Origin of the sequence: Borreliella burgdorferi B31 (genome assembly GCF_000008685.2) — a bacterium.
Classification (GTDB): Bacteria; Spirochaetota; Spirochaetia; order Borreliales; family Borreliaceae; genus Borreliella; species Borreliella burgdorferi.
The window spans coordinates 288,358-519,043 of the sequence record NC_001318.1; the positions used below are offsets into that span (position 1 = coordinate 288,358).

Genomic DNA, 230,686 nt, shown 5'->3' on the forward strand with positions numbered 1-230,686 from the left:
TTCCCATCTTGAAAGCCACTTTAAGCTCATGTAAAATAAAGGCTGCAATTAAAACATGCGTTGGCACTTCGCTAAAATTTTTTGGTCGATCATAATTACTCATACTCATAAATAATCTAATCTCTTCATGACGCCCATCAGACATCTGCTTATACATAAAAATTCTAAGAGGAGCAATTCCTTTGTTATAAAATTCATTAAAATTTATTTTTGACTCTTTAAGGGGCAAATAAGCTTGTTCATATATAGAATTAAAAGTTGGCCACATAGTAAAAATGGTTAAAAATAAAGCCAATCCCATTACTATCTGAGTAGGAGGAGATTGTTGAAGAGATAAAGCACGCCTAATAAAATCCAAAACTATAGATATTCGCAAAAACGAAGTCATTAAAACTAAAAAAGCTGGAGAAAGGGTAATAATGGTTAATAGAATCAAAAGCTGCAAAGAAAAAGCTATCTCTGAACCACCAATACTGTCAAAATTTAAAAACGGGAAATTAAGACCATTAGTAGTCTGCAAAGATTTTGTTTGAGCAAAAGATAAACTTGTTACACTAAAAAATAAAAAAAAATTAAAACACTTTCTCAAAATAAACCCTCTAAAATTTTTTTAATCTATCTTGTTTATCCTTAAGTGAGGCCTCAATTTTCTCCTCAAGTTTAACATAATCATTCCCAGAAGAAGGAATCTCTTCTTTTTTGAGCAACATTTTCTTAAAGATTGACTGAAAAGAATCTTTCTTGGCAGAATCATTAATTTTGCTAAGCCTAAGTTTTAAATCTTCCAGCTCTTCTTCCGACTTAATCTCTTTGAGTAAAGTAAAAGAATTACTAGAAACTAAAAATATATAAACATTGTCTAATATGTTTATGATTCTTATTGAGTTTTTAACATCTATCTCGTAAAAAACAAGCTCCTTAATTAAATTAGAATTTTGTTCATATTTGCTTTTTTTTGAATAAAAAATTAACTTCTTTAATAAGAAAAAGATAAAAAAAGCAATAAGTAAAAATAAAACTATCTTAAGCAAATCCGAAATATTGAAAATAGAAACTGGCTGAGTACTATCATTGTTAACAAAATTTGCCTTATCCTCTTCAAAGATTGGCAAGCTAGATTCATTTTCTAAATCGGTAGATGCTGAATTTACCTGCTCTTGTGAATTAGCATATGTAAAAAAATTAAAAAACGATAAAAAAACTAAAAATAAAAATTTATTATTCATTTTTAGTTTTAATTATCTCAGTAATTCTAACTCCAAAATTTTCATCAATTACAACTACTTCTCCCTTGGCAACTATTTTACCGTTTACTAAAATATCCACAGGCTCACCGGCAAGTTTGTCAAGAGTAATAATAGTCCCTTCAGACATGCCAAGTATGTCTTTTATTTTGCGCTCTGTTCTTCCAAGCTCTACAGTAAGCTGCATAGAAACATCCATTAAAAGCCCAAAATTACTAGGATCAACCCCCTCTGGTAAAGTATCAATTAAATCGGGAAGCTTAACCCCCTTTATTTCCGGCTTTTCTCCATTATCACTTTTTTCATCTACACTCATAATTCAACCTCTTAATAATTTAAGTTTTAATAAATAAAACAACTATCATTCAACCTCTTCTGTAAGCTCTTTTAATAAATCAAAACCTTTTATATCTCCAATTTTTTCTGTAATTTGCACTGAAACTTTATTTCCCATTAAACCCATTCTGCATTTAAACTTTTCTTTGGTACCAACTTTCAAAGTTAAATCTTTATTTATTAGAGAAGATTCAAGATTTAAAACATCACCTTTGTCAAGCGATAAAATTTCTCTTACTTTAAGTTTAACTTCCCCTATTTCTGCTACCAAAGGCATCGCTGTATTTTCCAACTTTTCACGCAAAGCATCAAGATTCTCGCTAGTAGTTCCAACCCCAATCAAAGAATGCCAATATCTTGTTGATAATTTTGAAACAATAGGCTCTATGGTAATATAAGGCAAACAAAAATTCATAAGCCCTTCTACTTTTCCTATTTTAACCTCAAGAGTTACTAAAATAATCATTTCTGTAGGGGGAACTATTTGAGCAAACTGTGGATTGACCTCAATATGACCAAATCTTGGCCTTAAATCAACAACTTGAGACCAAGCCTCTCTCATATTAGCAAGTATACGAATAATAACACTTTCCATAACAGACTGCTCAATTTCTGTTAAATCTCTACTTTTATCTTTAATCGTATCTCCATCACCCCCAAAAAGCCTATCTACAATAGCAAATGCTATTGTTGGATCAACTTCAAAAATAGCAGATCCTTTAAGAGGGTCCATATTTATTATTGCTAAAGTTGTAGGGTTGGGTATTGACCTAATAAACTCTTCATAGGTTAATTGATCAACTGAGGCTACGTGAACATGAACCATTTTTCTTAAAAGAGCAGAAAGTGAAGTTGTAGTATATCTGGCAAATGCCTCGTGAAAACTTGAAACTGTTCTAACCTGCTCTTTTGAAAATTTATCTGGCCTTTTAAAGTCATAAACCTTAACTTTTTGCTTTTTGCCTGTAGGGCTAGATATAACATTAGAAAGGGATTCGTCTAAGGATAAACTTTCAGACGAGTTGATAGACTCTAAAAGACTATCTATATCATCTTGAGATAAAGCTCCTGGATTGTTTGCCATTTAAAATTCCTTTAAATTTAAAATTCTTTTAAATTTATTACATATCAAAAATATCAATTTGGGTTAATGCTATTTCTTTTATTTCTCCATTTCTAAGAATGCTATTAATTCTTGCCTTAATTTCTGCTTTTATTTGACTTTCATTCTTTATTTCTTGACCAGTTCTTTGACTAAAATATTCTCTAATAATGTCTTTTAAGCGCACTTTCTGTCTTCCAAGCTCATTGAGAATATTAACATTATTTTCTGCATACCCCAAAGCAAGCTTTACAACAAAAGTTTTTGGAGGAACATCTAAGGTGTTACCTCTAATCTCATCTATACTTTCATACCATATAAGCATAGGTGGCTTTCCTAAGTATTCATTAGAAAAAACTGGAAAATCACTAGGAGCTCCACTTTGGCTTACCACCATTTTAGACACAAAATAAGAAACAATTATCATTATTGCAACAGTAAATATTCCTATTGCAAGTATTTGTAAAATTTTTATTATAATATCAGGCAATAAACCGCCTTTTCTACTAACATTGGAATCCCCCATATCTAAATTGTCATCGTCTTTATTAGGCATAATAAAATTCCTCCCATTAATTTCTTTTTTAAAGTTAAAAAGAATTACTTACTGCTTAATTTCCTTAGGGAAACTTAAAGATGCATCTGTAGTAATTAATATATCAATTCTTCTATTATAAGCCCTACCCTCAGGGGTATCGTCTGTTGCAATAGGCCTACTTCCACCAAAACCAGATACTTCAAAATTATTTTCAATTCTTTTAACATCAGATTGATCTAAATAGTTCAAAATATGTTCCAGCATATTAACAGATCTAGCAGCCGAAAGTTCCCAATTGCTTTTCCAAGGTCCATTTACATCAGTATCAATATTATCTGTATGCCCTTCTATTTTAAAATTATAGCCTCTAGGACTTAAAAAGCCAATAAAAGATGCTATTTTTTGAATAGAATCTCTATTCTCTTCAAGCTTAACATCTGCACTAGCAGAATCAAAAAATGCATCTGCTGCAAGAGATATTACAATACCTCTTTCTTCTTGCCTAACTACAATATTTTTAGACTGAATCTTCTCAATAAATTCAATCATGGATTTATTTTTAGCAGTCTGAGATGCTTGTTTATTGCGCACAGTAGAAGGCAAAGACATAAAGCTATTACTCAAATAAGATAATTTACTAAAATCTAAAGTTTTACCGCCCTTGAAAAATCCAGCACCCGTGAAAGAAGCAGACATTATTCTTATCACATTTTCTTGAAAAATAATATCATTTAATGAAAACATTGTAACAAAAAACACAAGCAGCAAAGTAACCATGTCTCCATAAGTCAACATATAATCTGGAGATCCTTCATCACATTTTGAAGGTTTCTTAATTCGCAAAGCCATTATTCACCACCAATGCTACTATTAAGCTGACTTCGATCTTTGGGGGTTAAAAACGTCATTAATTTTTGCTCTAAAATTCTAGGATTATCTCCAGACTGAATTGATAAAACACCCTCAATTATCATTGTCTTTACTGCAGCCTCTTCAGTATCAATTTTTTCCAACTTAAGTTGAACAGGAGTAAACATTAAATTTGCCATTATAGTTCCATAAAGAGTTGTAATAAGAGCAACAGCCATAGAAGAACCAAGCGCAGATTTATCCTCTAGATTACCAAGAAGAGCTACAAGTCCAATAAGAGTACCCGTCATACCAAAAGCTGGAGCAAGCTTTGCCCAAGTTTTAAAAAGATCTGAACCAACCTTATGCCTTTCTTGCATTTGATCAAGCTCTAAATAAAGCATAGTTCTAATTACCTCAGGATCTGCACCATCAACAACAAGCCTCATTCCTGACTTAAAAAATGGATCATTAATTTGTTCAAGCTCATCATCAAGAGATAAAAGACCTTCTTTTCTAGCCTTTTCAGAAAGCTCTACTAATATTTTTATAATAGAAACCTTAGCATATGAATTTCTTCTAAAGAAAAATCCCAAATACGTTGGAATTTTTTTTACAGCAACAACTTCTGAAGAAGCCATAAGAGCAGAAAAAGATCCAACAACAGTAATAAAAACAGAGCTTAAATCCCAAAAAACACCAAGTCCTGTAGGAGTAAATGCCATAGAAATTAAAATAGCTCCAAATCCAACTCCCCACCCAATTATACTAGCTAAATTCATAATTCAACGCCCCCATTTCCTTCTCCTAAAATTTTTTCTAAAGAAGCAACTTCTTTCCTATACAACTTAATCCTATTGACCACCTCTTCAACTTTTTCTTTAACAATTAACTTCTTACCATTCATAAGAAGAATTGTAGTATCAGGATTAGCCTCAATACTTTCAATATGATAAGGATTTAAATAATATCCATCACCATTAAGCTTAGTTACAAAAATCATATACTAAAAAAACAATCTTAGATTAATTTTTCAATCTTACAAGTTCTTGTAATAATTGATCAGAAGTGGTAATGGTTTTGGCATTTGCCTGAAATCCTCTTTGGGTCACTATCATATCTGTAAATTGCTCTGCAAGATCAACATTGGCCATTTCTAAAACACCAGATCTAATATCACCAAGTCCAGCAAGTCCAGTTTCGCCTATTCTAACTTGACCTGAATTGCTTGTTTCTACAAAATTAGTATCGCCTGATTTTGCAAGTCCTCCGGGATTCATAAAAGAAGCAAGAGCAATCTTGCCAAGATCTCGTCTTATGCCATTTGAATAAATGCCAACTATAACACCATTTTGATCAATTTCATAATTTTCCATATATCCCATGCCATATCCATCTTGAATAATAGCCTTTGTGCTACTAGAATCAGCAAACTGAGTAATTGAATCAGTGTAACTTCCAACTGTTCCCAATTTCAAATTTACAGTTTGCTGCTCACCAACTTCACCTACATTTGCACCCAAAACATTAAATGTTATAGGAATTTGAAGAATATCTCCTTTTTGCCCTGGTTGACCATTTAAAGACGCCAATGCTCCTTCATTGTCAAACCCAAGTGTAAAATTTGAATTTTGCTCACCATTTATTAATACTGTTGCATTCCATAAATTAGGCGTATTTAAATCTTTTACAACTCTAAGCTCAAGAACACTAACATTTCCAAAACTGTCATACAATGATTTATTGACAACCCAAGTTCCGCGTGCAATATCTGCAGGATTCGCACCTTCTTGAATTAAGGGCAATCTCTTATCAAGATTACAAGCAAAAGTAACATTTTTCGTAGACTTTGCTCCCTCTTTATCTCCAATCGGAATAATCAGATCCTCAATATCAGAAGCTGTATTTATAACCTTTTCACCTTCTAAATCTCTTGCCATCCAACCTTGAATTCGCATTCCATTTGCAGGATTTACAAGATGTCGATCAGAGTCCACGTCAAAAGCACCGGCTCTTGTATAAAACAAATTTTTACCTTCTTTTAAAATAAAAAATCCGTTGCCACTAACTCCAAGATCAGATGCTTTTTGAGTGCTTTGAAAAGCTCCTTGAGTGTGAATAGTGTCAATTGAGGCAACATTCATGCCTAATCCAACTTGCTTGGGATTAGTCCCACCACGAGCATCAGTAGGGCGAGAAGCTCCAGAAATAGATTGCGATATCATATCTTGAAAATTTACTCTTCCCTTTTTAAAGCCAATTGTATTTACATTGGCGATATTGTTACCAACAACATCCATTCTTGTTTGATGATTCTGAAGCCCAGAAACACCAGAATATAAAGACCTCATCATATAATTATTCCTCCAAACCTACCGATAATATATTTTTATATACATAATAATTACCATTAACCATAACTTGAGGTATTGCGCCTGTCTTAATGTTTGTGACGCGACCCTCAACAATCTCCCCATCACCATGCTGAAATTTAATTACTTTACCTAATAAATCCAAATCTTTTCTTATTTCTAAAGAAGATGAAAGTTTTTCAAACGATCTACTCATATTAGCCATTTGCTCAAGAGCCGAAAATTGCGCCATTTGCGCAATAAATTCTTTATCCTTCATTGGATTTGTAGGGTCTTGATACCTAAGTTGAGTAATGAGTAACTTTAAAAAATCATCCTTGCCAAGATTAACCTTATTAGATATATTGTCAACATTAAAATCTGTTTTTTTTTTAACTTTATTGCTAATATTTAAATTAAAAACATTTTCAACACCGTTTATTTTATTCATTTAGCTCTACCCTCTAAACAATTAAATTAACATTTTTATCTACATCGTAAGAAAATTCAACTTCTTCTTCAATTTTAAAAAATTTATTATAACCAAAATGAAAATTTTGGTCCTTAGAGTCATCTTTAAAATTTCCAGTAAAAGAATTTAAATTCTCACCTGCAAGAAAAAGATTTAAGCTGGCATTAAAACCACTCTCACCAAGCATTTTATTTAATGAATGCATATTTTGGTCAAAAAGCATTTTAACATTTTGATTATCCACTACGATCTTTCCCAATAAATTATTATTTGAATCAAGGTTTAAATTAATTCGTATACTACCAAGCTCTTTGGGCTTTAAAACCAACTTAATCTCTCCTGTATTATTCGATTTTAACACAACTTTAGCTTTATCCACAATATTCTTATTAATCTTAAGATTCCACTCCGGCTTTAAACTGCTGACAAAATCAAAGCCTCCAACATCTTTAGAGCTTTTTATATTATAATTAGCAAATTCTTCAACAAAGCCTTTTAAAGAATCGTTTGATATTTCTTTAACTTTATACCTATCAACAAAATTTTGACCATCAATTGCATTTAAGCTAAACTTTGAAAAAACAAAATCATTATGATCACTATTATTCTTTTTAAAGTTTTTTACATCAATGTTAATAACATTCTTTTCTTCCTTTTTATCATTCAAGCTTATCTGATTATAATAATCATCAATCAAAGCAGTTAAAAAATCAAAACCCAAAAAAGAACTTAAATCATTAAAAGCCAAACAAAGTTTTTCGATTTTTTCAAAAAATTTTTCTTTACCTAGAAAATCAAAATTGGATGATAAATCTTCTTTAATGCTATTTAAACCTTCAAAATCTAAAAATACATTCATTCTAGCAATCAAGGATTTCAAATCGGAAACAAAATCTTCATTTTCAAGTTTTTTAAAAAAAAAGGATTTATTTAAAGGTGATTTTTTTAAATTTTTAGCAATAAGTCCATTGTCTTTAAAAAAATTTAAAAAATCAAATATCATAAATTTTGCTTTAGCTAATTTTTTAGATTCAGAAGACATAACATTTAAAAAAGAGCTCGCATTTCCTTTAGATTCCATTTTAGAAACATTTAAATTTAACCCCTTAATTGTATTCAAGAGATTTAATTTATTTCCATAAGCTTTACTTAAATTTAATAAATTACTCATATACACACTACTCCAATGAACTAACAGACATTTTTCTAATCAATATAGCAGCTTTTTTAGAATCCATAAGAGATAACCAATAAGGAACAATTGATAAACGACCTTCTTTTTTGGAAAGCTCTTCAATTTTCCGCATATAAGATATTGCAAGCTCGGGATTTAAATCTTCAAGCCGCTTAACAGCATCTTCTGGTGGCATATTCATTAAATATACAGCTGTTTGCAAAATATTTGCTTCCTCATCATTATATTTATTTATAATGTCATCTATTATTTTTTGTTTTAAATCTAAATCTTTCTGCTTTTGCTTAAGCTCAAATTCAAGCTTATTTAAACTGTCTTCTTTTAACTTTAGATCTTCTTTAAGCTTTTCAATCTGCTGATTCTTAATATCAATAGCTTCTCTTTCCTTCACAAGTCTAGCTTCATCAAGAATTATATTAGAATTATGATCAAAGACCAGAGAAGTTTCTCCTAACAACTTGGTTCTTACAAATTCGGGGAAATATCTTTTAGTATTATACATTCCAATAAAATCAATAAAGAATAATACAAAGAAAAATAAAATAACAATTAAAAATAACAAAAAAAATGCCCTAAAAAAGAACGATAAAAAATTATTCACTTTCATTCCTTAGATTTTGACAAACTTTATAATTTACATGCTCATCTAGTAGCAAGCTTTCCTTTTTTTCTCTATTTTTAATTATAGAATTATTTAAATTTTTTATTAATATCTTAATCTTTTTTTCTTGCCTATATTTATCTACATAAACATCATAACATTTGTTATAATGCTTTCTAAGCTCTTCAAGAATTTTAAAATTTTGGGTTTTTTTATAATTTAAACAGTCTATATAACCTCTTATGTAAAGATCATCAAAACCATTCAAGTTTTTTAAAATATTAGGAATTCCATCTGAAAACTGATTTATTTTTGAAATTTTCTTATTTATATTCATTAAATCTCTCTCGCTTAGCTTTCGAAAGTAGGTTCTAATCGTCAATATTCTATTAAGCTTTTGTTTTCTAAAGTTTAAATCATTCAAGATAATATTTCCTTTATTTCATCTTCTAAATTTTCAAAATCAAATGTTTCGTTTATTCCTTGAGAAATAAAATTAATAATCTTAGGATACTTAGAAATTGCAAAATCAACATCCTTATTGGATCCTTTGAGATAAATTCCTGTTCTAATAAGATCTTCATAATCTTTATAAATAGACAATAAATTTCTAGCTTTCATTATTAATTTTTGTTTTTCTAGGCTCATTATTCTATGAATAGATCTTGAAGTTGAACTTAAAACATTTATTGAAGGATATATTCCCCTGTCAAACAAATCTCTGTCTAAAATAATATGACCATCCAAAACAGCTTTAATATTATCGGCTACAGGCTCTGTGAAATCATCCCCCTCAACAAGAACAGTATAAAACCCAGTAACACTTCCCCCATTACCATTAAAGCCCGATCTCTCAAGCAAAATTGGAATTTCAACAAAAACAGAAGGCGGATAACCTTTAGCTACCGGAGGCTCTCCTAAAGAAAGAGACATCTCTCTTTTAGCATTTGCAAACCTAGTAATAGAATCAAAAAGCAAAGCCACATCTTTACCTTGCTCCCTAAAGTATTCTGCTATCATGGTAGCAACATAAGCTCCCTTATACCTTGAAATGGGAGATTCATCAGAAGTTGAAACAACTAAAACACTTTTTTTTAAACGCTCTTCACCAAGCTCATGTTCAATAAACTCATTAAGCTCTCGACCCCTTTCCCCAATAAAAGCAATAACATTTACATCTGCATTTGAATTTTTTGCAATCATGCCAAGCAAAGTAGATTTACCAACACCAGAACCAGAAAAAATACCAACTCTTTGTCCTTTTGCAACTGGCAAAAACCCATCAAGAACTTTAACTCCCGTTAATATTTGATCTTCAAAAATACTTCTATTAATTGGATTAATTTTTTCAAAAATTAACTCTTTATAACTATTGTTCAAAAATGACCCTTTATTATCAATAGGTCTGCCAAGAGAATCAATAACTCTTCCCAAAAGCTCATCACTAAGATTTATTTCTAGCCCTTTGTTTAAAGAATAAACTTTATTTCCAACTTCAATCCCGCTAAATCCTTCATAGGCCATAAGGCTAACATAAGGACCATTAAATCCTAAAACCTCTGCGCATACCTTTTTGCCATTTCTTTGATCAATTAAACACAAATCTCCAATAGCGCACTGAGGCCCTAAACTCTCAACTAAAAGACCTTTTATTTTTTGCACCCTGCCAACAAAAGAAACAGTTTCAATATCATCTACTTGTCTTAAATAATTTTCAAAAAAATTGCTCACTAAAATTCCTTTAGATACTTAACTTAATAAAGAAAAATTTTTAAACTTTTCCTCTATTTTATCAAGTTGAGAAGAAATGCGCGCATCAATCTCTCCAAAATTAGTTTCAATTATACAACCGCCTTTGCCTATGTTGGGATCTTCTATGATCTCTAAATTTTCTATAATATCAAATCTAGAAATAAAATCACTCTTTTTATGTCTAACAATATCTAAATCATCAAGATTTACACGAATGGTAATCTGTGTTTTATCTTTTACCCTTTTCAAAACCTCATTAACATTTTCCAAAACAATATCTTTTTGAGAATCTGTAATCCTCTTAATAACTTTAATTGCAATTTGCATAACAAGACTCACTATCTGGCCACTCGAAGATTCAAGAATACCTTTCCTTTCAGCAATCAGAGATGCTATTATAACATGTAATTTTCTCATAACTTTGTCAAAATCTTCAAAACCACTTTCATAACCTTTGCTATATCCCTCTTCCCTACCTTTAGCTATTGCTATCTCAAGATCTGTTTTTAATTTTTCTTCATACTCTCTTGCTAATCTTTCAATCTCGGCATTAGATTCAGTCTCAATAGATTCTTTCTTATAAATAGCTTCTTTTTGTAAAAGATCTGCTTCTTGTTTGGCTGCTTCTAATACTTCATTAGCCTTTGCCTTAGCTTCTTCAATAAGCCGCTTAGATTCAATTTGAACTTCCTCTTTGGCAAGTTCTTGCCTTTTAGCAAGCTCTTCCTCAAGTTGTAATTTTTCATCTCTTAAAAGTTGCAACTCTTCTTTAAGATTGGAGATTTGACTTTCTATGTCGTAAACCTTGCCTTCCTTCTCCTTGATTTCCAAAGATTCAAAAACAGGCTTTGCTATCTCAACAAACTCAAACTTTACTAAATTATCAACTTCTGATGATTTATATAAAACCTTAGGCAAACAAAACTCCTTTATCAGACAAGCACATCTTCTTCACCACCCCTTGAAATAACTATTTCTCCCTGTTCTTCTAATTTTCTAATAAGAGAAACAATTTTTTGCTGAGATTCCTCAACATCTTTTCGCCTAGTAGGTCCCAAAAATTCCATGTCTTCCTTAAGCATTGAAGCCGCTCTTTTTGACATGTTTTTGAAAATTTTTTCTTGGACAGGAATATCTACAGATTTTAAAGCTTTTGCCAACTCTTGACCATCTATTTCTCTTAAAACCCTTTGTATAGATCTGTCATCAAGTAAAACTATATCCTCAAACACAAACATTTTCTTCTTAATCTCTTCTGCAAGCTCTGGATCTTCTTCTTCAAGAGATTCAATAATAAACTTCTCCGTTTTTCTATCAGCCATATTAATTATCTCAACAACATTGTCAACTCCTCCTGCTGATGTATAATCTTCTGAAGAAAGAGAAGCTAGTTTTTTCTCAAGAACCCTCTCAACCTCTCTTACAACCTCAGGAGAAGTTCTATCCATTAACGCAATTCTTCTTGCAACATTGGTTTGTACTTCTGTGGGCAAACTAGAGAGAATAAAAGAAGCCTTTTGAGGATCAAGATATGAAAGAATTAAAGCAATTGTTTGGGGATGTTCTTGCTGAATAAAGTTTAAAATATTCGCAGGATCTGCTCTTCTTACAAATTCAAAGGGTCTAGACTGTAAAGCAGAACCCAAATTATTAATAATATCAACTGCTTTTTGAGTCCCAAGAGATTTTTCAAGAAGCTCTCTTGCATAATCAATTCCACCCTTTTGAATAAATTCTTGAGCCATCATTAATTCTTTAAACTCTAAAAGAACATTATCTTTAAGCTCAGAAGTAATTGTCTCAAGCTTTGCTATCTCAAATGTCAAAGACTCTATCTCTTCTTGAGAAAGATACTTAAACACTTTAGAAGAGATTTCAGAACCTATTGAAACCAACAAAATAGCGGCCTTTTGCTTGCCTGTTAAAGCAGAAACATCCAGAATCTCCTTTTCTTTTTTTTCTTCCATATCAATTACTACCTTTTACGCGTTTTTCAAAAGCCATGTTCTTATAAGCTTAGCAACATCTTCTGGCTTTTCTCTGGCTAAAAGCTCAGCATTGCTTTGAAGCTCATCGCCTTCTCTAATCCCACCAACAACATCGTCAACGCCAATATCGTCACCACCATCCATTAAGGCTTGTTGGCGCCTTAAGTGTGCTTGCTTTGCTAATTCCTCTTCTCTAAGACGTCTTCGTCTCTCAAGTTCTCTAGAAATAGCAAAAAATATCGTAAATACTAAAATTAATAATGAAAATACTATACTTGCAATAAATAAGAAATATTTAAACCTTTCACTTGCAAAATAATTTTCATCTATTTCTCTAAATTCATTCATACGATCAAAAGATATATTTCTAACCGTTATTGAATCGCCTCTTTCTGGCTTATATTCAAAAGAACTTTGCAAAACATCTTCAATATTTTTTATTTCTTCTAATGCCATAGGCTTATATTCTCTTTTTCTCATTCCATTTTCTATTACGAAATCTCCCTTCTCATCGTACACAAAATTCCAAATACCATCTACGAAAATACCAAGAGAAACACCTACAATCCTAGCGGGCTCTTTTTCGCTTGTAGATTTTTTTTCATTCAAAGCAACATTTTTGATCTCTTGAGACTCATTATATTTACCAGTAATATCACTTAAATCCTGATATTCAGGAGGGGTATTGCCTTCCTGCCCAGGAGGTCCCCAGGGACTATATCCTTGACCCTGATATTCTTTTTTTTGAGTCTGAGAAGATATAATAGTTGAATCGCTTACTTTCCTAGTGTTATAAGAAGCTTTTGGATCTTGAGATTGAAGCTCAATAGGGGCATACTCTTTAGACTCTGTAGTTTCTTTTGAAGTATCAAGCTTTACATTTACTCTTGCTATCATAAATCTATCAACAGACAAAACCTTACTTAATGCAGAATCGATTTCACCCCTAAGCATAGCTTCATACTTAAGCTTTAACTTACGCTCTTTTTCTGCTAAGTCTATTCTATCTATCCCATCCAAATTAGAAAAATCATTTAAAATAGTTCCACTATTATCAACAATAGCAATATTGTCAGATTCAAGACCTTCAATGGCATACTGAATAAGTTTAACAAGTCCTTCAACTTTTTTTCTATTGGTAATAATATCAGAACCGGGTCTTGGGGTAATTCTAACAGATGCCTTAACAGGCTCTTGAGACTCTTTAAAAAGAGCTTTCTCGGGCATAACAAGATTCACACTAACAGCATCAACATCATCTAAAGCTACAATATGCTGTTCAACCGCTCTTGTAATAGATCTTCTAAGATTAATGCTTCTTTCAAAATCAGTAATAGTCCACCTATCAATATCAAACAAAGCCCATGGATCCATATGAACGGGCACAAGCTCTTCTCTGACAAGAATTGCTCTCATTTTTTTTGCAAGCTTTTCATCATCTAAATAAATTCTTCCATCAGAACTCAAAAAATACTTAACATTTTCCCTATCAAGTCTTTGCGATATCCTATCTAAGAGATATTGATCTTTAATTTCAACCCCAAAAAGAGCAATGCTTTGACTTTTAGTAGAAAACCCTATTAAAAAAACAAGCGCAAGAATCACAAAAAAAATAATCAATCCTAAGGCTATTTTCTGAACCGTACTAGCTTTTTTGAAGATTCCTTTTGCTGAAACAAAAAAATTAGTAAAAAATTTGCTCAAAATCTTATGGCTCCTTAACGAATATTGATTATATCTTGATAAGCCTTCACACCTCTCTCAACAACAGCCTTTAAAATGCTTAAATTCATATTCGCCTTAGACATCGCTATTACAACATCATGAACATCAATGCTACTAGGCTTAAGAATAGCTTGTTCTGTAACCTTGGAAACATTTAATTGGCTTTTGTTGACATCAGTAATCGAATTTATTAAAACATCCTTAAAAGTTTTAATATCATTGTCTTTGGCATTACTTTTAGAACTAAAAAGATTCACATCAAAATGCAAAGGATTTTTTTTAACCAAATTAATATTATTTTCTGTAAAAAAAGCATCTGTTCTCACCAATGATCTCTCCTTTAGCCTTGAAGTATAGCTAACGCACTTCTAAACATAGACTTACTACTATTGATGACAGTAGAATTTGCCTCATAAGCACGAGAAGCTGAAATCATATCTACCATTTCTTCAACTAAATTAACATTGGGAAGCTCTACATAACCCTTTTTATCTCCAGAACTTATTGAATCGGGGTGAGCTGGATCATATTTTAACTTTAATGGAGATTTATCTTTTTCAATGCTAGCAACCCTAACTCCTTGACCAATGCCATTATCAAGATAATCCGGAATAAAAGGCCCTTTCCAATAAGGATTATTAACCCTTGGTGCAAAAATAATCCTTTGCCTTCTATAAGGTCCACCATCAGGAGTTCTAGAAGTAGAAACATTTGCAATGTTATTAGAAATAACATCAATCCTTAACCTTTGTGCTGTTAATCCCGTTGAAGCTACATTAATGCTTGAAAACAATCCCATTTTACATTCCTTAAGATATTAATTTATTTTAATACAATATTTATACTTTTAAAATAATGCGCCTGAACATTAGTCATAAGATGATACATCATTTGGTTTTGCACAAGTGCCTTAACCTCAGAATCAATATCAACATTATTGCCATTATTATTCATAGTTGAAAAATGGTCAAGAACTCTGTGAGGCTTGACATCTGAATACTTTAGATTTTTAAACCCAGACAGGTGCTTATCACTAGATTTAATTAAGTTTAAATCATTTTTATCTTCATTTAAAAAAGCCTTTTCAAGCTCTGATTCAAAAGAAATTTTGCTTCTTTTAAAATTTGGAGTATCTATATTTGCTATATTGTCAGAAATAACGCTTTGTCTTAAACTCAAAACATCTAAATACCTATGTGAAAAATCTACAGATCTTTCAAAATCATTCAAATTGAAACCTCCCTCATTTAAAATTGCTTTTAACTAAATTATATAATAATTCAAATCTTTTTGTTCGTTAATTTGTATTTTTTTATTAACATAGTCCAAGTTTATTTCAAATTTTTTCAACTTACTGCCAGGCACTTCAAAAAAAAGATCTGCAAGCACTATTTCCATAACACCGTGAAGTCTTCTGGCACCAAGATTTTCACTCTCAAGATTCATATTAAAAGTAAGCTCTGCAATTCTATCTATAGCTTCCTCACTAAACTTTAAATCTAAATCATAAACCTTAAACATCGCAACATATTGTTTTATTAAAGAATTTTTTGTTTGTTTTAAAATTTTTTTCAAATCGTCTATGCTTAAGCTCTTAAGTTCAACCTTAATAGGAAATCTTCCTTGAAGCTCGGGTATTAAATCAGAAGGTTTAGCTAAATTAAATGCTCCTGCTGCAATAAATAAAATATGAGAAGTATCAACTATTCCATATTTTGTATTAACTTTAGAACCTTCAATAATTGGCAAAATATCTCTTTGAACACCTTCTCTGGACACATCATTGCCACTCCTATTCTTAGCAGCTATTTTATCGATCTCATCAATAAAAATAATTCCCATATTTTCAACTTTAGATTTTGCAATATCTGAAATGTTTTCGTGATCGACCAATTTCTCAAGCTCTTCTGCTAATATTATTTCCTTTGCTTTTTTAATCTTCAATTCTCTTTTCTTTTTTCTATCAAATATATTACCCAGCAAACCGCCAATTCCCATATCAATCTCTTCAAAATTACCACCCGTAAATATTTCTATTGTAGAAAATGGCATTTTACTAGAAATTTGTATTTCAATAGTAGTATCATCAAGCTCACCTGCTCTAAGCTTTTTTCTAAGCTTCTCTTTTACCTTTTCTTCCGCCTTTATTTCATTTGGATCCATATTCTCAGAATTACTAGATCCCTTAAAAAGACTATCAACTATTCTCTCCTCTGTTCTTACTAAAGCATCATCTCTTACAGTACTATACATCTCTTCTTTTACCATATTAACTGCAATGCTCATTAAATCTCTAACCATAGATTCAACATCACGACCAACATAACCAACCTCAGTATATTTTGTAGCCTCAACTTTAATAAAAGGAGCTTTAATTAATTTAGAAAGTCTTCTTGCAATCTCGGTCTTCCCAATGCCAGTTGATCCAATCATAATAATGTTTTTAGGCATTACCTCATCTTTTATTTCTTTTGGAAGCCTAGACCTTATATATCTATTAACAAGAGCAATTGATACTAATTTTTTAGCTTCGTCTTGACCTATTATATATTTATCAAGTTCTGCAACTACATCTTTGGGAACTATATAGTGCTCTTCTAATTTATTCATTTTCAATCTCCTCAAGCACAATATTAGAATTAGTATATATACACACTCTTGCTGCTATTTTTAAAGATCTAAGTGCAACCTCAAAAGCGCTTAATTTTTTGTTCTCCATGTAAGCAAGAGCTGCTGAATATGCATAATTACCACCACTGCCAATCGAAATAACATCCTCTTCAGGCTCAACAACATCACCAGTACCAGAAATCAAAAGAATATTGTTAGAATCAGCAACAAGCATCATAGCCTCAAGCTTATGCAGTATTTTGTCAGAACGCCAATCTTTTGCAAGGTCAACAGCCGCCCTTTTAATGTCAATCAAGCCATCACCTTTTGCTTTGATTTTTTCTTCAAATTTTTCAAAAAGAGTAATTGCATCAGATGTTGAACCTGCAAATCCTGCCAAAATTTTCCCATTAAGCAATTTTCGTATTTTAATAGCATTACTCTTTAAAACAGTATGTCCAAAAGTTACTTGTCCATCTGCTGCCACCACAGTCTTACCATTTTTTTTTATTGCAATAACTGTGGTTCCTTTAAAGCTCATATTACCCCCCTATTTACATACCTCTTTTAAAAGTTCCCCAATAAGAACATCAGATACATTTTTACAATTACAACACTCTTTAGAATCATCTTCAATATTATTGGAATCTACATATTTAATATTTAATAAAGCATAAAGATCCTTAACGGTTTTTATTTCTTGCGCACCAAAATCATGCAATTTTACAGCTCCATCACCACAAAAATCTAAATCATAAACATAAACATCAAGTCCTAAGTCAAGACCAAGCTCAGCTGTAATTAAAGCTCCTGATTTCAAGGGTGCATATGTTATAAAAATAGCATCAGACAGACCTGATACCAATCTATTTCTTTTGGCAAAAAAATAATTTTGAATTTTATCAAATGGCAAAGTCTCAGTAATTATTCCTCCACCTTGTTCTAAAAGCTTGGAAACATATTTTCGATTTTGCCTAGGATAAATATTGTCAATATCTGTTGGAATAACAGCAAATGTTCTCTTATTCTCATTTATTGCTGCTATATGAGCCTCAATATCTGCCCCAATTGCAAATCCAGAAATAATCTCTACACCATTCTTTGCAAGATGTGAAGAAAATTCCCTTGTTCTCTCAGCAAGAGTTTTACTAATTTTTCTAGAACCAACAACAGCCCAAGATAATAAAGAACAATCTGGTAAATTGCCCTTGTAGTAAATAGCAAAAGGAGGGTCATAAATTCTTTTAAGCTTATTAGGATAAGACTTAGACCCTAGAATAGCAACTTTGGCTTTGGTCCTTTGAATAACTTTTTCTTGTAATTCTACTAATTTTAGATCGGGCAACTTAAACAATCTTCTAAATGATTTTAAAAAATAAGACTCAATGTCTTTCTGGGTCAATTTAATAACATTATTAAAATCAAAATTATTAAAAAGTTTTAATTTTTCTTTGCCTTTTAAAAATTTCAAATTATCAATATAAAGCAATTTCATCATAAATAATTACTTCAAATTACTCATGATCCTAGAAACACCTTCTTTTTGCTCTTCAGTTGAAGCCTTTTTACTAGCTTTATCATAAAACAATATAGCATTACCAAGATCGCCCAGCGAATAATAATTTGCACCTCTTAACATTAAAAACTCAAAATAGTCCTCACCCATATCACCAAGTTTATTTAAATAATTTTTAGCTTCAAGTTGTTTATCAAGATCATATACGTACATATTAGAAATGGCAAAAAGAGAATCTTTAAAATCATCTCTAATTGAAAGTGATTTTAAAAAAGAATTTTCAGCAAGAATTATGTATTTTTCAACTTCATCTTTTACTCTTAAATTTTTAGCTAAATTATAAGAAGCAACACCTATATAAAAATGAGATAAATAATTATTGGGATTGATTTCTAAATTTTTAGCAAAATATTCAATAGCAGGTCCGTACTGACCAAGCTTAAAAAATTCAAGACCAATTAAATTAAAAAATCTGGCTTTCTTATCAATGGAATTAACTATCTTTAAAATATTCTTATCTTCTTTTTCAATAAATTCTTTATAAACTTCAATCTTAGATTCAGATCCACCACCTGAAATTTCCAATTCTCTTAATCTAAGACCAAGATTTGATTTTTCTTTAGATTCATTGCCACAAGATAAAAATAAATTAACAAGAATTATTAACCACAAAATTTTCATCTAATCATCGCTACTTTTTTTATTTAAATTTCTAAGAAATGTTGGAACATCAATGTCATCATCAAAATAATTAACATTTTTGGACTTTGCCGCAAAAGAAGAATCTTGTTGCTCATAAGATCCAGAAGGAGCATTTTGATTGCCAGACATTAAAGTATCAAACTCTTTGGAACTTAAAGTATTATTTTCTGGTGTGCTAGATATTTCTTTTTGCTTTTTAGATGCAAAACCTGTAGCAACAACTGTAACGTAAATTTCATCTTCAAGATTCGAATTAATAGCATGACCATATATTACAGTAGCCTCATCATCAACACTAACCGTGATTATCCCCATAATCTCTTCAAGTTCAAGCAATGAAAAATCATCTCCGCCAGTAACATTAACAAGAAGCCCCTTAGACCCTTCAATACGAACTTCCTCAAGTAATGGATTACTAATAGCAGAAGTTGCGGCATCAACAGCTCTGTTTTCGCCCTTGCCATATCCTATTCCCATTAAAGCATCTCCTTGGCCTTGCATAATGCTTTTAACATCGGCAAAATCAATATTAACCTCTCCATGCTCAATAATAAGCCCTGCAATACCTTGAACGCCCATTCTAAGAACATCATCTGCACGCTTAAAAGCATCTTTAATGGTGGTTCTTTTGTCAACAACAGTTAAAAGCTTTTGATTTGGAATAATGATCAATGTATCTACAGACTTTCTTAAGTTATTTATTCCCTGCTCAGCAAGTCTCAACTTCTTAGGACCTTCAAACTTAAAAGGCTTTGTTACAACTCCAACTGTTAAAATACCAAGCTCTTTTGCAACTTGCGCAATAACTGGAGCTGCTCCGGTTCCTGTCCCGCCCCCCATACCAGCAGTAATAAACACCATATCGGCACCAGAAAGATGATTTCGTATAACATCTATGTCTTCCTCTGCTGCAGCTTGTCCAATCTCAGGCTTTCCCCCAGCACCAAGCCCTGCTGTAACTTTTGCTCCAAGGGCAATTTTTATGGGAGCAATAGAAGTTTGGAGAGCCTGAAGATCGGTATTAGCCACAATAAATTCAACATCTCTTACTCCATATTCAATCATACGATTAACAGCATTACTACCTCCTCCGCCCGCACCAATCACCTTAAGAATTGTAGGATTTGTAGTAGAATCAAATCTTCTTGTATGGCTATCAATCATATTATAATCTTTCATTAACGCTTCCTCCATGATTGGTCAAAACCATTCTTTCAAAAACCAACCTTTCAACTTTGAAGATATTTTATTTTTTCTTTTAACTTTACTGCTTACCTTCTTTAATTTATTGAATTTTTGTTGCTCGTGCTTATAAAGAACAAGACCAAGAGCTGAAGAAAACTTGGGGTCTATATGCTCTTCTCCAATTCCATTAATACTCATTGGCAAACCTATTCTTGCAGGATAATTAAATACCTCTTCTATTAAATTAGAAATGCCTGGGAATAAAGCTCCTCCGCCTGTTAAAACTATTCCACCATTAATTTTATTATAAAGTCCGCGCTTAAGTATTTCCGCTTTCATCATTTCAAAAATTTCTCTCAGTCTTGAATTAATTATTACAGACAACTCTTTTCTACTTTTTTCTTGAGGGGGTCGAGTTCCAAGATTTGGAATAATTACAGTTTCCATTTGACTCTCAAGAATAGACGGATGAGCAATGCCAGCTGTTATTTTAATATTTTCAGCAACATCCTCAGGAACCTTCCAAACTTGCGCAATATCAAGAGTCACTCTATTAACACCAATGGGAATTACACCCGTATAATAAGGAGAACCATCAATATAAAGAATAATATCTGTTGTCCCTTTGCCCATATCAATAAATAAAACCCCCATCTCACGCTCTTCTTTAGAAAGAGTTGCATAAGATGAAGCTAGACTTCCAAGAACAACCTCATCAACGGCAAAGCCAGCTCGATTTACGCATCTGACTAAATTCTGACTAGAAGAACTAGAGCCCGTAATAATGTGCACCTCTCCTTCAAGACGAATACCCATCATATCTATTGGATTTTTTATATGGGGTATTCCATCTACAATAAATTCTTGAGGAATAACATGAAGAATTTCTCTATCCATTGGAATAACAATTGCCTTTGCCGCTTCGATTACCCTTTCAACATCTTCTTCGTTAATCTCTCTTGTTTTTGAATTTATTGCAACAACACCGCGTGAATTAGTCCCCTCAACACTACTTCCAGACATAGAAACTGAAAGTGATGTAATGTCACATCCTGAGATGAGCTCTGCAGCCTCAATAGAATTAGATATTGAATCAAGAGCCGCCTCAATATTTATTAAAACTCCCTTCCTAACTCCTCTTGATATACTAGTGCCTATTCCAACTATTTCTAATTGATCATTTAAATTCACCTCGGCAACAACAGTACAAATTTTTGAAGTTCCAACATCTAAACCTACTATCAAATTCCTAGACACTAACTTTCTCCTAACAAAATGATATCACCACTTCTTAAATCTATAACGCCGGGTTTTCCTTTAAGCAAATTAACCGCAAGAAACACTTTATGCATCACATCCATTAAATTCATATCAACTGTTATCAATATTTTATTATATATACTTTTAATATACAAAATTACATTATAATCATAGAAATTCAATTTTAAAAAATTGACCTCTGATATTAAATTATACAAATATTTTTGATTTATTTTAAGATAATCAAGGCCTCTTACAATATTAAGCATTCTATCCTCTAGAAAATCTCCTACATTGTTGTCATTCAAAACTAATCCGCTAATTACGGGCAAATCATAAATTAAATGCTTACTTTTTTCCAAAATTACACCATCTGATGCAATACAATAATAAGTAATATTACCATTTACGTTTTCTAAAGCAACAGCAATCGGTATTCTTTTTTCTATTTTAATATTAATTTTATTGGGAAACTTAAGATCAACTTTAACATTCTTTACCCTTAAATCTTTTTTAAGATTCTCCTCATATATTCTAACATTAGCATTATGATAATACGTATTGGGCTTGATTCCTGAAATCTTGATTATATCCTCTTTAGAAAGAGAAATATCATTATTGATACTAATATACCTAATCAAAAAATAAGGAGATGCAAAAATAATAATTATTATTTCAAAAAAAATTAAAGACGTCAAGAAATATATATACTTAATTAAAAATTTTCTCTCAAAAATCATAACCTAACTCAATTTACACTACTAGAAAAATCTAATCAATTATTACTTAAATTTTTTGAAACATTTGAAATAAGGCCAGACAATGCCATGGTAACAATAATAGAAGATCCCCCAGATGAAAAAAATGGTAAATTTATCCCTGTAGGAGGCAAAAGACCGATTGCAATTAAAATATTCATCATGCTTTGAAGAAAAATTGCAAGACTTGAAATAAATGCAATAAAAAATTTAAACCTACTATTAGAATGAATAGCTATAAAATAACCAAAGTAAAAAAACAAAAAAAACAAGCTTATAGCAAACAAAACCCCTAAAAATCCTAATTCTTCTCCAAGAACTGAAAAAATAAAATCCGAATTGGCCTCTGGTAATTTTCCAAGTTTTACCTCTCCCATTCCCAGCCCTTTACCTAAAATTCCTCCACTTTTTAAAGCATTAAGAGATGCTATTATCTGGTAACCTTTGCCAGAAGGATCATCGTAAGGATTGAGAAAGGCAAAAATTCTAGAAACCCTATAAGGTTCAAGCATCAAGAATATAGCAGAAACTGGTAAAAAAGTAACCACAATAGCAAAAACATAGCTAAATGCCATATTAGAAACAAACAAAACAATAAAAAAAAGAATGGCAAAATAAATAGCTGTTGAATAATCGTTTTGCAAAATTATTAACACCCAAAAAATTGCAAAAATCAACATTGGCTTTATCCAGTATGAAATACCATTGTTTTTTCTTGGGTCAAACTTGCTCAAATAAGCTGAAAGATAAATAGTAAAAGATATTTTAAAAATCTCAGAAGGTTGAATGCTAACACCTTGAAAGAATATCCATCTCTTTGCTCCAGAAATACTTGGAGATAAAAAAGTTGCCATAATTAAAAAAAGAGTTATAATCAATACAGGAAATATTGATTTTTTTAAAAAATTTAAAGAAATCCTTTCAAAAACAAGAAAAACCATAAAACTTAAAAAAAGATAATTAAGTCTTGTGAAAAATAAAAAATTTGGATTACCTGTCAATTCTAAGCTTAGAAAAAAGGAAGAAGTATAAAAAACTACAAGGCCATAGGCTACCAATAGCAGCAAAACAAGCAAATAACATGTCCTAAGTGAATTTATCTCTACAACCATAATAAATTATCTGATTTTTATCGTGCTTAAAGCAATTATAGCAAATATTAACCCTATTATCCAAAATCTAATAACAACTTGCATTTCAGACCACCCAAGTTCTTCAAAATGATGATGAAGTGGAGCCATTTTAAATACTCTTTTTTTAGTTTTTTTGTAAACCAAAACTTGAATAATTACAGACATAGTTTCAATAATAAAAACACCCGCAAGAATTGAAAAAAGTATTTCACTTTTTAAAATCAAAGCTGCCATTCCAAGAATGGCCCCCAAAGCCAGACTACCTGTATCTCCCATCATAATTTTAGCAGGATAGGCATTAAACCACAAAAATCCAAAACTACCCCCAAGCAAGGCCCCAAGAAATATTACAAGCTCTTCAGAACCTTTAATATTTGGAATATGTAAATAAGCTGCAAAATCAGCCCTACTTGTAAGGTAAGCTATTATTATTAAAGCCCCTGTTATAACTATACTCAATCCAATTGCAAGTCCATCAAGCCCATCTGTTAGATTGAAAGAATTAGAAGCAGAAATTAAAATAAACATGCCAAAAGGAATGTAAAATAACCCCAAATCTATTTGAAAAGACTTAATAAAAGGAAAATAGATTACACTAACATGCTCACCACCAAAATAATATAAAATGCCAACAGAAAAAAAGGAAAATATTATTTGTCCATAAATCTTAAATCGAGCTTTAAGTCCATCTGAGGTTTTCTTTTTAATTTTTAAAAAATCATCTATAAAGCCCAAAAAAGCAAATCCCAGCATAACAAAAACCATAATCAAAAAATAAACATTTAAAATGTTGCTCCAAAATACTAAAGAGATAAAAACACAAAAAAAAATAAGAATGCCCCCCATGGTAGGAATTCCTGCTTTTTCACTTAAATGTCTTTTAGGGCCATCTTCTCTTAAAATCTGATCAGCTCTTAATTTTTTTAACTTTAAAATAATATAAGGGCCCACAATCAAAGAAAGTAAAAATGCAAAAATTGTAGCATAAGCCATTCTAAAGGTAATATATTTGAGCAAACGCAAACCTAAAAGGTAAAACATAAAAACCCCACTATCATCTAAATATATTTAAAATTCTCTCAAGCCTGTTAAACCTTGAGCCCTTAATGACAATAAAAACTGAAGGTTCCAAGCTTTTTAAAAAAAAATCAATAAATTTATCAAACTCGCTAAAGTAATATAAACACTTTTCAACTAAATTCTCAGAATCCCTAACATCTAAAAATTCTTCGCCAATTAGAAAAATTTTATCAAAATTCATTGAAATAGCCTCTTGAATTAAATCTTTGTGAGTTTTGTATGCCAATTCCCCAAGCTCTTTAAAAGACCCAAGAACTATAAACTTTTTGTTTTGGATATTAAGATCTAAAATCATATTTTTTAAGGCCATAAAAGAACCCATATTGCCATTATAAGAGTCGTTTAAAATCAAATATCCATTTTTTGTCAAAATTTCTGCTCTACCCTTTTGAAAAGCAGTTTCAATAAGGCCCTCTTTTATTTCTTTTTCTCTCATTCCTAAAAATAAAGCCAAATTAATACACCCTATTGCATTAAAAATATTATGCCGACCCAGCAATAAAATAGAGTATTCAAACCCTTTGTAAACAAAATCAAAAGAAAATTTCCCATCCAAAAAAGAAAATGACTTAATACTAAGATTTTCAAAATCAAAATAAACGATTTTAACATTTGGATTTGCGATTTTTGCTCTTTTTTCAAGATAAACACAATAATCATTCATTTCATTTACAACAAAGATTTCAATGTTTTTGCCAATTATTTTGCTTTTTTCAAAAGCAATAGCTTGCAACTCCTTGAAGGCTTGCATATGCGCATAACTTATATTCGTAATAATAACAATTTCTGGTTTTAAAATTTGAGATAAAAGATCCATTTCTCCAACATAACTAACTCCAACTTCAAAAACAGCATATTCTTCATTACCCTCTACCCTTAAAATACTAAGAGGAAGTCCAATATCAGAATTTAAATTACCCCAAGTTTTGTAAGTTTTGTATTTCTTTGAAAGTATACTGTAAAGCATCTCTTTAGTTGTAGTTTTGCCATTGCTACCCGTAATAGCAATTCTTTTAAAGCTTGTTTTTTCAATTAAAAACGATGCCAAAGCTTGAAGAAGTTTTATTACATTGCTTGTAAGCAAAAAAACCAACCCTTCATTGTCATTTAAATATTTAATACACTCAGATTCATGCTCTCTTGAGCATGCAAAACATTTAACACCCAGATCAATTAAATATTTAACAAAAGAAAATCCATCTACTTTATTTCCCTTATACGCAAAATAAAGACTATCATTGATATTGTCATCCTTTATTTCGCGACTATCTAACGAATAAAAAGACACTACTCTTTCAATATTTTTTATATTCCCCACAAATTTCACATCTTTAGAAGAGATTAAAATATCCTTAATCTTTATACGCACTCAAACCTCATTCTAAAATCTTTTACTCAACAAAAATATTTATATCTTCATTAGCTTTTTTTTCCAAATTTAATTCTCCAAAACAAAAACTCTCTATTCTATCAATATTTTCAAGCTCATATATTACCGTCAGTAACCTTAAATTATCATCAATAATATTTTCCTGTTCATTGTCTAAGTGATTAAATTCCCTAAGCTTTACAACATATCTGAAATTTAAATAAATATTAAAACACAATATAACTGTTAGTATCAAAACTAAAATACAATAAACTTTAAATTCAATCTTACTTATGCTGTTCATAATTTTTTTACAACTCTAAGTTTTGCACTCCTTGAAGGTTTGTTTTTTTTAATCTCATCAAAACTTGGCATAATGGGCTTTTTTGAGATCTTAGCATACAAATCACAGCTCAAGCTTCTAAAAAAATCTTTTACAATACGGTCCTCTATTGAATGAAACGTAATAATAGCTAAAATTCCATCTTTAGCTAAATTTTCTACCCAAAAAGGCAAGCTCCTTTTAAGCCGAGCAAGCTCATCATTTACATAAATTCTTAACGCTTGAAAAGTTTTTGTAGCTGGATTTATTTTAACTTTTGAAAAAGGATAAACTTTGCTTATTATGGATTGCAACTCTTTTGTGGTTTCTATTTTTTTAATTTTTCTATATTCTACAATAGCCTTAGAAATTCTTCTAGAATAATGTTCATTACTTAAATCATAAATTAAAGCTTCAAGGTCATATTTACTATAAGTGTTTACAATCTCAGCCGCACTAATTTTGCAAGAAGAAGAACAAAGCCTCATATCTAAAGGCTCATCTTCAAGAAAAGAAAATCCTTTTTTACTACCCTTGTAATGAAACATAGAAATACCAAGATCAACTAAAATAAAATTGGCTTTGACATTTAAAGGATAATTGACGAAAAAATTATCAAACCAATCATTAAAATATGTAATTCTCTCTTCAAAAATAGAAAGAAACTGCCTTGCTCTTTCTAAAATTTGAGGATCTCTTTCAATTCCAACCAAACTTAAAAAGTCATATTTCTCAAGAATAGCCTTTGCATGAACACCTTCTCCAAGAGTAGAATCAATGTATATTAAGTCACTTTTTACGGGCAAATCTTCTATAAGCTTACAAATTGCATCAAGAAGTACTGGAAAATGAAAAGCATTATTATTCATTTAATTTAAACCTATAAATTATTTTTTTTTCATTTCCATAAACATCGCCATATTTTATTTTAAGCTCATTCTTACCCTTAACAAAATTAAGATCATTTATCTTAAGACATCCCCCATCTTTTTTAATGTTCAAAATATCTAACCCATAATTTTTCTCTTGGGCTAAAGTATGTGTATCATTAATCAAAAAAATATTTTGAAAATCTGAACGAAGAATACTTTTATTATTCAAAATAGCTTCAAAATAATAAATTCCTTTAAGAGAATTTTCAAAAGATTCTACTTTTTGAGTATGAAAATACAACAAAAGACTGTATTGACCAGAATCTACATTTAAATTTATATTTTTGGATAATTCCAATCTTTCATCATCGCCCTTTCCTTTTAAAAAAACCCTACCCAATGTATAAACTGTCTCAGCAACCACATTGTTCCTATTTTTGATAATAAACAAAGGATTGATAATTTTTTTAGCACTAGGATCATTAACTACCAAATCAATAACACTCTTTTCATCTTTTAAAAAAATTTTTCCAAGCTTATAAAGAAATCCCCCAAAAACCTCTAAATTTAGATTTAAATCATTATCAAAAATAATTAAAATACTACCATCCCTATTTAAACTATTTTTTGAATATAAAATTTTATAATTATTGGAAAAAACAGATACGGTTTTTTCCAAGGGCCTTAACCTTAGGCTAATATTCAACTTATTATTATCCAACACACCAAAATCTTTAACTAAAGCAAACTTTTCATCATTTCTAAATTCCAAAAATGAATATAAATCTAAAATATTAAAGAAAAATATAAAAACAATTAAAATCACTGAGCCAATCCCAAGTATTTTAAATCATTATTACTATTAAAATACAAAAGTCCCTTTCCAAATTCAACAAAAGAGCTTATTTCATCTTTAATAAAAATATTATCAAACAATTTAAAAGAATTTGCAGAATAAGTTTTTATATTAATGATTTTTTCACTCTCAGAATAAAAATATACTCTATAAATATTTTGAAAATAATCATATGACGCTCTTAAAATAGAATTTTTATTTTCAACCTTAAATATTCTACCACTTTTAATATTTATCACCGCAAGTGAATTTTTGCCTTCAATAAACAAATTATGATAATCATCTATTTTTATAAAAGTCTCAAAACTATTAATGGTTAAATTGTTTAATTCTAAAATTTTTTTATAATTATTCTCTAAATCAATTATTTCTAAAAAATACTCAGAACTGCCTTTTAGTGAAACCAAATATTTATTATCGGAGCTTAATTTAACAAAACATGTTGGAAATTTTCTCTCTAAAAAATTTTCCATATAAATTATCTTACCCTGTTTATATATATAAATCTCACCATTAGAAAGTCCCAAAACCAAAACTTCATTATTATAGTCCACACTTAAAATTGAGGACAAAAAATTGAGCATTAGTATATTATTTCCGCTAGAATCATAAACTTCTAAAGTTTTATATAAATTATTTAAAGTAAAAATTAAATTATTTATTGCAAAAACAAAATCCTTTAGCTTGAGTGTAAATAAAAATTTATTGTTTTTAACAGAAAAAACAGAATAATCTTCGCCGGAATTAAAAAGCACATAATAATAGTCTGAATAACTTATTAAGTTATCACTTAAAAGAGAATAACAAGATTCCCCGAAATTAAGACTTAAAACCTTATTTGATACAAAAACATTCTTACTTAAATTTATATTTTTACAATCAGATTTATTTTCAAAATTCTTAAAATCATAAAAATTAGATACATTCATAGTAGATCTTATAAAAAAATCAATCAAAATTATAAATAATAAAAACAAGCTTAGAATCAAAAAAAATTTTAATTTTTTGAATTTAATAGTGCCCTCTTCTACATTAAAACTCAATATAACTACTTTCTCCCCACCTTAATTTATCTATTTTACTTTAATTAAATCTGAACTAAACTTTGAAGACCAAACTCCATGAAACCTTGAAAATTTTTCAGCAGCTTCTTTTTGAGAGGCTATAGTAGCCAAAGCTCTTCCAGCTTCAAGATAACCAAGAGAATGCAGTCCAAATTCATGAGATCCACTAATCTCATATTTGCCCCTTAAAATAAAAGCTCCTTCTTCTAAAAGCTCCAACACTTTAATAAGGTGTTCAAATTGAAATTTATAATAAGGACTCTCAAGTTTTAAATTCTTAGAAAAATCTCTAAAATCAATAATATTTTTAGAAAAAACAATAAATTTGAGATACATATCCTCAAGAAAAACAAGTGTTTTAGAATCTTTTTTGCTAAAAATTTTAGCCAAATCAATTAAATAACCTAATTTTTTAATAATTAAAAACCTCTCTTCTGGATTTAAATTAAGAGCCTGAGGCATTTCAATCAACTCTCTTGGAGTAATACTAAGAACAGGGCTAATAACTAAACTAAAATCAGAAATCAACCCAGACAAAATTTTTTTTATAGAATAATTTACTTTCAATCTAGGCCTAGTATAAAAATAATTTAAAGAAGAAATATAACTTAAAACATTTAAATTGAAATCAATAAGATTAAATGAAAGTTTAGCATTTGATGTAAATTCGCCAGTCTCTTTTATAGCTGCTATATCATTTAAAGTCCTTAAAACAAGATTATTAATGTACACTATTTTTTTATAATTTTCATTATCAATTAAATCCATAAACACCTGCCTAAAACTCATAAAAGGGTGATTTATCAGCTATCTAATATATTGATTTTAGCAAAAAATATATTAAATATTTTAACAAGTTATAAATTTATAAAAAACACCCTTTAAACATTAACTCTGCGAATAAACAAAACATTAAAATCCTTATAATAAAACATGTAAAATCCTCTAACCTTATTAAAGATTAGATTAAACCAAACATTCAAACAACAACCAAGAAAAATTTTTATTAAAAAGAACACTGTTTAAAAAAACATTGAACTTACAATAATTTGTTTTTTAATCTCTTAACAAAAGTATCCGTACAAAATGAAACAAAATTCAAGCTTTGAGAAGAAATTTTAAATTCAAAAACAACGTCAACTCCGAAAGAACCAAAATTAATTCCATCTAAAAAAATTGATGCTGCTGCTATAAAATATTCCTTTGAAAAAGAAATGGAAAGTTTACTTAATTTAGAGAACACAAAAGAACGATTATAAACAGAATGTGGAGAAATAGGCGTAAGTRAAAATCCCTCAAGATCTGCTTCTAAAATAGGACCCCCTGCTGAGAAAGAATATCCTGTTGAGCCTGTTGGAGTAGACACAATTATCCCATCACTTTTGTATGATAAAAAACTCTCAGAATTAACCATAAGATCTACATAAATCATTTTATTAAGAACGCTTGAGCGAATAATAATATCGTTTAAAGCATATTTAGAAATTAAATCTTTACCGTGTTGAGAAACTGTTACATGAAGCAAAAATTTTTTATTAATAACCAAAGAATTGTTAAAAAATCTATCTATGACTTTTTTAAAATCTTCAATCTTAATATCTGCTAAAAATCCCACATTGCCCATATTAATTGAAATAATTGGAATATCAATGTTTTCATTTTCAAGAAGCAAATTAACAGCCAAAAGAACTGTGCCATCTCCTCCTAAAGTTATCAAAAAAAGAAAATTTTCTTTTGGAAAAGAAAATAAAGGTCTGCCAACATCTATTAACACTACTTCAACAAAATACTTGGTTTCTAAATAAACTTTAACATCATTGCCTAAAATACTAGCTCCCGACTTTAAAGTATTAATGCAAAGAAGAACTTTATTCTTCATATTGATCTTTATAGGGAATGTCGTCAAATTCGCATTTATCAAAAATTTTTGCTATATCAATTAATACTAAGTATTCACTCTCAAGATTATCAGCCTCGTCAAGCTTTACAACTCCAGATATATATTTTCTATCTAAAGTTTGTAAAGTAGCGGGAGGTTCTTGAACCCTAGAATCATCAAAGCTAATAACTTTAAGAACTCTATCAACAAAAATGCCTAAAAGCTTATTTTTAATCTTAACTATTAAGTATCCTGTTAAAAGCATGTCTTCTTCTGTTACCGAAATAGAAGGAACTCCAAATTTAATATTTAAATTAATTAAAGGAATAATACTGCCTCTAAGATTATAAATACCTATAATATATTCGGGAACATTTGGTATAGCATAAACTCCTTCTGATGGAACTTTAATAATTTCTCTAATGTGCTCTATTGACACCCCATAGCTTTCTTTTCCTATTTTAAAACCTGCAACTTGAAGCTGTGATCTGCTGTCTTTAGAACTTTCTTTTCTAAACATATTTTATACCTTTAAATCTGTTTATAACAATTTGATTAATTTGCTACTTGCCAAAACTTTTGCCTAAAAAATAAATTTCAAAAGAATTTTTCCTTACAGCTTTGGGTCTAATTTTTTTTACAAATTTAAAATATTTTTCAAACTTTTTAAAAATTTGCATCTCGTCTCCTCCCTGAAAAACTTTAACAAGTAAATTCCCTTTTTTAAGTAAAACTTCAAGTGATAAATCTATTATTCTCATGCTTAAATTAAAAGAATTGCTGGTATCTACAAGTCTATTTCCAGTAGTCTTGGGAGCCACATCACTAATTACAAGACTATAAGGTTTAAACGTATTAATTTTAAAAACTGTATCATCTAAAAAGATATCTCCCTTTATAAAATAAAAATTATCATCATATCTAAGGCCAATATCATTAATATCAACAGATACTAGAATTCCTCTTTTAAGCTTTTTATAAGCATACTGAGAAAAGCTGCCAGGTGATGCGCCAATATCTAAAACATTGCCAGAAGAAAATAAAGAAAATTTTTCATTAATTTCTATCAACTTATATACAGACCTTGCCAAATATCCTTCTCTTTTGGCTTTTTTAGAATATTCATCATCCAAGCGATACACATCAATCCCTTTAATACACTTTATTATACTTTTTCATTATAATTCTTATTATGCAAAATAAACTATTTTTAAAAAATATTGAAAAAAATATTAATAAAATCTTTTCAACAACTAATTTTCTAAATTTATTCAAAGATAACGATTTAAAATTTACTTTTAAAATAAAAAAGGAAACCCTTGATTATATTAAAGCACCAGCAATTGAAATTGTTAATAGGGGCGGAAAACGAATAAGACCAATGATAATGATTCTTTTAGCATATGCATTGGGTTTAAAAGAAAAAAATACCAAACTAATATATAAATTAAGCTTGCTGCTTGAACTTCCTCATTCTGGAAGCTTGATTATTGATGACATTGAAGACAATTCACTAAAAAGACGCGGTGCATCAGCAATACATTTAATCTATGGAATAGATAACAGTATAAATGCTGGCAATTTAATTTATTTTTTACCTGCAAAATTAATAGAAAAATCAAATTTAAAAGAAAATCAAAAATTATTAATTTATGAAAATTTCTTTACAACTCTTTCAAATCTCCACCTAGGACAAGGAATTGATATTAAATTTCACAATGAGTCATACATCCCAAGTATTAAAGAATACATCTCTTTAGTAGAATTAAAAACAGCTTCACTTTTTGGAATGGCCAGCTTTCTAGCTGCAATACTCACAAATAATGAAGACAAAGCTAAAAAAATTTACAGTACATTTTTAAAGCTTGGTGTTTATTTCCAAATAATAGACGATATTAAAAACATTAAAAATAAAATTAATGGTAAAGAATTCGGAGATGATTTACTCGAAGGGAAAAAAAGTTTGCCAATAATTTATTTTTTACAAGAAAAAAAGTTTGAACCAAAAATTATTTCAAAATTCAATCAAATAAAAAATACCAAAACTACCAAAGCAAGAAAAGAAATATTTAAACTAACAGAAATGATAAACTCATCAAAATCAATAAAAAATTCAACTATTGTTGCCTTAAAATACTTAAACGAGTTTAAAAACGAACTCAATTTATACCCACTAACAAATAGATATAAAAATCTACTAATAGATACTATTGAGCAAATAAAAGAAGGAATATAATGAGAAAAATAACAATAATGATACTTTTCTATGGCTTGATAATAAATGTTTGCCCTACTACAACAACATCAATATTAAAACTTAATAAAAAAGCAAACAAACATACAATAGAAAAACTTTACCAAAAATCAATGTTACTAAAAGATTCAAAAAAATATAATAAAGCAATAGAAAGTCTAACAAAAATAATTAACATGGATCAAAATCAAGCTGATGCTCATCTTTTGCTCTCAGAATTAGAATATTTAAATAAAAACTGGAAAAAAGCAATTATTAAATCTCAAGATTACTTAAAAATAATAGACTTTAAAGATAAAAAGAACTTTTTAGATATCTCTTGGGCATACTTTTTAATAGGAGAAGTTAAAAATTCAATGGACTATATAATTAAATTTTTCCAAAGCGGTAAAGAATTGTTCAGAGAAAACATATTTATAGCAATTGATGCCCTTTTTAAAAAAAGTATTTATCATTTTACAAACAATGAAAATGCAGCATTCAATGCAATATTATCTTCAACGTTTCAATTAGCACTCAATGACGACACATTGTTTATAATTTTTTTAAATAATTTAGAAATAATAAAACAAATACCCTTCTATCATTTTAATAGAAAAAAATTAGAAGAATTATATCTACAAATCAGCACTCTAAAAACAATTCAAAACACAACGTGCAGAACTTAAACTAAGATCTATCTTTTCTCTTAATCAACGAAACCAATATATTTATTATTATTGCTACATAAAATTGAAAAGAAAGAGAAAAATAAGAATTTACATACTCTTGAGTGCGAAAAAATTGATATTCAAAAAAAACTATCAAAAAAGAAATTGGAAAAATTAATAAAGGATTTGAAAATGCAATATAAAGAATGCAAATAGCAAGCCAACCATTGTTTAATCCTAAATTATAAGAGTAAGCATTAAGACTTACCGCAATAAATGAGCCAGCAAGACTTGCTGTGAAAATTGATACAAAAATTGCAAAAGATTTGAAACGACTGCTTATTTTCTCGCCCAAAATGTCTTCATAACTCCCTGAAGAGATAAATTCAAACACTGCTCTAATTCTTGAATAACTTATAACATAAACAGTAATAAATAAAAAAATGAAAAAAACAGCAATAAAAACAAAAATCTCAAAATTTCCAGATAAATTTAAAGTAAAACCAGGAATAAAATTAAAATTACTCTTCATTAAATAWTCAACAAAAAAATAACAAAAAATATTAATACCTATTCCTGCTATAAAAATATCATAATTTTTTTTTACTACAAAAGATAAAAAAAATCCAAACAAAAAACTAATAAAAAGGGTAAAAATGGTTGACATAAAAATTCCATATCCCAAATAGATGAAAAAAGATGTTAAAAATATTGAAAGATACGAAATGCCTTCAATAGATACATTTAAAAATCCTATTTTCTCTGTATAAAGAACTCCAAGTGCTAAATACGAAAATACAATAGCCTGCTCAAAAATACTAAACATCTACTTTTTCCTAGCTTTAATCAAAAATAAAGAGATAAAAATAGCAATTGATTGACAAAGCCCAATAAATTCATACTTAAAGTCATAATTTATATTAAGAAAATTATTAAATTCAATTAATATTGAAAACAATAAGCTAAAAAATAATACATAAACATAATTAAATCCTGAAATTACAGCAACAATTAGACTACTCCAACCAAGTCCTGAAGTTAGCCCTAAAACCAAATATGGTCTAAAAAACACTACAAACATAGAACCTGCAAGACCATTTAAAAAAGCACTGCCAAATACAGCGAAAAACTTATATTTAAATTCATTTATATTGAAAAAAATGTCTATCTTTTTTTTATTGCTTAATATTTCAAGCTGAAGACCATAAATAGTTTTTTTGTGAATAAAAACATAAAAAAGCCAAACTGATACACCAAGCAAAAACAAGTAAATAAGTGATGAATCTAAAGCAAACAAACTATTAATCCTTTTTGTCTGATTAGAAAAACTACCTGTTTTTAACATATTTAAAATAAATCCATCCACCAATCTTTGATTTCCATAAGATATTAAAAGACCTGTTAAGGCTTTATTTAATCCGAAGAAAAAAGTAATAAAAAAGGGGATAAGCCCCAAAAGTCCTACAAAAAAAGAACTTAAAAGTATCAAAAATACAAAATTAAAATAGGTTAATCCAAAAAAACTTGAAAATATATAAACTAAAAATGCCCCAAAATAAATCTGACCTTCATTCCCAAGATTTAATGAATTACTCTTGGCACAAGTAGCAATCCCCGTAGCCATAATTAAAAATAAAATAAAGCGCCAAGATATCATTTTAATATAAGAAAATTGAAAAAAATCACCGAAAAAATAGCTAATACTTAATATTGAAAAAGAAAAAATTAATGCCATAAAGCTATTTCTAAAAAAGATCATAAAAATAGCAATTCCTTTAATTTTTCTTTACTAATCTTTTCTCTAGATACGTTTAACAAAACTTCTCCCATTTTCATTGCCAAAATGTTATCAGAGAGCAAAAGCAATTCATCTAAATTGGAAGTAATCAAAAGAACTGGCTTTTCTTTTGAATAATTACGAATAGCAACAGACATTTCATTATAAGCTTTGTGATCTAAATTGCTCAAAGGAGAAAAACAAATTAAAAAACTTTTTGCAATATACATCTCTCTGTAAAGAGCAAATTTCTTCAAAGTTCCTCCAGAAAATGCCAAAGATTTTGAATAAAGAATTCTATATATTTTCTCTTCGCTATAAAATTCCATTTTTTTTTTAAAAAAATCTTTAATCTGATTAATGTAAGATTGCCTAATAAAAATTTTATTTTCAAAATTCATAAATTTGGCCAAAAAATTATCTAATATGCTGCTATTATCGGGGAATAAATTACCAATACCTAAGGGTAAAAATCCCGCTTTACACTCAAAAATATTTATTCGCTCATATCTAATGCCATCAATTTTTATGCACCCAACAAAAAGAAGCTCTCCTAAGAATAATTTTTCCCAAGTTTTAATTACAGCTTCTTCGCCAATTATCCCTAAAACACCCCTTTTATTTAAAGAAAAACTAACATCATACTTCCAAAAATCTTCAAAAAACAAATTAAATTTAATAGGATCTTTTTCAAATTTGTTGCAATTAATATTTGCAACAAATACTTTGTCACTAGAGGATTCAAGCTTGCTCAAAATTGATTCTTTGTTTACTGTTCTAAAACACTTTCCATCTTTTAAAATAATAAACTCATCGCTAAATTTTATAGCATCTGTAATCTCGCTGTGGGTAATAAAAAGAGACGCAACTCCCGATTTCTTAAGCAATACAAGCAATTTTATAAAAGCTTGTGCTTCTTTTTGAGAAAAATAAGCAGCACTCTCATCAAAAATAATTATTTTTGCATTCTCTTTAAGAGCAGCAATAATAAGTAAAAAATAAATCTCTTTAATATTTAAATCTTTAATTTTCTTATCTAAATCAAAAGAAATTTTATAAAATTGCATAAGCCATCTATAATATTTGTAGGTCTTAGATTTATTCATCGGCATGAAAAATTCATAACCAAACCAATAGATACTCAAATATTCCCATACTCTTAAATTCATTTTCAAATTAGGAACTTGAGAAACAAGATAAATACCATTATTTTTAGCTTTATCTACATTCCAATTTTTTTGCTTAATGCCATTTACTAATATTTCACCCTCATCAAATTCAATAAGTCCGGCAATAATCTTGGCTAGAGTGCTCTTTCCTTCTCCATTTTTACCAACTACTGTAAAAATTTTAACTTCCCCAATTTTTAAATTAATACTATCCAAAATAGGCTTGTCAATATCTGGAAAATACTTAACTATGTTTTTAAACTCTACCATTAATTTTGTTCCAAATTAATTTTTATACCATTTGCACTAACCTCTTCTATTTTTTTTAAAAGATCTTCTTTTAACTTTTGACTGGTTCGCTCTAAATAAAAAACATTCGAAACATTAAACAAAACTCCTTTATGTTTTATGCCAAAAATATCAGAATTTCCATAGTTAATCTCTGACTTAAGAGCCTTATCTAAAATATGTGAAACATAATATTTTTGATTTGTAATTCCTGAACCAATAATATTTTCTTTATTATCCAAATAATCTTCGCTATCAAAAAGAACTGCAGAGATATTATTCTCTCTAACAGAAGAAAGCACTCCTTCAACAGCAGGCCCCACAATAGGAAGTATTACCAAAGCCCCCGAATCCTTAATCAAAGAGTCTGATAATAATTTAGCTAAATTGCTATCATGCCAATTGCCCAAAACTCGATAATAAACTTCAGATCTCATACCAGTATCAAGAATGCCTTTCTTGAAATAACGATAAATATAATCATTCATAACGGGATAATTTTGACCTGCAATCAAAGCAGCATTTCCAAAGCCAGATTTAATAAATTCCTTTAAAAAAAGACCTACATAATATCCTAAAATATATGCCTCTTCTGCTACATTATAAGAAACTGAATAAACCTGCTTGTTGGTATTTTTAACCAAAGAATCAAAAATGAGAAACTTAGTATAAGGATAATTACTTGAAACACTGTCAACAATATCTTGCATAGCATTATTTGTAGTTATTAAAAAATCATATTTTTTTGAAGTTAATAGTTTTTCAAGCATTTCTATCCACTCGCTTTGATTAAATCCAGCTTCTAAAACTTTAATTTCAAGATTTTCATGATTTTTTTTAAATTCAAACAAAGAATCATACATTTCTTTATAAGATGGAGATCCTGAAATAACCCCGGGAATAAATAAAGCAATATTGGTTTTGTTAGAAATATCAACCTTTCGCTTCTTGAAAAAAATTAAATAAACAAATAAATATAAATGAAATATCGTAAATAAAATCCAAAACCCTTTAAAAAACACCTTTTTACTCATAAAAATAAAACATCCTTTTATTAATTATTATTAAATTCACTTTAATGCCATAAAAGTTAAATAAAAAATCAATAACAAGCTATAAAAAATAAAACCGCCAAAACTAATTAAAAAATTAATTATCCGATCAACTGAAGAGCGCATTTTTCCCCCTTACGATAAAATTTTGGCAAAAAATTCTCAACCCAAATTTAATAAAATATTAAGCAAATTATGAATGTGAATTTTAAATTTCGTTGAATAATATAATAAAACTTGAAAATTTTTCATTTTTTTTAAAATGGCTGATATTAATAGTTTCAAACAGCTGATAAAAACAAATATGTTAATTTCTTCTTCAATTTGAATTTTCAAAGAATATACCATGCCATCTAACAAATAGCTTTAACATAAAGCTAAATATATAAAAATCAAAACTCTCTAGGGCGCAATAAATACAATTCATTAACATTTAAATTACTAGTAATATCATCATTTGAGCGTCTTAAATACATCTTTAGAGAATGGATTGTTTTAAAAAACTTATTTTTTAAAAGATTTTTATTAGCTTTGTAATCTTTTAAAAATTTTGAAATGGGCCCGTTAACAGTTGTTGAATTGTCAAAAAAAGTAGAAAAATATTTCAAAACATCATCTACAAAATAAAACCTATTAGCCAAATCAACAAAATTATTAAAAAGCACTCCGATTCTACCCTTTAAATAATTAACATTTTTAATCATATCAACCCTGTTACCAAATTTATAATTTTTATCTTCCAGGCTCCATTTTGAATATATAGAATTAAATTTAAAATCTTTCATTAAATAATTATACATAAAGTTGAATCTAAAACTATCCTCAATATATTTTAAAACAAAAAAATATAAAAACCTTTTATTTAAAGACATAAAATTATCTTTAGCCATCCTTATAAAATTTTGATTAACACCCTTTAAAGTGCCTTCATTAACTTTGTGTAAAAAAGAATTTCCATTAAAAAGCAAAAGACTGGTATTGGGAAAAATTAAATATTCGGTTTTATTAATATGTCTGATGCTACCCTTGTAAACATTAATAAAACAATTATTAAAATAATCGCTATTGACATAAAATTTTGAAGTATTTTCGGCTTTAAACAGGTTATTATCTATTATAACAGAAAATGAAGACCCTTTAACAATGCTATGAATTATAGCATCAACACTTCCTCTAAATAAATATATTTTTGCGTCTTGCAAATCTTTAAGAGAAGAATAAAACACAAAACTATTTGTATTGGAATAAAAAATTAAATCTACAGAAATACCATTTATTTCATATAAATTTATTTTAAGCTTTGAATTTTCTCCAACCTCAATAAAATCATATTCAAAAATTTCGTCATCTAAATCTAACTTAACGGGAAATGTATTTCTAACAACACTAACTCTACCTTCTATTTCTTTTACAACTGCCACTTGAGAAAATAAAGTTCTACTTGAAAGCAATATTAAAAGGATAAAATGATATATTCTAAAAATATAGTTCTCCTAATCTTTGAAAAACTCATAAATTTAATTATACCTTGTTTTACATAAATTTATTACACTTTGAACAATGATGAAAAAGAAGTATAATTTAATTTAAGAATTAAAAATATTAAGTTTTTATTGACATACTATAATTGCTATACTAATAAAAATAGTAAAAGTAAGAACTTTAATATTTATAGGTTCTTACTTTAAAGATTAATAGAAGCCAAGTTATTAGAAGGGTGTATTTATGAATATAAAGAATAAATTAATATCGCTGCTAATTGTAGTAGCAATCTCTTTTATCGCATGCAAAACGCCTCCAGAATCAAGAGAGAGTAAAAATGCTAAAATTGCACAACCAGATAATAAAAATTTTCAATTAAGAGATATAAAAGACATTAAAAATGAACTAATAAGAGAACGGGGACATCTTTTTTATTCCAAAGAGTTTAATGAAGCTGAAAGATTAGAAGAAGCAATGAAACAAAGTTTTTCCAAAAAAAAAGCAATAGAAGGAAATGAAATTGCTCTAAAAGTACTTGAAAGATACAAAACAATAATAAGAGAAACGAGGGAAAAAAAAGAAAAAACAAATTACCTTAAAGAAAATATTGAAAAGTATCTAAACGATGCAGAAGCAAATGAAGCATACATATGGATCCCGCTGGAAATCGACGAAGTAAATAATTTATATTTTGAAGCAACAAGAAAATATAAAAATTACGATCTTGATAATGCCCTTGACATGTATAGCAAGGCCTTTAACAGAGCACAACAAGCAGCAAAAAATGCCAAAGAAGCTAAAGCTTTAAAAGAAACTGATGAGAGAATGTACAAACAATTAAAAGCACTTGAAGCGGCTTCCAACTTACCAATTTATAGCAATAATAAGCTTATAAAGCCATCTCCATGGAATGGTAGAGCATTCATTAAAGAAAGAAACAGTCACTTAAACCTTTTAAATACTAATAAAGACACTTATCTTCTTGGAGAAGCAGAAATTTCAATTCCAATAGTACTCGCATACGAAGAAAAAGTGGAAATAGCAAAAAACTCCAAACCTCAAGAACAATTCAAAACGCTAGAACTTATTGAAAGATCTAGAACATTGTGGGAAAAAGGGGTTGAGGCTAAAAATGTAAAAAACTTTAGACTTGCCAATGAATTATTTTTAGAATCTGCAAGATACCTTGAAGCTTATCAAAGCAATGCAAGCAGCGAGCTTTACGTAATAAAAATAGGCAATACCCTATGGGGCATTTCCAAAAAATTATACAACGATCCTTACTTATGGCCAAAAATTTGGTTTGCCAACAGACAAAAAATACAAAATCCGGATCTAATTCATTCTAACTGGAAGATAATAATTCCTGCCAAATAAGCAAAAACAATCATAAAGCAAGGCTTTAAAAAGCCTTGCTTTCTTATTTTATATCTAATAAAATTAAATAATAAAAACATTCTAAAAGAGGCAGAAATGAAAAAGCTAATATTACTAAACTTAATATTTATTTCCTGCTATACGATTAACTTAGAAAAATTAACAAAAGAAACTCCTTATGGAGTTTATCTTAGAGAAGCTCAAAAAGCTGTCAATGTCAATGATTATAACTCGGCTTTAAAAGCATACGAAAAAATGATTCAAAATTTCGCTCACAATTCAAATATAGTTGCTACTGGTAAATATGAAATTGCATTCATATACTATACAACAAACAAAACAGAAAAAGCAAAAAAAATCTTTGAAGAGTTAATAGGAAATAATATGGAAATGCCTAAATGGATTAAGCCTTTAGCTAAAAAAATATTAAATAAAATAGAAAATAATAAAAAATAATAATTTAAGAAATAAAAATTTTTACTGAAATATTATTCCATAAATTGTAATATCTTTTTCCTTTGCAGAATTGATAACATCTTTATAAACAATAGACCCTCTTGGATACTCATGAGGAGGTGCATCTCCTATAACAATAATAAACCTTCTTTCTGCCCGCCAATCAAATTGGGTCACAGCAGCATCAATCCCCTCAAAAACAGCTTCTGGATAATCCCCACCGCCACCAACATTAACATACTTAAGAATATTATTTAAATAAGGAATAGTATTAAAATCAAAAGCTTTGGTTAAAAAATCTTCAAGATAGTCTTTATAAAAAACAAGACCTATTCTGTAGGATTTAAACTTTTGAAGTTGAGGTTCTATTATTGAAAACAAATGCTCTTTTAGAATCTCAATATTGCTTTTCATACTATCAGTAACATCAACAACAAGCACTAAATCTAAATCATAAACTGAATCTTCTGAGTTTTTTAAAATTTTGTTTATTTTATCAACAATATCAATGCCATTATTAGCAATAACAACCTCATCTGAAAATTTTGTAAAAGTATCTTTTAATTCATTAAATTCAATTTTTCCCTGATTTTGATCATCCTTGAAAAGCAATTCATAAGCATTGTCTTGATATCTGCCCAAATAATCATTATATTTTTTCTCAAAAGATCTTATAGAAAACCAAAAGGGCTCTTTTTTACTTTTTAATACTTCTAAGTCAATATCACCACTTCTTGTTGAAAAATTTGGAAATCCATATTTTAATTTTTTTGGAATCAATATATGAAAAGCTTCTCCAAACTTTTTATTAGGAACAGGGGTGGAAGATGTCAATGATAAAAGTTCTTTATTCTTAATAACTCTTCCATTTAAAATCCGAATTTCATCTCCATTAACCTTATTATAACTTAATGTACGAAATGAATAAGTAGCCACATCTTTTTTCTTATCAGGAATTTCAAAAGACTCTGTCAATATTACTGATTTGATTGCAGGTTTTTTTCTAATAAAAAGATGAAATCCCTCTTCATGAGCCTCAACATAAACATCATCAATACCTATTTTCAAAGAACTATCTTCAAATCCAAACAAATAAAAACTAATAAAAAGAAATAAAAAAATTTTCTTCATAAGGAAACCACCCTCATAAATAACTCAAAAACAATGAATAAGATCTATAATTAAAGTTTTTCGGATAAATTTTCATAAAATAAAACATTAGATTTAGAAAAACTATTCTTAAAAATATTCCTGAGATTTAAACTAGCAAGATCTTTTTTAACACTTTTTACCATATCTTCATCCCTATTTAATATATCAAAAATCTTGGCTGATTCGCTTAAATTGCTAACTCCAGAATTAAAAAGTTTAGTATCTCTTATAGATGAAAAAGAAGCCATCACTTCTACAACCCCAAGATTATTATAAGTCTCAATTTCTTTTAATAAAAGAGTTTTATGATAATCATTTTCTTTGGGGTTAAAATTCAAAACATTAGCCTTCTCTAGTTCTAAATTTTGCATAACCCTTAAATAATAGCTCCTAGAAGCTAAAAAATCGCCTATTTTATAAAGAGTTAGGGCAATAGTATTTAAAACTTCGTTACTACTTGAAAACCCCGCCATGCTCTCTACTTTAAATAAATATTTCAATGCATCATCATAATTATTTTCTCTATAACTAAGTAGTCCAACTTTATAGTAAACATCTGGATAATCAACGCCCTCATTTATTGCCAATTTGTAAGAAGATATCGCAGACTTAAAGTCATTTAAAGATCTAAGAATATCGCCTTGCTTTTCATAAATTGAAGAAATCTCCTTAGATCCTTTTATAAGATTGTGTTTTTTATAAAAAGAATAATCACTCAAGGCTAAACCAATAATATTACTAGCCCTAAGAGAATCTCGAGTTTTTTCATAAATGTCTGCTAAAATTTTATAAGCCAATATCTTGTCCCCAGCATCTTCAATTGAATTTTTATGCCTAAAACTATTTAATGCTTTAAGCAAATAAACTTCGGCCTTCTTAAAATCTCCTATGTAATACGAATATCTTCCACTTTCAAAAAGTGCCTTGTCGTAATTGGGATTTTTATTTAATATTTTTCTGAGAATGTATTCAATCTCTGAATTCATATTAACATTATTGTCAAGCTTAAAAATAGTTCTGCCATCATTTCTTTTAAAATCAGAAAATTCCTTATTCAATAAATTTGTTTGTCCATTAAGATAATTTAAATTTATAGCAAGATTATTTGCTCTTTGATTATAAGTCACAAAAGAAATATACTTATCTACAAGCTTTTTAGCATATTTTGTGTAAACAACTTCATCAATATCTAGAATTTCATTTGACTTAATAAAATTATTGACATTATCAGACTCGGTATCTAAATTAGCTTCAATATAAGCATTGAAAAGCTTAAATAAAATTTCCTTTTTTTGTCCATATTTAGAAAGCACAACCGTATAGCTATTAATACTATCTTTATAGTAGTTGGAATTTGTCTTAGCCCATTTAAAATAATTATCTCCCTTTAATACTAAAGCATCATAATCGTAAAGATCATAAGATATAACCTCATCAAGTATTGAATTAGCCTCAGAGTGCTCTCCAAGACCAATTTTCATGGAAGCATACGAAATATATCCTTCCTTATTAAACTTTTTTCGTCTTCTGTTTGTAGAATTTTTAGAAAAAGGCTCAATAGTAAACAATTCCTCATACTTCTCTTCAGCACTATCAAAATCTCTAACGTCTTCAAACGCCTTAGCATAATTAATAAACCATTTATCATCAGGCCTAATATAGTAAGCATCTCTAAAGATAGATTTGGCAAGATCTCTTTTATTTGCATATATAGATTCTATGCCCTCTTTATACTTGCTCTCAGAGGCAACATAAAAAAATATTACATCTACTATAAGGTACAAAGAAACTAAAACTAAAACAACAAAAAAAGAGGCTATTTTTATCAAAGGTAGCAAAGCCCTTGAAACCCTGTAGCTCAATTTTTGCTGAAGCTTGCTAAATTCTTCCGCCTTGAAATAAATTACAGGCAATTTAATAGATCGCCCAACAATATCTCCTACAAATTTAGCAATAAATTTCAACCTTTTTTTATTTTTTTCAACAAGATCAATTAGCGCTTCAAGCTTAAACCTTGAAACATTTTCCTTAGTTAAAGCCTCAGCAATTGCAATTCTTAAATTTCTAGGATAGGAATTTAAATGCTTTAAAAATAATGGATAATTAACCTTAAATTCAAAACGTTTAAAATTTGCATTTTGATCATACTCTAAAAATTTAAAATCATCTATAACGTTTTCAAAATCATCCTCATCGGCACTTAAATTTAAACTGTCTCCAACAAACATCTCTGATTGTTCATCTGTTTGGTTTTTGCCATTTACCGCATCATCAATATTAAATTCATTAGACTGTAAAAAATTACTATCCCCTAAAACAGAAGAATCATTATTGGCTTCAAAAAAATTATTATTGCCTTGATTGTTAATCAACTCCTCAGAACTTAATTCTGGGGAATTGATTAAATTGTCAAAATCAAGCTTAGAAGCAATTTCTAAATCAATAGAATTATCATCAAGAACTTTGTCAATATTATTTTCAAAAGAATCGCTAGAAGAAACGTCAAAATCATTATTTAAAGTTGAAAGCTCTGAATCCACATCAACCCTTAAGTTAGAACCACTTAAAGGCAAATTGTCATTAAAAATGTCAGAATAGGATAATTTATCCTCATTCTCAAGAGCATCAAGCATAAAATTTAAATCAAGTTCATCATCAGTTTCATCTAAAGCAAGATCTTCGCCTATCCAAGGAACAATACTCTCTCCAGGCTCGGGAAGCTTAACATCCATACTTAAGCCAAAAGATTCTTTAGATAATCTTTCATTAGAAAGATTATCTAATATTTCTCTTTTAAACTGTATTATCTTATCTACATCAGGCATATTGTAATCAAGTTCCTAGCTTATAAAAAGCTTTTTTTATAAAATTCATGACCTTTTGCATGAAGAACATTAAAGCGATTTTCTAAATCTTCAGCAATTTTTAAACCCAAAACTTCCTTTGTAATCTCTGTCTGAGAATCTTTCAAGGTGTTTAAAATTTCATCCCTATACTCAGCAATACTTATAACTTTGTCAGCATTATATATAAGTGAATCTCTTTTAAAAACATCGTGAGACATATCTCCATCCTCAGAAACTTCTAAAACATTTCCATTGACTCCAATCATCAAATAATAATCAAAAATTTTAAAATAATTGCCAATTTCTAAAATTATTTTTTTTGTTTCAGGTCTTCCTTTTCTATACCTAGTAGCAGTAGGAAAAATAAGTATAATGTACCCACTATTTTTCTTTTCATAAATATACTTCATAGAATTAGTATTAAAAACACGCCTTTGCCTAGCATGTTCTAAACCAACCCCAACAAATGCGTGCGGTGGATACACTAATATTGCATTGTATCCCAAAGAAAGGGTCTTAACAAATAAATTATCTCTGAAAAGCTTAACTCCAGCTATTGGAATAATATGATCTGCAATATCATGATAACCCATTTTGTAAAGTAAAAATTGGAAACAAGGAAAATCAAAATTACTATAATGCTCCATTAATATAATTGAAGACTTGCCAGATTTAGTCTTTTGGTAAAGTTCTAAAATATTTTGTATGCCAACAATGGTAGATCCACTCTCAAGAAGTCTCTCTATCATTCTATCTGCCAATCTTCTACTCTTAGAATCTGCATTTCGATAAGACTTATCCAAATAATTAACATTTTCAACAGACTTAAATTGACTTACAAAGTCGCTTTCCATGTCTTTAAAATATTTATCAAAACTTTCATTTTGTACAAACATAAAACCAGCACCCTTTAAAGCATTCTATGTTGCCACCTAACCATTAGTTATATTATTTTATTTACTAAAGACAAAAAGCTCTATAAGACTAACAATAAATAACTAATATTAAACAAGCATACATTTTTGAAAACATTTCACACCATTATACCTTATTTACTATACAAATTAAAGTAAAATTTTGGCTTGCAACAATAGACAAATAATACTAAAAACTATTTAAAATTATTAGACTTTTTTTATTATAAGAATTAAAGTAAAATTTAAATACAAGACAAATCAAAGTAAGACAAATCAAAGTACTGGAGGCATACATATTTAAAATTAAAACAAAATAAATATTCTTTATTAAAATTTATTAAAAAAGATTAATAAAGAATGAGAACAAAAAATATATAAAATATTGAAAAAGGAAAATCCCATGAAATATATAAAAATAGCCTTAATGCTAATAATTTTTTCTTTAATAGCATGTATTAGTAATGCTAAAAAAGAAAAAATAGTTTTCAGAGTATCAAACTTAAGCGAGCCATCATCACTTGATCCTCAACTCTCAACAGACCTTTACGGTAGCAACATTATTACAAACCTATTCTTAGGCCTAGCGGTAAAAGATTCTCAAACTGGAAAATATAAACCAGGACTTGCAAAAAGTTGGAATATTTCTGAAGATGGAATTATTTACACATTTAACCTAAGAGAAGATATAGTTTGGAGCGATGGAGTTGCCATTACTGCCGAGGAGATAAAAAAATCATACCTAAGAATTTTAAATAAAAAAACAGCTGCAATGTATGCTAATTTAATAAAATCTACAATAAAAAATGCACAAGAATATTTCGATGAGACAGTGCCTGAATCTGAGCTTGGCATAAAGGCTATTGACAGCAAAACCTTAGAGATAACATTAACATCTCCAAAGCCTTATTTTCCTGATATGCTAACACACTCAGCATACATACCAGTTCCAATGCATATTGTTGAAAAATATGGAGAAAATTGGACAAATCCTGAAAATATAGTTGTTAGTGGCGCATACAAACTTAAAGAAAGATCAATTAACGATAAAATCGTAATAGAAAAAAATGAAAAATACTATAATGCAAAAAATGTAGAAATTGATGAAGTAATATTTTACCCAACAGAAGGTAGCGTGGCTTACAATATGTACATAAACGGTGAACTCGATTTTCTACAAGGAGCAGAAAAGAATAATTTAGAAGAAATTAAAATAAGAGATGATTATTATTCTGGGTTAAAAAACGGAATGGCATACATAGCATTCAATACAACAATAAAACCACTAGACAATTTAAAAGTTAGACAAGCCATCTCCCTTGCCATTGACAGAGAAACTTTAACTAAAGTAGTTTTAAAGGGAAGTTCAGATCCAACAAGAAATCTAACTCCAAAATTTGATGATTATTCTTATGGAAAAAATTTAATACTATTTGATCCTGAGAATGCAAAAAAACTTTTAGCTGAAGCTGGATATCCGGATGGGAAAGGATTCCCCACATTAAAATATAAAATATCGGAGGGAAGACCAACAACAGCAGAATTTTTGCAAGAACAATTTAAAAAAATACTAAACATTAACTTAGAAATCGAGAATGAAGAATGGACAACATTCCTAGGAAGCAGAAGAACTGGAAATTACCAAATGTCAAGCGTGGGGTGGATAGGAGATTATTTTGATCCCTTAACATTCTTAGACAGCTTATTTACAACAGAAAATCATTTTTTAGGAGCGTACAAATATTCAAACAAAGAGTATGATGCTTTAATAAAAAAATCTAATTTTGAACTTGATCCAATAAAAAGACAAGACATTTTAAGACAAGCTGAAGAGATAATAGCAGAAAAAGACTTTCCTATGGCACCTTTATATATACCCAAATCTCATTATCTTTTCAGAAATGATAAATGGACAGGGTGGGTACCAAATATCGCAGAAAGCTATTTATATGAAGATATTAAAACTAAAAAATAATAAAATTAAGTAAAATAAGTAATTTTAAAATTAAGATTTAAAATTAATATCTACGGAAAGAAAATTATGAAATTAAAGTTAAATTTTAAAACAAACTTTGAAATGGAGGTATAAAAAATTATGAAATTACAAAGGTCATTATTTTTAATAATATTTTTTCTAACTTTTCTTTGTTGTAATAACAAGGAAAGAAAAGAAGGAGTATCATTTAAAATAAGCTTGGGAGCAGAGCCAAGCAGTCTTGACCCTCAATTAGCAGAGGATAATGTCGCATCAAAAATGATTGACACAATGTTTAGAGGGATTGTTACAGGAGATCCTAATACAGGGGGAAATAAACCGGGACTTGCAAAAGGGTGGGATATTTCTTCTGATGGAACAGTTTACACATTTAACCTAAGAGAAAAAATCACTTGGAGTGACGGAGTTGCAATCACTGCAGAAGGAATTAGAAAATCTTATCTTAGAATTTTAAATAAAGAAACTGGCTCAAAGTACGTTGAAATGGTTAAATCGGTAATTAAAAATGGTCAAAAATATTTTGATGGACAAGTGACTGACTCTGAACTTGGAATTAGAGCGATTGATGAAAAAACATTAGAAATAACACTGGAATCACCAAAACCTTATTTTATTGATATGTTAGTACACCAATCATTTATTCCAGTACCAGTTCATGTTACCGAAAAGTATGGACAAAACTGGACAAGCCCCGAAAACATGGTGACAAGTGGTCCTTTTAAATTAAAAGAAAGAATTCCTAACGAAAAATATGTCTTTGAAAAAAATAACAAATACTACGACTCAAATGAAGTAGAATTAGAAGAGATTACATTTTACACAACAAATGACAGCTCAACAGCGTATAAAATGTATGAAAATGAAGAGCTAGATGCAATTTTTGGTTCCATACCCCCAGATCTAATCAAAAATCTAAAATTAAGAAGCGACTATTACTCATCAGCTGTTAATGCCATATACTTTTACGCGTTCAATACACACATCAAACCACTTGACAACGTTAAAATTAGAAAAGCCTTAACTCTTGCTATTGACAGAGAAACGCTTACATATAAAGTTCTTGACAACGGGACTACCCCTACAAGAAGAGCAACTCCCAACTTTAGTTCATATTCTTATGCAAAAAGTTTAGAATTATTTAATCCTGAAATTGCAAAAACCCTTCTAGCTGAAGCTGGATATCCTAATGGCAATGGATTTCCAATTTTAAAATTAAAATACAATACAAACGAAGCAAATAAAAAAATTTGTGAATTTATTCAAAACCAATGGAAAAAAAATTTAAATATTGATGTGGAACTTGAAAACGAAGAATGGACAACATACTTAAACACTAAGGCAAATGGAAATTATGAAATAGCAAGAGCAGGATGGATAGGCGATTATGCTGATCCTTTGACATTTTTAAGCATATTCACACAAGGATACACACAATTCTCATCTCATAATTACTCAAACCCAGAATACAACGAACTTATAAAGAAATCCGACCTTGAGCTTGATCCAATAAAAAGACAAGACATTTTAAGACAAGCAGAAGAGATAATTATTGAAAAAGATTTTCCAATAGCACCAATATACATATATGGGAACAGTTACCTTTTCAGAAATGACAAATGGACAGGGTGGAACACCAATATTTTAGAAAGATTTGATTTATCTCAGCTAAAATTAAAAAATAAATAATATAATAAACTTTATAATATTAAATTTAATTAAATAAAAATCGTCTATTATTTATTCCTTATGGACGGTTTTTATTGACTTTATTATAAAAAAAAGATAGTTTAAAACTTATAAATAATTTTAATTTGGGGGAAAGGTTAATATGAGCTTTAATAAAACTAAAAAAATCGGTAAAAAAATTAAAATAGTAACACTACTTATGCTTGCTGTGTCTTTAATTGCATGCAATAATAATTCAGAAAAAGAAAAATTAGCATTTAAAGTATACATAGGGGGAGCGCCCTCATCGCTTGACCCTCATTTGGTAGATGAGACAATAGGAGCAAGAATTTTAGAACAAATATTCTCAGGGCTTTTGACATTAAATACCAAAACAGGAAAGCTAAAGCCCGGACTTGCTAAAAATTGGGAAGCCTCAAAAGATAAAAAAACATATCAATTTTATCTAAGGGACAACCTTTTTTGGAGCGATGGAGTTGAAATTACCGCTGAAGGGATAAGAAAATCTTTTTTAAGAATTTTAAATAAAGAAACAGGATCTACAAATGTTGACATGCTCAAATCAATAATAAAAAATGGACAAGAGTATTTTGACGGGAAAGTATCCGATTCTGAACTTGGAATCAAGGCAATTGATAGTAAAACGCTGGAAATAACACTTACGGCCCCAAAGCCATATTTTCTTGAACTGCTTCTACATTACGCATTCATGCCAGTACCTATTCATGTGATTGAAAAATATAAGGGAAATTGGACAAGCCCTGAAAACATGGTTACTAGCGGTCCTTTTAAATTAAAAAAAAGATTACCTAATGAAAAAATTATCTTTGAAAAAAACGAACGTTATTATAATGCAAAAGAAGTAGAACTTGATGAGCTTGTCTACATTACGTCTGACAATGATCTTACTGTGTACAATATGTACAAAAACAACGAAATTGATGCTATTTTTAACAGCATCCCGCCGGACATTGTAAATGAAATAAAACTACAAAAAGACTATTACCAACACAAAAGTAATGCAATTTATTTATATTCATTTAATACAAAAATAAAACCCCTTGATGATGCTAGAGTTAGAGAAGCTTTAACCTTAGCTATTGACAGAGAAACTTTAACTTACAAAGTGCTAAATGATGGCACAGTTCCTACAAGAGAAATAACTCCTGATCTTAAAAATTACAATTACGGTAAAAAATTGGCTTTATTTGATCCTGAAAAATCTAAAAAGCTTTTGGCAGATGCAGGGTATCCTAATGGGAAAGGATTCCCAATGCTAACACTAAAATATAATACAAACGAAACTCATAAAAAAATTGCTGCATTTATTCAAAACCAATGGAAAAAAATTCTAAATATCAATCTTATGCTTACCAACGAAAATTGGCCTGTTCTTACCAACAGCAGAAATACTGGCAATTTTGAAATAATAAGAGTTGGACGCATTGGGGAATATTTAGATCCACACACATACTTTACTATATTCACAAGAGAAAATTCACAACTTGCATCATACGGATATTCAAACCTAGAATTTGACAAACTCATCAGAGAATCAGATCTTGAAAAAGATCCTATAAAAAGAAAACAATTACTCAGAAAAGCAGAATCAATAATAATTGAAAAAGATTTTCCTGCTGCACCAATATACATATATTCTGGGCATTATCTTTTTAGAAACGATAAATGGACTGGATGGAATCCTAATGTATCAGAGGTTTATTATCTTTCTGAATTAAAACCAATTAAAAATGCAAAACATAATTAATTTTAAAAGGATTTTAATATAAATTAAAAACAATATTTAAGTCTAAAAGCAAAGCTGACTAAGCTTAAGACAGTAGCTTTATTTAAAACAAAAATACATAAATAATGTGTAAGATTCTATGATAATTTTACTTAGAATCTTACACAAAAAAATTCTTCTCAAATCAAGAGAATAAAATTTTAAATAAAAAATTAAAAACAAAAAATACATTTTATTGAAAATTAAATTACTCATTATAATACAAAAAACCTCCTATTCTATCAAAAATTATCAACTATAGCTTGAAAAACAATAAAGACTATATGATATAATTGACTAATACGTAAGTTATCAATATCTATTTACAAAGGAGCAAAAATGTTAAAGTTTACTTTAAAGAAAATATTAGGAATAATACCAACTTTACTGGTAATAATTTTTTTATGCTTTTTTGTAATGAGAATGGCTCCTGGAAGTCCATTTGATTCTGAAAAACCTATTGATCCTCAAGTAAAAGCAAGATTGATGGAAAAATATCACCTTGACAAGCCTTTTTATATTCAAGCTTTTTATTACATTACAAACGCTCTCAGGGGAGATCTGGGACCTTCTTTGAAAAAGAAAGACCTTACAGTTAGTCAATACATAAAATTAGGATTTCCAAAATCACTTACACTAGGAGTAATATCCCTTATTATATCACTATCAATAGGAATACCAATAGGTATATTAGCTGCCATTTATAAAAATACTTATGTGGATTATATAATAACATCAATAGCAATATTGGGGATTTCAATACCATTATTCGTAATAGGGCCAATTTTACAATATTTTTTTGCAATTAAATGGGGTTTGCTTTATACCTCTGGATGGATTACAGAAAGAGGAGGATTTTCAAATTTAATTCTACCCATAATAACTCTTAGCATGCCCAACGTAGCTATTTTCGCAAGAATAATCAGAGGATCAATGCTAGAAATAATACAAAGCGACTTTATAAGAACTGCGCGTGCAAAAGGGCTAAGCTTCAAAAAGATAGTTATAAAGCATATGTTAAGAGGAGCAATGTTGCCTGTAGTAAGCTATATAGGTCCAGCATTTGCTGCTATAATATCTGGAAGCGTGGTTATTGAAAAAATATTTAGAATTGCTGGAATGGGAATGTTTATAACAGAATCCGCACTAAACAGAGATTACCCAGTATTAATGGGCGGATTGTTAGTATATTCAATAATACTGCTTATTTCTATATTAATATCAGATATTATATATAAAATATTAGATCCAAGAGTATAAGGGGAAATCAAAATGAATAGCCTTGAAAAACAAAATGAAGAAAACAATTCTAAACTAGAAAGAAGAGCTTGGTCAAGATTTAAAGAAAATAAACTCGCATTTGGCAGTCTTTTTGTAATTGGATTTTATATCTCAATTGCCATTTTGCAACCAATATTGCCAATATATAAATACCATACTCAAATAGTAGAGCATTCTGATTTGCCACCATCTTTCCAGGCTGCTGGAGAACTCTGGTATAATAAAGAAAAAAAATTTATTGAAAAATTAGCAAAAAAAGAAAAAAGAGAAATAAATGAAGAAGAACTAAAAAAACTCGAAGACATAAAAAGAAAAATAGAAAATGAAGTTCAAATAATAGATAAAAAGGAAGTAAAAATACATAAAAGAGTATATTTGCTTGGCACAGACAATCTTGGAAGAGATCTGCTTGCAAGATTAATACAAGGTAGTCAAATTTCTCTTTCTGTAGGATTTATTGGAGCTTTTTTGTCTATGATAATAGGAACTATCCTGGGATCCATAGCAGGATTTTTTGGGGGATTGCCCGACAAAATAATAACTAAAACAATAGAAATTCTTTATGCATTGCCCTATTTACTTATTGTAATAATATTAATGGCAATAATGGAAAGAAGTATAATCGGCTTATTCATAGCACTTGCATTTGTATCATGGTTAACAGTAGCTCGAGTTGTACGAGGCCAAGTACAATCACTATCAAGTTCGGAATTTATACAAGCAGCCAAAACCCTTGGTGCAACAAATCAAAGAATAATCTTAAAACACTTGATCCCTAATAGCATTGGAATGATAGTTATATTCACAACAATAAGGGTTCCAAGCTTTATTATGGCTGAAGCATTTTTATCCTTTTTAGGACTTGGAATTTCAGCTCCAATGACAAGCTGGGGAGAATTAGTGCAAAATGGAATTGCTACATTTGTTGAATATCCATGGAAAGTTTTTATTCCAGCTATAGTTATGACAATATTTCTATTATTTATGAACTTTTTAGGTGATGGGCTAAGGGATGCTTTTGATCCAAAAGATAGCATCTAAGGAGAAATTGAATGGAAAAAGAAAATATATTGGAAATAAAAAATTTAACAATTGAATTTAGATTAAAACATACAACAATTCATCCCGTAAGCAATGTTAACCTATCTGTAAAAAGAGGAGAAATTAGAGCTATTGTTGGAGAATCTGGAAGCGGAAAATCCGTAACAAGTATGGCTATTTTAAAATTATTACCAGAACTTACAACAGTATATAAAAGTGGAGAAATACTATTTGAAAATCAAGATCTGCTAAAACTTAGCGAAAAAGAACTTTTAAAAATCAGAGGGAATAAAATATCAATGATATTTCAAGACCCAATGACTTCATTAAACCCATTTTTAAGAATATCAACTCAACTTGAAGAAACAATAATCTTACACCAAGGATTAGGGAAAAAAGAAGCCAAAGAAAAAGCAATAGAAATGTTAAAAACTGTTGGTGTTGTAAACGCAGAAGAAAGAATAAAACATTTCCCACATCAATTTTCAGGAGGAATGAGACAAAGAGTTATGATTGCCATGGCTCTTAGCTGTCATCCATCCTTATTAATAGCAGATGAACCAACAACAGCCCTTGATGTTACAATCCAAGAGCAAATATTATTATTAATCAAAAACCTATCTAAAAAATTCAATACTTCTACCATATTTATAACTCATGATCTTGCGGTTGTTGCTGAAATTTGTGATACAGTATCTGTAATGTATCAAGGAAAAATTGTAGAAGAAGGAACAGTAGAGGAAATATTTAACAATCCTAAGCATCCTTACACCATTGGGCTTTTAAAATCAATTCTTACGCTAGAACACGATCCAAATAAAAAGCTTTATTCAACAAAAGAAAACCCTATGAAGATCACAAAAACCAGCACCGAGGAGTTTTAAATGAGTAGTAAAAAAGAAATAATTCTTAAAGTAGAAAACTTAATGCAAACATTCACAACAGGAGAAGATTTTTTATTTTGGAAAAACAAACAAAAAGTAAATGCGGTAAACAATGTTAGCTTTGAAGTTGAAAAAAATAAAACTTTAGGACTCGTAGGAGAATCTGGTTGCGGCAAATCTACTACTCTTCGCTCAATAATGCAACTTTACACGCCAACTTCTGGAAATATTTACTTTAACGGAAAAAACATAACTAAACTTTCAAAAAAAGAGCTCTTAAAAACAAAAAAAGATATGCAAATGGTATTCCAAGATCCCCATACTTCGCTTGACCCAAGAATGACAATAAAAGAAATAATAGCAGAACCACTAGAAATATACAATGAAAACAAAATTCTTCCAAAAACAAAACAAGAAATAGAACAAAGGGTAAACGAACTAACAGATATTGTCGGACTACATAAAAGTATGTTAACCAGATATCCTCATGAATTTTCAGGAGGACAAAGACAAAGAATAGGAATTGCTAGAGCACTAGCTTTAAATCCTAAGCTTTTGCTTTTAGACGAAGCCGTTTCTGCACTTGATGTATCAATCAGAGCTCAAATTTTAAATCTTCTAAAAGCTCTGCAAAAAGAATTCAATTTGTCTTATTTATTTATTTCTCACGATCTTGCCGTAGTAAAATATATGAGTGATAAAATTGCTGTAATGTACCTTGGAGTTATCCTGGAACTTGCACCTAGAGAAACGCTATTTTCAAATCCAATTCATCCATATACTAAAATGCTAATAGCATCAATTCCTGAAATCAACCCTGAAAAAAGAAAAAATAAAAATATAAAACTAGACGAGCAAACTCTAGCAAACATTAGAAAAATTCATTTATCAACCCAAGTACATCCAAAGCTCGAAGAAGTAGAAAAAGATCACTTTGTATCTAAATACCTTTTTGATGAGATGAACAGATAAATAATTAAAAGCTTACTTATGATCAAAATAGGAAACTTCGAAATCTATTTTATTATCAATTCCCTCAACAAAATATAAATTAATTCTATTAACATTATTTTTATCTATTACTTTGTTACCAGAATCAATAAAATAATAATAAATTCTATCCTTGGGTAAATTTTTAAGCTTAATAGTATAAATTCCCTTATTGTCCTCTTTCTCAATAAGCCTATTTAAAAAAGGATTAAAATTGTTAAAACTACCAGCTATTGTAACTATTTGTCCAGGACGACCTATGTAAAAAATTTCAATTTCATTGTTATCATATGATTGTATTGGATTTCTCAAAGAAATATAGCTGGACTTCTCTTTAGCGATCTCAATTTTAGAAAATGGGATTAAATCCTCATTATAAACTACATTTTTATTATACTCGTCATTAGTCCAAACACCGTCTACAATAAGCCTATATTTTATACTGCTTGTGCCATGAGGAATATTAACTTTAACAAAAAAAACTCCATGCTCATTTTTTTTGAATAAATATTTCTTAGAATACTGATCAAAGTCAAAGGCAGCAAAAATTTTTCTAATTTCTTTTTTAGGAGGATAAAACAATAATATACGATTGGAATCAACCATAGGCTCAAGATTGTCTTTTCTTGTTGAAACTTCTAGAAATTCATTTAAACTTAAATCAAAGTCATAAATTAAATAATCATCTGAAAAAAGATTGTTAACACATAAAGCTACAAAAACCAATAAATACAAACACCTTTCTTTCATAGATTATACACAAAGCTCACAATAATAATTCTTTTGGAAAAATACTACACATTTAAACTTTTTAACATTATACTAAAAATATACATTAAAGTAAATAATACGAGGAGTACAAAAAATGGGTTTTCACATTTATGAAATCAAAGCCAGACAAATCATTGATTCTAGAGGGAATCCAACAGTTGAAGCTGATGTCATTTTAGAAGATGGAACTTACGGAAGAGCTGCCGTACCATCAGGTGCATCAACAGGAATTAACGAGGCTGTTGAGCTTAGAGATGGTGATAAGTCTGTATATATGGGAAAAGGGGTTTTAAAGGCAATTGAAAATATAAAAAACATAATTGCCCCAGAACTTGAAGGTATGAGTGCCTTAAATCAGGTTGCAATCGACAGAAAAATGCTTGAACTTGATGGCACCCCTACAAAAGAAAAGCTTGGTGCTAATGCAATTTTAGCAGTTTCAATGGCTACAGCTAAAGCTGCTGCAAAGTACCTTGGACTTAGGCCTTATCAATATCTTGGAGCGTACAAAGCCAACATTTTGCCTACACCTATGTGTAATATTATTAATGGCGGTGCACACTCTGACAACTCTGTTGACTTTCAGGAGTTCATGATAATGCCAATAGGAGCAAAAACATTCAGTGAAGCAATAAGAATGGCAGCAGAGGTTTTTCATACGCTAAAGGGCATTCTAAGTGGCAAAGGGTATGCAACTTCTGTTGGAGATGAAGGGGGATTTGCTCCAAATTTGAAATCAAATGAAGAAGCTTGTGAAGTGATTATAGAGGCAATAAAGAAGGCAGGATATGAACCTGGAAAAGACATTGCAATAGCTCTTGATCCCGCAACATCTGAGCTTTATGATCCAAAAACAAAAAAATACGTACTTAAATGGTCAACAAAAGAAAAACTTACTTCCGAACAAATGGTTGAATATTGGGCAAAGTGGGTAGAAAAATATCCAATCATTTCAATTGAAGATGGAATGGCTGAAGAAGATTGGGATGGATGGAAAAAACTTACAGACAAAATTGGAAACAAAATACAACTTGTTGGAGATGATTTATTTGTAACAAATACCTCGTTTCTTAAAAAAGGAATTGAAATGGGAGTTGCCAATTCAATCCTTATTAAGGTCAATCAAATTGGAACACTAACAGAAACATTTGAGGCTGTAGAAATGGCTAAAAAAGCGGGTTACACAGCAATAGTCTCTCACAGATCGGGAGAAACAGAAGATACAACAATAGCTGATCTTGTAGTAGCTCTTGGAACAGGACAAATCAAAACTGGTTCACTCTCAAGAACAGATAGAATAGCAAAATACAATCAACTCATAAGAATAGAGGAAGAATTGGAAACAACTGCTGAATACCACGGTAAGAGCGTCTTTTATTCTATTAAACAAAAATAAATCAAATCCCTGTAAAAGGGATTTTTTTTAATTAAATAAAAATGTAAAATGTATAAAAAAATAAAATTATCTTTTGGAAAATTGAAAACTTTTTCGTGCTTTTTTCTGCCCAAATTTTTTACGTTCAACCTTCCTTGAATCTCTTGTTAAAAACCCATTAGATCTCAAAATCATCTTATTAGATTCATCAAGTTTAAAAAGAGCTCTTGAAATGCCGTGCCTTATTGCCCCTGATTGACCTGAAATCCCTCCCCCATAAACATTAATATAAAGATCATATTTCCCAAGTGTATTTGTCAAAACCAAAGGCGATAAAGCCATTGTTCTTAAATTTTCAAGTTGTATGTAAGAGTCAAAGTCTCTATTATTTACTTTGATATTGCCACTACCCTCTCTAATGTAAACTCTAGCAACAGAAGATTTCCTCCTACCAGTTCCCATTGATAAATTAACATTGCTAAAATTTGATTTTTTCATTTTACCTCTCTAAATTAGCTTACAGCTTTATAGGATTTTGAGCTTTAAGAGTATGCTCTGAACCAGAAAAGACTTTTAAATTTCTAAAAAGATTACGCCCCAAAGGGCCTTTTGGCAACATACCCTTAATAGCAATTTCAAGAGGAGCACAAGGCTTTCTCTCTGACAATGTTCTAAAAGTGTCAGAATAAAGACCTCCAGGATATCTTGAATGCCTATAATAAAGTTTTTGTTGATATTTTTTCCCCGTCAGCTTAACTTTAGAAGCATTAATAATGATAACATTGTCACCTAAATCTTGATGGGGAGTATAATAAGCTTTATGTTTGCCTCTTAAAATTTTAACAACATCCACAGCAACTTTACCTAAAATTCTATCTGCTGCATCAATTACATACCATTTTTTCTCAACAGTCTTTGGCTTGATCCAAATCGTATCATTATTGGTTATTTTATTCATAATAGCGCTATACCCTTTATAATTTTATGCATAAATCTCATTCATTGTATTATTTGTAAGGATCACTGTCAAGCCCATCAATAAACTTATTTTTAAGAGCAAAACAAAGTTTTTTAAAATTATCTAGATCTCCTTTAGAGAACTTCAGGGGAACAATAGATGGAATACTAAAATTTGGACTAATTAAATACCCAAATTTGAGAAATTCATTAAAAATTTCAGCATGATAACAAGCATCATAAAGAGGAAGCATATACCTATCAGCTATTCTAAATAAAGGTGTGGCAAAAGAATTAAAATCAATATCGATATTTTTCTTATAAAATAAAAGCTTGCTTAATGTATGTCTAGCTAAAGATAAAGTTACAGCATCAAAATTATCTTTAAATTCTATTTTTCTAGAAAGATTATCCATAACAACAATGCTAACAGACATAAAATCAGGCAAAGGAATATTAAAAATCATAGGATATTTAATATTACTAAATCCTACTCTAAACTCATATATTCCTTCTTCTTTTTCCCAGGGCATAAAAAATTTATTTTTACCAGTTAAAGATAATAAAAATTCTTTTGCATCTTTTTCTAGCTTAAAAATATAAACAGACCCAGCCTCTTTAAAAAAAGTAAATACCAAATTGATAAACTGATTTTTAAAAACAGAAGGATAAGGGGATATCAAACCCCTTGACATAGTTTGTTTAAAAAGGCGATTTAAACCTTGAACCCTATAACCTAAAAAATTTCTTCCACCATTTAAATATAAATCCAAATACCTCTTACCATGAATATCGTAAAGATAAAAAAATCTTGCCCTTTTAATCACTGGTAAATTATCTATTAAAGGCAAATCATACATTTGATAAACTTTCTAAAAGAATTTCATTTGCAAGTATAGGATTAATCTTTCCTGAAGATTTTTTCATTATTTGCCCCATCATAAATTTGATAGCATGGTCTTTGCCCTTTTTGTAAAGTTCAATTGATTTAGGATTTTCATCTAAAACTTCAAGCACAATCTGCTTAATAACAAACTTATCACTTACTTGCTCTAATTGATTTTCACTTATAACAACAGAGGCAGAAACTCCTCTAGTCATCATCTCTGAAAATACCCTTTTTGCCATTTTGCCACTTATTTTGCCAGCAACAATAAATTCAACAAGCTCTGTAATATAGCTTGGAAGCAAATTAAATTCAAGAACACTAATTCCTTTATCATTAAGAACGCTTAAAACTTCAGACAATATCCAATTGGCTACTTTTTTGGGATCGCTTGAATTAATAACAGCCTCTTCAAAATATTTAAGCAGATGCTTATCTGCTGTTAAAGTAATAACATCAAAATCACTTAGCCCATATTGGCCCTTAAGCCTAATTCTTGCATGAAATGGAAGTTCAATCAACTTTAAATTTTTAATATTATCAATATAAGAATCATCAATCTCTATTAAAGGCAGGTCGGGTTCTTGAAAATAGCGATAATCAGATACTGTCTCTTTATTTCTTTGAATAACCGTTACTCCGCTCCTATCATCAAATCCTCTAGTGTGCTTACCACAACTATTAAGAGTTTTCTTAAATTGAATCCACTCCTGTTGCTGCCTTAATTCTTCATATTCAATGGCCGCTTTAATAGATTTAAAAGAATTTAAATTCTTTATTTCAGCTATAGGAGTTTTATGTTCAACACCATTCTCTTTAACAATTAAATTAACATTTACATCGCATCTAAAAGAACCATTCTCCATATTACATTCGGACAAATCAAGATACCTAAAAATTTCTCTTAAAGAGCTTAGGAAAGCAACTGCTTCATCTCCACTGTTAATATCTGGAGCAGAAACAATCTCAAGCAAAGGAGCACCCGAGCGATTAAAATCAACATAACTTTGATTTTCACTGTCCAGTAAATGTAGACTCTTGCCAGAATCTTCTTCCATATGAATTCTAATAATGTTAATCTTTTTGGGTCCAGAAGGGGTTTCAATCAATAAGCTTCCCCCCTCACAAATTGGCTTATCATTTTGCGAGATTTGATATCCTTTTGGCAAATCTGGATAATAATAATGCTTTCTATCAAATTTAACAACATTTCTAATCTTTGAATTTGTGGCATGCCCCGCTAAAATTGCACTATTAATAAGCTCTACATTCACACTTGGTAATGAACCTGGCAATCCAAGACAAATTGGACAAACACGAGAGTTGGGAACTCCTCCAAACTCATTTTTACATCCACAAAAAGCCTTTGTTTTTAAACCCAGTTGAACATGAATTTCTAATCCAATAACTAATTTATATTCCATTCAATCCTAATTCCCTAATCACATTTTTTGAAAAACTTAAAAGTTCAAAATCCTTTTTGCTACGCCCAATAATTTGCATCCCAATTGACAATCCTTCCTCATCCTTAGAATATGGAAGCGAAATAGCAGGGGCTCCAATAAGATTTGCAATAACAGTACAAATATCTGAATAATACATTTTAACAGGATCATCAAAATCCAAACCAAGTCTAAAAGGTTTAACAAAGCTTGTTGGGGTAATAATAAAATCACAGCTTTCAAAAAGCTTGTTAAATTTAGGAATAATCAAATTTTGAAGAATTTCACAAGCTTTTGCATAATATTTAGAATCATACCTTTCTGATAACAAATAATTTCCAAGAACAATACGCCTTTTAACTTCTTCTGACAAGAAATTGCTCCTATGTTTAAAATAAAAATCATTAAGACTCAAACCTTCAGAGATTCTCTTGCCGTAACAAAGTCCAGTATAACGAGCAAGATTGGAGGATGCTTCAACAGGAGAAATTATATAATAAATTGATAAAATAAAATTAATCTCTTCTATTGAAACTTCTTTTATATTAATACCCTTTGACAAAAGGTCTAATTTAAACTTTGCAAAACTATTTGCAACATTTTTGTCCATTAGATCTTCGCTAAGCTCTTTGATTACAGCTAAATTTTTACCTTGCAACGACTCAATTTTTAAAGGATAAAAATCATCAAAAATGTCTACACTAGTAGAATCCATTTTATCAGATCCACAAGTATGCTTTAAAATTAAAGCAATATCTTCAATAGAATGAGAAAAAAATCCTATTTGATCAAAAGACGAAGCATAAGATGCAAGCCCATAGCGAGAAAGACCTCCATAAGAAGGTTTAAAACCCAAAATTCCTGAAAAAGATGCGGGCAGCCTAACAGAACCTCCAGTATCACTACCAAGCGAAAAAGGTGCTTGAAAAGCTGCAACTACAGCTGCAGAGCCTCCAGAACTACCACCTATAACATATTCTCTATTTAAAGGATTTAAAGTTGCACCGTAATAAGAAAATTCACAAGTAGAACCCATGGCAAATTCATCCATATTGGTTCTACCAATTAAAATTGCTCCTTTATTCTTAAGCCTTTTAATAACAGTCGCATCATAAGGAGAAATATAACCTTTTAAAATCTCAGAAGCACAAGTTAAAGATTTATCTTGAATTGAAATATTATCTTTGACTGCAATAAGCATACCAATTAAAGGCAAATCTTCTAATTCACAATTTTTTAAACAATCGTCATACCTTTTTGCAATCTCTAAAGAATCATCAAAAAATTCAATATATCCATTGATATCTTTATTTAGCTCATAATTATTTTTATAAGCAAGCAAAATATCATAAATTTTACATTTTCTAGTTAAAACTAATTCTTGAATTTTGGTTAAAGTTAAATTACTTAAGTCCAACACCTTATCCTTACTCCAATATTTTAGGAGATGAAAAATATCCATCTAAAAACGAATTACTAAGTTTTTTAATTGCTTCAATAGAAAGAGAAAATTCTACTTTATCCTCGCGCAACGTAGAAATCTTTTTCTTATTAGCATTAAAATTAATTTGAACCTCAAAATTTGAAATTTTATTAACCAATTTAATAACTTTCTCAAATTTTGAAATAAATTTATCTTCACTCTCTCTACTAAGTGTCACTAAGCTTAATTTTAAGCTATTTTTTAAATGTATATCTTTCAAAATAAACCTCTAAACTTTGACAATTTTTTTAATATACTCAGGACTCAAAATAGCTTTCTTACCATTTCTCAAACTAATTTTAACAAACTGCAAGTTGCTTTGGTACCAGCTATCAACAACTATTCCCTTTTCTCCATTATAAATTATATAATCTCCAATATTAAATCCAATATCCCTTTTGTTATTAATAAAAAAATTATTAAAATTCTCTTTTAAATACTCAGGGATAAAGATAATGTCATAAGAGTTTTTGTCAATATCTTGGAAAAAAACAGAAGGCAAAGTGCCCTTATAAGAACCTCTAAAAGCTCGCCTTAAGTTTAAGGTAACAATAAGCTCTGATTTAGCTCTTGTGATCGCMACATAAAAAAGCCTTCTCTCCTCTTCAAGTCTATCTTCTGTTAATTCTTCAATTTCAGCAGGTAAAAGACCTTTCTCAAGCCCAGAAATCACAACTCTATCAAATTCAAGCCCCTTAACACCGTGAATTGAAGACAAAAGTATATTGGACTTAAAATCTCCAGAAATTAAAGGAGAAAGTGAAGAATTTTCTAAAAATATAGCAAGACCTTCAAACGTGCCTGAATATTCAATTCCACTATTAATAAGTTCATCAATATTTCTTAATTTTTCGTCCTTATCAAATTTTCTATAATAATCTAAAAGACCAAACCTAATTACTACATCCTCAATAAAAGCAGATAAATTAATATAATTATCTTCAAAAAGTTTTTTACCCAGCTCCTCATAAACATTTAAAAATAATAAAAGAGACTCTTTGGCTCTATTTTTAAGCAAACCTAAAGTCTTTTTACTTGCACAAAACAAATTGAAATTAACATCTTTATCGTTTAAAGAACTAATTATTTTGTCTAGAGTAGTTTTTCCAATTCCTCTAGAAGGCTTGTTTATCATTCTCAAGAAAGATATTTTATCTTTCTTGTTTATAAAAAGCCTAAGCAAACAAATAATATCTTTTATTTCCTCTCTATCATAAAATTTAATTGATCCTAAAACCTTGTATGGGATATTCTTCTTTAAAAAAGATGTTTCAAAATGAAAAGATTGAGAATTAAATCTATAAAGTATTGCTGTCTTAATATCATTGGAAATAAGCAAATTAGAAAAATATTCAGCTTCATCTGAAGTGCTTTGAAAAACTAAAAATTTCATCCTTTTATTAGAACTATTTTGAGTTGTTATTTGCTTTTCATATCTATTTTTATTTTTTGAAATAACCTCATTTGCAATGCCCACTATATTTGAATTTGAACGATAATTTTGCACTAAATAAAATTTAATAACATTGTCAAAAGTTTTTTCAAATTCAAGAATATTTTCAATTCTAGCTCCCCTAAAAGAATATATTGACTGATCTTCATCTCCTACGACCATAAAATACATACCATCTAAATAAAGTTCTTTTAAAAATAAAAATTGTGAATAATTTGTATCTTGATATTCATCTACAAAAATAACTTTAAATCTAGATTGAATAGACTCTTTTAAAGATTTAGATTGCCTCAGCATTAAAATAGGCTTAATAATAAGATCTGAGAAATCAAAAGCATTATTTTTAGCTTTCTCTTCCTCATAAATTTTAATATACTCATATTCCTTTTCTGTAAATTGAATAAATTTTTCTAAGAAAAAATTTTCTTTGTCTTTTAAAATCAAAGCTGCAATATGTTTTGCCATTTCAAGATTTGGAGCAAGATCAATTTGTTTAACAAATTTAACAACATCATTAGTATCCCAAATTGTAAAATTTGAATCGTAATTTTCGTTAAAATCCTTATAGTAAACTCTCAAAAGCCAAGACCCAAAAGAATGAAAAGTTTGAATATGAAGTTTTTTGTCAAATTTTAAAAGATCATTTATCCTATCATTCATTTCATTTGCAGCTTTATTGGTAAAAGTTAAAGCTAAAATTTCATTGGGATCTATATTCATATATTTGATTAAATAAACAATTTTTGCAATTATAACTCTTGTTTTACCACTTCCAGGCCCTGCTAAAACAAGCATTGGATTTTTACTTTTACTAAAAACAATTTTTTCTTGAGAAGTATTTAAGCTAGAAAAAAATTTTTTTATTTTATCCATCACTAATAAACTTCAGAAACCTTAAGATCAAACCCTGAGGGGGTCTTTACCCAAAAAAATTGAACAGCAAAAATTTCTTTTCCCTGCTCTTTTAAAAAAGGAGTAATGTCTCTGTCATTAAGAATGATATTAACATCAGAAAGTCTTGAAAAAAATAGTATCAAAGATTTTTCAAAAGCTAAATTAATAGGAATACCTTTGGATGCAAAAAGAGACTTCCCATAAAGATTGTTTTCATCGGCATATCTAAAAAATGTATCATTTAAAAAATCGATTTTCAAATCAACATTTGAAAGTTTTTGAGAAGAATATAGGGTAAGATAATTGCTGCTCGGCAATTTTTCAGTTCCCTTAACATCAAACTGCCAATTTAAAATATTAAATCTATTGTCAATATTAGTTTCAGATACATATTTAACATTTAAAGCAAAAGACTCTAAACTTACATGAGCTATTTTCAACTTATCATAATAATAATTCTCATAAATAATTTTGACTCTAATATTATCATCAAGATTTATCTCTTTAAACTCTCCTAAATTTAAAATATTCTTACTTTTTTTAGACTCATCAACAATAACTAAATCATCGCCAATAAACGATGCTCTATATTTTGCAATATCATCACTATACGTTAAAGATAAAAAATCTCCCTCTTTAAGAGAAACGTTCCAAAAATTCTTTTTATCAAAAGACACTTCATGAATATTTGAAATTATCTTTTCATCCTGACTAAGATTGAAAAATTTTTTAAAATAGCCTTCCACTTCTCTAAAATAGAGAAACACAAATAATAAAAGAACACCAACAATGCCTAAAAAGACTTTAAAAATACTTAAAGATTCTAAACTAAAAAAAAATATTTTTTTTTCTGAAACTTTATTGTCGCTTAAAAATCCTAAATTTGAAATTTTATCTTCAGATTTAATCCCAATATAACTATTATTAAGTCTACTTTTATAATCCTTAAAAAGTGTTGATATCAATCTAGAATCAATGTCTAAATATTCGCTATAAGTTCTTAAAAATCCAACAGCCAAAACTTCGTTTGGGAAAATTTCAATATTAGATTCTTCAAGAGCCTTAAGATACTTAATAGAAATTTTAATATCCTCAGCTACCATTTCAAGAGTCAAATTTTTACTATCTCTAACTTTTCTCAAATAACTCCCAAATTTAATAAAATCATTTTCTTTCATAGATTTAAACCTTAATTTTTTTTAATATCATATAAAAAATTATCTACCTTATTTGAAGATTTTGGAGGATCATATTTAAATTTGCTATCAAGAATTCCAACATTAAACTTCACAGCAGTCAAATCAATAACTATTTCGCGCCCACCACTAGTAGGAAAAGCAGTAATTCTTCTAATTATTCCATCCGGAGCAAAAGCAATAATAAAAGAATTAATAGTAGCAGCCCCCTTGTAAAGCTTTCTAGAAAAGGTTAATTTAATATATTTTCCAGGCTCAGATGAATCGAGATCTTCTAAATTTGGAGAATTGGTATAAGATACGCTATACTCACTATTTAAAACTTTCATAAGACCTCCCCCACTACTACCCTTTAATAATTGCTGATTAAAAGAAGTCCCAAGAGATGGAACATAAACTGTCAAAAATTCACCATCACTTACAAAAACTTGATTATTTGAATCTAAATTGATAATAAACTTGTCTGGAAACTTATAAAGCAAAACACCTGTTTGCTTTAACCCCTTTAAAGTAAAATTAATTGTTGCTTGCATGTCCTCTATATTTTGATATTTAGCATAAATTCCTTCAAAATATTGATTTGCAGATATTTGAGAAAACACAACAACAGGATACAAAACTAATAAAAGTATTGTTTTTATCATTCTATGAACTCTTATTATTAAGCTTAAGCTATTAACAAAACTACATTTAAACTATTTATTGTCAATAAACTTTATTTCCATAATACTACATATCATGGAAATAAACTATTATTAATAGTACTAGTTTAATACATAAAATAAAAATTTAAAGCTTAGATATAAACACCTTGAAAGAATTAGGATTTGATAAAAATGTCTTTGAATTACACTGAAATAAATACTTTGATTAAAGAAATTCCTTTCACAAACTCTTTAATAACAAAAATAATACAACCGGATTACAAAAGTTTGGTTTTAGAGATTTACAATAAAATTGACAATAAAAAATTTAAAATACTAATCTGCTTAAATCCAAACACTACAAGATTCCATATAACAAAAAAAAATTTCAAAAAGAATGCTTTAAAATTAAGATTTTCTGACTTCTTAAAATCAAAAATTCAAAATGGAAAAATTATAAAAGCTTTCCAAATGAAAAATGAAAGAATCATTTCTCTTGAGATTTTGCAAAAAGATATGATTATCTTATTTATTAAATTGTGGCCATCCTCGCCCAATATAATAGCTACAAATTCAAACTTTAAAATACTAGATGCATATTACAGAAGGCCAAAAATAAAAGAAACAACAGGTGAAATCTTTTTAAAAGCTAAAGAAATACATGAAAGCAATAAAATGTCTGATAAAAAAATTATGGAACTAAAGGAAGAATATAATAATACCAGCTATACATCTTATTCTGAATTTCTTGAAAATTACTACGAATCGCTTAATGATCAAATTAAAAAAACCAATATAAAAGAATTGCTTATTGAAAAATATAAAAAAGAGTTAATTGTTTTAGAAAAAAGAATAGACTCTTTAAAACAACAAATTAAACTGCTTGAAAACATTGAAAACGAAAAGGAAAAAGGCGAATTGATTTTATTAAATATTAACAAAATACAAAAAGGGATTAAAGAAATAAACCTCTTAAATTATAAAGAAGAAAAAATTAAAATATCCTTAAACCAATCATTATCACCAAAAGAAAATGCCTTGCAATATTTTAAAGCATATAAAAAGGGCAAAAATTCTTTCAAAACCATACAAAATCAATTAAAAGATAATCTAGATAAATTTAATTTAATTCAATCAAAAATAACAATGTTAAAAGTCGAAAATTTAATTCCGGAAGAAGAATATAATCAAGAAAAAACTGCTATTAAAGAAAAAGAAAAAACGCCAAAAATAGGCTTGCATTTTACCTATTGTGGATTTGAAATTCTTATTGGAAGAAACGCAAAAGAAAACGATAAACTTTTAAGACATTGCGTTAAAGGAAATGACTATTGGCTTCATACAAGAGATTATCCTGGAGCTTATGTTTTTATTAAAAATCAAAAAAATAAAACTCCTAGCCTTGATGTCCTTTTAGGTGCTGGTAATTTATGCGTATTTTACACAAAATTAGCAAAAAAATCGGGAAAAGCCGATCTTTACTACACTCAAGTTAAAAATTTAAGAAGAGTTAAAAATAAAAAGCTGGGCCTTGTAATTCCAAAAGCAGAAAAAAATTTACATATTAAGCTAGATGAAAATCTAATAAAAAAAATAAAAAATCAAACCTAAACACTGCTTATAGCAAAGTAAAGTTTTGAATTTTTTACAAAATATTGTTATTCAATGACAAAAAGCATAAAATTTATAAAAGTGGAGGAAGAACTTTATGATTTCAAAGTTAACAAAAATTGTAGCAACAATATCTGATCTTAGATGCGAACCAGAACATATAAAAGATTTACACGATGCAGGGGTAAATGTTATAAGACTAAATACTGCTCATCAATCACACGAAGATACAATAAAAGTAATAGACAATGTTAGAAAAATTTCAAATAAAATAGCTTTAATGATTGATACAAAAGGACCAGAAGTTAGAACAGCAAATATTGAAAATCCTATTATTGTAAAAACTGGAGACAAGGTAATCATTTCAACCTCGCCTATTAATGAGCCTAATAACTTTCAAACCAATTATGATGGATTTGTTAAAGAAGTACCCCAAGGATCTAAAGTGCTAATTGATGACGGTGAACTTGAAATGACTGTTGTTGCCAAATTGCCTGACAGATTAATTTGTGAAATTAAAAATGACGGCCAAATTAAAAATAAAAAATCAATCAATACCCCCGGAATTTCTCTTAAGCTACAATCAGTAACCGAAAAAGACAAAGGATTTATTGAGCTTGCAGCAAAATATAATGTTGATTTTATTGCCCATTCGTTTGTAAGACATTCCAAAGACGTTCAAGATGTTCAAGAAATTTTAACTGCCTCTGGAAATCCTGATGTAAAAATTATATCCAAAATCGAAAATCAAGAGGGAATTGACAACATTGAAGAAATTGCAAAAGCTTCTTACGGAATAATGGTTGCAAGGGGAGACATGGGAGTTGAAATTCCTGCAGAAGATGTACCCATTGCTCAACTTAAAATAACACAAACCTGTATAAAGTATGGAATACCCGTGATTACAGCAACTCAAATGCTTCATACAATGATTGAAAATCCAAGACCTACTAGAGCAGAAGTGTCTGACATCGCTAACGCTATTTTAAACGGCACAGACGCAATTATGTTATCCGGAGAAACCGCCTACGGGAAATATCCAATTGAAGCTGTAAAAATGATGACAAGCATTGCTAAAAAAGTTGAAAAACACAGAAAAATGACCTTATATAAGGATGAACTTTTTTACGATAAAAGTATCACAAGAAACTATATTATCAAATGTGCAATTGATGCCACAAAACTTATGGACATAAAAGCAATTATTGTAGATTCTCTAAAAGGCAAAACCGCAAGAATAATGGCAACCTACAGAGCAAGTGTTCCATTATTCATTACAACAAATAGCGAAAGACTAGCAAGAGAATTAGCATTATCTTACGGGGTTTATTCTAATCTTGTAGACAATAATTTCAAAAGAACTACCGAATTTGTAGTAACTTCTCTTAAAATGTTAAAAGAACAAGGTGTTGTTAATGACAAAGATACTGTAATAATTATTTCTGGAAATCCAAATAGAAATATTGAAAAAGGAACAGAATTTATGGAAATAAACACAGTAGAAGATGCAATCAAAGGACGAAATATATAAAGCAAGCTAGAAACTCCTTGGTTGAAAACATATTTTATTCAGATAATACAAACGACTTGTCATTTAAGTTGGAAGAAAAAAAAACTCACAAAGCCCTCCTAACAAGTTATGGGAGCTATGAGTTTTTTTTAAAAAATGAATGCTTGTTTAAAAAAATAATATCAAATCAAACTAATAATGTATTTATAATCTCTGAGGCCAAAAGCAATTTTTTAATTAATATATCCAATCACAATGTGTGGAAAATTTTTAATAAAAATATTAAAGTAAACCTAAAGATATTAAAATTATTAAAAACCTTAAATTTTATTAATATAGACGATAAATTAATCGAAAATGATCATAAAATTGAAATTACATTGAATTTTATTAGCAACATAAAGGAAAACATAAAAATAATTCCAATAATTTTTGGAAAAACTTGCAATAAACATTTACTAAAATTTTGCGAGTTTTTAAAACCTTTTATAAACAGAGAAGAAAATTCATTTATTTTTCTATCTTGCTTTATTTCAAAATCTACAAATATAAAAAAAGCCTTAAAGTTTGAAGAAAATTTAAAGCATATCCTTCTTGAAAAAAAATTGCCTAATCTTAACCTAATACTAGAAAACTATAAATCAAAAAAAATATTTCCGGAAAATATAAATGCAATCATGACCATTTCAAGCCTTTTTAAACATTTCGAATTTACAGACTCAAAAATAACATTTAACTCCCCAGAATACTTGATATCAAACAGTATTCTAATAAGATAAAATTATCAAAACTAAAATTTATAAAAAGTTTTCTATTTTTTTGCAGTTTTTCTTTAAAAAAGCATCAAGCCCTATCTTTGAAATACTTCTTAGCGCATTAGCAGAAACCTTAATACTAACACTTCTTCCAAGATTTGGAATAAAAAATTTTTTATTTATTAAATTAACCTTAAAGGTTCTTTTGGTTTTTACTCCAATATGTTGTCCAGCTCCACCTTTTTTCTTGGCAAGCCCTTTCCTTGGAACATTGTTTCCAAACATAGTTTTTTTTCCTGTTATCTCACACTTCCTAGCCATTTTAACACTCCTTCAAATTAAGATTTTTTCTCCAAATATAAATCCATTAACTTTAAAAATAAAGCTAAACTACCCAAAATATTTTTCATCATACCTCCAAAGTTTAAATTGTTTCCATAGCTTTTAGCAAGATCCATATCAAGCTCTTTCCAATTATAAATCAGCTCTCTTTCCAAAGAGACTTTTGAATAGTCTGAAAGACAATCTTGCAAACGCTGCTCAATAGAATATATTTTGGAATAATATTCGCTTGATATAGCAAACGCCTTTTTATTAACATCTGCTATTATATTTAACAACAATTTCTCCGAAGATTTATCCCCCAAAGAAGCTCTGTGCAATAATGCATTTATTCTATTGCCATAACCGCCTTGTTCCCCCAAATTAGAATCAAAATCAATAAGACTTGCATAAATATTAATCAAAGCATGCATGTCGTTAGACATTTCTCTTGAAAGCTCTATAAGCTTCCATTGTCCTTTAATAATAAGTAAATTAATAATATCATTAAGATCTTTTTTAACAAAATAAATAGTATATGTTCTCAAATAAACTAAAAGTTCGCAATAAATATACCCCGTAGTGCTCATAATTTTAGATACAATCTTTTCATTCATTTTTTCATTATAATTATCCAAATTTAAAAAAGATATTCCTGGGAAAAGCTGCTCGGCTAATATTTTAGATTTATTATTTTTTTGCAAAACTTTAATCTTTTCAATTTCAGTGGCAACATGCTTAGTAAGATCATTAAAAAACATTCTTGCTATTGGATTGGGTTTTTGCCCAACAGAAATAGGGAAATAATCTGGATCCCCACTAACATATCTTATTAGATATAAAATTTCTTTACTCTTATTTATATCCAAAATAGAAGAAATAACCTTAATCCATACATTAGACTTAATAGGAAAATCTTCTTTATTCCCATAAATTTCTAAAATAATGTCATAAAGGTTTTTCCAAATAGAAATATTCTTAATGCAAGAAATACATTCTAACAAATCTTTAAGATCATCTATAATAACTCCACAACCTATAGAGCTGAATCTAGGCCTATACACAAAATCATCTTCTGGAAGCAAGTTGTCAAAATTTTTAAGAACCAAATGATATTGATATAAGACTAAATCAAAAAAATTATGCAAAGCTTCATAAGTTTCATCTATCAATTTAATTTGTTCTTGAGTTATGTTTTTAAACAAATAAGATAAATTATTATGTAAGTTTTTAGGAAGATCTGAGGCAAAATTTATGTTATCGCTTGCAGAAAAAGAATAAATATAATCTAAAGACTTCTTTTGGTTTTCATTTAAGTATTTTTCAACAACAAAATGAACAATTTTATTAGAATTTTTATATCTTTGTGCAAATGGCCTTAAGGGAGAAAAAATTTTATAAAAATTATAAAGAAATCTAGAAAATTGAGGTAAAGCCTGAATTTTTGAAGCATTAAAAAAATTACTTACTCTGCCTAAACTAACTTTAACTTCTTTTAACCTTTTTTGCTTTATTTGCTCAGAAGTAAGTTCTTTATTAATACTAAACATAGAAAGTATAAAATCAAATAAACCCAAATTCATCATCCCCCTAAAAGCTCTTAAGCCACCTTACTCTAATTTCCAATTAAGCATGGAAATTAATATAACTATAAAAATTATACATAATTTATTGTAAAATAAAAGAAAAAACTTGAATAATTTTATGAGAATAAAAAATTTAATACTAATAGCAATTTTATTAATTAGCCCTAGCTGTTCAACAAATAAGAACATCGTTGTACTAACTGACAATAAAACAATACCATTTTATATAAATCAATTTAATATAGAAAATAAAGCAAATTTTATAATTAAGTTTAGAAATAATATTGATCTGCAAACAATAGAAAAAGAAAATGCACAAATAATTATTTCTAAAAACATTGGTAACACAAATATTGCTAACCATTTTAAATCTGTAAAAATCAATTATAATCCAGATTATCCTATCTTAAAGCATATTTTCAAGCAATTTAACTACAAAATTATTCCATTGGGCTTTGACATTCCTATTTTAATCTATAAAAATACACATCATATTAAAAAATACATAAACACTAAATATCTAAAAGAAGAATACGAAAATTTCATTAAAGATGGAAAATTTTTTATATCGCCTTATGTTTCTGAAAATTTATTTTATGTGATTTCTCAAATAAATAATGTGAGATTTTCTTTTGAAAAAAATAAATTAAATTATAATGAGAATCAAATTTTAAAAATGCTAGAATATTTCTCATCATTTTTAAATACAAAACAAATGGACTTGCAAAAAGATTTCTTTAATAAATACGGCTACCTAAAGTTAAATAAAATATTGCTTAATAAAAAATCTCTTTTAATAGCAGGATTGAGCGATATAACCTTCTACAATAGCTTAAGCGAACAAGAGAAGTCACAAATAAAATTTTCCTATTTAATAAACGATAACAATGAAATTGTTATCTCAAACCCAAATTTTATTGGCATTTTAGAAACATCTGTTTTAACTAAAAAATTTATCAACTGGATATTGTATAAAAAAACTCAAAAAACCCTAATTGGATTTAACAATCAATCCCAATCAAATATATGTTTTGGATTTGCCAATGGTTTTACCCCTTACAAAGAATTAAATTTAAAAATAAAACATTCAATTGATGGAATATCTCCTTTTATTATTGACGAAACTCAAATCAATAGCCATTCCTATGTATTAAGCAAAAAAACAATTGAAAAAGAAAACTTACTAATAAATGAATGGTTTTTCTCTAAAGCTAATAATCTAAAAAAAAATAAAAATTAAATAAGTCTTTCCTTGTAATTCAAAGTAATTATTTTAAAAATAAGAAAAAACAATAATGCAGAAAGAATAGCTAAAGATACGTAAACGCTATTAAAAACATATATAAGAAGAGAGGTAAAAACAATTAGAAAATAATTTACAAAAAGACAAGTAATCCCTGAGAAAATAGCTATCATTAATGAAACTAGAAAAATCATAGCCTTGGAATTGAAATTAAATTCTATTTTAGAAAACAAAGAGATAAAAAATGCCCCTATTAAAACTAGCGAAATAGGAGAAATCAGCAAAACCAAACTTAAGGAAAAAGTATTAATTAATTTCAAATTTAATATAGCAACCCTATGAAAAGCGCTTGGCAAATTTTGAATTTTTAAAAAAAATCCAAACTCAGTAAAATTTGAAAATAAAGCTAAATTTTCTACATTCTCATTAATTTTGACAACCTCTAAAACATTTGTATCAAAGCTATCCGTAGACACAAAGACCTTGGTAAGAGTAATTTCGCTCTGCTCATTGTCTTTATCTAAAATATTTTGATACACAGAATTACCCTTCAAAGTAGCAAATGGAATTTTAATATGTAATATAACATTCCCTGTATTATTAAATCTAATAAGTTCAAAATTTTTTATTATTTTAGAATGATTGTTAAAGGCCACAACTTTTTGCATATAAATATAATCATAAAAACCTCTCTTAGAATCTGGTTGCAATAAAAATACATCGTTTATTCCGTAATATTCAAAATATTTTTCAATCTCATCAAAAAAAAGATATCTTTTCCTAAGCTTTTCAAGAGATTTATTTTTATAATTCAAAATTTCATTATCGCTGGGCAATAACTTATAAAGATTCGAAAACCCGTAATAAGCTAATTTAAATTTTTCAGTATTAAGAAACAAAAAATTTTTTTGCTTTTCTTCGGAAATCAACTGCATTTTTTCTTTTTCAAAATTCCTGTTTTCATTAATAAACTTTAAAGTCAAATTTAAAAGCACAACAAAATTATCGTCTTTTGTTGCAACATAAGCAATATAAGCAAAATAATTGGCTGTATAATAATCATTTTTAGAAATAAATTCATTGACAATATTAAAAAAATCTTGCTTTTTAAGACTTTGCAAAGGATATTTTGAAAAAGTTTTTTTAACTTTTTCTAAATCAACGTCATAACTTGGAATTTTACTATATTCAGATTTCACTAAATAATAATTTGTTAAAAGCTCTTCATTATTTACATAAATAATTCGCATTTTATCATATATTCTAATCAAATTTTCAAGATGCTTTCTCTTTTGCTTCATTGAATCTGTCAAATCAGAAGATAAAAAAAATCTATTTGCAGCCAAACTTATATCTATATGTTTAATTTTAAGAGATATTTCATTTGCTTCACTTTCAAGAAGATTATATCTATCATAACTAAACTTATACTCATTTCTCTGAGCAATTATATAAGGCAAAATTAAATTAAATATAAAAGTAAAAAAGAGTCCTATAATAAAAAATAATAGTAAAAATGCATAAAGCCTGGAAAATAAATATCCATTATGCGATTTTAAATGAATCTTTATTTCTTGCTGAACAAAAAAAGCAAAGTAAATACAAACAATAAAAATAAAAAACCCAAAAAAATACTTATAAAAAAGCAAAATAGAATCAAAAAAAGTTGCTATTAATTTATGCTTTTCTAAAAAATTTTCTCCAAAAAAATATGAATAACTAAAGAGCAAACCTAGAAAAAAACACATAAAAATAATAAAATTGCTCAAAAATGCATATATTTCTCTTTTCATAAGCTTTAAGAATTAACTACCCTTATATAAATTATTATCCAAATCTTTGCTGATTTTAATATATTCTGAAACAAAACCAAATAAATAGGTAGAAAAAAAAGTTAAAACACAAAAAATAAAAGGAATAAAATCAGAGATCATGCTCTTTCCTATTATTACATTGTAAATCTTGGGAAACTCAATTGAATAAACATTATAAATTTTTAAAAAAAGTATAATAAAAATAGGATAAAGAAATATTGCAAAACTATTTGAAAAAATAAGATTAAAAACATAAGAAAAAGCAAATAACAATAAAGAAATTCCCAATATATTAAAAATTAAATTTAAATAATTTAGCGAGAGTAGAAAATTATTCAAAATTTTTAAATCTCTGAAAAGAAAATCAACAAAATTATTATAAATCTTTTGCTCTAAAAAATTATTCTCAACAAAATCAATCTTACTAGAATTGGAAATATTTGATTGGTAAGAAAAACCTTTATCCCCTTTGTCATTCTCCGAAACGATTAAAACTCCATTAAAACCATAAATTCTAGGCCTATTACTAGAAAATATTATCTTATCATTTAAAAAATGCACAATCTCATCTTTAAGGATAAAATTATCATTTCTATTGCTATTAATATAGTAAGAATGAAAACTATGACTAACTAAAAATCCTAAATAAGAAAACAATAAAATAAGAACAAAGATAATACAATAAAAATAGAAAGACTCTCTAGATGAATTTAAAACTATTCCATAAAAGGGACAAGATATTCTCATAAAAGTAACAACAAGGGACAAAGGAAAAGAATAAATATAAGCATTGTAATAAAGACTATAGCTAAAAATAGAAAAATTAAAATACAAAAACTTATATTTCAAATAAAATGTACATATAAACATTAAAGAAAAAAGGCAAAATATTAAGATAAACCTACAAATTATTAAAAAGATCAATCTTAAAGAATCAAACACAGCAAATCCTCCCCCCTCGAAAATTGAAAAAACTTTAAGCCTTTTTGTTATCGACCAAAATATTTTTAATCTTCTTTTTAGCCTCTTCAAAGCTAATTTGCAAAGCTAAGCTAATCTCGTGCTCCAATATTAACTCAAAATCATTCAAAATCCTTTTTTCGTAAAAAGGAAGTTCTTTTTGAGTAGATTTTTTATATAAAAACTTATATAACTTTGCTGTATCTAAAATATCGCTTTTTTTATAAAATTCATGACCACCATCTTTTATTTTTTTTGAATCTATTTGCCCTTCAAACTCTTTAATAACATCAAAAACTTCTTCTACCTTTTCCCTGCTAACCAAAGCTCTAATTCCAAAATCATCAACTTTAGCAACAGGAACCATAAAAATCATATCATTAAATGGAAAATGTATTTCATAATAATCAATAATCTCACCATTAAACTCTTTAGTCCTAATATCCTTAATCGTACCTACTCCATGCATTGGATAAACTACTGATTGATTTAGCAAAAATGCCATACTTACCTCATAAAATATAGATAGTTAAAATTTAAAAGTTCATAAAAAAACACTTAAATTGGTTCTAATATTAAATTTATTTTCATAAAATAAATTTTCAAGATATCTATCATTACAAAAGCTTATTATTACACTAGGAGTAAGTTTATTAATATTTGCAAAAAACATTTCTTTATTTCTCTTTACAGCTTTTAAATCATAATACCCAATAAAACTAATTTCTTTATGAGATTCTTTCAATCTTAAAAATTTTTTCTTTGAAATCACTTTATCCTTGTCAATAATATAACATGTTTTATGGGCATTTTCTAGTATTTCCATTAAAATGAGAAGAACTGTATTTGAATCATAACAATCAATATTAACTCTTTTAAAAATCCTATAAAAAAATCTTACAATTTTAGAATTTAAAAAAACAAGAGAAGAATTTTTAATGTGATTTCTAAACTTTTTAAAAATCAAAGCCTTTAGAAAAGCTTTAAGCCCGATAAAAATTACTATTGGAATGATAAGGATGCCCTGAAAGATAGACAAATCTGCTTATAAGCTGCTGCGACTATCAAAAACATCTATAGGCACACCTAAAAAATAAAATCTGTCTGGTTTTGAATATATGTCTTTTAAATTAGCCATTATAATCCTCTAACAATGCCTTAAAATAAGCAAGCGAATAAATAATAGCCGTATCTGCTCGTAAAATTGGAGTGTTAAACCTTACAAAATTAAAGCCTTTCTCCTTGAAAAAGACAATTTCGGACTCCGAAAAGCATCCTTCAGGACCTATTATAATTCCAATTTTGCCAAAATTGTCAAAACTTTCATTCTTGCTTAAAATCATTCCACTTGGATGAGCAACATAATATCTGGTAGTACAAAAAGAATAAGGTAAATAAAAAAAATTATTATAAAAATTAATTTTAGGAACAATTTTATTACCACTTTGCTTTAAGGCCTCATCTATTATTTTTGAAAATCTTAAAATTTTGGCAGATGCATTGTTTATATCTATTTTCGACACAGAACGATCCGCATTAATAATATTGATTTCTGAAACTCCAATCTCAACAACCTGTCTTAACACCAAATCTATTTTTCTGCCCTTTAAACTAGAAATAAAAATACTTATCTCAAAATTATTTTTTTCAATTTTATCTATTTTATTGGTAGTAAACTTAATAAAATTACTACCAATCTTTACTATTTCTGAGGCCCTTAATTCTTTATCTTTTAAAAGAATGTTCAGCTTATCACCCTTTTTAAGTCGTCTTACATTAACAAGATGGTGATATATTTTTGCATCTTTAACAATAATAAAATTACCTGCTAAACAATTCTCATCCAAAACAATTTGCTTCACAATTTAATTACCTAATTTAGACAAATACTCACAAGCTGTTTTTAAAACTTTGTCATAATGTAGATTATAAATTGGCAATTCTTTATTATTGTCCTGATAGTAATTAAAAAACACATACTTGCCTAAAAATTCTTTATCAATTTTATATTTTGGATTTTCTTTTACAAGATTCTCAACAAAAAAATCAATCTCTTGTTCGGTAATGAATTTTTTACCCTTCAAAAAACCTTCTATCAGCTTTTTATCAAAAATTTCTTTATATATTAATGCCTCCTCCTCAGAAAAATCTGGAGATTTTATTTCCAAATCAGGCTCAATTCCAACCTTATGAATACTCTTTCCAGATGGAGTATAATACTTTGAGCTTGTAATTTTAAATCCACCAGTATAAAAAGGAACTACATGCTGAATAAGCCCCTTGCCATAAGACTTTTCCCCTATAATGTATGCTCTCTTATTGTCTTTTAAGGCTCCTACAAAAACCTCTGATGCTGAGGCTGATGATCTGTCTATTAAAGCAACAATTTTTATATTTGAAGGCAAAACTTGTTTTGAGCTTGCCTTATAATCAATAGGCTTGCTAGAATTTCTTGATTTTGTGGAAACAATAATTCCTTTAGATAAAATATCATCCGCCATTTTTATAGCTGCCTGAAAATATCCTCCGGTATTAAGCCTTAAATCTAAAATTAAAGATTTAATATTTTTATTCTTAAGATTATCTAAAGCTTTTCTAAAATCTACAGAGGTGTGTGGATTAAAGCTTACTATTCTTATATAGCCAATATCTGAATTAATAACGTCATACTTGATYGTTTGTATTTCTATCTTCTCTCTTGTAAGTTCAAAATCCAATGTTAAATTTTTTCCCCTAAGAATAGATACTTTAACTTTTGTGCCTTCTTTACCTTTTAAAAGATCAACAACTTGATCTACTTCCATAGAATAAACACTCTTGCCATCAACAGCGGTAATACAATCTCCAGATTTAATTCCAGCCTTATAAGCCGGACCTCCTTCAAAAGGCGTAACAATAGAAACACAAGCACTATTAGGATCAAAATCTTTTGCCTTGTCTTGCTTATCTTGGGAATGCATTTTTTTTATTATAGAAATTCCAATGCCAACATAATCTCCTACTGTTGTTTTTGAAATTTCTTCTAAATCTTTTTTTGTCAAATATTGAGAATAAGGATCGCCTAGGGATTGAAATATTCCTTTTAAAGCACCTTCAAAAATTACTTCATCACTTACAGGATCAACATAATTTTCTTTTACAAATTCAAAAGCTTGAATCATCATCTGCTCATAATTTGATCTTGATAACTTATTATTAGATTCATCAAAAGCAAAAATAGATTCAACAATTACTAAAGAGCTTATACCCAGAGTCAATAAAAAATATACACATATTAAAAATTTATTTTTCATTTATTCATTCCTAATGCAAAAATTAAAACTTGATTTTATTTCCATAATATAATATTTTAAAACTATGTTAAACTCACATCCTAAAAAAACACAAAGCCTTTACAGAGCAGGACTTGTTGTTTTACAAATTACTGAAAGCCTTTTAATCTTAGCCTTATTATATCAAGCCATTAATAAATTAATTTTCATTAATAATTACTCCATAAAGTTTATGTTAACATTTATCTTATACTCACCTGAATTTTTCATGGCCAATTTAACAACCTATTACTTTATCTACGAAAAATTTAAAATTCTTCACAGCATTATAGTAATAACTAAATTATTCCAAATAATATTAACATTATTATTATTCATCTTGGGATTTATTTTTAAAATATACGTCTATCAAACCTCTCTAGCCATAATTTTAGGAATTACAGTAGTTTACCTAGTATTTAATGTAACAATATTAGTGCTAATTAAAGCAAAAATAAAAAACCTGGAGTAAAGCTTGATTATTATTCCTGTAGCCAGTGGTAAGGGGGGAGTTGGCAAATCTCTTTTTTCAACAAACATAGCAATTTGCCTGGCAAACGAAGGAAAAAGCGTATTGCTTGTTGATCTTGACCTCGGAGCATCTAATTTGCACTCAATGTTAAACATTATACCTAAAAAAAGTATAGGAACATTTTTAAAAACAAGGATTAATTTCTCAGACATCATTATTCAATCTGGAATTAAAAATCTAAACTTCATTGCAGGAGATTCTGACATTCCAGAACTTGCTAATATAGCTGCTTCCCAAAAAAAAATCATAATAAAAAATTTAAAATCTTTAAAATATGATTACTTAGTGATTGATCTTGGAGCAGGAACAGCTTTTAATATTATAGACTTTTTTTTAATGTCAAAAAGAGGAGTAATAGTAACAACACCAACAGTAACAGCTACAATGAATGCATATTTATTTCTTAAAAATATAATATTTAGATTGTTATCAAGTGTGTTTAAAAGAGGAACAAAAGGAAATGAAATTCTCAGAACAATAAAACAAAATTCAATCGATCTTCAAAGGGTTTATATACCTAATTTGTTGTTAAAACTTGAAAGCGAAGATCCTGAAAATTATTCTAAATTTAACAAATTGTTTAGGACAATTAGCCCTTTCATGATATTTAATATGCTCAAAGCTCCCAAAGACATTGAAAAAACCGAAAAAATAATAAAATCAGCAAAAAACTATTTAAGCATAAATTTACAAAGTATTGGAGCAATCTATAAAGATGAAATAGTTGATCAGGCTTTAAACAGCAAAATACCCATCACTATATACAAACCTACAAGCTCAACTTCTAAAAGTATAAAAAAAATTGCAAAAAAATTAATCGAAATTGAAGATTTAACAAATGATGCCGAGCTTTTAAACGAAGAAGATTTAAATGAAAGTTATGATTTTGTACTAAGAGAGGCTCAAGAAGAATATATTGAAAAAATTGAATACCTTGAATCATTGATAAAAAACAAAACAATAGAAAGTAGTGAAATTATTGATATAATAAAATCTCAGAAAAGAGAAATCGAAACCTTAAGAAAGCAAAATATGTTATTTAAAAAAAAGCTTGTTGAAAAGCTTGAAAAGGCTAAGGAGGTCTAATGCCAAATTACATAAATTACCCAAGTTGGTTACATCCTGAAGTAATTCAAGGTATACCAATTACATGGTATAGCCTATCTTATATTTTAATCATACTAATCTCTTATAAGTTTATTTGGTATCAAATACAATCAGACAACGTTGATATTAAAAAAGAAGATTATGAAATATTCATGTTCTCACTTGTACTTGGAGCAATTTTAGGAGGCAGACTAGCATCTACCTTAGTTTACGACAAATCGGGAATTTATTATTCTAATCCCTGGCTAATCCTTTTGCCATTCGACCAGCATTGGAATTTTACAGGCTTTAGAGGTATGGCCATCCATGGTGGTTTTTTGGGGGCAATAATTGCTCCTTTAATAACAATAAATACAAATCTCAAAAATACAAATGTTCAAAAATATTTTCTAAAACTAACAGACTATGGATCAATAGCTTTTTCTTCTGGCTACATACTTGGAAGACTTGCTAATTTCGCAAATGCAGAACTTTATGGAAGAGTAATGAAAGGGGGAATAATATTCCCTAATGCAGAACCATTTGACACAAATATACCGGGTGTAAAAGAATTTGCATCATCAGTAGGGCTTGAAATTTCGCCTCATGACCTGCTAATCAACCTTCCAAGAATACCTTCTCAACTTATTGAAGGATTTTTCGAAGGACCTGTAACTTTTCTGTTACTATGGTTTTTATTTAAAAAAATCAAAAAATATGATGGATTTATTTTTGGTGTATATGTAATGCTTTACGCTTTTTTCAGATTCTTTATTGAATATTTAAGAGAACCGGACAAAGAACTTGGATTTATAATAACCTACAAGCCAATTACAAGCCTGTCCGAATTTTCTTTTTTAAACATATCAATGGGACAAATTCTCTCGCTAACGCTGATGCTCTCAGGATTAATCTGGATAATAGTCACTAAAAAAATTGCAGATAAAAAAATAAAAAATAACACCAACTTGGCATACAAAAATTAAAATAAGAGCAAGCCAATAAAATGAACAAAGTCAATAATTATCAAAATATAAATTCAGTTATAATCTCTAAAAAAGAAGTTGGACTTAGAGATCTCATAAAGCTTAAATCTATTTTTAACTTAATTCAAATCGTAAAATCTGAAAAAGCTTTATACAGCGAATATGTAAAACAAAATAATATTAAATTCGCTATTATTTATAATTATGAAAAACCAATAGATTTTTCAATAAACATTGCAAACGAATTAAAAAATGCAAACAAAATCCATTCTATCATAATTAGCAAAGAAAAATTTGATGAGGAATATTTAAAACTTGATCACATAGAAATAATAAAAGATATAAGCGAATTAGAATATAAGCAAAGCTTAATACATCAAAAAAAATTATTTTGCGACAATAAAAACACAACTCTGGATTTCTTTTTAAATTTATCAGAACTCATAAAAGAAATAGTAATCATCACAAACACTAAAAATGAAATTATTTATATCAATGAAAAAGGTAGTAAAAATCTTAATCTTCCAATGAAAACCTCTGGAAATATAATCAAAGTAACCGACATAGATATCAGAGATTGGGAAAAGCTAGAAAAAATAAATTTAAGTTATCACACAAATTCTATTCCTGAATTTAAAAATATATTAATAACTGATTGTCTTTTAACTTTAAAAAATAATAAAAAACTACATGTGGATATATTTATTAGCACAATTGCTCAAAACAATATCGATAAATTAATAACAATTAAAGAAATATCAAACTCTAATAAAATAGAAAACTATAAATATCTAGAAATTATTGATTCGCAAGACGAGATTCAAAATGCCAAAGAAATTGAAAAATTACTAGTAAACCATATGGATATTTACAAAAAAAAAAGCATATATTTACTTAATTTAGACGTATCCCTAACAGCAGAATATGAATACAAAGAAGATCAAGAAAAACTTAATGCAAAAATACTTAAAATAATGTATTCAAAAATAATGTCATTATACTCTGAATATATTTTTAAGTTAAAACACAACAATTTAATAGTAATCATAAGCACAAGTGGCGGAGAAAAGCGAATAATCTCAATTGCCAAAAAAATCAAAAAAACAATTGCTCTGGCATTTAAAAAAGAAGATATTATTATATTCAAGTTCAACATTGGAATAATAGAGGTAAATTTAAAAGAAAACTTAGAATTCAAAATCCCCAAATTAATGATGGCTACAAAAATATCATCGGAATACAAAGAATCTAATCCCACTATATACAAAGAAGAACTACCAGAAGCGGTGATTTTAAAAAATCAAAACAAAATTTTTCAATATATACTCAAAGCAATAAAAAATGATTTTTTTACTCTTTATTATCAAAAAATAAATCCTCTTAAAAAGAACTTAAAGCCCAAAATAGAAATCTTGACAAGACTTTTTGACCACATGGGCAAACCAATTCCAAACAATCAAATTTTTAACTTAATAGACAAATATAATTTAACTGTTGAGGTTGATACATTGGTGGTTAAAAAGGCTTTAAGAGAATACAAAAGCTTTGTATCAAAAAATGGAATTCACATTTTCTCAATTAACATATCTCCTTATTCACTAAAATCCCAAAACTTTCGAATCTTTTTAAGAGATACTTTATTGAAAAGCCAAATCCCACTTCAAAATATATGCTTGGAAATAACAGAAACTGGAATTCTTGAAAACTTTGAGATAATAAACAAATATTTTCAAGAATTAAAAAGTTTTGGAATCAAGCTAGCACTTGATGACTTTGGAAGCGGACATACATCACTCTCATATATTAAAACACTACCAATAGACTTACTTAAAATAGACGGATCTTTCATAAAAGCAATAAACTCTAGTGAAATAGATTTTGTAATAATAAAATCTATTAAAAAAATAGCAGATACAAAAAATATAAAAATTATTGCCGAATTTGTGTATAATGAGGAAATATTAAAAAAAATAATTGAACTAGAAATAGACTATGGGCAAGGATTTTTATGGCACAAACCAGAACCAATATAAATTCTAAAAAAGTGAAATCTAAAAATATACTTATGCCTAAATTTTATTAAATTTCAACAAAAATTATTTTACATTGAAAAAGGAATAAAATTAATGGAAAAAAAAATAGCATTAATTGCACACGATAAAAAAAAGGAAGATTTGGTAAATTTTGTCAAACAAAACTATCTCTTCTTATCTAAATTCAAGCTTATTGCAACAGGAACAACGGGGTCTAAAATCCAACAAGCTACCGATCTTACGATTTTTAAATATAAATCAGGCCCTATGGGAGGAGATCAACAAATTGGAGCTGAAGTAGCTGAAGGAAATATCTTAGCTATATTTTTCTTTAGGGATCCCCTAACAAGCCAGCCTCACGAACCAGATGTGTCAGCTCTTATTAGGCTTTGCGATGTACATAAAATACCGCTTGCAACCAACGTAAAAACAGCAGAAATTTTAATAAAAGGACTTGAGAGCTTGATTTTTTAAAATAGGCTTTAATTTAGATTAAAGCCTATAAAATCAAAAATATAAATTAATTCGTTAACATAGGTGAAATTTTTTCAACGCCGTCGATAATGTAATTAACAGATTCAAGGAAGGTCTTGGCATCTGAATTATTCTCATCAACTGTAATTTCCAATTTTGAATTTTTAATATTAAGATCTTTAAAAGTACCAATAAGATCACTTTTAGCGCCATGTAAATTGCTATTTATAATCTTTTTAAAGTCAGGGGTAATCCCAACAAAAATAAAGGCTTCTTTTCCAGAGATACTAATTGGAGCCTCTCCTGCATAAACATTGTCATAAAAATAAACTATTAACTTTGCATTCTCTTTTGAGGGTATTGTTTGAAAATGTCCATCTTCTTCAGAAAAATAAAAAACCTTTATATTTTTCCCCAAACTTTTTCGATCCTTTTTTGAATGAACTACTCCCATAGCGTGAAAAACGTGCCCAATAGTATGTTCATCTATTTTAGAATCATCAGGCTTAGAAGAGTTCTCCGCTTCTTGCTCCTCAACATATTCATTTGAGCTATCTTTTGAAGTACAAGCAATTACTAAAAAAATTAAAAACAATGACAAATAGTTTTTAAAAAAACCATTTTTATACATAAAAATTCTCCCTTATAATTTATTAATCATATTAAAATTAAAAGTAAGTTTACAATAAATAATTTATTTTGTACACACTTTAAAAACAATTAAAATGTTAAAATGAAACAGGAGGTCTTATTAATATGAAAAAACAAAATCCATGGATATATTTAAATGAAGAAGAAAAAAATCAAATTTTAAATTTTTCTGAAAGTTACAAAAAATTTATAAGCAAATTCAAAACAGAAAGAGAAGTTACAGCCTATGCCCTAGATAAAGCAAAAAAATTGGGGTTTATTAACGCTGAAGAGAAAAAAAATTTAATGCCAGGTGATAAAATTTTTTATACCTGTAGAGAAAAATCTGTTGCTTTTGCTATTATTGGCAAAAATCCCATTGAAGATGGAATGAATTTTATTGTTTCTCACACAGATTCACCAAGACTTGATGCAAAACCCTCACCAATCTCTGAAGAAAATGAACTTACATTTATTAAAACCAACTATTATGGGGGAATAAAAAAGTATCAGTGGTTATCTACACCCCTTTCAATAAGAGGGGTGGTATTTTTAAAAAATGGAGAAAAGGTTGAAATCAATATTGGAGACAATGAAAACGATCCTGTATTTGTAATTCCCGACATCTTGCCTCATCTTGATAGAAAAATACAAAGAAATAAAAAATCAGATGAAATTGTTGAAGGGGAAAATCTAAAAATTTTAATTGGAAGCCTGCCAATCGAAACAAAAGAAAAAAATAAAGTTAAACTGGCAACTTTGCAACTAATAAAAGAAAAATACAAAATAGAAGAAGAGGACTTTGTATCATCAGAAATTGAAATAGTGCCTGCAGGAACAGCAAAAGACGTTGGATTTGACAAAGCGTTAATTGGGGCTTACGGACAAGATGACAAAATATGCGTCTTCACTTCACTAGAATCCATATTTGATCTTGAAGAGACTCCAAATAAAACAGCCATTTGCTTTCTTGTAGATAAAGAAGAAATTGGTTCAACAGGTTCAACCGGACTAGACTCAAGATATCTTGAATATTTTGTTTCTGACATGATCTTCAAAATTAAAAAATCAGAATACAACAATCTTCACGTCCAAAAAGCTTTGTGGAATTCAAAAAGCATTTCTGCTGATGTTTGTGCAGCAATAAACCCACTATTTAGTTCAGTTCATGACGAACAAAACGCTCCCCAACTTGGCTATGGAATACCTATAATGAAATACACAGGACATGGTGGAAAAAGTATGGCAAGCGATGCTGATGCTGAGCTTGTTTCTTATATTAGACAATTATTAAATAAAAACAATATAGCCTGGCAAGTAGCAACACTCGGAAAAGTAGAAGAAGGAGGAGGAGGAACTGTTGCTAAATTCTTAGCTGGCTATGGAATAAGAACAATAGACATGGGGCCTGCTGTTATAAGTATGCATTCTCCAATGGAAATAACTTCTAAATTTGATTTATACAATGCTTACTTAGCATATAAAGCTTTCTACAGAGAATAAAATTACTATGGCAGATTTAGAAAAAATAAATAAAATTAAAGTAGCAGAGCATATTGTAGAATGCTTCGGGGGAATTAAAAATATTAAAAACATAGACAAAGACCTAACAAGAATAAAAATTTTAGTAGACAGCAATTCTTTAGTCAAAAGAGACGATTTAACAAAAAATGACAACATAATAGGAACTATTAAATCTAATGAACTTACAGAAGTTGTAATAAATTTTGAAATAATCGAGGATGTTTATAATAAAATTTTATATATGATGAATGAGCAAAAACAATAAAGCCTCTGCAGAGGCTTTATTTTATTGTCTAACATCTCTCATATACTCAATAACAGATTTGGGCTCCAACTCTTTATTCAAAATTTTATATATAACGCTTAACAAACTATTAGGATTGAGATCACGATTTAATTGTTTAAAAAAGAAAAAAATTGATTTAGCAGCCAAAACTCCCTCTGGTAAATATCCAATTTTTTCAATATTACTTATCAAGTCATCTATACTTAAAAAGCTTTCTAAAATGTTTTTGCTAACAATTTCATTGCCAAATCGTCTATTTCTTCCAAACATGCTTCTACAAGTAACATCTAAATCGCCAGAACCAGACAAAAATAAAAACGTTTCAATATTTCTTCCCCCAAGCTCCATTGCAATATCTTTTATATTATTTAAGGATATTGAAAATAAAAATGATTCTGTATTATTACCTATTAAATTAGGATAATTCAATTTATAGGCATCCAAAATTCCAAATGCAATAGCAAACACATTTTTTAAAGCTGCTGCTATTTGCACCCCAAAAACATCGTTGCTATAAAATAAAGAAATTGGGGTTTTACTAAATAAATTAATAAACAAATATGCATTTTCTCTGTTATTACTAGCCGCAACAAGCCCTGTTATCACACCAAGCCCAACTTCCTCAGCATGACTTGGACCAACAATATAAGTAATTTCGTCTTTATATCCTTTCATAATTCTCTCAGCAGCTTCAATAACTGTCTGAGTTTTACCATCAAAAGTAATAAACCCTTTTGTAAGTATTGCTAGCTTTGGTTTTATCTCCAGAAAATGTAAAAATTGATCCAATTTTTTTAAAATATCAACGGTAAAAAGAGAAGGTGTTGCAATGAAAATATAATCAGACATTGTTACAACTTCAAATAAATCTGAACTTGCAACTAAATTTTTTGGCAATTTAATTCCCTTTAAATATTTAGTATTAACATTATCATTATTAATATCATTCTTAACATCTTCTTCAAAGACCCATAAAAAAATATTAAAATCAAATTTATCTGCCAAAGACTTTGAAATAGCTGTTCCCCAAGCACCTGCCCCTATTACTGATATTTTCATAAATACTCCCCCTATAACCTTATAAAAACTCATATTTTATTGTTTCATCTAAATAGATTTTTATTTTACCAGAATTTTCAATTTTCTTAAAAAGAATTTCATCTATTAAAAGCTTTCCCAATTCTTTGAATATAAATTTTCTAACACTTTTTAAGCTGTACCCCTTTCCATAAATCTTTTCTCGAATATAATCAACAACACTTTTTTCAAAAAAAACATCAAATTTTCTATCTCTTAATATCCTTGCAAAATAATTAAGTTCATTAAAAATGATTTTTTCAAAATCTAACTCATCAATAGATTTAAATACAAACACATGATCTATTAATTCTAAAAACTCATTGGGCAATCTCTTCTTTAATATAAAGTTAAAATCATTTTCCCCCGCCATTTTATTTCTAAAACCAATGCTATTAAGCTCTTTGCTCTCAGCATTGATACTTATTACTATTAAACTTTCTGATAAGCTTACCTTTTTTCCAAGACCATCAAAAAGTTTACCTGTTTTAAACCCCTCTAAAAAAAAATCTAAAACCCTTTTATTACATTTATCAAAATCTGATAGGAAAATAATAGAATTAGAAGATTTGTTCAAAAATTTAAAAAATCTGGTAGATTCATAATATCCTTCATTACTTAAAACAGGCCCAATCAATCTATCAAGAGAATTAAAATCATTATACTCACCCATGTTAAGACTAAATTTAGGAATTTTAAACTCTTCTGATAAAATATCCATCAATTTGCATTTTCCTGACCCAGAAGCACCAATAAAGGCAAATATTCCAATAGTACTTCTATTGGCAAGCAAATTGAATTTTAATAATTTAATATTTAATATCAAATCAAGTACCAAGTTATCATGTATAATAAGTTCTTTTTTTATTCTATTTTCTAAATTAATTAGCAATTCACCATCATACTCTTCAAAATTAAAAATATTAGAACCAACAATAGATTTAATCAGATCGCAAACATCATCTTTTGTTATAATCCTTTTTATATTTTCAAGCTTAAACTTAGAGCCTAATTCATCTAAAATATCAAAAGCTTTGTCTGGAAGAAATCTATCTTTAATATATTTTTGAGACATGAGAATGCAAGCTTGTATTGCCTCGTCTGTATATTCCACATTATGATACCTCTCGTAATCTTTTTTAATCTCCTGCAAAATATTATAAGCGTCTTCAAAATTAGGCTCTTTGAGCTCTATACTCTGAAACCTTCTCATTAAGGCCTTATCTTTTAAAAAAAATTTTCTATATTCATATTCTGTAGTAGCTCCAATAAATTTAATTTTTCCTAAAGTGAGAATGGGTTTTAACAAATTGGAAATATCCATACTGCCAAATGAAGTAGCCCCTGCCCCTACTATCATATGGATTTCATCAATAAAAAGCATAACTTTTTTTCTTGAGCTTAAAAAATCTAAAACCCTATTCACCCTACTCTCAAGATCTCCCCTATATTTAGTACCCGAAACAAGCCTACCAATATCAAGAGAATAGATTTCATACCCTATTAAATCCTTTGGAACATTCTCTATTTTTATTTTATATGCAAGACCTTGGATTAATACTGTTTTTCCAACACCAGGCTCTCCAAACAAAATAGGATTACTTTTATGCTTCCTAAGTATCACCTGGATTAACCGAGATAATTCTTGACTTCTACCAATTAAAGGATTGTATTTTAAATCCAAAGTATCAATAACGTTTGTTAAAAAATTACCAATAGAGTCTTTACTTTCTAAGAAAATATTATTTTGATCCAATTCATCACGCTTATCATCAAAAATATGAAAGCCTCCTTTCCTTTTTGGCGCATTATTATGAATATATTCTGCAATTAATTCACTGTCGCCTGAGGCAGATTTAGTATTTACAGCTAAATAATCATGAGCTTCAATAAGTTTATCAAAAATAGTCAAATTAAAACCCGAGCTAAGCAGCGCATCTAAAATACTATTTTTTCTTTTTTTGACAAGCACCCACAATAGATCTTTTTCTTGTATTTTATAAGGTTTTTTATAAAAAAAAAGAACACTAATTATATCGTCATACAAATAATCCATACTAGAAACATAGTCTGGGATATAATTGCCTCTTAAGGGAAGTTTACTAAAAAATTCTTCTAGTTGTTTATTAAGTTTATAAAAATCAATTGCACACAAATTAAGTAGTTCTTTAACTTTATCACTTTTAATAAGCCCATAAAAAATGTGCTCTTCTGTAAACACAAGGTGCCTAGATTCCATGAAAAACAAAAAGGTGTTAAAAAATAAACAATTTAAAGCTCTTCTATCATACATCCAAAATCAACTATATAACAATTCGTAAAAATTTTTTTTTACCTACTCTTAATTCAACTTCATTGTTATTAAAATCCTTTTTGGTAAGAAGGTGACTCTGACTTTCTACCCTTTTACCATTAATATAAACACCTCCAGAATCAATCAATCTTCTGCCTTCTGATTTGCTGGGCACAATTTTTGAATCTAACATTAAATCAACCAATAATATCTCTTCTTTTAGGCTAGAAAAGCTAAATTTAAAAAATGGAATATTGCTCCTATCTCCACTTCCCCTAAATGCGGCAAAAGATGCCTCTTGAACTTTCAAGGCTTCTGCCTCTCCGTGAACAATTTTAGTTATCTCAAAAGCCAAAATCTCTTTGGCCTTATTTAAAGAATTCCCCTTAAAATTTGAAATTAATTCAATCTCATCTTCTTCTAAAAAAGTAAAAAGATATAAAAAAGTTTTCACATCAGAATCTGAAGTATTTCTAAAATACTGATAAAAATCATAAATACTAAAAAGATTAGAATCAAGATAAACAGCGCCTTTTTCTGATTTACCCATCTTTTTTCCATCACTTCTTGTAATTAATGGAAAAGTAAGCCCAAAAGTTTCTGATCCATTTTTTTTTCTAATTAGGTCAACCCCTGAAATAATATTCCCCCATTGATCATCACCACCAATTTGAAGTCGGCAATTTTTAATTTTATTAAGCATATAATAATCATAAGACTGCAAAAGTTGATAATTAAACTCAATAAATGAAAGTCCGAAATCCATCCTTCTTTTATAAGTTTCAAAGCTTAACATACGATTAACAGAAAAATGCATGCCAACATCTCTTAAAAATTCAATATAATTGAGATTATCTAACCAATTTGAATTATGAATAAAACATTCTGAAGTAAACTTAGTTATTCTTTGAAGTTGATTTTTTATCAACAAAGCATTATTGCCAATCTCTTCTGAAGATAAAATCTTTCTCATCTCACTTTTTCCAGAAGGATCGCCTATTTTTGCTGTAGAATCTCCAATCAAAACAATTGGCATGTGCCCGTGTTGCCTAAGATGCATCATTGCTAAAAAGGGAATCAAATGGCCAATATGAAGAGAACTAGATGTTGCATCAACTCCTGCATAAAAAACTATTTTTTCCCTATCCATTAAATCACTTAAAACTTTTAAAGATGTACATTGCTTTAAAAATCCGCGTTTATGTAAAAGACTTAAAGCAAGATTCATTTATTAAAATCCTCTTTGTAATTTAAAATCTCTGTTTTAATGTATGAATATAAATCATTAATAAAAATTCTCTTCTGAGTCATGCTATTTCTTTCTCTAACAGTAACTGTCTCATCCTCAATCGTATTGTAATCTATTGTTACGCAATAAGGAGTTCCTATTTCGTCTTGACGTCTATACCTTTTACCTATTGTTCCACTATCATCGTAAAATATATGAAAATCATCGCAAAGCTCCATATAAATCCTTCTAGCAATCTCAGTAAGCTCAACTTTTTTAACAAGAGGAAATATAGCAATCTTGTAAGGAGCCAACTTGGGATGTAAGCGTAAAACAATACGCTTGTCTCCATCTGAGAGCTCTTCCTCAGAATAAGCATCACAAAGAGTCATTAAAACAGACCTTGTAAGACCAGCAGAAGTCTCAATAACATAAGGCACATATTTCTCTTTTGTCAACAAATCATGATACTCAAATACTTTGGGCTTATTAGAAAATTTAGCGTGCTGAGTTAAATCATAATTACCTCTATTGTGAATTCCTTCTACTTCCTGAAATCCAAACGGAAATTCATACTCAATATCAAATGCAGCTTTTGCATAATGAGCAAGCTGCGTTGAATCATGCGCCTTAAATCTTAATCTATCGGGACTAATTTTAAGAGTTTCTATAAAAAAATTCATTCTATTTTGCTGCCAATAACAAAACCACTCGTCTATTTGCTTGGGATGAACAAAAAACTGCATTTCCATTTGCTCAAACTCACAAGTTCTAAATATAAAATTTTTAGTAACTATCTCATTTCTAAACGCTTTACCTACCTGAGCAATCCCAAAAGGAATCTTAAGCCTTGAAGAATCCAAAACATTTCTAAAATTAACAAAAATTCCTTGTGCTGTCTCAGGCCTTAAATAAACTTCACTAGAACTATCCTCCACTACTCCAATGTGGGTCTTAAACATTAAATTAAAACTTCTTGGGGAGGTAAAATTATTTCCAACTTTGCAATTCGGACAATTTTTTGACAAATCAATAAAATCAGCTCTAAATCTACTTTTACAATCTTTGCAATCAACCATAGAATCCGAAAAACCATCAACATGACCAGATGCTCTCCAAATTTCAGGGCGCATAAAAATAGCACTATCTAAACCTACAATATTTTCATGCAAGTACACCATGCTCTTCCACCACTCTTTCTTTATATTCTTTTTAAGCTCAACCCCCAAAGGACCATAATCCCAAGCTCCTGAAAGGCCCCCGTAAACCTCTGAAGACTGAAATACAAATCCTTTTCTTTTTGCAAGAGAAATAATATCTTCCATTCTAACCATAAAAATATCCTTAATAGCTATTCATTTATTCTTAAAAATTCCTGTGCTAATTTTATTCTTTCAAAAACTTTAGACTTGCCTATCAATTTTAAAGAATCAAAAAGCGGCGGAGAGACTTTGCTACCAAGCGCTGCAATTCTAATAGGAAGAAGAATTTCTCCCAATTTAAAACCATTACTCTCAGCAAAATCATAAAAAATTTTATCATTTTCTTCTGATGATCTTTTTTCAAACCCTTCTAAAATAGGCTTTATTAATTCTAAAATAGAACAAACTTCTTTAGCTGTTTTTTTTCTACTTAAAAACTCATCTAAATTCCAAGATTTAATGTCCTCATAAAAAAATTTAGTCATATTTAAAGCATCACTTAATTTTTTAATTCTACTCTTTATAAGAGGAATTAATAACTTTAATTTTTGATTTTCTTCCAAAGTACTAGGCTTAGAAACATACCCTTTTTTTTGGAAAAAAGGGAGTAAAAGATTAAATAAATCTTCATCTTTTTTTTCTCTAATATAGTAGCTATTGAAAAAATCCAATTTATGATAATCAAAAATAGCAGGAGATTTATTGATCTTCTCAATTGAAAAAAATTGCTCAAGATCATTTTTTGAAAAAAATTCTCTCTTATCGTCGTAAGACCAGCCAAGCAAAGTAACATAATTAATAATAGCCTCTGGAAGATACCCATCTTCAATAAACTGTCTTAAAGCTGTTGAGCCATGTCTTTTGCTTAATTTTTGACCATCATTTCCCATAACCATTGGAAGGTGACAATAAATAGGGGGTTTCCATTTAAAAGCCTTATAAAGAAGTACGTGCAATGGACCTGAAGAAACCCATTCTTGAGCCCTTAATACATGGGTAATTTTCATTAAATAATCATCAACAACATTGGCAAGATGATAAGTCGGCAATCCATCTGACTTAAGAATTACAGGATCAGGACTAATGTCTTTATTCGCCCATGTAATCCTTCCAAGTAAAATATCATCAAAGCTGGTATCTCCTTCTAAAGGAATTTTAAATCTAACAACAGGCTTGATTTTTTTAATTAGTGCATTCTCAACCTCTTCATTACTTAAATTCCTGCAATGCCTATCATATCCAGGTGGCATCTTATTAATATTTTGAATTTTCTTAATTCTTTCAAGCCTTTCGGGACTGCAATAACAATAATAAGCATGCCCAGATTCAATCAAATATTTAGCATATTGCTTATATATTGCACTTCTTTGAGACTGAACATAAGGCGCATAATCACCCCCTACAACAGGGCCTTCATCAAAAGAAATGCCAAGCCATTTAAGACTTGAATAAAGATCATTTTCAGCTTCTGGAGAATACCTGCTCTGATCTGTATCCTCAATTCTAAGCAAAAATTTACCTCCGCAAGACTTTGCAAAAAAATAATTAAACAAAGCTGTTCTAATCCCGCCAATATGTTGTAAACCCGTTGGAGAAGGCGCATAACGAACTCTTGTACTCAAAACACAACTCCTTTAATAAAAAACATCTTTTTTAGAAAAATCATAAATATAATAAAAAACAACAAAAAATAAATTCGAACCAAGTAGCTTTGTATGCTTAGAATCTATCCTGTTTTTAAATTTATAGTATCGATTTCTAATCTCAATTTTCTTGCTTTCAAGCAAATCAAAAGATGTTTTTGATTTTCGCAATAAATAATAAAAATAAATAGTAAAAATATCATTTTTCAAAAAAAACTTATCTAAAAAATTTACCAACTCTTTTAGCTTTGAGTGCTCTTCAAATGACAACATACTAAGAGCCTCACAATATTTCACCCACTTATTTCTACTGTACTTGTAATTTAAAATTAAACTAGAAGCCTTTTCTTTTTCTCTAAAGCTAATAAGAACAGAATAAAGCTCTATTATTGTTTTATGTCTTAATCTAGTGTCTTTTAAATAAAAATAAAGCTCATCAAGGCTTTTTTTATCTTGTTTTATTAAAATAAACCTAAGAAGAATAGATATTTCAAAAACACTTTTAAGCTTTTTGCGAACCATTTTAAGCTTCAAAAAAGTGAATGCATCTTCCATCCCATTTAAAATAAAATACAATCTTGGAAAAAAATATTGGGAATAAATAACATTAAAAACAATCACTAATAAAAAATAAACTACAATAAATTGGTAATTAAACAAAATGAAGCTTAATTTCATTTGAAATCTTAAAATTGCCAGAAAATAAATAAATAATCCAAGAAAAATAATATTAAAACCTAAGCGTATTTTTTCTACCATAAAAATCTCTTCAAAAAAGCTTAATTCAAAAATTGAGATATAATAAATACATTATACTAATAGATAGACAATTAATAAATAATATGATATACATGGTTAATAGAGCTTAATTTCAAGGGAATAAATGCAAAATTCTGAAAGCATTATTAAAAATATAAAAAATTCATCATATTTAATAGACAAGGAATTTTTAGTTTGGCCTGAGAATGCATTTATTGGAGACAAAAACATTGAGCTTATTGAAAAATGGAATCTAAAGTCATACATTAAAGAGAGAAAAAATTTTTTCAGTGACGATTCTGTTAAAAAAGAATATGAAGAAATACACAAAAAATTCAACGAAGAGGCTATTTCCAGTTATCATGTAATAATAAGCAATTTAGAAGAAATTTATGAAAATTGCAAAAGAAATAAAAAAATATATTACCAAGATATTATGCCTACTGTAAAAAAAGTAATAGAATTTTACAAGAAACAGAAGAAAATTTTTATCAAATATTTTAGAATTCCCAAGCTTTCTGCAAACTATCACATTATTCATTCGGTAAATACAGCTATCCTAACAGTAGCCCTTGGCAATGAAATGGGACTAAATAACTATAAAACAGTAGAGCTTTGTAGTATTGCTCTTTTACATAAAATAGGATTTTTATTTATTCCATCAAAAATCAGCGAAAAAAAAGAAGCATTAACTGAGGAAGAACTAGAAATAATAAAAAAATATCCCATAATAAGCTACAAAATAGCTTCAACGAGTAACTTATCACGATCAATATGTTTGACACTTTTAACACATAAAGAAAATCTAGACGGAACTGGCTATCCTAAAGGATTAACAAGTGAAAATATCAGCATAGAATCAAATATAATAGGCGCTGCTAGTGCCTATTCTGCTATCATTTTAGATAAGGCATACAAAAAATCTTTTAATTCTGGAGCATCTATTATTGAATTAATCAAAGATGCTGACAAAAAATTTGACAAAAGGGTTTTGAAGCTAATAATCAATGCAATATCTTCTTGTCCCTTAGACTTTATTGTAGAACTTAATGACAATTCTATAGCCAAAATAGTAGATATAGATGAGTCTAACCCAAATCTTCCATACATCAACTACATAATAAAAAATGGAAAAGTTATAGACAAAAATGAACAATCTAGTGTTCAATCTATACCAAATACAAATACAGGAATAAAAAAAATACTCAATCAAAATGAAATAGAGCTAATTAAAAATAAATATTCTTTAATAGATATTATATAAGACACTTAAAAGGAGAAAAAATATGATTTTGATAATATCAGCTATGCAAGAAGAATCAGAAGAAATAAATAAAATACTTGACAACAAAGAAGAAATTGTATTAAACGACTACTTAGAAAATAAAAAGATTTATAAAGGAAAAATTCTAGGAAAAGATGTAATATCTTTAACTACAGGAATTGGAAAAGTTAACGCAGCAACTTGGAGTAGTCAAATTATCTCTAAGTATAAAATCACTCACATAATAAACTCTGGAAGTTCTGGGGGGATAAAAGAAAACTCTAACCTTAAAATATTAGACATTATAGTATCCTCAGAAACAGCATACTATGACTTTGACTTAACTAAGTTTGGACACAAAATAGGACAAGTCCCTAATTTGCCACAAAAGTTTAAAGCAGATGAAGAGCTACTTAAAAAAGTGGCCAATATTGTTGACAACAAGCTTTTAAACATTGATATCCATATTGGCTTAATACTAACAGGAGATCAATTTGTTGACAATGAAAAAAATCTTGAAACAATTAAAAAAAATTTCAAAGATGCTTTAGCTGTAGATATGGAAGGAGCTGCAATAGCTCAAGTAGCACACATATTTAAAATACCATTCATAATAATTCGTTCAATTTCTGATCTACCAAACAATAAAGACAACCATATAGACTTTAATAAATTTTTAAAAACATCATCAATAAATTCAAGCAAAATGACAAAGGAACTTATTAGGCTAATATGAATAAAATAATAGCAGCGAACCAAACTTTAACTTCTGAGGCTGTATCTGAAGGACATCCAGACAAAATTGCAGATCAAATCTCTGATGCCATCCTTGATGAAATACTAAAAGAAGATAAAAATGCAAAAGTAGCTTGCGAGGTCATAATTGCACAAAATTTAGTAGTAATAGCAGGAGAAATAAATAGTCCTGTAAAAAAAAACATAGATATAAAAGAGGTTGCTAAGAATATCATCAAAGATATAGGCTATACAAATATTGATTATGGGCTTGATTACAAAACAATAACGGTAATAGACGCTATTGGCAATCAATCACGTGACATTATAAACGCAATTGAAAAAAAGGGATCCAATGCCCTTGGAGCAGGGGATCAGGGAATAATATTTGGATATGCCTGCGATGAAACAAAAAATTTTTTACCTGCTCCTTATGAACTAGCCAATTCAATTCTAAAAAAAGCTAGCAATCTTAGAAAATCAGGAGCAATAAAATGGTTAAGGCCTGACTCAAAATCTCAAGTTACCATAGAATACGATAAAAACAGAAACCCTGTAAAAATAAAAAATATTATAGTCTCTCATCAACACCATCCAAACATCTCCCAAAAACTAATACAACAAACAATAATTGAAGAAATCATCAAGCCCACTGTTCAAGACAAGTCAATGCTTGATGAAAATACTGCTTATTGCATTAATCCTTCTGGAAATTTTGTAATTGGAGGCCCTACCGGAGACACTGGGCTTACAGGAAGAAAAATTATTGCAGATAGCTATGGAGGATTTGCAAGACACGGAGGGGGAGCATACAGCGGAAAAGATGCCACAAAAGTAGATAGATCAGCTGCCTACATGGCAAGATATATTGCAAAAAATATGGTGGCAGCCGGAATTTCTAAAGAATTTGAACTACAGCTCGCATATGCAATTGGAATTGAAAACCCAATATCTATTCAAATAACTGGGGGAATAAATGATCCTAAATATGCAAACAAAATATTAAATTTTATTGTTAATAACTTCGATTTAACTCCCAACGGTATAATTGAAAAATTAAAACTAAAACAACCCATATATCTTAAAACTTGCACTTATGGTCATTTTGGAAAAAATGAATTTGAATGGGAAAAATTAGATTTTGTAAAAAAAATACAAACAGCGCTAAAAAAATGAAAAAAATAACAAGCTTTACAATAGATCATACAAAACTCAACCCTGGCATATATGTCTCAAGAAAAGATACCTTTGAAAATGTAATATTTACTACAATAGACATTAGAATCAAAGCTCCCAACATCGAACCAATAATTGAAAACGCAGCAATACATACAATAGAGCACATAGGAGCTACTTTACTTAGAAATAATGAAGTTTGGACCGAAAAAATAGTATATTTTGGCCCTATGGGATGCAGAACTGGTTTTTACTTAATAATTTTTGGAGACTATGAAAGTAAAGATCTTGTTGACTTAGTCTCATGGCTTTTTTCCGAAATCGTAAATTTTTCAGAACCTATCCCAGGCGCAAGTGATAAGGAATGCGGAAATTACAAAGAACATAACCTTGATATGGCTAAATATGAATCTTCTAAATACTTACAAATATTAAACAATATTAAAGAAGAAAATTTAAAATATCCTTAGCTCATAAAATTTACAAAATAGAAAGTATTTCGCTTTCATTTTTTGTTGCTACATCAAACTGAAAAATAAATCCTAATGTTATTTTATGCATTTGATTTAAAAGTAAAGGTTTGTTGTAAAAAATTGGAGAGATTGTATATTCCAAAAAAATAAAATCTACATTAATTCTAGCTCCAATGTCTATTCCCAAAACAAAATTATCCAATAATACCCAATCACGCGAATCTACAAAACAAATTTTTGCACCAATGTATGAAAATTTTAAACCTGTAAAAAAGATTAAACTAAACATTGGGGTATAGGATAAAAAGAAATAATTACCATACATTCTCAGTGAAAATGAAACATCTTTTATTATGAAATAATTTAGAGAATGCTTCAAATATGCTTGATCATCCAACATAAATATAATCTCATTGGTATAAGGAGTATGGCTTGGTAAAAATTTAATATCTAAATTAAATTCTCCACCAAATGCTAAATTTTGAGAAACATTAACACCAACTCCACTGAAAAATTGATACTTAAGTCTTTCATAAAAGAATAAATCTTGAGTAAAATTGTCAACACCAAGCCCAACTCCACTGTATACATTAAGATAGCTAGGAATTCCTGAATAAATTCTAAATGCATTAAGCATAAAAACAAAAAAGAATAAAAAGTTTCTTCTCATAAAGAATCCTTTTGGGCAAAATAAAATTAAATATTCATACTTATTTGCATAGACAACTCTTTAAATTTTTCAACTTCAAGATTAAGTTTATTGCCTCTCTTAAAACCAAAACCATCGTTTTTAAATCTTGGAATTACATGAAAATGAGTATGAAAAACCTCTTGCCCTGCGCCAGCCCCCAAAGCAGAATAAATATTTATTCCACCATAAATGCTTGAGTTTATTCTTTTTAAAGCATTTGAAATTTTTTTACATACCTTTAAAACTCTCTCGTTAAATTTATCATCCATGTTTAATAAACTCTCACTATGTTCTTTGGGAATAACAAGAGTATGCCCAACAGTTAAAGGATTAATATCTAAAAATGCTAAAACTAAATCGTCCTCATAAACTTTATAACTAGGAAGCTCTTTGTTTATTATTTTACAAAAAATACAATCATACATTAAAAATATCCTATTATAAAAAAATAGCAATCAACATATTTAAATGAAATTTAAACAGCATAGCTAACTAAAACCCATTTTGCTATATTAAAATAAGCTATTAAAGTAATAGCATCTGCAATTGTAGTGATTAAAGGGCCTGCCATAAGTGCTGGATCCAACTTTAAAAGTTTAGCAACAATGGGTAAAAGACCTCCCAATATCTTTGCTACTGTCAAACTTACCATCAAGCAAGATGAAACTACAAAAGCTATTTTCAGCTTATCAGAATGGTGTGGAGCTACAAAAAAGACAATTCTTAAAAAATTAACACTAGCAAGAATTGCTCCCACTAGAATGCTAACACATATTTCCTTTAAAAACACTTTAAAAAAATCTTTTACCTTGACAGTACCAAGAGCAAGCTCACGAATTATTAGCGCAGATGCCTGAGAGCCGGCATTGCCTGAAGTATCCATTAAAAGGGGAATAAAATTAGCTAAAACCACTAAAGACAACATTAAATTTTGATAATTTGAAATAATTGTAGCTGTAAAAGTAGAAGACACCATAAGAACTAAAAGCCAAATTATTCTATTTTTTGTCATAACTAAAATAGAAGTATCAAGATAAGATGTATCTAAAGGCTTAACAGCTGCAATCATTTGAAAATCTTCAGTATTTACAGATTGAATAACCTCTAAAATGTCATCAATAATAATAACCCCTATCATTCTCCCCTCATTATCAACAACAGGAACACTGGTAATATCATGTTTTTGAAAAAGAAGTGCAACATCTTCTTTCTCATCATTAACCCCCACAATATAAAACCCACTACTTCTCATTATTGACGAGAGAATAACATCATCTTTAGCCAATATTAAATCTTCAATTTTTATAACTCCTTTTAAATGCTTTTCATCATCTGTAATATAATAAGTGTAAATATCTTCTTTGGTTTTAGCTACCCTTCTAATATAATCAAGAGCTTTGCCAACTGTGAAATCTTCTTTAAGCTCAACATACTCAATTGTTACGATCGAACCTGCAGAATCATCACTGTAAGACAAAAATTTATTAATAATTTCTCTATTCTCTTCTGTAGAACTTGCCAAAAATCTCTGAACAACATTTGCAGGAACCTCTTCCAAAAGGTCAATAACATCATCAAGATTCAGCTCATCAATCATTTCACTTATTTCTTTATTGGTAAAAGAATTTGCTAATTTATTTTTTGTAGATTGGTCAAAATTAGAAAAAGTTTCAACTGCTATTTTTTTTGGCAAAAATCTGTAGAGTAAAATCAATTCAGTTCCATTAAGTCTTTTAAGAGCCTCAGCAATATCMAAGGAATCMTGCTTTAAAAATTTTTCTTTAATTTTAGAATAGCTCTTCTCTTTAAGAAAAATTCTCAACTCATCAATATCTATCATTAAAAGGCCTCCAAAAATTTAAATTTTACAAGACATTTAATGAATCTAATTCATCMAAGCTTATCCAATAACATAGAACATCTTCCTGAGGGAATAGGAAGGGTTTTTTCTTTTTTATTTAATATATTTATTGTAAAATAATAAAGTTTTTCAGATTCCATTTTTATTTCCCAACCTCTTTTCCCCTTATTGCAAATTATTGTAGTTTGATTCTTTTTAAGAGATAAGCTTTCTATCCCCATAATCTCAAGAGTGGGTATATTCCAATATACAGTTTTATCAGGCAAACTAATTGTAAGCCCAATAATATTTTCTATCATTAAGCTAATACTAAAAAGTGCAAGATAACAAATAAGACCTTTCTCGGTATAAGTTTTTTTATTAGAATCAAAATATGCAGGTCCTTCTTGCATAGGTCTATAAGCTTCCCAAATGTGCCCCTTAATTTTATTAAAAGGCATTAAAGTGTCTAATATATAATACAAATGTCTTATAGTAAATTCTCTTGCAATATTTGCACGACCACAATATTCAAGCCCTTTGATTACAAAAAAATTCATATAAGTATAAACTGAACCATAATATCCATTGCCATCCTCACTAAAACCTGGCTCACTAACAGAAAGTGTTGGAAAAGGATTTGGAGTCCCAAAATGATTAGTACTTTTTAAATAAAAAATCATTCTTTCTATTCTGTCCTCACTGGGAATCTCAGAAAGCATTGGGAAAAAACCTACTATTGTCTTGATTTCAAGAATATTTTCATTAACATCAAGATCATAATAAAATCCATCTTTTTCGCTCCACATTAAAGAATTAATTTTGACCTTAAGGGAAAAAAATCGTTTTTTGTATTCAAGCGATAAATTTTTATCATTTAAAATGTCTGCCAATTTAGAAATACAATATGCATTATGAACTTGCAATGAATTAAAATCTATAGGATAGTACGCATCTACTCTTGGGGAGTTCTTATAAAAAATTTTATTTACATCAATTGAATAAAGACCATTTTCCTTTAAAAATTTGCTCTCTATCCATTTATAATACTTATCAAGAATTGGTAAAACTTCAGAAATTCTCTTTTTATTTCCTGTCTTATGATATAAGTTGTATTCAGCCCATGCAAAAATAGGAAATCCAATATTCTCTTCATTCTCATCAAGATCAATAATAGCATTGTTATTGTCATATCTAGCCCTGATTGCACCAGATTCTTCCTGCAATTGATAAAATTTATCAATTGCAGATGTAGATGAATATTCCCCATTACTATAGACAAGAAAAAAGCTTGACATACAAGCTTGCATCTGATCTATATAATCACAATTTTCCGAATAATAATTTTTATCTTTTTTGCCCCTATCAGCAACTTTTTGCAAAATCACCTTATCTTGAATCCAAGATAAACTTTTATTATAAATATCAATAAAGTCTTGATCATAATAGTAAATTTTGGGAAACATTTTTTTATTCAATGCTAAATCCTCTAAAACAACAGAAATGTACTTCTATTTATTATAACACAATAAATATAACATAATTAAAAAATTAAAAACTGGAAAATTAAAATCTTTCTATTTCAAAAGTTTATAACTTTAATATTTGTTTTATAAAAATTTCATATTCCTCCTGATTGCAAGGAACAATGATCTCTTTATTGATTATTTTTCTCTCAAGAACTTTTATGTATTCAAATTCATTCGCATTAGGCAGCCCAATAACACCATCTCTTAATCCCATTTGAACAACTTTTCCACCTTCCCAAACATTATTATTTTTAATATATTCGCCAGTAATCAAATACAATGCGTCCCCAATGTTTTTTATAACAGAAGTAATAAAATTTTTAGGAGCAAGATATGACTGATCCTGATCGGCTCCAATAACATAGTAACCATCGCCAAGGTTTTTTGCTGTCTCAATAACACCAATTCCTGCTAAACCAGCTGCAAAATGAATTACATCTATCCCTTTAGAATACATTTTACTAGCTATGGTTCTACCAATATCAACATCGGAAAAAGAATTGGAATATTCACTTATAATCTCTATATCTTTATTAGCATACTTTGCTCCAGATTCATAACCATAGCGAAATGCATCTACTATATTACCCTTCATTCCCCCTATAAAACCTATTTTGCCAGAAAAGCTTTTTTTGGCTGCAATATAGCCAGCCAAAAAAGCACCTTGCTCTACTCTGAAAACAACAGCAATCAAGTTTTCAGGAATCTGAACATCATCACCATAAATGGGATCTATTATTCCATAGCTAATTTTTGGATTCTCCGATGAAACCAATAAAGATGCGTCCGTAAGCATGTACCCTACAAGCCAAATCAAGTCTGAGCCATTCCTTTTTAAATTATCAAGATCTGAAACATAACTAGAATAAACTCCAGAAATAGCACAAGAAAAAACTTCTTCAATATTTTCTGGAAAATCTTTTTTCAAGCGTAATAAAGCCTCATTAGCACTAGAATTAAAAGATTTGTCGTCAAGAACACCATCTACCAACATGGATATCTTAATTTTTTTTGAACTAGATTCTATTCCATTTCTACTAAAGCAAGAAGTCAACAAAATACCGAATATAAAAATTACAATTCTCATATAAAGCACTTCTCCATTTCAATTATTCAAACAAAACCAATGTGTTTTTTATACTTAAAAATAAAATATATAAATTGATTCTTTATTTAAATAAATTCTTTAAGAAACTTCTCATAACTTTCTTTATTAGATGGAACAATAATTTCTTTGTTGATTATTTTGCTAGAAAGATTGTCAATTTCTTTTTCAAGTTCAAAGGAAATCATTTTAGGATTTCTTACAAACCCCACAACTCCTTCTTTAAGGCCATAATTTATTAATTTGCCACCTTCGAAAGTATTAGTTTTTAAATGGTTAGATGTAAAAATATTTAAAGCTCTACCAACATCTTTAGTTGTAGATGTTATTACATTGTCAGGAGCAAGATATGCTTGATCTTCATCAACTCCAATAATGTAATGCCCAGAACCAAGTTCTTTTGCAACCTCAATAGCCCCAATTCCTCCAAGGCCTGCAGCATGATGAATAATGTCTATCTCATCAGAATACATCCTAGTTGCAACGCTTCTACCAGCTTCAAGGTCAGCAAAACTACCAATATACTGAGTAGATATCTTTATATCTTTATTAGCATACTTAGCACCAGCTTCATACCCATACCTAAAAGCATCTACTATCTCGCCTTCTATTCCCCCTAAAAATCCAATTTTACCTGTTTTAGAAAGTTTTGCAGCAATATAACCCGTTAAAAATGCACCCTCTTGAGCTCTAAAGGTCATGCCCACCAAATTTGCAGGAATAGGATCGTTAGAATAAATAGGATCAATAATTGCATATTTCATATCGGGATTTTGAAGAGCCGCAACCTTGGCCACATCGCTAAATCTATACCCAATAAGCCAAATTAAATCTGAGCCCGCATCCTTAAGCCCTTCAAGATCAGATAAATAAGAATTTGATGAGGATTCTTTTAAAACAAGCTCAATTTTAAATTCTTCTTTAACTTTTTTTACGCCATTTAAAGCACTCTCATTAAAAGATTTATCATCAAAAGTTCCATCAATTATTAAAGATACCTTAGGAATTTCGCTCCCAAGACTACCTTTACCACTACAAGATAAAAAAACAATACTCTCAAGCAAAATCAACAACAATATTTTATTCATAAACTATTTCCCCTTTACAAACAAAGCTATATTTAAGTAGTTTATAACTTTGATTTAAATAAATCAAATGCATATTCACTATCAGGAACAATAATTTCTCCACTTATTATTTTATTTTCTAGATCAATAACTTCATCAACCAACCTATTGTTTAAAACATCGGGATCCTTAACAATTTCTATTACTCCTTCCTTTAACCCCCGATCAATAATAATTCCACCCTTAAAAACTCTATTATTAATATACTCTGATGAAATAGAATAAATAACCTTACCAATATCCTTAATTATTGAAGTAATAACATTTTGAGGCGCAATATATGATTGATCTTGATTTAAACCAATAACATAATATTTAGGTCCAAGCTCCTTAGCAGCGTCATAAACTCCAAGACCAGTTATACCAGCTATTGGAAAAATAACGCCTACTTTATCTTCTTTATACATGAATAGAGCCATTGCTTTGCCTTTCTCCTTATCAAAAAGAGAAGGTGCTTTTTTTGAAACTAATCTTAATTTAGGATTGGCATAAAAAATTCCAGCCTTAAAACCAAACTTAAAATCTTTTACATGCTCACTCATAGGACCTGTTAAAAATCCAATCTTTTCTTTTCTGCTCATCTTAGCAGCAATATACCCAGCTAAAAATGCAGCCTCTTCATTTCTAAACTTAATAGCCAAGGAATTCTTAGGAACTTGAATATCACCATAATCAAAAGCATCTATAATACCATAATAAATATCTGGACGTTCATAGGAAAGCTTAACTGACAAGTCAGAAAATCGGTATCCAATCAACCAAAAAAGATTTAAAGGATTTTTTTGAACCTCATAAGCATCCTCAGTCATTGCCTCATCAACAGTAAGAAGTCTTTTACCCTCAATAGGATAAGGTCTTAAAGATTTAGTTATAAGCTTTATTCCAAAATTATCCCTAAGTTTTACAACACCATCATGAACGCTTTGATTATAGCCTTTATCATAAAAGCTACCATGAGCCAAAACACCTACAACAACTTTGTCAGATTTAATAGACTTTTTATTAGATTTAAAACAAGCAAATACTAATAAAGATAAAGTAATAAAAATAAATCTTTTAAACAAAATTAATCCTCTCCTTATATTTTTTTTAAAAATTCTAAATTTTTTAAAAATTAAAATATTAACTTTATTTTACTAACAAGTAGTATTCTTTATTTATAAAATAAAATTTTAATAATCCCTTTTAAAAAAATACTTCTAGCATTAATAAAAACACAGTAGTAGGAAAAATAATTTTTCCTACATCACCATAATATCCAAATTTAAACCCTTTTGCAAGATTAATTTAAATTCAAATTACAACAATTAAAAAACCCTTTAAAACATCTTTAAAGAATTAAAAAGATTTTTCACAAATCAGCTCAATAAAAATCAAATTAATTTTCCATTTGCAAAACAAAGTTATCATAAGATACCTTGTCATAAGGCACTTTTATTATACCATTCATTATACTTTGCCCAATTTTCAATGATTTGTTATAAATCTCAGAATAATTTGATTTTAAGTTTTCATTTAAAACTAAACCAAGACCATCTTCTTTAAGCCCTAAAAACATGGTCTTGCCACCATCCAAAACTCCAGTTTCTAAATACTTTTTTGTTAAACTATACATCAATGAATCAACTTTTTTTACAGCAGAAACAATAACATTGTTAGGAGCAAGATATGATTGATCCTGATCGACTCCAATAATATAATGATCGGGCCCCAACTCTTTTGCGGCCTCAATTACCCCTATACCAGAAAGCCCTGCAGCTGCAAATATGATATCAACCCCATCTCGATACATATTAGATGCCGTTGAACGACCAAGTCCAAAGTCTCCAAATGTACCAACGTATTGAGAGACCACTTTAATATTAGAGTTTGCATACTTAGCACCAGCTTCATATCCATACATAAAAGATTCTAAAACTTTTCCCCTCACTCCTCCAACAAATCCAATCTTACCCGTTTTAGAAGCCTTCGACGCAAAGTATCCTGCTAAAAAAGCCACCTCTTCGGATCTAAAACTAATATTAAGAAGATTTTTGGGTATTTGAATTTCATCATAAACCCCTTCTATGATTGCATAATTAACAGAAACATTCTCGCTAGCTCTTTGAAAAAGAATGTCTGACAATCTAAACCCAATTCCCCAAATCAAATTTGAATTACCATCTTCTAAGTTTGCAATATCTCCTAAATAAGAATTGCCTGTAGATGCTTTTTCAATTATATTTATATTTAAATCTGCCTTTAATTTTCTTATCGCCTTAGAAGAACTTTCATTAAATCCTTTATCATCAAAAGCACCATCAACTATAAGCGAAACTGTTTTTGCCTCCGACTTGCCATCATCAGAGCTAGAACAAGCAACAATAAATAAAAAAATTAAAAAATAATAAACTTTTTTTAACATAAAAATATCCTCCTTGCTTTTAATAAAAAAATACAAAAAATAGATCTCATAATACACGGCATATAAACAAAAAAAGACACCTTAAAAAGGTGTCTTTTTACCATCTATAATGAGTAAAAGCTTTATTTGCTTCAGCCATTCTATGAGTATCTTCTTTCTTCTTGAAAGCAGCTCCAGTAGAATTATATGCATTTAAAAGTTCGTTTGACAACTTTTCTTTCATAGACCTACCGCTAGACTTTCTAGCAGCAAAAATAATCCACTTCATAGCCAAGGCTTCTCTTCTCTCTTCTCTAACTTCAACAGGAACTTGATATGTAGCACCACCCACTCGTCTACTTCTTACTTCTACCAATGGCTTAATATTATCTAAAGCTTTATAAAAAACAGCCATCTTGTCGCTTTCTTCAAGCTTATCGGCAAGCAAATCAATTGAACTATAAAGTATACTCTCGCTTATTGATTTTTTTCCATCATACATCATTCTATTTGCAAACTTTGCAACAATTCTAGAATTATATCTGGTATCAACAAAAACTTTCTTTTTGATTTTTTTATTTTTTCTTGACATATTTAATATTAACCCACCTTTCAGTTAAGCTTTAGGCTTTTTTGTTCCATACTTAGATCTACCCTTTTTCCTATTATTAACGCCAAGGGTATCCTTAGCTCCTCTAACAATATGGTACCTTACTCCAGGCAAATCTTTAACTCGACCACCTCTAATTAGAACCACAGAGTGTTCTTGTAAATTGTGTCCAATTCCTGGAATATATGCTGTTACTTCAAATCCATTTGAAAGTCTAACACGCGCTACTTTTCTTAAAGCTGAATTAGGCTTTTTGGGAGTTACGGTCATTACACGCGTACAAATTCCTCTTCTTTGAGGACAATTTTGAAGCGCAGGAGATGCGGTCTTCTCCGTTTGACTTTTTCTAGGCTTTCTAATTAACTGATTAATTGTAGGCATTTATCAACGCTCTCCTTTTCTTGAAACTATTAATAAAATGGTAGCAAATATATCACTTATTTTCAAGTTAAACTTCAGAATCGATATTTTCACTAACTTTAATTTTTTTATAAAGACCCATACCAGTTCCAGTAGGAATTAAATGTCCAATTACAACATTTTCTTTTAATCCCCTAAGATCATCTATTTTTCCAGCAATAGAAGCATCTGTTAATACTTTTGTTGTTTCCTGGAAAGAAGCTGCGGAAATAAAAGAATCTATATTAAGAGACGTTTTAGTTACTCCTATAAGAATTGGACTTGCTATTGCTGGCTCACCACCTTGTTCGATTACTTTTCTATTTTGCTCATAAAAAGTGTGCTTATCTACCTTTTGCCCATAAACAAAATTAGTATCACCAACTGCAACAATCTTAACTTTTTTCATCATTTGCTTGATTATCACACCAATATGTTTGTCATTAATGCTAACACCCTGTTTTCGATAAACATCCTGAATTTCTGCCAACAGAAATTCTTGTAAACTAATCCCACCTAAAATTTCAAGCACATCATGAGGATTAATTCTACCATCACAAAGCATATCTCCTGCTTTTACAACATCTCCATCTCTAACCAAAAGATGTTTTCCAGCTGGAATATAATGCTTATGTTCAACCCCATACTCATCTAAAATATTAATAAGCCTTTTACCTTTTTGAATTGATTTAAATTGTACAATTCCGCTTACTTTAGCCATTTCAGTTAAATTCTTAGGAATTCTTGTCTCAAAAAGATCATTAACACGAGGCAATCCCCCTGTAATATCTTGAGTTTTTTCAGAACCTTTAGAAAGTTTCGCAATAATATCTCCTATGTTAATACTCTGGCCATCTTCAACTTGAAGATAAGCATCACCTGGTAATACATAAGATGCAACCTCCATACCACTACTATCAATAATAAAAATTCTAGGATCAAGAGATTCAAAAACATTATCTGTAATTCTTTTTTCAACATTGCCTGTTTCAGTATTTATTTCCTCTTTAAGAGTAGTTCCTAAAATAATATCCTTAAATTTAATTTTACCCTTAACCTCTGCAATAATAGGCTCTGCAAATGGATCAAATGTACCAATAACTTTGCCTGATTCAACATAATCACCAACCTCTATTTCAAGCTTTGTACCCGCTTTCAAGGAAACTTCTTGCTCTTCTGACACTATGAAAAAATTATCGTCTCTTAATTTAACATAACCAATGTAAGAAGAGAGAATCTCTGAGCCCTTTTTATCAATAAACAAAGGAATTCCTTTTATTACTCTTTGAGAATCTAAAACTTTAATCTCTTTTATGTTCTTAATTTTTTCCTCATAAAAAACATTGATTATTTTTAAAGTTCCTTTTCTTGTGAAAAGAATTCCATTATCAACTCTAACATTAAAACCTTCTATGCCATTAAGTATGAAGGCATTCTTTAAAGATATTTTATCATCCTCACTGCCAGCCTGAGCAACTCCACCAATATGAAAAGTTCTCATGGTTAATTGAGTACCCGGTTGACCTATGGACTGAGCAGCAATTATTCCCACAGCCTCCCCAATATTAACAGGTTTGTTCTTAGAAAAGTCTCTACCATAACATTTTTGACAAACGCCATGCTCAGCTTCACACGTTAAAACAGATCTAATAACAAGTTTTTCAATACCAATTTTCTCTAATAATTCTATTTTAGCTTCTGAGATTTCTTCATTTGCATCTAAAACAATCTCGCCAGTAATTGGATTTTTTATTCTTTCAATAGAATAACTCCCAACAGCTTTTTCTTTCAAAGATTCTAATATTTCTTCACCATTTTTTACAGTCTCAACTTTTATTCCATTTATAGTTCCACAATCCTCTATTCTAACAACAACATCTTGAGCAATGTCTACTAATCTTCGAGTTAAATATCCAGCATCAGCGGTCTTAAGAGCAGTATCTGCTAGACCTTTTCTTGCTCCATTTGTAGATATAAAAAACTCTATCACAGAAAGACCTTCTTTAAAGTTAGAAATAATTGGAAGCTCAATAATATCCCCAGAAGTTTTTGCCATCAATCCTCTCATACCAGCAAGCTGTCTTATTTGATTCCTACTACCCCTAGCACCAGAATCTGCCATCATATATATAACATTAAATCCATCTCTATCTTTCTTTAAAATTTCCATCATCTTATTAGTAAGTTCTTCATTGGTCTTTAACCAAACAGAAACTACATTGTTATAACGCTCTTCGCCAGTAATAACACCTTTAGCATAATCATTTTGAATCTTAGCAATCTCTTTATTGGCCCTTTCTACATAAGTTCTTTTTTCATCAGGAACAATAATATCGCTCATACTAATTGTGCATCCAAACTTAGTGGCATACCTAAAACCAAGTTCCTTGATGATGTCAAGCATTTCAATTACGATAGAAGAACCATGAACTACATAAACTTTTGATATTAAAATTTGTAGCTCCAAATCACTAAGGGTTTTATTTACAAATTCAATTCCCTTGGGCAAAGCCTCATTAAATATAACCCTACCGGCCGTAGTTTTTTTGTACTCACCATGAATTTTTACATAAATAGAAGCATTGTAATCCAGACTCCTATTATTTATGGCAAGAATAACATTGTTAAAGTTTAAAAACTTTTTACCTTCTCCAACAACATTCTTTTTTTCCATAGTTAAATAATATAGGCCCAAAACAATATCTTGGGATGGAAAAACAATAGGATGCCCATTGGCAGGATTTAAAAGATTATTTGTTGAAAGCATTAAAGCCCAACTTTCAGCTTGTGCTGCCGGAGTAAGAGGCACATGTACCGCCATTTGATCACCATCAAAATCGGCATTGTATGCATGACAAACAAGAGGATGTAATTTTATTGCCTTACCCTCAACTAACACAGGTTCAAAAGCTTGAATTCCAAGTCTATGAAGAGTGGGTGCCCTATTTAAAAGAATAGGATGCTCTTTGATAACAAGATCTAAAATTTGCCACACCTCATCTACTTCTTGCTCTATTAAATTCTTTGCTCTTTTGATATTAAAAACAGCTTCACTCTCAATCAGTCTTCTTATCACAAAAGGCTTAAAAAGCTCAAGGGCCATTTTTGCAGGCAATCCACATTGATGTAGCTTAAGCTCAGGTCCAACAACAATAACAGAACGACCAGAATAATCTACTCTTTTACCAAGAAGATTTTGCCTAAACCTTCCCTGCTTACCTTTTAATGCATCGGAAAGCGACTTGAGAGGCCTACTAGATGAACCTTTGACAACCTTTCTTTTATGAGAATTGTCAAAAAGAGAGTCTACTGATTCTTGAAGCATTCTTTTTTCGTTTCTCACAATAATCTCTGGCGCATTAAGAAGAAGCAACTTTCTTAAACGATTATTTCTATTTATGACTCTTCTATAAAGATCATTAAGATCAGATGTTGCAAAGCGCCCCCCATCAAGCTGAACCATTGGCCTAATCTCTGGGGGAATAACAGGAAGAACTTCCATAATCATCCACTCTGGCTTATTGCCAGAAATTTTAAAATTCTCAATAATTTCAAGACGTCTTAAGAGTTTCTTATCAGTTTTATCATCTTTATCTATCATTTGAATTCTAAGCTTAGACGAAAGCTCATCAAGATCAAGATTTTCAAGAAGAGTTTTAATAGCCTCAGCCCCCATTGAAGCATTAAAAGACATACCATATCGCTCTCTAGCTTCTATGTACTCATCTTCATTTAAAAGCTGCATTTTTTTAAGATCAGTATCGCCCGGTTCAATTACTACATATTTTTCATAATAAAGAATAGAATTCAAACTAGATGCTGTAATATCAAGCAAAAGCCCAATCCTAGAGGGTATATATTTGTAATACCAAATATGAGCAACTGGGGCTGCTAGCTCAATATGCCCCATTCTTTCACGTCTAACCTTAAAATGGGTAACCTCTACATTACAACGATCACAAATAATACCTTTATATCTGACCGATTTAAATTTACCACAATAACATTCCCATTCCTTTGTAGTACCAAAAATCCTTTCACAAAAAAGCCCATCTTTTTCGGGTCTTAAAGTTCTATAATTAATAGTTTCGGACTTTTTAACCTCTCCATAAGACCAATTTCTAATTTGATCGGGAGACGCTATTTTAATTTTTATTCTTTCAAAATCTTTTATCTCTTTCATAAAAACTCCAAAAACCTAGCTTTTATTAATCAATTCTTCTTCTTTTTCTGTCAAAGGAACCTGATTCCCAGCATCATCATAAATTGACAAATCAAGTCCAAGCCCTCTAAGCTCTTGCATTAGCACATTAAAAGACTCAGGAATCCCTGATACATTAGTAGGAACGCCTTTTACTATATTTTCATATATTTTAACTCTGCCTGACATATCATCAGATTTAACTGTTAAAAGTTCTTGAAGGGTGTGCGCCGCACCATAAGCTTCAAGAGCCCAAACCTCCATTTCTCCAAGTCTTTGCCCACCAAATTGAGCCTTTCCTCCAAGAGGTTGCTGAGAAACAAGAGAATATGGGCCTGTTGATCTTGCGTGCATTTTATCATCAACAAGATGGTGTAGTTTAAGCATGTAAATCACCCCAACCATTACTTCATTTTCGAACGGCTCTCCTGTATAACCATCATATAAAATTTCTTTAGAAGTTGGATTAAATCCAGCAGTTTTTAATTTTTCCTGAATTTGTTCATTTGTAGCAGATTCAAAAACAGGAACATTATAAGATTCACCAAGATATTTACCAGCAAGGCCTAATTGAGATTCCATTAACTGTCCGATATTCATTCTAGATGGAACTCCCAAAGGATTTAAGCATATATCAAGAGGGGTTCCGTCTGCAAGATAAGGCATATCTTCAACAGGAAGAATCTTTGCAACAACACCCTTATTACCATGTCGTCCAGCCATTTTATCGCCCTCTTTAAGCTTCCTTTTTTTGGCAACATAAACTTTAAGTATCTCCTCAACTCCAGGAGAAAGATTACCAACATCCTCTTTGGTAATCCTTTGAACATCAATAACTGTACCTTCAGTACCATGAGGAACTTTTAATGAATTATTTTTAACATCTTTTGCTTTTTCTCCAAAAATGGAAGTTAACAGTCTAAATTCAGGAGTAATGTCTCCTTCTGACTTTGGAGTAACTTTACCAACCAGAATATCACCGGGCTTTACATAAGTTCCTATCCGTATAATCCCATTTTCATCCAATTTATTTAATATCTTTTCACTAACATTAGGTATATCTCCTGTAACTTTCTCAGGACCAAGTTTAGTTTCTCTTACCTCTATGCTAAATTCTTTGATATGAATAGATGTATAAAGATCTTCCTTTACAATTCTATCAGAAATTAATATAGCATCCTCATAATTAAATCCATTCCAAGGAATAACTCCTAGCAATAAATTATTACCAAGAGCAAGTTCTCCATATCTAGTAGCAGGACCGTCAGCTATTATCTCGCCCCTTTCAACTTTTTGACCCTCTTTAACTAAAACGGATTGATTAAAACAAGTGTCTTGATTTGTCCTTTCATACTTAACAATATGATATTCATCTAAATCTTTAGCATTCTCTGCCTCAAAAGGTTTAACAACTATCTTACTACTTGTTGCAAGAATAACTTCCCCACTTCTTTTAGCCTTAACAACTACTCCTGAATCCTTTGCAACAACGCTTTCCATACCCGTACCAACAATAGGAGGCTTAGGGAAAAGCAAAGGTACTGCTTGTCTTTGCATATTAGAACCCATAAGAGCTCGATTTGCATCATTGTGCTCAAGAAAAGGAATTAACGCCGAAGATACTGAAATTAGCTGCCTAGGAGAAACGTCCATATAGTCTATATTTGTGGGACTTGTTGTAGTATAATCACCAGAAATTCTAACAGAAACTAAATCTTCAAGATACTTTCCATTAGAATTAAAAGCAGCATTAGCCTGAGCAATACACTTTTTCTCTTCGTCAATAGCAGATAAATATTCTAATTGGTCCGTCACCACTCCATTAACAACTTTCCTATAAGGAGTTTCTAAAAAACCATAATCATTAACTCTAGAATAAGTAGCCAAAGAAACAATAAGTCCAATATTTGGCCCTTCAGGGGTTTCAATAGGACACATTCTACCATAATGAGTATAATGCACATCTCTTACTTCAAATCCTGCCCTATCTCTTGAAAGTCCTCCTGGTCCAAGAGCATTAAGACGCCTTTTGTGAGTAAGCTCAGCCAAAGGATTGACCTGATCCATAAACTGTGAAAGCTGACTGGTTGCAAAAAATTCTTTAACAGCAGATACAATAGGCTTAACGCTTATTAATTCTTGAGGCTTTAGATTAAAAACTTCCTTGTTAGACATTCTATCTTTAGCAATTTTTTCAACTCTTGACATCGCGCCTTTATATATATTAGTAAGAAGCTCACCAACAGAACGAACCCTTCTATTTCCTAAATGGTCAATATCATCAAGAATATCATGGCCTTCATATATTCTTAAAAGATGAGATATGGTGTTAACAATATCATCCATAGTTAAAACCGATGTAGTTAAATCATCAAATCCAAATTTTTTAGAAAGTTTATACCGCCCCACACGTCCAAGATCATATCTTCTTTCAGAAAAGAATATGGTTTTTAAATCGTTTTCAGCATTATCAATTGATATTGGCTCACCGGGAAAAAGAGAACCATAAACAGCTAGCATAACTGATTCTTTTGGAAGCTCTTTAGAGCCATCCTTTAAAGCAAAGAAAGCATCCTCTTTTTCAAGACAATTTAGAATAACATTCGAACTTACAAAGCGCTTTCCAGAAATATCATTATAACCATCAAAATCAACAAGCTCTATTTCATTTACTCCATTTTGTAAAAAATCTTCAACATCTTGCAGAGTAATTTTATCTCCTGCACGATAATACATATTCTCTCTTATGTTAATACTCTTAGCTAAATATTGCCCTGGAAGATCTCTTTTTGTACCGTCTTCAACTTTAATTTTTTTAATATTGTAAAAAGTTTCTATTATTTTTTCTCTCGTATCAAACCCTAAAGCTCTTAAAAAAAGAGTTATAAGTATTCTTTTTTTTCTATCTATTTTTACATAAAGATAATCTTTTTTTGAATCAATCTCAAATTCTAACCAAGAACCACGATAAGGAATTATTCTAGCAGAATACAAATCTTTTTCTTTATAAAAAACAACTCCTGGGGATCTGTGAATCTGAGAAACAACAACCCTCTCAGCCCCATTAATAATAAAAGTGCCTCTTTCTGTCATTAAAGGAATAGTTCCCATGTATACGTCTTTTTGCCTTATTTCCCCAGTAGTCAAAAATTGCAAATTCAATCTTACTTTTAAAACAGCCTCATAACTTTGACCCTTTCTTTTACATTCTTTTTCTGTAAAATTAAGGGCATCGTTTTCTATATAGTATCTTTCATACTCAAGAGCAACATCACCATTTCCACTTTTAATGGGAAATATATTTCTAAAAACAGACTCAAGGCCCTCATTAAGTAAAGGTTTTTTACTTTTTAATTTATCAAGTTGTAAAAATTTTTCATAAGAATTTAATTGTATTTCTATCAGGTTAGGTAGGTCTAAAATCTCATCAGCTCTTCCTTGTCCCAGATGAACTCTTTTTATCATTAAAAGACTCCTTTTTTAAGACATAACAAGCCGCACATCATAACGACATGCGGAATAACAACTTTGATATATTTTTAATTTTTTATTTAACTTCAACTTTTGCGCCAACTGCCTCAAGTTTCTTTTTTAATTCTTCAGCATCTGACTTAGAAAGACCTTCTTTAATAGCTTTAGGAGCGGCTTCAACTAACGCCTTAGCTTCTCCAAGACCAAGTCCTGTAATAGCTCTAACTTCTTTTATAACATTTATCTTGCTATCACCAAAAGACATAAGAATTACATCAAATTCGGTTTGTTCTTCAGAATCAGCCGAACCTACTGAAACAGCTCCCCCTACACCAGCAGCAACAGCGGCAGTTACTCCAAACTTTTCCTCAATAGCTGTTACAAGGTCAACAACTTCCATAGTTTTTGCACCTTCAAGCCAGGTTAAAATATCTTCTTTATTTAGTGCCATATTAACTCCTTATATATTTTCATTTCACAGTGATAGCATGCACTCAAAAATTAAGACTAACACTGTCATGTTAATTTTTAACATCAGCCAAAGCTTTCAATGTTCTTGCAAGCTTAGAAACTGGCGCTTTTAACACGCTAGCAAATAAAGAAATAGACTCTTTTTTGGTAGGAAGCTTGCTGTAAGCTTGAACCTTAGCCTCATCATAAAACTCTCCTAATACAAAACCGCCCTTTACTTTTAAAGTACTACTTTTTACAAAATCATAAAAAATTTTTGCTATTACATTAGCTTCTTCTAATGCAGTAACAACAACTGTAGGGCCAACCAAACAAGAATCAACAACATTAATATTCTTTTCTTTTAAAACCATCTTCATTATATTGTTTTTAACAACTTTTAATGATCCATGTTCGCCTTCTATTTTATTGCGAAGTTCTGTTAACTGAGCTACATTTAAACCTCTATAATCTAAGAAAAAAAGATTTTGTTTGCTATCTATAAACTGTTTTAATAAATCAAACATTTCCAACTTTTTAGCATTTATCTTTGCGCTCATAATGTTACCTCCAAACAAAATTAACTTTTATAGAAGGCCCCATAGTAGATGAAATATAAATACTATCTATAAAAGCTCCCTTTAAGTCACTCGGTCTTTTTTTAACAACTTCCTTGACAAATTCCTCATAATTTTCTTTTATCTTTTCATTGTCCATAGAAGATTTACCAAAAGAAAAGCTTATTACACCATTTTTATTTGCCCTAAATTCTGTTCGACCCTTTTTAAGACTGTTGATTGCATCTTTAAGATTATTTGTGACTGTTTGAGTCTTTGGATTGGGCATTAAACCCCTTTTCCCTAAAATAGGACCAAGTCTTCCAACATCTTTCATCATATCAGGAGTTGCAACAACAACATCAAATTCATCCCAACCGCTTTTAATCTTATTTATAAGATCATCATCGCCAACATAAGTTGCACCAAAAGCTCTAGCTTCATCTGCTCGATCACCTTTTGCAAAAACAAGTATTCTTTTTGGCTTCATAAACTGATTTGGCAAAACTATAGTGTCTCTAACAGTATGATTTTTTTTTAAATTAAGGTTAATAGATATATCTATAGTTTCATCAAATTTGGCAAATTTAATTTCTTTCAACAGCAAAATTGCATCTTCAATGTTATAAAATTTATTCTTATCCACTTTAGAAAAAGCTTCAATATATTTTTTACCCTTTTTTGACATTATTTCTCCACCTCAACACCCATTGAACGTGCACTTCCTGCAATAATTTTAAACGCTGCTGATTCTGACTTTGCATTTAAATCAGACATTTTAATTCTTGCTATCTCCATCAACTTTTCTTTTGATATGGTTCCAACTTTATCTGTATTAGATTTCTTAGATCCTGATTCTATCCCAATAGCTTTTTTAATTAAAATCGAAGCTGGGGGAGTCTTTACAATAAAAGAAAAACTTTTATCACTATAAACAGTAATAATAACAGGAACCACAATGCCGGGATCCATCTTTGCGGTTCTCTCATTAAATTCCTTTACAAACTGAGGACCACTAACTCCATGAGGTCCAAGCGCTTGCCCTATTTTAGCTCCTGGAGCCGCTTGAGCAGCTGGAACCTGCAATTTAATCCAAGAAATTGCTTTTTTTTTTGCCATATAATCTCCTTATGGTAGTAACGCCTTCAAAGCTCCCATTAGTATTAAATTTTAAATCTTTTCTATATGTTGGAAATCAACTTCAACAGGCGTTGATCTTCCAAAAATTTGAACTGCAACTTTTAATTTCTTTCTTTCATAATCAATAGAACTAATAAGTCCTTCAAAGGAGTCAAAAGGTCCGCCTTTAATTCTAACTCTTTCTCCTTCTTCAAAGTCATAAAGCATAAAAATAGATTTATTTGCTTTAATCTCACCAGTAAGCATAAAAACACTTTTTACTTCTTCATCATTAATAGGAATAGGCCTTTGCCCCTTACTAACACCAACAAAATTAATAACGCCTTGAACTTTGATAATATTAGCAATAATATCTTTCCAGCCTACTTCTGGAAGATCTAGCTCAATAAGAATATAGCCTGGCCAAATTTTTCTCTCCCTTATTCTTTTCTTGCCATTTCTTATCTCTTCTACTTTTTCAATAGGAGCCTTAACATCTAATACCACACCGCCAAAAACACCTTCATTTATTAAAAGCCTTATGTCCTGCTCTATCTTTTTCTCATATTGAGAATAAGTTTGAACTACATACCAAGCTCTAGACATAATTTACCCTTCTTATAATAAAACTAAAATACATAAGTTACAACAAGAAACATAAGATAATCGACTATACCCAAGAAAATTGAAACAAATAATACCAGCCAAAAAACTTGCTTTCCATTTCCAACAACTTCATTATACTTAGGCCACGTTACCTTCTTAAGCTCTAAGATACTATCTTTGATAAACCTAAACACTTTAAAGCCTCACTTTAATTCTAACAACAGGTCAGGAGGGATTCGAACCCCCAGCATACAGTTTTGGAGACTGTCGTTCTACCGTTGGAACTACTGACCTATTATTTATTATTTTATTTTTCCTTCTTTATGAAGAGTGTGTTTTCGTAATTTTGGACAATATTTCATCAATTCTAACTTTTCTTGCTTATTGCGTCTATTCTTAGTAGTGGTATAATTTCTAATTCCTGTTTCTTCACAAATCAAAGATATAAGCTCAACAGCTCCTTTGCCCTTCTTTTTACCCATATAACAAAACTCCTAACTACCAATAAAAGCCCTCAATCGGACTTGAACCGACGACCCCCACCTTACCATGGTGGTGCTCTACCAACTGAGCTATAAGGGCACTAATTCCCTATAAAACTCTTTATTATCTTAGTTGATTGTTTAGAAAAAAACAAGTACTAAATTTAATTTTCTTACTTTATTACAACAAGTTTTCCATCTTGCAGAAGTTTAATGTTGTTACTATTTGAAAACAACTTATTAATAGAATACTCATCAAGTATAATATCTGTATTATTTTTACCATAAATACTTTTGGCAACCAATTTTAAAGGACGATGTCCAACCCTATTTTTATTATTATAAAGAACATCGTTGCTATACTCAAGCATTCCCCATTTTTTCAAAGCCTCTGAAGAAACCATTCTCTTATCAAAATATGGCCTAATGTTTTCATCATAAATTTTGATAAAAAAAGAGTCTTCTAATTTTTTAGAACCAGAAGTATTATTGTAGACTTCGCCTACATAAATCACAATTCCTGTATAATCGGTTTTATCAACATCAGAATTTACTAATGGATAAAAAGCTTTATAAGGAGTTTCATGTGAAAAAAATAAATTTATAAAATCGGGGAAAAGACTAAGCTCATACCTAACAGTAAGACTTCTTAAATCTTCTGAATATTTTATATAAGACCTTTTCAAAATACTATTAGGACCTGAAAAATTAAGTATCAAGCTGGGATTCAGGTCAAAATAATTCTTAAAAGTATTTTCAGAATCCATAATTATCTTAAAAAGAGATTCTCTTATTAACGTGTCTTTAAAATCATTAATGGTTGCTATTAATTTAGACGCTGTATTTAAACCCACTGGTCTAAATTCATTTTCATTAATTTCCTTAACAATGTCAAAACAAATAACCTTCCTATCCCAATCGATTATTCTGTGCACACTTGTCTCAGCAGCTTCATCCTTTATTATGGAAACATTAGAATAAAGTAGAAATAAATAACTAAAAAGAAACTTAAGAAAATGCATTATCTCCTTCCTATTATTTTTTACCTAAATACACGCCTATCCAAGTCCAGCCATTATTAATTTCTGGATCTTTAGGATAAACAATTCTTTTAAAAACAAAATACCATTCATGAATATGGTCCCAGCCCCTTGACTCAAGATAAGATATATCGTCACTAGAATCTGCCTCAAGATGCTTTGCAAATTGTATTCCGTTTTTTCTTCTCCCCCCAAGCCTAATCATAGTGGTTAAAAAGCTATTAGTATTAATGGAATTACTCTTTCCACCCTTTTGATCCCAGCTTTGAATAAAAAAATTATTCTTATCTCTTATATTAAGCAATTTAGAAGTATTACCAGAAAGAACAAAATTTTTAACATCCTGGATTAAATCTCCTAAATTTCTATAAACAACAAACTCTGGATTATTAAAGTAATTAATTTTTGTAACAACATTAAAATAGTCTCTAGAATCTATTTTTAAATGTGCCCTTGGAATTGAAAGAAATTTTTTATAATAAAAATAAGATTCATCGTAATCTTGAACATCTTCCAAACTTAGCGCAAGATTATAAAAATAATTACCCTTTTCCTCATTATTTAAATTATCAATCCCCATATTTAATATAAATTTGTAATAATTGATTTTATCGATTGAATCAATATTTAAATTGACAATCTTTTTAGCAACCCTTGTTTTCATTGAATGGTTTTCATAAACATAATCATCAAAATTATCAACAACACGCTTGTAAATATTAAAAGCTACAAAATCTTCTCCCATGGAATCATAAATATTGCCCATTAAATAAAGATACAAAGGATAATATTCTCTAGATTCATCATCAATAATTCCATTATTTACAATTTCTAAAGCATCTTCATAATTTTTATTTGCAATATATATGTTAACAACTCTATCAATAATAAGAAATTTATCTAATCTATTTTTATTAGAAGATTTTAAAAGATGTGTAAGATTTTGAATCTCGCTTTGCTTTTGGTTGCAAGAAGTAAATAAAAACAAAATCAAAATAAATTTAGCAATTTTGACCAATAGATTCATAAGAGTATTTTACAATATAAACTACACATAATAAAATGCACACCTCAATTTAAAAAGTTGTCAAAATTTTTATAAATACTAACTTAACATCACCACATTTTACATTAACACCAATGTAAAAATATTAAAACAACAAAACTAAAGCCTAAATTTAAAATTTAGCATAAAACTCCAATATAAAAAAATAGTAAAAATCATTTCATAACTGACAATTATGACCACAAAAACGTTGAAAAATAATCTTATAATGACCTATAATAAATGTTAATTTAATACCTATTTAAAAAGCAATCGTCTAAAATTAAACACTTTATTAAAGGAATACAAAACTCACAAAACATGAAAAAAGAATTCATTATGCTTTTACTGTTATTGCAAACAATAATGAATTTAAACTCAATAAATACTAATACAAGTACTTCAATAGTAAAAGAATTGCAAAAAAATTTATATATTTTCAATAGCAAAGAATATCAAAAAGATAAAGACACTTTAAATGAATTTATAAATTCAATAAATATAAATGACAAAGAAATCTTACAAAGTTTAGAAAAAATCAAAAATGAGCTTTTTATAATATCTGTTTTTTTCAACAATAAAAAAGGGATTTTAATTGCACTAAATCTTGGAGCAGAAATAAACTTTAAATATAAAATATCTCCAATTTCAATTTCAATAATAAACAATGAATTTGAAATCACAAAAATATTGATAGATTACGGAATAAGCCTTAATCAAATAGATGATACAGGTTATTCTCCAATATTTTGGGCAATATATACTAATAACGAAAAAATATTTGAATTTTTAAAAGAAAGCGGAGCTGATTTAAGTTTCACACTTAAAAATAGAAAAACACCAATGCAAGCCGCAATAGAAACAGAAAATATAAAACTAATTAAATCTCTGGAAAAGAAAAAAATTTACATTGACGACAATTTCAAAAAAAAACTTAAAAAGCTTAAAAACAAAGAAATAGTTCGAATTTTAGTAAAATAGAAAATAAATTCAATACCCATCAGATGCTTGGATATTTTTATCTTTATCAATAAGATCCTTGTATATAAAAGATTTTTTAGCAAGCGTCTCTTTTAAATTTTTAGAAAAGGGTAAATTCCTCCACATTATTCCGCGTACTAATTTCTCAAGTTTTTGAATTCCTTTACTTTCTTTTTCTATCCAAAGAAAATAATCTTCTAAAAAAAATTTTTTAACATTTCCCTTTTTAATAAATTTAACATAATAATCGTAATATTGGCCTGTAATTCCTGTTTCCATCCACCTAAAAGAAGCTTGCTCTTTTGCAAGTTCCCAAACAAAATCACCAATACCCAAAATAACCGCCTTTCTTAAGTTTTTAGCATACATAGGTATTAATATTTTACCCCTACCATTTGCTCTGTTTTTAACATCAATTGATTCCCAACAAATTCCTTTATCACCATAAGAAGGTATTAATATAAAATAAGGAACTACTCTGAGCAAATCTCCTCTATACGCTTTTTGAAAAAGTCTAGGCTGAATATCTTCGATTTCCCAAACAAGCTGCATAATTCTTTCTCTACTTCCAAAAAATTGAGGGTTAGCAACTACATTATTTTTCAAAAGAATAGGAAAATGATTGCCTCTTGGCCCTATCGCAAGTTTATTGGCGCTTCTGATAACTTCAACTTCATCATGTGCAATAGTTGATTCAGTAGACATCCCAATATTATTCATTTTATTTTGAATTTCAAAAAGCTCTCTGTTAGTATCTTCAATTTTATTAATAAAAACATTAATATCCCGATTTGATTTAATAAGATCATCAACATAATTACTAGCAAAATTTAAAGGCTTTAAAATCGAATTAGGATAAGAACTCTGCACTCCGTATTCAGTCATATAAGTTAAATCGCTTTGACTATTATTTGAAAATAAAAATTCAAACATGCTTCTTAACTTACTAAGAGCCTCTTTTCTGATCTTATCAGTTCTCTTAAGGCTACTTTTTGCAAAATCAATATTTGCCAAAAGTTTTTCTTTCTTATTAAGTAAAACTTTTTCCATATCTTCTTCTTTAAAATTATCCGTTGGCAAATCGGTTGCTAATCTACTAAGCTTAAAATTATTAACCCCATAAAGCCATTCATCAAAATAAATAAAAGACTCATTATAATGATTGTCCCAAATAGTTTTTGAAATTAATAGCTGAATTTCAGATCCAAGTGCATTTGGAATAAGTGCGGCAAATCTAAATAAAATTTTCTGCTCCATGGTCAATTTTGAAATGTTTTTTGCAATTGATCTGAGAAAAGACCAATAAATGTTAATCACTTGATTATATTTTAAAACCCTATCAACCTCTTCTGACTGCGGATTTAAATAATCTACCAAAACTTTATGAAGCTTAAAGCCAATTTCTTTACTGCTTGAAATAAGATTTTTATAAAAATCTTTAGTAAAAAATTGCTTATCATGCTCCTCTAAAGTTAAAATATTTGGCAATCTCGAATTTAAATCTGTATCTACAGAATCAGGATACTTATACAAACTACCCCCAAAAACACCCACAAGCAATATAGCGACACAAGTACAATTGTAACTCTAAAGTTTATATTTACAAAAAAATTTAGTACTATTTATTATACACAGTGTACCTTAAATCTCTGAAAGGAGAAGTCATATGAATATAAAAATCAATTTTTTTTTCACTTTGCCTATTGGAATCTTTTTAGGATTGTTTTTCCCTCTTGGAATTTATAGCTCCTTATCACATGCTTTTATAAGATTATCATACTTATCTCTTATTCCCTTTTTAATATTTTCAATTCCATTAGGAATTGAAAATATTATTGAAAATAAAAACTTTAAAAAGCTTTTTGGTAAAACAATTTATTATGGAATTTTAACTAACCTATCTGGAGTTGCTGTATCAATAATAGCTGCAACAATATATCTTCCGCAAAGAATTCCAATACTAGAAAAAACAATACAAAATACATGTTTTTTTGAAAAAGAAGCTTTACTAGAAACATTCTTTCCAAAAAATATTTTCAAAATATTTACATCTAGCAATCCAAATCTACTAAGCATTTACATGATTTCAATAATAATAGGCACAAGTTTTTATTATGCAAAACAAAAAGGCAGAATAGCTAGAGAACTGATGCTAAGCGCATCCAATCTTTTTTACCATGCAAATGGGTTTATTGTAAACATATTAAATATAGGGATCATTTTTATAACAGCAAATTACGCTGCAAACTTAAAAAACTTCAAAGATTACCCAAATTATACAAACAGCATAACATTCTTTTTGGCATGGACAATTATAATTTTATTCGTAATATTGCCAACAATTAGTTATAGATTAACAAAAAGTTTTAAAATGATATATAAAGGCATTTTTGTATCATTTCAAAACATAATATTTTCAGGACTTGCAAAAGATTCTTATTCCCCTTATGTGATATTAATAGAAGATATTAAAAACGAAAGAATAAATATAAAAAAATCCATAATTATAAACATACCTTTAATAAATTTTGTATCTAAATTTGGCACTATTTTTGTTTCAGTAATATCATTTTTTATAATTTTAAAATCATATTCTAGCTTACCCATTTCTATTTATGAAATAAGCTATATGAGCACTTTATCATTTGTTTTTGTCTTTGCATTTCCTCATATACCAAATAGTTTAATTTATATAATTACAATGCTTTGCTCTACATATACAAAAGGAATAGAGCTAAATGTTTCAAACATAACACCAATGCTGCCGATATTAATCTCTTTGGCTTTACTAATCGACTTTGCTTTTAACATTGCAATCATTCATATAATAAACTTCAAAGAATTAAAAGATCAAGAAAAAATTAATTAAAGCTAAACAAATTAATAGGATTTGGCAAATAAAACAAAATATTTAGCTTTAGATGAACAATAAATACAAGTCATGCCTGTTAAATCTCTGGCCTTAAAATCATCGGGGATACATCTTATTGTGGCTTTAGTTTCATTTTTAATAATATTTTCACAATTCAAACTGCCACACCAACAAGAAAGCACAAATCCAGAATAATCATTCACATAGGCTTTGAATGTCTCATAACTATCCTTACTGCTTCTAAAAATCTCCTTAGTATTCAAGATCCTAAAATTTAATGCTCTTTGAAATAAATCTTTTTGCATCAAATCAAGCTCTACCTTAACCTTGCTTATAAGAGAATCAAGTGATATTTGATACTTAAATTTTCTGTCTTTATCTCTTCTTGAAATAGTAACGGAATTTAAAAGGACATCATTTATCCCCACTTCAAGGCGTATTGGAATTCCTTTAAACTCGGCAGATGAAAATCTAAATCCCGGAGAACTTCTAACGTCCTTATCAATTTCAACCCTAAATTCTGCTTTTTTTAAAGCATCCACAACACAATCAGAATAATCTAAAATTTTTTTATTAATCTCATCTTCTTTTTTAAAAATAGGAATAACAATAATTTCTATTGGAGCAATGCGAGGCGGCAAAACTAAACCTTTCTCATCAGAATGAACCATAATCAAAGCACCAATCAATCTGGTAGAAACACCCCAGCTACTAGCAAATACATGCCGCATCTTGCCATCTTTGTCTTGAAATTTTACATCAAATGCCTTTGCAAAATTTAAACCTAAATAATGGGATGTAGCGGCTTGAAGCGCTTTTTTATCTTGCATTAATGCCTCAATTGAATAAGTAGAAACAGCCCCCGCAAATTTTTCCTTTTCAGATTTTTTACCACAAAACACCGGAATGGCCAAATAGTCTTCTATGAATCTTTTATATACATCTAAAATAAGTAAAGTTTCTTCTAATGCCTCCTCTTCGGTAGCATGAGCAGTATGTCCTTCTTGCCATAGAAATTCGGTAGTGCGCAAAAAAGGCCTTGTTCTCTTTTCCCAACGAACAACATTTGCCCATTGATTAATTTTAAGAGGAAGATCTCTGTAAGACTTAATCCACTTACTATACATATTCCAAATAATTGTCTCAGAGGTAGGCCTTAAAACCAAAGGCTCTGCCAAACTCTCTCCACCAGCATCCTTAATAATAGCAAACTCGGGTGAAAATCCATCAATATGATCCTTTTCTCTTTCTAAAAAACTATAAGGAATAAGCATAGGGAAATATGCATTCTCGTGTCCCGTCTCTTTAAATTTTTTATCAAGTATACTCTGAATTTTACTCCAAATAGAATACCCATAAGGCATAATTACCATACATCCTTTTACAGGACTGTAATCAGCAAGTTTTGCTTTCTGGACTATATCTAAATACCATTTAGAATAATCATCTTCTTTTGATGCTATAAAATCACTCATAAATTATCCTCAATAAAGCATTTCACTTCTTTAAAAAACTAAATAATTATATTCAATATTTTTTAACTTCAACCATAAACCGTTTATACCTATTTCCATAAGAATTTAACATGATTTTTTCCAAAACAAAAACAATTCCATCTTCATTTGGAAATAAAACAATCTCTCTTATTCTGTAATCAATAACATTCTTTCTATAATAATTTCCTCTTCCAACAGTCAAATGCTTTTCTAGAGTTGAATTACAATATCTGACAGATAAAAAAATATTAAAAGAAGAAGAAAGTTCTTGGGAATTAATATCCTTATTTACAAAAACTTGATATTCGTTTCCTGTTTTAAAATCAACAAAATTTAAAAAATCTGTTTCTGGAATTTCACTTTTTACATAAAAATAAATTTCACGCCCTCTTCTTAAATGATTAATTTTAAATTCTTTAACTTTAAAATTAATCATCTTTAAAAGCTCATAAAGACTTTTATCATAACTGTCTGAATACCCAATGTGCTCTTTAAAAGTCTTAGAATGTACTCCAGAGTTTGCAAAATTATTTTTAACAACATCAACAAAGTATGCAGCAGAGTAATAATATCCATTTTCAAAACCATATTCGCCAAACATAAAATACCGATCATTATTAGAAAATCCTAAATTTTTAAAAAAAATATTTTCTGGAAACCCCAACAGAAAAGAAAAAAAATAAAAAAAAACGATATATAGTTTAATCATAAGCTTTGTATAAGTTTAATAACAATAAATTATCTACTAAATCTTATTTATAATTAATTTAGCCTTACTTAAAATAATATCAAAACAGCATTTCAAATTCAAAACTTTGATATACTATTTGTTTATAGATTAAAAACTTAATATTTAAATTTTTGGGATAAATTTTTGAAAAAAAGAATTAATGGCCTAAAGTTAGCTTCAAAAAGCTTGAGGCAAATAAAGTTTTTTTGCCATAGTTTTATAATAAAACATTGCAAAAAAACTTATTTATTGCAAATTCATAAATTTATATTTTTTTCAAAGGCCAAAAAATCAAAACAAAAATATCTTCCCAAAAATCCTTTACAAACAAACAAGATTAACATCAATATACAGTCAAGTAGTATAATAATAGCTGTATTTGTGATTAAAAATTTTTTGATAACCAAAACCTTGATAAACAAAGCGATAAAAAATTCAACAATAAAGTTTTGCTATCAAAATAAGCAAATAAATATCAATATTTTTAATTTTTTATGCTTTATTAAAAATATTGTAAAAATAATTTCTAAAATTGAAAATAAAAAAGGAGAATTTCAATGAGAATGCTATTAGCAACAATAATACTTATATTAACAACGGGTTTATTAGCTGCACAATCCAAAAGCAAAAGTATGACTGAAGATGACTTTGATTTTGATAAACTTCTTGCAAAAGAAGAGTCTGTGCGCCGTTTATTTGGCATAGGTTTTGGAGTTGGATATCCACTTGCAAACATTACAATATCTGTTCCATATGTAGACATAGACCTTGGGTACGGAGGATTCGTAGGGCTTAAACCCAACAATTTCTTGCCCTATGTTGTGATGGGTGTAGATCTTCTATTTAAAGATGAAATACACAAAAACACTATGATTTCTGGAGGCATTGGAATAGGTGCAGATTGGTCAAAAGGAAGTCCTGAAAAATCAAATGAAAAACTTGAAGAAGAGGAAGAAAATGAAGCACAACAAGTAGCTTCTCTTCAAAATAGAATAGGGGTTGTGATAAGATTGCCTTTGGTAATAGAGTACAGCTTTCTTAAAAATATTGTGATTGGATTTAAAGCTGTTGCTACTATTGGAACAACTATGCTACTTGGCAGCCCAATGTCATTTGAAGGAGCTAGATTTAATTTCTTAGGCACAGGCTTTATAAAAATATATATATAGTGGAGAATAAATGATAAAAATTTTTAAAAAAATATACATTTTAACATTAGTATTAGGTATGGCACACCTTTCTTTTGCATCTGACAATTATATGGTCAGATGCAGCAAGGAAGAAGATTCAACCACCTGTATCGCAAAGCTTAAAGAAATAAAAGAAAAGAAAAATTATGACTTATTTTCAATGGGCATTGGAATAGGAGATCCTATTGCAAATATTATGATTACAATTCCTTATATAAATATTGATTTTGGATATGGAGGTTTTATTGGCCTTAAGTCAAACAATTTTGAAAATTATCTAAATGGTGGAATAGACGTTATTTTTAAAAAGCAAATTGGACAATATATGAAAATTGGCGGCGGCATTGGAATAGGTGCGGATTGGTCAAAAACATCCCTTATACCCCCTAATGAAGAAGAAGAAACTGATTATGAGAGAATAGGCGCTGTTATAAGAATTCCTTTTATAATGGAATATAATTTTGCAAAAAATTTATCCATAGGATTCAAAATTTATCCTGCAGTAGGGCCAACAATATTACTAACAAAACCAAGCATTTTATTTGAAGGAATTAAATTCAATTTTTTTGGATTTGGATTCATAAAATTTGCATTTAATTAACCAAATAATTAAATTGGTAATTAAAATTAAGCTCGCATAAGCAAGCTTAATTTTAATTAAAACCAGCAATAAAAGCTTCGCCGTCCCCATCAATAAACAAGTTTTCTGCTTTTTTACCTATAAATATGCTCTCACCTTTCTTAAGATTTAAGGATTTATTTATACTCACGCACCCATTTAAAACTAGCAAGACCATTGCACTATTTCTATTAATACAAATGTTCTCATTTATTTTTTTTTGAATCAATTTCAAATTAGTATTTGGAAGTCTAAATACGCTAAAATTATCTTGAAAATCGGGATTTAAAAATGATAACTTTCCTTCCTCAAATTGACCAACTCTTAACATCTCGTCTTTATCAATATACTTTGTAGTAAGCCCAGCCCTAATAACATTGTCGGAATTGGTCATAAGCTCAATGCAATCTCCCTTAAGATATGCATGCACCTCCTGACTATTTGTATAAACAACTTCTCCTGGTTTTAGTTTTAAAATATTCATACCTAAAAATACCAAAAGGCCCACATCTATACCATAAATATTGTAAATTTCATTAAACCAATAGCCCCTAAAATTATCAATAAGATCCAAATTTTTTAAAATTTTTTCAATAATCTTCTCAAGTTCATACATTTGTAAATCAAAAATAGTCTTTACAAAATCTTTATGTGATTGAAAGTCGAAATTTAATTCCAGAATTTCATAAATTTTTTTAATCTCATCTAAGGGTAAAAAGCCTTTAAGAGCATAAAAATCACTAAGAGCATAAATAAGTTCAATTTTGGGGTTTTTGTCTTTGTATGTCCTTTTGGGATCATTAATGTCTATCCCTTTATTATTCTCTGATTCATACCCTTTTAAGGCAATATCTTTAGAAGGATGAATTTGAATAGACAGGGGCTTATTTGCAGACAATACCTTAAGCAAAAAAGGAAATTCGTCATTACAGCCTAAAAGCTCTTTATGATCTTCTAAAAAATCGCTTAAAAGCACATATTCATTTTTATACAAAATCTTACTAGAAAATGTCTTGTGTGCTCCAAGCCACATTTCAGCCTTGGGCTTTCCATCAATCTTATCACCCAAAAGATTGGGAATAAAATTAATTCCGCCCCAATCATATTCTTTAATATTATTTTTCATTAAAAAAATATTATCTTCATTATTCATTCAGATTCCTTTAATTTTAAAGATTTCAAAAAAATTACCAAAGCTGTTGCAACCGCAACTCCAACAGCAATTGCAATAATAAACCCAAATTTATTATCAATAACAGGAAGTACTATTGGTCCTCCGTGTGGAGCATGATTAGCAACGCCTAAAAAAGCGGCAATAATGCTTGATACAGCTCCCCCTACCACTATCGAAGGGATTACCCGTCCGGGATCACTAGCAGCAAAAGGAATAGCTCCTTCGCTAATACCAATAAATGAAATTAAAAAGGCTATTTTACCAGATTCTTTTTCTTCATTTTCAAACAATTTAGGTGCTAAAAAGGTTGCAAGCCCCATAGCCATAGGAGGAACAGGAATTGCTGCTGCTACCATTCCCATTATTTCTGGCACTTGAGGAATTAGCCCTACACCAAAAAGAAATGCCACTTTATTAAAAGGTCCGCCCATATCAACAGTAATCATTGAACCTAGTACTAAGCCTAAGAAAATTTTACCCAACACGCCAAAAGTTTCCGAATTACTCTGTAAAGATTTAAGCCCACTCTCAAGCACCCCCATAAATTTTCCAATATAAACACCAAAATACAGCATAAAAAAGCCGACAATAATGGTGCTTATTAGCGGAATTACAAATATAGGCATTACAGGTCTTAACCACTCAGGAACAGATCTTCTTGCTAAAAACCTTGCAACATAACCTGCAAGAAAGCCCGCAAATATTGCGCCCAAGAAACCTGCTTTTACATTCCCAGACATTACTCCACCAACAAGACCGGGGGTAAGACCAGGCTTATCAGCAATTGCCATTGCAATAAAACCAGCAAGCACGGGCAACATCATCCCAAAAGCTATAGAACCAATATCTGCAATCTGCTTATAAAATGGATGCTCAGCAAAATTAGGCCCATCAGGTCCAATCCCAACAAAAGCAATGCTAAGAGCAATTAAAATTCCTCCACTTGCAACAACAGGAATCATTGGAGATACCCCACTCATTAAATATTTATAAAAACTACCTTTGCCTGTTGCAACCGAAGCTTTAGTATCACTATTAGTACCGGAGTCTTTGCTTTTAAATACCGGAGCATTAAAAGATTCCTTAATAATATTTTCTGTATTGTTTATCGCTTTTACAGTTGAAACTTTATAAACTCTCTTACCTTCAAATCTCTTTTCATCAATATCCTTATCAACAGCAAGTATTACAACGGACGCATTCTTAATTTCCTCTTCTGTTAAGGCATTTTCAATACCAATAGATCCTTGAGTTTCTACTCTAATGCTATAACCCTGCTTTTTAGCTTCATTTTCAATTTTCTTAGCTGCAATATACGTATGAGCAACTCCAACAGGACAAGCAGTTACGGCCACTATTTTTTCTGCTTTTGTAGCTCCAAAAACCTCTTCTTTAGCCTTTCTTTGAACATTTTCAATATAATAATAAATGTCATCAGTAGTAACAAACCCGCGTAAAGCATTTTGAAAAGCATCATCTTCAAATAGTTTAGCTATAAAAGCAATCGCCTTAAGGTGTTCATTACCTTGTTGTTTTTTTGACATACAAATCAAAAATATTAAATTAACAGGGGGGTTTTCTTCAGACCACTTAACCCCAGAACCTTTAATGTAAAGCAATGAAATAAAACTAGTCTTAACAACATCTCCTATAAAATGAGGAATTGCAACCCCATTTTCCCAAGAAGTGTCACCTATCTTTTCTCTATCAAGAATTCCTTGAAGAAACTCTTTTTTATTATCTATATATCCCTTATCATTGATTTTTTCAATTAAAAAATCAATTACATCTTCTTTTGAATTTACTTCTGGCAAAACAAATACAAGATCTTTTTTCAAAAAATTAAAAAACATAACTGTGGTCTCCTAGTAATTAAACATATTGTATAATATACAATAAAAATAGCATACCACAGCCACCTAATATAAAAAATATTTTTTAAACTAAACAGGGAAATTTTATCTAAATACATATCGCAATATTGAAAAGGTAAAACAATTTTTATATTATTTAAAATAATCAGTTTATGAAAAAAACTCCAAACACTTGTATTTTCTTAACATTGCTTATCATTTCCAATTTAAATGCACTTGCAAATGAAGAAGGCAATACTAATGAAAAAAATGATCAACCCAAACAAATCTCTAATTTTTTTAGCCCAGAAAGAGGGTTCATATATTCAACAGGAATTGGGATTGGAGTTGGATTTTTTCTAAATTCAAATATTAAACACCTTATCTTTAGACCTTATTATACATTCTCTAATAATACTTTTGATTTTTTAATCGTTGCTATGATATTAACAAGGGAAAGCCTTAATATCCCCAAAAAAATGCAATACTTTAAATCTTATATTGGAGGAGGAATAAACTGGCACATTGCAAACTTAATTAAAAAAACAAAATATTTTTCCGCCACCATTGGCATAGGTGGTCGTTTTTACCTATCTACAAACTTTATAGAAGACATTCGATTTTACGAAAAATTGCCTTATGTAATAGAGCCTTATATGTTTATTGAAATTTCTTCTAAAAAGGCAATTCCTTTAATGGGGTTAGACTTTAAAATTGATTTTTTATTTTTAGATACATTTAACATTTCTTTTAATTTTACTATTAGATATAATTTTAAGGACAAAAACGAGATGGAAACATGAAAAAAAGGTCGAAATTTTTTCTTTACTGCTATATTTTATGCCTAACAGGATTTTTATTTTTTTCATTAAATCCAAAAGCCCTAAAACAAATTAAACACAAATTTATGACTATTTAGAAATAATAGAAATAATACACTGACATTACAAAATCTATTCCAATAAAAGAAGCCCAATTAATACCAAAAGGATATCTTACTACTCAAATAATAAGCAAAAAACACTATACCTTAGGATATGCTGAAAGCGCAAGACAATCTGAATGGGCTGCTTATCCGCTTAAAAGAGAAATGGTAGAACTAGCATTAACTTTGTTAAAATCAAAAAAAATTAAAAGAAGTACCAAATTCTTTGAAGACACCAACATTAAGGGCGCTTTTCCAAAACTTGAAGATTACTTTAAAAGCGGTTATGACAGAGGACACATAGTAAGTTCTGCAGATATGTCTTTTTCTGAAAATGCAATGAAAGATACATATTTTTTATCAAATATGTCACCTCAAAAAAGCGAATTTAATTCTGGAATTTGGCTAAAACTTGAAAAATTAGTAAGAGAATGGGCAATCTCAAAAGGATATATATATATTATTAGCGCTGGGATTTTAACAGAAAATAAAGGATTTATTGGTAAAAACAAAATTTTGATACCTAAAAATTTTTATAAAATAGTACTGGCAATTAATAATAACAATTATTATGACATAATCTCTTTTATTATCCCAAATGAAAAAGCAAAAGACTTGGATTTGGAAAATTATGTTGTTAGCGTTGACTTAATTGAAAAAAAAACAAAGATAGATTTTTTTGAAAAACTTGATTCAAAAATTAAAAAAAATATTAAAAAAATAAAAAACACGCATTCTTGGAAATTTAAATGAAATCAATATTTGCAAAGTTAAACGCTTCTATCAATCTCTTTCTTTTTATAATTTTTATTTTGGCAACAATAGTTATACTGACTTTCTCCTATAAAATAAAATATAATGAAAACTATCAAAATTATATTCTAGAAATTTACAATAATAATTTTATAATATTGGTTAATAAATTAACCATCTTTATTGCTGGGATCATAGGCTCGCTGTGGTCATACATTAACTACAAAAGAACCAACAATATACAATTTATATTTTTCTATTGCTTTATTAGCTCATATACATTAGACCCTATTTTAATCTCTGAAGATTTTTTTTTAAAAAACAATCTAAATTCAAGTTATTATTTGTTTACAAAATTTATCCTTTTTGTAAACACTTTTTCATTATTAAATTTATTTTTTCTCAGTTTATATATATGCGATTTCAAAATAAAATCAATACATTATACAATTTACATTATTTTGATCTTTGCCTGCATATATAGTTACACAATGCCTATTAATTCGTACGAAAATAGCCAAAACCACGGAATTCTTAAAATAGAAAATACAAAATTTTACATAGATGCATTCTTGCTACTTATTTTAACAAACTTTATAGTAGCCTTTTTAAGAAAAAAAAGCTTTGACTATTTTTTCCTTTTTGTTTCAATGCTTTTAATATTAAGTGGAATTTACTTGAATTTGCTAAAAATGCCTTATGCCTTTCTCCCAATCTCAATTGGTATACCAATCTACTTAAAAAAATCAGGGAAAATTTTCTTTTACTGGCTATAAAAAAAAGAAGTTAAAAAATAGGACGAAGCTGAAACAACAAGCGGTAAAAATAAATTGTCATAATTAGCAGCATCAAAAAGCTCTACCAATACTGCTAAAATCCCAAGAATTAAAGCTACTGTCAAATAAGGAAAAAAATAATAATATGAAAAAAAAGTAACACAAAATACAACAAGACTGCCAGAAATCGTTTTACCATTTACAAGCTTAAAAGAAGGAATTAACTTTCCAATAAGACTTGCAAATCCATCACCAAGACATACCGAAAATATTCCAATATAATTAAAAGGATGCATAGATAAACAATATGATATCAATATACCTAAAAACAAAAAGACAGGAGAAAAAGATACTCTATTGGGCAATATTTTTCTTGATTTTAATATTATGTTTGAAATGTTTTTAAAGAAAAGTATTTTTTTTTCAGTAATTCTAAAAATTTCAGAACTTAAGTATAAAATCATAAAAAGTATATTAGAAAAAAGCCCTATCCAAAAATTTATTCTATAAAAAACTAAAACTATTAAGCTAAAAATATGAAAAAATTTTCTAAAAATTTCATACTTAATATCTTCTCTAAGAATTGTTCTTTTAAACTCATCAAACATCATTTGATCTTTTTAAAATGCATATTAAATCGACATTTGAAAACATTTTTTCCAACACTCATTAAATTCCTCATTTATTGCTGCAAATAAATTAAAATAAACAAAAACCTTTTTATAAACCTATGTCTTATAATAAAATTACTTATATTAATTTTACAATTTTTTTTCAAAAAAAATATTCTTACCTAAGAGATTTATTATAAATAGGCAATACTTATTTATAAAGAGAAGAATTAAGCAGGTTCCCAAAAATGCTAGAAATTGAAGATAAACTATTTTTAAAATTTTGTGATTTTATATATAACAACAGTGGAATTCGTTTTGATGAAAAAAATAAATTTGTTCTTCAAAGCAGAGTGAATGATGCAGTACGAGCTCTTGCTCTTGAAAACCCATCACAACTTTATAATTTAATAATTAGTGAAAAATTAAAAAAAGAATATTTCTTAGATTTGGTCACAACAAATTTAACAAGATTTTTTAGAAATTCGCTACATTTTCAAACTTTTGAAAAATTTGTAATTCCGAATTTAATTAATATTAAAAACATAGAAAAAAAAAATAGGATTATCATCTGGTCTGCGGGATGTTCAACAGGAGAAGAGCCTTATTCATTAGCATTTGTACTCAAATCAAAGCTTCCAAAAGAAATAGATTTTGTTATTATTGCTTCTGATTTAAGCTTAAAATCTTTGATGATAGCAAAGGAAGGATATTACTCATCAAATAAATGTGAAAATATTCCTAAAGAATACCGACACTACATATATTCTCATTCAAACGGATATAAAATTAAAAATGAAATTAAAAATCACATAAGATTTGATTATCATAACTTAAACTTTGAAAGTAATTTTTCGGAAATTGATGTTGTTTTTTGTAGAAATGTTTTAATATACTTTGATGAAAAATCAAAAATAAAAGTACTTAAAAAATTTTACAACAATATGTCTAAAAACAGCTATTTATTTATAGGACACTCAGAATCACTTTTTGGGCTCAACCTTCCTTTTAAATTTTTAAAAACACCTTGGGCAATAATATATGAAAAAAAAGATACTGGCTGTCAAAAAGAAAAATTCAAATCACAAAATAAATATAAGTTATAATTTAACAAGAATAAAATGGGAAAAAAGTAACGGTGGAAACAAAAATTTCTGTACTTATCATAGAATACTTTGCTGTAAAGAGAAAACTTATATCAGACCTTATCAATTCATCTCCAAAACTCCAAGTCATTGCAACTGCTTCTAACAGCAAATTTGCAACAAATAAACTTAAAAAACATAAACCCGAAGTAATATTAATGAATTTAGAAGAGAACAATATTAAAGATATTCTATTTTTGGAGGAAAAAAACAGTTTAAACAAAACAATACCAATTGTCGTCACATCTTCAAATCAAAACCTAATAAATATTGCTGCTTCAAAGGGCGCCGATGATCTTATATTAGTATCTAAAAACAAAAAATCACATGAAATCAAAAAAGAACAAATTATTAATTCTCTTTTGGCCTATGGATCGATATCTATAAAAAATAAAATTGCCTGCAATAAGGACATGAAAACAAAAAACTACGAAAGAGCTAATTTTATTTTAAATCACAAAAATGACATTTCTTCATTAAATCAACTTGAAGAACATGCAAAAGAAAAAACATTAAATGAAAAAGAAATAAAAAAACTTAAACTGAGAAAATTTGACATAATAGCAATTGGAGTATCAGCGGGGGGGCCTGTAGCCTTGAAATCAATATTACCAGAAATACCTGAAAGCTTTCCGCCAATAATAATTGTTCAACATATGCCTAAAGGATTTACAGAAGAATTTGCCAAAAATCTTAATAATCTATGTAAAATAAGCGTAAAAGAAACCACCAATAACGAAATATTAAAGCAAGGATATGCATACATTAGCTCGGGCGGATATCATACAAAAATCAAAAAAATCGATGGTAACTATCAAATAAAAACCCTCGATGGTAAACATATAAATGGTCACAAACCATCTATTGGGGTATTATTTCAATCTATTGCAGAGATTGCAAAAGATAAAGCAATTGCCATAATAATGACTGGAATGGGAAATGATGGATCAAGAGAAATTGGAGATATAAAAAAAGCTGGAGGACTAACTATTGCGCAAGATAAAGAAAGTTCTATGGTTTTTGGAATGCCAAAAATAGCAATAAAGGAAAACAATATAGACTATATAGTTCCACTAAGCCATATGGTAAAATTATTAAAAGCTATACTAATTAATAGCTAAATTTTTTTAAACAAGGAATATTTTTTGGACAATAAAAAAGAAAACACCGAAACAGAAGACTGTTTTTCTCATGTAAGTAAATTTAATATACACAATAAAACAATATACATACTTGGAACTGCTCACGTGTCAAAAAAAAGCTCAGAAGATACTGCAAATTTAATAGAAATCTTAAAACCAGACTATATTGCCGTTGAACTTGATGAAGCTCGCTATCATTCGATCTTAAATACCAATGAAAATGAAAAATGGAGAAACTTAGATATAGATAAAGCATTAAAACAAGGAAAAGCTTTCTTTCTCATAATAAACATAATTCTTAGTAATTTTCAAAAAAAATTAGCAAAAGAACAGGGAATAAAACCTGGTGAAGAAATGAAAACAGCTATTTTAAAAGCTAAAAAACACAATATTCCACTAATTCTTGCTGACAGAAAAATTGAAACAACACTAAAAAGAGCTTGGATATCTATTCCAATATTTGAAAAAGCAAAAATAATCTCAAGCCTTTTTTCCCTAACAGATGCAAAAATTACAAAAGATGAAATTGAAAAACTCAAAGAACAGGACGCTCTTTCAAAAATAATGGAAGAACTTTCCAAAGAAATACCCAAAGTAAAAAAAGTTTTAATTGACGAAAGAGACGAATTTATTACAAACAAAATACTTGAAGGAGAGGGCATTATTCTTGCCATTGTGGGTGCAGGCCATGTAAGCGGAATAATGAGAACTTTAAAAGAAATAAGTCAAAATAAAAAAATAATAAACGTTGAAGAACTCGAGAAAATACCTAAAAAACATTTTTCATTTAGCAAAGTGCTATCTTACTTGATTGCAATTTCAATCATTTTACTAATAGTAAGCTCTTTTTACTTTAAAGGATTTGATTTTGCTTACAAAAATTTAAAGCTTTGGATAATATCTAACTCTATTTTTTCAGGCATCGCATCGATTTTATTAAAATCTCATCCCTTAACAATTTTAACAGCTATTATAGGTTCTCCAATATTCTCCTTAATACCATTCATAGGAACAGGTATGGTAGCAGGGCTTGTTGAAGCTTATATAAACAAACCAAAAGTCAAAGACTTTGAAAATCTACAAGAAGAATTGTCGACAATAAAAGGATATTTCAAAAACAAAGTTACAAGAATTCTATTAATAGTGATTTTTGTAAACCTTGGATCTACAATTGGAACAATCGTAGGACTTAAATTTTTATTAAATGTTTTCAAATAAACCCTTAAAATAACAAATATTTAAACAGGAGTATATATGGGGCTTGTATTTTTAGGTCCTCCGGGTTCTGGAAAGGGGACTATTTCAAAAATTATTTCTAATGAATTTAAATATCAACACATTTCAACAGGAGACTTATTTAGAGAAAATATTTTAAATTCTACGGCTCTTGGGCAAGAAATAAAAAAAATTGTTGAAAGGGGAGAACTGGTCCCCGACCTAATTACAATCAAAATAGTAGAAGATAAAATTAAAGCTATTAAAAAGAACAAAGATTTTATTTTAGATGGATTTCCGCGCAATATTTGTCAAGCCGAGGCTCTTGACAAATTTTTGCCAAATGTAAAAATAATAAATTTTTTAATTGATGAAGAGTTAGTGATAAAAAGACTCTCGGGAAGAAGAATTTGCAAATCTTGCAATAATATTTTCAATATATATACCCTAACAACAAAAAAAAATGGTATTTGCGACGTTTGTGGGGGAGATCTTTATCAACGAGAAGATGATAAAGAAGAATGCTTAAAAACAAGACTCAAAGAATATAAATTACAAACAAAACCGCTAATAGAATTTTACTCAAAATGCTCTAGACTTAACAATGTTGATGCATCTGTTAAAATTGATGAAATAAAAAAAAAGATAATTAAAATAATGTTAAAAAAAAATTAAATGGAAAAGGTATTTTAAATAAAATGTTAATAAAAAAAATTTGCTTTTGTTTGTTACTTTTGCAAGCAAAAATAATTCTTTCCCAAGATCAACAGAACTTAGAATTTAATAATGAATATTTTTATTTTAATTTTCAATCTGCTTATTATCCTCCCCACGAGCTGGGTACAAATGGAAGCGGCTTTTCACAAAGCTTTAAACATCCTAACTTCCAAAATATTGACCCAAGTTTAAAAATTCCAGTCAATTATTGGGGGGGAATAAAACTAATATCATATTTGGGCTACTATAAAAATTTTAAAGCCCTAAACAATCCCAATTCTATATTTTTTAAAAATAATGGTATAGATATAGATTTAAATATCGGATTGTCTCCTGTAATTGTCTCATTTAAAAGCACAGTAAGCTTTACTCCTATTGCTTTTTTAAATTTATATGCATCAAATGAACTTGGCATAGGTTGGCAAGCTTTTGGATTTAAAGGAGTAGGCGTACACATTGAAAATGGGAAATATTCAAATGCTGTTGAATTTTATTCAGAAATAACAGCGGGGGGACGATTCCAATTTGACTTAAACGCTATTTTTCAAGGAGAATGGACACACATTATTACAGTTATTGGAAATGATTTTACATACTTAATCAATCCCCATGCAAAAAAAGATCAACTTTGGAAATATAAAGCAGATGATGGTAAAAATATAAATGGCATGCTAATAAAACCTTACGCTCTTTTGGCTTACAAAATGCCAATACCTCTTAACACCATAGGCCTGCTTTATGAAGGAAAAACACAAATTGGCAAAGAAAGAAACATAAGCTCTTGGAAAAACAAAGGCTGGGGAAGTGATATTTTTTATCACAACATTTCTATTGTTGCTAATTTTGAAATTATCAAACCTTTAACACTTGGCCTTCAATTTAAATTATCTACAAATCCCACATACACAAGTAACACAGCCGGACTGGCTGATATTTCAAAAAGAATAGCAACTGGCAATTCTTATTTTTATTACGATTCTATTGGAATGTCTATAACTTATAAATACTAAAGTCTATTAAATATAAATTTAATATCTAAACTGATTTCTTCCAGAAACTTTAGCCTCATAAAGCTTGCGATCAGCAAGCCTTATGATATTGGTAAAATTGTTATCAATAGGAACTTCTTGAGCAAGCCCAATTGAAACAGTAACAATGCCAGAAACACTACTGTGCTCATGAACTATTCTTAAGCGTTTTATATCATTAATCATTGTTTTAATAATACTAACCATTTCATTTAGACTTTTGTTGACAGAAAAAAAAATAAATTCTTCCCCTCCATATCGAGCAACATCTATTTTATATTTTAAGGAAACCTTATATAAGGCTTTAGCAATCAATTTAAGACATTCATCACCATTGGTATGGCCATAATTATCATTGTAATTTTTAAAATTATCAATATCTAACATTCCAACAATTATTATTTCTTTACTTTCTAAAGCTTTCATCCACGACTTAGAAAATTTATCCATAAAAAATCTTCTGTTTGGAATTTGAGTAAGCCCATCAATTCTAGACAAGCTTTTAAAATAATCTCTTAACCTTTTTAATTCAAGATGTGTCTTAACTCTAGCATCAATTATTCGACTATTAAAAGGCTTTAAAATATAATCTACTCCACCAACGTTAAATCCTTCAAGCTGAGCATCTGTGGAACTTCTTGAACTAATGAAAATTACAGGAATCTCTTTAGTATCGGGATCGCTTTTTAGCTTTCTGCATACCTCATAACCGTTAATATCTGGAAGACCTATGTCAAGAAGTATAAGATCAGGACTATCTTTTTCAACTTGCTTTAAAGCATCAAGTCCATTTGTTGCAACCTCAATCTCGTAAGCACCTTGCAATATATTTACCAATAAATCTAAATTGTGGGGAGAATCATCCACAATTAAAAGCTTCTGATTCTCTGCTTCAAAAGCTTTATCTTTAATTATCATTTCCACTGCTAATATCTCTTATTATTAAGCATTTCAATAATCTCTTCAAGAATCTTAGAGCTCTCAGCAAATCTATATAATCTTAAATTTCTGCGAAGATCACTAAATAATACCTGAATATTATCGTCTAAAACATATTTATTAATGCTCTCAAGAATTTCTTTGTATTCTCTTGGCTTTCTAGTCTTAATACCAATTAAAAGTTTGTTGAGAAGGTTTAAAAATTGATCATTATTTTTAAAATATAGCTTGTTCTCACTAACAATCTCAGACTCAAACAAAATATTTTCCTTTATGTCGCTTATTAGTTGAAATAAATCATCTTTTACAAAAGAATACATTTTTTTCAACTCAGAAATTGAATCTTTACTTGTTTCAATTTTTTGAAAATCTTTATACAATTCGCTACGCATATTAGAAAGAGCTCCAGATATTGAATGAGATATATCCTTAATTAAAGACAAATCTTCCTCATCAAAAGCTTTTTCCAAATCAATAATATTAATAGAGATAAAATCAACAAGCCCTCTACATAATTCAGAATATGATACATATGAAAGATTTAATTCTTTTAAAGCCCTATTAACATCTAAATTAGGAAACTTAACAAGTTGATTCAAATTTTCATTCTCCCCAATATCATCAACTTCAAACTGTAAGTATTTTTTTAATATAGTTTTAATTGAACTTATGTGTATTGGTTTTGAGATATAATCATTCATACCACTTGCAAGACACTTGTCTTTATACTCTTGCAAAGCATGCGCTGTTACAGCAACCAAAACACAAGGCTTTAAATTCTTTGCCTTTTCAAATTTTCTAATTTCCTTAGCCACCGAAAATCCATCATATCTTGGCATTCGTATATCAATAAAAGAGATAGTATATTTTTTATCTTTTAAAGATTTTAAAGCCTTTACTCCATCATCTACAACATCAATAAAATTTTCATTAATGCCTATAACAACAAGAATATCTTTCAACACTTTTTGATTTACCTGATTATCTTCAGCTATTAAAACATTAATGGGCTCTTTTATCCTTAAAGCACTATCTATTGGAACCAAATCCTCAAAATCCATTTCTGGGTTAAACTCTTTTTTATAAAGAATAGAGCATATACCAAGCCCCATTAAAGGCTTTTTAACATAACCATATTTTAAATTTTTTAGAGCTTTATTATCTAAATAATAAAATAAAAAAATAATTTGTACATCAGAATTTAGTCTTTCAATATTATTGGCAAGTCGAATACCCTCTTGAATATTATCGTTATTTACATTTATATAAACAAAATTATAAGAAGGGTATTTCTTGAAGACTTTATAAGCATCCTCAAAAGACGCTACATAGCGCACATTAGAAGAGCATCCCAATAAAATCGAACAGTGCTCAAAAATTTTAATAGATTTTTGACTTAAAAGCACATTTAATACTTTATTGTCACCATTTACTGATTGAAATCTATTGATTGACAATTTTTTACTTTTAAGCTCACTACCCAATAAAAAGGGCAACATAAATGAAAAAGTTGTACCCTCTCCCACCTTGCTATCAACAGCAATACCAAGACCACCCATTAGTCTTATAAGCTCTCTAGATATTGACAATCCCAATCCTGCACCTTCATGAACCCTTGAAGAAGAATCATCCTCTTGTTTAAATATTTCAAATATCTTAGAAAAATTTTCTTTTTCAATCCCTTTGCCTGTATCTATTACCTTAAATTCAACTGTAACCAAAACCCTATTACCATCAGTTCTTGTTCTACATACTTCTTCATAATTTAAAACAATAACACCATCATCTGTAAACTTAAAAGCATTTCCTATTAAATTAATTAAAACTTGTTTAATTTTTACAATATCACCCTTTATATAATTATTAAAAATAGATTTAGAATAAGAGAATAAATCAATATTTTTCTTTGCACATTGAGATTGAAAAGCTTTTAAAACCATTTCCATTTCACTCTCTAAATCAATCTCTTGACTCTCAACATATAATTCATTGACATCTATTTTAGACAAATACAATATATCATCAATTAAAGAAAGCAAAGAATCAGATGAATAATTTATCATCCTAACATAATCTTTTTGAACATCTGTAAGAATAGTTGTATCCAAAAGCTCAGTAGCCGCCATTATTCCGTTAATAGGGGTACGAATATCATGACTGACATTGGCTATAAAAATGGTTTTAGCAGCATTAGCGGCTTCCGCAATCTTTTTTTCATTCATCACAAAAGAATATCTTCTTTTCTGCTCAAATGATAATCTGAACATAAATATAATTACAAATCCTAAAAAAGTAAAATAAAATATAATGAATGTTATCACTAAAAATTTGAAATTTTTAAACCTGATACTTCTGGATTTATAATAAATATCAAATTTCCAATCATTTAAATACATCTGACTGTCAACATTTGAACGCATAACAACTTTTTGAATAATTTCTTTCAAGATATAATCTTGATTATAAATAGCAAGACTCAAATCAAAAGCCAAATCTCTAAAAGTAGGAATTTTTTCAACATCATCAATATTTAATTCCTCAAAAACAGCAGCAGCTGTATACTCATCGCTAATAATCCCATCTACCTTTCCCTTATAAAGAAGAAGCAACGCTTCATTAAAACTGCTTACCAGAATAAGCTTTGATTTAATATTAGAAGCCAAATTTTTACTATATAAAAAATCAAGTATAGCAAACTTTTCTAAAGATCTAGATGGAAGCACCCTTTTCTTATTTGAAAAAATATAAAGTGGAATTCGAGAATTTAATTTTATGTTGAAAACATTATCTAAATTTGAATCGGTTGCATTAGTATTTAGCATATCGATTTTTCCAGATTTGATTAATTTTTTAAGATCTAAACTGCTGTGTACTTTAATTATGTTAAATCTCAAACCTGAAAACATTCTAATCTTATCAAGCAAAAATTGATTTATTCCTTTATAATTATTTGCCTCAACATAATCTATTGGATACCAATTTTTAACAGCAAGATTTAATTTATTATTTTTTGATAACCAAATTTTTTCTTCTATATTAAATTTAACCTTATTCATAATTTTATAACTATTTATTCTAGAACTATTAATCTCTTCTTTATCCAACCAATTTTTATCTATTTGAAGCAAAGATTCAAATGAAATATCATCAAATATAGAATTGAGAATATATTTAATAACCTTATAAATCCTATTATCAATGGCTAATACTAAAAACCTATTTTTATTAAAAATCGAATCGTAAGATTTTAATCTACCGTTATATCCATTTAATTTTAACAAATATTTTGTTGTTATTGAATTTTCTATAAACCCATATGAATTATTAACAATATCTATAAAGTTATTAACAATATCTTTATTCTTATTTAATTGAATATTATTAAAATTAAAATCAATAAACTGAGAATTTATTGGACCAGCATCATTGCTTAGGTCTTTAGAATAAAATTTAAAATTAAGAGGATATATTGGCTTACTTACTACATAATTAACATTTTCCAACACACTATCATTGCTAATAATTCCTCCAAAAATACCTACTGATTTTCCATCTAATGATTTCTTAATATCCTCTTTGGAAAATCCCTTAAAAATAGGTTTAAAGATATGTTGTCTTGAGAGAAGATTCCACAAATCCACTAAAATGCCAGACAATTTTCCCTGTGAATTAATAAAACTTAAAGGAGGATAATCATTATATAAACCAACATCAACAAAACTTCCCTTAGCATTGCTATCTAAAAAAGAAAAAACAAGTTCCTCAGGCATTTTCATTAAATATGAAAACAAATCTAAATTCAAATTCTTTACTATCTCAGGAGCATTTCTACTAATAGCCACTCTATTTTTGATACTATAAAAAACATCCCCGGTAAAAATCACAAGATCTTCACTTAAAAAGTTATTTGCAATATAATGTAAAGTCTTGCAATCACCATATATATAATCAACTTTATCGTTTTTTAAGGCCAATACTAACTCTTGAGAATTATCAGCCAAAAAAATGGTGTTAACGTTTTTTAACCTTAAGATATCTTCATATATTGTATTTTTAATAACTCCTATATTAAAATTGGATAAAAATGTTGAATGGGTATTTTTATATTTTTTATTAGAGTTTTTAAAAAATAAAATTGAAATACTCCTAGCAAGCTCACTTTTAAAATAAAAAAAATCATTTAATTTTACATTATAAGTTAATCCTAAATATATTGCTTCGTCTTCAATTTCACTTTCATTTAAATTATCAATATGCTCAACCATAATATCAGCATTATTATCTTTTGCCCATTTATCTAAAATAGAAAAAATAAGTCCTTCATATTCTCCTTTATTATTCTTGTAGTAAAAAGGAAAAAATTGATCTACAAGCTTAAACTTGAAAATATCCTTAGAAAATAAATTGACGTTGACAAAGCAAACCAAAAGTAAAATTAAAAAATTAGTACTTAAAAAGTTTGCTTTTTTCATGTTATTTTAAAATTCCCTTATTAAAAACAACAGTTTTACCACTGTGTAAAAATAAATATACACAATAAATTCAAGGTTTAAAGTATAAAAACAAAAACCCTGGCAATAACCTACTCTCCCGCGAACTCGCAGTACCATCAGCGAATAAGAGCTTAACTTCTGTGTTCGGAATGATAACAGGTGTTTCCTCTTTTCTTTAACCACCAGGGTTTTTACAAGGAAGACAAAAATATGGCCAAAGATACGGGTAATTAGTATTAGTCAGCTTAATATATTGCTATACTTACACTTCTAACCTATCAACCTGGTATTCTTCCAGGACCCTTAAAGGATATCTCATCTTGAGGAAGGCTTCCCACTTAGATGCTTTCAGCGGTTATCCTTTCCGAACGTAGCTACCCAGCACTTACCCTTGGCAGGATAACTGGCACACTAGAGGTTCGTCCATCTCGGTCCTCTCGTACTAAAGATAGCTCCTCTCAAATATCCAACGCTTGTGGCAGATAGGGACCAAACTGTCTCACGACGTTCTGAACCCAGCTCGCGTACCGCTTTAAATGGCGAACAGCCATACCCTTAGGACCTGCTCCAGCCCTAGGATGCGATGAGCCGACATCGAGGTGCCAAACCCTTCCGTCGATGTGAACTCTTGGGAAGGATAAGCCTGTTATCCCCGGAGTACCTTTTATTCGTTAAGTGACGGCGCTTCCACTTGCCACCGCCAGATCACTAAGACCTACTTTCGTATCTGTTCGACTTGTCAGTCTTACAGTTAAGCTACCTTATGCCTTTACACTTACAGAGTGATTTCCAACCACTCTAAGGTAACCTTTGCGCACCTCCGTTACTCTTTAGGAGGCGACCGCCCCAGTCAAACTACCCACCTGGCACTCTCCTCATATTTCTATAAGTTAGAAACCTAATTAAACAAGGGTGGTATTTCAAGATTGACTCCACTACCCCTGACGAGATAGCTTCAAAGTCTCCCACCTATCCTACACATATTTAATCAAATCTCAATACCAAGCTATAGTAAAGGTTCACGGGGTCTTTCCGTCTAACCACAAGTAATCGGCATCTTCACCGATACTTCAATTTCACCGAGCTCCACGTTGAGACAGCGTCCAAATCGTTACACCATTCGTGCGGGTCGGAACTTACCCGACAAGGAATTTCGCTACCTTAGGACCGTTATAGTTACGGCCGCCGTTTACTGGGGCTTAAATTCAATGCTTCGCATAAACTAACATCTCCTCTTAACCTTCCAGCACCGGGCAGGTGTCAGTCCCTATACTTCTCTTTACAGATTTGCAGAGACCTGTGTTTTTGGTAAACAGTCGTTTGGACCATTTTTATGCTACCTAATTGCTTAGGTCGTACTTATCCCGAAGTTACGTACGTATTTTGCAGAGTTCCTTAACGTGGATTCTCTCGCGCGCCTTAGAATTTTCATCCCACCTACCTGTGTCGGTTTGCGGTACGGTCCCTTATAGCCTAACCTTAGAAGCTATTTCTTGGCACCTTGACTACCTACATTTCATGCTACCTAAATAGCACTCATCATCACATCTTAGCTCTCTTAACGGATTTTCCTATTAAGATCATCGCCTTAATGCTTAAACTAGGACAACCATCGCCTAGCAGTAGTTAACCTCATGCGTCACTCCATCGAAACTATAAGAGGTACGGGAATATTAACCCGTTTCCCATCGACTACACTTTTCAGCTTTGCCTTAGGGGCCGACTAACCCTGGGAAGACGACCTTTACCCAGGAAACCTTAGGTTTTCGGCGAATGGGAATCTCACCCATTTTTTCGTTACTCATACCTGCATTCTCACTTCTGATACCTCCATCAAACTTTCCAGCTTAACTTCTCTGGCTTACAGAACGCTCCCCTACCATCTTAACTTTCGTTAAGATCCAAAGCTTCGGTAATGTGTTTAGCCCCGTTACATTATCGGCGCTTAAGTACTCGACCAGTGAGCTATTACGCACTCTTTAAAGGTATGGCTGCTTCTAAGCCAACCTCCTGGCTGTTTACGTACCTAAACCTCCTTTTCCACTTAACACATTTTTGAGACCTTAGCTGTTGGTCTGGGTTGTTTCCCTCTCGACTATGAACCTTATCGCCCATAGTCTCACTCCTATTCATCATTTAATAGCATTCGGAGTTTAACTGAGTTTGGTACCCTTTGACAGGCCCTAGCTCAATTAGTGCTCTACCTCTATTAAACTAAAATAAGGCTGAACTTAAATCCATTTCGGGGAGAACCAGCTATCTCCGAGTTTGTTTAGCCTTTCACTCCTATTCACAGCTCATCCCTGCCTTTTTAAACAGACTAGAGTTCGGCCCTCCACTTGGTTTTACCCAAGCTTCAGCCTGGCCATAAATAGATCACTCGGCTTCGGGTCTACCACATCTAACTAAATCGCCCTTTTAAGACTCGCTTTCGCTTCGACTCCAGCACTTCTATGCTTTAATCTTGCTAGACATGATAACTCGCAGGTTCATTATGCAAAAGGCACGCCATCACCGCAATAAATTACGGCTTTGACTGCTTGTAAGTCTACGGTTTCAGTTCTATTTCACTCCCCTCCCGGGGTTCTTTTCACCTTTCCCTCACGGTACTCTTCTCTATCGGTAGCTTTCTAGTATTTAGCCTTGGAGAGTGGTCTCCCCAGCTTCAAACAAGGTTTCTCGTGCCTCGTCCTACTCAGGAACATTTTAAAAAGATATTTACATTTAAATTACAGGACTATCACCTTCTTTGGTTAAACTTTCCAGATTATTCTTCTATATAAATATTTTGTAACTTTTTTGCTTATTACAGACTAAGCCTAAACGTCCTACAACCCCATAAATGCAACGCTCTGCAGCTTGACACATTTAAAGTTTGGGCTACTCCCTTTTCGCTCGCCACTACTAAGGGAATCTCTTTGATTTCTTTTCCTCAGGGTACTTAGATGGTTCACTTCCCCTGGTATCGCCTCTATTATTTAAATAATAGATAGCTAGCATCTTGCTAGCTGGATTACTCCATTCGGTAATCTTGGGATCAATAAATGTTTGCTTCTCCCCCAAGCTTTTCGCAGCTTACCACGACCTTCTTCGCCTTAAAGCTCCTAGGCATTCACCATAGACTCTTATTACTTTGACCATATTTTTATCTTCCATCTCTATTTTGCCAATTTATTTATACAACATAAAATAATATATATCTTTGTTTAATACATGTCAATATATATTTTATTTTTTATGTTATTTAAACAACACATTCAAAAACACCAATATTTAAAAAACATAAAAATAAAATCAAAGTTTAAAGTATAAAAATAAAAACCCTGGCAATAACCTACTCTCCCGCGAACTCGCAGTACCATCAGCGAATAAGAGCTTAACTTCTGTGTTCGGAATGATAACAGGTGTTTCCTCTTTTCTTTAACCACCAGGGTTTTTACAAGGAAGACAAAAATATGGCCAAAGATACGGGTAATTAGTATTAGTCAGCTTAATATATTGCTATACTTACACTTCTAACCTATCGACCTGGTATTCTTCCAGGACCCTTAAAGGATATCTCATCTTGAGGAAGGCTTCCCACTTAGATGCTTTCAGCGGTTATCCTTTCCGAACGTAGCTACCCAGCACTTACCCTTGGCAGGATAACTGGTACACTAGAGGTTCGTCCATCTCGGTCCTCTCGTACTAAAGATAGCTCCTCTCAAATATCCAACGCTTGTGGCAGATAGGGACCAAACTGTCTCACGACGTTCTGAACCCAGCTCGCGTACCGCTTTAAATGGCGAACAGCCATACCCTTAGGACCTGCTCCAGCCCTAGGATGCGATGAGCCGACATCGAGGTGCCAAACCCTTCCGTCGATGTGAACTCTTGGGAAGGATAAGCCTGTTATCCCCGGAGTACCTTTTATTCGTTAAGTGACGGCGCTTCCACTTGCCACCGCCAGATCACTAAGACCTACTTTCGTATCTGTTCGACTTGTCAGTCTTACAGTTAAGCTACCTTATGCCTTTACACTTACAGAGTGATTTCCAACCACTCTAAGGTAACCTTTGCGCACCTCCGTTACTCTTTAGGAGGCGACCGCCCCAGTCAAACTACCCACCTGGCACTCTCCTCATATTTCTATAAGTTAGAAACCTAATTAAACAAGGGTGGTATTTCAAGATTGACTCCACTACCCCTGACGAGATAGCTTCAAAGTCTCCCACCTATCCTACACATATTTAATCAAATCTCAATACCAAGCTATAGTAAAGGTTCACGGGGTCTTTCCGTCTAACCACAAGTAATCGGCATCTTCACCGATACTTCAATTTCACCGAGCTCCACGTTGAGACAGCGTCCAAATCGTTACACCATTCGTGCGGGTCGGAACTTACCCGACAAGGAATTTCGCTACCTTAGGACCGTTATAGTTACGGCCGCCGTTTACTGGGGCTTAAATTCAATGCTTCGCATAAACTAACATCTCCTCTTAACCTTCCAGCACCGGGCAGGTGTCAGTCCCTATACTTCTCTTTACAGATTTGCAGAGACCTGTGTTTTTGGTAAACAGTCGTTTGGACCATTTTTATGCTACCTAATTGCTTAGGTCGTACTTATCCCGAAGTTACGTACGTATTTTGCAGAGTTCCTTAACGTGGATTCTCTCGCGCGCCTTAGAATTTTCATCCCACCTACCTGTGTCGGTTTGCGGTACGGTCCCTTATAGCCTAACCTTAGAAGCTATTTCTTGGCACCTTGACTACCTACATTTCATGCTACCTAAATAGCACTCATCATCACATCTTAGCTCTCTTAACGGATTTTCCTATTAAGATCATCGCCTTAATGCTTAAACTAGGACAACCATCGCCTAGCAGTAGTTAACCTCATGCGTCACTCCATCGAAACTATAAGAGGTACGGGAATATTAACCCGTTTCCCATCGACTACACTTTTCAGCTTTGCCTTAGGGGCCGACTAACCCTGGGAAGACGACCTTTACCCAGGAAACCTTAGGTTTTCGGCGAATGGGAATCTCACCCATTTTTTCGTTACTCATACCTGCATTCTCACTTCTGATACCTCCATCAAACTTTCCAGTTTAACTTCTCTGGCTTACAGAACGCTCCCCTACCATCTTAACTTTCGTTAAGATCCAAAGCTTCGGTAATGTGTTTAGCCCCGTTACATTATCGGCGCTTAAGTACTCGACCAGTGAGCTATTACGCACTCTTTAAAGGTATGGCTGCTTCTAAGCCAACCTCCTGGCTGTTTACGTACCTAAACCTCCTTTTCCACTTAACACATTTTTGAGACCTTAGCTGTTGGTCTGGGTTGTTTCCCTCTCGACTATGAACCTTATCGCCCATAGTCTCACTCCTATTCATCATTTAATAGCATTCGGAGTTTAACTGAGTTTGGTACCCTTTGACAGGCCCTAGCTCAATTAGTGCTCTACCTCTATTAAACTAAAATAAGGCTGAACTTAAATCCATTTCGGGGAGAACCAGCTATCTCCGAGTTTGTTTAGCCTTTCACTCCTATTCACAGCTCATCCCTGCCTTTTTAAACAGACTAGAGTTCGGCCCTCCACTTGGTTTTACCCAAGCTTCAGCCTGGCCATAAATAGATCACTCGGCTTCGGGTCTACCACATCTAACTAAATCGCCCTTTTAAGACTCGCTTTCGCTTCGACTCCAGCACTTCTATGCTTTAATCTTGCTAGACATGATAACTCGCAGGTTCATTATGCAAAAGGCACGCCATCACCGCAATAAATTACGGCTTTGACTGCTTGTAAGTCTACGGTTTCAGTTCTATTTCACTCCCCTCCCGGGGTTCTTTTCACCTTTCCCTCACGGTACTCTTCTCTATCGGTAGCTTTCTAGTATTTAGCCTTGGAGAGTGGTCTCCCCAGCTTCAAACAAGGTTTCTCGTGCCTCGTCCTACTCAGGAACATTTTAAAAAGATATTTACATTTAAATTACAGGACTATCACCTTCTTTGGTTAAACTTTCCAGATTATTCTTCTATATAAATATTTTGTAACTTTTTTGCTTATTACAGACTAAGCCTAAACGTCCTACAACCCCATAAATGCAACGCTCTGCAGCTTGACACATTTAAAGTTTGGGCTACTCCCTTTTCGCTCGCCACTACTAAGGGAATCTCTTTGATTTCTTTTCCTCAGGGTACTTAGATGGTTCACTTCCCCTGGTATCGCCTCTATTATTTAAATAATAGATAGCTAGCATCTTGCTAGCTGGATTACTCCATTCGGTAATCTTGGGATCAATAAATGTTTGCTTCTCCCCCAAGCTTTTCGCAGCTTACCACGACCTTCTTCGCCTTAAAGCTCCTAGGCATTCACCATAGACTCTTATTACTTTGACCATATTTTTATCTTCCATCTCTATTTTGCCAATTTGTTTATGCAACATAAAATAATATATATCTTTGTTTAATCCATGTCAATACTTATTCCAATATTTTAATAAATAAATTTTCAAAAATACATTATAAGTAAAAAATTTATATTTTAAATAGAAAATCCTGCTAAAAATAAATCAAATGGATTAAACATTTAAATACAAATTATTAATATTTAATATTAAGCTTAAAAAAATCAATTAAAAACCTAGCAACGCCATCCTCATTATTACTAAATCTTGTTATTTCATTCTTTGCTAAATTAATTTTAAGAAATTCATTGGCATTTTTCATTAAAACCCCTTTACCAAGATTTTTGAGCATTTCATAATCATTATTATTATCTCCAAAAGCTAAAACATCACACAATGGAATGCTTTCAAGAAAAGCAATATTTTTAATAGCATTATATTTATTAGCATTAATATTGGTAACCTCTAATAAATCTTTAGAAGAAAAAAACACTCTTGTGTCCTGGAAATCTTTACTTTTAATCTCAGTGTCAAGTTTATTAAGAATTGCCAAATCGTCACAATAATAAACAATCTTAGAAACAGAATCAACGTTTAGTTTGGTCAAATCTCCAATAATAACATTTAAGCCCAAATCTTTAATAAAATGTTTCATAATAGGACTTTTAACATCTGCATTAGAATACCAAGTGTCAAAAGTATAAAGATTAACATCAACATTATCTGTATTTATCTTGAGAATTTCTTTTGCTAAGTCATAATTCATTGCGTATCTAAAAATTAAATTTTCTTGCAAAAACACTTCAGCCCCATTCGCCGTTACAAGATAATTTTCATTAATACTAATTTCTTTTAATTGGCTCCTTATATTTTTAACTTCACTCAATCTTCTACCGGTTGCAATAATTATTTTAAAATCTTCCTTCAAAGCCAAAAGAACCTCAAGAGTTAAAAAGGCAATCTCATGGTTATTATTCAATAAAGTGCCATCAAGGTCAAAAACCAGCATTTTATATCTTTTATAATTAGAATTCATATATAAATCTCTCTTTTAAGATATACTATCACAAATAATTTATTCTTAATAAATTATTCTTAAAGCATAAAATAATAAAATTTAATAATATTATATTTTTTTAAAAAAATTTAAAAAAATATAATTAAATGAAAATCAACGCCTTGAAACAAATTTATTATCTTTGATATAAAACCTCCAAAGCTTGTTTATATCACTCTCTTGTGCATAATTAATATTGATTCTTTTTGAACAAACTATATTAAAATCTAGATTCAAACCTCTTTGTAAAAAAAGCTCATTATTCCCAATAAGATCAACTTTATTAAAAGTTAAATCAATGTTTAAAAATTTTGTAAGTTTTCCAGGACCATTAGTAAGAATGCTCTTCTCTCCCAATAGTGGAGAAATAGGCTCTACACTTCTGATTAAAACAGCTTGAGGATTATTTTTATCTGCAGTCACAACGTTAAACATATAATGCATACCATATATTATATACACATAAGAATATCCTCCTATTCTATACATAGCACTTGTGCGATTTGTTATCTTGCCGCCATAAGAATGACAAGCGCTATCTGTTATCCCCATATAAGCTTCCGTTTCAACAATTCTGGTAACTATTTCCTCTTTGTCGATCTTTCTGATCAACAAATTACCAAGCAATAACTTTGCAACGGTAGTAGCATCTTGCAAAAAAAAATATCGATCCATAAGCTCAATTTTAAAACAAAATAATAATAAAAATTATTACCAAAACACACATGTAAAATATGAAAACATATTGCCTAGAATAAAAATAAAAACTAAAATCATTTAATCACCCAGTAAATACATATTTTAAATAAATTCTTGGTTGATTAATAAATTTTTTTGATTTTTAATCAAAAAAATTTAAAAAGTTGAACTAGTTCAACTTAAATCAGCTTATATGAAAATGCTAATCTAAAATACAAAATATCGAATATTGACAAATATATAAAAAATTATAAACTATATGCAATATCTCTTACATCTTGAAAAGATATAAGAGATATTGACAAAATCATAAGATTTAAATAAAATTTGTAAAGAATTGATATGCTTAAGGGATCATAGCTCAGGTGGTTAGAGCGCAGGTCTGATAAACCTGAGGTCGGATGTTCAACTCATCCTGGTCCCAATGTATTCCATTGTTTTAATTACGACAATACTGTTTTAAGCTATAATTAATAAGAAAAACAAAAATTTATTCAATTTCTATATTAAGGTATACACGATTACTAACAATTACAACTTCATGCCATTGAGTGTCGGGCAAATCCAAACTGAAATCTGCTTTATGGTATTTTGCTTGGCTTTTTTGAGTTATTGTTGCAAACTTGTAACCTAAAACATAAGAGCGATAACGATTTAATGCAATCTTTGCCTTCCTCCAACTTATAACTGGCAATCTTATCCGAATCCCTACCACTAAATACTGGCAACGATAATAAGGATTTAAGCTCGCTACAATACTTGTCCTTCTCTCAGACATCACACTTAGTAATCTACATTATTTCCTAACTAAAAACTATTTACTAAATGCAGATCGTTTATAAAATAGGCTGCTGAAAAATACAATCCTGTTTAATCCTTGCACTTTAGCGAAACAACTTCGGGTTTTATCGAAAGCTTGCTTTTGCTTCTAGACATTTTTCTTAATATCAACAGATCTCAACTTAACCCAGAAATTTTAACTTCTTGTGTTTCACATTCCAACAATTACTTTAACAAAGTTACTTAAAAACATACTTAATTACAATTTAGGGCATAAGCCCAATGGAGGTTAAGGGACTCGAACCCTTGACCCTCGGCTTGCAAAGCCGATGCTCTAGCCAACTGAGCTAAACCCCCAAAATGACCTAAAATTAAGTCTAAGCCTAATAAAACTATTTAATATCAATAATTTAATACATAAACTTCTCTTAAACTTACATAAATAACACTGGTTTTAAAAACTCTCTTATCAAAAGAAAAGAGTAGGGAAGAGTTAATGGAATTAGCCTTAGTTTATCTTTCTCTTAGAAAGGAGGTGATCCAGCCGCACTTTCCAGTACGGCTACCTTGTTACGACTTCACCCCCCTCACTAAACATACCTTAAATACCTTCCTCCCTTACGGGTTAGAATAATAGCTTCGGGTATCCTCAACTCGGGTGGTGTGACGGGCGGTGTGTACAAGGCCCGAGAACGTATTCACCGTATCATTCTGATATACGATTACTAGCGATTCCAACTTCATGAAGTCGAGTTTCAGACTTCAATCCGGACTGAGACCTGCTTTATGCGTTTTGCTTCACATCACTGTTTCGCTTCGCTTTGTACAGGCCATTGTAGCACGTGTGTAGCCCAGGACATAAGGGCCATGATGATTTGACGTCATCCTCACCTTCCTCCGACTTATCACCGGCAGTCTTATCTGAGTCCCCACCATTACATGCTGGTAACAGATAACAAGGGTTGCGCTCGTTGCGGGACTTAACCCAACACCTCACAGCACGAGCTGACGACAACCATGCAGCACCTGTATATAGACCCCAAACGGGGAATAATTATCTCTAACTATATCCTATATATGTCAAGCCCTGGTAAGGTTCCTCGCGTATCATCGAATTAAACCACATGCTCCACCGCTTGTGCGGGCCCCCGTCAATTCCTTTGAGTTTCACTCTTGCGAGCATACTCCCCAGGCGGCACACTTAACACGTTAGCTTCGGTACTAACTTTTAGTTAACACCAAGTGTGCATCGTTTACAGCGTAGACTACCAGGGTATCTAATCCTGTTTGCTCCCTACGCTTTCGTGACTCAGCGTCAGTCTTGACCCAGAAGTTCGCCTTCGCCTCCGGTATTCTTTCTGATATCAACAGATTCCACCCTTACACCAGAAATTCTAACTTCCTCTATCAGACTCTAGACATATAGTTTCCAACATAGGTCCACAGTTGAGCTGTGGTATTTTATGCATAGACTTATATATCCGCCTACTCACCCTTTACGCCCAATAATCCCGAACAACGCTCGCCCCTTACGTATTACCGCGGCTGCTGGCACGTAATTAGCCGGGGCTTATTCATAAATTAACGTCATCACTTTGTCATTTCCTACAAAGCTTATTCCTCATTTATAAAAGAATTTTACAATCTTTCGACCTTCTTCATTCACGCAGTGTCGCTCCGTCAGGCTTTCGCCCATTGCGGAAGATTCTTAGCTGCTGCCTCCCGTAGGAGTCTGGACCGTATCTCAGTTCCAGTGTGACCGTTCACCCTCTCAGGCCGGTTACTTATCATTGCCTTGGTAGGCATTTACCCTACCAACTAGCTAATAAGACGCAGACTCATCTACAAGCGAAGCTTTAAAGGCTTCCTTTCATCAATTAACAAATTAACTGACCTTATTCGGTATTAGCTACTATTTCTAATAGTTATCCCCATCTCATAGGTAGATCATCCACGCGTTACTCACCCGTTCGCCACTGAATGTATTGCTACATCCCGTTTGACTTGCATGCTTAAGACGCACTGCCAGCGTTAGTTCTAAGCCAGGATCAAACTCTTCGTTATTTTATTTTTTTATTTAAAAAAATTAACAGGTTTTGTTTATTCTTTTGGCTTTTAACCTTACTTAACTCTTCCCTTCTCTCATCTTCCAATAATCATTTCAACCTTTAATACTTTAACAAAATAAGAATCATATTGTCAATACCTTTGCATTATTTTTATTAATATAAAATGTAAAAAAATAAATTTTATTAATAAACAGTGATAAAAGCATTAACAGCCACACTTTTCATTAGCAGGCAAAGTTGTAAAAATTTTTTTTAATTTATTTCCCAATTTAGCTTTTAAATAATCAAAAAAGGTTCTGAAATTTTCATTATCTCCTTTAAACTTAATCCACAGTTCTTTAAAGGTTAAAATTCCTTCCCTAAGATCCTTGTAATTGGAAAAAGCAGCAGCACAGTCGCTATACATTAAATTATAAAAATCAGAATCTTGTTTATCTTTAAAAAAATCTATACTTGGTATTTTCTTGGCAAAGGCGAATCCTCTCTCATAAGCCGTGCCAGAATCAACATAATTAACCAAGGCTAAAACAATATCGCTACTAACTAGCTCTTTTAAATCTACTTCTCTTATCTTCTCCCTTATATCTCTATTTGCAAACTTATAATCAACCTTTTCAAGCAATCCCATCTTTTTGACAGCATGATGCTCTGGAGAAAATACTTCTAAATTAAACTCTTCAAGAAATTTCAAAACCTCATCCCTTAGTTTAATTTCCTCTTCCTTAAAAAATGGAGAGGCTAAATAAATCTTCATAAAAACCCCTATCAAAATTCAAGTATAACACAATAAATCAATCGAGCAAAATCAAGAATAAATAAATTTTAAAATCCAAGTAGAAAACATTTATTATGAACGACTTCTGCTGACTAGAATAGTAAACTCTCCTTTAACCTTATCCTTACTCGATTCAAAATATTTTTTTAATTCTAAAGGTTTGCCAATTTGATATTCTTCATAAATTTTTGTCATCTCGCGACCAATAAGAACCTTCGCATCTAAACTAACAGAAGAAATTTCAACAAGCAATTTCAAAATTCTATGACCAGATTCAAGCAGAACAAAAGCATCTCCCCTTTTATATAGCTCAGCAATTCTTTTAAATCTTTTAAGGCCTTTGTTAGGCAAAAATCCCTCAAAAAACACTGATTTATCTCTAAAAGGATTAACACTTACAATTGTATTAAAAGAACTTACTCCAGGAATTGGACAAACTTTGTATCCCTCTCTAAAAGCAGCAGCAACTAATAAGCTACCCGGATCACTAAGCCCCGGAGTACCAGCATCGCTAACAAAAGCAACAGAATTTCCTTTTGCCAAATAATCCAATAGCAAGCTTATCTTCTTGTTTTCTGTTACGGCATTACAAGAAATCATTTTTTTATTAATTTTATATCGAGACAAAAGTTTGCTAGTTACTCTCGTATCTTCCGCAAAGATAACATTTACCGATTTTAAAACATCAATTGCTCTATAAGTAATATCTTCTAAATTGCCTATTGGCGTACCAACAATATATAACACAGGCCCTTTTAATTCCTCCAAAACTAAAAATAAATAAAATATATTAAAAACATTTTTCTTAATGATAAAAATCCAAAACCTTTTACTTACCAAATACAAGAATAAGACATAAGCCATATTTTATATGTCTATCAAAATACTTGCTTTTGTATTACATTTAGTTATATCATTAAGTATTAATGATTAAAAAGTTAAAAGAAAGGGAAAATTTATGTTTGCATTAATTAGAAAAATATTTATGATCTATTTTTTATGCATTACTCTTGCAGGTTTTGCCATGATTTTTATTGACAGCAAATTTACCGAACAGCCTAATGTTAAAGAAAATCAAAGCAAAATTAATCAACATACAATTGAACCCAATTTAATCATGTTTACATCTTCTATAGGAGGATTTTTAGGTGTTTATGTTGGAATTTGGATCTTTAACTATGACAAAAGCAATTTTTACCTAAATTGGGGAAATTTAATAATATTAATATACAACATAGCCCTAATTATCACTGTATACTCAAAATCACATAGTTAGCTAACATATGGCTCAACTATTTTCATAATTTATAAATTATTAACTATAATACCTCTTTTAATCATATACTTATAAACCTCTTCGGGATTTTCTAAGCTTTCAATCAAGCTTTCTGCCCTGTCATTTATTTTTTCTACCAATTTTTTATAAGCCACTTTAATTCCTCTGCTTTCTAAAAAATCCTTTGCGGGTTGAGAAACAACCCCAGCTTGAACATTTTGAAGCCCTATATTATAAATAATAACGGCTGCTGCCTTGCCCACAACTTTATCATAAATTTCAAGTCCTTCTTTATTCTGGATATACTTATTGATAAAATTATCTACTTCTAAAAGAGGCTTCAATCCTCTTTCCATATTAGAATAAAGTATTTTATGATCTTTAAACAACCTTAATGTTGGATTCAAGCCTGATATCATTTTTACCTCTTTTCTGGATATTTATAAAAATCAATAATAAAAACAAACACTATTAATAATATACATAAACAATAAATACTGCAATATCTAAAAAGATAGTATACTTACGTTATATGATGTTTGTGCCAAAAAACAATAGTAATTCTAAAATTGAAATAAAGAAATCCATCTTTGTTTCATATATTTTTAATATTGAAAAAAAAGACGATATAAATAAAACTATTAAAAAATACAAAATAAAATTTAAAAATGCTACGCATGTGGTTTATGGATTTAGAATCGGAAACAAAAACTCATTTCTAAATGGAATGAGTGATGATCGAGAACCTAATTTAACAGCTGGAAAGCCCACATTGGATGCCATAATACATAACAATTTAACCGATACTTTAATAATCACATTGCGATATTTTGGAGGCACTTTACTTGGTAGAGGGGGATTAATCAAAGCGTATTACAAGTCTGCCAAAGAAGTTATTAATAATACATCTATAATGGAAAAAGAGGAATTAGAAATTTTAAGCTTAAATTTAACTTACAACCAATACAATTCATTATTAAAAATGAAAAATAAACTTGAAATAGAAATAATAGATTCAAACTTTTCAAACAAAATAAACACTTCAATTAAATTCAAAACAAAAAATAAACAAAAAATATCGGAATTTTTTATAGAAAATGGCTTAATTCAAGAAATCTTAAAGTTTAATAAAGAATAATATGCATGTCAAATAATCAAATATTTAAAAACTAATTTAAAATATTATTATTTTTATCATTTATGTTTTAAAATATAAAAACAAAACCAAATAAAAAGAGAAATTTATATGAAAATAATATCTGTAATCAATCAAAAAGGAGGCGTAGGAAAAACCACAAGCGCCATTAATATTTCTTATTCAATGACCCTGCTTAATAAAAAAATTCTTCTAATAGATATTGATTCGCAAGGAAACTCTACTAGCGGCACAAATACCTCAAAGCATATAGCCGAAAAATCAAGCTATGAACTTATTAACAAAAAAATAAAGGTCAAACCTTTAAATCATTTTGGATTAGACATAATTCCTTCTAGCATTAAATTAGCTTTGCTTGAAAAAGAATTAATAAATGAACTTTCAAGAGAAAATTTTTTAAAAAATGCATTAACACTGTATGAAAAAGACAAATATGATTTTATTATTATCGACTGCCCCCCTACACTTTCAATATTAACTATAAATGCACTTATTGCAAGCAATTACTTGTTAATACCAATTGAAACGGAATTTTTTGCATTTGAAGGCATAAATCAACTAATAGATACAATAACTACTGTAAAGCAAATAAATAAAAATTTAGAGATTGCGGGTGTTTTTATAAATAAATACGACATAAGGAACAAAAGTAAAGAAAAATATGTAAGCTCGCTAAAAAAAGTTTTTAAAGAAAAGCTTTTAAATACAAAAATAAGGAAAAATATAACTATCTCAAAATCTCAAGAAGCAAAAATGCCTGTATATGAATATGACAAGGAAAGCAATGCTGCAAAAGATTTTTTAGAGCTCTCAAAAGAGATAATAAACAAAATTAAGGAATAGCTATGTCTGACAATTTAGAAACTTTAATGTTTCTAATGGGTAAAAAATTAGAAACATCTTCAAATAATTCAGAAAATACTGAAAAAAAAGAAATTATTTCGATTGAAAGAAAAAACTTTGACTACAATAAGCTAGATAAAGATATTTCTGATTTTTTAAAAAAAAAGCAATATGAAATTTTCAATATTTTCAACAACACTTATACAAAAATTGGAAAGATACTTAAAGACGCTCAAGACAAATTAAAAGGAAACAATCAATATAACGGGCTTTTTTATCAGTGGTTCAAAAGTATGGGATTTAAAAAAGACAAGGTTTACGCCTTAATATCAAGATACAATCTGCTTGTCGAAAATTCCGACAAGCAGCTCACTATAGAAAAATTACCTTTATCATTATCATATGAAATATCTAAAAAATCTTGTCCCCCTATTTTAAAAACCGAAGTTCTAAATGGAAAAATAAATTCTTTAAAAGAATTTAAAATTGTTTATAAAAAAAGTTTTGATTTAAAGGATACGCGCAAACCATTACTTAAGAAAAACGAAAAATATGAAAATGACATAAAAGAAGTATTAGATTTTATATTAAAAAATATAAAAGAATTTAAAAATATCGAATTTAACAAATTAAGACAAGAAAACTTAAAATTATTTTTTAATTCTATTTTGGAAATAAAGAAAAAAATAAAATATATTAAAAATAATTCTATTTAAATTTACAGCTGCACTAATAAGAATATATAAAATATATTCTTATTGTTCATTTTTTAAATATTATTTTTTTACTTTTAAATTTAACTACAAATAACAAAATATAAACTTTGCCCTTCTTTTAAAGCCCAATATTTCTTTATAAAAACTAAACAATTTTAAAATAAGCTTAAAAAATTTATGCATTGTGACAAATGCCTAAAAAATAAAAATTCTCATAAAATATTTTACAATCTTTAAATTATAAAAATAATTTAGCTACTATGACCAAAAAGGGAAACAATCCTTTTTAAATCGCCAGCAGTAAAATACTCTATCTCTATTTTGCCTTTATTTTGATTCCCTTTGATATCTATTTTTGTTTGGATTTTATCAAATAGAAATTCTTTTATATTATTTAAAAAAGGATCTTGTTCTAGCTCTCTTTTTTTTACTATGGATTTGGAAAAATTTTTAACATATTTTTCTGCATCCCTTACAGAAAATTTTTTTTTAAGTATAATTAAATAAAGATTATACCTGTCTTGCCTGTCTTTTAAGGATAAAATAACTTTAGCATGCCCAAAAGAAATTTCTTTTCTATGTATTGCATTTAATATTTCTTGCTCAAGATCTAAAATTCTAACTAAATTTGAAATATAGGTCCTGCTTTTACCAATTTTTTCAGATAAATCCTTTTGAGTTAACGAATATTTATTCATTATATTTTTATAGGCATAAGCCTCTTCAACAGGAGTAAAATTTTCTCTTTGAATATTTTCAACCAAGGGCATAAAATCTTTACAGGATTCTTTTATGTCAACCTCTATGACAGGAATATTTGTCAACTGAATAAGTTTAGCAGCCCTAAACCTTCTTTCTCCTACTATTATTTTATATCTATCATTTGCTTTACAAACAATTAAAGGTTGCAAAATTCCATTTTCTTTTATAGAAATGCTTAGCTCTTCTAATTCAACAAGACTAACAGATTTCCTTGGCTGATCATTATCAATATCTAAAAGATGAATATCTATCATTTTAAAAACTCCATCCATATTGTCAAAACCTCCTACAACACAAAATTTTACCAGGTTATAATATTGAATTACAATTTAAGAATAAAAAAAAAGAATGTTCCACGTGGAACATTCTTAAACAAGAAAAACCAATTCTTTATTTAATAAATTTTGAAACAGAAACCAAGCTGTCATTATCAAGAAATAATACTTGAATTCCTCTAGCATCTTTGCCTTGTTCAGATACTTTTCCAGCTACTGTTCTTAAAGCTTTTGAACGTTTACTTACAAGCAAGATTTCATCATCCTCTGAAACTGCTATAGCATCAACAACACTACCCGCTTTTTTATCAGATTTTTTATAACTAGTATAACCAGTGGCTCCTCTTTTAAGCTCAGATATTTTAGACATGTTTAACCTTTTTCCATACCCATTTTCAGAAACAATCAAAAGATAAGGATTTTCTTTAACCGATAAAACTTTAACAAACAAATCACCTTCTTTTAATTTCATTCCACAAACACCTTGGGTACCTCTATTAGTAAGCCTAACATCCCTTGAATTAAATATAAATGCACTACCCTTTTTAGAAAGACAAATTACTTTTTCATCCTTAAAAACAATCTCTGCACTTGTAACAAAATCTTTATCATTCAGTTTAATAACAATAACACCTCGTGACTTTACTGCTTTAAAATCTGTAGATTCGAATCTAGCTATCTTTCCACTTGCAGTTGTAAGCAATAAATAAGCATCATCAGTTAAATCTTTACTATTCTTAATAGTTAATATTTCTTCTTGATCTCCTAAATTAATAAGCTCACTAATATTCTGACCTTTTGAAGCTCTTGAAGAATCTTTTATTTCATAAGCATTGATTAAATAAAGCTTTCCTTCATTTGAAATCATAAATAAATAATCATGAGTATTGACACACAAAGCAATAACAATCTCATCTCCATCATTTAGATCAAACGAACTTAGTCCTTTTCCTCCCGTACCTTGCAATTTATACTCATTTTGTGAAAGTCTTTTAAGGAAACCTTTCTTTGTAAGCATAACAACAATATTTTCTTTTTGCATTAAATCCGACATACTAGTTTTTAAAACCTCCTCATCATAAATTATTTTAGTTCGACGTTCATCGCCAAATTTCAAACCTAAATTAATAGTTTCTTCTCTTATAATATTAATAATCCTTACTGGATTCAAGAGAATATCTTCATAATCTTTTATTAAGCTTAACAGTATATTAAGCTCCTCTTCAAGCTTAAAAATCTCAAGGGCTGTAAGTTTTTGTAACCTCATATCAAGAACTGAATTGGCCTGAATCTCTGAAAGACCAAAATTCGAAACAAGCCTCTCCCTTGCATCTTTTGCTAATTTAGATGATTTAATAATCTTAATAACCTCATCTATATTATTTAAAGCAATATTTAATCCCTCAAGAACATGTGCTTTCTCTTTTGCCTTTCTCAAGTCAAATTCAATACGTCTTTCGATAATATTTTTTCTATGCTCAATAAATTCAAATAACAATTCTTCTAAATTTAACTGTTTGGGAATACCATTAACAAGGGCTAAATTATTTATACTAAAATGCTTTTTAAATTCAGTATATTCATAAAGCAAATTCATAATAACATGAGGATCAAATCCTCTTTTAACTTCAAGAACTATCCTAATACCTTCTCGATCAGATTCATCTCTTATATCTAAAAGTCCTTCTAGCTTTTCTTCTTTTGCTAAAAGCGCAACTTTCATAAGAAGTGCAGATTTATTTACCGTATAAGGTATTTCTGTAACAATTATAGCATTTCTATCTTCTGCTCTTTCTTCAATATGATATCTTGCCCTAATAACAACACTTCCCTTGCCAGTTTTGTATGCTTTAATTAAATTATCATTATAAACAATCTCTCCAAAAGTTGGGAAATCAGGCCCTTTAACTATTTTAAGCAAATCAAATATAGAAGCATTCTCATTATCTAGCATGTAAACAATGGCATCACAAATTTCTCTTAAATTATGAGGTGCCATATTAGTAGCCATTCCAACAGCAATTCCACTAGAGCCATTTACCAAAAGAAATGGAAATGATGACGGCATAATCTCAGGCTCACTTAAAGAATCGTCATAATTAGACTTAAAATTAACAGTCTCTTTGTCTATATCCTTAACAATATATTCAGTTATTTTTTCCATTTTAGCTTCAGTATATCTCATAGCAGCGGGGGGATCTCCGTCAATAGATCCAAAATTTCCCTGTCCCCGTATTACGGGATATCTAAGCGAAAAATCCTGAGCAAGTCTTACAAGAGCATCATAAATTGATTGATCTCCATGAGGATGATATTTCCCAAGAACATCTCCCACTATTCTACCAGCTTTTTTAAAAGCCTTATCAGAACGAAGTCCCATCTCATACATAGAATAAAGTATTCTCCTGTGAACTGGTTTAAGACCATCTCTTACGTCTGGAAGAGCTCTAGAAACAATAACTGACATTGCATAATTTAAATAAGAAGTTTTTATTTCATCTTCTATCCTAACATTTAATATTTGTTCTTTATTTTCTCCAACTGCCATTAACGCTCCAATTACACATCAAGATTAATTACATTAAGTGCATTCTGTTCAATAAATTCTTTTCTGGGCTCAACTAAATCTCCCATAAGAGTAACAAAAATTTTTTCAGCTTCAATAGCATCATCTATATTCATCAATCTCATTTTTCTTCTAGCAGGATCCATAGTTGTTTCCCAAAGCTGCGTTGGATTCATCTCCCCAAGCCCTTTATATCTCTGAAGAGAAATACTATTGCGATTTTTAGTTTCAATAGAATCTAAAAATTTTTCTTTTTCTTTCTCTTCATAAAAATAATAAATACGATTGTCATACTTTATTTTATAAAGAGGAGGCATGGCTATATATATATATCCATTTTCAATTAAATCTCTCATATATCTAAAGAAAAAAGCTAAAAGCAAAGTTCTAATATGAGATCCATCAACATCGGCATCTGCCATAATAATGATCTTGTGATAACGAAGTTTTGTAATATCAAAAGTTTTACCAACTCCTGCACCAAGAGATGCAATTATGGGAATAAGCTTATCATTGGTGATAACCTTATCTTCTCTTGTTTTCTCAACATTAAGCATTTTCCCCCACAGTGGCAAAATGGCCTGAAAAAATCTATTTCTACCCATTTTAGCACTTCCTCCAGCAGAATCACCTTCTACAATATAGATTTCTCTTTCCAAAGGATTTTTAGAAGTACAATCAGCCAATTTTCCAGGCAATGCCAAGCTTTCAAATGCATTTTTTTTTCTTTCTGATTCTCTTGCTTTTCTTGCAGCTTCACGAGCACGAGCAGCTTTTATTGCTTTTCCAAGAATAGTGTCTATCTCTAAAGGATTTAAATTAATAATTTCCAATAAATGTTCATATACAACAACTTCAACTATTTTTCTTATCTCAGAATTACCAAGCTTACTTTTTGTTTGACCTTCAAATTGAGGTTCTGGTACTTTGACAGAAATAACAGCTGTAAGCCCCTCTTTAAAATCATCTCCTGTAAGATTTGGAATATCTTTTTTACTTATTTTTGAATTTTTAAAAGCTTCATTCATGGCCTTAGTAAGTCCACTTCTAAATCCCATAACATGAGTTCCCCCTTCTCTTGTATTAATGTTATTAACAAAAGAAAGAATGTTGTCAGAATAGCTTTCAGTCCATTTAAGCCCCACATTAACAATAACATCATTAATAAAACCATCAATATAATAAGGTTCTGATTGAAAAGCTTTGCTGTCATTAGTTAAATAATCTACAAAAGATTTTATCCCACCCTCAAAATAAAATTTTGAAGATTTTTCTTTACCAATTCTTTTATCTTCAATTGAAATGTATATTTTATCGTTTAAAAAAGCAAGCTCTTTAAGCCTTTTTTCAAGAACATCGAAATTATAATCTAAAGTTTCAAAAATTTCAGAATCCGCCAAAAAAGTAACCTTAGTCCCCGTAACAGAAGATTCCCCCACAACTTCTACTTTAGAAGTCGGAATACCTTTTGAAAAAGTTTGCCTAAAAATTTTTCCATCTCTATTAACATAAACCTCTAAAAACGAAGATAGAGCATTTACAACCGAAATTCCAACGCCATGAAGTCCCCCAGAAACTTTATACGTGCCTTTATTAAACTTACCACCAGAATGTAATTTTGTTAAAACAAGTTCAAGGGCACTAATACCCTCCTCTTCATGAATATCGGTAGGAATACCTCTCCCATTATCAATTACAGTTATAGTATTATCTAAATTGATAATAACATCTATTCTATCACAAAACCCAGCTAAAGCCTCATCAATGCTATTGTCAACCACCTCATAAACCAAATGGTGCAATCCATTAATAGAAACTGAGCCTATATACATGCCAGGCCTTTTCCTAACAGCCTCAAGTCCTTTTAAGACCTGAATGTTACTAGCAACATAATTCATAAACCTTCCATTCATTTAATTAAAATCTAGACACAGATAAATTCTACATTAAAAAAAAAATAATATCTATTACATAGGAAATACCAAAAACTTTTAAAAATTCACAAACAATTTAGATAGAATCCTAATTTAACATTATACTATATAATGTTAAAAGTATAGTGCTAAAACCAACAAGGACAAAAAAATGGAAAAATCAAAAAATATATGGAGCTTGATTTTAACAGAAATAAAAAAAGAACTATCAGAAGAAGAATTTTATGTTTGGTTTGAAAATTTGTGCTTTTTAGAATCAATAGGTGACAATATTAAAATATCTACTCCAAATTTATTTCATAAAAATCAAATAGAAAAAAGATTTACAAAAAAAATTAAAGAAATCCTTATAAAAAATGGCTACAATAACATAGTCATTGTATTTACAAATCAACCACCCAAAACTCATTCTAACAAACAAGAAACTAAAAACCCGGCTCTTAACGAAACTTTTTCAAAGTTCGACAAGCTCAAAGAAAAAACAACTTCCAAAGAAGCAATCCAAAATATTCAAGATCGTATAAAAATGTATATCAAAAAAGAAGAAGAAGAGCCCACAAATTTTAAAAACCCCTTTCTTAAAAAAAGATATACATTTGAAAATTTTATCATCGGGCCAAATAATAAACTTGCTTACAATGCCAGCTTGTCAATCTCAAAAAATCCTGGGAAAAAATATAATCCGTGTTTAATTTATGGTGGAGTTGGACTTGGAAAAACACATTTGCTTCAAAGCATAGGAAACAAAACAGAAGAATTACATCATAACCTTAAAATATTATATGTTACTGCTGAAAATTTTTTAAATGAATTTGTAGAAAGCATAAAGACACACGAAACAAAAAAATTTAAAAAAAAATACAGATACTTAGACATGCTACTTATAGACGATATCCACGACTTACAAAAAAAAGAAGGTATACAAGAAGAGCTTTTTCACACATTTAATGCCCTTTATGAAGACAATAAACAACTAGTATTCACATGTGACCGATCTCCTTCTGAACTTACAAATTTTACAGATCGATTAAAAAGCAGATTCACAAGGGGATTAAATGTTGATATATCAAAGCCCAATTTTGAACTCAGAGCAGCTATTGTCGAAAAAAAAGCAGAAGAAGATGGCATAAATGTCCCTAAAAATATACTAAATCTGGTTGCTCAAAAAGTTACAACCAACGTAAGAGACCTTGAAGCTGCTGTAACAAAACTAAAAGCATATATAGATTTAGACAATATAGAAATTGACATTGAAATTGTTGAAAAAATAATCAAAGAAATAATAATTTACGAAAAAGAAACAACCAATGAGCCAAACAATAAAATTAATATCGAAAATATAAAAAAAATACTCTTAAGAGAGCTAAAAATCACACACAAAGATATTGAGGGGCATAGTAAAAAACCAGAGATAACAAAAGCTAGACATATTTATGCGTACCTTTTGAGAAATTTTACAGAGCTATCAACAGTTGAAATTGGAAAAATTATTGGAGGGAAAACCCATTCAACAGTGCTTTATTCGATAAATAAAATAGATAGAGACAGAAATAATGACAAAGAAATTAACAATTTAATCACAGAACTTATGAACAAAATAAAAAAAAATTAAACTTAATTGAAGAATCAAAAATTATTTTAAACAATTGAACCAAATAATTTATCAAAAATACAACAAAAAAACAACCTACAATTTAACAAGATATTTACTTGCATCATATAGTATTAAATACAATTAAACAATCAAACAGTAGCTTACTACTATTACTACTATATATCTATAAAAAATAAAAATACAAAATCCACAAAATCTTATTAAGATAAAATGTAATAGAATATATAAGGAGGCATCATGCTACACAACACATTTTTTATTTGCGAAACAAATCAAATTATGAATGAGATAGAAAAAGCAAAGGGAATAATATTAAACAGAAATATGAATGATATTTGGAGTGCATTGTTAATAGAAGTAAAAAAATCTAATCTCATAATCAAATCAACAGACAGAAATATATTTTTTGAAAGCACAATTTCAATTGTTTCAGAAACAGATTTTAAGGTATTAATTAATGCTTCAAATTTTTATGATGCAGTAAAAGCATTCAGTTTTTATAAGAAAATCAAAATAGTTTTTAATGAAAATAATAGTAAATTAGAAATTATGGGAGAGTTAAATGATGAGAAAGAGGAATATGAAGATCATTTAAAAGAGCCCACTTTTTCATACGAAGAAATAGAAAATTACAATTATGATATGGTTAATGAAGATTATACTTTTGGAATTGAAATAAAACAAAAATCTTTTAAAAAAGTAATAAATAGAATAGCTTTTTCAGCACATCTTGATGAATCTAAGAATGTATTAAATGGTGTGTATTTTTCAAAAGATGAAGATTCTAAATTACTACTTGTTTCTACTAATGGTCACAGAATGTCTATTTGTAAAACAGAAGTCATAGTTGAAGAAGATGTGAATTTTATAGTTCCTGTAAAAATATTTAATTTCTTAAAACATCTTATGTCGGGAGAAGGTATGGTTAAAATAAAGTTTTCGGATAAAAAATTTTATGTTGAATTTGATAATTATAAAATAGCTTGTAGCTTAATTAATGGTAATTATCCGGATTATAAAAGCATTATACCTAAAGAACAGAAAAATAAATCTTTAGTTTCGCTAGGCATTTTAAAAGATAGACTTGCAAGAGTCAATTTATATGTTGATAAATCAAGAAAGTTGGTTTTAACTTTCTCTGAGTTACAATTAAAACTTCTTGGAGAAGATTTGATTACTGGAAGAAAAGGTGAATTTTTCATTAAAGATCCAAATTATCTGTATGACGGAGCAGATGAGGTTATGGCTATTAATATTTCATATTTTGTTGAAGCTATTAGTGTTTTTGAAACTTCAAAGATAGAAATACAATTTAATTCGGGCAATGTATTAAAATTGAGCGAACCTGAAAATTTTAATTTTACGCACTTGATAATGCCGATGTCTTTGGGTTAAAGTGAGTTATTAATGCTATTTTGAATATTAAAATAAGCTTTTCTAGGTTTATTCAATATTGTTTTTTGCATTGTGGTATAAAAAATTGATATGAATGATTCTGCTTTTAAAAAAATAGGCAATGTTCTTAAGGATTATTTAGAATCCAATTTGCTTGTTAATAAAAAAATAAGTTCGAAATTATTGATTGCCGATAAATGGAATCAGATATTTGAGGCTTTATCAGATGATGTAAAGTTTTTAGATTTTAAAAATGAGCAGATCCTTTTTCTTGAGGTAAGCAATTCAAGTATTTTGTGTAGTATAGCAATCAATAAGTCGAAGATAATAAATTCAGTAAAAGAATTAACAGGTATTAAAATAATAGATATAAAGGTTTTGGTAAGGTAATTATTATTGACAATTGCATTTATATGCTATACCATGTTAGTGTTTAATTTGTAGCTTGGCAGCATAAAATTGTTTTTAATGGAGGAGCGTTTTGAAAAGAACTTATCAACCCAGTCGTGTTAAAAGAAATAGAAAATTTGGGTTTAGAGCTAGAATGAAAACTAAAGGCGGAAGACTTATTCTTTCAAGGCGAAGGGCAAAAGGAAGAATGAAATTAACTGTTTCTGATGAGAAAAAGAAATATTAGTTTAAAATCAAAAATAGAAATTCAAAAAATTTTCAAAGAAGGCAAGCTGATTAGATTTAGCAATCTTAATCTTAAAATGTTCTATAAATCAAATCATTTGGTTTATTCTAGAATTCTTGTTACCTTTTCTAAAGGCTTTAGGGGATCTGTTAAAAGGAATCGCATTAGAAGACTTTTTAAAGAAGCTTTTAGAAAAAGATTAGAATTGTTAGAAGGGATTGCTTTAGATATTATTTTTGTAGTTTCTTATGGTAAGTTAACTTTGACTTATTTTAGCATTGAATCTCTCATGAAAGGTTTGGTTTTAAGGTGTGAAAGGGGCATAGGTGAATCAAAGTAGAAGAATTTTAAGAACAGTTTATTTGTCTTTATTTTTAATAGGTCTTTTCATGCTTATTAATGATATTTTTTCTTCAAACATTTTAAGTTCTAAGTCTTCTGATAAGGAAGTGCAGTTTGATTTAAACAAAAGTTTTGATGATAATGAGATGTCTTCAGTTAAGAGTAATAGCTTTAATTTGATTAATAAATCTCAAGATATTATTGTAGAGACAGGGATATATGTTGCTACTTTTTCTACATTTAAAGGAAATTTGGTTTCATTAAAGCTTAAAAATCATTTAAATTTGGAAAAAAATCCTACAGATTTGATTAATATTGATCGCAAAAATGAAACTTTTTTTGACATTAGTTTTGACTATTTTGTAGATGATTTGTTTTTGTATAAAAAGATAGATGATTTTAATCATGAATTTAAAGCTTATTTTAAAAATAATGGTAAAACTTATGAATATGTAAAGAAGTATACATTTTCGAAAAAAGATGAGTACTTAATGCAATTCAAAGTTACTGTAAATGGTCTTGAGGATTATAACTTATTTGATTTTGATTCTTATAAAATTATTTTTAGTTCTGAGATTGAAAGGTTGAGTGATAAAGCAAAGCTACAATATAATAATTATTTGTCTCAAATAATTTATTATGATAATAAGCTTAAATATGGTAAAGATGGTCTAAGGATTAACAATCCCAGATGGATTGGTTCTAGTACTAAGTATTTTGGGGTGTTAGTTTCYAAAGAAAATATGGAGGTTGAATTTAAGAAGGAAAGAGGAACTCTTAAATCGTTTATTATTAATAATGTTAGAAATAAAAAAAATATTAGCGATGAGTTTTTTATTTACGCTGGACCTAAGGATAATAGATATTTAGACGTTTTTGACAAGAGAGATGACAATACCTTTGGTTTATTTGATATTTTTTTTGGAATGTCAGTGGAAAAGAGTTTTTGGTATTTGATTCAAGTTCCTATGCAAATGGTAATGCAAGTTTTTTATGATGTTATACCTAATTGGGGGCTTTCAATTATTTTTTTGACAATTGTTGTTAGAATACTTATCTTTCCTTTGACATTTAAGGGATTTAGAGCTACTGCGGARCTTTCCAAGCTTCAACCTAAAATGAAAGAGCTTCAAGCAAAGTTTAAGCATGATCCTAAAAAGTTAAATGAAGAGATGGGAAGGCTTTATAAAGAAGAAGGAGTTAATCCTCTTGGGGGGTGTCTTCCTGTAATTTTGCAGCTTCCTATATTTTTTGCTCTTTATTCACTTGTAAATAATTTATTTTTATTAAGAGGAGCTAGTTTTATTCCAGGATGGATTGATGATTTATCTATCGGTGACAGTGTATATCATTTTGGATATAAGCTTTATTTTGTTTCTTGGACCGATATTAGAATTTTGCCTTTTATTATGATGTTTACTCAATTGGGATCTACAATTGTTAGTTCTAATATGGATTTAAAAAATCTTGGGGCGCAGCAGAAGTTTTTATATTTTGGAATGCCTATTATGTTTTTTTTCATACTTTACAATATGCCATCAGGGCTTTTAATATATTGGATTACAACAAATATTTTTACTATTTTGCAGCAATACTATATAAAGATGCATTTGTCTTAAAGGGGGAATAATATGAGCTATGAATTTTACGGAAAAACCGAGCAAGAAGCAATAAAGAAAGCAATGAGAGATCTAGAATTAAAAGAAGGCGAGTTTGATGTAGAAATTTTAGATAAAGAAAGGGTTGGATTTTTATTTAAGAAAGAAATGATTAAAATACGGGTTTCTCCTCATGCAAAGGAGGTTAAAAAAGACGATTTTGAAATTAAAATTGGTGATGAAATTTGTGATAAAATTTTAGAATTTGTAAAAGAAATGCTAATTAAAATGGGATATTCTGTACATTTGACAATAGAGCCCAAAGAAGGGGGATATGTTAAGATTTCTATTGAAACAGATAGTCCAAATATTTTGATTGGACGAGAGGGTAAAAATTTAGATTCTTTGCAGCTTTTAACAAATGTTTATGCCTCTAAGCTTATTGGTGAAAATGGGGCTTTTAATAGGGTTATATTGGATATTGGAGATTATAGAGAACGGTTTAAATCTAGGTTTATTAATTTAGCAATAAATTCTTTTCATAAAGTCAAAAGAACCAGGCGCTCTATTTTGTTGCCATCAATGAATCCTTTTGAAAGAAGGATTGTTCATACAACTTTAAATCGTTATAGTGACATAAAAACTGAAAGTGAGGGAGATGGAAATATAAAAAGAATAAGAGTCTCTTATGTTAGAAATAATAGGTATGGTATCAACAATTCTCGTGGTTATCAGAAAAGAGATATTGGTTTTAAAAAATAGATTAATGGGCTTGCTTTGTATTGAATTTTAAAGAGGAATAATAGTATGAAGATTTTTTTAACCGGAATTGCAGGGTTTATTGGATTTCATGTAGCTAAAAAGCTTGTGGAAAAAGGGCATGAAGTTTTGGGAATAGACGTATTAAATGATTATTATGAACTCAAATTTAAGCATGAAAGGTTAGAAGCTTTAGGGTTTTGTTCTAAGGATGTTAAAACGCATAAGATTATTAAGAGTGAAAAATATAATAATTTATCTTTTGCTTATCTTGATATACTAAATAAGGATAAACTGCTAGAACTTTTTAAAGATCATAAGTTTACACATGTTTGCCATTTGGCTGCTCAAGCGGGCATTAGAGATAGTCTTGAAAATCCTGATAGCTATGTTTCAATAAATATTGTTGGGTTTTTTAATGTTTTGGATGTATGTAGAGTTTATAAAGAAAACATCGAGCATTTTGTTTATGCATCAACGTCATCGGTTTATGGCATAAATGAAAATATGCCGTCTAGTGAAGATTCTATTACGGATCACCCTTTAAATTTATATGCAGCTAGTAAAAAATCTAATGAGATGATGGCGCATGCTTATAGTGCATCTTTTAATATTCCCACAACAGGGCTTAGATTTTTCACAGTTTATGGGACTTATGGAAGACCCGATATGGCTTTATATTTATTTTCAGATGGAATTAAAAATGGCAAGGCTATTAATATTTTTAATAATGGGAATATGGCTAGAGATTTTACATATGTGGGTGACATTGCAGACGGTGTTTACAAAGTTTTGAAAAATCCGGCTAAGAGTGATTGTAATTTTGACGTTAAAAATCCAAATTCATCAACTTCTTCTTTTCCTTACAGAATATATAATATAGGAACTGGACACGCAACTAAACTGCTAGATTTTATTAGCGAGCTTGAAGCAAATTTTGATAAAAAGGCCTTAAAAAATTATATGCCTATGCAAAAAGCAGATGTTGTAGAAAGTTGTTGTGATATTTTAAAGCTTAAAAATGATGTTGGGTATGAGGCTAAAGTTTCTATTAAAGAAGGAATAAAAGAATTTTCACAGTGGTATAAAATGCTAGAGTCTACCAAGAAGACTTGATTTTAAACTTTTTTATGCAAAATAATAAATTTTTAATAAATTTTATGTTTGGTTTTGATTTAATAATTATTTATTTTTTGATTTAAATTCAATTCAACTTCTTAGGTGTATAATTTATTATAGGCATTTGATAAAAGAAAAAATAAAATGGAAAGGAGTGATATAAATGGGTGTTTTAGATAAGATTAAACCAGGTGTAGTTTATGGGAAGGAACTACATTTTTTATATGAAATATGTAAAAAGGAAGGATTTGCTATTCCTTCTATTAATTGTATAGGAACAAATTCTATTAATGCAGTTTTGGAGGCAGCAAAAGAAATTAATTCTCCTATTATGATACAATTTTCTAATAGTGGATCTGCTTTTATTTCTGGAAAAGGATTAAAGATGGAAAAACCACAAGGAGTTTCAATAGTTGGAGCTATTTCTGGTGCTATGCATGTTCATTTAATGGCAGAGCATTATGGTGTTCCTGTTGTTCTTCATACTGATCACTGTGCTAAAAATTTGCTTCCTTGGGTTGAAGGCCTTTTAGAATATGGAGAGAAATACTATAGTCAGCACAAAAAACCATTATTTTCTTCACATATGTTAGATTTATCAGAAGAACCTATTAAAGAAAATATTGAAATTTCTAAAAAATTCTTAGAAAGAATGGCAAAAATTGAAATGTTTTTGGAAATAGAGCTTGGAATTACGGGTGGGGAAGAGGATGGAGTTGACAATTCAGATAGAGCTTTGCATGAACTATTTTCTACTCCTGAGGATATTTATTATGGATATTCAGAACTTTTAAAAGTTAGCCCAAATTTTCAGATTGCAGCAGCTTTTGGAAATGTTCATGGGGTATATAAACCGGGGAATGTTAAGCTTACTCCAAAAGTTTTAAAAGATGGTCAAGATTATGTCATATCAAAAACAGGAGTAAATATGGCTAAGCCAGTTTCTTATGTTTTTCATGGAGGGTCTGGATCTACAATTGATGAGATTAATGAGGCGCTTTCTTATGGCGTTGTAAAGATGAATATTGACACAGATACACAGTGGGCTGCCTGGGAGGGTGTTTTAAATTATTACAAAAAAAATGAAAGTCGTTTGCAAGGTCAATTAGGAGATGGCAAGGATATTGATATTCCAAATAAGAAATTTTATGATCCAAGGGTTTGGTTAAGAGAAGCTGAAGTTTCTATGAAAGACCGTGTGAAGATTGCATGCAAAAATCTTAATAATATTAATAGAAATTAAATAAAAATTCACTAATTTTTATTTGCAAGCTGCTTTTTGAGCGGCTTTTTTATTATTCTAATTATATTTTAGATATTTATAAAATTATTGATTGTTTGATATAGTTTTTTACTATTTATCGGGTATTTTTTTGTTTATTTTTTCAAAACCTGAATAATAGATTAATTTATTTTTAAAATTATTATTAAATGCTGTGTTTATGAGACTGTTTTGATTGAAAAAGTAATTAATTAATAAGATTTTTTTAAATTTTAAAAAAGCATTTTGTTTTAGATTTTGAGACTTAATTTCTTGAAAGAATAGCAGTATCTTGAAAAATTCCAAGGAATGTTGAGTAGCTGATTTTTATAATTTTAAAGGTATATGGCAGAGCTTGCATTATGGATTAATTGTCACCATCAACAATATTAATTCCCAGTTCTTTGAGTTGTTCATTTGAGATTTTAGAGGGGGAATTATCAAGAGGGCTTGCTGCAAAAGAATTTTTAGGAAACAGTATTACATCTTTTATTGAAGTTGATTTTGTCATCAACATTATTAGTCTATCAATGCCAATAGCAATGCCACCATGATTAGGAGCTCCATATTCTAATGCTTTTAGAAAAAATCCAAATCTATCTTCTGATTTTTCTTTTTGAAATCCTATTATTTTGAAAATTCTTTGTTGAAGCTCTTTGTTATGTATTCTAATTGAACCTGAGCCAAGTTCTACGCCATTTAAAACAAGATCGTAAATTTCACCTATAGTTTTTTTTGGATTTTTTTCTAAATTAGCAATATATTGCTTTTTGGGAAGCGAGAACATGTGGTGAGCTGGTGAATAGGTTTTTGTATTTTCGTCATATTCAAATAGTGGAAAATCATAGACCCATAGAAATTCAAATTTATTTTCATCTATTAGTCCAAGATCATTTGCAATTTTTATTCTAATTTGACCCATTGCTTTACATGCAGTTTCCCAGTTATTATTAGCTGTAAAGAAAATTATGTCATTATTTTCTAAAGAATAGGTTTTTATTAATTCCTGTTCTTCTGTTTTTAAAAATTTTGCAATTCCCCCGGAAAATTTATTGTTTTCAATTTTTGTAAAATAAAGCCCTTGTGTTTTGTAAAGCTTTGCAATTTCTTCTAAATTGTTTATTTTTGCTCTTGAAAACTTGTCAGCTTTATCTTTTACTATTAAAATTTTAATTGAACCTTTGTTTTTTAGAGTATCTTTGAATATATTAAATTCTGAATTTTTTAGATTACGACTTATATCTTGTAATTCAAGTTCAAATCTAGTATCTGGTTTGTCGCTTCCATATTTGTTCATTGCCTTTTTGTATGTTATTTTTTTGAATTTTTTAGGTAGGTTAATATTGATGCAATTTTTGAATATTAAAAAAAGCATATTTTCTATTAATTTAAAAATATTTTCTTTTTTGACAAAGCTCATTTCAAGATCGAGCTGGGTGAACTCTGGTTGTCTGTCCCCTCTTGAATCTTCGTCTCTATAGCAGCGGGCTATTTGAAAGTATTTGTCAAATCCTGCTATCATTATGAGTTGTTTGTAAAGTTGTGGAGATTGAGGTAGTGCATAAAAAGATCCTTTGTGAATCCTTGATGGGATTACAAAATCTCTTGCACCTTCTGGCGTTGATTTTACAAAAGTTGGAGTTTCTAGCTCTAAAAATTTTCTTTTTATTAAAAAATTTCTAATAAGATGAGTAGCCTGACATCTTAAAATAATTTTATTTTTCAAGGAATCTCTTCTTAAATCTAAGTATCTGTATTCAAGTTTTGAGTTTTCACTTGCATTATTGTCATCTTCTATCATAAATGGCAATTCATTGCACTTTGAGATAATTTCAATGTTTTTTGCCAATATTTCAAAATGTCCTGTTTTCATATTTGCATTTATCATGTTGGGGGGTCTTTTGATCAACAGTCCTTGAATTTTAATGCAATATTCAAGTTTTATTTTTTCTGCGATCTTTAGAAGCTTTTCTTCATTTACCAGAACTTGAGCTTTTTCATATCTGTCTCTTATATTTAGAAAGATAAATTTTCCGTGGTGTCTAATTTTTTTTACCCAAGCATTTATTTCAACTTTTTTGTCTATCAATTTTTCATTCAATTCATTACATTTGATAACTTTAAACATAACTTAGCTCACTATTATATTATAAATTTCTTTATCTGTTTTTGCATTTAAAATTTCTTTTTTGTACAGATCAACTTTGCCCACAACAGATGCTAAAATTCTAGGGTAGCTAACGTAATCTTTTGCTGGGCACAGTATTAATATAAAAACATGACTTAAGTTCTTGTCAAGAGCATTAAAGTCAATTCCCTCATGGCTTATTCCTATTGCAATATGTATTTTTGATATTAAATTTGTTTTTAAATGGGGAATGGCAAAGCCTTCTTTTAGTGCAGTAGTAATTAACTTTTCTCTTTCCATTAAATCTTGGAATATTCTTTCTTTATCAATTTCAATGTTTATTACGCTTAGAAGCTCTCTTATTACATCAGCCTTATTGCTTGATTTTAATTCTAGAATAATGTTTTCCTTTTTTATTCTTTTATTTAGGTTGATATTACTAAGGATTTTATCGTAATTTATTGAGTAATCTAGTTTTTTTGCTCTTAAAGAGACTGTTTCAACTTCTTTGGTTATTTTTTCTAGGTTTAAGATTGTTTCTCTAAAAAGATCTTGTATTATAATTAAATGATTATTTGGGCATTCAAATGTGATTTTGCTACCTTCTCGTTTTATTGAGAAGGATATATTGTTTTTTCTTGCATTAATATATTGTGAAGAATCATTTTTAATTTGTTGTGTAAAAAATCCTTCTTTTCTTAACTCATTTTTAAAGTCCCATATAAGAATTTTGGCTAAATTATCATATTCAAATGATACGCATATGTGTGTATTTTGATCTATTGGGAGTTCTTTTTTAAGTCCACTTTTATTTATTTTAAATAAAAAGTTTATTATGGGTGTTGCAATGATTGTTGGCAAAAACACCATTATTATTATGATTCCAAATATTTTTTGGCTAATAAATCCTGAAGATAATGCTACATTTGCCATAATAAGTGAAACTTCTCCTCTTGGAACCATTCCGGTTGCAATTTTTAAGGCTCCAAGTTTATTAAATCCTAAAAAGAGTGCTGGGATAAAGCAAAATATACTTTTAGTAATTATTGCTATTGCGCTAATTGCTAATCCTAAAATAAGAACTTCCTTTGAAAGTATTTCATTAATATCTGACATAAGTCCGATTGATGTAAAAAAGATCGGGATAAAGAATCTTTCAAAGATTGTTAGTTTGTCTTGAATTACGTATACAATGTCTGTTTTTGACATAGCAAGTCCAAATACATAAGCCCCAACAACAAAAGACATTCCTAAATTTTGGAAAATGCTTGCAATAGTAAGGGCTAGAGAGAGCGTTATTACGGTTGCTAAGGTGACACTGTTTAATTTTTTCAACAGTCTTGAGAGTGTTTCTGATATATATATTAAAGAGAAAGTTAAGCATAGCCAAATTACTATGTTTTGAACTATAGCTTTTATTGAGCTTGCTATATCAAGATCTGATATAGATCTTGATATAGTTATTACACTTGTAAGCATAAGCATTGAAAGCACATCATCAATAATTGAAGTTGAGATTATTGTCACTCCTTCTGAGGTACTCATTTTTTTCTTTGCCGAGAGTATGCTTGCTGCGATTCCTGCTGATGTTGGGGTTCCAATTATTCCAATAAAAAGTGAGGTTGGGCTTATTAGGGGAACGTTAAAAATTATGCTTGCCATTAGTACAAAACTTGTGAAGGTTCCAACAACCTCTGTTATTCCAATAATTCCTCCGCGTGGCAAAAATTTGATAAACAATTTTAAGTCAGTTTCAAGTCCTGCTGTGAAAAGCAATATTATTGAAGCTATGGTAGAGATTGCAAATATTTTTTCATTTATTAAATAATTTTCTCCAATTTGAGTTATTCCCAATGGGAATAATAAAGGTATTTGAATTTTTCCAAAGGCATTCGGACTTAGAATTATTCCCGCTGTTATTTGCCCTATTACTTTTGGAATTCCTATTTTAGCTACTAGATTGCCTATTGAAATAGATGAGATTACGATGATTGCCAGACTCATGACAAAAGCCGACATTTTTACTTCAATGTCGTATTTTGTTGAGTATGAAAATAGAAGATTAGGTAAGTGCAGCAGTATTGTTATGTAAAAAATTTTTTTGTTCATTTTTAAAGCTCTTTTGAAAAATTATATTTTAGCAAGTTTAATAAATTTTTAATTGCTAGTTTTTCTTTTTTTCCAACGACTGTTATTTTTATTTTTTCTTTGTATATTATACCCAATATGATAATTTCTATTGTGGACTTTGCGTCAGCTTTTCTGCCATCTTTTGTTGTTATTTTTATGTCGCACGAAGAATGTTTATTTGCGAATTCAGCAATGATGTTTGCCGACCTTGAATGTATTCCATCTTTATTTATTATCTCAATTTCTACTTCTTGCATTTTTTACTTATCTTATTTGTTGTTTTTTTTCTCTTTCTCTTTGGTTGCTGTTTTGTAAAGTCTTGCTATTGCACTATCAATAAGATTAAGAAGTATTTTCCCATCTTCTCTTATATGTATTATTTTCCCCCAATTAAAGTGAATATGTGCGTCTAATTTAAAAAGTTCATGTTCTTTTTTAATTGTAATTTTTAAATTATCAATATGTTTTTTGATATGAGTATCAAATTTTTCTAGCTTTTTGAGAATAAAATTTTTTTCATTCTCATTCAAGCTGTAATTAACCGTTTGAATTTTAGGTTCCATAATATGTTCTCCCTTTCTCAGATTTTAATTCATTTCTGTATTTATTTACTGTTCTTCTAGAAATAGAGATTCCTTTGGACTTTAGTATAACAGAAATCTCTTTGTCTGACATCTTTTTATTTGCTTCTAATAACTTTTTTACTGTTATTTTGATGCTTAATTTTGAAAATTCATTTGTTTTTGCTCCACCAACAGAGCTAAAAAGCTCTTTGATTAATATTGTACCCCATTCGCATTTTAAGTATTTATTTTTTATTGCTCTTGATATTGTTGATTTTGATACACTAATTTTTTCTGATAAAATGCTCAAGTTCATTGGCCTTAAGCTTTTAAATCCTCTTCTTAGAAATTCTTTTTGCAATGTATATATAGCTATTCCTATTTTTGCAAGTATTTCGTCTCTATATCGTAGGGATTCGATTAACCACTTTGCTTTTTTTTGTTTTTGGGGGTTTTCACTTGTCCTTTTAAGTTCTTTTTTAAAGATATTAACTTCTTTGATTTTAATTTTAAATTTATTATTGTGATTTATTATTAATATATCTGGATCAACATAAAAATTAGTGTCGTTTGGGTCTTTAAATTCGAGCGTTGGGTTGGGGTTAAGTTTTTGTCTGATAATTTCTAAAGCCGTGTTAAATTCTTTGCTTCTTATTTTAAGTTCCTCTTTTAACTTTTTTTGAGTTTTTTCAAGAAGCTCTGCTTTTTCAAGAATTTTAATAATATTAGTTTCTAATTTATGATGCTTTGCTTGCAAAATTAACGATTCTATTATGTTGGGGACACAAATTCCAATTGGATCAAATTTTTGAATAAGTTCAATTATTTTTTTTACTTTTTCTTTTTCTTCCTTTTTAAAAAGATCGTAAGGGTTTATTATATGAAAACCTTTGCTGTTTAGATTGTTTATGAGTATTTCGCCTATTTTAATTTCATCTTCATTTATTCTTTGAATTCTTAATTGCAGTAAAAGGTGTTCTTTTAAAGAAGTATTTGTTTGTGTTTTTTCAAGAGCTATGTCGTGTTGATTTTTTATCATATCATCTTCTTTATAAAAAACTTTTTTAAACCTATATGTTTTCAATGTTTCAAAAAATATTTTATTTGAGTTTATTTCTAGACATTCATTATTTTCGCTTTCTTCTAGTATAAGCTTTGTTAATTCTTTTTGGTTAAGGCTTAATATTTTTATTGTTTGTATTTGAATTGAGTTTAAATTTTGAGATATTTTTAATTTTTGTTTAATCATATTTATATTAATGTATAAAAAAATCCACTAAGTATAATTACTAATGCTGGACTTATTTTATTATAAAAAAATAAAATAAAAAAATTAATTCCTACAATAGCCAGAGTTTTCAAAAGTTCTGTTTTGTTGTTTTCTATTTTTAAATATGTATTTTCAAGCAAAATGATTATTGTAATTATCCACAGCGCAACAATAATAGGTTTTAGATTTTCTAGGCAATAATTTAAAAAGCCGATTTTATGTAGTATTAGGAGGATTATAATCATTATTATTATTGGGGCTGTTATTAATGCTACTGTAGCAATTATTGCTCCCGCAATTCCTGCAGTTTTCATTCCAACGTATGTTGCTATGTTTGTTGCAATAGGCCCAGGGGTTATTCTTGATATTGTAATCATATTGACAAATTCTTCTTTTGTTATCCAATGTTTATTATTAATTATTTCGTTGTTTATTATTGCTGCAATTCCATTACCGCCTCCGAAATTTAATAATCCGATTTTTAAGAATGTAATGAATAAATTTATTAAAATCAACCGATATCCTTTTTCTATTTAGTTAATATTTTTTTTATTGTTATATATTTAAATGTGTATACTAAAAAGAAAATTAACAATATGTATGATATTTTTATTTTTAATTTAAAAATTGCAAAAATTACAAGAAAACATATTGTCCATTTTATTATAGAATCATTTAGCATTTTTTTGGAAAATTTTAAAACAACGGTTATCATTATGATAATTGAAGATATTTTTGCACCTTCGAGAAATTTTTTAACATGTATGCTATCTGGTACTAATTTTAGATAAAGGAAAACCATTATTATTGCAATAATGGAAGGCAAAATTCCTGCAACAACGAGCAAAAGTGCGCATGGAAAACCTCCAAATTTTCTTCCTACTAGGAACACAAAATTAATCGCTGTAACTCCAGGAATAACATTTGATGTTGCTAGTATTTTGTTAAAATCGTCCTCAGATATTATTTTTCTTTTTTTAACAAATATTTTTTTAAGCTCAGATATAATTATTAATCCTCCGCCAATTGTAAGTGTTGTTGTTTTAAAGACAAGTAAAAACAAGTCCAGAATTTCATATATTTTTTTTTGTTTCTTTTTATACATTTGTTTTGTCAAATTTAGTAAAAACCTTTGGATACTAATTTTATCACAAATATTGTTGTAATGTTCATTTTGTTGTTGAGCGGCAGTAATGAAAATATGCTTTATTGTGTCTTTAAAATATTGAGTCATTGTTTTAATTAGGGTTTTTATTGGAAGGCTTGTTTGTTTTTTGTGCTATAATTCAATTAATTTATGTAAAGCCCGGAAGGAAAGTTTAATTTGTTTAAGGAGTTTTTTATATTTCAAGATTATTTTAATTATATTATTGAGGGCGTGGTAGGTTATGGTCTAAAAGTTTCGATTGCTATAGTGCTATGGTATTTTTTAAAGTTAATAGTTAGTAAAATGGGAAAAATTTTATTTAAAACTTTAGAAAAGTCCAGATTAGAGGAAAAGTTAGAAGTTACAGTTTTTAACTTTTTAAAATCTTTTTTTAAAATATTAACAGACTTTGTTATTGTTTTAATAATATTGCCATATCTTGGGGTGCCTACAACATCTATTATTGCTGTATTTGGATCATTAGGGCTTGCCATTGGGCTTGCTGCTCAGAATATTCTATCTAATTTTGTTAGTGGATTTATTGTTTTGAATTCTAAGTTTTTTAAGTGTGGAGATCATATTCAATGTGGAGATGTTGAAGGTTTGGTTGCAGATGTCCAAATTTTTTTTACTACACTTGAAACATTTAACAAAGAAATTATTAAAATTCCAAACAGTAAGCTTACATCCAATTTTGTTGTTAATTTTTCGTCATGTACTAGAAGAAGAGTTGTGTTTTCTTTTCAAGTTCCCTATGATACGAATATTGGTTTATTAAAGGATAAAATAGAGGATTTAATGATTTTCAATAATAAGAAATTTAATGTTGAGCTTTGTGCTCCTACTCTTATTGTTAAAAAATACACTCCTTATTATATAGTTTTGCAAGTTCGATTTTTTGTTAATACAGAGGTTTTTTGGGATTTTCAATATTTTGTTGGTGAGTCTATTCAAAATGTTTTATTGGATATGAAAATTAAGGTTCCAATTTGTTTTGTGCCTTTTGATAAGCTGTATTAATGATTTTTTCTTGCAATAATTTCTGAGTAATAGTTTTTAATTTTTTTTGTGAAAAAATAGCTTGAAAATTTAGTGGAGTGTTTTTTTGCATTTTCTTTAAATTTTTTTAGTATTTCATCATCTTTTATTACTTTGTCTATGTACCGAGATAAGTTTTCATATTTTTTTATTAAGAATCCGTTTATCCCCTCTTTTATTACGTCTTTATATATATAATCATTTATTAAAATAGCAGGTATTCCCGCGGTTAATGCTTCTATTACTGTCATTGGATATACTTCGCTTTTTGATAGGCTAGCAAAGATATCAGAAATTTTGTAGTAATAGTATATTTCTTCCCATGGAATTGTTCCTATTAGCAATATTTGTTTTTCAAGCCCATGTTTGATGCTAAAATTTTTTATTTCCTTTTCTTCACTTCCTTTACCAATAAGTATAAGCTTATAATTATTGTTTTGCATTAAAAGATCTTTTAAGTGTGTTACTAATAAATTTATATTTTTTTCTTTATTTATTCTTCCAACAAATATTATTATTTTGTCTGTTTGCTTTATATTGTGCTTTTTCAAAATTTCATCTTTTTTTTCTTTGCTTAGAGTTTTTATAAAAAGCTTTCTATCAACCCCATTTGGAATTATTTTATAGTTAGAAGAATTATTTGAAAGTTGGAAATATCTCTCTTTTGCTTTACTTGATGGGTAAATAAAATGTTTTATTTTATTATAATGTTTTCGCATCATTTTGTCGGGTTTGATAAAATATTTAAAAATTCCTAAGTAATGCAAATAATAATCCCACATTGTATGGCTTGTATGAACTATTGGTATGTTGTGTTTTAATGCAATTTGTTTTCCAATTTTTCCCATAGAAAATTCAGAGTGAGTATGAATGATGTCTGGTTTATAGCTTTGTATTATTTTGGATATTTTTCTTTTATTGGGAAAAGCTATTACAGCATCAAGTTTTTTATTTATTTGAATAGATGAGCATCTGTAAACGTTTTTTTCGTTTAAAGATTTTTTGGATTTTGGGCAAAATATGTAAACCTCATAGCCATTTTTTTCAAATCCCTCTTTAATTTGTTTTATTGATGTTGCTACTCCATTTTTTTCTGGGATATATGTATCTGTAAATATTGCGACTTTCATATTCTCCTCCTAGCTTAAGTATAATATATTTGCTACTTGGATTATAATTTACTTTAATGCAAGCGGTTTATTTATTGTTGGGTAATGAGCAAGGTTTAAAAGAAGCCTATTTAAAAGAGCTTTTAATTAAAATGGATGCTTTTAAATCCGAAGTTTCAGTTACTAAAATTTTTTTGTCAGAACTCTCAGCTGTAGGATTTGCTGAGAAATTATTTTCCAATTCTTTTTTTTCAAAAAAAGAAATTTTTATTGTTTATGAGTCTGAACTTTTAAAAGCAGGAAAAGATTTAGAGCTAGTGTGTAATTCAATCTTAAAGTCTAACAATAAAACTGTTATTTTTGTTTCCAATAGCAATACATGTAACATTGATTTTAAGAATAAGCTTAAGTTTATAAAAAAAGTTTTTTATGAGATTCCTGATGATGATAAATTTACATTTGTAAAAAGAAATTTTTTTAATCTTAATATTAAAATTACAGATTCTGCAATAAATTTAATGCTTTTAATGTTAAATTCAGATACTAAAATTTTGAAATTTTATATAGATTCTTTTGCGCTTTTTGCCAAGAATAATACCATTGAGGAGGAAGATATAGCTTCTTGGATTAGTTTTATTCGCTTTGAGAACACCTTTTCCTTATTTAATTCAATTTTGAGAAAAGATATGACTCAGTCTTTGATCAAGATTAAGTCTATTTTGGATCAGGGAGAAGATTTGCTTAATATTTTAATGAGTCTTATTTGGCAATTTAAAAGATTATTAAAGGTGCAAATAGATTATAATGCATATGGGAGCTTGCAGAGTGCATTGAATAAAAATAAAATCTTTTTTTCATTAAATAAAATTTATAGAGTAGGAATTAAAAATTATTCAATTCCAGAAATTAAAATTGTTTTGAAAATTTTATATAAGTTTGATTTATATTTGAGAATTTATTCTAAAAATATTCATCAAAATTTGTCATATTTTTTAATATTCTCAATTTTAAAGCTTAATAATAATTTTTTAATGCATTATTCTACAGAATCAAAATTTAATTTTTAATGTATGAAGCAAAAATTAAGTTGGATTTTATTATTTTGTTTTTTGTCTTGTAGATCTGAATCTAGATTGGCTGAAAATGTTTTAATAGAGTTTTTTGATTCTATTAAAAATTTTCAAAGCAGTCCTGAAATATTTTTTAATTATTTAAATATTCCAAGTGATGATGATCTGAAGGCAAAAATTCGTGGGTTGAAATCTCAGGCAAAGGATGATTTCATTTTTTATCCTTTGTTTTTTAATAATCTAAGATATGAGATAATAGGTAGAAAAAATATTTCTAAGGGCTTTGAATTTGAAGTTGTTATTAAAAATATTAACTTTCAAAACGGTATAGAAAAATTTTTGGCTAAATTAAATAAAATTGAAGGGAGATCTTTAAATATTAAAAATTTAGAAAAAAAAGAGCGTAAAAAAATATTTGACAATTTAATAAATGAAGTTATTGGAGAGTTGGATGATTTTGATTACACTGAAGTTGTTCATTTTTTTAGAGTAGTTAAGAGTTCTTCTGAAAGTTATAAAATAGAGCTTTTAGGAGATGTTTTAAATATACAGTCTAGAAATAAGCTTATTAATGATCTTTTTTTGGTTTTATCGCCTGGAATTTAAAATAGTGTTTTATTTTAAAAAATATTAATAAATAATAATCTAGTTTAAAATTTATTTATCTTGATTATTATTTTTTATGGAGTTCTCTTTTATTGCAAATTCTTTTATTCTTTTTGCAAGTTGCACGTTTACTTTTATTTTTTCTGAAATTTCGTTTTCACTTAAAGGCAATATATCTTTATAGGTTCCAATTGATTTTAATATTTTTTGGGCTGTTTTTTCTCCAATTCCGTGTATTTTTGTATACAATAGGGTTATTTTTTCTCTTCTTTTTTTGTTAAATCCGTTGGCCTTTCTGTGTGCTTCGTCTCTTACATTTTGCAGTATTCTAAGAGCAGGATGTCCTTGGGGTAGATTTATTCCTTTTTTGTTAGTTGTTAAGAATATTGTTTCTTGTTTTTTTGCCAACGAGCAGACTTTAACTTTGTTTTCTATTTTTAAGCCCTTTAAGATAGAAAGAGCGGCATTTAATTGTCCTTTGCCCCCGTCAATTAAAATTAAATTCGGTAGTTCTAAGTTGTTATTAATTATTTCTGAATATCTTCTTGATATTACTTCTTTTATTGCCTTAAAGTCGTCAATTTCTCCTTTTAATAGTGAATTTAGTTTGTAAAGCCTGTAGTTTTCTTTAAAAGGCATTCCCATTTTAAAAGTAACCATAGAAGCTACTGTTTCTTGACCTTTAAGATGAGCAATGTCAAATCCTTCAATTATTTTGGGAAGTTTGTCCATTTCTAAAACAATTTTCAAACTTTCAAGTGCTTTGGTGCTTTTATTCTCATATTCTCTTAAAGATAATTCAGCATTAGATATGGCCATTTCCATTATTTTTAAAATTTCTTCTGTTTCTTTGTAAATAATTTCTGTTTTTGTATTTTTAATTTCATTTATTAGTTTTTCAACATTTTTAGTGTCGATATCTTTGAGAAAAATATGAATTTTGTCTGGTACTATCATATTAATAGATGTGTAATATTGAATCAAAAATTGTAAAATCAGCTCATTTTCTTTGCATATACTCTCATCAAAGTTTGCATCTCTTTCAACTAATTTTCCATTTCTATATTTTAATACTATTATTGTATTTACATTTTCTCCTGGATGAACATGGACATAATCTATGTTTAAATTATTGGTTTTTGTAACGATTTGGATTTGATTAATTTCTATTAAAGAATTTCTAATTTCTTTTAATTTGATAGCGGTTTCAAAATCTTCTTTTTGTATGGCATGTTTTAATTTGATATCAATTTGACTTGATATTTCGGATATATTTCCATTTAGTATGGATTTTGCCTTATCTAGCTCTTTTTGATATTCTTTTTCAAGGTTTTCCTTGTAGCATACTCCAAGGCACTGTCCCATATGGTAATATAGGCAAGGAGCATTGGATTTTTTTTTACACTTTCTAATCTTAAATGTTTTGTTAATAAAATCTAGTACTTGATCTAATTTTTTTACATTGGTAAATGGTCCAAAATATTCGCTTTTGTCATTAATTATTTTTCTGGTTTTGAAAATTCTTGGATATTTTTCATGGGTTATTCTCACCATGGGGTAACCTTTTCCATCTTTTAATTTTACATTGTAATCAGGTTTGTGGGTTTTAATTAGATTGCACTCTAGAAGCAATGCTTCGTATTCGCTATTTGTTGTAATAACTTCTATTGATTTTACATTTTTCATTAATATTTTGATTTTGTGACTATTTTTTTCTAAAAAATAACTTTTTACTCTTGATCTTAGATTTTTTGCTTTTCCAATATAGAGTATTTTTTTATTTTCATTTAGCATCTTATAGCAACCGCTTGTGGTTGGTAATTTTATTACTTTTTCGAATAAATTTGTTAGGTTCTCTTTCATAATGTTAGGCAGTTTTTAGATTTTAAAAATCATCTTATGATATAATATTGTATCATAAGGCAGTTTGTTTTATGTTTTGAGGTATTTAAAAATATGGGTAATAACAAATAAAAGGTCAAAAATGAGATTAATTTTAATGCTCTTGCTAYCTTTTTTGTGCTTTTCTACTCTGTTATCTCAAGAATTGAAGTTGATACTTGATTCGAAAAAAAATTTTAAATTTATTCAAGATTTTAGCAATGTTACTTTTGAAAGGGATATGAGGGGTTTGCTTGGTATTTATTTGGATAGATATAAAGCTGTTTTAGATTTGAATAATATTGATTTGCGCTTAGAAATAGGAAGGGATAATAAATTAAAAGACACATCTTCAAATTATTTAGTTAGTGCAAAAAGTTTGAGAGTTTCAAATGAATTTCGTAATGTTTCTAATGGCTCTTTAATTTTTTATTCAAATCAAAATCCTGTTAAGTTTAAGCCACTTACAAAGAAAGCGTTCTTTTTTTCAGGCAATACTGTGTCTGATTTTACTATTAAGTTTTGGGTATATCGAACAACGTCTGTTACAGGAGAAATTATTTTTAGTTGGGATGGTTATAAAAAGATTAATAATTCGTGGGTAGATCAGTCTATTAGATTAGAAAGCGATGAGGGAAATTTTGTTTGGGTTTTAAACAATGTATTTTTAAAAGACAATAAAAATCCTATCAAAATTAGAATGAAAAGTAATGATGATTTTATTCCAAAGAAATGGCATTTGCATACTTTAAGATATAGGCAAAAGGACGGCATACTTGAATATTTGATAGATTCTAAACCTCAGGCAATAGAATATATAACAGATGATAAGAAGGAAGGATCAGGATATTTATTAAGTATTGGTAATTTTATTGATTTTACCTTAGGAACTTATTTTACTGGTGCGGTTGAGAATTTGGAAATACATAAAAGCTTTGAAGAGGTTAGTAGTGCTTTTTTCTCAAAGAATATGGGATACATTATTACAGAGCCTATTAAGCTTTCTAAATATTATTCTCAAGTGTTATCCTTTGATGTTGATTCTAATGTTCCTAAGGATACAGAGATTGTTTATTATTACAGATTAGATAATAAGGTATTTTATGATACAGATAGTCATGGGAATATTAAAAAAAATTTAACTGGGGCATGGATTCATTTTGATCCTAAAAAAGATTTTCCAGATTCAAAGATATCAAAATATATTCAAATAAAAGTTGAATTTTATCCTAGTGGAGATTCTGTAAGTAGTCCTTCTCTTTATAGTATGTCAATTACTTACGTTCCTGAAGCAGCTCCATTTCCTCCTGTGATAACAAAAGTTATTCCAGGTTCCAGAGAAGTTTTTATTGAATGGATTCCTGTTGTTAATAGCAGTGTTGAGGGGTATTACATTTATATTGGTGTTGTTTCTGGTAATTATCATGGAAAAACCGGCGGCGGTGTTTTAACTTCTCCTATTGATGTTGGAAATCAAACTTCTTTTAAGATTACAGGACTTGAAGACGGAAGACTTTACTATATTAGTATTGCCGCTTACAATTTGGATAAAAGTGTTAATAAGACTTCTTTTTCAAAGGAAATTTCTGTAAGGCCTATGGAGATTTTTAAAAAATATGAATAACTTTAGTTTTGAGAAGGCTTTAAATTTTTATAAAAATGGTGATTTTAAAAGCTCTCTTGATAATTTAGATGTTTTTGATGAGAATTTTGATTCTCTTGCACTTAAAGCGCTTATTTATTTCAAGAAAAAGGATTATAAGGCTCTTTTATATGTTTTAAATACTTATCCTGTTGTTTTGAGCGAATATAATTTTTTAGTTAAACTTATAGATTATGGCAAAATTGAAAAAAATAAAGATGATTTAGGTCCTTTTGAGAATTATAATTTAGGTGTTTTTTATTTTAATTTAAAAGAATATAAACTTGCTTTAAGTTGTTTTTTAAAAGCTAAAGAGCAAAAATCTGATTTTGTACAAGCTTTAAACAATAGTGCTGTCTTATTCGAAATGTTGGATAACAAAGACGAGGCTTTAAAATTATTTTTTGAGGCTAGAGATTTGGATCAAAACAATTCTCTAGTTAAGCTTAATATTTGGATTTTAAAAAATAGTGCATCTCTTCAAGCAGCAAGCTTTTTAAAAGTAGATAAAATTTTTTTTGATGCCAATCTTGCTCTTGTTGTTAATTATTTAATGTATTATTTTTATTCTATTGGGGAAATAAGCAGAGCAATTAGGCTTTCTGAGAAATTTTTAACAGACTCTCATTATTCTAAATATATTTGGCACAATAGGGCAACTATTTTTCATAAAATAGGCAACATGACTCAAGCCACAACATCTTATGTTAAAGCTATTTTAAATTTTCCTAATATTTATACGATCTACAATATGCATATTGCAACAGTTGAGCTTTTAAAATTTTCTCCTAAAAAGTCTATTGAGAGAATGGTTAATGATTATTCTAACTTAGATTTGATATATTTATATGCAACCTTATTTTTTCTTAGAAATCGTGATCTTGAGGATGCCTATTTTTATATGAAAAAACTTTGTGAGCTTAATCCAGAGCCTTATTCAAAATTTTTAAAATTGCTTGAGTCCAGCGAGGATATGTTAATTGAAACTCTGCTTGAAGAATTTGCAGTATCTTTAAGAGTAAATTGGTATTTAGAGTATTTATTTTTTATTGACAATTCTTTAAATTTGAGAGATCCTATTTTTGTTTTTGATCACAATATAAGAGTAAATACGTATATTTGGAGAATTAAAGATGAGTGCATTGAATTAAAATTTAGCAACAATGAGGAAAAAATGGTTCAAGAAATCTTGCATGAAGAATGTATTTTGCCCGAAATTGACATTTCTATTGGGGATTTTCAAAATTTAATAGAAGCTTATAAAGAGTTTAGAATAAATTACTAATAATTTATAATTTATTTGGTTGACAATAATAATATCTCTAAGATAATATGTATTAATGTTATAGGAGAGATGCCAGAGTGGCCGAATGGGGCTTCCTGCTAAGAAGTTGTCCTTTTAAAAGGGGACCATGGGTTCGAATCCCATTCTCTCCGTAATTATTTAAATATTGACAGCGTGTATTTTATTTATTAAAATTTGTTTTAACTCTGGAGAGGTGGCAGAGTGGTTTAATGCTACGGTCTTGAAAACCGTTGTAGGTGTAAGCCTACCGTGAGTTCGAATCTCACCCTCTCCGTAATTATCATTTAATTTTAAGTATTAAGATTAAGACTGAGAGTGAAGGTTTTTGTTTGGTTGATATTCATTTTCTGTGTTTTCATGTATGGGGAATTGAAACTCAATTTTATCGCAGCCATTACAATCATTTGAGAATGGATTATAAAAAACTATAATTTGGTTATTTTTAAAATAATATTTATATCTTGGAAAGATTGTTGTGAATTTTTTTTCCAATTCTTTTTGACTGTGTTTTCCTTTAACATAAAAATCTTTAATTCTACTATTTAGCTGTTCTTTTAATACGTTTATTAGAGAGTCTAGCTGATCTTTTGATATTATTTCTGAAATTTCTATTTTTTTGTTTCCTTTTAGGTTTAAAGAATAATATTTCAAGAAAGTGCTTGATTCTTTTTCTCTGAAAGATTCTTTGTATAAAATAGATGTAATGCCAATATTTTCATTTTTAAATATTGTAAAATTGGAAAAATAAAAATATTCATTTTTTGAGTTTTCGGGGTTTGATATTTTATTTTCGATGTCTTTTTTCCATTTTTTTATAAGATTTTCAAATTCAAAGTTTGCATTTTCCATAAAAGGAATTTTTGCATCTATATGGAGAATATTATTGTTTTGCAGTATTTCATTTTCTTTGATATTTTTAGTTTTAATTTCAAATTCGGAATTAACTTTACTTGAGACTGATTTAGAGCATGATAGAATAGATAATATTGAAAGAAAAATGATTATTCTAGTTTTCACAATTTCTCCATTTTCTATTGAATGTTTTTATTGTAATAAATAGTAATTTTTATTACAATAAAAACTAATTATTTGTGTCCATAGCTCAGTTGGATAGAGCGTTAGATTGCGATTCTTAAGGTCGGAGGTTCAAGTCCTCTTGGACACGAAAAGTTTGTTAGTTTGGAGAGATGGCCGAGTGGCTTAAGGCGCACGCTTGGAAAGCGTGTATACAGTAAAATGTATCATGGGTTCGAATCCCATTCTCTCCGATTCCTAGGACCCGTACTATCAAGTATTGCTGAATCCCGTCAGGACTGGAAGGTAGCAGCGGTAAGCGATTTTTTTGATGAGTACGTAAGTCTTAGGTTTAATTTTGAACCCAAATGCAATGTTTTGCTTTATGTTAAGATATGGATTTGTCTTTTTGTAACTTTCAATTTTATTATATTTTTTATGTTTCATAAAATTCTTTTAAAGTAATAGCTCTGAGATATAAATATGTTGTATAGTATATATTTACTAATATTTTACTTATTAAAGCATAGGGAGGTAAAAAGTTAATGGCGTCTTCAAGAGGCACTGCTCTTAAGAAACGCCCCAGAGATTTCAACTCTCTTGAAGGGCAAGACTTTGTTGTTGAAACTCTAAAGCATTCTATAGAGAAAAATAAAATAGCTAATGCTTATATCTTTTCAGGGCCAAGAGGCGTTGGTAAAACTTCATCAGCCAGGGCTTTTGCCAGATGCTTAAATTGCAGGAATGGTCCAACAGTTATGCCATGTGGGGAGTGCAGCAATTGTAAATCTATTGAGAATGATAGCAGCCTTGATGTTGTTGAAATTGATGGTGCCTCAAACACTTCGGTTCAAGATATTAGGCAAATTAAAGAAGAGATAATGTTTCCTCCTGCAATTTCTAAATATAGAATATATATTATTGACGAAGTTCATATGCTTTCCAATTCTGCTTTTAATGCTCTTTTAAAGACAATTGAAGAGCCTCCAAATTATATTGTTTTTATTTTTGCCACTACAGAGTCACACAAGCTTCCAGAGACAATAAAAAGCAGATGTCAACATTTTAGTTTTAAACTTTTATCTTTAGATAAGATTTACAATATGCTTAAGAAAGTTTGTTTAGAGGATGATATTAAATATGAAGATGAAGCTTTAAAATGGATTGCATATAAAAGTAGTGGTAGCGTAAGAGATGCTTATACTCTTTTTGATCAGATAGTTTCTTTTACTGATTCTAACATTAAATTAGATCAAATAAGATCCAAGATGGGCTTAACCAATGATGAATTTTTAGAAAAGTTGTCAGTTAGCATTCTTGGTGAAGATGTGAAAGAGTTAATTTGTGTTCTTGATTCTATTTTTTTATCTGGAGTGTCTTATGAGCAATTTCTTTTAGATTCAATCGAATTTTTTAGAGAGGCATTATTTTTAAAGATAGGTATTAAAAATTTTGAGTTTATTGGAATTAAATCTGAGGATTTGAGAAAGAAATTAATTGAGTTTGATTTGAACTATCTTGAAAGAATTATTGTTGTTTTGCTTGAAACTTACAGGGATTTGCAATTTTCGGTTAATCCAAGATATGAGCTTGAGATTAATTTTATTAAAATTTTAAGACTTAAAAGTTATGTTCCAAATCATGTTTTAATAAAGCAAATTCAAAATCTTGAAGACAATCTGTTAGAAAATATTGCTACAGATTCAAACAATTTTGATGTTTTATCAAATAATAAGAGCGAAGATGATTTGGCTTTTATTCCATCAAAATCTAGTTTAAAATGTGAATTTCCCGAAATCAAATCTTTAGAAAAAGAGGAGGCTGATCGTGATGAAAATTTATCAACAAAAATTGATAAAAATATTTTAGAGACCAATAGTATTGACGAGATTGATGAGATTTTTATTGAAGATGATAATGCGAGTAATTCAAATGATTTTATTGATATAAGAGATAAATTTATTTATATTGTTTCAAGATATGTTCAAACTTTAGTTCATTCGGGAGAGGTTGCTATTGATGACAATGTTCTTTATTATAAGGTGTTTAGTGAGTTTGAATATAATGAGCTTCAAAATTATAAAGGTGAGATAAGATCTGAATTTTACAAAGAATTCCCCAATTTAAGCATTGTGTTTCAGAAAAATTTTAAAAACCTTGAAAAGGATTTTGAAAAACTAGAAACTGTAAAAAATATTTTTGGAGCAAGTGAAGTTCTGGAGGGATAAAAATATGGCAGTAAATCCGTTAGATTTTTTGAAAAATATGTCTAGCGTTAAGAATAATATTGACAATATTAAAAAGGAAATTTCTAAAATTACGGTTTGTGGTAAAGCAGGTAGCAATATTGTTACTATTGAGATGGATGGCGAATTTAATGTTAAAAAAGTTTCAATCAATAAGGAATTTTTTGATGATTTAGACAATGATGCTTTTGAACAAATGATTAAATCTGCTTTAAATGATGCTGTCTCTAAGGTTAAAGAAGAGATAAAATTAAAAACCATGGGAGTTCTTCCTTTTGGAATGTAGTTTTTAATTTTGTAAAAGTTATATTTTGATTTTTCAATACAATGTTAAGTGCTTTATAATTTGTATTATTCCATATAAATGTAATTAATCAGATATAATTTTTGTATTGAATAAGTATTTTTATTTATTTAATTATTTTTAAATATATATCCTAAATTTTAGGAGGATTTATGTCAATGTTATTGCAAAAAACTTTATGTATTGTTAAGCCAGATGGAGTTAGGAGAGGTTTAATTGGCGATGTAGTTTCTAGATTTGAAAGAGTAGGTTTAAAGATGGTAGCTGCTAAAATGCTTATTGTTGATGAGAGTTTGGCAAAAAAACATTATTTATATGATGATATTGTCTTTAGACATAGTGAGGCTGTTTGGAATTCTTTAATTAAATTTATTTCAAATTCCCCTGTTTTTACATTTGTTGTTGAAGGGGTTGAAAGCATTGAGGTTGTGAGGAAGCTTTGTGGTGCTACTGAGCCAAAATTGGCTATTCCTGGAACAATACGGGGAGATTTTTCTTATCATAGTTTTAAGTATTCAAATGAAAAAGGTTTTTCAATTTACAATGTGATTCATGCATCTGCAAATGAGGCAGATGCGATGCGCGAAATACCAATTTGGTTTAAAGACAATGAAATTTTAAACTATAAAAGAGATGATGAATGTGAGCATTATTATTGTTAATTTTTATAAGTCTATCTCTTAAAAGGAATAAGTTGTAAATTACCCTTATGTTATTCTGAAATAAGAGCAATTTTTGTACTTTTGTTTGAATTTTTGCATTTTAGGAGAATTCTTGTATAGAAGATTGTTCTTAAGAGCAGTGTTTTTACCTTGATTTTGTGTTTTACATTATAATTGGTTATGTAAATAAATTTTATTTGATAAAGTTTTTAATGTTGTGTTGTTATGTTTTATAGATTGTCAATTGAAATAGAAAAAATTTTTAGTCTTGTGAAAAATATTTATGAAAATACTTAGACTTTGTTTGTTGTTTTTGTTTTTTGCTTGTACTTTTGATTATGATGAGTATTCTAGTAGATCTGATGTGGCCAAAAAGTTTCCTTCAATACAAATATTAGGAATCAAGTATTATGATGTTGTATACAATAAAGAGCAAACCGTTTTAAATTCTTTAAGCTTTAGTTATTTCAATGACTATAAAATTTATAAGGCAGAGAATGGAAGGTTTTTATATCATTCCCTAGATAATGAAATTTCAGGGAAGTTTAATAATTTGGAAGGTTCTTATATTACAAAGGATTTGGATATGAGAGATTCTGTAGAATTTAAAATAGAAGATAAAAATAATTATTATTTGCTTAATTCAAATAGGCTTTTATGGAAGAATAAAGACAAGAAGTTGCAATCCCCCCCAAATGAGCTAGTATTAATTAGATTTAATGATAGCAAAATAAACGGAAAAGGATTTTCTTATTTTTTAAAGAGCAATGTTTTTTATTTTGATTCTGGAGTTGAAGGAATCATGAATTGAGGGATTTAATTTTAATATGGATTTTTATTATTTTTATTAACAATATTCAAGCAACACAAATAGAATCCAGCCTTAAATCTGAAAGGATTAAGGGAAGTGATGAGAAAAGCACTAATTTTACTTTTAAGTCAGATTTTGCACAAGGAGTAGTGTCTTCTTTTTATAAAAAAATTGTTTTAAAAGGGAATTCAGAGGTTATTTCCTCGGATTTTAATCTTAGAGCAGATGAAATTGAAATTTATGGAGAAAATGGCTCTTATCTTGAAGCTAGAGGCAATGTTTTTTATAAAGATTATAAGAATAAAATGAATGTTAAAGCTCAGTTTTTGTTTTTTAATAGAAAGCTGGATAATTTTTATCTTCAAAAAGGGGTTGAGCTTGAAGACTTAGAAAACAATATGCTTGTTAAAGCAGAAAGAATTGAAGGCAGCAATAAAACTAATGTTTATATTATGCAATATTCTGTTAAAATATATAAGGATGATACTTTTGCAAGAGCTGAAAATGGGACTTATAATAAAGAAGAAAAAGAAATGATTCTTGAGGGGGTTCCAGTAATTTACCAGAAAGACAACTATTATTCTGCTTCAAGAATAATTTTCAATACAAAAACTAATAGGTATAAACTTGAGGGAAGTGTTGAGGGAGAATTTACTCAAGTTGAAAATGATGCTTCTGAAGAAAAAAAATAAAATAAAAGAGATTAAGGAAAGCCTTAACCTTGATTCTGTCAATAATGTTGTCTTAAAAGCAGACAACATTATTAAAAAGTATGGCGAAAAGCTTGCTGTTAACGGTATTACAATTAACATTTATAAAGGTGAGGTTGTGGGGCTTCTTGGTCCAAATGGAGCTGGCAAAACAACAACATTTTATACTATTGTAGGTTTTATTAAGCCTAATGCAGGCAAAGTTTTAATAAATGATTATAACATTTCATCTCTTAATATGTATGAGCGTGCACGAATAGGAATTGTATATCTTCCCCAAGATGCTTCAATTTTTAGAGAACTTACAGTTGAAGAGAATATCATGGTTGCTTTAGAGAGAAGAGAAGATCTATCTAAAGCTGAGCGCAAAATAGAGCTTGTGAATTTGCTTAAAGAATTTGAGATAAAAAGAATACAAAGCCAAAAAGCGTATACTCTTTCTGGTGGAGAGAGAAGGCGAGCAGAGATAGCAAGAGCTTTGGCTGTAAATCCTTATTTTTTACTCTTAGATGAACCTTTTGCTGGTATTGATCCTATTGCGATTGGGGATATAAAGAATATAATAAAAATTTTAAAAGAGAAAAACATAGGAGTTCTTATTACCGATCATAATGTAAGAGATGCTTTTGATATAATAGACAGAGCTTATATTGTTTATCAGGGGCAAGTGCTTGATGAGGGTGATGTTGATTATATAATAAGCAGTGAAAAAGCCAAAAAGCTTTATTTGGGAGAAGAATTTAGATTATGAAAACAATAGAGCACGAACTTTATTATGAATTTAGGATAGCTGATGATGTTAAAATGATTTATACTAAAAAGCCTTTTAATCTAAAATTAAAAGAACTTAGTAATGATAATTTTAACTTTGTTCCTAGGTCTAAGAAAATAAAATATTTAAAGCAATTGCATACAGATATTATTTATAAAGTTGAAGATGATTTTATTAATTTTCAAGAAGGAGATGGTCTTATATCTAGCTCTTTAGATGTAGCCCTTGTTGCTTACTTTGCAGATTGTCTTCCAATATACTTTTATGATTCGGTGAAAAAAATTATAGGGCTTATTCACAGTGGATACAAAGGAAGCTTTAATTTGATTATTTTAAAAATGTTATTTATGTTTGAAAAAATGGGATCAGCTTTGAAGGATTTGAAAATTGTTTTTGGGCCTTATAACAGATCTTGTTGTTATGAAGTTTCTGAAATTTTCTTAAAAGAAGTAAGTAATAAATTTAGCAAAGATTTATTAAATGCTTCTTTTGTTACAAGAGATGGTAAAATATACTTTGATAATGCTAGTTTTAATTTAAATTTACTTTCTAGTTTTAATTTAAATATTTATAATTCAAAGCTTTGTACGTATTGTTTGAAAAATCTTTATTCTTATAGAAGATTAAGAGAAAGTCAAAGTTATGCTTTAATTTGGAGAATTTAATTTGAATGTAAGAGATTTGTCTTTTAAGCTTAATTCAATTTTTGATATAAATAAGTATGAGCATATTGATAAAAATTTAAATGGGCTTCAAGTGGGGAATATTAATGCTAAGGTTAACAAGGTTGCCTTTGCTGTTGATGCTAGCTTTTCAACTTTAAAAGAAGCAAAAGGAAATGATTTTTTAATTACTCATCACGGTATTTTTTGGTCAAAAAAAGAGCGCATTGTTTCTAATATGTATGATAAAACGAAATTTTTAATTGAAAATAATTTAGCTCTTTATTCGGTGCACTTGCCTATGGATGCTCATTCTGTTTATTCGCACAGCAAAGTGTTCTCAGATTTTTTAGGATTAAAAAATTCTTTTGCTTTTGCAAATTATGGCGGAGTTAATCTAGGGATTATTGCTGATTCTGTTTTTAGCTTTTCTGAAATTTTAGAAAAAATCAAAAAGGAAAATAAACATATTCTTTTTTCGAAAAAGTTCAAAGAATCGGTGAATAAGGTTGCAATTGTTAGTGGTTCTGGATACTCTTTTTTTGAAGAAGCTTTATGTCATGATGTAGATTTGTTTATAACCGGCGACACTTCTCATCAAATATATTCTTTGGCAGAAGAATTCGGTGTGAATTTGATTTTTGCAGGTCATTATTTTACTGAAACTTTTGGTTTAATTAAATTAATGGAAGATTTCAAAATTCAAGAAGATTTAGAGGTTAAATTTATTTGTAAAAATACTAATTTATAAGGATTTTTGTATGAGCGCTAAAAGTAAGCAATATTTCAATATTTTTGTATTTATTATTAGTTTGATTTTTTTTGATCAACTTTCTAAGTATTTGGTTGCAAAGTATGTTAAATTAGGTTCAATATATTTTTCCTTTTTTGATGATTTTTTTAGGATAATACATGTAAGAAACACAGGTATTTTATTTTCTATGGGCTCTAATATCCATTATAGCTTGAAAAAAATTTTTTTTCTTGCAATGCCTATTTTCATTTTAATATTTGTTTTTTATCTTTCTTTGAAAGAAAGAAATTGTATTGCCAGAATTTCACTTTTATTAATTTTTTCAGGAGGAGTAGGAAATGTTATTGATAGATTGTTTAGACCTTCTGGAGTTGTAGATTTTTTAGATTTGAAATTTTATGGAATTTTTGGACTTGATAGATGGCCTACTTTTAATTTTGCAGATAGCTATGTTGTTATAGGTATGATTTTATTTTTGGTTTATGATTTTTTTATAAAAAGAAAAGTGCTTAATAAATGAAGATTTTGAGTTTTATTTTATGTATGTTAATGAACTTATCATTAATGTTTCTAGTTTTCTTTTTAGAGTTTTTTTTAGTTGTTAAATTTAGCATTATTGTAAAGCCCTATTTGCAATTTATATTGATTTTTATGATGATTGTTTTCGCTGTTTTGGTGGGGTATTTTGTGTCAATTTTTATTGTAAAAAGTTTACTTATTAAGTTGTTTGAACTAGATCAATAAAAAGAGAGGCTTTGTGTCTTTAAGGATTTTAATTACTGGCGAGGTTGTCGGCAAAGCTGGGATTATTGTTATAAAATCTTTTTTATCATCCTTTAAGGTGGAAAAAAAGATTGATTTTGTAATATCTGGCAATAATTTTACTACAGGTTTAAGAGGTCTTGGCAAAAAGCATGCCTTTTTATTAAAAAAGTATGGAATTGATGTTTTAACTTTAGGTGAAAATGCTTTTGCAAGGCCTGATTTATCTGATGATCTTGATAAGTATAATTTTATTTTAAAGCCTTTAAATTGTCCTGCAAAATTAAAGGGATATTCTTATTTTATTTATAATATTAATGGCAAAAAATTGGCTGTGATTAGAATTGTAGGTCAAACAGGAATAACTAAATATAAATTTAATCATCCTTTTTATAGTTTTGATTTTTTTTATCAAAGAATCAAGATGCAAACAAATAATATTATTGTTCTTTTTGATTCAAATACTACAGCCGAAGTTAATGCTTTGTTTTTTTATCTAAAATCAAGAGTTAGTGCTTGTCTTGGAACCGGGAAAAGGATTTTAACAGCTGATTTGAGAATTTTAGATAATACTGCTATTATAACTGATTTGGGCAGAGTTGGGAGTTTGGACAGTGTTATTGGATATTCTCCTGATTTAGAGGTGGATAAATTTTTGAAAGGATTTTTAAATCAGAAATTTAATGAATCTTGGGAAGGCCTTGGTTTTAACGGTGTTTTAATTGATATCGATGAGAATGGCCATTCTTTTTCTGTAGAGATTGTTAGAGAATATATAGATTGTAAATCAAGTTTAAAAGATATGGATATTGTTTGATATTCATATCTTTAGATATTCTTTAAATTTTAATAATCTTATCTGTGCGATTTAATTTTATTAAGTTTTTATATATAGGAGGATGGATTATGCATAGTTATATTGTAGAAGGCGGCTATAAGATAGGTGGTCAAATTACAGCTAGTGGGAATAAGAACGCTGCTTTACCCTGTATTTTGGCTGCTTTACTTACCGATGAAGAGGTTATTTTAGAAAATATTCCTAATATTAATGATGTAAAAGTTGTTTTAGATATTTTAAATGACATAGGAGCAGATATTGCAAGAGAGGGAAATACTTTAAAAATAAAAGTTTTAAATATTGTGAAAACAGAAATAGATTCTTCTTTTACAGATTTAATTAGGGCTTCCATACTTTTATTAGGGCCTTTTGTTTCTAGGTTTGGAAAAATAGATATGGCGCTTCCAGGAGGAGATGTGATTGGAAAGAGGAGGCTTGATACTCATTTTTACGGGCTTTGCAAGCTGGGGGCCAAGTTAAGCACAAAAGATAGAAGGATTGTTTTAAAGGCTAACAAGCTTGTTGGCGCTGAAATGTTTTTAGATGAAGCTTCTGTTACAGCCACAGAAAATATCATTATGGCTGCAGTTCTTGCTGAAGGAAATACTGTTATTATGAACGCTGCTTGTGAGCCACATGTTCAAGATTTGTGTAATATGTTAAATTCAATGGGCGCTAATATTTTAGGAATTGGTTCAAATGTTTTAGAAATAAAAGGTGTAAAAAAATTAAGTGGGACCGTATTTAGAATAGGAGCCGATTTCATGCAAGTTGGTTCTTTAATTAGCCTTGCTGCATTAACAGGGGGTGAGTTGGAAATTAAAAAAGCAGATCCCCAACATTTCAGATTAATTAGGCATGTATATTCAAGACTTGGCATTAATTTTGAATATGACAGGGAAAATGTATATGTAAGAAATAAACAAGAATTAAAAGTTAAGTTAGATTTTGGTGGGCACATTCCAAAAATTGATGATGGCCCATGGCCAGCCTTTCCAACAGACCTTATGAGTATTATTGTAGTTACTGCAACGCAAGTAGAAGGCACAGTTTTAGTTTTTGAGAAGATGTTTGAATCTAGGATGTTTTTTGTAGATAAATTAATAAAAATGGGTGCTCGAATTGTGCTTTGTGATCCACACCGCGTAGTAGTTACGGGCAAATCTTCTCTTAAAGGCAATGTTTTGTCTTCTCCGGATGTACGAGCGGGAATGTCTCTTCTTATTGCTGCTTTTGTTGCTGAAGGTCGCAGCGAGATTCAAAATGTTTATCAAATTGAAAGAGGATACGAAGATGTAGTTAACAAATTGATTAATTTGGGTGCAAAAATCAAGAAAGTTAAAAGTCAATAGCTTGTTGTTGGGCTTTATTATATGTATGATTTGTGGAAAATGTTTTTAATAGAAGGTAAGGATAAGGTATTAAGAGGTTGAATTGTGAATGAAAATATATTACATTAATTTTTATTGTTGGGACTTTTTGTTATTTTATTTAGTTAGTCTGTAATTTGAAGTATTATTAGGGTTTTAGTATTTTTATCTAATATTATTAATTTTTTTATTTTATAGTTTAAAGATCTTAGTGTAAAAAATAATATTGAAAGATTGATAAAAATTTGCAGAGAGGTATTTCTGATTTTGAATTTTTATTTTTATAATATTAATTATTCTTTTAAATAAAGTATTTATTTCTCTGCTTTAATTCGTAGAATGGTTTTAATTTTATTAATTACTGTTTATTTATGATTAGTATTAGAATTATAAATTTTTATTATTTATTATATCTGGTTTTAATTTTTCTGTTTTTGGTTATGATTTTTTTGTTGTGGCAGATTAATAGATTTTATTTATATCTTGGTCATTTAATGCATAACATGTTGACTGTTAATTGTTTTGATATTGTATATTAATTTTTAATTTTTGAAATTAAAAATTAAATACTTGTTTATTACTGATGAATAAATTTGATTTTAAATTTTTTATAAAAAATGTTTTAGATGAGGATAAAATTTTATGTCTACAGATAAGAGTAAGACTAGGGAATTAATATTAAATGGCAATTTATACAAGGTTCTTTTTTTAATAAGTTTTCCTATTGTTATAACCAATATTATTCAAGCTTTTTATGATCTTACTGATATGTTTTATGTTGGTAAACTTGGAGCCATGCCTTTGTCAGCGCTTTCACTTGCTGGTCCTGTAAATTTTTTTATTATAGCTATTGCTATGGGAATGGCTACGGGAAGCATTTCTTTGATGTCAAAATGCATAGGAGAGGGAAATTTTTCTCGTTTTTCAAGATATGCAGGGCAACTTATTGTTTTAAACTTTGTTTTATCCTTATTTGTTACTATTTGTGCTTTTTTTTTTATTGATCATCTTTTAGATTTGTTGGGTGTAAAAGGGGAGCTTAAAGAACTCTCAAGAGTTTATTTTTATGTGACAATTTTTGCAATACCTATCATGTTTTTAAGTATTTCAATTACATATATTTTAAATGCTCAAGGAGAAACTATCCTTTCAATGACAATAGTTTTATTTGCCAATATTGTTAATTTTATTCTTGATCCAATTTTAATATTTAGTTTTAATATGGGCATTACTGGAGCTGCTTGGGCCACTTTATTTTCAAAATTGTTAACCGTTGTCTTTTATTTATTTTTGACTTACAGGCTAAATTATGGATTAAAAATTCATCTGAAGGATTTAGTGATAGATATAAGATCCATTAAAGAAATTGTTAATCTGGGATTGCCTTCAACTTTTGGGCAAATAATGGTTTCGTTGTCTTTTTTTATTTTCAATTATATAGTTATTGAGATTAGTCCAAAATTTTTGGCGGCTTATGGACTTACAAACACCATTATTTCTTTTTTATTTCTTCCTGCTATGGGAATTGGTACTGGAATTATTTCAATTGTTGGTCAAAATCTTGGCGCTAAGAAAGTCAATAGGGTGGAAGAAGTTTTGAAAAAAGGTTTTTTTATTTCTTTGGCAATTTTATTGATAATAAATTCGATTGTTATTTTTAATAAACAGTTTATACTAAGGTTATTTACAAATGATTTAGAAGTTTTAAATTATGCTAATAATTATTTATTGTTAACAACTATTGGTACTTTTGGATATGGACTCCAACAAGTATTTTTTGGGGGACTTATTGGGTCTGGCAGGACAAAAATTGCAATGATTGTTATTTTTATTAGGCTGTGGCTTATTCGTCTTCCAGTAGTTTTTATTTTTCAATATTTTGGCATAATGGAAAATTCTTTAGGTTATGCTTTTATAATTTCAAATTATTTGGCAATTATAATTTTAATTGCTTTTACTTGCACTCGTTATTGGGTTAAGCCTATTTTAATTAAAAAATACAAATAGTAATTAAGATTTATTTTATATTTACATTTTGCCAAAAAATGGCTTATTTGTTTTTAATAAATTTAATGTTTTTGGCCTTAAAAATAGATTTTAGATTCTTTGTTAATCTATTTCTAAGTGTAATTGTTTGTTTGCAATAAAGCTTATTTAAGTAGAATTAATTTTAATAATTTTAGGTTTTAAATCATTTCTATTTGTTATTGTTTTTCAAAAATGTATAATGTGGTTTTTCTTTTAGTATTGATTTTAGTTTTTAAATGAAAAGTTTTTGTTTCAAGCCCATTAAGTTTTTCTCTTATTAATTCACCTGTTTTGCTACCTTCTTTAAAAATTGCCAATGAATTTGCATTTATATCTTCTGTGCTTTTGTTTTTAAGAGTAATTATTAGATTATTTTTGCTGTCGGATTTGTAGTTTACTATTTCTACTTTTTGGTTGATTTTTATAGTGCTAATAAGATAGGTAATTTCTTTTGCATTTTCTTTTGATTTTATTGTGCTTGTTTTCATGCAAGACATAAAAACAATTAAAATGCCAGAAATTACAAGTATTGGTAATAATTTAAGCTTAAATTTTTGAGCTTTCATCATTTTTATTATATTTTTTTACCGGGGAAAGTGTTAACCTTTTTGATAAAATAAAGGTTTTTGATCAATTTTAAATAGTGACTAGATTTCAAAAAGTATTTACTATTGTTTTAAATTTCATGTTTTTAAATGTATTAGTTGAGCATTGCTTATTTTAAGTGGTTGCTTTTAAAGCTTTATTTTTTAATATTTTGTGCTTTTCTTTAATTAATGTAAAGTTTATATTAATTTTTAATGCTATTATATGTGTAGTGAATTGAGTTTAAAAGTTTAAGCGTATTGACTATATTTTGTAAAATGTGTAGAATTTTAAAGCTATTAAAATTTTTTAGAAAAACACGTAGTGCGGGTCAATTTCTAAAAAATTGATTTTTTTATTTTTTTGATTATTTGTAGCTATTTTCTTATTTTAATAAGAATAAATTTGTTAAAAATTTTTTAAAGAGATTAAATGTAAGTAGCTATTTAGAATATGAAATTTAGGAGGTTAGTCATGGCAAAAGAAGTTTTTCAAAGAACAAAGCCGCACATGAATGTTGGAACAATAGGTCATGTTGATCATGGTAAAACAACACTAACAGCGGCTATTAGTATTTATTGTTCAAAATTAAATAAAGATGCAAAAGCATTAAAGTATGAAGATATTGATAATGCACCTGAAGAGAAAGCAAGAGGAATAACAATTAATGCTAGGCATATTGAGTACGAAACAGCTAATAGACATTATGCTCATGTAGATTGTCCAGGCCATGCCGATTATATAAAAAATATGATTACAGGAGCAGCTCAAATGGATGCAGCGATACTTTTAGTTGCTGCTGATAGTGGTGCTGAGCCTCAAACAAAAGAGCATTTGCTTCTTGCTCAAAGAATGGGAATAAAGAAAATAATAGTTTTTTTAAATAAATTGGACTTAGCAGATCCTGAACTTGTTGAGCTTGTTGAAGTTGAAGTTTTAGAACTTGTTGAAAAATATGGCTTTTCAGCTGATACTCCAATAATCAAAGGTTCAGCTTTTGGGGCTATGTCAAATCCAGAAGATCCTGAATCTACAAAATGCGTTAAAGAACTTCTTGAATCTATGGATAATTATTTTGATCTTCCAGAAAGAGATATTGACAAGCCATTTTTGCTTGCTGTTGAAGATGTATTTTCTATTTCAGGAAGAGGCACTGTTGCTACTGGGCGTATTGAAAGAGGTATTATTAAAGTTGGTCAAGAAGTTGAAATAGTTGGAATTAAAGAAACCAGAAAAACTACTGTTACTGGTGTTGAAATGTTCCAGAAAATTCTTGAGCAAGGTCAAGCAGGGGATAATGTTGGTCTTCTTTTGAGAGGCGTTGATAAAAAAGACATTGAGAGGGGGCAAGTTTTGTCAGCTCCAGGTACAATTACTCCACACAAGAAATTTAAAGCTTCAATTTATTGTTTGACTAAAGAAGAAGGCGGTAGGCACAAGCCATTTTTCCCAGGGTATAGACCACAGTTCTTTTTTAGAACAACCGATGTTACTGGAGTTGTTGCTTTAGAGGGCAAAGAAATGGTTATGCCTGGTGATAATGTTGATATTATTGTTGAGCTGATCTCTTCAATAGCTATGGATAAGAATGTAGAATTTGCTGTTCGAGAAGGTGGAAGAACCGTTGCTTCAGGAAGAATTCTTGAGATATTGGAATAGGTTAAGACTTTAAGGATATATTAATACTCTCTAAAGTTTAGGAGAATAAATTGATTGCTAAAGATAAGATACGCGTAAGATTGTTTAGTTTTGATGTTAAAATATTAGACCAGAGTGCCGAATCTATTGTTAAAGCTGTTCAGAAGGCTAAGGCTCAGATTAAGGGTCCAATCCCTTTGCCGACAAAAATAAAAAAATATACTGTTTTACGTTCTCCTCATGTCAATAAAAAATCAAGAGAGCAATTTGAGATGAGAACTCATAAAAGGCTTATTGATATCTTAGAACCTACTTCTGCTTTAATGGACTCTTTAATGAAATTAGAGCTTCCAGCAGGTGTTGAGGTAGATATTAAACAGTAAATGATATTTTAAGTATATGAATTTGAGGTATTTTAATGTTGGGATTGATTGGAAAAAAAGTTGGCATGACTCAGATATTTCAGAAAAATGGCATTGTGGTTCCTGTTACTGTTATAGAGTTTCAGCCCAATTATATTATAGGGAAGAAGACAGTCGATAGAGATGGTTATAGTGCTCTTATAGCAGGTTCTGTTGATCTTAAGAGTTCTAAAGTTTCAAAGCCCATAAAAGGTCAATATAAAAGTTTAAAAGATATTGAACCTAAAAGATATGTGATAGAGCTTAAGGGGCTTGACGGGTATGATGCTGGCGATGAGATTAAGGTTGATGTTTTTAAGTCAGTTAAGTATGTAGATGTTACAGGGACTACTAAAGGCAAGGGTTTTCAAGGGGCTATGAAAAGGCATAATTTTAGTGGTGGTCCATCTTCTCATGGATCAAAATTCCATAGACATCTTGGTGGAACAGGACAAGCTACTACTCCTGCAAGAACATTTAAAGGGACCAAAATGGCTGGTAGAATGGGCGGAAATCAACAAACTATTCAAAATCTTGAAGTTGTTTTAATCGATGAAGAAAAAAGAGCCCTTCTAGTAAAAGGGGCTGTGCCTGGTGCTAAGGGTTCTTTTGTTGTTGTTAAGAAATCTAAAAAGTAGGTATTTAGTATGGAAAGAAAAGTTTTTTCTAAAGATGGGAAAGAGATTGGAACTATAAATTTGGATGATAGAGTTTTTAATATAGAAATTAGTCATGGGTCTATTTATAATGCTATAAAAAACGAGTTGTCTAATCTTAGGGTTGGAACATCTTCAACTAAAACCAGATCAGAGGTTAGGGGTAGTTCTAAAAAGCCTTGGAAGCAAAAAGGAACCGGTAGAGCTAGGGTTGGTACAAAGCGAAATCCAGTTTGGATTGGCGGAGGTATAGCATTAGGGCCAAAGCCTAGGGATTATAGCTATAGATTGCCTAAAAAGGTAAAAAAGCTTGCATTTAAGTCTGTATTAAGTTTGCGTGCTGCTGATGAAAATAGTTTTAAAGTTATTGAGAATTTTAATGTTGAATCTGGAAAAACGAAAGATCTTGCTTTAATAATAAAAAATTTTGCAAGTTTTAATGGTAAGGTGGTTATTCTTTTGGGCAATGATGATCAGATGATAAAAAGGGCTGGTAAAAATATAAGAGATTTAAAGATTTTATCTTTTGATAAACTTAGGGTTGTTGATTTATTTTATGCTAAGAATTTAATAGCTCTAGAATCCGCTGTTAACAAGCTCAATGAGTTTTACATTAAATAAAAAGGATGTTGAGGATAAGTATGAAGGCTTATGATATAATAGTTTCACCTATGCTTACTGAAAAAACTAATACTCAAAGGGAAAGTATTAATGTTTATGTTTTTAAAGTTAATAAGAGAGCAAATAAAAAAGAGGTTGGTGCAGCAATAAAAGAACTTTTCAATGTTACTCCAGTATCGTGTAATTTGCTCAATATTAAAAGTAAAGCCAAGGTTGTGGTGTCTAGAAAAGGGTACCCTATAGGTAAGGGAAAAACTTCTTCATGGAAGAAGGCATATGTTTATCTCAAAAAGGAAGATAAAATAGATATTTTTTAGTGGTTTTGGAGAAAAATAAATATGGGTATTAAGACTTATAAGCCAAAAACTTCTTCTTTGCGCTATAAGACGACTTTATCTTTTGATGATTTGAGCAAAGGTAATGATCCTTTGAAATCTTTAACAAAAGGTAAAAAATTTAAATCGGGCAGAGATTCTTCTGGTAGGATTAGTATTAGAAGAAGAGGTGGTGGGCATAAGAGAAAGTATAGGTTGATTGATTTTAATCGAAGAGATAAATTTAGCATTCCTGCTCGAGTTGCTTCTATTGAATATGATCCTAATAGAAGTGCTAATATAGCTTTGCTTGTTTATAAAGATGGAGAAAAAAGGTATATTATTTCTCCTAAAGGCATTAAGGTTGGAGATGTTTTGGAAAGTGGTCCTAATGCTCCAATTAAAATTGGCAATGCCTTACCTCTTGAAAATATTCCTATTGGAAGAACCGTTCACAATATTGAGCTTAATGTTGGAAAGGGTGGACAGCTTATAAGAAGTGCTGGTGGATATGCTATGATACTTGCTTCTGACGGGAATTATGTCACTGTAAAATTATCATCTGGCGAGATGAGATTGATTTTTAAAAAATGTATTGCAACAATTGGTGAAATTGGAAATGAAGATTATGCCAATATTTCTATAGGGAAAGCTGGTAAAAGTAGGTGGCTTGGTAGAAGACCCAAGGTTAGAGGTGTTGCTATGAATCCTGTTGACCATCCACATGGTGGGGGTGAAGGAAAAACTTCTGGAGGTCGTCATCCTGTGTCTCCTTGGGGACAGCCTACTAAAGGTTATAAGACTCGCAAGAAAAAGAGATATTCAGATAAATTTATTATTAAAAGAAGAAATAAATAGGAGAGTATAGTGGCAAGATCTATTAAAAAAGGACCTTTTATAGAAAAGAGTCTTTATCAAAAAGTTTTATCGTCTTTTGGAAGTGAGAAGAGGGTTGTTATTAAAACCTACTCCAGATCTTCAACAATAATTCCTGAAATGGTAAGCCTTACTATATCTGTTTACAATGGCAAAACTTTTATACCTATTTATATTACCGAGGATCTTGTGGGACATAAGCTTGGCGAGTTTTCACCTACAAGGATTTTTAGAGGGCATGCTAAGTCAGATAAAAAGGGAAGGAAGTAAGTAGTTATGTTGGTAAATAGAAGATATACGGCAAAGGGCAAAAATTTACCCTCTTCTCCAAAAAAAGTTAGGCCAATAGCTGACAATATCCGGGGAGAGTCTTATATTAAGGCTATTGCAGTGCTTTGTTCTATGCCTAATAAAGGAGCTAAGCTTTTAGAAAAAGTTGTTAAGTCAGCAGCATCAAATGCTATGTATCACAATAAAAATCTTTCCGAGGACATGATATTTGTTAAAACAGTTATGGTTGATGATGGGCGTCGTCGTAAAAAGATTTGGCCTAGAGCTAGGGGTAGAGCTGATAGGCTTGTTAATAGAAATTGTCATATTTTTGTTGAAGTTGATGAAAAAAAAGATATTAAAGGATAAAGCATGGGCCAAAAAGTACATCCATATAGCTTAAGGGTAAAAATTAATAAGGATTGGAAGTCAAAATGGTATTTTGATAAAAAATTGTATTCTGCAATTCTTCATGAAGATTTTTTAATAAGGCGAGAAATTATGAAATTTCTTAAAGGGATTAAATTTGATATTTCTGATATAGAAATAATTAGAAATAATCCCCAAAAAGTAACAGTAGTAATTGTTACTCCAAGGCCTGGTTCTGTGATAGGGCTTAAAGGTTCTAATCTTGAAAAGATTGGTCAATTGTTAACTAAAAAAATTTCTAAAAAGATTAGCATTAAGATTAAAGAGGTTAAAAGACCTGAGCTTGATGCTCAAATTATTGCTAATGGGATTGCAAAGCAAGTAGAAAATAGGGCGTCTTATAGAAAAGTTTTAAAATCATCTCTTTCTACCTCTATGTTAAAAGGTGCTCAAGGGTTAAAAATTAAAATTGCTGGTAGACTTGGTGGGGCGGAAATTGCTCGAAGCTTTGAGGTTAAGGAAGGTCGGGTTCCTTTGCACACTCTTAGAGCCAATATAGATTATGGATTTTCTGAGGCTCAAACTACTTATGGCATTATTGGAGTTAAGGTTTGGTTATTTAAAGGTGAAGTTTTGGGGAGACAAACTAATTCTGATGCTGGCCAGGTAATAAATAAAAAGCCTTTTAGGGAAAGAGGCGATGCTGTTAAAAATTTTGATAAAACTTTAAATAATAGAGAAAAGGCTAATGAAAAGCAAACTAGGCTTTTGGATAAAAAAGATGGGCTGTCTAAAGATGAAGTAGATCTTTTAAACAAAAAAAAATTTAGTGCGTCTTTTTCTAAAGAAAGAGACGATTCTAATGAGCAGGATATTGGAGGATAATTAGATGTTAAGTCCAAAAAAGGTTAAATATAGAAAGAAGCAGAGAGGAAGATTGTCTGGAGAGGCCCAGAAGGGCAATAAAATTTCTTTTGGTGAATATGGACTTGTTTCTTTGGAAACAAATTTTATTACTGCTCGTCAAATTGAGGCTGCTCGTATTGCAATGACTCGTAAAATAAAAAGAGGCGGAAGGGTTTGGATAAGAATATTTCCTGATATTCCTTATACTAAAAAACCAGCTGAAACTAGAATGGGTAAGGGCAAAGGGGGTGTTGATCATTGGAATGCTCCTGTTAAGCTTGGCACTGTTATGTTTGAAATGTCAGGGGTTGTTGAGGAACTTGCTCAAGAGGCTATGTCGCTTGCAAGCTCTAAGCTTCCAGTAAAAACCATGTTTGTTGTAAGGCGAGATTTGAGGTAATTATGTTGAAAAATTTCAAAAATTTTACTCTTGAGGACATGAAGGCTAAAAGGCTAGAATTAAAGAAAGAATATTTAGATTTAAGATTTAAATCTGTTGTTGGTCATGTTGAAAATCCTTTAAAGAAAAGAGAGATTAGACGTGATATTGCAAGGCTTAATACAATGATTTGTGAATATGAATTAGGTATTAGAAAGGTTTAGATATGGCAAGAGAAAATAAAAAAGAATTAATTGGTAAAGTTGTTAGTGATAAAATGTCTAAGACTATAGTAGTAGAAATTGTTCAAAGAAAGATGCATCCAATTTATCATAAGTATTTAAAGGTTAGTAAAAAAGTTAAAGCACATGATGAAAAAGAAGTTTCAAAGGTTGGCGATAAGGTAAAAATTATTGAAGTTCGACCTATTAGTAAAGATAAAAGATGGTCTCTTGTTGAGGTTTTAGAAAAATTAAAATAGTTTTGATTTTTCTAAAGGAGGTTGATTGTGATTCAGATGCAAACTTATTTAACAATTGCGGATAATACTGGTGGCAAGGTGGCTCAATGTATTAAGGTGCTTGGTGGCAGTAAAAGGCGTTATGCCAAAATTGGGGATATAATAACCATTGTAGTAAAACAAGCAATTCCTAATTCTTCTGTTAAAAAAGGAGATGTTTATAAAGCCGTAATTGTTAGGACTTCTAAAGAAGTAAGACGTAAAAACGGAACTTATGTTAGGTTTGATGATAATGCTTGTGTGATACTTGATGCTAATTTAAGTCCTAGGGGCAAAAGGGTATTTGGGCCTGTTGCAAGAGAACTTAGGGATGCTAATTTTATGAAAGTAGTATCATTGGCTTCAGAGGTTATATAGCAAAAGGGGGTTTTGTGAAGACAAAGTTGAAGATAGGTGATAGCGTAAAAATTCTTTCTGGAAAAGATAGGGGTAGAATAGGTAAGATTGCTAGTATAAATAGAAAAAAAAATAAAGTTATTGTTGAATCTTGCAATATGGTTAAAAAAGTCATTAAAGCTAGGACACCCCAAGAAAAAGGCAGAATAATAGATAAGGAGGCCGCTATAGATATTTCAAATGTGATGATATTTGTCAAGGGAACTTCTTCAAGATTGGGCATTAGATTTGAAAATAATGAAAAAATAAGGTATCTTAAAAAAAATGGACAGAGGATATAGAGTTTATGAATTATGTTCCTGAATTGAAGAAATATTATAAAGACAGTGTTATAAAAGAGCTTGTTAAGGAATTTGAATATAAATCTATAATGCAAGTTCCCAAGCTTGAGAAGATAGTGATTTCTGTAGGTGTTGGGGAGGCTGTTAGGAATAAGAAGTTATTAGATTCTGCTGTTTTAGAGCTTGCTCAGATCACTGGTCAGAAAGCTGTAAAGACAAAAGCAAAAAAAGCAATAGCCGGGTTTAAAATTAGACAAGGACAAGAAATAGGTGCTAAAGTTACACTTAGGGGCAATGCAATGTATGAATTTTTATATAAGCTTATTCATTTAGCATTGCCAAGAGTTAAGGATTTTAGGGGAATCAATGGGGATGCTTTTGATGGCAATGGAAATTACTCTTTTGGGATAACGGAACAAATAATATTTTCTGAAATAGACTATGATAAAATAGAGAGAATATCTGGTTTGAATATTACAATTGTGACAACAGCTTCAAATGATAAAGAAAGTAAAGCTTTGCTTTTGAAATTTGGAATGCCGTTTAGTAATTAGGGGATTTATAAGGTATATGGCAAAAAAATCAATGATTATTAGGGCTTTAAGAAAGCCTAAGTATAAAACAAGGCAAAATAATAGATGTAAATTATGTGGTCGTCCAAGAGGATATTTAAGAGATTTTTGTATGTGTCGAATATGTTTTAGAAAGTATGCGTCTGAAGGATTAATTCCTGGCGTTTCAAAATCAAGTTGGTAAGGGAATTTTATGGCGATTACTTATTCAATAGGAGACATGCTAACTAAATTAAGAAATGCAAGCAGAGTTGGGCATGGATCTGTAGATTTAAAGATGTCTAATATGAATAAATCAATATTAAACATTCTTAAAGAAGAGGGTTATATTAAGGATTTTAATTTTTTAGAAAAGAAAGGAATTGCTTTTATTAGGGTTTTGCTAAAGTATGACAACAAAAGAAATCCTGTTATAAATAAAATAGATGCCATTTCTACTCCTGGTAGAAAAATTTATTCTTCATATAGAAATATGCCAAGAATAAAGAATGGATATGGAATATTAATTATATCTTCTTCTCAAGGTGTTATTACTGGTAAGGAAGCTAAAGATAAAAAAATAGGTGGTGAGTTGATTTGCTCAGTTTGGTAGTTTAATAGGGGGATGTATGTCACGTATTGGAAGACTTCCGATAAAGATTCCAGATGCTGTTAAGGTTGATGTTAAAGACAACTTAGTGATAGTTGAAGGTATTAGGGGAAGATTAGTTCAAGATATAAAAGACAGTATTAATGTTAAAGTTGAGAATGGCAGCGTTATTGTTGATCGAGTTTTAAATGATAAAAAAGCAAAAGCCTACCATGGTCTTTACAGAAGTTTAATTTTTAACATGGTAAAAGGAGTGACTGAAGGATTTTCTAAGTCTCTTACTATAAATGGTATAGGATATAGGGTAGAGCAACAAGGCAATAGCCTTTTTTTAAGCCTTGGTTATTCAACTCAGTTTGAATATGTTATTCCAGATGGTATTAGCGTAAAGCTTGATGGGAATACTAAAATTTCAGTTGAAGGAATAGACAAGTTTAAGGTTGGTCAGGTTGCTGCTGAGATTAGAAGTTTAAAAAAACCAGAGCCGTATAAAGGAAAGGGTATTAAGTATGATAATGAAGTTATTAGAAGAAAAGTTGGAAAATCTGGTGTAAAAAAATAAATTTTAGGTTAATAATTATGAAAAAAATAAAAGAAGCAGAACAGAGAAAGCTTAGACGTAAAAAAAGAATAAAGGACAAAATAGGGCGCGGAGTAGCTAGTAGGCCACGAATTACTGTATTTAAATCTAATAGGTATTTTTATGCGCAAGTTATAGATGATAGTAAGGGACATACTATTGCAAGTATTTCTACTATTGAAAAAAGTCTTAATTTAGGCAAAAATATTGATGATGTAAAAAAACTTGGAGAAGTTCTTGCTAAAAGGCTTAAGGAGAAAAATATAAATAATCTTATTTTTGACAGAAATGGTTATAAGTATCATGGACTTATTGCAAGTTTTGCAACTTCTTTGAGAGAGTTTGGTATTAATATTTAAGGGAGTGTATTTATGGTAGATGTTCATGCTCAAAGAAAGCAGATAGAAAAATTAATATCACTCAACAGAGTTACTAAGGTTGTTAAGGGCGGAAGAAGATTCTCTTTTGCTGCTTTCATGGTTGTTGGAGATGGAGAAGGACATGTTGGTTGGGGCTTTGGTAAAGCTAATGATGCTAGTGATGCAATAAAAAAAAGTTTAACAAGTGCTAGGAAGAATTTAAGATTTGTTCCTATTCGAAAAGGAACATTGCCACATGAGGTTATTGGCTGCTTTAAAAAAGCTAAGGTTTTAATCAAACCAGCTACTCATGGTACTGGTGTTATTGCAGGGGGCCCTGTTCGTGCTGTAATGGAGGCTTTAGGAGTGCATGATATTTTGAGCAAATCTCTTGGTTCTAATAATTCTATGAATGTAGTAAAGGCGACTTTTAAGGCATTTGATTTAGTTTTGAATGCTGAAAAAGTAGCAGAAATGCGAGGAAAAACTTTGAAAACTTTATGGGGTTAATGTATGATTAAAAGGAAATTAAGATTACAACTAAAGAAAGCTAGGTTTAATGCTTCAAGGTCTAGATCTAAGAATAAATGTTTTATTAAAAGAATGGAAAATAATAGAAAAATTATTTCTAAAAACAATATTAATGTGCAAGTTTTTCTTGTAAGAAGTCTTATTGGGAAATTAAATAAAAAGGTCAAAGTTTTAAAAGCATTAGGTTTAAATAAAATAGGCGATAAAAAGGTTCATTTTTTAAATGAATCTATTAAGGGTATGCTTAACGAGACTATTAATATGATTTTATTAAGCGAGGTAATGTAATGTTTAACTTGTTAAAGCCTAAGGGAGCGAGCAAGCGACGTAAAATTGTTGGCAGAGGTCCAGGTTCAGGACTTGGCAAAACTTCTGGGAGAGGTCAAAAAGGGCAAAAAGCAAGAAATACTTCGCCAAGACTTGGATTTGAAGGTGGGCAGACTCCTCTTTATAGAAGATTGCCAAGGAAAGGTTTTTCTAATAGTGATTATAAATTGGAATATGCAATTGTTAATCTTGGAGATATAGATAAAAAATTTAAGGATGGACAAGTTGTCAATTATGATACTTTGCTTGAAAATAAACTTATAAAAAAGAAAAATAAAAAAATTAAGATTTTGTCTAATGGTAAGCTTACAAAAAAAGTTTCTTTTGAGGTTTCTAAAATTTCTAAATCTGCCGAAAGCCTTGTAATAAAAATTGGTTGTACTATTCAATTAGTTTAAAGTGGAATAAAGATGAAAGAATTGTTTTTAAGTTTATTTACCGTTAAGGATTTGAGAAATAAGTTCTTGTTTACTTTATTTGTTCTTTTTCTTTTTAGAGTTGGTTCATATTTGCCGATACCAGGAATAGATTCTGTAGCTCTTAAAAGTTATTTCAAGTCGCAATCAGATTTTTCAATTGCTAATTATTTTGATTTTTTTTCAGGGGGAGCTTTTAGTAATTTTTCTATATTTATGCTTAGTATAGGGCCTTACATTTCGGCATCTATTATTGTTCAGCTTCTTGTTTATTCTTTTCCTTCTTTGAAAAAAATGCAAGAAGGTGACGGCGGAAGACAAAAGACTAAAAAATATACAAAATATTTAACAATAGTTGCAGCTGTAGTTCAAGGATACGCAACAAGCCTTTATGCTAAAGGTATTCCGGGTGCTGTTACCATTCCCTTTTATAGATATATATTTGTTGCTATTTTAACGGTTACTACGGGGACATTTATCCTTTTGTGGTTTGGAGAGCAAATTAATCAAAGAGGTGTAGGTAATGGAACATCTTTGATAATTTTTTCTGGCATAGTGGTTAGACTTCAAGCAGCTTTGTTTAACTTATTCCAAAGCATGCAGGATCCTTCTCAAAATGTTAATCCTGTTTTTGTTATACTTATTATAAGTATATTTATTTTAGTTGTTATATTGATTATATATGAATATAAGGCTCAAATGCGAATTGCCATTCATTATGCTAGAGCAAATTCTAATAATACAGTTAGTTCATATTTGCCAATCAAGTTGAATCCATCGGGCGTTTTGCCTGTTATTTTTGCCTCTGTTTTAATTACTCTGCCTTTACAAATTTTAAGTGGCTTCGCAGAAACTTCTTCCATAGCCAGGCAAATTTTATCTTATTTAAGGCCTAATGGTTTTTATTATACTTTTTTGAATGTAATTTTGATAATTGGATTTACGTATTTTTATTCTAAGATTCAGTTAAGCCCTAAAGACATAAGTAATAATATTCGTAAGAATGGGGGCACTATTCCAGGAATAAAGTCTGATGAGATGGAAAAATATTTAGATGAAATTATGAATAAAACTTTATTTTCAGGATCTATTTTTTTGTCAATTATTGCAATTATTCCATTTTTAGTGCAAAATATTTTTAGATTTCCACACGATGTTTCTAGAATAATGGGGGGGTCTTCTTTGCTTATTATGGTAGGGGTTGCTCTTGATACATTAATTCATATTGATGCTTATTTGAAAACTCAAGGATTTTCTCATGGAAATAAAAAGAATTATGCATTTTTGCAAAAAATTTAGGAGTGTTTGATTATGAAAGTTAGAGTAAGTGTAAAGCCAATTTGTGAAAAATGTAAGGTTATAAAAAGAAAAGGTGTATTAAGAATTATTTGTGATAATTTAAAGCATAAACAAAGACAAAAGTAAAAATTAGAGGAAATAAAATGGCTAGAATATCGGGAATAGATTTACCAAATAATAAACAATTAAAAATAGCTCTTACTTCTATTTATGGTATAGGTAGAACAAGAGCTTTGGAAGTTTGCAATAAATCAAGTATTTCTCCAAGCAAAATTGCTAAAGATTTAGATAATGATGAAGTTAATCGACTTAGGAAGGTAATTGAGAGCGATTATATTGTAGAAGGAAAACTTAGAAGTGAAGTTGCAATGTCTATTAAAAGACTTATGGATATAGCGTGTTATAGGGGCGTTAGGCATAGAAAAGGATTGCCTTTGAGAGGACAGAGAACTAAAACGAATGCAAGAACTAGAAAAGGAAAAAGAAAGACTGTAGCTAACAAGAAAATAGCTAGCAAATAAATAGTTTTTAAGATTTGGAGGGCAAGTTGAGCGCAAAATTATCAACTAATAGTAAAAAAAAAATTAAAAGAAATATCGGAGAAGGAAACGTTTATATACAAGCTACTTTTAATAATACCATAGTTACTGTATCTGATATAAAGGGAAATGCTTTAGCTTGGGCAAGTGCTGGTGGTATGGGTTTTAAAGGTGCTAAAAAGTCGACCCCATATGCTGCTCAAATAACAGCAGAGTCTGCTTTAAATAAAGTGAGAGATTTTGGAATTAATTATGTTCATGTGTATATAAAAGGGCCAGGCATTGGCAGAGAATCTGCAATAAGAGCTATTGGTTCGATTGGTATGACTGTAAAATCAATTTCAGATATTACTCCCATTCCTCATAATGGATGCAGACCGAAAAAAACCAGACGAGTTTAGCTAGAAGGAGTTATGATGCTTGTGGAAAAATTTTTGAAAGATTTCACTATACCTGAAAAAATTGAATTTTTGAAAAGCCAAGGTGATGGGTCTTATGGTAAATTTACGATATATCCTTTTGAAAGAGGCTTTGGAATTACTATAGGTAATACTTTAAGACGTGTGTTACTTTCTTCTATTGAAGGGTATGCGATTACTGCTATGAGAGTTCAGTCTAACAATAAAGACTCTTCGTCAAAGGTTGTTTCAAGTGAATTTGATTTGATTCCTGGAGTTTCTGAAGATACTCTTGAGATTATTGCTAATATTAAAAATATTCATTTGAAACTTGGAGAAGGAGAGCAAAGAAAGACAATAAGCTTTAGTGTTAGCGGTAAAGACACCAATGTTTTAAAAGCTTCTCATTTTGAAAGAGATGGAGTTGAGGTTTTTAATAAAGATTTAGTTATAGCTACTTTATCACATGATGTTAATTTAGATCTTGAATTTCAAATTAATTATGGTAGGGGCTATGTGTCTTCTGAGCAAAATTCTAAGTATTTAGAAGAGGTTAATGTTATTGCTTTAGATTCTATATTTTCTCCTATAGAGAAAGTTTCGTATTCTGTAGAAGATACTAGGGTTGGTCAAAGGTCAGATTATGACAAGCTTGTAATGGAAATTTGGACTACAGGTGTGATTTCTGCCAAAGATGCAATAAAAAAGGCTGCATCAATAGTAAGAGAGTTTTTGTTTCCTCTTGTTGATTTTGAAGACAATGTTAATACATCTTTTGAGAAATCAAAATCAGAAAGTTCTAACTTGCTTGATATGAGTATTGAGAAATTGAATTTGTCAGTCAGATCTTTAAATTGTTTGGCCAAAGAAAATGTTAGGACTTTAGGAGAACTTATTAGTAAAAACGCAGAAGAGCTTTCTAAAGCTAGAAATTTTGGGAAAAAAAGTTTGGAAGAGATAATCGAAAAACTTGGTTCTTATCGATTATATTTAGGAATGTCTAAAGAAGATGCTCTATCTGTATTGAGTAAGAATGTTAAAATATCTGAATAAAAGGAGAGTTTAGGCTATTTCATGAAAACAAAATTGGGTTTTAATAGATTAAGTAGGAAGTCTAGTCACAGGAGAGCGCTTTTAAAAAATATGGTAATTTCTTTTTTTAAGCATGAAAAAATTTCTTCCACTAAGACAAAATTGTTCGAAGTTAAAAGATTTGCTGAAAGATTGATTACAAGGGCAAAAGTTGATACTGTGCATAATAGGCGAGAATTATCAAAATTTATACATGATAAGCATATTTTAAATAAGCTATTTACCAAAATTTCTCCTGTTTTTAGACAAAGAAGTGGTGGGTATACTCGGATGATTAAATTAGGAAAAAGATATGGAGATGCGGCTGAAATGGCTATCCTAGAATTAGTTGAAAAGCCTTTAAAAGTTGAATAATTAATAATTTGAGGGCACTGTTTTAAAGATTAAATTTTAAATTGCTTTTAAACAGCATAGGAGTTAAATGATATGATATATATTATTTTTTCTTCTATTTTTGCTGGCTTTATATTAGGATTTTTAGTAAGAGTTTTTTTAGGTAGATTGTCTTTATTAGATTTAGAAAAAAATCTGAAAAAAGTAAGAGTAGAATCACAATTAGAGATAGAAAATGAAAGAAGGCAAATTATTGCTAATGCAAAATCTCAAATGCTTAAAGAAAAAAACCAGCAAGATAGGGATATAAGAGATCGGAAAAATGAGATTGTTAATTTAGAAAAAAGATTATTACAAAGAGAAGAAACTTTAGATAAGAGAATATCTGCTCTTGACAAACAGCAGTCTAGAGTTGATTTTAAAATTAAAGAATTTGAACAAAAAGAAAAAGTAATAAGAGAAAAAGAGGCCGATCTTGTTAAAAGATTGGAAAATATTTCTGGTCTTACAAGAGAAGATGCAAGAAAAATTGTAATTGAAAAAGTTGAGCATGAGTCCAAAAGAGATGCTCAAGTTATTATCAATAAAAGTGAGCAGGAAGCACAGCTATTAGCAGATAAGGTTGCAAAAGATATTTTAGTATCTACTATGCAGCGTATTGTTACGGAGGTGAGTTCTGAGTTTACAGTGGCTTCTGTTGAGCTACCTAATGATGAGATGAAAGGTAGGATTATAGGTAAAGAAGGGCGCAATATTAGGGCTCTTGAGACTTTAATAGGAGCAGATATCATTATTGATGATACGCCTGAAGCTGTTGTTATATCTTGCTTTGATCCAATAAGAAAAGAGCTTGCCAAGAGGACTTTAGAAAGGCTTGTTACAGATGGCAGAATTCATCCTGCTAGGATTGAAGAAGTTGTGTATAATGTTACCAATGAGATAAATAGCATTATTCAAGAAGAGGGTGAGAAGGTGGTTTTTGACCTTAATATACATGGGCTTGATAAGAGACTTATTAGGGGGTTGGGAAGGCTTTACTTTAGAAGCAGTTATGGTCAAAATGTTTTAAGCCACTCTAAAGAAACGGCTATAATAGGAGAAATTTTGGCTAAAGAGATGAAATTAGATCCTGTTGTAGTAAAAAGAGCATGCCTTTTGCATGATATTGGGAAAGGGATGGAAAGTATTTCTGATAATAGCGAGGGACATGCTATTACTGGTGCTGAACTTGCTCAAAGTTGCGGAGAGAGCGAAATTGTTGTTAATGCTATTGCTGCGCATCACAATGAGGTGAAACCCGAGAGTCTTGAGGCTATTGTGGTTCAAATAGCAGATGCCATTTCAGCATCTCGTCCTGGAGCAAGAAGGGAAAGTTTAAATAACTATATAAATAGACTTAAAAGACTTGAAGACATTGCGTATAGTTTTGAGGGTGTTCAAAAATGTTATGCTATTCAGGCAGGTCGTGAAGTTAGAATTATTGTTGACAATGCTTTAATTAATGATGAAAAGTCAATTTTACTTGCAAGAGATATTGCTAAGAAGATAGAAGCTGAAATGAGATATCCTGGAAAAATTAAAGTTACAATTATTCGCGAAACCAGAGTTATTGAATATGCAAGATAGCACTATTAAAACCTTGATAATTGGGGATATAATAGGCGAGAGTGGATTAAAAAAAGTTTTTTTTAATCTTAAAAACATTAAGAATAAATATAGAATAGATTTAGTAATTGCTAATGGAGAAAATTCTTCAAATGGTTTTGGAATAACTCCAGAAATAGCAAATAATCTTTTTAGATCGGGGGTTAATGTTATTACTACCGGTAATCATGTGTATTCTAATTGCAAAATAAATGATTACCTAAATAAGCAAACATATATCTTAAGGCCAAATAATTTTTCAGATTTGTTAGATGGGCATGGTTATTGTTTTTTAACTATTAGAGATGAAAAAGTTGCTGTTGTTAATGTTCAAGGGGTTTTAAATATGAATTTTATTGTTAAAAATCCTTTTGATAATACAAAAAAATTGGTTAATATGCTGAGTAATAAAGCCAAAACCATTTTTGTAGATTTTCATGCTGAAAGTAATTATGAAAAAGAAAGTTTTGGATATTTTTTAAATGGTTTTGTAACAGGTGTGGTTGGTACTCATACCCATGTTATGACTCAAGATGAAAGAATATTGTCAAAGGGGACAGCCTATATTAGTGATATTGGGATGACAGGTGGATTAAATTCTGTAATAGGATTTAATCCCGACATTTCTCTTAAGGGCTTACTTGAATATACCCCCTTGAGAGCTGAAGTTGTAGAAGATGACACAATTTTACAAGGAGTTATTATTACTTCTAATTTAAAGACAGGCCGCGCTTTAAAAATTGAAAGGATTCAGAAATAATTTATTAAATATACTTTGTAAAAGGTATCCAGAAAAAACACGAAAAGAATTAATGATCTTAATTCTAAAAGGCAATATATATGTAAATTCTCATAAAGARAAAAATCCTAAAATATTAATAAACAAAACAAGTAAAATAGATTTAGTTGAGAATACTTGTCAAACATTTGTATCAAGAGGAGGTTACAAGCTTTTAGAGGCTCTTAAAGATTTTGAAATCGAAGTTAAAAATAAAATTTGTGTTGATGTTGGCTCTTCAACTGGTGGTTTTACCGATTGTCTATTGCAGTGTGGCGCCAATTTTGTTTATTCAATTGATGTAGGCATTAATCAACTCTCTTATAAATTAAGAATTGATCCAAGAGTTAAAGTTTTAGAGAGAACTAATATTTTTGATGTTACAGAATTTAAGATTGTTCCCAATTTTGCCGTTGTAGATGTTTCTTTTAGATCATCAATAAGTATATGTGTAAATTTAATAGATAAACTTTCTGATAATTTTATTATAGTTTTGATTAAACCTCAGTTTGAGTTTAAAAGTTTAAATTTAGATATAAAAAATTTTAATGGTGTTGTGAGTGGTGAGTATTTGAAGATAATTTTGCAAAGCGTAATTGAAAAGTTCTATAAAAATAAATTACAAGTTAAAAAGATATTAAAGTTAAAAACTAAAGGTAAAAAAGGCAATCAAGAATTCATGTTTTTAGTTGTTAAGTCAAGTGTTTTAAGAATTGCAAGCTCTATGCAATTGCTTAGCAATATTGAATTTTAATATTTGTCCAGAGCCTTTTTGTTTAATATTCCTGAGAAATTTAAGTTTAATTCTTCAAGTATTATTGGATTATTTTCTATTGTTAAAATTATTCCATCAATTCCTTTAATTTCAAGACATGTTAAGGTTATTTGAGCGATTTGATTAATTATTCCTTCAATTCCAAAACTATTTTCATAAAATTCTTTAGATAAGTTTATTTTGGCAATTCCTTCGCTTAGGCTTAAATTTAAAAGCTTGGTTTTTATAGGGATTAAACTTAAAAAATTATTTTTTAGCTCGTATTCATTTGGTCCTTTGATTAAAGATTTTAGTGTTTCTTCAAGAATATTTTTGTCGTAATATATAGCTCTTTTTACAGTTTGTCTTAAAAAATAACCTTCTGGGGTTACTTTTATAAAATAAAGTTTAATAAATTTTTTGTTTTTAAGGTTATTATTTCTTTGGTTTTGCTTGAGCTCTTCTTCAAGTTTTTTTATTTCTGGTGGCTGGATTAAAAAACTTTCATTTTTAAGTATTTTTACATTTGTATTTTTATTGGTGTTTTTTTTAGCTTCAATTAATTTATTATCTTGTGTTTGACTTGATTCGAATAAACTGTTATCATAATTTTTTTCTTTAAAAATATGTATAATAAGTGAATTTTTAATTATTAATAGCACACTAATTATTGTTAAAACAATAGCAATTAAAATTAAAAGTATGTCTGATTTGGTTGAGCTTGAACTTTTTTTTCTTTTCAATATAAACACTCATGTGTAATTGGCATAAATACTAATATTTGCTATTATAATGGAAATATCGGAATAAATAAAGAGGTGTATTTGCTTTGCTTAGTTATAAAAAGGTTCTTATTGTTGGTAGACCAAATGTTGGTAAATCTGCTTTATTTAATCGAATTTTAGATACAAAAAGAAGTATTACTGAGAGTACTTACGGTGTTACTAGAGATTTAGTTGAAGAAGTTTGTAAGGTTGATTCTTTTAAGTTTAAATTAATCGATACTGGTGGGTTTACTATCTTGAAAGATGAGATTAGCAAAATTGTTGTGCAAAAGGTTTTAAGCTCTTTAGAAAAAGTTGATTTAATTTTATTGGTTTTAGATATTAATGAAATTTTACTTGAAGATTATCAGATTATTGAAAGACTGAGAAAATATAGTAGTAAGGTGGTTTTGGTTTTAAACAAAGTAGATACTAAGGATAAGGAATGTTTAGCTCACGAATTTCATAATTTAGGATTCAAGCGCTATTTTCTGGTTAGTGCAGCCCATTGTCGAGGCATTACTAAGCTTAGAGATTTTTTAAAAGTAGAAGTTGGTGAAGTTGGCATTGAGAGTGGCGCTGATATTAAGGTTGGGATTATAGGCAAGCCTAATTCAGGCAAATCTACCCTTATTAATTATTTATCTGGAAATGAAATTGCAATTGTTTCTGATCAACCTGGTACTACTAGAGATTTTATTAAAACTAAGTTTACTAGAAATGGGAAAGTTTTTGAGGTTGTTGATACAGCTGGGATAAGGCGAAGGGCAAGAGTAAATGAAATTGTTGAATATTATTCTGTTAATAGGGCCCTAAAAGTAATTGACATGGTAGATATTGTGTTTTTATTGATTGATGTTCAAGAAAAATTGACTTCTCAGGATAAAAAAATTGCTCATTATGTTACTAAAAAGGGGAAAGGAATTGTTATTGTGTTTAGCAAATGGGATCTTGTGGATGAGTCTAAAGGTTATTTTGAAGCCTTAAAGAGCCATGTGAAGTTTTTTTTTCCTATTTTAAATTTTGCTCCTATATTTAGAATTTCTGTTCATAAAAGGATAGGTTTAGATTCTCTTTTTAAAGAATCTTTTAAGTTAAAAGATCAGCTTGAGCTTAAAACCAGTACTCCAGATCTAAATAAAATGTTAAATTTATGGATCAAAGATTATCATTTAAATATTTCTCATAAAATCAAATATATTACACAAGTTAGTACTAATCCTGTTAAGTTTATTCTTTTTGCAAATAAAATAAAGAATTTTCCAAATTCTTACTATAATTATTTAGTAAATAATTTGCGTAAAATTGGATATAAAAATATTCCAATTTTAGTAGAATTAAAGGAAAAAATAAGAGATTTAAAGTGAGATATATATTTTTATTCTTAATATTTAAGAGTCTAAATCTTTTTGCGCTTGAGAGTTTTTTTTATGATTTTGATGTAAGGACTAAATATTTAAAATATTTTAATTCAAGCTATGCGCAAAAAAAAATAAGCCCAATAAAACATTTTATTACAGAAGATTGTTACATTGAAGTTTCAAGTGAAATTTCTTCTGAGTATGTTTATTATTCTTTTTTTAATAAAAAAAAGAATGTAGGTTATATTTTTCCAGGGTCTTACGTGATTAAAGTGGGCAAAGAGGGTATTGAGCAGATAAAAATATTTTTTATAAACAGAGGGGATACGTTTATTAGAATAAAGTCTTCAAAATTTTCTTCTATTGCTGATTTTTATTTAGTAAATACTTTGATTTATAAAGACGTTAAATTGCCCTTTAAGATTGAAGACATTGCGGTAATTTCTCTTGCCAATATAATAAATTATATTGGCAAGGTTGTTGATTTTAGATATTTTATTCCTGAATATTTTGATATTTATAAAAATATTTCTAATATGGTAATTAGTTTAAGAAAATCTCTTAGATCTTTTCCCATTGCTGAGGTTGCTGATGGTGCAATGAATGAATATGGTAAAATGGTGCATATAGAAACTGGGCTGTTGCAAAAAGATCCTGTAGGGTTTAATTGCTCAGGATTTGTTAAATGGGTAGCGGATTCGATTTATAAATCAATGACGGGAAGACTTTTAAAAATTGATGATCTTAAGCTTAGACATATTGGCGTTAGAGGCAGTGGTTTTACTAGAAGTCAGGAATTTAATAAGGATCCTTTTTTTGGTCTTGATTGGATTCGTAATATTGCTTATAGGATAAATAATATTAATGTAGATTTAAATTTATCTAAAATCAAGGAAAATGATGTCAATAATATTAAGTTTTTTGATTATATTGACAATCGTGGTTATAAAATTGAAAATTTAGAGTTTTTATTATATAGTCTGGCTTTAGATGAGCCTGGATATATTTATTTAGGATCTATTAGCACGGGTGTTAACAATTTATCAAGCATGGTGCTTCATAAACATGTTGTTTTGTTTCTTCCATTTCTTGATGAAAATAGGATTTTTAGGGTTTCTGTTAACGAAGTTAATGCTGAAACTTCAATCAAGTCTCTCCAGAAAAGATATCCAAAATCTTATATTCATTTAGTTAGAGTTAAAGTTCCTGAAAATTTACCAATAGTGCCTATACCTATAAAGGCAAATAATCAATCATCATGATTAAAGCTGTAGTATTTGATTTAGATGGCACCTTGTATCCTGAGGCGGATAGAAATAAGCTAATGTTTTTTGAATTTTTAACTAATGTTAAGTTTTTTTTAGCTTTTAAACAGATTAGGAAAAAAATACGAATTTTACAAAGCAATCAATTTTCACCCTCAAATAGGGATGAACTCTTTTACCTTGCAGGTTCAAAATGCTTTCTGAGTATTTAAATCCTTGATGAGAATCGGTGTGCTTTTTTGTTAAATAAAATATATTATAGTCAAATTTTTAGCGATAAGTTTAAAAAACTCAAGCCATATCTTGGAGTTGCAAGATTTAATCTATTGGCTTAAATTCAAGGGAATAAAATTAGGTGTAATGTCAGACTTTCCTATTTTAGGTCGTGTCAAAAATTTATTGGGCATTCAAGACAGTTTTTGGGATATTCTTTATTCTTCAGAAGATACTGGATATTTAAAGCCCCATAAAGCACCTTTTTTAAAAGTTATTGAGGATTTAAATTTAAGGAGTAATAATATTTTGTATGTAGGGAATTCTTATGAATATGACATTTTAGGTGCTAGAAATGTTTCAATGAAAGCAGCTTTTTTTTCAACAAAAAAGAATATAAATTACAAGGGAATGATTGACTTTATTTTTCATGATTATAAAGACTTAAGAGAATATATACGTTTGAATATATAGAATATGGGTAAAATATTTTATGATAGATTTTGCGACTATTTTAGTTAACCTTTTTTTGGTTTCAATAGTTTTATTTGTTTATAGGCAATACGATAAACGTTCTAGAGCATTAGATAAAATTAAAAAGTTCGTTGATCTTACAAAGGTTAATCTTGAAGATTTTATTGAAGATAAGACAAAAGAGATTAATGATCTTGCTGTTGATATGGAAGCTTATCAAAGATCTAGTATAGAAATAATAAAAAAGATTGAGGAAGTTCAGCAAAAGATTAAAAATAAAAGCAATGATTTTGCAGAGGTTGAAAAAAAGATAGCCTATCATGATTCTATGCTTAAGGATCTTGATGAAATGACTTTTAAAGTTCAAGAGAATATACAAAGATTGCAAGTTGATGGGAAAATAGTAGATAAACTTTCAAAAACTTTAAAAGGATTTAATACTCAGATTGATTCGGTTGAATCAAATTTGAATTCAGTGTTAGAAAAATTTGACAAGGCTAATAAAGAAAATCTCGAGTCTATTAAAATTGCTAGTTGGGAAAAGTTTGACACTAATATTAAGGAACTTGTTTTTAAAATAGATAATTTAAATAAAGAGATTAGTCTTTATGAAAAAGATTTAGCAAATATTGAAGAGAGAAAAAATGATATTTTAGTTAAGGGTAATGAGAAATTAGATTTAGAATTTAGCGATTTTCTTGAAAAGGTCGAATTTAATATTGGCAAATACAGCAAAGAGATTGAAAGTTCTTTTAATTTTTATGAAAACAAATATAAGTTAATAGAAAATTCTATAGAGCTTATTATGGAGAGTGTGAAGAATAAAATTAATGAAAAAGAAGATTTTATTTTAAATAGACTGAATGAAGAATTGCAAAATAAATTTAAGGATATCTTAGTATATGTTGATGATCGCTCTAAGGAAATTAAAGATAAGCTTGAAGATAAATTGGTTTTGGTGGACAATGAAATTTCTTCTATGAGTTCTTCCTTTAAAGACAATGTTTATTCAAGAATTAATTCACTTGAGGAGTCAATGCGAATAGAGATGGGAAAGTATGAAGAGCAAGTTGATGATGTTTTTGATAAATTTAGATCTCAAGTTGAGTTGAATCTTAAAAATATTTATGAGGATTATGAAGATAAAATAAGTCAAGTTGATAATAACATTAGAGAAAGGGTAGAGCTTAGTTTGTTAGATTTGAATTCTAAAATGGAAAGTGTTCAGTCTGGTGCTATTGATTTTATAAAGAGGCTTGAAGATGATTCTAATGGAATATATCTTGAATTTAAAGGTAAGTTTGGGGCAGATATTGAAGTTTTTAGTGAAAGTTTTAAAGGTGATATTAATCAACTTAAGATGCAGTTAGAATCCCAACTCTTAGATGTTGATTCAAATATTCAAGAAAAGCTTATTAAGCTTAATGATAATTTGATTTCTAATTTTGAAGAAATTAATGGTAGGTTTAATAATAATTACTCAAATTTAAATGATAATATAAATGCCAAGTACACAGCTCTTTTTGAATCTTTGGATTCTAGCAGCTCTAAATTTGAAAATCAAATGGAATCTAAATATAAGAGCTTTACAGATAAATTAACAGCAGGAATGGATGAATTTTCTTTAATGTATGGTGAGAAATTTGAGACACTCTCTCAAGAGGCGACTAATAATTATCAAGAATTTCAAGATTTAAACAAAAAATTAGAAAATGAAATTGAATCTTTTTATAATATGTTTGAAAAAACCCAAGAGACTTTAAAGGTAGATTTTAATACTAGTTTAATTAATATTAAAGATGAAATTGGTAAAAATATAGTAGAGTTTAGGGATCGTTATTACGATGAGGTAAATATTTTTGTTACTCAGCTAGAAGAAAGCAAGCTTCAATATTCAAAGTGGCAAGGTGAAATGGATTCTAATTTAAAGAATATTGAATCTCAAATAAATAAAACAAATGAAGAATTTTTAAGTTTAATTCAGATTCAAAAAGACAAAGGAATAGAGCTTAGTGAGAGCGTTTTTAATGATCTGTCAGATCATATTCAAAAAAAAGCTATTGATATGCATGGCAGTTGGAAAGATGAGCTTATTGCTTTAAATAAATCTTTGCTTGATATTAAGGTTTCTAGTGAAGAGCTACTTTCATCTGCTACTTTAAAAATAGAAAGTTTAGAAAAAGATGTTAACGATAGAATGGAATATGTTTTATTAAAAACAGGCGATATTGAGAGTTTAGTGATAGAAAAATACAAAGAATTAAAAGATATGTCATATTCACAAAGTGATGAGGCTATATTAGGAATTAAAGAGTTTATTAATAGACAAACAGAAATAATTAAAGATAAAAGCGTGTTTATGCTTGAGGATTTGAATAAAAAATTTGATGATAAGAATAATTTTGTTATAAGCAAGATTGAAGAATGTGATTATAAATTAAAAGATTTCAAGATTGAATCAGAAGATATTTTAAATAATTTTAAGTCTGATCTTAATGAATTTATTGAGTCAAAACTACAAATTGTCTCTAATATAAAATCGGATAATCAAAAGCAAATTGATGATTTTT

223 protein-coding genes, 8 tRNA genes, 5 rRNA genes, 1 other RNA gene and 3 pseudogenes (2 of these 240 running past the window's edge) are annotated in these 230,686 nt (G+C 29.3%); 112 read left to right on the forward strand and 128 right to left on the reverse strand.

What is annotated here, in order from left to right; genetic code table 11:
• The 38 genes from fliP to BB_RS01550 form a co-directional block, all read right to left on the reverse strand.
• Positions 1 to 589: the 5' portion of a flagellar type III secretion system pore protein FliP gene (gene fliP / locus BB_RS01365; RefSeq protein ID WP_002556874.1), read on the reverse strand. The gene continues 176 nt to the left of window position 1, outside the view; the window shows 589 of its 765 coding nt (coding positions 1-589); its start codon is at positions 587 to 589; its stop codon lies off the left edge, out of view.
• 10 nt (positions 590 to 599) lie between these two features.
• The gene (locus tag BB_RS01370) at positions 600 to 1,226 is read right to left on the reverse strand and encodes a flagella biosynthesis regulatory protein FliZ (RefSeq protein ID WP_002665214.1); all 627 of its coding nucleotides are present in this window, start codon (positions 1,224 to 1,226) and stop codon (positions 600 to 602) included.
• Entirely contained in the window at positions 1,219 to 1,560 is a 342-nt protein-coding gene (gene fliN / locus BB_RS01375; protein WP_002556876.1) for a flagellar motor switch protein FliN, read from the reverse strand. Before fliN ends, BB_RS01370 begins: the two co-directional genes overlap by 8 nt.
• 45 nt (positions 1,561 to 1,605) lie before the next feature.
• Positions 1,606 to 2,664, reverse strand: a complete 1,059-nt coding sequence (fliM, locus tag BB_RS01380) for a flagellar motor switch protein FliM (protein WP_002656446.1) — start codon at positions 2,662 to 2,664, stop codon at positions 1,606 to 1,608.
• A 37-nt stretch (positions 2,665 to 2,701) separates the two neighbouring features.
• Positions 2,702 to 3,238, reverse strand: a complete 537-nt coding sequence (gene fliL / locus BB_RS01385; RefSeq protein ID WP_002656257.1) for a flagellar basal body-associated protein FliL — start codon at positions 3,236 to 3,238, stop codon at positions 2,702 to 2,704.
• 48 nt (positions 3,239 to 3,286) lie between these two features.
• Entirely contained in the window at positions 3,287 to 4,069 is a 783-nt protein-coding gene (motB, locus tag BB_RS01390) for a flagellar motor protein MotB (protein ID WP_002556879.1), read from the reverse strand.
• Positions 4,069 to 4,851 (reverse strand): motility protein A, encoded by a 783-nt coding sequence (locus BB_RS01395; RefSeq protein ID WP_002556880.1) that lies wholly within the window; start codon positions 4,849 to 4,851, stop codon positions 4,069 to 4,071. Before BB_RS01395 ends, motB begins: the two co-directional genes overlap by 1 nt.
• Positions 4,848 to 5,072, reverse strand: a complete 225-nt coding sequence (locus tag BB_RS01400) for a flagellar FlbD family protein (protein WP_002556881.1) — start codon at positions 5,070 to 5,072, stop codon at positions 4,848 to 4,850. The genes BB_RS01395 and BB_RS01400 overlap by 4 nt, the downstream gene beginning before the upstream one ends.
• A 22-nt stretch (positions 5,073 to 5,094) precedes the next feature.
• The gene (gene flgE, locus BB_RS01405) at positions 5,095 to 6,423 is read right to left on the reverse strand and encodes a flagellar hook protein FlgE (RefSeq protein ID WP_002657723.1); all 1,329 of its coding nucleotides are present in this window, start codon (positions 6,421 to 6,423) and stop codon (positions 5,095 to 5,097) included.
• A gap of 4 nt (positions 6,424 to 6,427) precedes the next feature.
• The gene (gene flgD, locus BB_RS01410; protein WP_002657724.1) at positions 6,428 to 6,871 is read right to left on the reverse strand and encodes a flagellar hook assembly protein FlgD; all 444 of its coding nucleotides are present in this window, start codon (positions 6,869 to 6,871) and stop codon (positions 6,428 to 6,430) included.
• Positions 6,872 to 6,884: 13 nt separating this feature from the next.
• Complete coding sequence (locus BB_RS01415; protein ID WP_002665219.1) at positions 6,885 to 8,063, reverse strand: flagellar hook-length control protein FliK; 1,179 nt, start codon at positions 8,061 to 8,063, stop codon at positions 6,885 to 6,887.
• A gap of 7 nt (positions 8,064 to 8,070) precedes the next feature.
• On the reverse strand, positions 8,071 to 8,688 hold the full coding sequence (locus BB_RS01420) for a periplasmic-type flagellar collar protein FlbB (protein ID WP_002665266.1): 618 nt from the start codon (positions 8,686 to 8,688) through the stop codon (positions 8,071 to 8,073).
• Entirely contained in the window at positions 8,681 to 9,112 is a 432-nt protein-coding gene (locus BB_RS01425) for a flagellar protein FlbA (RefSeq protein WP_002665319.1), read from the reverse strand. Before BB_RS01425 ends, BB_RS01420 begins: the two co-directional genes overlap by 8 nt.
• Complete coding sequence (gene fliI, locus BB_RS01430) at positions 9,109 to 10,419, reverse strand: flagellar protein export ATPase FliI (protein WP_002660657.1); 1,311 nt, start codon at positions 10,417 to 10,419, stop codon at positions 9,109 to 9,111. Before fliI ends, BB_RS01425 begins: the two co-directional genes overlap by 4 nt.
• An 18-nt stretch (positions 10,420 to 10,437) precedes the next feature.
• A complete protein-coding gene (gene fliH, locus BB_RS01435) occupies positions 10,438 to 11,358 on the reverse strand; it encodes a flagellar assembly protein FliH (protein WP_002556888.1) in 921 nt (306 codons plus the stop codon).
• Between the two features lie 14 nt (positions 11,359 to 11,372).
• The gene (fliG, locus tag BB_RS01440) at positions 11,373 to 12,407 is read right to left on the reverse strand and encodes a flagellar motor switch protein FliG (RefSeq protein WP_002556889.1); all 1,035 of its coding nucleotides are present in this window, start codon (positions 12,405 to 12,407) and stop codon (positions 11,373 to 11,375) included.
• Positions 12,408 to 12,422: 15 nt separating this feature from the next.
• Entirely contained in the window at positions 12,423 to 14,132 is a 1,710-nt protein-coding gene (gene fliF, locus BB_RS01445; protein ID WP_002556890.1) for a flagellar basal-body MS-ring/collar protein FliF, read from the reverse strand.
• A gap of 14 nt (positions 14,133 to 14,146) precedes the next feature.
• On the reverse strand, positions 14,147 to 14,482 hold the full coding sequence (gene fliE / locus BB_RS01450; protein ID WP_002660553.1) for a flagellar hook-basal body complex protein FliE: 336 nt from the start codon (positions 14,480 to 14,482) through the stop codon (positions 14,147 to 14,149).
• An 11-nt stretch (positions 14,483 to 14,493) separates the two neighbouring features.
• Entirely contained in the window at positions 14,494 to 14,952 is a 459-nt protein-coding gene (flgC, locus tag BB_RS01455; protein WP_002657104.1) for a flagellar basal body rod protein FlgC, read from the reverse strand.
• Between the two features lie 23 nt (positions 14,953 to 14,975).
• Positions 14,976 to 15,383, reverse strand: a complete 408-nt coding sequence (gene flgB, locus BB_RS01460) for a flagellar basal body rod protein FlgB (protein ID WP_002665200.1) — start codon at positions 15,381 to 15,383, stop codon at positions 14,976 to 14,978.
• 33 nt (positions 15,384 to 15,416) lie between these two features.
• Positions 15,417 to 16,763: an HslU--HslV peptidase ATPase subunit gene (hslU, locus tag BB_RS01465; protein ID WP_002656077.1), complete on the reverse strand. Its 1,347-nt coding sequence runs from the start codon at positions 16,761 to 16,763 to the stop codon at positions 15,417 to 15,419.
• Positions 16,756 to 17,304: an ATP-dependent protease subunit HslV gene (gene hslV, locus BB_RS01470; RefSeq protein WP_002556895.1), complete on the reverse strand. Its 549-nt coding sequence runs from the start codon at positions 17,302 to 17,304 to the stop codon at positions 16,756 to 16,758. Before hslV ends, hslU begins: the two co-directional genes overlap by 8 nt.
• A 9-nt stretch (positions 17,305 to 17,313) precedes the next feature.
• A complete protein-coding gene (gene dprA, locus BB_RS01475; protein WP_010254014.1) occupies positions 17,314 to 18,258 on the reverse strand; it encodes a DNA-processing protein DprA in 945 nt (314 codons plus the stop codon).
• Between the two features lie 9 nt (positions 18,259 to 18,267).
• On the reverse strand, positions 18,268 to 18,960 hold the full coding sequence (locus BB_RS01480) for a tetratricopeptide repeat protein (protein WP_002556897.1): 693 nt from the start codon (positions 18,958 to 18,960) through the stop codon (positions 18,268 to 18,270).
• Positions 18,961 to 20,160: a cell division protein FtsZ gene (gene ftsZ / locus BB_RS01485; RefSeq protein WP_002656388.1), complete on the reverse strand. Its 1,200-nt coding sequence runs from the start codon at positions 20,158 to 20,160 to the stop codon at positions 18,961 to 18,963. It abuts the gene before it with no gap.
• Positions 20,161 to 20,181: 21 nt separating this feature from the next.
• Positions 20,182 to 21,423, reverse strand: coding sequence for a cell division protein FtsA (gene ftsA / locus BB_RS01490; RefSeq protein WP_002656287.1), 1,242 nt, complete (start codon positions 21,421 to 21,423; stop codon positions 20,182 to 20,184).
• Complete coding sequence (locus tag BB_RS01495) at positions 21,423 to 22,166, reverse strand: cell division protein FtsQ/DivIB (RefSeq protein WP_002656475.1); 744 nt, start codon at positions 22,164 to 22,166, stop codon at positions 21,423 to 21,425. The genes ftsA and BB_RS01495 overlap by 1 nt, the downstream gene beginning before the upstream one ends.
• Before the next feature lie 35 nt (positions 22,167 to 22,201).
• A complete protein-coding gene (gene ftsW, locus BB_RS01500) occupies positions 22,202 to 23,260 on the reverse strand; it encodes a putative lipid II flippase FtsW (RefSeq protein ID WP_002664864.1) in 1,059 nt (352 codons plus the stop codon).
• 42 nt (positions 23,261 to 23,302) lie between these two features.
• Complete coding sequence (gene mraY, locus BB_RS01505; protein ID WP_002556902.1) at positions 23,303 to 24,358, reverse strand: phospho-N-acetylmuramoyl-pentapeptide-transferase; 1,056 nt, start codon at positions 24,356 to 24,358, stop codon at positions 23,303 to 23,305.
• Between the two features lie 13 nt (positions 24,359 to 24,371).
• A complete protein-coding gene (locus tag BB_RS01510) occupies positions 24,372 to 25,766 on the reverse strand; it encodes a UDP-N-acetylmuramoyl-tripeptide--D-alanyl-D-alanine ligase (protein WP_010889724.1) in 1,395 nt (464 codons plus the stop codon).
• A 22-nt stretch (positions 25,767 to 25,788) separates the two neighbouring features.
• Entirely contained in the window at positions 25,789 to 26,070 is a 282-nt protein-coding gene (locus tag BB_RS01515) for a hypothetical protein (protein ID WP_002556904.1), read from the reverse strand.
• On the reverse strand, positions 26,067 to 26,957 hold the full coding sequence (rsmH, locus tag BB_RS01520) for a 16S rRNA (cytosine(1402)-N(4))-methyltransferase RsmH (RefSeq protein ID WP_002556905.1): 891 nt from the start codon (positions 26,955 to 26,957) through the stop codon (positions 26,067 to 26,069). The genes BB_RS01515 and rsmH overlap by 4 nt, the downstream gene beginning before the upstream one ends.
• Positions 26,950 to 27,786: a hypothetical protein gene (locus BB_RS01525; RefSeq protein WP_002556906.1), complete on the reverse strand. Its 837-nt coding sequence runs from the start codon at positions 27,784 to 27,786 to the stop codon at positions 26,950 to 26,952. Before BB_RS01525 ends, rsmH begins: the two co-directional genes overlap by 8 nt.
• On the reverse strand, positions 27,783 to 28,859 hold the full coding sequence (locus tag BB_RS01530) for a hypothetical protein (protein ID WP_002665364.1): 1,077 nt from the start codon (positions 28,857 to 28,859) through the stop codon (positions 27,783 to 27,785). Before BB_RS01530 ends, BB_RS01525 begins: the two co-directional genes overlap by 4 nt.
• Positions 28,860 to 28,889: 30 nt before the next feature.
• Positions 28,890 to 29,648: a hypothetical protein gene (locus tag BB_RS01535; RefSeq protein ID WP_002556908.1), complete on the reverse strand. Its 759-nt coding sequence runs from the start codon at positions 29,646 to 29,648 to the stop codon at positions 28,890 to 28,892.
• 271 nt (positions 29,649 to 29,919) lie between these two features.
• Complete coding sequence (locus tag BB_RS01540) at positions 29,920 to 30,759, reverse strand: NAD(+)/NADH kinase (protein WP_010889725.1); 840 nt, start codon at positions 30,757 to 30,759, stop codon at positions 29,920 to 29,922.
• The gene (locus BB_RS01545; protein ID WP_002556910.1) at positions 30,749 to 31,279 is read right to left on the reverse strand and encodes a chemotaxis protein CheW; all 531 of its coding nucleotides are present in this window, start codon (positions 31,277 to 31,279) and stop codon (positions 30,749 to 30,751) included. The genes BB_RS01540 and BB_RS01545 overlap by 11 nt, the downstream gene beginning before the upstream one ends.
• A 43-nt stretch (positions 31,280 to 31,322) precedes the next feature.
• Positions 31,323 to 31,901, reverse strand: a complete 579-nt coding sequence (locus BB_RS01550; RefSeq protein ID WP_002657752.1) for an SAM-dependent methyltransferase — start codon at positions 31,899 to 31,901, stop codon at positions 31,323 to 31,325.
• A 50-nt stretch (positions 31,902 to 31,951) separates the two neighbouring features.
• Here BB_RS01550 and BB_RS01555 point away from each other — a divergent pair, with 50 nt between their 5' ends.
• Positions 31,952 to 32,995, forward strand: coding sequence for a polyprenyl synthetase family protein (locus BB_RS01555; protein WP_010889726.1), 1,044 nt, complete (start codon positions 31,952 to 31,954; stop codon positions 32,993 to 32,995).
• Entirely contained in the window at positions 32,995 to 33,681 is a 687-nt protein-coding gene (locus BB_RS01560) for a tetratricopeptide repeat protein (RefSeq protein WP_002657754.1), read from the forward strand. Before BB_RS01555 ends, BB_RS01560 begins: the two co-directional genes overlap by 1 nt.
• Position 33,682: 1 nt before the next feature.
• Here BB_RS01560 and BB_RS01565 read toward each other — a convergent pair whose 3' ends face one another.
• The 5 genes from BB_RS01565 to BB_RS01590 all read right to left on the reverse strand — a co-directional run bounded on the left by BB_RS01565 (position 33,683) and on the right by BB_RS01590 (position 39,400).
• The gene (locus BB_RS01565) at positions 33,683 to 34,489 is read right to left on the reverse strand and encodes an ABC transporter permease (RefSeq protein WP_010889727.1); all 807 of its coding nucleotides are present in this window, start codon (positions 34,487 to 34,489) and stop codon (positions 33,683 to 33,685) included.
• Positions 34,490 to 35,422, reverse strand: a complete 933-nt coding sequence (locus BB_RS01570; protein WP_002656259.1) for an ABC transporter permease — start codon at positions 35,420 to 35,422, stop codon at positions 34,490 to 34,492.
• Complete coding sequence (locus BB_RS01575; RefSeq protein WP_002661849.1) at positions 35,419 to 36,879, reverse strand: sugar ABC transporter ATP-binding protein; 1,461 nt, start codon at positions 36,877 to 36,879, stop codon at positions 35,419 to 35,421. The genes BB_RS01570 and BB_RS01575 overlap by 4 nt, the downstream gene beginning before the upstream one ends.
• Positions 36,879 to 37,931, reverse strand: coding sequence for a BMP family ABC transporter substrate-binding protein (locus BB_RS01580; RefSeq protein WP_002657760.1), 1,053 nt, complete (start codon positions 37,929 to 37,931; stop codon positions 36,879 to 36,881). Before BB_RS01580 ends, BB_RS01575 begins: the two co-directional genes overlap by 1 nt.
• A 410-nt stretch (positions 37,932 to 38,341) precedes the next feature.
• Entirely contained in the window at positions 38,342 to 39,400 is a 1,059-nt protein-coding gene (locus BB_RS01590; RefSeq protein ID WP_002657762.1) for a hypothetical protein, read from the reverse strand.
• Between the two features lie 274 nt (positions 39,401 to 39,674).
• On the opposite strand from BB_RS01590, the gene BB_RS01595 reads away from it, so the two are divergent.
• A complete protein-coding gene (locus BB_RS01595; RefSeq protein WP_002657765.1) occupies positions 39,675 to 40,808 on the forward strand; it encodes a LysM peptidoglycan-binding domain-containing protein in 1,134 nt (377 codons plus the stop codon).
• Positions 40,809 to 40,904: 96 nt separating this feature from the next.
• The gene (gene bamD / locus BB_RS01600; protein ID WP_002556921.1) at positions 40,905 to 41,264 is read left to right on the forward strand and encodes an outer membrane protein assembly factor BamD; all 360 of its coding nucleotides are present in this window, start codon (positions 40,905 to 40,907) and stop codon (positions 41,262 to 41,264) included.
• Positions 41,265 to 41,285: 21 nt separating this feature from the next.
• Here bamD and BB_RS01605 read toward each other — a convergent pair whose 3' ends face one another.
• Genes BB_RS01605 through BB_RS01615 form a run of 3 tightly spaced genes read right to left on the reverse strand, consistent with a single transcriptional unit; the run spans position 41,286 to position 46,158 of the window.
• On the reverse strand, positions 41,286 to 42,395 hold the full coding sequence (locus tag BB_RS01605; protein WP_002556922.1) for a VWA domain-containing protein: 1,110 nt from the start codon (positions 42,393 to 42,395) through the stop codon (positions 41,286 to 41,288).
• A 50-nt stretch (positions 42,396 to 42,445) separates the two neighbouring features.
• Positions 42,446 to 45,241, reverse strand: a complete 2,796-nt coding sequence (flcA, locus tag BB_RS01610; RefSeq protein WP_002660668.1) for a periplasmic flagellar collar protein FlcA — start codon at positions 45,239 to 45,241, stop codon at positions 42,446 to 42,448.
• 20 nt (positions 45,242 to 45,261) lie between these two features.
• Positions 45,262 to 46,158 (reverse strand): 1-acyl-sn-glycerol-3-phosphate acyltransferase, encoded by an 897-nt coding sequence (locus BB_RS01615; RefSeq protein WP_002556924.1) that lies wholly within the window; start codon positions 46,156 to 46,158, stop codon positions 45,262 to 45,264.
• Between the two features lie 421 nt (positions 46,159 to 46,579).
• Between BB_RS01615 and BB_RS01620 the strand changes: the two genes are divergently transcribed.
• The 7 genes from BB_RS01620 (at position 46,580) to BB_RS01650 (ending at position 55,822) form a co-directional block, all read left to right on the forward strand.
• On the forward strand, positions 46,580 to 48,151 hold the full coding sequence (locus BB_RS01620) for a peptide ABC transporter substrate-binding protein (RefSeq protein WP_002663145.1): 1,572 nt from the start codon (positions 46,580 to 46,582) through the stop codon (positions 48,149 to 48,151).
• A gap of 120 nt (positions 48,152 to 48,271) precedes the next feature.
• Positions 48,272 to 49,858: a peptide ABC transporter substrate-binding protein gene (locus tag BB_RS01625; protein ID WP_002656717.1), complete on the forward strand. Its 1,587-nt coding sequence runs from the start codon at positions 48,272 to 48,274 to the stop codon at positions 49,856 to 49,858.
• A gap of 142 nt (positions 49,859 to 50,000) precedes the next feature.
• Positions 50,001 to 51,626, forward strand: a complete 1,626-nt coding sequence (locus BB_RS01630) for a peptide ABC transporter substrate-binding protein (RefSeq protein WP_010889728.1) — start codon at positions 50,001 to 50,003, stop codon at positions 51,624 to 51,626.
• 357 nt (positions 51,627 to 51,983) lie between these two features.
• A complete protein-coding gene (locus tag BB_RS01635; protein WP_002657779.1) occupies positions 51,984 to 52,904 on the forward strand; it encodes an ABC transporter permease in 921 nt (306 codons plus the stop codon).
• A 12-nt stretch (positions 52,905 to 52,916) separates the two neighbouring features.
• Positions 52,917 to 53,966, forward strand: a complete 1,050-nt coding sequence (locus BB_RS01640; protein WP_002556930.1) for an ABC transporter permease — start codon at positions 52,917 to 52,919, stop codon at positions 53,964 to 53,966.
• 11 nt (positions 53,967 to 53,977) lie between these two features.
• Positions 53,978 to 54,850: an ABC transporter ATP-binding protein gene (locus BB_RS01645; protein WP_002556931.1), complete on the forward strand. Its 873-nt coding sequence runs from the start codon at positions 53,978 to 53,980 to the stop codon at positions 54,848 to 54,850.
• Positions 54,851 to 55,822: an ATP-binding cassette domain-containing protein gene (locus tag BB_RS01650; RefSeq protein ID WP_002556932.1), complete on the forward strand. Its 972-nt coding sequence runs from the start codon at positions 54,851 to 54,853 to the stop codon at positions 55,820 to 55,822.
• Between the two features lie 12 nt (positions 55,823 to 55,834).
• On the opposite strand, the gene BB_RS01655 is transcribed toward BB_RS01650, so the two are convergent.
• Positions 55,835 to 56,566 carry an early set domain-containing protein gene (locus tag BB_RS01655; protein WP_002657781.1) on the reverse strand — a complete coding sequence of 244 codons (732 nt, stop codon included), beginning with the start codon at positions 56,564 to 56,566 and terminating at the stop codon, positions 55,835 to 55,837.
• A gap of 139 nt (positions 56,567 to 56,705) precedes the next feature.
• On the opposite strand from BB_RS01655, the gene eno reads away from it, so the two are divergent.
• Positions 56,706 to 58,007 carry a phosphopyruvate hydratase gene (gene eno, locus BB_RS01660; RefSeq protein WP_010889730.1) on the forward strand — a complete coding sequence of 434 codons (1,302 nt, stop codon included), beginning with the start codon at positions 56,706 to 56,708 and terminating at the stop codon, positions 58,005 to 58,007.
• A gap of 66 nt (positions 58,008 to 58,073) precedes the next feature.
• Here the strand turns inward: eno and rpsI are convergent, their stop codons facing one another.
• The 9 genes from rpsI to BB_RS01705 are packed head-to-tail and all read right to left on the reverse strand — an operon-like array spanning position 58,074 to position 66,941.
• Positions 58,074 to 58,484 carry a 30S ribosomal protein S9 gene (rpsI, locus tag BB_RS01665; protein WP_002656683.1) on the reverse strand — a complete coding sequence of 137 codons (411 nt, stop codon included), beginning with the start codon at positions 58,482 to 58,484 and terminating at the stop codon, positions 58,074 to 58,076.
• 19 nt (positions 58,485 to 58,503) lie between these two features.
• Positions 58,504 to 58,944 (reverse strand): 50S ribosomal protein L13, encoded by a 441-nt coding sequence (gene rplM / locus BB_RS01670; protein WP_002556936.1) that lies wholly within the window; start codon positions 58,942 to 58,944, stop codon positions 58,504 to 58,506.
• Positions 58,945 to 58,993: 49 nt separating this feature from the next.
• Complete coding sequence (locus BB_RS01675; protein ID WP_002664835.1) at positions 58,994 to 59,803, reverse strand: hypothetical protein; 810 nt, start codon at positions 59,801 to 59,803, stop codon at positions 58,994 to 58,996.
• The gene (gene gatB, locus BB_RS01680; protein WP_002657789.1) at positions 59,796 to 61,253 is read right to left on the reverse strand and encodes an Asp-tRNA(Asn)/Glu-tRNA(Gln) amidotransferase subunit GatB; all 1,458 of its coding nucleotides are present in this window, start codon (positions 61,251 to 61,253) and stop codon (positions 59,796 to 59,798) included. Before gatB ends, BB_RS01675 begins: the two co-directional genes overlap by 8 nt.
• Positions 61,243 to 62,688, reverse strand: coding sequence for an Asp-tRNA(Asn)/Glu-tRNA(Gln) amidotransferase subunit GatA (gene gatA / locus BB_RS01685; RefSeq protein ID WP_010889731.1), 1,446 nt, complete (start codon positions 62,686 to 62,688; stop codon positions 61,243 to 61,245). The genes gatB and gatA overlap by 11 nt, the downstream gene beginning before the upstream one ends.
• A gap of 10 nt (positions 62,689 to 62,698) precedes the next feature.
• The gene (gene gatC, locus BB_RS01690; protein WP_002657793.1) at positions 62,699 to 62,974 is read right to left on the reverse strand and encodes an Asp-tRNA(Asn)/Glu-tRNA(Gln) amidotransferase subunit GatC; all 276 of its coding nucleotides are present in this window, start codon (positions 62,972 to 62,974) and stop codon (positions 62,699 to 62,701) included.
• Positions 62,975 to 62,983: 9 nt separating this feature from the next.
• Entirely contained in the window at positions 62,984 to 65,080 is a 2,097-nt protein-coding gene (locus BB_RS01695) for an ATP-dependent helicase (protein ID WP_010889732.1), read from the reverse strand.
• A gap of 2 nt (positions 65,081 to 65,082) precedes the next feature.
• Complete coding sequence (locus BB_RS01700) at positions 65,083 to 66,279, reverse strand: BB_0345 family helix-turn-helix protein (RefSeq protein ID WP_002656254.1); 1,197 nt, start codon at positions 66,277 to 66,279, stop codon at positions 65,083 to 65,085.
• A gap of 11 nt (positions 66,280 to 66,290) precedes the next feature.
• A complete protein-coding gene (locus tag BB_RS01705) occupies positions 66,291 to 66,941 on the reverse strand; it encodes a LolA family protein (RefSeq protein ID WP_002656012.1) in 651 nt (216 codons plus the stop codon).
• 192 nt (positions 66,942 to 67,133) lie between these two features.
• On the opposite strand from BB_RS01705, the gene BB_RS01710 reads away from it, so the two are divergent.
• From BB_RS01710 to amrB, 3 genes are all read left to right on the forward strand, one after another.
• Positions 67,134 to 68,552, forward strand: a complete 1,419-nt coding sequence (locus tag BB_RS01710) for an NFACT RNA binding domain-containing protein (protein WP_002665247.1) — start codon at positions 67,134 to 67,136, stop codon at positions 68,550 to 68,552.
• 97 nt (positions 68,553 to 68,649) lie between these two features.
• On the forward strand, positions 68,650 to 70,083 hold the full coding sequence (pyk, locus tag BB_RS01715) for a pyruvate kinase (protein ID WP_002661716.1): 1,434 nt from the start codon (positions 68,650 to 68,652) through the stop codon (positions 70,081 to 70,083).
• 17 nt (positions 70,084 to 70,100) lie between these two features.
• A complete protein-coding gene (gene amrB / locus BB_RS01720) occupies positions 70,101 to 70,841 on the forward strand; it encodes an AmmeMemoRadiSam system protein B (RefSeq protein ID WP_002657801.1) in 741 nt (246 codons plus the stop codon).
• 18 nt (positions 70,842 to 70,859) lie between these two features.
• On the opposite strand, the gene rpmB is transcribed toward amrB, so the two are convergent.
• Positions 70,860 to 71,138 (reverse strand): 50S ribosomal protein L28, encoded by a 279-nt coding sequence (gene rpmB, locus BB_RS01725; RefSeq protein WP_002556947.1) that lies wholly within the window; start codon positions 71,136 to 71,138, stop codon positions 70,860 to 70,862.
• 17 nt (positions 71,139 to 71,155) lie between these two features.
• Complete coding sequence (locus BB_RS01730) at positions 71,156 to 72,721, reverse strand: hypothetical protein (protein WP_002657803.1); 1,566 nt, start codon at positions 72,719 to 72,721, stop codon at positions 71,156 to 71,158.
• Between the two features lie 109 nt (positions 72,722 to 72,830).
• Between BB_RS01730 and BB_RS01735 the strand changes: the two genes are divergently transcribed.
• Positions 72,831 to 73,964 carry a hypothetical protein gene (locus BB_RS01735; protein WP_002665356.1) on the forward strand — a complete coding sequence of 378 codons (1,134 nt, stop codon included), beginning with the start codon at positions 72,831 to 72,833 and terminating at the stop codon, positions 73,962 to 73,964.
• Here BB_RS01735 and BB_RS01740 read toward each other — a convergent pair.
• The 6 genes and pseudogenes from BB_RS01740 to BB_RS01765 all read right to left on the reverse strand — a co-directional run bounded on the left by BB_RS01740 (position 73,961) and on the right by BB_RS01765 (position 80,034).
• Positions 73,961 to 75,760, reverse strand: coding sequence for a hypothetical protein (locus tag BB_RS01740; RefSeq protein WP_002657807.1), 1,800 nt, complete (start codon positions 75,758 to 75,760; stop codon positions 73,961 to 73,963). The genes BB_RS01735 and BB_RS01740 overlap by 4 nt on opposite strands.
• A gap of 12 nt (positions 75,761 to 75,772) precedes the next feature.
• Positions 75,773 to 76,723 (reverse strand): hypothetical protein, encoded by a 951-nt coding sequence (locus BB_RS01745; RefSeq protein WP_002663410.1) that lies wholly within the window; start codon positions 76,721 to 76,723, stop codon positions 75,773 to 75,775.
• Positions 76,724 to 76,757: 34 nt separating this feature from the next.
• Positions 76,758 to 77,246, reverse strand: coding sequence for a CarD family transcriptional regulator (locus BB_RS01750; RefSeq protein WP_002656642.1), 489 nt, complete (start codon positions 77,244 to 77,246; stop codon positions 76,758 to 76,760).
• A gap of 39 nt (positions 77,247 to 77,285) precedes the next feature.
• Positions 77,286 to 77,879 (reverse strand): annotated as a pseudogene (locus BB_RS01755) (hypothetical protein).
• Entirely contained in the window at positions 77,872 to 78,603 is a 732-nt protein-coding gene (locus BB_RS01760) for a 16S rRNA (uracil(1498)-N(3))-methyltransferase (RefSeq protein WP_010889733.1), read from the reverse strand. The pseudogene BB_RS01755 and the gene BB_RS01760 overlap by 8 nt, the downstream one beginning before the upstream one ends.
• A gap of 3 nt (positions 78,604 to 78,606) precedes the next feature.
• A complete protein-coding gene (locus BB_RS01765) occupies positions 78,607 to 80,034 on the reverse strand; it encodes a S41 family peptidase (RefSeq protein WP_023003289.1) in 1,428 nt (475 codons plus the stop codon).
• A gap of 64 nt (positions 80,035 to 80,098) precedes the next feature.
• Here BB_RS01765 and BB_RS07970 point away from each other — a divergent pair, with 64 nt between their 5' ends.
• From BB_RS07970 to mgsA, 5 genes are all read left to right on the forward strand, one after another.
• Positions 80,099 to 80,524 (forward strand): hypothetical protein, encoded by a 426-nt coding sequence (locus BB_RS07970; RefSeq protein ID WP_010889734.1) that lies wholly within the window; start codon positions 80,099 to 80,101, stop codon positions 80,522 to 80,524.
• Between the two features lie 3 nt (positions 80,525 to 80,527).
• The gene (locus BB_RS01775; protein ID WP_002657813.1) at positions 80,528 to 81,670 is read left to right on the forward strand and encodes a MinD/ParA family protein; all 1,143 of its coding nucleotides are present in this window, start codon (positions 80,528 to 80,530) and stop codon (positions 81,668 to 81,670) included.
• Positions 81,670 to 82,656, forward strand: a complete 987-nt coding sequence (gene lgt / locus BB_RS01780; RefSeq protein WP_010889735.1) for a prolipoprotein diacylglyceryl transferase — start codon at positions 81,670 to 81,672, stop codon at positions 82,654 to 82,656. The genes BB_RS01775 and lgt overlap by 1 nt, the downstream gene beginning before the upstream one ends.
• Positions 82,657 to 82,676: 20 nt before the next feature.
• A complete protein-coding gene (pdeA, locus tag BB_RS01785; RefSeq protein WP_002665233.1) occupies positions 82,677 to 84,689 on the forward strand; it encodes a cyclic di-GMP phosphodiesterase PdeA in 2,013 nt (670 codons plus the stop codon).
• 93 nt (positions 84,690 to 84,782) lie between these two features.
• Entirely contained in the window at positions 84,783 to 85,163 is a 381-nt protein-coding gene (gene mgsA, locus BB_RS01790; protein WP_002657078.1) for a methylglyoxal synthase, read from the forward strand.
• A 46-nt stretch (positions 85,164 to 85,209) separates the two neighbouring features.
• On the opposite strand, the gene p22 is transcribed toward mgsA, so the two are convergent.
• Complete coding sequence (gene p22 / locus BB_RS01795) at positions 85,210 to 85,794, reverse strand: lipoprotein P22 (protein WP_002657819.1); 585 nt, start codon at positions 85,792 to 85,794, stop codon at positions 85,210 to 85,212.
• A 125-nt stretch (positions 85,795 to 85,919) separates the two neighbouring features.
• On the opposite strand from p22, the gene BB_RS01800 reads away from it, so the two are divergent.
• Positions 85,920 to 87,296, forward strand: a complete 1,377-nt coding sequence (locus BB_RS01800) for an aminopeptidase (protein WP_002657823.1) — start codon at positions 85,920 to 85,922, stop codon at positions 87,294 to 87,296.
• 7 nt (positions 87,297 to 87,303) lie between these two features.
• Entirely contained in the window at positions 87,304 to 87,582 is a 279-nt protein-coding gene (locus tag BB_RS01805) for a PTS sugar transporter subunit IIB (RefSeq protein ID WP_002657824.1), read from the forward strand.
• Between the two features lie 21 nt (positions 87,583 to 87,603).
• On the opposite strand, the gene BB_RS01810 is transcribed toward BB_RS01805, so the two are convergent.
• From BB_RS01810 to BB_RS01835, 6 genes are read right to left on the reverse strand one after another with little or no spacing between them, the layout of a single operon-like run.
• Positions 87,604 to 88,662, reverse strand: coding sequence for an NAD(P)H-dependent glycerol-3-phosphate dehydrogenase (locus BB_RS01810; protein ID WP_002665278.1), 1,059 nt, complete (start codon positions 88,660 to 88,662; stop codon positions 87,604 to 87,606).
• Between the two features lie 19 nt (positions 88,663 to 88,681).
• Positions 88,682 to 90,973 (reverse strand): AAA family ATPase, encoded by a 2,292-nt coding sequence (locus tag BB_RS01815; protein ID WP_002665304.1) that lies wholly within the window; start codon positions 90,971 to 90,973, stop codon positions 88,682 to 88,684.
• 10 nt (positions 90,974 to 90,983) lie between these two features.
• Positions 90,984 to 92,201 carry a tyrosine--tRNA ligase gene (gene tyrS / locus BB_RS01820; RefSeq protein WP_002656396.1) on the reverse strand — a complete coding sequence of 406 codons (1,218 nt, stop codon included), beginning with the start codon at positions 92,199 to 92,201 and terminating at the stop codon, positions 90,984 to 90,986.
• A complete protein-coding gene (locus tag BB_RS01825; RefSeq protein ID WP_002656113.1) occupies positions 92,198 to 93,535 on the reverse strand; it encodes a glycine--tRNA ligase in 1,338 nt (445 codons plus the stop codon). The genes tyrS and BB_RS01825 overlap by 4 nt, the downstream gene beginning before the upstream one ends.
• Positions 93,536 to 93,552: 17 nt before the next feature.
• Positions 93,553 to 95,025, reverse strand: coding sequence for a glutamate--tRNA ligase (gene gltX, locus BB_RS01830; RefSeq protein WP_002665196.1), 1,473 nt, complete (start codon positions 95,023 to 95,025; stop codon positions 93,553 to 93,555).
• Positions 95,026 to 95,037: 12 nt separating this feature from the next.
• Positions 95,038 to 95,805, reverse strand: coding sequence for a hypothetical protein (locus BB_RS01835; RefSeq protein ID WP_010889737.1), 768 nt, complete (start codon positions 95,803 to 95,805; stop codon positions 95,038 to 95,040).
• Between the two features lie 124 nt (positions 95,806 to 95,929).
• On the opposite strand from BB_RS01835, the gene pdeB reads away from it, so the two are divergent.
• From pdeB to BB_RS01855, 4 genes are read left to right on the forward strand one after another with little or no spacing between them, the layout of a single operon-like run.
• Positions 95,930 to 97,069: a cyclic di-GMP phosphodiesterase PdeB gene (pdeB, locus tag BB_RS01840; RefSeq protein WP_002556969.1), complete on the forward strand. Its 1,140-nt coding sequence runs from the start codon at positions 95,930 to 95,932 to the stop codon at positions 97,067 to 97,069.
• Between the two features lie 22 nt (positions 97,070 to 97,091).
• A complete protein-coding gene (locus BB_RS01845) occupies positions 97,092 to 97,805 on the forward strand; it encodes a 5'-methylthioadenosine/adenosylhomocysteine nucleosidase (protein ID WP_002556970.1) in 714 nt (237 codons plus the stop codon).
• Positions 97,802 to 98,980, forward strand: coding sequence for a methionine adenosyltransferase (gene metK, locus BB_RS01850; RefSeq protein WP_002663127.1), 1,179 nt, complete (start codon positions 97,802 to 97,804; stop codon positions 98,978 to 98,980). Before BB_RS01845 ends, metK begins: the two co-directional genes overlap by 4 nt.
• On the forward strand, positions 98,977 to 99,450 hold the full coding sequence (locus BB_RS01855; RefSeq protein WP_002656744.1) for an S-ribosylhomocysteine lyase: 474 nt from the start codon (positions 98,977 to 98,979) through the stop codon (positions 99,448 to 99,450). The genes metK and BB_RS01855 overlap by 4 nt, the downstream gene beginning before the upstream one ends.
• 10 nt (positions 99,451 to 99,460) lie before the next feature.
• Here the strand turns inward: BB_RS01855 and BB_RS01860 are convergent, their stop codons facing one another.
• From BB_RS01860 to BB_RS01970, 23 genes are all read right to left on the reverse strand, one after another.
• Positions 99,461 to 100,123: a hypothetical protein gene (locus tag BB_RS01860; RefSeq protein WP_002665195.1), complete on the reverse strand. Its 663-nt coding sequence runs from the start codon at positions 100,121 to 100,123 to the stop codon at positions 99,461 to 99,463.
• Positions 100,124 to 100,149: 26 nt separating this feature from the next.
• On the reverse strand, positions 100,150 to 100,569 hold the full coding sequence (locus BB_RS01865) for an HIT family protein (protein ID WP_002656400.1): 420 nt from the start codon (positions 100,567 to 100,569) through the stop codon (positions 100,150 to 100,152).
• 50 nt (positions 100,570 to 100,619) lie between these two features.
• Entirely contained in the window at positions 100,620 to 101,984 is a 1,365-nt protein-coding gene (gene mgtE / locus BB_RS01870; RefSeq protein ID WP_010889738.1) for a magnesium transporter, read from the reverse strand.
• Positions 101,985 to 102,034: 50 nt separating this feature from the next.
• The gene (locus BB_RS01875) at positions 102,035 to 103,462 is read right to left on the reverse strand and encodes an MGH1-like glycoside hydrolase domain-containing protein (RefSeq protein ID WP_010889739.1); all 1,428 of its coding nucleotides are present in this window, start codon (positions 103,460 to 103,462) and stop codon (positions 102,035 to 102,037) included.
• Positions 103,463 to 103,574: 112 nt separating this feature from the next.
• Positions 103,575 to 104,600 (reverse strand): nucleoside ABC transporter substrate-binding protein BmpB, encoded by a 1,026-nt coding sequence (gene bmpB / locus BB_RS01880; protein WP_010889740.1) that lies wholly within the window; start codon positions 104,598 to 104,600, stop codon positions 103,575 to 103,577.
• Between the two features lie 86 nt (positions 104,601 to 104,686).
• Entirely contained in the window at positions 104,687 to 105,706 is a 1,020-nt protein-coding gene (gene bmpA / locus BB_RS01885; protein WP_002656850.1) for a nucleoside ABC transporter substrate-binding protein BmpA, read from the reverse strand.
• 41 nt (positions 105,707 to 105,747) lie between these two features.
• Positions 105,748 to 106,809 (reverse strand): nucleoside ABC transporter substrate-binding protein BmpC, encoded by a 1,062-nt coding sequence (gene bmpC, locus BB_RS01890; protein WP_002657842.1) that lies wholly within the window; start codon positions 106,807 to 106,809, stop codon positions 105,748 to 105,750.
• Positions 106,810 to 107,123: 314 nt separating this feature from the next.
• On the reverse strand, positions 107,124 to 108,149 hold the full coding sequence (gene bmpD, locus BB_RS01895) for a nucleoside ABC transporter substrate-binding protein BmpD (RefSeq protein ID WP_002656205.1): 1,026 nt from the start codon (positions 108,147 to 108,149) through the stop codon (positions 107,124 to 107,126).
• Between the two features lie 97 nt (positions 108,150 to 108,246).
• Positions 108,247 to 108,720, reverse strand: a complete 474-nt coding sequence (rpsG, locus tag BB_RS01900; protein ID WP_002556981.1) for a 30S ribosomal protein S7 — start codon at positions 108,718 to 108,720, stop codon at positions 108,247 to 108,249.
• Positions 108,721 to 108,744: 24 nt separating this feature from the next.
• A complete protein-coding gene (gene rpsL, locus BB_RS01905) occupies positions 108,745 to 109,119 on the reverse strand; it encodes a 30S ribosomal protein S12 (protein WP_002656492.1) in 375 nt (124 codons plus the stop codon).
• Between the two features lie 67 nt (positions 109,120 to 109,186).
• Entirely contained in the window at positions 109,187 to 113,320 is a 4,134-nt protein-coding gene (gene rpoC / locus BB_RS01910) for a DNA-directed RNA polymerase subunit beta' (protein ID WP_010889741.1), read from the reverse strand.
• Positions 113,321 to 113,335: 15 nt separating this feature from the next.
• Positions 113,336 to 116,803 (reverse strand): DNA-directed RNA polymerase subunit beta, encoded by a 3,468-nt coding sequence (gene rpoB, locus BB_RS01915; protein WP_002660664.1) that lies wholly within the window; start codon positions 116,801 to 116,803, stop codon positions 113,336 to 113,338.
• An 82-nt stretch (positions 116,804 to 116,885) separates the two neighbouring features.
• Positions 116,886 to 117,260 (reverse strand): 50S ribosomal protein L7/L12, encoded by a 375-nt coding sequence (gene rplL, locus BB_RS01920; RefSeq protein WP_010889742.1) that lies wholly within the window; start codon positions 117,258 to 117,260, stop codon positions 116,886 to 116,888.
• A gap of 70 nt (positions 117,261 to 117,330) precedes the next feature.
• Positions 117,331 to 117,819 (reverse strand): 50S ribosomal protein L10, encoded by a 489-nt coding sequence (gene rplJ, locus BB_RS01925; RefSeq protein ID WP_002657848.1) that lies wholly within the window; start codon positions 117,817 to 117,819, stop codon positions 117,331 to 117,333.
• 4 nt (positions 117,820 to 117,823) lie between these two features.
• Positions 117,824 to 118,504 (reverse strand): 50S ribosomal protein L1, encoded by a 681-nt coding sequence (gene rplA, locus BB_RS01930; RefSeq protein ID WP_002656139.1) that lies wholly within the window; start codon positions 118,502 to 118,504, stop codon positions 117,824 to 117,826.
• Entirely contained in the window at positions 118,504 to 118,935 is a 432-nt protein-coding gene (gene rplK, locus BB_RS01935; protein WP_002657853.1) for a 50S ribosomal protein L11, read from the reverse strand. Before rplK ends, rplA begins: the two co-directional genes overlap by 1 nt.
• A gap of 51 nt (positions 118,936 to 118,986) precedes the next feature.
• The gene (nusG, locus tag BB_RS01940) at positions 118,987 to 119,541 is read right to left on the reverse strand and encodes a transcription termination/antitermination protein NusG (protein ID WP_002657855.1); all 555 of its coding nucleotides are present in this window, start codon (positions 119,539 to 119,541) and stop codon (positions 118,987 to 118,989) included.
• A gap of 23 nt (positions 119,542 to 119,564) precedes the next feature.
• Entirely contained in the window at positions 119,565 to 119,735 is a 171-nt protein-coding gene (gene secE, locus BB_RS01945; RefSeq protein ID WP_002556990.1) for a preprotein translocase subunit SecE, read from the reverse strand.
• 27 nt (positions 119,736 to 119,762) lie between these two features.
• Positions 119,763 to 119,835 (reverse strand) — tRNA-Trp (locus tag BB_RS01950).
• 8 nt (positions 119,836 to 119,843) lie between these two features.
• Positions 119,844 to 120,023 carry a 50S ribosomal protein L33 gene (gene rpmG / locus BB_RS01955; protein WP_002556991.1) on the reverse strand — a complete coding sequence of 60 codons (180 nt, stop codon included), beginning with the start codon at positions 120,021 to 120,023 and terminating at the stop codon, positions 119,844 to 119,846.
• A gap of 27 nt (positions 120,024 to 120,050) precedes the next feature.
• Positions 120,051 to 120,123: transfer RNA gene (locus BB_RS01960), tRNA-Thr, on the reverse strand.
• 73 nt (positions 120,124 to 120,196) lie between these two features.
• Entirely contained in the window at positions 120,197 to 121,045 is an 849-nt protein-coding gene (locus BB_RS01965) for a hypothetical protein (protein ID WP_002665340.1), read from the reverse strand.
• 13 nt (positions 121,046 to 121,058) lie between these two features.
• On the reverse strand, positions 121,059 to 122,090 hold the full coding sequence (locus BB_RS01970) for a tetratricopeptide repeat protein (protein WP_002662994.1): 1,032 nt from the start codon (positions 122,088 to 122,090) through the stop codon (positions 121,059 to 121,061).
• A gap of 339 nt (positions 122,091 to 122,429) precedes the next feature.
• Here BB_RS01970 and BB_RS01975 point away from each other — a divergent pair, with 339 nt between their 5' ends.
• On the forward strand, positions 122,430 to 123,089 hold the full coding sequence (locus BB_RS01975; protein WP_010889743.1) for an ankyrin repeat domain-containing protein: 660 nt from the start codon (positions 122,430 to 122,432) through the stop codon (positions 123,087 to 123,089).
• 9 nt (positions 123,090 to 123,098) lie between these two features.
• Here BB_RS01975 and BB_RS01980 read toward each other — a convergent pair whose 3' ends face one another.
• Positions 123,099 to 124,649: a hypothetical protein gene (locus BB_RS01980; protein ID WP_002664038.1), complete on the reverse strand. Its 1,551-nt coding sequence runs from the start codon at positions 124,647 to 124,649 to the stop codon at positions 123,099 to 123,101.
• 106 nt (positions 124,650 to 124,755) lie between these two features.
• Here BB_RS01980 and BB_RS01985 point away from each other — a divergent pair, with 106 nt between their 5' ends.
• Positions 124,756 to 125,958, forward strand: coding sequence for a dicarboxylate/amino acid:cation symporter (locus BB_RS01985; protein ID WP_002657864.1), 1,203 nt, complete (start codon positions 124,756 to 124,758; stop codon positions 125,956 to 125,958).
• 11 nt (positions 125,959 to 125,969) lie between these two features.
• Here the strand turns inward: BB_RS01985 and proS are convergent, their stop codons facing one another.
• Positions 125,970 to 127,436 (reverse strand): proline--tRNA ligase, encoded by a 1,467-nt coding sequence (proS, locus tag BB_RS01990; RefSeq protein WP_010889744.1) that lies wholly within the window; start codon positions 127,434 to 127,436, stop codon positions 125,970 to 125,972.
• Positions 127,437 to 127,488: 52 nt separating this feature from the next.
• Positions 127,489 to 128,166, reverse strand: a complete 678-nt coding sequence (locus BB_RS01995; RefSeq protein WP_020948739.1) for a DUF2259 domain-containing protein — start codon at positions 128,164 to 128,166, stop codon at positions 127,489 to 127,491.
• A gap of 165 nt (positions 128,167 to 128,331) precedes the next feature.
• On the opposite strand from BB_RS01995, the gene BB_RS02000 reads away from it, so the two are divergent.
• From BB_RS02000 to BB_RS02010, 3 genes are read left to right on the forward strand one after another with little or no spacing between them, the layout of a single operon-like run.
• Entirely contained in the window at positions 128,332 to 128,748 is a 417-nt protein-coding gene (locus BB_RS02000) for a hypothetical protein (RefSeq protein WP_002556999.1), read from the forward strand.
• The gene (locus BB_RS02005; protein ID WP_002557000.1) at positions 128,745 to 129,356 is read left to right on the forward strand and encodes a DUF3996 domain-containing protein; all 612 of its coding nucleotides are present in this window, start codon (positions 128,745 to 128,747) and stop codon (positions 129,354 to 129,356) included. The genes BB_RS02000 and BB_RS02005 overlap by 4 nt, the downstream gene beginning before the upstream one ends.
• Before the next feature lie 10 nt (positions 129,357 to 129,366).
• Complete coding sequence (locus BB_RS02010; protein WP_002657869.1) at positions 129,367 to 129,978, forward strand: DUF3996 domain-containing protein; 612 nt, start codon at positions 129,367 to 129,369, stop codon at positions 129,976 to 129,978.
• Positions 129,979 to 130,030: 52 nt separating this feature from the next.
• On the opposite strand, the gene manA is transcribed toward BB_RS02010, so the two are convergent.
• Positions 130,031 to 131,149 carry a mannose-6-phosphate isomerase, class I gene (gene manA, locus BB_RS02015; protein WP_002661081.1) on the reverse strand — a complete coding sequence of 373 codons (1,119 nt, stop codon included), beginning with the start codon at positions 131,147 to 131,149 and terminating at the stop codon, positions 130,031 to 130,033.
• Positions 131,146 to 133,023 carry a fructose-specific PTS transporter subunit EIIC gene (locus BB_RS02020; RefSeq protein WP_002657873.1) on the reverse strand — a complete coding sequence of 626 codons (1,878 nt, stop codon included), beginning with the start codon at positions 133,021 to 133,023 and terminating at the stop codon, positions 131,146 to 131,148. Before BB_RS02020 ends, manA begins: the two co-directional genes overlap by 4 nt.
• Before the next feature lie 173 nt (positions 133,024 to 133,196).
• Here BB_RS02020 and BB_RS02025 point away from each other — a divergent pair, with 173 nt between their 5' ends.
• The 3 genes and pseudogenes from BB_RS02025 (at position 133,197) to BB_RS02035 (ending at position 135,477) form a co-directional block, all read left to right on the forward strand.
• Positions 133,197 to 133,826: a hypothetical protein gene (locus BB_RS02025; protein WP_002657875.1), complete on the forward strand. Its 630-nt coding sequence runs from the start codon at positions 133,197 to 133,199 to the stop codon at positions 133,824 to 133,826.
• Positions 133,823 to 134,701 (forward strand): annotated as a pseudogene (locus BB_RS02030) (DNA/RNA non-specific endonuclease). The gene BB_RS02025 and the pseudogene BB_RS02030 overlap by 4 nt, the downstream one beginning before the upstream one ends.
• A complete protein-coding gene (locus BB_RS02035) occupies positions 134,698 to 135,477 on the forward strand; it encodes a hypothetical protein (protein WP_002557006.1) in 780 nt (259 codons plus the stop codon). The pseudogene BB_RS02030 and the gene BB_RS02035 overlap by 4 nt, the downstream one beginning before the upstream one ends.
• Here the strand turns inward: BB_RS02035 and BB_RS02040 are convergent.
• Positions 135,465 to 136,085: a diacylglycerol/polyprenol kinase family protein gene (locus tag BB_RS02040; protein WP_010889745.1), complete on the reverse strand. Its 621-nt coding sequence runs from the start codon at positions 136,083 to 136,085 to the stop codon at positions 135,465 to 135,467. The genes BB_RS02035 and BB_RS02040 overlap by 13 nt on opposite strands.
• A 251-nt stretch (positions 136,086 to 136,336) precedes the next feature.
• On the opposite strand from BB_RS02040, the gene BB_RS02045 reads away from it, so the two are divergent.
• Genes BB_RS02045 through BB_RS02065 form a run of 5 tightly spaced genes read left to right on the forward strand, consistent with a single transcriptional unit; the run spans position 136,337 to position 141,317 of the window.
• Entirely contained in the window at positions 136,337 to 137,194 is an 858-nt protein-coding gene (locus BB_RS02045; RefSeq protein ID WP_002557008.1) for a protein-glutamate O-methyltransferase, read from the forward strand.
• A gap of 32 nt (positions 137,195 to 137,226) precedes the next feature.
• The gene (locus BB_RS02050) at positions 137,227 to 138,354 is read left to right on the forward strand and encodes a chemotaxis protein CheB (protein WP_002657881.1); all 1,128 of its coding nucleotides are present in this window, start codon (positions 137,227 to 137,229) and stop codon (positions 138,352 to 138,354) included.
• A gap of 24 nt (positions 138,355 to 138,378) precedes the next feature.
• On the forward strand, positions 138,379 to 139,593 hold the full coding sequence (locus BB_RS02055; RefSeq protein WP_002656981.1) for a TraB/GumN family protein: 1,215 nt from the start codon (positions 138,379 to 138,381) through the stop codon (positions 139,591 to 139,593).
• 36 nt (positions 139,594 to 139,629) lie between these two features.
• Positions 139,630 to 140,265, forward strand: a complete 636-nt coding sequence (locus BB_RS02060) for an adenylate kinase (RefSeq protein WP_002655966.1) — start codon at positions 139,630 to 139,632, stop codon at positions 140,263 to 140,265.
• A gap of 23 nt (positions 140,266 to 140,288) precedes the next feature.
• Positions 140,289 to 141,317: a hypothetical protein gene (locus BB_RS02065; RefSeq protein WP_002658797.1), complete on the forward strand. Its 1,029-nt coding sequence runs from the start codon at positions 140,289 to 140,291 to the stop codon at positions 141,315 to 141,317.
• 18 nt (positions 141,318 to 141,335) lie between these two features.
• Here BB_RS02065 and rrp1 read toward each other — a convergent pair whose 3' ends face one another.
• The 8 genes from rrp1 to BB_RS02115 all read right to left on the reverse strand — a co-directional run bounded on the left by rrp1 (position 141,336) and on the right by BB_RS02115 (position 154,891).
• The gene (gene rrp1, locus BB_RS02070; protein ID WP_010256898.1) at positions 141,336 to 142,259 is read right to left on the reverse strand and encodes a cyclic-di-GMP-producing response regulator Rrp1; all 924 of its coding nucleotides are present in this window, start codon (positions 142,257 to 142,259) and stop codon (positions 141,336 to 141,338) included.
• Between the two features lie 2 nt (positions 142,260 to 142,261).
• Entirely contained in the window at positions 142,262 to 146,746 is a 4,485-nt protein-coding gene (locus tag BB_RS02075) for a response regulator (protein WP_010889746.1), read from the reverse strand.
• Positions 146,747 to 146,843: 97 nt separating this feature from the next.
• Positions 146,844 to 146,954, reverse strand: a 5S ribosomal RNA gene (gene rrf / locus BB_RS02080).
• A 23-nt stretch (positions 146,955 to 146,977) separates the two neighbouring features.
• Positions 146,978 to 149,906, reverse strand: a 23S ribosomal RNA gene (locus BB_RS02085).
• 182 nt (positions 149,907 to 150,088) lie between these two features.
• Positions 150,089 to 150,199 (reverse strand): 5S ribosomal RNA (gene rrf / locus BB_RS02095).
• A gap of 23 nt (positions 150,200 to 150,222) precedes the next feature.
• Positions 150,223 to 153,151: ribosomal RNA gene (locus BB_RS02100) — 23S ribosomal RNA — on the reverse strand.
• Positions 153,152 to 153,355: 204 nt separating this feature from the next.
• Complete coding sequence (locus BB_RS02110) at positions 153,356 to 154,195, reverse strand: Cof-type HAD-IIB family hydrolase (protein ID WP_002657892.1); 840 nt, start codon at positions 154,193 to 154,195, stop codon at positions 153,356 to 153,358.
• Between the two features lie 135 nt (positions 154,196 to 154,330).
• On the reverse strand, positions 154,331 to 154,891 hold the full coding sequence (locus BB_RS02115; RefSeq protein ID WP_002657895.1) for a DNA-3-methyladenine glycosylase: 561 nt from the start codon (positions 154,889 to 154,891) through the stop codon (positions 154,331 to 154,333).
• A 374-nt stretch (positions 154,892 to 155,265) separates the two neighbouring features.
• Here BB_RS02115 and BB_RS02120 point away from each other — a divergent pair.
• Positions 155,266 to 155,339: transfer RNA gene (locus BB_RS02120), tRNA-Ile, on the forward strand.
• Between the two features lie 639 nt (positions 155,340 to 155,978).
• On the opposite strand, the gene BB_RS02125 is transcribed toward BB_RS02120, so the two are convergent.
• The 4 genes from BB_RS02125 to rsmI all read right to left on the reverse strand — a co-directional run bounded on the left by BB_RS02125 (position 155,979) and on the right by rsmI (position 159,307).
• Positions 155,979 to 156,052: transfer RNA gene (locus BB_RS02125), tRNA-Ala, on the reverse strand.
• Positions 156,053 to 156,223: 171 nt separating this feature from the next.
• Positions 156,224 to 157,759, reverse strand: a 16S ribosomal RNA gene (locus BB_RS02130).
• A gap of 210 nt (positions 157,760 to 157,969) precedes the next feature.
• Positions 157,970 to 158,518 carry a 2'-deoxyribosyltransferase gene (locus BB_RS02135; protein ID WP_010889747.1) on the reverse strand — a complete coding sequence of 183 codons (549 nt, stop codon included), beginning with the start codon at positions 158,516 to 158,518 and terminating at the stop codon, positions 157,970 to 157,972.
• Between the two features lie 93 nt (positions 158,519 to 158,611).
• Entirely contained in the window at positions 158,612 to 159,307 is a 696-nt protein-coding gene (gene rsmI / locus BB_RS02140) for a 16S rRNA (cytidine(1402)-2'-O)-methyltransferase (protein ID WP_193345632.1), read from the reverse strand.
• Positions 159,308 to 159,497: 190 nt separating this feature from the next.
• Here rsmI and BB_RS02145 point away from each other — a divergent pair, with 190 nt between their 5' ends.
• Complete coding sequence (locus tag BB_RS02145) at positions 159,498 to 159,815, forward strand: hypothetical protein (RefSeq protein WP_002657899.1); 318 nt, start codon at positions 159,498 to 159,500, stop codon at positions 159,813 to 159,815.
• Between the two features lie 29 nt (positions 159,816 to 159,844).
• On the opposite strand, the gene BB_RS02150 is transcribed toward BB_RS02145, so the two are convergent.
• Positions 159,845 to 160,234 carry a DUF1893 domain-containing protein gene (locus BB_RS02150; protein ID WP_002557021.1) on the reverse strand — a complete coding sequence of 130 codons (390 nt, stop codon included), beginning with the start codon at positions 160,232 to 160,234 and terminating at the stop codon, positions 159,845 to 159,847.
• Positions 160,235 to 160,347: 113 nt separating this feature from the next.
• Between BB_RS02150 and BB_RS02155 the strand changes: the two genes are divergently transcribed.
• The 3 genes from BB_RS02155 to BB_RS02165 all read left to right on the forward strand — a co-directional run bounded on the left by BB_RS02155 (position 160,348) and on the right by BB_RS02165 (position 162,530).
• Positions 160,348 to 160,953 (forward strand): YigZ family protein, encoded by a 606-nt coding sequence (locus tag BB_RS02155; RefSeq protein ID WP_044283515.1) that lies wholly within the window; start codon positions 160,348 to 160,350, stop codon positions 160,951 to 160,953.
• 108 nt (positions 160,954 to 161,061) lie between these two features.
• Positions 161,062 to 161,814, forward strand: a complete 753-nt coding sequence (locus tag BB_RS02160) for a ParA family protein (protein ID WP_002656688.1) — start codon at positions 161,062 to 161,064, stop codon at positions 161,812 to 161,814.
• A 2-nt stretch (positions 161,815 to 161,816) separates the two neighbouring features.
• Positions 161,817 to 162,530 carry a hypothetical protein gene (locus BB_RS02165; RefSeq protein ID WP_002657904.1) on the forward strand — a complete coding sequence of 238 codons (714 nt, stop codon included), beginning with the start codon at positions 161,817 to 161,819 and terminating at the stop codon, positions 162,528 to 162,530.
• Between the two features lie 251 nt (positions 162,531 to 162,781).
• Here the strand turns inward: BB_RS02165 and BB_RS02170 are convergent, their stop codons facing one another.
• From BB_RS02170 to gyrB, 3 genes are all read right to left on the reverse strand, one after another.
• Positions 162,782 to 163,564: a ParB/RepB/Spo0J family partition protein gene (locus tag BB_RS02170; RefSeq protein ID WP_002657907.1), complete on the reverse strand. Its 783-nt coding sequence runs from the start codon at positions 163,562 to 163,564 to the stop codon at positions 162,782 to 162,784.
• Positions 163,565 to 163,682: 118 nt separating this feature from the next.
• Positions 163,683 to 166,115 carry a DNA topoisomerase (ATP-hydrolyzing) subunit A gene (gyrA, locus tag BB_RS02175; protein ID WP_002656784.1) on the reverse strand — a complete coding sequence of 811 codons (2,433 nt, stop codon included), beginning with the start codon at positions 166,113 to 166,115 and terminating at the stop codon, positions 163,683 to 163,685.
• A gap of 11 nt (positions 166,116 to 166,126) precedes the next feature.
• On the reverse strand, positions 166,127 to 168,031 hold the full coding sequence (gyrB, locus tag BB_RS02180) for a DNA topoisomerase (ATP-hydrolyzing) subunit B (RefSeq protein ID WP_010889750.1): 1,905 nt from the start codon (positions 168,029 to 168,031) through the stop codon (positions 166,127 to 166,129).
• Between the two features lie 187 nt (positions 168,032 to 168,218).
• Between gyrB and dnaA the strand changes: the two genes are divergently transcribed.
• From dnaA to fbaA, 9 genes are all read left to right on the forward strand, one after another.
• Complete coding sequence (gene dnaA / locus BB_RS02185; RefSeq protein WP_002656657.1) at positions 168,219 to 169,679, forward strand: chromosomal replication initiator protein DnaA; 1,461 nt, start codon at positions 168,219 to 168,221, stop codon at positions 169,677 to 169,679.
• Between the two features lie 240 nt (positions 169,680 to 169,919).
• Positions 169,920 to 171,077: a DNA polymerase III subunit beta gene (gene dnaN / locus BB_RS02190; protein WP_002657061.1), complete on the forward strand. Its 1,158-nt coding sequence runs from the start codon at positions 169,920 to 169,922 to the stop codon at positions 171,075 to 171,077.
• Positions 171,078 to 171,167: 90 nt separating this feature from the next.
• Positions 171,168 to 171,467, forward strand: a complete 300-nt coding sequence (locus BB_RS02195; protein WP_002657913.1) for a hypothetical protein — start codon at positions 171,168 to 171,170, stop codon at positions 171,465 to 171,467.
• Positions 171,468 to 171,558: 91 nt separating this feature from the next.
• The gene (gene rpmH, locus BB_RS02200) at positions 171,559 to 171,714 is read left to right on the forward strand and encodes a 50S ribosomal protein L34 (RefSeq protein ID WP_002557032.1); all 156 of its coding nucleotides are present in this window, start codon (positions 171,559 to 171,561) and stop codon (positions 171,712 to 171,714) included.
• On the forward strand, positions 171,695 to 172,054 hold the full coding sequence (gene rnpA / locus BB_RS02205; RefSeq protein WP_002664778.1) for a ribonuclease P protein component: 360 nt from the start codon (positions 171,695 to 171,697) through the stop codon (positions 172,052 to 172,054). The genes rpmH and rnpA overlap by 20 nt, the downstream gene beginning before the upstream one ends.
• The gene (gene yidC, locus BB_RS02210) at positions 172,041 to 173,675 is read left to right on the forward strand and encodes a membrane protein insertase YidC (protein WP_020948745.1); all 1,635 of its coding nucleotides are present in this window, start codon (positions 172,041 to 172,043) and stop codon (positions 173,673 to 173,675) included. Before rnpA ends, yidC begins: the two co-directional genes overlap by 14 nt.
• A gap of 12 nt (positions 173,676 to 173,687) precedes the next feature.
• On the forward strand, positions 173,688 to 174,416 hold the full coding sequence (jag, locus tag BB_RS02215) for an RNA-binding cell elongation regulator Jag/EloR (protein WP_010889751.1): 729 nt from the start codon (positions 173,688 to 173,690) through the stop codon (positions 174,414 to 174,416).
• A gap of 45 nt (positions 174,417 to 174,461) precedes the next feature.
• Positions 174,462 to 175,529: an NAD-dependent epimerase gene (locus BB_RS02220; RefSeq protein ID WP_002557036.1), complete on the forward strand. Its 1,068-nt coding sequence runs from the start codon at positions 174,462 to 174,464 to the stop codon at positions 175,527 to 175,529.
• Positions 175,530 to 175,695: 166 nt separating this feature from the next.
• Positions 175,696 to 176,775: a class II fructose-bisphosphate aldolase gene (fbaA, locus tag BB_RS02225; RefSeq protein ID WP_002557037.1), complete on the forward strand. Its 1,080-nt coding sequence runs from the start codon at positions 175,696 to 175,698 to the stop codon at positions 176,773 to 176,775.
• 385 nt (positions 176,776 to 177,160) lie between these two features.
• On the opposite strand, the gene aspS is transcribed toward fbaA, so the two are convergent.
• From aspS to BB_RS02265, 7 genes are read right to left on the reverse strand one after another with little or no spacing between them, the layout of a single operon-like run.
• Positions 177,161 to 178,921 (reverse strand): aspartate--tRNA ligase, encoded by a 1,761-nt coding sequence (gene aspS, locus BB_RS02235; RefSeq protein WP_002657924.1) that lies wholly within the window; start codon positions 178,919 to 178,921, stop codon positions 177,161 to 177,163.
• A 3-nt stretch (positions 178,922 to 178,924) separates the two neighbouring features.
• Positions 178,925 to 181,030: a cation:proton antiporter domain-containing protein gene (locus tag BB_RS02240; RefSeq protein WP_002665246.1), complete on the reverse strand. Its 2,106-nt coding sequence runs from the start codon at positions 181,028 to 181,030 to the stop codon at positions 178,925 to 178,927.
• Between the two features lie 2 nt (positions 181,031 to 181,032).
• On the reverse strand, positions 181,033 to 181,308 hold the full coding sequence (locus BB_RS02245) for an HPr family phosphocarrier protein (protein ID WP_002557040.1): 276 nt from the start codon (positions 181,306 to 181,308) through the stop codon (positions 181,033 to 181,035).
• A gap of 12 nt (positions 181,309 to 181,320) precedes the next feature.
• Positions 181,321 to 181,614 (reverse strand): HPF/RaiA family ribosome-associated protein, encoded by a 294-nt coding sequence (locus BB_RS02250; RefSeq protein WP_002656958.1) that lies wholly within the window; start codon positions 181,612 to 181,614, stop codon positions 181,321 to 181,323.
• A complete protein-coding gene (gene rpoN / locus BB_RS02255; RefSeq protein WP_002662392.1) occupies positions 181,604 to 182,863 on the reverse strand; it encodes an RNA polymerase factor sigma-54 in 1,260 nt (419 codons plus the stop codon). The genes BB_RS02250 and rpoN overlap by 11 nt, the downstream gene beginning before the upstream one ends.
• 2 nt (positions 182,864 to 182,865) lie before the next feature.
• Positions 182,866 to 183,399, reverse strand: a complete 534-nt coding sequence (locus tag BB_RS02260) for a chromate transporter (RefSeq protein ID WP_002661253.1) — start codon at positions 183,397 to 183,399, stop codon at positions 182,866 to 182,868.
• A gap of 14 nt (positions 183,400 to 183,413) precedes the next feature.
• Complete coding sequence (locus BB_RS02265) at positions 183,414 to 184,001, reverse strand: chromate transporter (protein ID WP_002656679.1); 588 nt, start codon at positions 183,999 to 184,001, stop codon at positions 183,414 to 183,416.
• Between the two features lie 207 nt (positions 184,002 to 184,208).
• On the opposite strand from BB_RS02265, the gene BB_RS02270 reads away from it, so the two are divergent.
• Entirely contained in the window at positions 184,209 to 185,051 is an 843-nt protein-coding gene (locus BB_RS02270) for a mechanosensitive ion channel family protein (protein ID WP_002655969.1), read from the forward strand.
• On the opposite strand, the gene BB_RS02275 is transcribed toward BB_RS02270, so the two are convergent.
• Entirely contained in the window at positions 185,048 to 186,199 is a 1,152-nt protein-coding gene (locus tag BB_RS02275; RefSeq protein ID WP_002557046.1) for a lipid galactosyltransferase, read from the reverse strand. The two genes, BB_RS02270 and BB_RS02275, sit on opposite strands and share 4 nt — an antisense overlap.
• A 56-nt stretch (positions 186,200 to 186,255) precedes the next feature.
• On the opposite strand from BB_RS02275, the gene holA reads away from it, so the two are divergent.
• A complete protein-coding gene (gene holA, locus BB_RS02280) occupies positions 186,256 to 187,245 on the forward strand; it encodes a DNA polymerase III subunit delta (RefSeq protein WP_002657937.1) in 990 nt (329 codons plus the stop codon).
• A gap of 3 nt (positions 187,246 to 187,248) precedes the next feature.
• Positions 187,249 to 187,854 carry a hypothetical protein gene (locus BB_RS02285; RefSeq protein WP_002657938.1) on the forward strand — a complete coding sequence of 202 codons (606 nt, stop codon included), beginning with the start codon at positions 187,249 to 187,251 and terminating at the stop codon, positions 187,852 to 187,854.
• Positions 187,855 to 187,905: 51 nt separating this feature from the next.
• On the opposite strand, the gene uvrC is transcribed toward BB_RS02285, so the two are convergent.
• Positions 187,906 to 189,717 carry an excinuclease ABC subunit UvrC gene (gene uvrC, locus BB_RS02290; RefSeq protein ID WP_002657940.1) on the reverse strand — a complete coding sequence of 604 codons (1,812 nt, stop codon included), beginning with the start codon at positions 189,715 to 189,717 and terminating at the stop codon, positions 187,906 to 187,908.
• 121 nt (positions 189,718 to 189,838) lie between these two features.
• Between uvrC and BB_RS02295 the strand changes: the two genes are divergently transcribed.
• The 4 genes from BB_RS02295 (at position 189,839) to BB_RS02310 (ending at position 192,957) form a co-directional block, all read left to right on the forward strand.
• Complete coding sequence (locus BB_RS02295; RefSeq protein WP_023003291.1) at positions 189,839 to 191,359, forward strand: fibronectin type III domain-containing protein; 1,521 nt, start codon at positions 189,839 to 189,841, stop codon at positions 191,357 to 191,359.
• Positions 191,352 to 192,662 carry a tetratricopeptide repeat protein gene (locus BB_RS02300; RefSeq protein WP_002656661.1) on the forward strand — a complete coding sequence of 437 codons (1,311 nt, stop codon included), beginning with the start codon at positions 191,352 to 191,354 and terminating at the stop codon, positions 192,660 to 192,662. Before BB_RS02295 ends, BB_RS02300 begins: the two co-directional genes overlap by 8 nt.
• Before the next feature lie 63 nt (positions 192,663 to 192,725).
• Positions 192,726 to 192,814, forward strand: a tRNA-Ser gene (locus tag BB_RS02305).
• A 56-nt stretch (positions 192,815 to 192,870) separates the two neighbouring features.
• Positions 192,871 to 192,957 (forward strand) — tRNA-Ser (locus BB_RS02310).
• Positions 192,958 to 192,986: 29 nt separating this feature from the next.
• On the opposite strand, the gene BB_RS02315 is transcribed toward BB_RS02310, so the two are convergent.
• Positions 192,987 to 193,700, reverse strand: a complete 714-nt coding sequence (locus BB_RS02315; protein WP_002557052.1) for a lipoprotein — start codon at positions 193,698 to 193,700, stop codon at positions 192,987 to 192,989.
• Between the two features lie 74 nt (positions 193,701 to 193,774).
• Between BB_RS02315 and BB_RS02320 the strand changes: the two genes are divergently transcribed.
• The 16 genes from BB_RS02320 (at position 193,775) to BB_RS02395 (ending at position 205,595) form a co-directional block, all read left to right on the forward strand.
• Positions 193,775 to 193,848 (forward strand) — tRNA-Arg (locus BB_RS02320).
• A 16-nt stretch (positions 193,849 to 193,864) separates the two neighbouring features.
• Positions 193,865 to 193,951 (forward strand) — tRNA-Ser (locus BB_RS02325).
• A 3-nt stretch (positions 193,952 to 193,954) separates the two neighbouring features.
• Positions 193,955 to 194,051, forward strand: an RNA gene (gene ffs / locus BB_RS02330) — signal recognition particle sRNA small type.
• A gap of 191 nt (positions 194,052 to 194,242) precedes the next feature.
• Positions 194,243 to 195,925 (forward strand): DNA polymerase III subunit gamma/tau, encoded by a 1,683-nt coding sequence (gene dnaX / locus BB_RS02335; protein WP_010889753.1) that lies wholly within the window; start codon positions 194,243 to 194,245, stop codon positions 195,923 to 195,925.
• Positions 195,926 to 195,929: 4 nt separating this feature from the next.
• A complete protein-coding gene (efbC, locus tag BB_RS02340) occupies positions 195,930 to 196,229 on the forward strand; it encodes a nucleoid-associated protein EbfC (protein WP_002557054.1) in 300 nt (99 codons plus the stop codon).
• 170 nt (positions 196,230 to 196,399) lie between these two features.
• Positions 196,400 to 196,909 carry a nucleoside-diphosphate kinase gene (locus tag BB_RS02345; protein ID WP_002657947.1) on the forward strand — a complete coding sequence of 170 codons (510 nt, stop codon included), beginning with the start codon at positions 196,400 to 196,402 and terminating at the stop codon, positions 196,907 to 196,909.
• A gap of 283 nt (positions 196,910 to 197,192) precedes the next feature.
• The gene (locus BB_RS02350; RefSeq protein ID WP_002557056.1) at positions 197,193 to 197,720 is read left to right on the forward strand and encodes a hypothetical protein; all 528 of its coding nucleotides are present in this window, start codon (positions 197,193 to 197,195) and stop codon (positions 197,718 to 197,720) included.
• A complete protein-coding gene (locus BB_RS02355) occupies positions 197,717 to 198,412 on the forward strand; it encodes an LptA/OstA family protein (RefSeq protein ID WP_002655955.1) in 696 nt (231 codons plus the stop codon). The genes BB_RS02350 and BB_RS02355 overlap by 4 nt, the downstream gene beginning before the upstream one ends.
• Positions 198,390 to 199,181 (forward strand): LPS export ABC transporter ATP-binding protein, encoded by a 792-nt coding sequence (gene lptB / locus BB_RS02360; protein WP_010889754.1) that lies wholly within the window; start codon positions 198,390 to 198,392, stop codon positions 199,179 to 199,181. The genes BB_RS02355 and lptB overlap by 23 nt, the downstream gene beginning before the upstream one ends.
• Positions 199,178 to 199,867, forward strand: a complete 690-nt coding sequence (pgeF, locus tag BB_RS02365) for a peptidoglycan editing factor PgeF (protein ID WP_002665243.1) — start codon at positions 199,178 to 199,180, stop codon at positions 199,865 to 199,867. The genes lptB and pgeF overlap by 4 nt, the downstream gene beginning before the upstream one ends.
• A 1-nt stretch (position 199,868) precedes the next feature.
• Positions 199,869 to 200,615 carry a Nif3-like dinuclear metal center hexameric protein gene (locus BB_RS02370; RefSeq protein WP_002656266.1) on the forward strand — a complete coding sequence of 249 codons (747 nt, stop codon included), beginning with the start codon at positions 199,869 to 199,871 and terminating at the stop codon, positions 200,613 to 200,615.
• 10 nt (positions 200,616 to 200,625) lie between these two features.
• A complete protein-coding gene (gene lspA, locus BB_RS02375) occupies positions 200,626 to 201,138 on the forward strand; it encodes a signal peptidase II (protein ID WP_002655974.1) in 513 nt (170 codons plus the stop codon).
• Positions 201,139 to 201,182: 44 nt separating this feature from the next.
• Positions 201,183 to 201,362: a hypothetical protein gene (locus tag BB_RS07975; protein WP_002656066.1), complete on the forward strand. Its 180-nt coding sequence runs from the start codon at positions 201,183 to 201,185 to the stop codon at positions 201,360 to 201,362.
• Positions 201,363 to 201,375: 13 nt separating this feature from the next.
• Positions 201,376 to 202,197, forward strand: a complete 822-nt coding sequence (locus BB_RS02385; RefSeq protein ID WP_010889755.1) for a TIGR00282 family metallophosphoesterase — start codon at positions 201,376 to 201,378, stop codon at positions 202,195 to 202,197.
• An 89-nt stretch (positions 202,198 to 202,286) separates the two neighbouring features.
• Entirely contained in the window at positions 202,287 to 203,570 is a 1,284-nt protein-coding gene (gene murA / locus BB_RS02390) for a UDP-N-acetylglucosamine 1-carboxyvinyltransferase (RefSeq protein WP_002656466.1), read from the forward strand.
• Positions 203,571 to 204,230: 660 nt separating this feature from the next.
• Positions 204,231 to 205,595, forward strand: a complete 1,365-nt coding sequence (locus BB_RS02395) for an MATE family efflux transporter (protein ID WP_002657956.1) — start codon at positions 204,231 to 204,233, stop codon at positions 205,593 to 205,595.
• Between the two features lie 197 nt (positions 205,596 to 205,792).
• Here the strand turns inward: BB_RS02395 and BB_RS02400 are convergent, their stop codons facing one another.
• Entirely contained in the window at positions 205,793 to 206,182 is a 390-nt protein-coding gene (locus BB_RS02400; RefSeq protein WP_010889756.1) for a lipoprotein, read from the reverse strand.
• A 493-nt stretch (positions 206,183 to 206,675) separates the two neighbouring features.
• Between BB_RS02400 and tuf the strand changes: the two genes are divergently transcribed.
• The 31 genes from tuf (at position 206,676) to BB_RS02555 (ending at position 224,039) form a co-directional block, all read left to right on the forward strand.
• Entirely contained in the window at positions 206,676 to 207,860 is a 1,185-nt protein-coding gene (gene tuf, locus BB_RS02405) for an elongation factor Tu (RefSeq protein ID WP_002657015.1), read from the forward strand.
• Positions 207,861 to 207,910: 50 nt separating this feature from the next.
• Positions 207,911 to 208,222: a 30S ribosomal protein S10 gene (gene rpsJ, locus BB_RS02410; protein ID WP_002557068.1), complete on the forward strand. Its 312-nt coding sequence runs from the start codon at positions 207,911 to 207,913 to the stop codon at positions 208,220 to 208,222.
• A 35-nt stretch (positions 208,223 to 208,257) separates the two neighbouring features.
• Entirely contained in the window at positions 208,258 to 208,878 is a 621-nt protein-coding gene (rplC, locus tag BB_RS02415) for a 50S ribosomal protein L3 (protein WP_002557069.1), read from the forward strand.
• Positions 208,879 to 208,887: 9 nt separating this feature from the next.
• A complete protein-coding gene (rplD, locus tag BB_RS02420) occupies positions 208,888 to 209,517 on the forward strand; it encodes a 50S ribosomal protein L4 (protein ID WP_002557070.1) in 630 nt (209 codons plus the stop codon).
• A gap of 20 nt (positions 209,518 to 209,537) precedes the next feature.
• Positions 209,538 to 209,834 (forward strand): 50S ribosomal protein L23, encoded by a 297-nt coding sequence (gene rplW, locus BB_RS02425; protein ID WP_002557071.1) that lies wholly within the window; start codon positions 209,538 to 209,540, stop codon positions 209,832 to 209,834.
• 21 nt (positions 209,835 to 209,855) lie between these two features.
• Positions 209,856 to 210,689, forward strand: a complete 834-nt coding sequence (rplB, locus tag BB_RS02430) for a 50S ribosomal protein L2 (RefSeq protein ID WP_002557072.1) — start codon at positions 209,856 to 209,858, stop codon at positions 210,687 to 210,689.
• Between the two features lie 9 nt (positions 210,690 to 210,698).
• Positions 210,699 to 210,977: a 30S ribosomal protein S19 gene (gene rpsS, locus BB_RS02435; protein ID WP_002557073.1), complete on the forward strand. Its 279-nt coding sequence runs from the start codon at positions 210,699 to 210,701 to the stop codon at positions 210,975 to 210,977.
• 6 nt (positions 210,978 to 210,983) lie between these two features.
• The gene (rplV, locus tag BB_RS02440; protein ID WP_002656402.1) at positions 210,984 to 211,346 is read left to right on the forward strand and encodes a 50S ribosomal protein L22; all 363 of its coding nucleotides are present in this window, start codon (positions 210,984 to 210,986) and stop codon (positions 211,344 to 211,346) included.
• 3 nt (positions 211,347 to 211,349) lie between these two features.
• Positions 211,350 to 212,231: a 30S ribosomal protein S3 gene (gene rpsC / locus BB_RS02445; protein ID WP_002656551.1), complete on the forward strand. Its 882-nt coding sequence runs from the start codon at positions 211,350 to 211,352 to the stop codon at positions 212,229 to 212,231.
• 4 nt (positions 212,232 to 212,235) lie between these two features.
• Positions 212,236 to 212,652, forward strand: coding sequence for a 50S ribosomal protein L16 (gene rplP / locus BB_RS02450; RefSeq protein WP_002656214.1), 417 nt, complete (start codon positions 212,236 to 212,238; stop codon positions 212,650 to 212,652).
• A gap of 2 nt (positions 212,653 to 212,654) precedes the next feature.
• Complete coding sequence (gene rpmC / locus BB_RS02455; RefSeq protein ID WP_002557077.1) at positions 212,655 to 212,855, forward strand: 50S ribosomal protein L29; 201 nt, start codon at positions 212,655 to 212,657, stop codon at positions 212,853 to 212,855.
• Positions 212,856 to 212,857: 2 nt separating this feature from the next.
• On the forward strand, positions 212,858 to 213,112 hold the full coding sequence (rpsQ, locus tag BB_RS02460; RefSeq protein WP_002557078.1) for a 30S ribosomal protein S17: 255 nt from the start codon (positions 212,858 to 212,860) through the stop codon (positions 213,110 to 213,112).
• A gap of 27 nt (positions 213,113 to 213,139) precedes the next feature.
• Positions 213,140 to 213,508 carry a 50S ribosomal protein L14 gene (rplN, locus tag BB_RS02465; RefSeq protein WP_002557079.1) on the forward strand — a complete coding sequence of 123 codons (369 nt, stop codon included), beginning with the start codon at positions 213,140 to 213,142 and terminating at the stop codon, positions 213,506 to 213,508.
• Positions 213,509 to 213,522: 14 nt separating this feature from the next.
• Complete coding sequence (rplX, locus tag BB_RS02470; RefSeq protein WP_002557080.1) at positions 213,523 to 213,828, forward strand: 50S ribosomal protein L24; 306 nt, start codon at positions 213,523 to 213,525, stop codon at positions 213,826 to 213,828.
• Between the two features lie 5 nt (positions 213,829 to 213,833).
• The gene (gene rplE, locus BB_RS02475) at positions 213,834 to 214,382 is read left to right on the forward strand and encodes a 50S ribosomal protein L5 (RefSeq protein ID WP_002557081.1); all 549 of its coding nucleotides are present in this window, start codon (positions 213,834 to 213,836) and stop codon (positions 214,380 to 214,382) included.
• 16 nt (positions 214,383 to 214,398) lie between these two features.
• Entirely contained in the window at positions 214,399 to 214,584 is a 186-nt protein-coding gene (locus tag BB_RS02480; protein WP_002557082.1) for a type Z 30S ribosomal protein S14, read from the forward strand.
• 9 nt (positions 214,585 to 214,593) lie between these two features.
• Positions 214,594 to 214,992: a 30S ribosomal protein S8 gene (rpsH, locus tag BB_RS02485; protein WP_002657008.1), complete on the forward strand. Its 399-nt coding sequence runs from the start codon at positions 214,594 to 214,596 to the stop codon at positions 214,990 to 214,992.
• Positions 214,993 to 215,008: 16 nt separating this feature from the next.
• Positions 215,009 to 215,551, forward strand: coding sequence for a 50S ribosomal protein L6 (gene rplF, locus BB_RS02490; protein WP_002656835.1), 543 nt, complete (start codon positions 215,009 to 215,011; stop codon positions 215,549 to 215,551).
• A gap of 17 nt (positions 215,552 to 215,568) precedes the next feature.
• Positions 215,569 to 215,928 (forward strand): 50S ribosomal protein L18, encoded by a 360-nt coding sequence (rplR, locus tag BB_RS02495; RefSeq protein WP_002657971.1) that lies wholly within the window; start codon positions 215,569 to 215,571, stop codon positions 215,926 to 215,928.
• A gap of 12 nt (positions 215,929 to 215,940) precedes the next feature.
• Entirely contained in the window at positions 215,941 to 216,438 is a 498-nt protein-coding gene (gene rpsE / locus BB_RS02500; protein WP_002657973.1) for a 30S ribosomal protein S5, read from the forward strand.
• 3 nt (positions 216,439 to 216,441) lie between these two features.
• Positions 216,442 to 216,747 carry a 50S ribosomal protein L30 gene (rpmD, locus tag BB_RS02505; protein ID WP_002657975.1) on the forward strand — a complete coding sequence of 102 codons (306 nt, stop codon included), beginning with the start codon at positions 216,442 to 216,444 and terminating at the stop codon, positions 216,745 to 216,747.
• Entirely contained in the window at positions 216,747 to 217,184 is a 438-nt protein-coding gene (gene rplO, locus BB_RS02510; protein WP_002656004.1) for a 50S ribosomal protein L15, read from the forward strand. Before rpmD ends, rplO begins: the two co-directional genes overlap by 1 nt.
• A gap of 12 nt (positions 217,185 to 217,196) precedes the next feature.
• Positions 217,197 to 218,501 (forward strand): preprotein translocase subunit SecY, encoded by a 1,305-nt coding sequence (gene secY, locus BB_RS02515; RefSeq protein ID WP_002665241.1) that lies wholly within the window; start codon positions 217,197 to 217,199, stop codon positions 218,499 to 218,501.
• Between the two features lie 12 nt (positions 218,502 to 218,513).
• On the forward strand, positions 218,514 to 218,627 hold the full coding sequence (gene rpmJ, locus BB_RS02520; protein ID WP_002557090.1) for a 50S ribosomal protein L36: 114 nt from the start codon (positions 218,514 to 218,516) through the stop codon (positions 218,625 to 218,627).
• Positions 218,628 to 218,644: 17 nt separating this feature from the next.
• On the forward strand, positions 218,645 to 219,022 hold the full coding sequence (gene rpsM, locus BB_RS02525; RefSeq protein WP_002656307.1) for a 30S ribosomal protein S13: 378 nt from the start codon (positions 218,645 to 218,647) through the stop codon (positions 219,020 to 219,022).
• Positions 219,023 to 219,048: 26 nt separating this feature from the next.
• On the forward strand, positions 219,049 to 219,441 hold the full coding sequence (gene rpsK, locus BB_RS02530; RefSeq protein ID WP_002557092.1) for a 30S ribosomal protein S11: 393 nt from the start codon (positions 219,049 to 219,051) through the stop codon (positions 219,439 to 219,441).
• Positions 219,442 to 219,456: 15 nt separating this feature from the next.
• Positions 219,457 to 220,491 carry a DNA-directed RNA polymerase subunit alpha gene (locus BB_RS02535; protein WP_002659006.1) on the forward strand — a complete coding sequence of 345 codons (1,035 nt, stop codon included), beginning with the start codon at positions 219,457 to 219,459 and terminating at the stop codon, positions 220,489 to 220,491.
• Positions 220,492 to 220,512: 21 nt separating this feature from the next.
• Positions 220,513 to 220,884 carry a 50S ribosomal protein L17 gene (rplQ, locus tag BB_RS02540; protein WP_002658786.1) on the forward strand — a complete coding sequence of 124 codons (372 nt, stop codon included), beginning with the start codon at positions 220,513 to 220,515 and terminating at the stop codon, positions 220,882 to 220,884.
• Positions 220,885 to 220,956: 72 nt separating this feature from the next.
• Positions 220,957 to 222,489 carry a ribonuclease Y gene (gene rny / locus BB_RS02545; RefSeq protein ID WP_002656978.1) on the forward strand — a complete coding sequence of 511 codons (1,533 nt, stop codon included), beginning with the start codon at positions 220,957 to 220,959 and terminating at the stop codon, positions 222,487 to 222,489.
• Entirely contained in the window at positions 222,479 to 223,267 is a 789-nt protein-coding gene (locus tag BB_RS02550; protein WP_002656072.1) for a TIGR00282 family metallophosphoesterase, read from the forward strand. Before rny ends, BB_RS02550 begins: the two co-directional genes overlap by 11 nt.
• The gene (locus tag BB_RS02555; RefSeq protein WP_002656367.1) at positions 223,248 to 224,039 is read left to right on the forward strand and encodes a TlyA family RNA methyltransferase; all 792 of its coding nucleotides are present in this window, start codon (positions 223,248 to 223,250) and stop codon (positions 224,037 to 224,039) included. The genes BB_RS02550 and BB_RS02555 overlap by 20 nt, the downstream gene beginning before the upstream one ends.
• On the opposite strand, the gene BB_RS02560 is transcribed toward BB_RS02555, so the two are convergent.
• The gene (locus BB_RS02560; RefSeq protein ID WP_002657982.1) at positions 224,036 to 224,782 is read right to left on the reverse strand and encodes a GerMN domain-containing protein; all 747 of its coding nucleotides are present in this window, start codon (positions 224,780 to 224,782) and stop codon (positions 224,036 to 224,038) included. The two genes, BB_RS02555 and BB_RS02560, sit on opposite strands and share 4 nt — an antisense overlap.
• 86 nt (positions 224,783 to 224,868) lie before the next feature.
• On the opposite strand from BB_RS02560, the gene der reads away from it, so the two are divergent.
• From der to BB_RS02580, 4 genes and pseudogenes are all read left to right on the forward strand, one after another.
• Entirely contained in the window at positions 224,869 to 226,170 is a 1,302-nt protein-coding gene (der, locus tag BB_RS02565; protein ID WP_002657984.1) for a ribosome biogenesis GTPase Der, read from the forward strand.
• A complete protein-coding gene (locus tag BB_RS02570) occupies positions 226,167 to 227,426 on the forward strand; it encodes a hypothetical protein (RefSeq protein WP_002657986.1) in 1,260 nt (419 codons plus the stop codon). The genes der and BB_RS02570 overlap by 4 nt, the downstream gene beginning before the upstream one ends.
• Positions 227,423 to 228,116, forward strand: a pseudogene (locus tag BB_RS02575) (HAD family hydrolase). The gene BB_RS02570 and the pseudogene BB_RS02575 overlap by 4 nt, the downstream one beginning before the upstream one ends.
• A gap of 19 nt (positions 228,117 to 228,135) precedes the next feature.
• Positions 228,136 to 230,686, forward strand: the beginning of a protein-coding gene (locus BB_RS02580) for a SpiroCoCo family coiled-coil protein (RefSeq protein ID WP_010889758.1). Its footprint extends 3,950 nt past the window's final position; only the first 2,551 of its 6,501 coding nucleotides appear in the window; the start codon lies at positions 228,136 to 228,138; the stop codon falls past the right edge of the window.

Bases quoted from the DNA above. Each gene is read 5' to 3' on its own strand.
- BB_RS02075 (WP_010889746.1), bottom strand. From the start codon at position 146,746: ATGAAAAAAGCAAACTTTTTAAGTACTAATTTTTTAATTTTACTTTTG.
- rplQ (WP_002658786.1), top strand. From the start codon at position 220,513: ATGAAAACAAAATTGGGTTTTAATAGATTAAGTAGGAAGTCTAGTCAC.
- rpmG (WP_002556991.1), bottom strand. From the start codon at position 120,023: ATGGGTAAAAAGAAGGGCAAAGGAGCTGTTGAGCTTATATCTTTGATT.
- BB_RS01815 (WP_002665304.1), bottom strand. From the start codon at position 90,973: ATGTATGATAGAAGAGCTTTAAATTGTTTATTTTTTAACACCTTTTTG.
- dnaX (WP_010889753.1), top strand. From the start codon at position 194,243: ATGGCGTCTTCAAGAGGCACTGCTCTTAAGAAACGCCCCAGAGATTTC.
- fliN (WP_002556876.1), bottom strand. From the start codon at position 1,560: ATGAGTGTAGATGAAAAAAGTGATAATGGAGAAAAGCCGGAAATAAAG.
- BB_RS01865 (WP_002656400.1), bottom strand. From the start codon at position 100,569: ATGTATGATTGTATTTTTTGTAAAATAATAAACAAAGAGCTTCCTAGT.
- uvrC (WP_002657940.1), bottom strand. From the start codon at position 189,717: ATGAAAGAGAACCTAACAAATTTATTCGAAAAAGTAATAAAATTACCA.
- rplD (WP_002557070.1), top strand. From the start codon at position 208,888: ATGGAAAGAAAAGTTTTTTCTAAAGATGGGAAAGAGATTGGAACTATA.
- BB_RS01800 (WP_002657823.1), top strand. From the start codon at position 85,920: ATGAAAAAACAAAATCCATGGATATATTTAAATGAAGAAGAAAAAAAT.
- rpoN (WP_002662392.1), bottom strand. From the start codon at position 182,863: ATGATTAAACAAAAATTAAAAATATCTCAAAATTTAAACTCAATTCAA.
- rplB (WP_002557072.1), top strand. From the start codon at position 209,856: ATGGGTATTAAGACTTATAAGCCAAAAACTTCTTCTTTGCGCTATAAG.
- jag (WP_010889751.1), top strand. From the start codon at position 173,688: ATGAGCTATGAATTTTACGGAAAAACCGAGCAAGAAGCAATAAAGAAA.
- rnpA (WP_002664778.1), top strand. From the start codon at position 171,695: ATGAGAAAAAGAAATATTAGTTTAAAATCAAAAATAGAAATTCAAAAA.
- flcA (WP_002660668.1), bottom strand. From the start codon at position 45,241: ATGCCTGATGTAGATAAGATAATACAGTTTAAAAGAGAAATATTAGAT.
- bmpD (WP_002656205.1), bottom strand. From the start codon at position 108,149: ATGTTAAAAAAAGTTTATTATTTTTTAATTTTTTTATTTATTGTTGCT.
- rpsG (WP_002556981.1), bottom strand. From the start codon at position 108,720: ATGTCAAGAAAAAATAAAAAAATCAAAAAGAAAGTTTTTGTTGATACC.
- BB_RS02160 (WP_002656688.1), top strand. From the start codon at position 161,062: ATGAAAATAATATCTGTAATCAATCAAAAAGGAGGCGTAGGAAAAACC.
- bamD (WP_002556921.1), top strand. From the start codon at position 40,905: ATGAAAAAGCTAATATTACTAAACTTAATATTTATTTCCTGCTATACG.
- rplR (WP_002657971.1), top strand. From the start codon at position 215,569: ATGAAAAAAATAAAAGAAGCAGAACAGAGAAAGCTTAGACGTAAAAAA.
- BB_RS01985 (WP_002657864.1), top strand. From the start codon at position 124,756: ATGAATATAAAAATCAATTTTTTTTTCACTTTGCCTATTGGAATCTTT.
- BB_RS07975 (WP_002656066.1), top strand. From the start codon at position 201,183: ATGTTTCTAGTTTTCTTTTTAGAGTTTTTTTTAGTTGTTAAATTTAGC.
- mraY (WP_002556902.1), bottom strand. From the start codon at position 24,358: ATGTTTTACCTTTTAGGTTTGCGTTTGCTCAAATATATTACCTTTAGA.
- rpmB (WP_002556947.1), bottom strand. From the start codon at position 71,138: ATGGCTAGGAAGTGTGAGATAACAGGAAAAAAAACTATGTTTGGAAAC.
- BB_RS02145 (WP_002657899.1), top strand. From the start codon at position 159,498: ATGTTTGCATTAATTAGAAAAATATTTATGATCTATTTTTTATGCATT.
- fliG (WP_002556889.1), bottom strand. From the start codon at position 12,407: ATGGAAGAAAAAAAAGAAAAGGAGATTCTGGATGTTTCTGCTTTAACA.
- BB_RS01630 (WP_010889728.1), top strand. From the start codon at position 50,001: ATGAGCTTTAATAAAACTAAAAAAATCGGTAAAAAAATTAAAATAGTA.
- nusG (WP_002657855.1), bottom strand. From the start codon at position 119,541: ATGTCTAGAGCTTGGTATGTAGTTCAAACTTATTCTCAATATGAGAAA.
- BB_RS01710 (WP_002665247.1), top strand. From the start codon at position 67,134: ATGTCTTTGAATTACACTGAAATAAATACTTTGATTAAAGAAATTCCT.
- BB_RS01415 (WP_002665219.1), bottom strand. From the start codon at position 8,063: ATGAGTAATTTATTAAATTTAAGTAAAGCTTATGGAAATAAATTAAAT.
- dnaN (WP_002657061.1), top strand. From the start codon at position 169,920: ATGCTACACAACACATTTTTTATTTGCGAAACAAATCAAATTATGAAT.
- efbC (WP_002557054.1), top strand. From the start codon at position 195,930: ATGGCAGTAAATCCGTTAGATTTTTTGAAAAATATGTCTAGCGTTAAG.
- BB_RS01750 (WP_002656642.1), bottom strand. From the start codon at position 77,246: ATGGCATTTTTGCTAAATCAATCAGTAGTTTATCCAATGCATGGAGTA.
- gatB (WP_002657789.1), bottom strand. From the start codon at position 61,253: ATGGAATATAAATTAGTTATTGGATTAGAAATTCATGTTCAACTGGGT.
- BB_RS02220 (WP_002557036.1), top strand. From the start codon at position 174,462: ATGAAGATTTTTTTAACCGGAATTGCAGGGTTTATTGGATTTCATGTA.
- fliL (WP_002656257.1), bottom strand. From the start codon at position 3,238: ATGCCTAATAAAGACGATGACAATTTAGATATGGGGGATTCCAATGTT.
- lgt (WP_010889735.1), top strand. From the start codon at position 81,670: ATGCCAAATTACATAAATTACCCAAGTTGGTTACATCCTGAAGTAATT.
- rplK (WP_002657853.1), bottom strand. From the start codon at position 118,935: ATGGCAAAAAAAAAAGCAATTTCTTGGATTAAATTGCAGGTTCCAGCT.
- BB_RS02400 (WP_010889756.1), bottom strand. From the start codon at position 206,182: ATGAAAGCTCAAAAATTTAAGCTTAAATTATTACCAATACTTGTAATT.
- rplP (WP_002656214.1), top strand. From the start codon at position 212,236: ATGTTAAGTCCAAAAAAGGTTAAATATAGAAAGAAGCAGAGAGGAAGA.
- pdeB (WP_002556969.1), top strand. From the start codon at position 95,930: ATGCAAAATTCTGAAAGCATTATTAAAAATATAAAAAATTCATCATAT.
- BB_RS01615 (WP_002556924.1), bottom strand. From the start codon at position 46,158: ATGTTTGTACAAAATGAAAGTTTTGATAAATATTTTAAAGACATGGAA.
- BB_RS01805 (WP_002657824.1), top strand. From the start codon at position 87,304: ATGGCAGATTTAGAAAAAATAAATAAAATTAAAGTAGCAGAGCATATT.
- rpsI (WP_002656683.1), bottom strand. From the start codon at position 58,484: ATGAAAAAATCAAATTTTAGCAATGTTAATTTATCAATGGGAACTGGT.
- BB_RS01620 (WP_002663145.1), top strand. From the start codon at position 46,580: ATGAAATATATAAAAATAGCCTTAATGCTAATAATTTTTTCTTTAATA.
- BB_RS02040 (WP_010889745.1), bottom strand. From the start codon at position 136,085: ATGTTTGATGAGTTTAAAAGAACAATTCTTAGAGAAGATATTAAGTAT.
- rpsH (WP_002657008.1), top strand. From the start codon at position 214,594: ATGGCGATTACTTATTCAATAGGAGACATGCTAACTAAATTAAGAAAT.
- flgC (WP_002657104.1), bottom strand. From the start codon at position 14,952: ATGGGATTGTTTTCAAGCATTAATGTAGCTTCAACGGGATTAACAGCA.
- BB_RS01965 (WP_002665340.1), bottom strand. From the start codon at position 121,045: ATGCATTTTCTTAAGTTTCTTTTTAGTTATTTATTTCTACTTTATTCT.
- manA (WP_002661081.1), bottom strand. From the start codon at position 131,149: ATGAATAATGAAGATAATATTTTTTTAATGAAAAATAATATTAAAGAA.
- rplF (WP_002656835.1), top strand. From the start codon at position 215,009: ATGTCACGTATTGGAAGACTTCCGATAAAGATTCCAGATGCTGTTAAG.
- motB (WP_002556879.1), bottom strand. From the start codon at position 4,069: ATGGCTTTGCGAATTAAGAAACCTTCAAAATGTGATGAAGGATCTCCA.
- rpmD (WP_002657975.1), top strand. From the start codon at position 216,442: ATGATTAAAAGGAAATTAAGATTACAACTAAAGAAAGCTAGGTTTAAT.
- rplJ (WP_002657848.1), bottom strand. From the start codon at position 117,819: ATGAGCGCAAAGATAAATGCTAAAAAGTTGGAAATGTTTGATTTATTA.
- dnaA (WP_002656657.1), top strand. From the start codon at position 168,219: ATGGAAAAATCAAAAAATATATGGAGCTTGATTTTAACAGAAATAAAA.
- BB_RS01555 (WP_010889726.1), top strand. From the start codon at position 31,952: ATGCAAAATAAACTATTTTTAAAAAATATTGAAAAAAATATTAATAAA.
- rsmH (WP_002556905.1), bottom strand. From the start codon at position 26,957: ATGAATAATAATGCTTTTCATTTTCCAGTACTTCTTGATGCAATTTGT.
- dprA (WP_010254014.1), bottom strand. From the start codon at position 18,258: ATGAAATTGCTTTATATTGATAATTTGAAATTTTTAAAAGGCAAAGAA.
- BB_RS01580 (WP_002657760.1), bottom strand. From the start codon at position 37,931: ATGAGTAAAAAGGTGTTTTTTAAAGGGTTTTGGATTTTATTTACGATA.
- rplW (WP_002557071.1), top strand. From the start codon at position 209,538: ATGAAGGCTTATGATATAATAGTTTCACCTATGCTTACTGAAAAAACT.
- BB_RS01570 (WP_002656259.1), bottom strand. From the start codon at position 35,422: ATGATCTTTTTTAGAAATAGCTTTATGGCATTAATTTTTTCTTTTTCA.
- BB_RS01595 (WP_002657765.1), top strand. From the start codon at position 39,675: ATGAATATAAAGAATAAATTAATATCGCTGCTAATTGTAGTAGCAATC.
- BB_RS02135 (WP_010889747.1), bottom strand. From the start codon at position 158,518: ATGAAGATTTATTTAGCCTCTCCATTTTTTAAGGAAGAGGAAATTAAA.
- rplO (WP_002656004.1), top strand. From the start codon at position 216,747: ATGTTTAACTTGTTAAAGCCTAAGGGAGCGAGCAAGCGACGTAAAATT.
- BB_RS02150 (WP_002557021.1), bottom strand. From the start codon at position 160,234: ATGATATCAGGCTTGAATCCAACATTAAGGTTGTTTAAAGATCATAAA.
- BB_RS01740 (WP_002657807.1), bottom strand. From the start codon at position 75,760: ATGAAAAGAGAAATATATGCATTTTTGAGCAATTTTATTATTTTTATG.
- BB_RS02345 (WP_002657947.1), top strand. From the start codon at position 196,400: ATGTCAATGTTATTGCAAAAAACTTTATGTATTGTTAAGCCAGATGGA.
- rpsE (WP_002657973.1), top strand. From the start codon at position 215,941: ATGGTAGATGTTCATGCTCAAAGAAAGCAGATAGAAAAATTAATATCA.
- BB_RS01975 (WP_010889743.1), top strand. From the start codon at position 122,430: ATGAAAAAAGAATTCATTATGCTTTTACTGTTATTGCAAACAATAATG.
- hslV (WP_002556895.1), bottom strand. From the start codon at position 17,304: ATGAGCTTTAAAGGAACCACAGTTATTGCAATAAAAAAAAATGGTAAG.
- BB_RS01730 (WP_002657803.1), bottom strand. From the start codon at position 72,721: ATGAATTTGGGTTTATTTGATTTTATACTTTCTATGTTTAGTATTAAT.
- rpsC (WP_002656551.1), top strand. From the start codon at position 211,350: ATGGGCCAAAAAGTACATCCATATAGCTTAAGGGTAAAAATTAATAAG.
- pdeA (WP_002665233.1), top strand. From the start codon at position 82,677: ATGAACAAAGTCAATAATTATCAAAATATAAATTCAGTTATAATCTCT.
- BB_RS01675 (WP_002664835.1), bottom strand. From the start codon at position 59,803: ATGTATGATTTGCCTTTAATAGATAATTTACCAGTGATTAAAAGGGCA.
- BB_RS01650 (WP_002556932.1), top strand. From the start codon at position 54,851: ATGAGTAGTAAAAAAGAAATAATTCTTAAAGTAGAAAACTTAATGCAA.
- BB_RS01545 (WP_002556910.1), bottom strand. From the start codon at position 31,279: ATGTTTAGAAAAGAAAGTTCTAAAGACAGCAGATCACAGCTTCAAGTT.
- rpsL (WP_002656492.1), bottom strand. From the start codon at position 109,119: ATGCCTACAATTAATCAGTTAATTAGAAAGCCTAGAAAAAGTCAAACG.
- pyk (WP_002661716.1), top strand. From the start codon at position 68,650: ATGATTTCAAAGTTAACAAAAATTGTAGCAACAATATCTGATCTTAGA.
- flgE (WP_002657723.1), bottom strand. From the start codon at position 6,423: ATGATGAGGTCTTTATATTCTGGTGTTTCTGGGCTTCAGAATCATCAA.
- BB_RS01635 (WP_002657779.1), top strand. From the start codon at position 51,984: ATGTTAAAGTTTACTTTAAAGAAAATATTAGGAATAATACCAACTTTA.
- BB_RS02020 (WP_002657873.1), bottom strand. From the start codon at position 133,023: ATGTTTTTTAATTTTTTGAAAAAAGATCTTGTATTTGTTTTGCCAGAA.
- BB_RS01825 (WP_002656113.1), bottom strand. From the start codon at position 93,535: ATGGTTAGAATGGAAGATATTATTTCTCTTGCAAAAAGAAAAGGATTT.
- BB_RS01560 (WP_002657754.1), top strand. From the start codon at position 32,995: ATGAGAAAAATAACAATAATGATACTTTTCTATGGCTTGATAATAAAT.
- tuf (WP_002657015.1), top strand. From the start codon at position 206,676: ATGGCAAAAGAAGTTTTTCAAAGAACAAAGCCGCACATGAATGTTGGA.
- BB_RS02035 (WP_002557006.1), top strand. From the start codon at position 134,698: ATGAAATCAATATTTGCAAAGTTAAACGCTTCTATCAATCTCTTTCTT.
- secY (WP_002665241.1), top strand. From the start codon at position 217,197: ATGAAAGAATTGTTTTTAAGTTTATTTACCGTTAAGGATTTGAGAAAT.
- gyrA (WP_002656784.1), bottom strand. From the start codon at position 166,115: ATGGCAGTTGGAGAAAATAAAGAACAAATATTAAATGTTAGGATAGAA.
- BB_RS01515 (WP_002556904.1), bottom strand. From the start codon at position 26,070: ATGAACAGCATAAGTAAGATTGAATTTAAAGTTTATTGTATTTTAGTT.
- p22 (WP_002657819.1), bottom strand. From the start codon at position 85,794: ATGTATAAAAATGGTTTTTTTAAAAACTATTTGTCATTGTTTTTAATT.
- rplM (WP_002556936.1), bottom strand. From the start codon at position 58,944: ATGAATAAAATAACCAATAATGATACGATTTGGATCAAGCCAAAGACT.
- BB_RS02165 (WP_002657904.1), top strand. From the start codon at position 161,817: ATGTCTGACAATTTAGAAACTTTAATGTTTCTAATGGGTAAAAAATTA.
- aspS (WP_002657924.1), bottom strand. From the start codon at position 178,921: ATGTTTAAAGTTATCAAATGTAATGAATTGAATGAAAAATTGATAGAC.
- holA (WP_002657937.1), top strand. From the start codon at position 186,256: ATGCAAGCGGTTTATTTATTGTTGGGTAATGAGCAAGGTTTAAAAGAA.
- BB_RS02350 (WP_002557056.1), top strand. From the start codon at position 197,193: ATGAAAATACTTAGACTTTGTTTGTTGTTTTTGTTTTTTGCTTGTACT.
- BB_RS02300 (WP_002656661.1), top strand. From the start codon at position 191,352: ATGAATAACTTTAGTTTTGAGAAGGCTTTAAATTTTTATAAAAATGGT.
- mgsA (WP_002657078.1), top strand. From the start codon at position 84,783: ATGGAAAAAAAAATAGCATTAATTGCACACGATAAAAAAAAGGAAGAT.
- BB_RS02395 (WP_002657956.1), top strand. From the start codon at position 204,231: ATGTCTACAGATAAGAGTAAGACTAGGGAATTAATATTAAATGGCAAT.
- BB_RS07970 (WP_010889734.1), top strand. From the start codon at position 80,099: ATGTTAAACTCACATCCTAAAAAAACACAAAGCCTTTACAGAGCAGGA.
- flgD (WP_002657724.1), bottom strand. From the start codon at position 6,871: ATGAATAAAATAAACGGTGTTGAAAATGTTTTTAATTTAAATATTAGC.
- BB_RS01995 (WP_020948739.1), bottom strand. From the start codon at position 128,166: ATGATTAAACTATATATCGTTTTTTTTTATTTTTTTTCTTTTCTGTTG.
- rplC (WP_002557069.1), top strand. From the start codon at position 208,258: ATGTTGGGATTGATTGGAAAAAAAGTTGGCATGACTCAGATATTTCAG.
- BB_RS02550 (WP_002656072.1), top strand. From the start codon at position 222,479: ATGCAAGATAGCACTATTAAAACCTTGATAATTGGGGATATAATAGGC.
- gyrB (WP_010889750.1), bottom strand. From the start codon at position 168,031: ATGAATTATGTTGCTAGTAACATTCAGGTCTTAAAAGGACTTGAGGCT.
- rplL (WP_010889742.1), bottom strand. From the start codon at position 117,260: ATGGCACTAAATAAAGAAGATATTTTAACCTGGCTTGAAGGTGCAAAA.
- fbaA (WP_002557037.1), top strand. From the start codon at position 175,696: ATGGGTGTTTTAGATAAGATTAAACCAGGTGTAGTTTATGGGAAGGAA.
- BB_RS02155 (WP_044283515.1), top strand. From the start codon at position 160,348: ATGATGTTTGTGCCAAAAAACAATAGTAATTCTAAAATTGAAATAAAG.
- BB_RS02065 (WP_002658797.1), top strand. From the start codon at position 140,289: ATGTTAATAAAAAAAATTTGCTTTTGTTTGTTACTTTTGCAAGCAAAA.
- BB_RS02025 (WP_002657875.1), top strand. From the start codon at position 133,197: ATGAAAAAAACTCCAAACACTTGTATTTTCTTAACATTGCTTATCATT.
- BB_RS01535 (WP_002556908.1), bottom strand. From the start codon at position 29,648: ATGGATTTAATTGATAATGAAAATTATAAAAAAATAGTGTACATTAAT.
- BB_RS01605 (WP_002556922.1), bottom strand. From the start codon at position 42,395: ATGAAGAAAATTTTTTTATTTCTTTTTATTAGTTTTTATTTGTTTGGA.
- BB_RS01645 (WP_002556931.1), top strand. From the start codon at position 53,978: ATGGAAAAAGAAAATATATTGGAAATAAAAAATTTAACAATTGAATTT.
- rplA (WP_002656139.1), bottom strand. From the start codon at position 118,504: ATGTCAAAAAAGGGTAAAAAATATATTGAAGCTTTTTCTAAAGTGGAT.
- murA (WP_002656466.1), top strand. From the start codon at position 202,287: ATGCATAGTTATATTGTAGAAGGCGGCTATAAGATAGGTGGTCAAATT.
- BB_RS01625 (WP_002656717.1), top strand. From the start codon at position 48,272: ATGAAATTACAAAGGTCATTATTTTTAATAATATTTTTTCTAACTTTT.
- BB_RS02240 (WP_002665246.1), bottom strand. From the start codon at position 181,030: ATGAACAAAAAAATTTTTTACATAACAATACTGCTGCACTTACCTAAT.
- BB_RS02005 (WP_002557000.1), top strand. From the start codon at position 128,745: ATGAGAATGCTATTAGCAACAATAATACTTATATTAACAACGGGTTTA.
- BB_RS01810 (WP_002665278.1), bottom strand. From the start codon at position 88,662: ATGAAAATATCAGTAATAGGGGCAGGTGCTTGGGGAACAGCTATTTCA.
- BB_RS02195 (WP_002657913.1), top strand. From the start codon at position 171,168: ATGAATGATTCTGCTTTTAAAAAAATAGGCAATGTTCTTAAGGATTAT.
- BB_RS01370 (WP_002665214.1), bottom strand. From the start codon at position 1,226: ATGAATAATAAATTTTTATTTTTAGTTTTTTTATCGTTTTTTAATTTT.
- BB_RS01835 (WP_010889737.1), bottom strand. From the start codon at position 95,805: ATGGTAGAAAAAATACGCTTAGGTTTTAATATTATTTTTCTTGGATTA.
- tyrS (WP_002656396.1), bottom strand. From the start codon at position 92,201: ATGAATCTTGCTTTAAGTCTTTTACATAAACGCGGATTTTTAAAGCAA.
- BB_RS01700 (WP_002656254.1), bottom strand. From the start codon at position 66,279: ATGAAAGAAAATGATTTTATTAAATTTGGGAGTTATTTGAGAAAAGTT.
- rpoB (WP_002660664.1), bottom strand. From the start codon at position 116,803: ATGATAAAAAGAGTTCATCTGGGACAAGGAAGAGCTGATGAGATTTTA.
- BB_RS01855 (WP_002656744.1), top strand. From the start codon at position 98,977: ATGAAAAAAATAACAAGCTTTACAATAGATCATACAAAACTCAACCCT.
- BB_RS02060 (WP_002655966.1), top strand. From the start codon at position 139,630: ATGGGGCTTGTATTTTTAGGTCCTCCGGGTTCTGGAAAGGGGACTATT.
- BB_RS02170 (WP_002657907.1), bottom strand. From the start codon at position 163,564: ATGGATGGAGTTTTTAAAATGATAGATATTCATCTTTTAGATATTGAT.
- proS (WP_010889744.1), bottom strand. From the start codon at position 127,436: ATGAGTGATTTTATAGCATCAAAAGAAGATGATTATTCTAAATGGTAT.
- rpmJ (WP_002557090.1), top strand. From the start codon at position 218,514: ATGAAAGTTAGAGTAAGTGTAAAGCCAATTTGTGAAAAATGTAAGGTT.
- BB_RS02110 (WP_002657892.1), bottom strand. From the start codon at position 154,195: ATGAATTCTAATTATAAAAGATATAAAATGCTGGTTTTTGACCTTGAT.
- fliM (WP_002656446.1), bottom strand. From the start codon at position 2,664: ATGGCAAACAATCCAGGAGCTTTATCTCAAGATGATATAGATAGTCTT.
- rpsQ (WP_002557078.1), top strand. From the start codon at position 212,858: ATGGCAAGAGAAAATAAAAAAGAATTAATTGGTAAAGTTGTTAGTGAT.
- rplE (WP_002557081.1), top strand. From the start codon at position 213,834: ATGAATTATGTTCCTGAATTGAAGAAATATTATAAAGACAGTGTTATA.
- BB_RS02285 (WP_002657938.1), top strand. From the start codon at position 187,249: ATGAAGCAAAAATTAAGTTGGATTTTATTATTTTGTTTTTTGTCTTGT.
- rny (WP_002656978.1), top strand. From the start codon at position 220,957: ATGATATATATTATTTTTTCTTCTATTTTTGCTGGCTTTATATTAGGA.
- metK (WP_002663127.1), top strand. From the start codon at position 97,802: ATGAATAAAATAATAGCAGCGAACCAAACTTTAACTTCTGAGGCTGTA.
- BB_RS02245 (WP_002557040.1), bottom strand. From the start codon at position 181,308: ATGCAAGAAGTAGAAATTGAGATAATAAATAAAGATGGAATACATTCA.
- pgeF (WP_002665243.1), top strand. From the start codon at position 199,178: ATGAAAACAATAGAGCACGAACTTTATTATGAATTTAGGATAGCTGAT.
- BB_RS02535 (WP_002659006.1), top strand. From the start codon at position 219,457: ATGCTTGTGGAAAAATTTTTGAAAGATTTCACTATACCTGAAAAAATT.
- hslU (WP_002656077.1), bottom strand. From the start codon at position 16,763: ATGAATAAATTAGAAGAGCACTATATAGTTCCCAAAGATGTAGTTGCA.
- BB_RS01495 (WP_002656475.1), bottom strand. From the start codon at position 22,166: ATGATTTTTGAGAGAAAATTTTTAATTAAGTATATATATTTCTTGACG.
- rpoC (WP_010889741.1), bottom strand. From the start codon at position 113,320: ATGAAAGAGATAAAAGATTTTGAAAGAATAAAAATTAAAATAGCGTCT.
- eno (WP_010889730.1), top strand. From the start codon at position 56,706: ATGGGTTTTCACATTTATGAAATCAAAGCCAGACAAATCATTGATTCT.
- BB_RS02045 (WP_002557008.1), top strand. From the start codon at position 136,337: ATGCTAGAAATTGAAGATAAACTATTTTTAAAATTTTGTGATTTTATA.
- rpmC (WP_002557077.1), top strand. From the start codon at position 212,655: ATGTTGAAAAATTTCAAAAATTTTACTCTTGAGGACATGAAGGCTAAA.
- ftsZ (WP_002656388.1), bottom strand. From the start codon at position 20,160: ATGAAAGATTATAATATGATTGATAGCCATACAAGAAGATTTGATTCT.
- BB_RS01400 (WP_002556881.1), bottom strand. From the start codon at position 5,072: ATGATTTTTGTAACTAAGCTTAATGGTGATGGATATTATTTAAATCCT.
- BB_RS02480 (WP_002557082.1), top strand. From the start codon at position 214,399: ATGGCAAAAAAATCAATGATTATTAGGGCTTTAAGAAAGCCTAAGTAT.
- lptB (WP_010889754.1), top strand. From the start codon at position 198,390: ATGCTTCTGAAGAAAAAAAATAAAATAAAAGAGATTAAGGAAAGCCTT.
- BB_RS01845 (WP_002556970.1), top strand. From the start codon at position 97,092: ATGATTTTGATAATATCAGCTATGCAAGAAGAATCAGAAGAAATAAAT.
- BB_RS01480 (WP_002556897.1), bottom strand. From the start codon at position 18,960: ATGAAAATTTTGTGGTTAATAATTCTTGTTAATTTATTTTTATCTTGT.
- BB_RS02275 (WP_002557046.1), bottom strand. From the start codon at position 186,199: ATGAAAGTCGCAATATTTACAGATACATATATCCCAGAAAAAAATGGA.
- lspA (WP_002655974.1), top strand. From the start codon at position 200,626: ATGAGCGCTAAAAGTAAGCAATATTTCAATATTTTTGTATTTATTATT.
- BB_RS01575 (WP_002661849.1), bottom strand. From the start codon at position 36,879: ATGGTAGAGTTTAAAAACATAGTTAAGTATTTTCCAGATATTGACAAG.
- rplV (WP_002656402.1), top strand. From the start codon at position 210,984: ATGTTGGTAAATAGAAGATATACGGCAAAGGGCAAAAATTTACCCTCT.
- BB_RS02010 (WP_002657869.1), top strand. From the start codon at position 129,367: ATGATAAAAATTTTTAAAAAAATATACATTTTAACATTAGTATTAGGT.
- BB_RS01970 (WP_002662994.1), bottom strand. From the start codon at position 122,090: ATGAATCTATTGGTCAAAATTGCTAAATTTATTTTGATTTTGTTTTTA.
- BB_RS01705 (WP_002656012.1), bottom strand. From the start codon at position 66,941: ATGATAAAAACAATACTTTTATTAGTTTTGTATCCTGTTGTTGTGTTT.
- bmpA (WP_002656850.1), bottom strand. From the start codon at position 105,706: ATGAATAAAATATTGTTGTTGATTTTGCTTGAGAGTATTGTTTTTTTA.
- BB_RS02115 (WP_002657895.1), bottom strand. From the start codon at position 154,891: ATGGATCGATATTTTTTTTTGCAAGATGCTACTACCGTTGCAAAGTTA.
- BB_RS01395 (WP_002556880.1), bottom strand. From the start codon at position 4,851: ATGAATTTAGCTAGTATAATTGGGTGGGGAGTTGGATTTGGAGCTATT.
- BB_RS01860 (WP_002665195.1), bottom strand. From the start codon at position 100,123: ATGAGAAGAAACTTTTTATTCTTTTTTGTTTTTATGCTTAATGCATTT.
- BB_RS01640 (WP_002556930.1), top strand. From the start codon at position 52,917: ATGAATAGCCTTGAAAAACAAAATGAAGAAAACAATTCTAAACTAGAA.
- BB_RS02250 (WP_002656958.1), bottom strand. From the start codon at position 181,614: ATGGAACCTAAAATTCAAACGGTTAATTACAGCTTGAATGAGAATGAA.
- bmpB (WP_010889740.1), bottom strand. From the start codon at position 104,600: ATGAGAATTGTAATTTTTATATTCGGTATTTTGTTGACTTCTTGCTTT.
- rpsM (WP_002656307.1), top strand. From the start codon at position 218,645: ATGGCTAGAATATCGGGAATAGATTTACCAAATAATAAACAATTAAAA.